The organism is Acinetobacter sp. BIGb0196 (assembly GCF_011759595.1).
Classification (GTDB): Bacteria; Pseudomonadota; Gammaproteobacteria; order Pseudomonadales; family Moraxellaceae; genus Acinetobacter; species Acinetobacter guillouiae.
In genome coordinates, this window is sequence record NZ_JAAOZA010000001.1 from 230,686 (window position 1) to 461,371 (window position 230,686).

The window sequence follows — 230,686 nt, forward strand, 5'->3', positions numbered from 1 at the left end:
TTAAATGCTCTTCAATTGTCACAATATCTTGTTTTCGTGCAGCTCTGACCAAGGCTTTGAAATGAGTAATGATTTCATTGGATAAGGTTTTTACACCGCCAAAGTCGTAAATGATCACACTGCCATCTTCACGGAAAGCAAAGTTGCCAGGATGAGGGTCGCAATGGAAACGTTTTAAGAAGAAAATTTGTTGACCCAATGCCAAGATTAAGCGGCGACCAATTTCATTGCGCACAGATAAATCCCAAGTACTTGCAGTTTCAATACTTTCACCTTTTTCAAGGCTTAGGGTTAAGATGCGACGACTAGAATAGTCTGTAAACACTTTGGGAATAATGATTTTTGTGTCCAAAGCTTGATGGAATGTTCTAAAAACTTGCAAGTTTTGTGCCTCAATTTCGTAATTGAGTTCTTCATGTAAGCTGTCTTGAATCTCTTTAAATAAGCGATCTTGTAATTTTTTATCTACTTTTAAAACACCCATTAAGCGTAATGCCAAACGAACCTGTTTTAAGTCACTTTCACAAGCTTCATCTACCCCAGGATATTGTACTTTGACCACAACTTCAGTGCCATTTTTTAACATGGCTTTGTGGACTTGACCAATAGATGCTGCTGCGAAGGGTTGTTCATCAAAATGCAGAAAGGTTTGATCAATCGGTTTGCCTAGCTCGCGTTCTACTTGTTGTTTAATTTCAGCAAATGGCATTGCAGGCGCTTGACGTTGCAATTTAGCAATTGCCCGTGCGACTTCAGGTGGAAAGATATCTTTATATTGCGAGGCGATTTGACCAACTTTCATCACAGCACCTTTCATTTCTCCTAAGGTATCTGCAATTTGAACACCAATATCTTGGAACAGCTTACTACGCGCTTCATTTTTTTGTTCTTCATCCGCATTAAAGTTACGAATTGAATTTGATACCGTTTTCGTCGCGATACTTGCAGTCATACTCGCAAGTTTCATAAAGCGGCGACCTGGGGTACTGGTACTTTTCGACATTCGTAACCATCCTTTAATTGGGATTAGACGTTTAATTCATTTTGATCATAGGCGACTATTGTTAAACTGCCTACTCTAATTTGTTAAGCGTTTGTTTCTACTTGGCTATTTTTAATCTTAAAATACCCAGCACGCTATCGGTTTCTTCTCAGTAGTTTTGGATTAAAATATTCTTCAATATTTTAATCGTTGTTGGATCATGAAAGTTTATCGTTATTTAACTGGTAAGGATGATGTGAATTTCTGTGCACGGGTCAGTAAAGCTTTAAATGATGGCTATGAGTTATATGGTTCTCCGACGATGACATTTAATGGGACTGATGTCATTGTCGGGCAAGCCATTGTAAAAGAGGTTGGTAATGAATCTGAGATGTCTGAAAAGTTTCAGCAAGCCTATCAGCTTCAATCTGAGTAAAATAAAGTACACTTATAAAAAAAATGCTGTATTTAAACAGCATTATTTTTAGGTAAACGCTTTAAATATAAACGTTTCTAATTTAAGCCTGACTCAACCTTTTATTGTTCATATACAGACGCGTCAATAATAAAACACAGGCAATGGTCAGTCCGATAATCAGTCCTGTCCATACCCCAGCGGCGCCCATATCGGTATAGCGTGCTAAATAAATCCCAACAGGGAAAGCGATGATCCAGTAGGCCAGCATGGTGATCCACATTGGGCCTTTGGTATCTTGCATTCCACGTAAACAACCCGCAGCACTGACTTGCCATGCATCCATAAGTTGGTAGCCAATCGCAAATAAAATTAAATATATTGCTGCTTGTGAAACATCATAGTCACTGGTATAAACGGACACAATTTGAGGGCGTAGAATTAACAGGAGTAACATGGTGATAAAGGCAAATAAGGTACTGGTCATTAATCCAACTTTCTGGACTTTACGCATCGCATACCAATTCTTTTCGCCAAAATAAGTCCCTGTACGAATGGTCAGCGCTAAAGCCAATGACATCGGAATCATAAACAATTGTGATGTTATGGATAAGGCAATTTGATGTGCTGCAACGGTAACTTCACCAAGCGGACTGAGTACAATTGCACCTGTACTGAAAATACTGACCTCAAAGAAAATCGCCAAACCAATTGGTAATCCCAGTTTGAGGATACGTTTAATCAGTACGCGGTCTATTTTCTCAAACATATTTAAGGGTTGTGTGGCTTGGTAGCGTTTGGCTTTTAAAATATAGATGCTAATCGTGATGAACATGATCCACTGCAACAAGGCTGTTGCAAAACCACAGCCAGCACTTCCCAAGTGTGGAATAGGCCCAATTCCATACATAAAAATAAAGTTCAGCGGAATTTGTACCACAAGCGCAACAAGGCTAATCACTGTGACGGGACGAGGGTAGCCTAAAGCTTCTGAATAGCCCCGCAATGTTGAATACATGGTAAAAGCAGGCATTCCAAAAGCAATCGCATGTAAGAACAAGCTGGCTTTAGGTAATAAAGATTCAGGTACACCGACCAACGGCAACAATAAAGGAATGATCTGTAAAACCAGCATGCCAATAATACCCAGCAATAAGGCAACCCATAAAGACTGGCGAACAATCGAAGGGATGTTTTCTGGGGTGCGTGCGCCGTTGGCTTCTGCCACTAAAGGTGTGGTTGCGATCATGATGCCACTAAACAGCAGCATGACTGGAATCCATAAACCTACACCAACAGCAATTGCGGCAAGATCTTCGGGAGACATATGCCCAGCCATAATGGTATCAATCAATCCAAAGCCTGCTGCAGCAAACTGAGTGATTAAAATTGGGAGCATTAAGTTAAAAAGTTGCTTTAATTCAAAGCGGGTAGTTGTGGCTTTTATCGATGCAGACACAGTAAATACTCGTTTTAAATGTGCTTAGAAAATAGATTGGTTAGCGTTGTAGAGTGAGAAGCACACCTATAAAAATCACCACGCCACCTAAAAGACGTTGCCAGTTTACTGGCGTTTTATCTGTACCCAGTAGTCCAAATTGGTCAACGATCATCGACATTGCAATTTGTCCAAAAATGATTAAGCCTGACAGGGTTAAAAAACCCAGTTTTGGTGCAGTATAAATGCTCATACTGATTGCATAAACACCTAAGCAGCCACCTAGCCAAAGATACCAAGGTATCACCGCTAAACTTGAAAGGGTTGGTCTCTGTTCAGCTTGCACAATCACCAAAATAGCGAGCAATAGTGTACCAACTAAAAAGGATAAAAGGGCAGCTTGTAATGGAGAATGCAGATATTCGCGCAGTTGAGTGTTGATAGCGGTTTGAAAGGTCATGGCAATGCCAATACCCATGGTGAGTGGTAAAAGGAACAATAATTGACTCGATAATTTCAGCATTCTTCTTCATCTACTTTTATTGTTAATGCTTAGTCTAAAGCAAATTGATGACTTGTTCTAATCGGATGGTAGAAGTCATGTTAAAATAATCACTCTCTAAACTTGTTCTGAGCTTTCTTTGACTGATTTAACACCTCAAAATATACCTTTGTCGCTTTATATCCATATGCCGTGGTGTGTCCGTAAGTGTCCGTATTGTGACTTTAACTCACATGCTGTACCCGATGGAAAGCTGTCTTTAGATTTAGAGCAAGAATATTTATTGGCACTGGTTGAAGATTTTAAAACCCAAGTAGATTTTGCTCAGGGACGTAAAATTCATAGTGTGTTTATTGGTGGTGGAACACCGTCATTGATTTCCGCACAAGGTTATCAGTGGCTTTTTACCCAGTTAAAAGCTTTAGTCCCGTTTGAGCCGGATTGTGAAATTACTTTGGAAGCCAATCCTGGGACGGTTGAACATGATCCTTTTGCAGATTATTTAGATGTTGGAATTAATCGTTTATCGCTTGGGGTACAAAGTTTTAATCCTGATCATTTAACAAAGCTGGGGCGTATCCATTCCAATGATGATGCTGTTTCCGCCATTCAACATGCCAAACAAGCGGGTTTTCAACGGGTCAACGTAGATTTGATGCATGGTTTGCCAGAACAGACTTTAGAACAAGCCTTGTATGACTTAAGACTTGCCGTTGAAAATGGGGCAACCCATATTTCATGGTATCAATTGACCATTGAACCGAACACGGTTTTTTTCCGCACTCAGCCTATTTTGCCTGTAGATGATGTTCTGGAAACCATTCAAGAACAGGGTGAACAATATTTAAAGGCCAATGGCTTTATCAATTATGAAGTGTCTGCATGGCGTAAAGAAAAACCGTCATCACATAATTTAAATTATTGGCAATTTGGCGATTATTTAGCGATTGGGGCAGGAGCACATGGCAAAATTACCCAAGCTGATGGCGTATACCGTTTTCAAAAAACCCGTTTGCCTAAAGACTACTTAGCCAAAGTGCCTGCTGAACATTTGCAATTTAAACGTATTGAAAAACAAGACATGCCTTTTGAATTTATGATGAATGCTTTACGTTTAAATGAGGGTGTTCATGCCCAAATATATCTTGAACGTACAGGATTGAATTTGTCTGATTTAGATCAGGTGATTGGTTCATTAAAACAGCGTAAATTGATGTTGAATGATGACACACAGTTGGCATGTACAGCGCAAGGTCATGTATTTTTAAATTCTGTGCTGGAAGAGTTTCTATAAATCTACAGCACAACAATTTAGCTTTTGTTATGATCTAACTTAAAACAATAATCTATTAAAAGTTAAGGTCATCACAATGAATAAGTTTCTAATCAGTATGTTATTTGCTGTGGCAAGCCTATCGCTGGCATATGCAAAAAACGTTGTCCCTCAATTTAGCGACTATCCTGTTAAAGCTGTGTATACAGGCAAGACCGCGAAACTTGATCTTGCAGATCCAAGTGCCAATATGTTTCGCACTCGACTGAGAGATGCATTAACACAAAAACCAGATTTTGCCGGTGAATATGTCACCACCATGTGGGGCTGTGGTGGGGGATGTAGAGTCTATTCTTTTGTCAATAAACGTACGGGTCAGCTTTTAGCGGATGGCTTTGGTGGTGAGGAACGGACTGAAGATGTGATTGCAACACGTTCAAACAGCCGTCTCTTAGTCACACAAGAAGAGCATATGGATCAAAACTATGCAGTGGATCAAGTGACTACACGTTTTTATGTGCTTGAAAAAAATCGATTTAAGTTGATTAAAACCATTACTCAACCCGCTTCTAAAACTCAATAGTAGGGGATGACAGAATTTTCTGTTGGCTTTTAAACAGATCAATTTTTAAAAGCATTAAAGCGATTGCTTAAGGGCATCTTTAAGTTACGGGTTTTTAAGACTGTGATTTCGATAAAAGTGAATGAATATCACTATAGTGCAGCTTGCACTGTTATATCTTAAAAACAAAAGAGCGCCGTAGCGCTCTTTTGTTTTTTCAGAAATTTTAAATTTTAGTAATCAAAACTAAAGTGTTCTGCATCAAGTGCCATCATGGTACGAGATGGATTCACCATAGACTCAGCATGACCTTGTGAACGTGGTAATAATTGTTCAAAGTAGAAATCTGCAAGTTTGATTTTTGCTTTATAGAACTCAGGAACTTCAGCACCGTTACCAGACGCTAATTTTTCAGAAGCGACTGCTGCTTGTTGTGCCCAGTAGTAAGCCATCATTGCATAACCAGAGAACATCAAGAAATCGACAGAAGCAGACGATACGATTTCACGGTCTTTACGTGCTGCAAGCATGATACGAACAGTCAAAGCATTCCATTGCGCACAGATCTTGGTTAAATCCCAGGCAAAACGACGCATATATTTGTTACGTGCATGTTGACCACAGAATTTCAAGATTTCAGCGGTATATTCACGAACCACTTTGCCTTTAGATGAAAGCAGCACTTTACGGCCAATTAAATCCAGTGCTTGAATACCTGTTGTACCTTCGTACAAAGTCGCGATACGCGCATCACGTGCAATTTGTTCCATGCCATGCTCTTTGATATAGCCATGACCGCCAAACACTTGCATACCCAAATTCGCAGATTCAAGCCCCATTTCTGTTAAGAAACCTTTGAGAATCGGGGTATAGAAACCAAGCTTATCATCATATTCTTCAAATTTTGCTTGATCACCTTGTAACATTGCATCGGTCATTTTATCTGCAAGCTGAGCTGCGTGATAAATCATGGCACGACCGCCTTCTGCAAATGCTTTTTGAGTCAAAAGCATACGACGTACATCGGCATGGTGAATGATTGCATCAGCCACTTTATCTGGATCTTTTTTACCAGATAGAGCACGCATAGACATACGGTCTTTGGCGTATGGTAACGCACCTTGGAATGATAATTCCGCGTGAGCAAGGCCTTGTACAGCAGTACCAATACGCGCTGTGTTCATGAAGGTGAACATTGCATGTAAGCCTTTATTCACTTCACCAATCAAATAACCTGTTGCGCCATCAAAGTTCAATACTGCAGTTGCAGATGCACGAATTCCCATTTTGTGTTCAATAGAACCACAAGTCACAGGATTACGTTCACCCACTGTACCTTCAGCTGTAGGGATGAATTTAGGCACAATAAATAATGAAATACCTTTAGTACCTGCGGGTGCATCTGGAAGACGCGCAAGAACGATATGGATAATGTTTTCAGTTAAATCATGTTCACCGGCAGAGATGAAGATTTTTGTCCCAGTAATTGCATAAGTACCATCAGCATTAGGTTCAGCTTTAGTTTTTACTTGACCTAAGTCTGTACCACATTGTGGTTCAGTCAGACACATTGTTCCAGACCATGTACCTGCAGTCAGGTGTGGCATATAGGTATTTTTTTGTTCGTCTGTACCAAATTGCAGGATGGTATTCATACATCCCATGCTCAAACCTGGGTACATGGTGAATGACCAGTTTGCAGTCCCCATCATTTCAGATTTGATCAGGTTTAATGACATCGGCAAACCTTGACCACCAAACTCTTCAGGATAAGACAGACCTTGCCAGCCACCTTGAATAAATTGGTTATAAGCTTCTTTAAAACCTTTTGGTGTCGTGACTTCACCATCTTTAAAATGACAACCTTCTTCGTCACCAGATTGATTCAGTGGAGAAAGTACATTTTCACAAAAATCTGCAGCACCTTCTAAAATCATATCGACAGTATCAGCATCGGCATTTTCGCCAATTGATAGTGTTTTATAATGTGCAGAATAGTCAAAAACTTCATTCATTAAAAAACGTATGTCACGGAGCGGCGCTTTATATGCTGGCATGTGTTTAATCCTAATTTAAAAATAGTTTTGGATTTTCAATCTATAGCTTCATTATTCATAATCATATGGGAATTACATTGATAAGACTCTCTAAAAAAATTGTCAGAAATGCGAATTTGGTAGAAAAAGCACATGTGAATTTGTTGATTTTTTGATAGTCTTGTACACTTTGTTTTTTATTGTTTCATTGTTATTTTTATTGTCATTATAATATTCAAGTGGGTAGATCTATCATGCATTTAAAAAAATTAACATTGTGTTTATTGGGTTTGAGTTTATCAGCATGTTCTACACATGTGATTAAAAGCAATGCTTTAAATGCAGATCAAGATGCTCCGCAACGCGCAATTCAAGGTTTGAATGCCTTGTATGAATATCCGAATTTTGATTATCGTGGACAAGTCAAGGTTCGACTTGATAGTGCTCAGAAAGCCAACGCAGCTGATACAAAGCAATTAGATCCTACAATTGAAAAAAAGGTCAATCAGTATCTAAGAGAGCAAAAAATCAAATTAACCGATGCACAGAAAAAAGAACTTTATCAAGCAATTGCTAAGCAAGATTCTAAGTATTCAAATCGCTTTGTTGGTATTGGGGCAGATGTTGTACAAAATATCGTGAATGATTTACAGATTCGTTATGATGGAACTGTGAATTATCGTCAGAAAATGGCATCGTTTAACTTAGAAACGCAGTATAAAAAACCCAACCTTTCTGTGGAAATGCGTGTTCCTACAGTATTGGATCTCAATAATTATAAATTCTATACCCATATTTTTTCTTTAATGCCTTATTTGGCCAATTCACAAGATCAGAATAAATATGCCTATTATGATTTTTCTAAATACAAAGATGATATTGCCAAGGTGAATGGAAAAGCCTTGGTTGAGTTCCTTAAACAATCAGGCGCAACTTCTTATTTGATTGCTTCCCCGAATCAAATTGAAAATCTCGCGGTGAGTTCAGCTGAGAAGCAAGCAGGTATCGTCGAAAAAATCCGCTTAACTACCAGCATTGAAGAAATGTTTTTGCAAGGGCAATTGTATTCTACAGTGAATCGTCAATATTTCATGAATTCAGTGCTTGGATTGAGCCCTACAAATATTGCAAAACTCTTAGATACTGCTGGAGAAAGCCAATCAAGCGATGCTGCTAACGAGGCGGCAGAAGCTGCAATGAAAGCAGTAGAAGAAGCTTCAGCGGGGATCAGTACTGATGATGCGGGTGTGGCTGATGCCGCTAGTGCCATGTATCAACTTTATAGTGCCGTCAATCGTCAATCTCATGAAGCGTCTGAAGAAGGGGTGGACGCTGTTTATGCAGATGCACAAGACGCGGCTAAAAAAGCAGTTGAAGATGATGAAGACTATGCCACTAGCCAAGCTTCTGATGTTGCCGATCAGGAAGATGATAACGTTGAAGCTGAGTCTGAAGACGCATCAGCAGAGCGTCAGAAAATTTTAACTGAACAACAATGTGAAGACTTAACAAAAGCAAAAGCTCATCCACGTTTTGGTGATGTGGAATATTGTCAGTATCATTATGAAATTGATGTTTTAAGTACTGAACCAAAGGATGATGCATCTTCAGCCAGTAAAGCTTTACAGCAGCAAAGTAATGCAGCGCTTGTCAAAACCTTTACAGGCTATGTCAAAGACCAGTTGGTTGATGCTCAACAATTTAAACAATTGTGGAATCAACATCATATTGAAGTTGAAGCCAGTTTGCCGCCTAAAAACAAACGTAATCCTTTAATCGTCGATCTGTCTTTAGATAACAAAGGTCGGGCGGTAAAAGCAGATTATGATTTGGGTGTGGATTTTGATAAATTAAATCGTAAACTGAATGTTAAGATGGATATGCAATTCCTTAATTATGGAAATGCCAGCAAGATCGATCAGAGTGTTTTACAGCAAGCCAAACCATTTAAAGATATCTTTAAAGGCAGCATTATGGAGCAAGCTGTAGGCGGTATTGCGGGTGTTTCAGGTGATACAGGTAGTCATTCAGAGCAAAAATATTTAACTTTAGATGAGCGTTTGGCGCAGTTGGCTGAACAAGTATTTGCACAAACGGGTTCGTATGAAAAAACCTATAAAGCCGTATTTATTGCCAAACTGACTGCAGAAAAACCTGAGCTAATCAAACAATATTCTGCTCAAGATTTACAAGAAATTGCGACGGTCTACGCTTATTCTTATTCTGATGAAGAGATTTACAATCCGAAAGGTCAGGCTTTAAAACAGATCCAAGCTTTACAGAAAAAGCATCATTTGGAAGACGACCACCAATATGATGATGGACTTGGAAATGCTGTTGATGAGATCGTGGCTAAAGTCTGGAAAGATAAACAAAGTGTTTTAGAAATTCAGAATTTAGTCAAAAAATACAAAACCACTGAAGCCGTTTTTGCGCAATATTATATGCAGAAGTTTGAAGCGGAAAATGAGATTGAAAAAGGGCAACGTGCTGACTTTATCAAAACAGCGAAGATTTTAGCCAAGTCTTATACTGCGTTTAAACGCAATAAATTTAACGATCAAGTTGTTGCTGGCTTAGATCAAGACGCGACTGAATTTATTGATTATGATTTATTTAAGCAAACCTATCAGATCTTGAGTGATGCCAAGTTAAAGTAATTGGTCTTGGTTTGGTTAAAAAGAACCTCAATTGAGGTTCTTTTTTATGGATTTTTTAAACAAAGATACATCCATGATTAAAGAAAATCTTTTAAATTTGGGCGAACCCCATTCCAAATATAAAATGCTTCTATGGCTTGCCCAACCAACATCCCGAAGCCTTCTGAGCTTGGAATCTGGCGCGCTTTGGCTTGATCGATAAAGCTTGAAGGTTTGCCATAGGCCATTTCATAAGCATGGTGAAAGGTTAAAGTTTCAGGAAGAATCAGTGCATCACCCGTTAAGCTTGCCGAAGTCGCATTGATAACAAGATCAAATTGCCCATCTAATTCATCTAGGCTACAAGCGGAAAGTTCTGCTTCAGGAACAGCGCTTTGTAAATCTGCCACCAATTGTTCCGCACGTGAACGGGTACGGTTGGCAATCACAATCTTTTTAGCTCCCGCTTTTACCAGAGGGTAAACCACACCGCGAGTTGCACCGCCTGCACCAATAATCAAAATATCTGCGTTGTCTAAAGTCCAGTCTAGCGCTTTAATCGCATCGACTAAACCTTGCCCATCTGTATTGTCACCATGCAATACCCCGTTTTCCATCCAAAGCGTATTGACCGCCTTGGCGATTTTTGCACGTTCTGTCAGTTGTTGGCATAAGGCAAAAGCTTGTTCTTTAAATGGCACAGTAACATTCATACCTACACCATTGTGAGCAAAGAATTCAGTTACACTTGCGGTAAAGCCATCGAGTGGAGCAAGACGTTTTACATAGTTGAGATCAATACCAGTCTTTTCTGCAAAGGCATGGTGTAGTTCAGGTGAACGAGAGTGTTCAATCGGATTTCCAATGACTGCGAAAAGTTTACTCATGCCAAATGTCCAAGTATTGATTGTGTTGATTTTTAGAGAATGGCAACAATATACGTGAAAATGGGTGAGACAACCAAATTATATGCGGTTTAGCTTATGCTAAAATTTGAATAAATTGATGATTTAGAACGTTTTTTAATCGCGCTAAAGCTTGTTTTTAAGAGGAAGGTTTTGAGGGAAATGTTGTGCTTCAAAATGATGTTTTATGGATTGCAAACTGACTCTAAGAAATCAAGAAAAATCATAGCAAAAACAACGAGAAAACCAGCAGATAAAACAACACTAGAAGTAATTGAGATACTGTCAGAAAGAAGGTCTTTGGAAATGATGGTGGTTGAAATGGAGCATGCTAATAAAAATAAAATACTGAATGAAAGACTAACCTTGTGATTTTCTAATAAATTCCTCATACCTACCTCTGGTTTCTACTGCTATAATATTCTTTAAACGCTAAGACTTTTTTCAAAAAAATTAAGGAAATTTTAAGGTTGGTATCTTAGCTCAAGTTTGAGCATATATTAAATTAAAAAAGTATTCTTATCGTGAATTATTCTCATTTTAATTGTGAGTAAATCTTTCAAGCGTTATTTTCTCAGAAGTATTCAGCGGTTTAAGTGAAAAAGCTATCTTGAATGAAAGATAGCTTTTTAAACGATGAAGCATAAATGGCGGGAGATTATTTTAATATCGACAACCAGTCTTTAGGCTTTAAATAATGATCAGTGAGGCATTTTTCTGGGCTATTTTCATCCCATTCTGGGCGATAAGACCAAGCTGCAAGCGGTGGCATGCTGACCAGAATAGATTCAATTCGACCACCAGTTTGTAAGCCAAATAAAGTCCCGCGATCATAAACCAAATTATATTCAACATAGCGACCACGACGATACAGTTGGAAGTCTCGTTGGGCTTGTGTAAAGGATTTATCCTGATTTCTTTGGAAAATAGGCAAAATAGCATTTAAATAACCATTAGCGACCGCTTGGATATATTCAAAGCATTTTTCAAAATCCCATTGATTTAAATCATCAAAAAACAAACCCCCAATACCACGTTGTTCATCACGATGTTTTAAATAGAAATAATCATCACACCATTGTTTATGTTCCGCATAAATTTCTTCACCAAACGGTGCGCACAGATCAAATGCTGTTTGGTGCCAAGATAAAACGTCTTCATCATTTGGGTAAAAAGGCGTGAGGTCAAAACCACCACCAAACCACCAAATTGGTGCTTGTCCTTCAGGCTCTGCAACAAATAGCCGTACATTGGCGTGAGATGTTGGAACATTGGGATTTGTTGGATGAATGACCAAAGAAACACCCAAGGCTTGTGCTTTGGCTCCAGCAATTGCTGGATGGCGTTCTGTTGCTGAAGCTGGCAGTTTGGAAATGCTGATGTGAGAAAACATCACCCCGCCTTTTTCGATCACAGTTCCATTCTGTAGAACACGTGAACGACCACCACCGCCTTCAGGGCGTTGCCAGTCATCAATTTCAAATGTTGCAGTGCCGTGGCCTAATTTTTCTTGTTGCTCTAGGGCAGAGCAGATTCGAGCTTGTAAATCTGTTAGGAAATCACGAACACGTTGAATATCTGCAGAAGTCGGGTTTTGCATGATCATCCTCAAAGGAGAATTGAAAAATTTTCTACATCAAAACATAAAACGCTAAAAAAACAAAACCAAGTCATCATAAAGGCATGTTTTGAACGTGACGTGAATGAATCGAATGAGACTAAAAAATCTTTGGGTATCGCGGATACACGCTAGGCAATCCCGAGCAATTCGCTAGGTTGAAATCTATCCTTAAGCTCAGCACAATGTATTGAAGGTAAATTCAATTTTTGGGTTTATTTCTTTTGAATGTTAATTGCGTATCGAGCAGTGAATATGAGTTGTTCTTTGATTCAAAAATACAATGTTGCTGGACCCCGTTATACCAGTTATCCAACGGTTCCATATTGGGATGAGGCATCATTTTCGCTGCAACAATGGAAACAGACCTTAAAGCGCTCTTTTGATGAGTCTAATCACGTTGAAGGCATCAGTCTTTATATTCATTTACCGTTCTGTGAAAGTCTATGTACTTTTTGCGGATGCCATAAAAAAGTCACGAAACGGCATGATGTTGAATTACCTTATATTCAAGCAGTTTTAAAAGAATGGGACTTATATTGTCAGTTGTTAGCAGACAGACCCATCATTAAAGAAATTCATTTGGGTGGTGGAACACCAACATTTTTTTCAGTTAAGCATTTACAACAATTAATTCAGGGTATTTTAGCCAAAGCCAATATTGCGGATGGTTATGAATTTAGTTTTGAAGGGCATCCTAATAATACCACGCGAGAACACTTACAAGCCTTGTATGAGCTCGGTTTTCGCCGTGTCAGCTATGGGGTACAAGACTATAATGAGACTGTTCAGAAGGCCATTCATCGTGTCCAGCCCTTTGAAAATGTAGAAAGAGTGACGCAATGGGCACGTGACATTGGCTATACATCGATTTCCCATGATCTGGTTTTTGGTTTGCCATTTCAAAATTTAGCAGATGTGTTGCATACCATTGATTTGACTAATACGTTAATGCCAGATCGCTTGGCTTTTTATAGTTATGCGCATGTGCCTTGGATTAAGGGCAATGGACAGCGTGGGTTTAAAGATCATGATGTGCCCAAAGATGGAATGAAGCGAACCCTGTATGAAGAAGGGAAAAAGCAACTTTTAGCCCATGGTTATCATGAGATTGGGATGGATCATTTTGCTTTAGATCGAGATGAGATGTATCAAGCATTTCATGCAGGTACTTTGCATCGTAATTTTATGGGCTATACCTCATCAAAAACACAAGTCATGATCGGATTGGGCCTATCTTCAATCAGTGATAGTTGGTATAGCTTTGCACAGAATGAAAAAAATTTAGAAGCCTATTACAGCTGTCTTGAAAATGATGAAATTCCTGTGGTGAAAGGGCATGTGTTAAGTGTCGAAGATTTAAAGATTCGTCAGCATATTTTGAATTTGATGTGTACCTTTCAAACCTCTTGGTCAGATCAAACGATGGATTTTGCTGAGCGTGGTGATGTGATTCAACAGCTTGTTGAAATGCAGCATGATGGTTTATTGAACATTGAAGCGGATCGGATTGTGATCACGGAGCAAGGGAAGCCTTTTGTCCGTAATATTTGTATGGCGTTTGATTTGCATTTAAAGCGTAGAAAGCCTGAAACGCAAATTTTCTCGATGACGATTTGATATCAATTAATTAAGCTGATTTTGTATCAACTTGAGTCATACATGTTGGTTCTATCGAGGGGCGACAGGGATGTCGCCCCATTGTGTGTTGAACTAGGACTGAGCTCTCACTTCACCGAAGATCTGATCACTTGTATCTAAGCAAGACGTCTATGATTAAAAATCATCTTTCTCATACATATGTGACATACGATCATGTTTGGTTTTTAAATAATCTTCATTGAACTTATTTAAGCCGACTGTCAACGGTACACGGTCTAATACATCAATACCTAAATCTGTTAAAGCTTTTAATTTTAATGGATTGTTGGTAATTAGCCTGACTTGTTTAACCTGTAAATGATCGAGCATGATGCTACACATATCATATTTACGTGCATCAGCAGGTAGGTTTAACAATAAATTTGCATCAACGGTATCATGCCCTTGATCTTGCAAAGCATAAGCACGGATTTTATTGGTCAAACCAATACCACGACCTTCTTGGCGCAAATATAAAATCACACCTTGGCCTGCATCATTCATCATTTTCATGGTGTTGTGCAATTGAGGGCCACAGTCACATTTTAATGAACCAAAGGCATCGCCAGTTAAACATTCTGAATGAATACGAACTAAAACGGGGTTTGTAGGCGCGATTTCTAAACCCTTAGAAAGAGCAACATGCTCTTCACCTGTTTGTGGATCTTGAAATACAGAAATTTTAAAATCACCATAAGCAGTGGGTAATTTTGAAGTGGCAACAAACTCTATTGACACAGAATCTTCCATCTATTTGTTTAGAAATTGGCTAAAGTATAGCGTAATGCTTGGACATTGGTAGGTTTGTAAAGCATGTTTTTATAGATAACATTGCTATAAAAATTTCTTTTTTGTATAAAGCACACGATAATAGTTGATATATAGATAGATTATTCATGATAATTGACACCAAGAGCACACTTGCTGACTTGGAAGTTCCAATGACGCATCATTATAAATGTGGCTGATTGAATGTGATATCATTGGTTCTCACAATCATGCTAACCCGTTTACCTAGCTAGATTTGCCAGGCTTTAGAAGGCTTTGCCACATATGTTGTATACCGAAATACCTAGTCATCGTCCTGTTACGCCTTTGTTGAATGAAATTAATCATCCTCAACAATTACGTCAGTTTGAGCAAAGCCAATTGCCGCAGGTCGCAGACGAATTGCGTCAATTTATTTTGTATGCTGCTGGACAAAGTGGCGGGCATTTTGGTGCAAACCTTGGCGTTATAGAATTAACAGTTGCCTTACACTATTGTTTTGAAACACCACGGGATCGTTTAGTTTGGGATGTGGGCCATCAGGCGTATCCACATAAAGTCCTTACAGGACGCCGTGAGCAATTGATGACCATCCGTTCTAAAGATGGATTGGCGGCTTTTCCAGCACGGGATGAATCTGAATTTGACACTTTTGGTGTAGGACATTCATCGACTGCAATTTCTGCTGGCTTGGGTATGGCTTTGGCACGTCGTTATCAAAAAGACCCTTGTGAAGTTGTTGCCATCGTTGGTGATGGTGCGATGACTGCTGGAATGGCATTCGAAGCCATGAATGATGCAGTGGCGCATAATGCTGATTTGATGGTGGTGCTCAATGACAATGATATGTCGATTTCATGTAGCACGGGTGGTTTTGCAAAGCATTTAGCTGCAATTTGGGAACAAGGGCAATTCATCAATATTGATGAAGAAGGGCAAGCTTTTGTACAGGATTGCCCTGAATGGAACTACAACTCTCGTTTACATCAATCTGCGACTGATGCTGCGGATAATCTATTTAAAGCGATTGGTTTTGATTATTTTGGCCCATTTGATGGCCATGATGTGGAGCAATTGGTACAAGTCTTTAATGCGCTGAAAAAGCGTAAAGGGCCACGCCTGATCCATGTCTATACCGTGAAAGGTAAGGGTTTTGCACCTGCTGAAGCGGATCAAATTAAATATCATGCGATTGGCAAAATTAATGCATCAGCAACTAAAAATCTAGCGCCAAAATATTCAGATGTATTTGGGCAATGGCTTTGTGATGAAGCTGCACAAGACGACAGATTACTCGCAATTACGCCTGCCATGTGTGAAGGCTCAGGCATGGTACAGTTTGCTAAACAATTTCCAGAGCGTTACTTCGATGTTGCTATTGCGGAACAACATGCAGTGACATTAGCTGCGGGTATGGCGTGTGAAGGATTGAAGCCAGTTGTGGCGATTTATTCAACCTTCTTACAACGCGGTTATGACCAGCTGATTCATGATGTTGCTTTACAAAATCTTGATGTGACCTTTGGTATTGATCGTGCAGGCTTAGTCGGCGAAGACGGTCCTACGCATGCTGGTGCGTATGACTATGCTTATATGCGTACCGTACCGAATATGGTGATCATGGCGCCAAAAGACGAAAACGAATGTCGCCAAATGTTGCATACAGCATATCTATACAAAGGCCCAACTGCAGTACGTTATCCACGCGGTAACGGTTTAGGTGTGGAAATTCAACAACAGTTGATTGAGCTGGAAATTGGTAAGGCTGAAGTATTGTTAGAACTCAATACTGAACACGAAGAAGGTGTCACGATTTTGGCCTTTGGTAGTCGAGTTCAACCTGCGCTTGAATCAGCCAAACAACTGGCACCAAAGTTGGATATTGCAATTCGTGTGATCAATATGCGTTTTGTGAAACCATTGGATGAACAAATTATTCGTGATTTAGCAGACAAAACTCACTTATTTGTAACTGTTGAAGAACATGCTGTAATGGCGGGTGCAGGTAGTGCGGTCAATGAGTTCTTGGCACAGGCGCAAATTGTGAAGCCAATTTTAAACCTAGGTTTACCTGATGAATTCCTCGCACAAGCAAGCCATTCTGAAATGCTCCAAGACTGTGGTTTAGATGTAAAAGGTATTCAAAACTCGATTGAACAGGCTTGGTTAAAGCTGGTACAACACGTTTAACCTCATGTAAAAGTTAAAGTTGTAAAATTTTAGCAACAAAATTTCCCAAAAAGCGCCGATATTTGCTAAAATGTCGGCGCTTTTATGCATTATTCTTTATCAGTATCTTCAAATTTGTAGTGGGTGTTCAATGGAACCTATGGTGGTGATGGCTGCGCGTGCGGCTCAGTTAGTTGGTCAAGAGCTTTTAAAAGCGCATCAAAATCGTCATAAACTCGATCTACAAGTCGAAGAAAAAGGTATTGATGGTCCAGTAACTCGTGTAGATCGTTATATCGAGCAGTTGACTATTGATACGCTTCGTAAAAGTTATAAAAATCACAGCTTCCTTGGTGAAGAGTTTGGGCTACAAGAAGGTAAAGGTCACGATGCTGATTGGTGTTGGGTGATTGATCCTCTTGATGGTACTTTAAACTTTATCAATGCTTTCCCACATTTCTGTGTATCTATTGCAGTTCAACATAAAGGTGTAACTCAACACGGTGTTATCTATGACCCTGTGAAAGATGAGCTATTCTCTGCAAGCCGTGGTCGTGGCGCAATGTTGAATCAACGTCGTATTCGTGTGAATGTTAAAGACAGCCTTGAAAATACCTTTATGGGTGTAGGTCATGCTTACCGCGCTAAACGTAATGGTGAGATTGTTTCTTATGCGAAAAACCATTTTGAATCATTATTAAATGTAACTGAAGCTGGCGCACAATATCGTCGTGCAGGTTCTGCTGCATTGGACTTGGCTTATGTTGCGGCTGGTCGTTTAGATGGTTATTTTGAACTCGGTTTAAAACCTTGGGATATCGCAGCAGGCGAGCTTATGGTGAAAGAAGCGGGTGGTACAGTCGTTGATGCTCGTGGTGGTTCAGATTCTATGGAAAATGGTCAAGTGATTGCGTGTTCTATGAAAATGTTAAAACCATTGATGCAAGCTGTTGTTCCTGCTTGGGGTGAAGCTGCGAAGTAATTTATACTTGTGTAGATTGAGTTTTAAAAAGCCTTCATCTTTATGAGGGCTTTTTTATGGGTTGCGATTTAATGCGATACTATCAATAGTGAATGTCGTTGTTTAAACTTTCGTGATTGCAAGACCTAGCGAATAGTACTTATATAAAAATAATACAACTTATTGGGGGACGCTAAGAGTGCATATCATTGGCAATCCAATACGATTATTCCAGGCGAGTTTACCGTGGAGTGTTTAGCGGTAGCTGTAGCAGATATTTTTGAGGATGAAAGTTTAGCTGTAGATCAAGTTTTTTATTTAATTCCTGATGATAATGAATGACTTAATACAATACAGGAAAAAACAATAAAACTTCGTGACATTATTATAAATTCTGCTATACTCTGCGCACGCACTAAATTTCGTTCATTACCTGAACATTTCTCTTCTATATTGTGTATGCGCGTCCGGTCCAAAGAGAGGACAATATTTCGCGCCCCACCCAATCGCTTAAGCGATTCCTTCAGGTTGCGGCTGTTATCAAATGTGCGTTATACGCATCGTCGTTCTCGGATCGCCGCTGATTCTATATTTTCAGCGATTATTGCTGTGCCGCTTTTTGCCGATGTCCATCAGACCATATATTAATGGAGCACCCACATTAGGGTGAATATCTCTATGAGCAAAACTTTTGCTGAATTTTCATTAGACGAGTCGCTACAGAAAGCACTCGAGAGTCTTGGTTTTACTACGCCGACTCCTGTTCAAGAACTATCTATTCCAGCGGCTTTAGAAGGAAAAGACCTTCTAGTATCAAGCCAAACTGGTTCTGGTAAAACTGCTGCATTCTTACTCCCTACGTTAAACGCTTTAGCTGGTCAAGATACTTTTGTACCATTTAAAGATCGTATGAAAGCAGTAACTCAACCAAATATCTTGGTGATTTCACCTACTCGTGAACTTGCACAACAAGTATGTCAAGATGCGATTGCATTTGTACGCCATATGAAAGGTGTACGTGTTGCAGCAATCATGGGTGGTATGCCTTTTGGTAAGCAAATCCAACAATTAAAAGGTGCACAAGTTGTTGTTGCGACTCCAGGTCGTTTACTTGATCTTGTAAACCGTCGTCAAATTAAACTTGATTTAGTTGATGCTTTAATCGTCGATGAAGCTGACCGTATGCTTGACTTAGGTTTCTCTGAAGACCTAGAAGCAATCAGCGATTTAGCTTTAAATCGTAAACAAACATTAATGTTCTCTGCAACATTTGCACCACGTATCATTAATCTTGCTGAACGCATGATGAACGAACCTGAACGTATTGCAATTGAAACAGGTCATTCTACAAATACTGATATTACCCAAACTTTACATTGGACTGATGGCTTCGAGCATAAGAAAAAATTGCTTACGCATTGGTTAAATGAAGAAGACGTAGATCAAGCAGTTGTATTTGCTTCAACTCAAGAAGATACAGATATGCTTGCTGAAGAGCTTGCAGAAGCTGGTCTTTCAGTTGTTGCGCTTCATGGTGCTATGCCACAAACTGTACGTAACCGTCGTTTACGCAGTATCCGTGAAGGTCGTGCAAAAATTCTTGTTGCTACAGACGTAGCTGCTCGTGGTCTTGACGTACCAACAATCTCTCACGTAATTAACTTTGGTCTTCCAATGAAGAATGAAGATTATGTGCATCGTATTGGTCGTACAGGTCGTGCGGGTCGTACTGGTAAAGCAATCACTTTAGCAACTTACCGTGAACGCGGTAAGATCCGTGCTTTAGAAGATTATTTAGAAGCGCGTTTAAGTGTTTCTGAAATCGAAGGTTTAGAGCCATCTCCTCCTCCAGCTCGCGGTAGTCGTGATGGTGGCGGTCGTGGTCGTAGTAACGGTGGCGGTCGTCGTGAAGGCGGTCGTGGCGGTTTCGGCGGTGGTCGTCGTTTTGAAGGTGAATCAAACTTCAAACGTCGTGAAGGCGGTGATGATCGTCCACGTCGTAGCTTCGATGACAAACCACGTGGTGATCGTCCATCTTATGGTGATGATCGTCCTAAGCGTGATTTTGGTGATCGTCCACCACGCCGTGAAGGTGGTTTCGGTGATCGTCCACAACGTTCATTCGGTGGTGAAGATCGTCCTAAGCGTGATTTTGGTGATCGTCCACCACGTCGTGAAGGTGGCTTCGGTGACCGTCCACAACGTTCATTCGGTGGCGAAGATCGTCCTAAGCGTGATTTCAACTCTGATCGTCCACGTCGTGAAGGCGGTTTTAACGATAAACCTCGTTTTAACTCGAATGATGACAACCGTGGCAACAGCGTAGATTACAAACCACGTCGTGAAGGCAGTTTTGCTGATCGTCCTAAGCGTGATTTTGGTGATCGTCCACCACGCCGTGAAGGTGGTTTCGGTGACCGTCCACAACGTTCTTTCGGTGATGATCGTCCTAAGCGTACATTCGGTGGTGAAGACCGTCCGAAGCGTGAATTTAATTCAGATCGTCCTAAACGTGCGTTTGGCGGTGAAGATCGTCCTAAGCGTGAATTTGGTGGTGAAGACCGTCCAAAGCGTGAATTCAATGCAGACCGTCCGCGTCGCAAATTCAACGATTAATTAGATATTTTTAATAAAAAACCAGCCTAAAGGCTGGTTTTTTATTGCAAGTTGAAAAGTATTTGGTAGAATAAAGTGTGACATAGTTCAATTTATTTAATAAAACAGTTAGACTTAACTTATGAAAAATTGAATCTAATAAAGTTGATGATTTCTTTGAGGTAATTATGTTATATATGTTCTCACTTTTATTGATCTCAAATGTTGGGTACTTTTTTTATAGCCTGCTTTTTAGATAATCTATTTGCTCATTAAATAAAATTTAAAAGTAAAAAACTAAAAAAATAGCCCAAGTAACCTTGTTTATAAAGATGAATATTCTTTATGATTTTTTATTATCTTTTAATTACAAAACATATAGATATTTAAGAGTATAGTATGTGGGCTGATAAATGCAGGAAAAAGTTCAGCTATGAATAAACACAGTCATTCCGAAGCTGAAGCTTTAATTGAAGTCAAAAATTTAAGTTTTAACCGAGGTGAACGCGTTATCTACGATAATGTGAGTTTGCAGATTCGTCGTGGGCAAATTACCGCAATCATGGGACCATCTGGAACGGGTAAAACAACCTTATTACGGCTCATTGGTGGTCAGCTTAGCCCAGATGCTGGTGAAGTACGACTTGATGGGAAAAACATTGCTTCGATGTCACGTAATGAGCTTTTTGCTGCACGTGCGCGTATGGGGATGTTATTTCAGAGTGGTGCGTTATTTACCGACATGACCGTCTATGAAAATGTTGCTTTTCCAATTCGCGCACATACAAAATTACCAGAAAATTTAATTGCTGAGTTGGTGGCGCTAAAATTAGAGTCGGTTGGTTTGCGTGGTGCTGAAAAGTTGATGCCCGCAGAACTTTCTGGCGGGATGAATCGACGCGTGGCGCTTGCTCGTGCGATTGCGCTTGACCCAGACTTGATTATGTATGACGAACCCTTTGCTGGGCAAGATCCGATTGTGATGGGGGTTTTGACCCGATTAATTCGATCATTACGTGATGCTTTAGATCTAACAACAATTATTGTTTCACATGATGTTGATGAAACATTATCAATTGCTGACTATATTTACGTTGTGGCTGAAGGTAAGGTGCAAGGCGAGGGGACACCTGAGCAATTGCAACAACACGCTTCTCCATTTGTACAGCAATTTTTAACAGGTTCAGTTGAAGGTCCTGTTGATTATCAATTTAGTCATCAAGCCTATTTAAGTAATGAGGTTAGTTCATGAATGCTATTGCCTTATTGGGTAGACGCGTTCTAGAACGTGTTCAGGGCATTGGTGTTGCAATGCTCATGTTGTTGCGCATTTTATTCTCTTTGCCAACAATACTTGGTGTAAAACTTTTCATTTATCAGATGTATCGAGTAGGCGTACTGTCTTTATTGATCATTGCTGTATCTGGTCTGTTCATCGGTGCAGTACTCGGTTTGCAGATGTATAACATCTTGGTCACTTTTGGTAGTGAAGCCATGTTGGGCGCGGCTGTGGCTTTAACCTTGTTACGTGAACTTGCGCCTGTTGTGGCAGCCTTGCTTTTTGCTGGTCGTGCTGGCTCTGCTTTGACTGCTGAAATTGGCCTAATGAAGGCAACTGAACAATTATCCAGTATGGAAATGATTGGTGTTGATCCGTTAAAGCGTGTGATTTCTCCACGTTTATGGGCAGGTATTGTCAGTTTACCGATGCTGTCTGTGATCTTTGCTGCGATTGGTATTATGGGTGGCAAAATGGTCGGTGTTGATTTTCTTGGCGCAGACGAAGGCTCATACTGGAGTGGTATTCTGAGTAGCACCCAGTTTATGAAAGATGTGTTTAACGGGACCATCATTAAAAGTTTAGTATTCGCTTTAATTTGTACTTGGATTGCGGTGTATCAAGGTTATGCTTGTGAACCAACATCTGAAGGTATCGCAACATCTACGACACGTACTGTTGTGTATTCATCGTTATGTGTTTTAGGTTTTGATTTCGTGTTGACTGCGGTCATGTTCGGAGGTGTTTAATGAAATCACGTGCTAGTGAGCTGACCGTCGGTATTTTTGTCATCATTTTTGGTCTTGCTCTATTCTTTTTAGCCATGAAAGTGAGTGGTTTGGTTGGTACAAACTTAAAAGACAGTTATGAAATGACTGCAACATTCGACAATGTGAATGGTTTAAAACCGCGTGCCAAAGTGACCATGAGCGGTGTTAAAATTGGACAAGTTGATGCGATTACACTTGATCCTGTGACCCGTCATGCAACGGTTAGATTCGATTTGGATGGTTCATTGACCACCTTCAATGCAGAACAGTTGAAAAAAGTAAAAGAAAATGCGCTAGGTGATTTACACTACAGTGCTGATTATCAGGCTGCGACACCTGAGAAACAAAAAGAAATGGAAACGCAACTGTTAGGTAACATGAAATCCATCACAAATATTGATGAAGATGCTTACATAATGGTCGCAACCAATGGTCTTTTAGGCGAAAAATATTTGAAAATCGTACCAGGCGGCGGCATTAACTACATTAAACGTGGTGAAAGCATTGAAAATACCCAAGGTACGATGGATCTAGAAGATTTGATTACCAAATTTATTACGGGTGGTGCAGGAAAATCATCAACAGGCGCATCGGAAGCTAAAGATGCATCTGCATCCACTGAAACAACTGATGCTCAAACTTCATTTGTTGAATAGGCATTAGAGGAGTTATTGAAAATGAACATGCTGTTAAAACAAACTTTTACTGCAACTATTTTGGCAACTATGGTGGCGACTGCGGCTCAAGCTGCTCCAGCAGAAGCACCACCGGCATTTGTTAAACGTGTTGCTGATGGCCTGATTTCGCGCTTAAAAGCAGATCAAGGTAAATTGCAAAACCCTGCTACTGTGAAAGCGATTGTTCGCCAAAACCTTGATCCTTATGTGGATGGTCAAGCGTTTACACGTATTGTGATGGGAACTTATGCAAATAGCAGTACCCCTGCTCAACGTGCGCAATTTGAACAAAACTTCCGTAATACTTTGATTGAGAATTATGGTAGCGCATTTGCGAAGTATTCAAATCAATCGTATTCAATGCGTCCGTATAAGGCAACCAACAGCAAGTTTCCTGTCGTTACTTTAGACTTCAATAACAATGGTGAAAAGATCCCTGTATCTTTCCAATTGTCTGATGCAGGTAGCCAATGGAAAGTACGTAATTTGAATGTGTCTGGTATCGATCTAGGTTTGCAATTCCGTAACCAATTTGCTGCGAACGTGCAACGTAATGGCGGCAATATTGATAAAGCAATTGCAACATTCAAGCCTGATGCAGACGCTGCTGTTAAGAAGTAAGCTCATAACATAGATAGGTGCAAGCGAGTGATTGAATTTAAAAATCAGGAATTATATGTTAGCGGTAAAATTGCTTACGAGAATGCTGAAAGCTATTATTTAAATGGTTTGAAAGTGATTCAAAATGAGAAAAATTTTCCAATAACTGTGAATCTATCACAGCTTGAACATGGCAGTACCCTTGCTTTATCTGTGTTTGTGCAGTGGTTACGTCAAACACCAAATCTTCAGGGACTGCAGTTTAAAGCAGTGCCTGAAAAGATGATGAAAATTATTCAAGCTTGCCATTTGCAAGATGACTTGAAATTAATTTAGCCTATGCAAGATTGATGTAAAAAAGCACCTAAAGGTGCTTTTTTATTAACTCATTTTTCTTTCTGCTTTGAGCAGTGCTAAATCTCAACTCAATCCAATAAGGGGAATGCAGTATTTAAATCCATTTCTTCCATCTAAAGTAAGCCAAAGGCCCCACAAAGAAAGCAATTAAGATGGTAATCACCACATAAAAGCTCCAGTGGCCATGGGCAAATGGCAGAATCTCAGTGTTCATCCCATAAATACTGGCAATCAACATCGGTGGAGCAAGCATGCTGGGTAAGATGGAGAAGCGACGAATGGTATCGTTCTGTTCAGTGTTAATAAATCCAGAGGTGGTATCAAGCAAGAATCGTACTTTTTGGAACAAGAACGCATCATGTTCTACAAGGGAACGTACATCCTCACTTAACTCTCGAATATCTGCATCATAGATATGGCTCCCCAATGCGCGAGGACGAGACAAAAAGGTTAAGACACGACGTAAGTCAATCAGACAAAGTTGCGCTTTTCCAAGCATATCTTCCTTTTGTGCTAAACGGGTAATCATGTCATCTAAATCTAAAATCATTTCACGATGACGTACGTTGAGGACTTCTGTGGAATATAACTCTAAGTCTTTGTGGATATCTTCTAAGATATCCGCAAGCTCATCTAGTTTTGCTTCTAATAAGCCTAAAAGAATCCATGTCGGATCTTTGTATTCAATTTCATAGTCATTACGGCGTGCACGTGCGCGAAAGGCACGAAAGGCAACCAGCTTTTCACCACGTAAGGTAAATAAGCGGTCTTTATGCAAAATGAATGCAACCGTTTGCACATTGGCAAGCATGTTTGAAGTATCTTCGGGATCGCCTTCAACTTGGTAATTTTTATTTTTTGTTAAAAAATAAGTACTGATATGTAGAATCCCATCATCATCACGGTAGAATCGTGCAGAGGATGAAATGTCTTCTAAAGATTTAAGAGTTGGTAAATTTTGCTGGTAAGCATCTAGAACCCATTCTTGTTCTTCTTGTGAAGGTGCAATGAGGTCAACCCATACCAATTCAGGATGTAGGTCGAATCCACCATTAATTGTTGCATCTTCTAAGCTACCGCGCTCAGTGGCGTAAAAGGCTTCAAGCATTATGTCTTTTCTCCCTTGCGCAGTGTGGTGTCGATTTGATGTGTGTATTTTAGACAAGGATTTTAGGAAAAACACTCATTACATTGCTGTTTTGTAAAAAAAATCTTGATTGGTCGTCTGCATTTTTAGCATGACAAAATTAAAGTTAGGTTAAATTTATGAATTCTATTGCTATTTTTTGTGGTTCATCATTAGGTACGGATCAAATTTTTGCTGATGTTGCAGAGCTGACTGGTGAAACAATCGCCAAGCAAGGGAAAACTTTGGTCTATGGTGGTGGCCGTTCAGGCTTAATGGGCATCGTCGCTGACAGTGCTTTGGCAGCAGGAGGCAAAGTGATTGGTGTGATCCCTCAGGGATTGGTCGATCGTGAATTGGCACATCCAGATTTGACCGAGCTGTATATTGTTAAAAATATGCATGAACGTAAAACAAAAATGTCTGAACTTTCCGATGGCTTTATTGCATTGCCTGGTGGTGCAGGAACCATTGAAGAAATTTTTGAGCAATGGACGTGGGCACAATTGGGAATTCATTTAAAACCTTGTGCATTTTTAAATGTTGAAGGTTTTTATGATGATTTATTGAAATTTATTCAACTCACGACAGACAAAGGTTTTTCTAAAGCGCGTTTTACAGATCAGTTGATTGATTCTGCCTCGATCGAAGAAATTCTAACCCAGTTTAGTCACTATCAAGCGCCAGAACCAAAATGGGGCGTAAAAGAACGTGAAGAATTGGTTAAATTAGATCAAGCAGATCGTACATTTGGTTAAAAACTAAAACACAATATATTGTTTTTAAATTTATTGCTGTCACAATATATTGTGTTTTTATTCTATTTTTAAATCTTATGAATGTAATTACTGTCGCGGCAGCTGTGATTTTGAATGATAAAAATCAATTGCTCTTGGTGAGAAAGCAAAATACACAATTTTTTATGCAGGTTGGTGGAAAGCTAGAACCTAATGAACCACCTGAGCAGACCATGTTGCGTGAGATTTTAGAAGAAATTAGTGTTCAAGCAGAGATTACTCAGTTTATTGGGCGTTTTGAAACAAAAGCAGCCAATGAAGCAGACTTTCAATTGGTGAGTTATCTCTATCAAGTTGACCTAGAGCAAACACCAAAAATTAATGCAGAAATTGCTGAAATGAAATGGATTGATTTGGATGATGCGCAAACGCTTTTAGCACCATTGACCAAAGAGATCGTCATCCCATGGTGTAAAGCAAATTTAATCCATTCATAATTTTCGCTATGTTTGCTTCACAATGTTTGTATCGCTGAAGGATGATGAAAATTTATTGAGCTGCGGCAATACATACACTATAAATCTGCTGGCAGCCTAAGTTTTCTAACGCATGGGTTAAAGCATGAATTGAACTGCCTGTGGTCACGACATCGTCAATAATCAGTACTTTTTTATATTTTCTTTTTTCTGTTTTGATCATTTTAAATTGATATTCAATACTTTCTAAGCGCTCAATTCTACTTAAACCTTTTTGTGAATGTTGCGCTTCTCGAATCACGGGTTGCCATACCGGGATATTTAATTGTCTTGCCATGATTTTGGCAATAATCAGCATTTGATTGTAGCCGCGTTCTTTTAAACGAGCAGTAGAAATTGGCATAGGGACAATGGCTTGAATTTTAGGTAGGTTTAAATTCAATAAACTTTGTGCCAATAGTGTCTGATATTGCAGTTGTTGTTCATATTTATAGACTTGGATGATGCGATCAATTGGGAAGTCGTAACGGTGAGCACAAAGAATCTGGTGTTGATGCCGTTCTATATGCTGCTTATACCAAGGAAGTTCGTTCCAACACGTGTTACAAAGGGAATGCTGTTGTTGTCGGTCTATTCCACAAAGGAGGCAAGGGGAAAGGCTTTGTATGCTTTTATGGAGAAGTTGATTGATAAATTGGAGCATGCTCTGTTCTATTTTTTATTTCGGATTAATTTCGCATAGTGTGTTGAATAGATCAATAGCAGATTTTTATTAAGCTTTATATCGCTTAATCTTCATATCAGCATGTTATGACAACCTCCATGTCATCCTTTGTGGGCATAGATTTTGATAAGCGTCGTTAGACTGAATGAATCAAACATCTGAGCTATGATGTCTATGCATGGATGTTCTAAATACATGTTTAGACATAGGCATATCTCGGCGCTTCAGGTAACCAGCGTTTTAATAAAGCTTCAGCATTTTCTGGATCATCTTTTAGTACTTGACTGGCAACATAATGTGCTTGATTAAGTAAATGATCATCTCGTTCTAGCTTGGCGACACGGAAACCCAAATCTCCTGTTTGCTTGGTGCCCAGTAATTCACCCGGCCCTCGGATTTCTAAGTCTTTTTCTGCAATGATAAAACCGTCATTGGTTTCACGCATGATACGTAAACGTTCTTGGCCATTTTGTGATAAAGGATGTTTATAGAGTAGGGCGCAGAAACTTGCGGTTGCACCACGACCGACACGACCACGTAACTGATGCAACTGAGACAGGCCTAAGCGTTCAGCATTTTCAATCACCATAATGGAAGCGTTTGGAACATCGACCCCGACTTCAATCACTGTCGTTGCAATCAGCAGTTGCAATTCATTGTCTTTGAATTGTTGCATGACCAGTTGCTTCTCATCGGCTTTCATTTTTCCATGGACTAAGCCAATATTAATCTCTGGAAAGCGATCTTTAATCTCTTGATAGGTGGCTTCTGCGGCTTGAGCATCGAGAGTTTCTGATTGTTCGACCAGAGTACAGACCCAATACGCCTGTTTACCCTCAGCACAGTTGGTGGTGATACGATTCAGCACTTCTTCGCGTCTATCAAGTGGAATCGTGACTGTTTGAATGGGAGTACGTCCAGGAGGCAATTCATCAATCACTGAGGTATCTAGGTCACCATAGGCAGACATTGCCAGTGTGCGAGGGATTGGTGTTGCCGTCATGACCAGCTGGTGTGGCGTGGTGTTATCCACGCCTTTATTACGTAAAGCTAGGCGTTGATCTACCCCGAAACGATGTTGTTCATCAATAATCACGAGACCAAGTTTGGAAAATTCAACATTGTCCTGAAATAAAGCATGGGTACCCACCACAATATTGGCAGTTCCATCCTTAATGGTTTGTTCAGCCGTAGCACGGGCCTTGCCTTTTTGTTTGCCTGAAAGCCATGACACATTTAAACCGAGTGGCTCAAACCATTTCTTAAAATTGATAAAGTGCTGTTCAGCTAAAATTTCAGTCGGTGCCATCAGCGCCACTTGCCAGCCTTCTTCCAAAATATGACAAGCCGCAACACCTGCAACCAATGTTTTACCTGCACCGACATCGCCCTGAACCAGTCGCAACATGGGTTTGTTTTGTTTTAAATCTTTGGCAATTTCGTTTGATACACGTTTTTGTGCATTGGTCATTTCAAAAGGTAAGCTTGCCAATAAGGCTTTTGCAAACTTTTTACTGGTTGAAAATGCTGGGGCTGCAATTTGTTGAATATAAGCACGTCGGGTTAATAGGCTGATTTGATGTGCAACCAATTCTTCAAAAATTAAACGTTGTTGAGCAGGGTGAGAGCCTTGTGAAAGTTGTAGCATATTGGCATTTACAGGAGGGTGATGAATATACTCCAGCGCCTGTTTAAGCGCGTAACCATTGGTGAACTTTTCAGGTAATAACTCAGGTAAAGCATCGGCATGCTGGTTTAAAGCTTGCTTAACGTATTCACGTAATTTGGGTTGGGTTAAGCCTTCTGTGGCAGGGTAAATTGCTGTCAGTTGCGTTTTAGGGAGTGCTGTATGTTCAGTAATTAACTGGATCTCAGGATGGTAAAGCTCCAGGCCACGAGCCCCTACACGGACTTCCCCAAAGATTCTTAAACGATTACCCGCTTTAGCACGATCTGTGAGTGCTTTATAGATATGATAAAAGCGTAAGGTAACCTTGCCAAAATCATCTTGCAATAAAATCGCCATCGATTTGCGTTTACCAGGTGGCATATCGATTGATCTGACCACGCCTTCCATGAGATAACTACGACCGACTTGTAATTGGTTCATGGGAATGATCGTGCTACGATCTTCATAATCACGTGGCAAATGAAACAGCAAATCATCTGTGGTGAAAATATTTAGTTTTTCAAGTAAAGCAGCGGCGGCATTGCCAACCCCTTGCAATTGATGGACGGCAGCCATGTCCCCTCAACTTAAGTTTGATTGATTTTGAAAATCGGTTTCAAAGAATAGGTCGTGTAATGCATATTCTATTTATTGGTTATGGTAAAACATCGCAACGTGTTGCCAAACAATTATTTCAGCAAGATCACCAAATTACCACAGTTAGCCGAAGTGCGAAAGATGATGATTTCGCACAACATTTGATTCAAGACATTCAACAACTCGATTTAGCGCAAATTCAGCCTGTCGATGTGGTGTATGTATTGCTCGCACCATCTCGAAATTCTCCGCTAAGTGCTATCGAAAATTATCAACAAACCTATGTCGATTCGGTGCAGCCGATTGTGAGAGCTTTAAAAGACCATCCGCTCAAACGAATTATTGTGGTTTCATCGACACGTGTTTATGGGGAAAACCGTGGTGAACGTATTGATGATGAGTCAGTGCTTATTCCAAGTGATCAACAGGGGCAGTTGTTATTGGCAATGGAACAGCGATGGCAACAGGCTTATCCATCTAAATGTGTGATTGTGCGCCCAACTGGGATTTATGGCACATCCGTTGCTCGTATGGTTAAACTTGCAGAAACCATACAAAGCTATCCCAATATTCATTGGTCAAATCGAATCCATATAGATGACCTTGCAGATTTCTTAGCACATTTGCTTCACGTGGAACATCCAGAAAAATCATATATTTGTACAAATAATCAACCACTACCATTGCATGAAATAATTTTATGGTTCCAACAACAGTTGAATTTATCGCACTTGGTTTTAGAAAGTTCCAATCAAACAGGGAAGCAGATTTTTGCGGAGAGGATGCTTGCAACAGGATTTAAGTGGGCACATCAAAATTGCTATCTTGATTATCAGAAGAATTTAAACCTTAAAATATACTAGGTATTTTCAAGGATCATTTTACGTTTTAGATAAGTTTGTAAATGAACTAAAAAATTGTTAGATATTAAAATGGGTTGGTTCAGTATTGTTTATTATAGAGGACTTGAGAAGTTCCCTCTCCTTGCAGGAGAGGGTTAGGGAGAGGTAATCATCCCAACCTTCTCCCAAAGGAAAAAGGCACTTTAAAGCTTTTATTTTTTCTTCCGTTTTAAACGCTTCTTGGCTTGTTGAGCGGCTAAAGCATCTAGAGCTTCTTTTAACTCTTCATCTGTAAATGAGGTGATATGGTGAAGCATTTGCAAAGTTACATCATCAAGCACCAAATTGGCATATTGCGCAACATTTCTAAACTGCTCATCAAAAACAATGGCATGGTCTTCATTGGTTTTGATATAGCCTTGTTCAGTTAAGACTTTCATAAAACTTTGGAATAACGCTTTATCAAAGAACTCAGGTGAGTTGAACTCATACAATACAGATAAACGTTGTCCAACCAAGTGACTTAATTCTTCAACTTGGCGAATCGAGATATTTCCAGAGCCACGTTGAGTAATTAAAGCCAGCGTCATGTAATAACGTTCAAGACTTTGACGTACTGGCGCAGCTAAAACAGCCAATTGATTATGGTCTTCTGAGTTTGGCGCAGGGCTGAAAATAAAATCTTCATCATCGACAAAAATTAAATTCGCTTGAGCCAAAGCATCGACATATTCAGTCACTTGAGCCTTGATTTCACTATCTTTCCATTTTAAGAACAACTCTGCTTTTAAGAATGGATAAAGCGTACGAATCACATTAAGTAAATCAGACTTACTGATCTTGCCATTATGTTCGACCAATGCTGCGACCAGCGACGGTAAAACAAAGGCATGCAAAATGTTATTGCGGAAGTAAGTCAGTAAAATTGCTTGATTATCTTCAATGGCAATAATATCGCCAAGGACGTGCTGGACACGTTTAATCAATTTCAGTTTCATACCATAGGCAATGATTTCTTTACCTGATAATGGCGTGACCTGAGTGCGGCTGTCATAAGGATTTGCAGTTAATAACTTGCGATATGTATCAAGCTGTTTAATGCAGATTTCTTCATCAAGTGTGTGTTTTGGAGTTGCCAATAAAATCAGTGACAATAAAGAAACAGGGTTGATCACCACAGCACGGTTGATATTTTCCAGAATTGCATTTGCCGAGCTGGTTACTGCATCTGAGACTTCTTGCGGGATAGGATCATCATTATGTTCAATGGTGATTTGATCAGCGCCATGTGCTTTGAGTAAGTCATCTAAGAAAACAGGTTCACCAAAATTGACATGCACTTTACCAAAAATACGCTCAATTTTTTTCAGGGTTTGCAAGATTCCCCAAATGGATTCAGCTTCTTTTGGCTTACCATTCATTTCGCCCACATAAGTTGCGCCTTCCATCAAGCGCTCATAACCGACATAGGTTGGGATAAAGACAATCGGTTTGGCACGGCCGCGCAAATGACCATGTACCGTCATTGCGAGCATGCCAGTTTTTGGGGGTAACAAACGTCCAGTTCGAGAACGACCACCTTCAATAAAGTATTCAAGAGGTGTGTTTCTAGACAGGATGCTAAATAAATATTCTTTAAATACCGATGTATAAAGTGCATTGCCGCGGAATGAACGACGGATAAAGAATGCACCGCCTCCACGCAGTAATTGACCGACAAATGGCATGTTAAGGTTATCGCCGGCAGCAATATACGGCACCATCAAACCACGTTTATAAATCACATAAGACAATAACAAGTAATCGATATGGCTACGGTGACAAGGCGTATAAATCACTTCATAGTCTTTGACTAACTCACGCACAGTATTGAAGTTATGTACTTCAACGCCGTCATAAAGTTGTGTCCATAGACGAGTCAAAGCCATATCTGCAAAGCGTACAGCCGATGCAGAATAGTCGGATGCAATTTCATTTACAAAACCAATTGCTTTATGTTCAGCATCAATCATGCTGATTTTTGAGCGAATACTTTCTTTACGAATTGCATCCTGTACATCAGGGGCTTTAATCAGTGATTGCATGACATTACGGCGATCAGATAAATCTGGACCGAGAATGACCTCACGCTGACGATCTAAGTAGTCATTTAATTGGTTGACAATATAAGTGGCTGGTGAAATATTGGGATGATCAATTTTCGCATGATCCACCAAAGCTCTAAGTGATTGCGCTTCATGGAATTCTAGGAACGACTGTCGACCATGTAAACCAATGTTCATCAACTGTTTAACTTTACTTGGCGTTGCCCAAGTGTCAGTAAATAACAGTTTAAACCAAGAGTCTTCTTTATCTGGTGAACGTCCCCACAGTACTGTGACAGGGATTAATTCAATATCTAAATCAGCATTTTGATCAAGTGATTCAATCAGTCTAACTAAACGCGGCGGATAAGCATGCGTAGGTGGATTAAAATAATTGTTTTCGTCTTGGTGTTGTAAAAATAAAATCGCAGCTTTTTCGCGACTATTGCCAATCATTAATGGGTCAAGTGCAGGAGGAAGCTGCAAACGACGTGTTTCACCATCAACAACTAAAGCATTACTTCGTGAGTAATTCTGTAGAACATAGCAGACAACTTTTTGAGTTGTGGGCTGAATGAGCTCAGAATTTTCAGTTGAAGGGTCTAAAGGTTGAGCTTCTGTAGGAACCTCTCCAAGAACATGTGGTGTTACCACAAGGTCAAGTATTTTACTCGAAAGTCGACGATACATTTGACCAAAGCCACTCTTGGACATAAATACTCCTAGCCAATGGTGAATCACGCAATAAAGCGGATAAAAAATATTTTCTGTAATTAAAGCACAGAACAGTATGTCATTTTCTGACAAACTGCGGGTCGCTTGTCAGATTTTATCGTTAAAAAACGTATTTTAAACAATCCATCAGCACAAGAGAAGTGACAATACAGTTTATGAAAATTTAATGTTTCTCTCAGGACTTATGGCAAAATAGAGTTAAATCTCTAAAATATGGATACTTTGTTCTATCCATTGGAATAAAGTCAGTATTCAGTATATAGAAAGGTCACTTATGAATGCTTTAACCCAAGAGCTTGTAGAGCTTTTAACCCTTGAAAAACTTGAAGAACATATTTTTCGTGGTCAAAGTCGAAATTTAGTTGGTAAGCGTGTTTTTGGTGGGCAAGTTTTAGGACAAGCACTGCGGGCAGCATCATACACCGCTGATCGTCCCGTACATTCTTTACATGCATACTTCCTATATGGCGGGGATATCAATGCCCCAATCATTTATGAGGTTGATCGGTTACGTGATGGCAAAAGCTTCTTAAGTCGCCAAGTACGTGCAATCCAGCATGGACGTACCATTTTTTCTGCAATGGTGTCATTTGCAACACCTGAAGAAGGCTTGAATTATCAAATTGCTGAGCCAGAATACCCAGCACCTGATGAATTAAAAGCTGAGCAAGAGCTTAAAGAAAATTTAATTAGTTTTATCCCGGAAAATATTCGTGCTGCGTTTATGCGTCCACGTCAGGTTGAAATTCGTCCGATCAATGTGACCAATCCATTTCAACCACAACCTGAAGCGCCGTCTTATGCACATTACTTGCGTACGCATGAGCCATTAGCTGCAGAACAGGCGGATGACATCTCGTTAAATCAGGCAATTGTTGCGTTTTATTCGGACTATACCTTGATGATGACTGCTTTGCGCCCACATGGTCTCAATTACCTCTCGCCAAGTTTACAATGTGCCAGTATCGATCATACGATCTATTTCCATAAGCCAGTGAAAGCAGATGATTGGATGCTGTACGATATGGATGCAACAGTCAGTGCAAATTCACGCGGTCTGAATTTTGGTCGTATGTGGCAAAATGGCGAATTGGTTTGTAGTACGGTGCAAGAAGGTTTGATGCGAGTACGTGAAATCGAAAACCAATAAGATTTTATACTGATACTCAAATCCTAGAAAAGCCATCACCTGTGATGGCTTTTCTATTTTTTAGCAGAGCTTGTGACAAAAAAATGCTCGATTCTAAATAACTTCAATGGCATAGTTCAACGTGTAAATATTTATAATAGTCAGCGAAGATGAGTTTAAACACCCAAATTTTTATTGCAGCCATTCTTGGTGTAGCATTTGGATTTTTATTAAATCAATTCCCCAATACTCAATTTTTAGATGCCAGCATTTATGGTTTGAGCATCGCCAGTAGTATTTTTATTGGTTTATTGAAAATGCTTTTGGTTCCACTTATTTTTAGTTCAATCTTGGTGGGTGTTTCAAACTTAGAAGCGGGCAGTCAACTCAGTCGAGTTTGGAAAATAACCTTGGCTTGTTGTGTAACCACAACGACATTGGCACTTATTCTCGGTTTAGCCTCAACACATCTATTCAATGTTGGACAAGGTGTGGATATTGCAATGTTTCAGGATGCAATGAATCAACATAAAAGCCCAGATTCACTGACACCCAGCTCGTTTTTAACCAATTTTATTCAAAATACCCTCATCAATCCATTTAAAGCATTTAGTGATGGTAATGTTTTGGCAGTCGTACTGTTTGCTTTGTTATTGGGCTTGGCACTGGTACATGGTGGAGAGCGTTTTAATTCAATCAAACAACTGGCGCGTCAGTTTTTTGACATCATGATGATGTTAGTTGGTTGGGTGATGAAAGTTGCGCCAATTGGTATTTTTGCTTTGATGGCAAAGCTGATTGCAACAGAAGACATCTCTATTTTAAGCCGTCTTGCTGAGTTTGCTATTGTTGTTACGGGAACCACGATATTTCATGGTGTTGTGGTTCTGCCATTGTTGTTATGGATCTTTGGAAAAATGGATCCGATTACCTTTTTTAAAGGAACACGTGCAGCATTAATTACAGCATTTGCAACCAGTTCAAGTTCTGCAACCATGCCATTGAGTTTAAAGTGTACTCAAGAAAATTTAGGCGTGCGCCCACAAATTGCAGGCTTTGTGATTCCTTTTGGTTCCCAGTTAAACATGGATGGAACAGCACTTTATGAAGCAGCAGCAGCGCTTTTTATTGCCAATTTAATGGGTTTAGAATTATCAATCACCCAGCAGGTAATTGTCTGTTTGACCGCGATGATTGCTTCATTGGGCGCACCGGGTATTCCAAGTGCGGGCATGGTCACCATGATCATGGTGCTACAATCTGTGGGATTACCAGCGGAAGCAATTGCGATTCTTCTGCCAATTGACCGTATTCTCGATACTGTACGTACTGTAGTGAATGTACAAGGGGATATGATGATTAGTGTGGTTGTTGACCGAAATACCAAAGATATGGAAAGTCCAACTTAGTGCATGGTTAGGATCTTGTTCTAAAAGATTGACCCAAAAAAAGCAGGATCTAAATCCTGCTTTTTTTATTTGATTTCAGTATTGATTAGTTTTAACAGTTATTATGCTGCAACTCTAGGCAATGCACGTTTTGCTGCAGGGGATTGATCCAAATAAGCAATTGCATCTTCTGTTTTAGCTTCATGTACTGGATCATACCAAGGCATTAAATAGCCCAATTGCTGTGAAACCAACCATAATGGATGTGGCATTAAGCGATTATCTGATTGTGCGATACTCGCCCATTCACGCCAAATCCAAGGCTTATAGAAAGCAGGCTTTTTATCTGCATAACGTGGGTCTTGTCCCATGATATGTGCAGCACCATCAACCCATAAGCCCAATACAGCGGCAATCACGATAACACTTTGATAATAACGAGAAATATAACCACCGCCCAAATGGCGATAAAGATCAAAAGCCACTGTACGGTGTTCAATCTCTTCGGCACCATGCCATTTGACTAAATCAAGCATATTTGGATCTGCACCCAATTCCGCCCATTTTTTATTATAAAGCGCATATTTACCCAACACACATGTCATATGTTCAACAGTGGCGACGATACCTAAGCGGAACAAATCCCATTGATGATCGAGGACTTTGGGTACTTTAAAGCCGAGTGGTTGATCTGCAAGTAATTTGCCAAACAAGAAATCCATAATCTCAAGATTACGTTGAATATCAATATTACGCACAGTTAAGTATTCTTTATTTGCCGAAGCATGTGCTTGAGCATGCATGGCTTCTTGGCGGATAAAGGCACGAACATCTTCAGCTAATTTTTCATCTGTGATTTTGGGTAAAACACGATTGTATAAACGGCAAAACCAAAATTCACCTGCTGGAAGAATGTTGTTAATTTCATTGATAAAGTAGCTGACAAATGGCTGATTTGGAATCCAATCGACAGGGGTATCTTGCCATTCAAATTTCACTTTACGTGGTTTGATGTGGTACTGAATAGACGATCCAATCCGACTGTTCTTTAATTTAGCGAGTAACTTCATCACAGTGTCCTAATTTTTCTTTGGTGATTTCACACTTTATTATTCAAGTATAAAAAAATGTCCTAAATAGTTATTAGCAATTTAGGACATTCCAGTATCAATATGTGATGAATTTTGTTAGACAAGACTTTTTTATTTATACTTGTGGATTTTCATCTACATTTCCATCAATATTTTCACTATTGAATTCGGATTCTTGGTCTTGATCAATGAACTCATCATCCAAATCATCTTCAGTGGCTTCAGGAATTGCATCAATATCAAAATCTAAAGTTTTGTCTAAGGTGTAATTTAAGCGACCTGCCATAATTGACGCAAGTTCTTCTAGGCCTTGTTTATTGAGTGATGAAAACAGTTGTATTGAAAAATTCAACTTCATTTTCTTCAATTGTTGTTGTACATCTAACAATACTTTACTGGCAGGACCACGGTTGAGTTTGTCGGATTTAGTCAACAGTACATGCACAAACAAGTGACGTAAATATGCCCACTCCAACATCATCACATCGAAGTGTTGTAAAGGGTGGCGAATATCCATGAGTAGAACCAGACCTTGTAAACTTTTTCGATGAATCAAATAATTCTCAAGTTCTTTTTGCCAGACAATTTTCATTGCTTCAGGTACAGCCGCATAACCATAACCTGGTAAATCGACAAGGCGTTGATCTGGATTACCTAAACTAAAAAAGTTAATCATTTGCGTACGGCCAGGTCTTTTCGACGCGCGTGCCAATTGCTTTTGATTGGTCAATGCATTGATAGCACTTGATTTTCCTGCATTTGAACGGCCTGCAAAGGCAACTTCATAACCAGTATCTTCTACACAAAGATTCAGTTTAGGCGCACTCATTAGAAATTCAGCTTTACGCAACCAGTTCAAAGATGAAGTTGAGTATTCTGAAATCGCAGGATCAGCCTTTTTTTCATAACTGATTTTTTGTTTAGGGGCGCTTGAGGTCTTACTATTTTTAGACTTTCCACTACTGCGATGCATATTTCAACTTCAATAAACGGATAAACAAAGTGCATTATAAAGGAAGTCGGAGGTTCAAGCGAATTTTGATCGTGTTAACTGAAATATTGACTATTATGATGCTGGGCGATGAGCTTTTGTGACTTAAACATTGAGATTGGGAATAGGCGAGTTTACGATCTTTGGATGTTGTGGTGGAGCGTTGAGAACATCGGCAACAGTATAGTGGTCTAGGCTTTGATAAAACTGTTCAACGGCCTGATCTAAAATACCCTTTAAGCCGCAGCGTGGACGTAGCACACAAGGTGGCGTATTGCACTCTACAATTTGTGCATCACGTTGGAGAATTCGTACAATATATCCTAAGCGAAATTCTAAGATATCTGGGTTTAAGCGCAAACCACCGCCTTTACCTCGTGTGGTAATCAACCAACCTTGTTTTCCCATAAAATGCACAATTTTGACCAAGTGATTTTCTGAAACATGTAAATCTTCTGCAATTTCAGCAATCGTATAAGGCACATCTTTTGGAGGCGCGATGTACATTAAGATGCGCAGGGCGTAGTCGGTAAATTTATTTAGTTGCATGTAGGCTGCTCATCTATGGGTAAAGATGTATCTCATCCTGAAATAAATAAGGCCAGTCTATCATAGACCAGCCTTATAAAGAACGGATGTAGATTTAGATACCTGCACCACCCGTACCAAACGCTTCACTATGAATTTGTTCAGGTTTAATACCACGAGCCACCAATGCTTGGTGTTGTTGTTGCATAAATGGTATTGGGCCACAAAGATAATAATCAGCATTGGCTGGGAGTAGTGCTGTATCAACCGTTGCCAAGTCTAAACGACCAGCCACATCATAGTCCTCACCTATAACATCACCGCTATGTGGGAACTCATAAGCTGTAAATGTACTGAGACGTGGGAATTTAGTTTTTTGCTCTTGAATATGTTGTTTCATCGCATGTACTTGGCTACTGCGACATGCATGAATAAAGCTAGCCGGTTGAGGCATGTCTAAAGTCACCAATTGGTTAAGCATTGCAATCATTGGGGTTAAACCTACACCCGCACTAATGAAGACATTACGTTTGCTACTATCAATCAGGTAGAAGTTACCTGTTGGAGCAGACACTTCAATTTCTGAACCTTCAGCTAAGCCATGTAAAGTATTTGATACCCAACCACTTGCCAAATCACCTTTTTCATCTTCACGTTTAACTGAAATACGTAAATAGTCTGCTTGTGGACTTGTCGATAGCGTGTATTGACGTGGTTGTTTTAAGCCTAATGCTTCAACAAATACGCGCACTGAAATATATTGACCCGCTTCATATTTAGGTAATGCGCCACCATCGACTGGTGCAAGATAGAAAGAGGTAATTTCTTCACTTTCATTCACTTTTTTAGCGATTTTAAATTTACGCCAGCCTAACCAACTGCCTTGAGTTTGTTGGTGCTGCTCATAAATCGCTTTTTCAGTGCTGATAAATAGATCGGCCAATTGCCCATAAGCTGCAGCCCATGCATCAATCAATGGATCTTCCATCGAAATAGTTAATACTTCACTAATTGAATGTAATAGGTTTTCACCGACAATGTTGTAATCAGGTGCTTGAATATTCAGACTGACATGTTTATGGGCAATCAGTTCAACCACAGGCAAAAGTACTGAAGGGTCTTCAATATTTTCAGCATATGCTAAAACAGCACCAGCCAAGGCTTGCGCCTGAGCACCACTGCGTTGATGCCCCATGTTAAAGGTTTCTTTTAATTCAGGATTATTGCCGAGCATGCGGTTATAAAAATAACCGGTAAGTGCTACACCATTTTCGCGAAGAACAGGAACTGTTGCTTTTACAAGGTCAATTTGCTGCGGAGTCATTGTTGATCTCTCTTGGCTGTCATTTATAAGATGTATTTAAAATATACCTTATAAAATGTATTTGCAATACACCTTTAAGAAAAACACATAAAATAATTATGGTTTATTTGTAATTTTAGCTTTATTTATTGAAATCATTGAACTTATTTTTAAGTTTTTTAAATATTTTTTTGATAAGTTTCTAGATATGTTTAAGGGGCTTGATAAGCGGGATAAGCGATTAAAAACATAGCTATAAAAATGGAGAATAAAAAAGGAGCGCTAACGCTCCTCATATTTGTGTTTAAACGAATCAACGCCCACCAAATAATGAACCTAACAAACCGCGGACCAGTTTTTGCCCTGTAGGACCGCCTAAGGTTCTTGCGGCGCTTTTAGCAAAAGTTCCGATCACATCTTGAGTCAGTTTGGCGCGTGCAGCTGCAGCTTTTGCTTCCTCTTTTTCTAAGCGTTCTTGCTCTTTGGCTTGTTGTTTATCGATGGTCTGTTGTTGCTTTGTGAGCTCTTCTAATTGCTTGGCTTGTTGAGCCACTGCATCAAAAGCCACCTGTTGTTGTGAGCTATCAGAAACTTTACGTTGTAGTATTTCATAAGCGCTATCACGATCCACTTCATTGTCATAAACACCCGCAACAATACTTTGCGCCATCAATGCTTTTCGTTCATCTAAAGTAATTGGGCTAAATGATGAGTAGGGTGGCATCACCATCGCTCGTTCAACCACTTGAGGCGTACCTTGTTCATCTAGACAACTAATAAGCGCTTCACCAACAGCCAGTTCTGTAATTGCTTGATCTACTTTGAACTCTGGATTAGCACGGAAGGTATCAGCAGCAGTTTTTACTGCTTTTTGATCTTTAGGGGTAAAAGCGCGTAAAGCATGTTGTACACGGTTGCCCAGTTGTCCTAAAACATTTTCTGGGATATCTAATGGGCTTTGTGAGATGAAATAAATTCCGACACCTTTAGAGCGAATTAGACGAACCACCTGTTGAATTTTTTCTTGTAATGCTGGACTGGCATTATCAAAGAGCAAATGCGCTTCATCAAAAAAGAACACCAATTTGGGTTTATCTAAGTCACCGACTTCAGGTAGCTTTTCAAATAATTCTGAAAGCATCCAAAGCAGGAAAGTTGCATAGAGCTTTGGTGTGTTCATCAGCTTATCCGCAGCCAATAGGTTGATATAACCATGTCCATTGGCATCAGTTTGGATAAAATCCATAATATCAAGGCTTGGCTCACCAAAGAAACGTTGACCGCCCTGATCACCTAAAGCCAATAGATTACGCTGAATAGCACCTAAACTTGCTGGTGAGAGATTGCCGTATTCTGCTTTTAAAGCCGCAGCATTTTCACTGACATAGGCCAGCATGGCTTTTAAATCTTTAAAATCAATTAACAGTAAGCCTTGATCATCTGCAACACGGAACACCGCTGAAAGCACACCTTCTTGAGTGTCATTTAAATTCAGCATTTGCGAAAGTAACAGTGGGCCAATTTCAGAGATTGTGGTACGGATCGGATGTCCTTGCTCACCAAATAAATCCCAAAAAATAGTCGGTGACGCAGCAAAAGGAACACTGTCTATCCCTAAGCTTTTGATGCGTTCTTCAAATTTAGGATTGGTTGAACCTGCTTTGGCTATACTGGAAACATCCCCTTTGGCATCGGCAAGAAATACGGGTACACCAATCCGTGAAAAACTTTCAGCAAGCACTTTAAGGGTAATGGTTTTACCTGTCCCTGTGGCGCCTGCAATTAAACCATGACGGTTAGCAAATTGTGAGTGTAATACAATATCTTGTGTTGTATCTGAAGTTTTTTTTGCGATGACGATTGGTGTGCCCATTGTTATTCCTATAGCTTTAATTTGAGTTTGGATGTTCTTCATCTGACTCAATATTTATATCATTGTTGTTATACAAAATTGCATTAAATGATGATGTTGTAAATCTGTTTTTATTGTTGAATATGAATGTAGGGGGAGTGCGGATTATGTCTTGAAATGCACAGGAAATAAGTGAAATCTAAAAATGATCTTTCCACTTAATAATCTCCGCTATTAATCGTGTTTAGATGTGAGTATAGGGCCCTTGCCATCACTTGATATAGCAGAGACCCAGATATTATGTATTAAGTATGCTTACTTGAAATATTAAGCCTGAATGACTTGAAGTGCTTTTTGAATATCTTGGATTAAATCGTCTGGATGTTCTAAGCCAATACAGAAACGAACCAATAGACCTTGCTGTAGATGTGCGCGTTCTAAATGACGCATGTCAGTCAGATTATAAATCATAACTAAGCTGACAGGACCGCCCCAACTAAAACCAAGTTTAAATAAAGATAAATGATCACAAAACTTTCGGATTTTGTTTATATCAAACTCAGGTTTAAAAATAACACTAACAAGACCAGCACTTTGTCCTGTTTGGCAGGTTTGGTTCCAATAGGTATGGCTTATATTGTCAGAATCCGCAGGGTGTAAAACTTGGGCAAACGCATTTTGATTCTTTAACCAATTTAAAATCTTTAGAGCACTTTGAGACTGATGCTCATAACGAATTTGCATTGAGGCCAAACTGCGTTGTACTTGTGCAGCATCATCACCTGAAATCGCGATACCTTGAATGGCGTGCATACGGAACAGCTTATGATGTAAAGCTTTATCTTGAGTGACCACAGATCCCATTAAAATATCACCACCACCACTCGGGTATTTGGTTAAGGCGTGTACACTGATATCTACACTTAAATGTTCATGACTAAAATTAAAGGCATTAAACGCTAGGCCAGCTCCCCAGGTATTGTCCAAAGCCGTGAGGATATTTTTTGCTTTGGCTTTTTTGACTAAATTAACAAGATCAGGAAATTCAAGTGTGACTGAACCTGCGGCTTCTAACCAAATCAGTTTGGCATTTTCATTGGGTTGGAATGTGTCTGCATCGATAGGATTATAAACTTGAACGATAATGCCATAACTTTTTTCAAGATGACGTAGATGTTCCATGTTGGGACCATAGATATTGTCAGCGACCCAGACTTCATCTCCATGACTTAAAAAACATGAATTGACTAGATTAATCGCAGATAAACCACTGGGCGCAAGCAAGCAATATTCACCACCTTCTATTTGGGCAATCTGATCGCCTAAGGTAAACGTTGTCGGTGTGCCATGTGTGCCGTAACTATAGTCATAACGATCTGTCCAATGGCGATTAAATAGTGCATCGGTATTTTCAAATATAATTGTTGACGCACGAAATAGGGGAGGCTGTATTGTATTTATATATTGTGGTGCTTTACGAGAAGAATGAATTAAAGCAGTAACTGGTTTTTGTTTCACAGGAATACTCAATTTTTGTTAATAGCTGGACTAAAGTAAGCAAAACATAATCGCTCAGTGACGAAAAGCAATAAATTGTGAAAAATAATAAATAAAATTGATATTGGCTTCATTTTTGCATTTATCCAACTATGTTTTGTGATTTGTAGCGTAATTGATACAACAAGAATAGGTGATAACATGAAAAAACTTAAAGTGCATTATTTTCAGCATATTGCAGGTGAAGGCTTTGGTAGCTGTTATGAGTATTTAAAAGCAATGGGCGCAGAAATTACTGCAACAGAATTTTTTGCTTTACCCACAGATTCACAATTAGAAATAGAAGCTTTGCCGCATGTCAATGATGTGGATTTACTCATCATTATGGGTGGGGAAATGAGTGTAAATGATGAAGCCAACTATCCTTGGTTAAAGGTCGAAAAACGATGGATTCGCCGTTATTTGGCTTCGGAAAAGCCCGCAATCGGGTTGTGTTTGGGTGGGCAGTTGATAGCCAATGCTCTAGGTGCCAATGTTCGGCGTAATACTGTGCAAGAGATTGGCTGGACCTTGGTTAATAAAAGCAACCATGTGCCAGAAGATTATTTCCAATTGCCTGAGCGGGTCAATGTCATGCAATGGCATAGTGAGACCTTTGATATTCCTAAAGGCGCAATTCGTTTGGCGGAGAATCCAGCATGTCCCAACCAACTTTATCAAATTGGCAAAAATGTATTGGGGTTTCAGTTCCATCCAGAAATCACCCCGCATAGCCTAAAAATCTTCATTGAGCATGAAGAAGAAGATATGGTGTTTAGTGGAGTACACAGTCAATCATTATTGAAGCTAAAAAAATCGCAACAAACGGATTATGTGATTGGGAATCAGTTGCTCAATCATGCGATTGACTACGTTTTAAGGGTTTAAGCTGGTGTTTAAATAATAAGCGCTTTATTTATAATTAATTACTCAAAAAAAGGTAAAAATGTCCAAATAAGTTTGCTTAAGTGTTAAACAATCGTTATAATGAGCGACCCTCCGATATGGTGGGGTGAATGGCGAAGAAAGTCATTCAGATCGTTACAGTCGTGGCATCGATCACGACCTTAGTGATTTTCACTGCCTTTGACACTTACCTTATTTAGTGGGGTGAGATGCGTCAAGGGTGATTCTTTATATATTTGGCTTGGAGTTAACTGGTATGTCTAACCAGAGAATTCGTATCCGTCTTAAGTCTTTTGATCATCGTTTAATTGATCAATCTTCTCAAGAGATCGTAGAAACAGCAAAACGTACTGGCGCACAAGTGTGTGGTCCAATTCCGATGCCTACTCGCATCGAACGTTTTAACGTTTTAACATCACCACACGTGAACAAAGATGCGCGTGACCAATATGAAATCCGCACATATAAACGTTTGATCGACATCGTTCAACCTACAGATAAAACTGTAGATGCGTTGATGAAGTTGGATCTTGCAGCTGGTGTTGATGTTCAGATCGCATTGGGTTAAGGCTTTCGGTTAATTAACGCTCTATAAGTTAATTAGGCCGCTTTTTTAGAGGTTTATGCACATGGCTATTGGTTTAGTCGGTCGCAAGTGCGGTATGACACGTATCTTTACAGATGCTGGTGTTTCTGTGCCTGTAACAGTGATTGAGGTTGATCCTAACCGTATCACTCAAATCAAAACGCTTGAAACTGATGGTTATCAAGCGATTCAAATCACTACTGGTGAACGTCGCGAATCTCGCGTAACAAATGCTCAGAAAGGTCACTTTGCGAAAGCTGGTGTTGCTGCTGGTCGTTTAGTTAAAGAATTCCGCGTTGCAGAAGCTGATCTTGAAGGTCGTGAAGTTGGTGGCACTATCGGTGTTGATTTGTTCGCAGTAGGTCAAGTTGTTGACGTTACTGGTCAGTCAAAAGGTAAAGGCTTCCAGGGTGGTGTTAAGCGTTGGAACTTCCGTACGCAAGATGCTACACATGGTAACTCAGTATCTCACCGTGTAATTGGTTCTACAGGTCAAAACCAGACTCCTGGTCGCGTGTTCAAAGGCAAAAAAATGCCTGGTCACTTAGGTGATGATCGCGTAACTGTACAAGGTCTTGAAATTGTATCTATCGACGCAGAACGTTCAGTTCTTGTTGTTAAAGGTGCGATTCCTGGTGCTACTGGTGGCGACGTTATCGTTCGTCCTACGATCAAGGCCTGAGGGGAAATAACGTGAATTTAAAAACTGTTTCCGGCTCTGCTGTTGAATTGTCTGAAGTTGCTTTCGGACGTGAATTTAATGAAGCTCTTGTACACCAAGTTGTTACAGCTTATTTAGCTGGTGGTCGTCAAGGCTCTAAAGCTCAGAAGTCACGTGCAGACGTTTCTGGCGGTGGTAAAAAACCATTCCGTCAAAAAGGTACTGGCCGCGCTCGTGCTGGTTCTATTCGTAGCCCAATCTGGGTTGGTGGTGGTAAAACTTTTGCTGCTCGTCCACAAGATTGGTCTCAAAAAGTAAACCGCAAAATGTACCGCGGTGCAATGCAATGTATCTTAGCTGAACTTGTTCGCCAAGATCGTCTTGTATTGGTTGAAGAGTTTGCAGTTGAAGCTCCAAAAACTAAAGAATTGCTTGCAAAACTAAACGGCTTGAACGCTACTCGCGCATTAATCGTTACTGAAGCTGTAGATGAAAATCTATATTTAGCTGCTCGTAACCTTCCACACGTTGATGTGGTTGATGCTGCTGGGATCGATCCTGTTGGCTTGATCGCGTTTGATAAAGTTGTTATGTCTGTTGCGGCTGCTAAGAAGATTGAGGTAGAACTCGGATGAACAACGAACGTATCTATCAAGTCCTAAAAGGGCCTGTTTTTTCAGAAAAAGCACAAGTTCTAGGCGAAACTGCTGGTGTTCAAGTTTTTAAAGTTGCTATCGATGCAAACAAACTTGAAATCAAAAAAGCAGTAGAGCAATTATTTGGTGTAGAAGTTGTTAAAGTTAACACGACTATCACTAAAGGTAAGACTAAACGCTTTGGTAAAACATTAGGACGTCGTTCTGATGTTAAAAAAGCATACGTCACCCTGAAAGCTGGCCAAGATGTTGAAATGGCTGACTTGGGCGATACCGCTGAAAGCACAGCGGAATAAGGACGAAAATTATGCCAATTCAAAAATGTAAGCCAACGTCTCCAGGACGTCGCTTTGTAGAGAAGGTGGTTCATAATCATCTTCACAAAGGCGCGCCTTATGCACCGTTGGTTGAAGCTAAAAAACGTACTGGTGGTCGTAATAATAACGGTCACATTACAACTCGTCACGTTGGTGGTGGTCATAAACAAAACTACCGTATCGTTGACTTCAAACGTAACAAAGACGGCATCCCTGCTGTAGTTGAACGTATTGAATACGATCCTAACCGTACATCACATATTGCTTTATTGAAATATGCTGACGGTGAACGTCGTTATATTATTGCTGCTAAAGGCTTACGTGCTGGCGATAAAGTACAATCTGGTAACGATGCTCCAATTCGTCCAGGTAACTGCTTACCGCTTCGTAATATGCCTATCGGTTCTACATTACATAACATTGAGCTTAAAATCGGTAAAGGTGCACAATTAGTGCGTTCTGCTGGTACTTCTGCTCAGTTGTTGGGTCGTGACGGTTCTTACGCAATCATTCGTCTTCGTTCAGGCGAAATGCGTAAAGTACACGTTGAATGTCGCGCTGTGTTAGGTGAAGTATCTAACTCAGAAAGCAACCTTCGTTCACTTGGTAAAGCAGGTGCTGCACGCTGGCGTGGTGTTCGTCCTACCGTTCGTGGTATGGCGATGAACCCAGTTGACCATCCACATGGTGGTGGTGAAGGGCGTAACAAAGGTATTCAACCTGTAAGCCCATGGGGTCAAAAAGCTAAAGGGTACAAAACTCGTACCAATAAGCGTACGACTAAGATGATCATTCGCGACCGTCGCGTTAAGTAACAAGTAAAGGAATCTGACAATGCCTCGTTCTCTGAAAAAAGGCCCATTCGTCGATGCGCACTTGTTCGCTAAGGTTGAAGCGGCTATTGCGGCTAATAACCGTAAGCCGATCAAAACTTGGTCGCGTCGTTCGATGATCCTCCCGGATTTTGTTGGTTTAACAATTTCTGTACATAATGGTCGTAACCATGTTCCAGTGATCGTATCTGAACATATGGTTGGTCACAAACTCGGTGAATTCGCGCCAACTCGTACCTATCGTGGTCACGGTGTTGACAAGAAGTCTAAACGTTAAGGTGCTATGATGGAAGTTACTGCTAAATTACGCGGTGCCGCTATCTCGGCACAAAAAACTCGTTTGGTTGCAGACCTAATCCGTGGCAAATCTATTGCTCACGCGCTTAATATCTTAAACTTCAGCAACAAAAAAGCTGCAGTTGTAGTGAAAAAAGCATTGGAATCTGCAATTGCAAACGCTGAACACAATAACAGTTTAGATGTAGACGACCTTAAGGTTACTACGATTTACGTTGATGAAGGCACTAGCCTTAAACGTATTATGCCACGTGCTAAAGGCCGTGCAGATCGTATTACTAAGCGTACTTGTCACATTACCGTTAAGGTAGGGGTTTGATATGGGTCAGAAGGTTCATCCAATCGGTATCCGCCTTGGTGTTGTAAAACGTCATAACGCCAACTGGTATGCGAGTCCGAAACAATACGCTGAATACTTGCTTAAAGATCTTCAAGTTCGTGAGTTTTTAACTAAAAAACTTAAAAGCGCGATGATCAGCAATATTCTTATCGAACGTCCTACAGGCGCTGCTAAAGTAACAATTAGCACTGCTCGTCCAGGTATCGTTATCGGTAAAAAAGGCGAAGACATTGAGAAATTACAGCGTGAACTTACCAAGATTATGGGTGTTCCAGCGCAAGTAAGCATCAACGAAATCGATCGCCCAGACTTAGACGCTCGTTTAGTTGCTGAAGCAATTGCTTCACAATTAGAGAAACGTGTAATGTTCCGTCGTGCTATGAAGCGTGCGGTTCAAAACACTATGCGTGCTGGTGCTAAAGGTATCAAAGTTGAAGTTTCTGGTCGTTTAGGTGGTGCAGAAATTGCACGTACTGAATGGTATCGTGAAGGTCGTGTACCTTTACATACACTTCGTGCTGACATCGACTATGCAACTATGCGCGCTGAAACTACTTACGGTACGATTGGTGTTAAAGTTTGGATTTTCCGTGGCGAGATCTTAGGTGGCATGAAACAAGTCATGAACCCTGCTCCTGCTGAAGAACGTCCAGCTAAACGCGGTCGCGGTCGTGGTGAAGGTCAAGAGCGTCGTGGTCGTCGCAATGATCGTTCTGCTGAAAAAGGAGAATAATCCATGTTGCAACCTAAACGTACTAAATTCCGTAAGGTGCAAAAAGGCCGTAACACTGGTCTAGCGCATCGTGGTAGCACAGTATCTTTCGGTACAATCGCACTTAAATCTGTTGAGCGTGGTCAAATGACTGCTCGTCAAATCGAAGCTGCGCGTCGTACAATTAGCCGTCGTGTTAAACGTGGTGGTAAGATCTTTATCCGTGTTTTCCCAGACAAACCAATTACTGAAAAACCATTAGAAGTTCGTATGGGTAAAGGTAAAGGTTCTGTGGAATACTGGGTTTGCCAAATCAAACCAGGTAAGATCTTGTACGAAATGGATGGTGTTAGTGAAGAATTGGCACGCGAAGCGTTTACGCTTGCAGCTGCTAAGCTTCCATTTAAAACCACTATCGTTACTAAGACGGTGATGTAATGAAAACTAAAGATCTACGTGAAAAATCGGTAGAAGAGTTGGCAGCTTTGCTTGATGAGCAACAGCTTAACCAATTCCGTCTTCGTATGGCGAAAGCAACTGGTCAATTGGGTAAATCGCATGAAGTTGCGTTAACTCGTAAGACTATTGCTCGTATCAAGACCCTCCTTACCGAAAAACAGGGGAACGCACAATGAGTGAGCAAACAGTTCGCACGTTAACAGGCAAAGTAGTAAGTGACAAAATGGACAAGTCTATTGTTGTACTTATTGAACGCCGCGTTCAACACCCGTTGTATGGCAAATCAATCCGCCGTTCAACAAAATTACACGCTCATGATGAGAACAACACTGCTAAAACTGGCGATGTTGTAACCATTAAAGAAAGCCGCCCAATTTCAAAAACTAAAGCTTGGACTTTAGTGGAAGTTATTGAAGCAGCTGCTGAGTAATTAGACGTTCTTGTTGCATCATCGGTCAATTTCGAGTACTCTTTGAGCCTTTCGAAATTGCGACCGGTGATGCTCGGTTTTGGAGTAGGGCAATGATTCAGACCGAAAGTATGCTAGACGTAGCAGACAACAGTGGTGCTCGCCGCGTACAATGTATTAAAGTACTTGGTGGTTCACATCGTCGTTATGCTTCTGTTGGCGACATTATTAAAGTTACTGTAAAAGAAGCAATTCCGCGTGGCCGTGTTAAAAAAGGTGACGTGATGAATGCAGTTGTAGTTCGTACTAAATTCGGTATTCGTCGTCCAGACGGTTCTGTGATCCGTTTCGATGATAATGCTGCAGTTATCTTGAACAACAACAAGGCTCCGATTGCCACTCGTATTTTCGGACCAGTGACTCGTGAACTTCGTACTGAACAGTTCATGAAAATCATTTCATTGGCTCCTGAAGTTCTATAATAGAGGCAATCATGGCTAAGATTAGAAAAGGCGATCAAGTAATTGTGATCGCAGGTAAAGAAAAAGGCAAACAGGGTACTGTTTTGTCTGTTTCAAATGACCAAGTTAAGGTTGAAGGCCTTAATTTAGTTAAGAAGCATCAAAAGCCGAACCGTGCAACAGGTGCTGAAGGCGCTATTGTTACACAAGAAGCTTCGCTTCATATTTCAAACGTGGCAGTTTTTAATGCTGCAACCCAAAAGGCTGACCGTGTTGGTTACCAAGTGATTGAAGGCGTGAAAACTCGCGTTTACAAATCAAATGGTGAATCAGTGGCGGTAGCGAAGTAATAGGTTGAACTAGGCTATGGCCAGACTTAAAACACGTTATAACGACGAAATCCGAGCTAAGTTGAAAGAAGAACTTGGTTTGGGCAATGTGATGGAAATTCCTCGCATTACTAAAATCACCATCAACATGGGTGTTGGTGCGGCTTCAGCTGACAAGAAATTGTTAGATGGCGCTTTGGCGGATATGCAAGCTATTGCTGGTCAAAAACCAGTTCTTACATTAGCGCGCAAATCAATCGCTGGTTTTAAAATCCGTGATGGTTGGCCGATTGGTTGTAAAGTAACTTTACGCGGCGAACAAATGTACGAATTCTTAGACCGTTTGATCTCTATCGCTATCCCTCGTATTCGTGACTTCCGCGGTTTTTCTGCGAAATCATTCGATGGTCGTGGTAATTATTCAATGGGTCTCAAGGAACAAATTATGTTCCCTGAAATCGATTTTGATAAGATCGATCGTATTCGTGGTATGGATATTACTATCACTACGACTGCTCGTACTGATGACGAAGGCCGTGCGCTAATCCGTGCATTCGGCTTCCCGTTCAAATAAGAGGTCGATATGGCTAAGAAAAGTATGATTAATCGCGAATTGAAACGCGAAACTACAGTTGCTAAATACGCTGCAAAACGTGCTGAATTAAAAGCTACGATTGCAAACGTAAATGCATCTGATGAGGAACGTTTCGAAGCGATGATGAAGTTACAAGCATTACCACGTAATGCGTCTCCAGTACGTCTTCGTAACCGTTGTGGTTTAACTGGTCGTCCTCATGGTTACTTCCGTAAGTTCGGCTTAAGCCGTAACAAATTACGTGACACAGTAATGCAGGGTGATGTACCGGGCGTTGTTAAGGCAAGCTGGTAAGGAGCGACTATAAATGAGTATGCAAGATACCGTTGCCGACATGCTAACACGTGTTCGTAACGCACAAATGGCAAAGAAACAAACTGTTTCTATGCCTAATTCTAAGTTGAAAGTTGCAATTGCAAACGTACTTCAACAAGAAGGTTACATTTCAAATGTAGAAGTTGCTGATCTTGAAGGCAAAGCTACTTTGACAATTACTTTAAAATATTTTGAAGGCAAACCAGTTATCGAAACTGTGAAACGCGTAAGCCGTCCAGGTCTACGTCAGTATCGCGGTAAAGATGCACTTCCGAGCGTTAAGCAAGGTTTAGGTATTGCAATTGTTTCTACAAGCAAAGGCATCATGACTGATCGCGCTGCACGTGCTGCAGGCGTTGGTGGTGAAGTTATTGCTTTTGTTTCTTAATAGGTGATTCCTCATGTCTCGTGTGGCTAAAGCCCCAGTAACTGTACCTAACGGTGTAGCAGTTACTCAGAACGGCCGGCAGGTCGAAGTGAAAGGCAGCAAAGGTACGTTGTCTTTCAACCTGCATGCGCTGGTCGAGCTTAAACAGGAAGAAGGTCAACTTCATATTGCTCCAGTTAAAGAATCTCGCGATTCTTGGATGCAAGCTGGTACTGCTCGCGCTGTTCTTAATAACCTTGTAAAAGGTGTTAATGAAGGCTTCGAACGTAAGTTACAACTTATCGGTGTTGGTTATAAAGCTGCGGTTAAAGGTACAGTTGTGAACCTTAACCTTGGTTATTCTCACCCGATTGATTACGCTCTTCCTGAAGGTGTAACTGCTGAAACTCCGACTGCTACTGAAATCATTTTGAAATCAGCTAACAAGCAATTGTTAGGTCAAGTTGCTGCAGAAATCCGTGGTTATCGTCCACCAGAGCCGTATAAAGGTAAAGGTGTTCGCTATTCTGACGAAGTTGTTCTTCGTAAAGAAGCTAAGAAGAAATAAGGCGCGAGGTTCTTATGAACGAAAAGAAACAATCCCGTTTGCGTCGTGCGAAAAGCACACGCTTGCACATTCGTGCATTGGGTGCGACTCGCTTGTGTGTAAACCGCACGCCGCGTCACATCTATGCTCAAGTTATTTCTGCAGATGGTGGCAAAGTATTAGCGCAAGCTTCTACTTTGGATGCATCTTTACGTAGCGGAACTACAGGTAATGTAGATTCAGCTACTAAAGTAGGTGCTTTAATCGCAGAACGTGCAAAGGCTGCTGGTGTAACTAAAGTTGCATTTGACCGTTCTGGTTTTAAATATCATGGTCGTATCAAAGCCTTGGCTGATGCTGCTCGTGAAAACGGCTTGGAGTTCTAATCATGGCTAAAGTTGAACAAAACGAAGGTCTTGTTGAAAAGCTGGTTGCCGTTGATCGTGTAGCCAAAGTTGTTAAGGGTGGTCGTATCTTCTCTTTCACAGCATTAACTGTTGTGGGTGATGGTAATGGTCGTGTAGGTTTTGGTCGCGGTAAAGCGCGTGAAGTTCCAGCTGCTATTTCTAAAGCACTTGAAGCTGCACGCCGCAACATGATCACTGTTGATCTTGTTGATGGTACTGTACAACATCCTATTCATGCTCGTCATGGCGCTAGCCGTGTTTACATGCAACCTGCATCTGAAGGTACTGGCGTAATCGCTGGTGGTTCTATGCGCGCAGTTTTAGAAGCTGCTGGTGTACGTAACGTATTGACGAAATGTTATGGTTCTACTAACGCGGCTAACGTTGTAAATGCAACTTTTAATGGTTTACGTGATATGACGTCTCCTGAGAAAGTTGCTGCTAAACGTGGTCTTTCAGTAGAACAAATTTTAGGGTAATCAATCATGAAAACGATTAAAGTTACCCAGACTAAATCTTCTTCGCATCGTTTGAAAAATCACAAACTTTGCCTACAAGGTTTAGGTCTGCGTCGTATTGGTCATACAGTAGAAGTAATAGATACACCTTCTAACCGTGGTATGATCAACAAAGTCTACTATATGGTTAGTGTAGAGGAATAAGCCATGACTCTGCGTTTAAATGAGCTTGCACCTGCTGAAGGTGCAAAACGTGATAATCGTCGTTTAGGCCGTGGTATCGGTTCTGGTGTCGGTAAGACTGGTGGCCGTGGTGTCAAAGGTCAGAAATCACGTAAAAGTGGTGGCGTTCGTCCAGGCTTTGAAGGTGGTCAAACTGCGTTATATCGTCGTTTACCTAAATTCGGTTTCACAAGCCAATTGGCTTTGAAAACTGCTGAAGTACGTTTGTCTGAACTTGCTAAAGTTGAAGGTGATATTATTTCACTTGAAACTTTGAAAGCTGCGAATGTTGTACGTAAAGATATGTTGCGTGCTCGTGTTGTTCTTTCTGGTGAAATCACTCGTGCATTCACTGTTCAAGGTGTTGCATTGACTAAAGGCGCTAAAGCTGCTCTTGAAGCTGCTGGCGGTAAAGTCGAGGAGTAATCGCGAGTGACTATGTCTCCTAGTTCTTCAGGTCATGTTAACATGATGAAAGGTCAACCATTTCATGTGAAATATCGTGAAATTATTCGCCGATTAATGTTCTTGATTGGTGCATTGGTAGTCTTTCGACTAGGAGCGCATATTCCGCTGCCAGGTATTGATAATGTTGCTCTAGAACGTTTTTTCAAAGCTAATGAAGGTACTTTTTTAGGTTTGTTTAACATGTTCTCGGGTGGAGCATTAGAACGAATGTCCATTCTGGCGTTAGGTATCATGCCGTACATTTCTGCATCTATTATTGTGCAGTTGATGTCGACCGTGGTGCCTTCGTTAGAAGCATTGAAGAAAGAAGGCGAGCAAGGTAAGCGTAAGATTAATCAATATACGCGCTACGGCACCCTTTTACTTGCATTAGTCCAAGGTATCGGGATGTGTGCTGGTCTAATCAGTCAAGGTATTACTTTGACTTCAGGACTTGCTTTTTACATTCCAGCGCTAACATCGTTAGTTGCAGGTACCATGTTCTTAATGTGGTTAGGTGAGCAAATTACTGAACGTGGTGTTGGTAACGGTATCTCAATGATTATCTTTGCAGGTATTGTTGCTGGTTTACCAAACTTAGTGATCCAAGCATTTACTTCGGTAGATAATGGCCAATCAAGTTTAATTGGTTTGGCTATCTTTGGATTGCTATCAGTTGCTGTTTTAGCAGCGATTGTGTTTATTGAAAAAGCTCAACGTCGTATACCTGTGAACTATGCTCAAAAACAGCAAGGTCGTCGTGTATTCACTGCACAGCAAACGCATTTGCCATTGAAGATCAACATGGCAGGGGTTATTCCAGCAATTTTCGCAAGTTCGTTATTGTTGTTCCCTGCAAGTTTAGGTCAATGGTTAGGCAGTGCTGATCCAAATGCAGGAATTGTAAAACGTAGCCTACAAGATTTGGCATTGGTATTATCGCCTGGACAACCGTTGTATTTAGTGCTCTTCGGTGCGTTAATTATCTTTTTCTGTTATTTCTATACGGCGCTTGTTTTTAGCCCGAAAGAAGTATCAGAGAACTTGAAACGCAGTGGAGCTTATGTACCTGGTATTCGCCCAGGTGAGCAAACTGCTCGTTACTTAGATCATATTCTTAATCGTTTGACGTTTATTGGTGCAATCTACATTACAGTCATCTGTTTAATGCCGATGATTTTACAAAGTTCTTTTGGTATTCCATTCCATTTGGGTGGTACCTCATTACTTATCGTAGTTGTTGTTGTTATGGACTTTATGGCTCAGCTTCAAGCCCATTTGACATCACATCAGTATGACGATCAATCGTTAATGAGAAAAACGACTGCTCATCCTAAGGGATAAGCGCACTTAGAAGGTTTCATCATGAAAGTACAAGCTTCTGTAAAGAAAATTTGTGGTAGCTGTAAAGTTATCCGTCGTAATGGGGTTATTCGCGTAATTTGCAGCGCAGAACCTCGTCATAAGCAGCGTCAAGGTTAATTTAATTAAGACCTGTTGATTTCAGTAGGCTAATTAGGTTATTATCCGCCCCTCAAGATTTTTGTGGGGCGGTTGATTATCTCTACTGCCTTTTTGGAGAAATTTGAATGGCTCGTATTGCCGGTGTAAACATTCCGGATAACAAGCATGCTGTTATCTCTCTCACGTATATTTTTGGTATTGGCCGCCACACAGCTAAAAACATTTTAGCTGCTGCAGGTATTACGACTACTACTAAAATTCGTGAATTAGATGATGCTCAGCTTGATGCGATTCGTGCAGAAGTTGCTAAGGTTCCGACCGAAGGTGACTTACGTCGCGAAATTTCCATGAACATTAAACGTTTAATGGATTTAGGCTGCTACCGCGGTCTTCGTCATCGTCGCAGCTTGCCTGTTCGCGGACAACGCACCAAAACTAACGCACGTACCCGTAAAGGTCCGCGCAAACCTATTAAGAAATAAGATTTCTGGAAGCTAAAAGATGGCTAAAGATACTCGCACACGCAAGAAGGTCACTCGTACCGTCTCTGAAGGTGTTGCACACATTCACGCTTCTTTTAATAACACCATTGTTACGATTACTGATCGTCAAGGTAATGCATTGGCTTGGGCTACTTCAGGTGGACAAGGCTTCCGTGGATCACGTAAATCAACTCCGTTTGCTGCTCAGGTAGCTGCTGAAGTTGCTGGTAAAGCTGCTTTAGATTACGGTTTGAAAAACTTGGACGTCCTTGTAAAAGGTCCTGGTCCAGGTCGTGAATCTGCGGTTCGTGCATTAGGTGCAGTGGGTTATAAAATTAACAGCATTACCGATGTGACACCGATTCCGCACAACGGTTGCCGTCCACCTAAAAAACGTCGCGTGTAAGGAGAAACATTCATGGCTCGTTATATTGGTCCAAAATGCAAACTCTCTCGCCGCGAAGGGACAGACCTGCAATTAAAATCTGGCGTTAAACCATTTGACGTCAAAACAAAAAAATCTGCTAAAGCTCCTGGTCAACATGGCCAAAGCCGTGCTAAACAATCAGAGTATTCACTACAATTACGTGAAAAACAAAAAGTACGTCGTATGTACGGTGTTTTAGAGCGTCAATTTAGTAACTACTACAAAGAAGCTGCTCGTGTTAAAGGCGCAACAGGTGAAAACTTGTTGAAATTGCTTGAAAGCCGCCTCGATAACGTTGTTTATCGCATGGGTTTTGGTTCTACACGTGCAGAAGCTCGTCAGCTGGTATCTCACCGTTCAATCACTTTAAATGGTCGTCGTGTTAACATCGCGTCTATCCAAGTTAAAGCGGGCGACGTGATTGCAGTTCACGAAAGCGCTAAACAACAATTACGTATCAAAAACGCAATTGAATTAGCTGCTCAACGTGGAACAGCTGCTTGGATTGAAGTAGATCATTCAAAACTTGAAGGTACATTTAAAGCTGCACCAGATCGTTCTGATTTACCTGCTGAAATCAACGAAAGCTTGATTGTAGAATTGTATTCTAAATAATCCTTGAGGTAGCAATAATGACGCGTACTGCAAACGAGTTTCTAACTCCGCAAGCGATCAAGGTCGAAGCGGCAAGCGGGACCTCGGCAAAAGTGATTCTTGAACCATTAGAGCGTGGCTTTGGTCATACTCTTGGTAATGCTTTACGTCGCATCCTTTTGTCTTCTTTACCTGGCGCAGCCGTGGTTGAAGTAGAGATAGAGGGTGTCGAGCACGAGTACAGTACTTTAGAAGGCTTGCAGCAGGACATCGTCGAGCTCTTGCTGAACCTAAAAGGATTGTCTATTAAGCTGTTCGATCAAAACGAAGCATATTTGACATTGGAAAAACAAGGTCCTGGCGATGTAACTGCTGCTGACCTTCGTTTACCACATAATGTTGAAGTGGTTAACCCTGAACATCTGATTGGTACTTTAAGTGCTTCAGGCTCATTAAAAATGCGCTTGAAAGTTTCTCAAGGTCGTGGTTATGAAACTTCTGACTCACGTTTCCCTGAAGGCGAAACGCGTCCTGTAGGTCGTCTACAGTTAGATGCTTCTTATAGCCCGATTAAACGTGTGTCTTACACAGTTGAAAATGCTCGTGTAGAACAACGTACTGACCTTGATAAGCTCGTCATTGATCTTGAAACGAATGGAACTGTAGATCCTGAAGAAGCTATCCGCAAAGCGGCAACAATCTTGCAACAACAAATTGCAATTTTTGTTGATCTTCAGAAAGATCAAGCTCCAGTTGCTCAAGAGCCACGTGAAGAAGTTGATCCAATCTTGCTTCGTCCAGTTGATGATCTAGAGCTTACTGTTCGTTCTGCTAACTGTTTGAAAGCAGAAAATATTTACTACATTGGTGATCTAGTACAGCGTACTGAGGTTGAGTTGCTTAAAACTCCTAACCTTGGTAAAAAATCGCTTACTGAGATCAAAGATGTTCTGGCTTCTAAGGGCTTACAGCTCGGCATGCGTTTAGAGAACTGGCCACCAGCTAGTCTCCGTATGGACGATCGTTTCGCCTATCGTAGCCGTTAATTAAGTAGGACTATCACCATGCGTCATCGTAATAGTGGTGTGAAATTAGGCCGTACCAGCAGCCATCGTAAAGCGATGTTTCAAAACATGGCTAATTCTTTGTTTGAGCATGAGTTAATTAAAACTACTGTGCCTAAAGCAAAAGAGTTACGTCGTGTAGCTGAGCCTTTAATCACTTTAGCTAAAAACGATACTGTAGCAAACCGTCGTTTGGCGTTTGCTCGTACTCGTTCAGCAGCAACAGTTGGTAAATTATTTACCGTTCTTGGCCCTCGTTACAAAGAACGTAACGGCGGTTATCTACGTGTTCTTAAAGCTGGTTTCCGTGCAGGTGATGCTGCACCGATGGCTTATGTAGAACTTGTGGATCGTGAAGTAAACTAATTACTCACGTCACAGAACAATCGGTTGTTCGAAAAAGGTCGGTGTTTCACCGGCCTTTTTTTATGCCTTTTTGTTGGACAATTTATGGTTTTGTCCCAAATTGACTTAAATTTCGTCAGAAAAATGCAAACTTGACATTGCGTATTGTCAGATTTGTGCTTTAATAAAAAAGTACTCTTAAAAAGGTTATAAAAACAACATGGAAAAGCAAGTTGATATTCTTATCGTTGGTGCAGGTATCTCTGGTATTGGTGTAGCTGCGCATATTTCAAAACACTCACCACAACGTTCATTTGAAATTATTGAGCGTCGTGAGAGCTTCGGTGGTACTTGGGATTTATTTAAATATCCTGGTATCCGTTCCGATTCAGATATGTCTACTTTTGGGTTTAATTTTAAACCATGGCAAAAAGCCAATGTCTTGGCAGATGGTGCTTCGATTAAAGGTTATGTTGCTGAAGTTGTCGATGAATTTAAATTAAAAGATAAAATTCATTTTAATCAGCGTGTACGTACTGCAAATTATGATTCTTCAATTAAAAAATGGGTCGTACAAATTGAAGATGAAAATCAAAAACTCAATACGTGGGTTGCAAACTTTGTAATCGGATGTACGGGTTATTATAATTATGACCAAGGTTATCAACCTGATTATCCAGGTAAAAATGATTTTAAAGGCGAATTTATTAACCCACAATTTTGGCCTGAAAACTTAGATTATTCGGGTAAAAAAGTGGTGATTATTGGTAGTGGTGCAACAGCTATTACCTTAGTGCCTGCGATGTCAAAAGGTGGAGCAGGGCATGTGACCATGTTGCAACGTTCACCAACATATATTGCTTCAATCCCATCTATTGATTTTGTTTATGACAAAATGCGTAAGGTTTTACCTGAAGATGTGGCATATAAGTTAACCCGTGCACGTAATATTGGTATGCAACGCGGTATCTATGCGCTTGCACAAAAACAACCGAAGTTACTGCGTAAGTTCTTACTCAAATCGATTGAAATGCAATTAAAAGGTAAAGTGGATATGAAACACTTTACCCCAACATATAATCCATGGGATCAGCGTTTATGTGTTGTGCCAGATGGTGACTTATTTAAAATTTTACGTTCTGGTAAAGCCAGCGTTGAAACAGATCAAATTGAGAAAATTACCGCAACAGGTATCCAGTTAAAATCTGGTAAGCATTTAGATGCGGATATCATCGTTTCAGCAACAGGTTTAGAAATCCAAATCTTGGGTGGTATCAAAGCTACAATTGATAATAAGCCAATGAATACATCTCAGCATATGCTGTATCAAGGTGTGATGGTTAGCGATGTGCCAAATATGGCAATGATCATTGGTTATATCAACGCGTCATGGACATTAAAAGTTGATATTGCAGGTGAGTATATTTGCCGTCTTGTAAATTATATGGACAAGAAAGGCTATGACGAAGTTATTCCTCAAGGTGATGCAACTGAATTGATGGAAGATACGGTGATGGGCAGTTTAAGTTCAGGTTATATTGCCCGCGCAGCGGATGTGATGCCAAAACAAGGTAAGCATGCACCTTGGAAAGTGTCGAATAACTATTTAGCAGATCGTAAAGAACTTAAAAATGCCAAGTTTGAAGATGGCGTTTTAAAATTTCATAAGCGTGAAGCACAACTCGCAAAAAAGCCTAAACTAGTTTCTTAATCAAACCTAGAAATCACTCAACTAAGAAATAGCAAAATAAACAAGCTATGAAATAAACAAGGAGCGAAAGCTCCTTTTTATTGCAACAGGAAAATTGATTTAAAAAGAATGCTTGGCAATAGAAAAAGGAGCCAAAGCTCCTTTAACTGTCATGAGATAAATTATAAAGAACGGGAAATCAGTTCTTTCATAATCTCGTTTGTACCTGCATAAATACGATTTGCCCGATTATCGATATAAGCACGTGCAATTGGATATTCCAGCATATAACCATACCCACCATGTAATTGAAGGCATTCATCAACCACATTAGAGAATACTTCTGAAATTTTGTATTTTGCGGCAGCTGCAGCATCAACACCTAATGTACCTTCAAGTTGTAATTCCATACAACGGTCGAGGTAAGCACGGCAGAAATCAATTTCTGTGCGCATTTCAGCAAGTTTAAAACGTGTATTTTGAAAAGCACCGATCGGTTTACCAAACGCTTTACGGTCTTTGGTATATTGAACGGTATGTGCTAGCGCTGCTTCTGCGCCTGCTTGACAGATAATCGCGACCAGCATACGTTCCCATGCCAACTCTTTCATCAGCATGATAAAACCCATGCCTTCCATACCCAATAAATTTTCTTTTGGCACACGAACATCTTCAAAGAACAATTCGCAAGTATCTTGTCCTTTCATACCAATTTTATTGAGTGGTTTTCCTTTGCTAAAGCCAGCACGGTCAGCTTCAACGATAATCAAAGATAGGTTGGCAGAACCTTTCTCTGAACTGCCTGTTTTACATACGACAATTGCCATATCGCATAGATAACCATTGGTAATAAAGATCTTAGAACCATTGATTACATATTCATCCCCATCTAAAACAGCGGTGGTGCGAACACCTTGTAGGTCTGAGCCTGTTCCTGGTTCTGTCATCGCAATGGCTGTGACGGTTTCTCCAGAAGCCATTTTAGCAATCCAATGTTTTTTCTGCTCTTCATTACCAAAGTTGTTGATGTAGTTGGCAACAATATCCGAGTGCAAAGAAAAACCTGTAGAAGAATCCATTGCATAGGCTTGTTCTTCAATCAGAATCATACTGTAGAGGCGATCTACGCCATAGCCACCATATTCTTCAGGCATAGTCGCACAGAGCAGACCCATTTCACCTGCTTTGTTCCATAAATCGCGATCTACATGTTGTTGCTGTTCATATTTAGCAATATTTGGCACAACTTCTTTTTCATAAAATTTACGTACTGTTTCACGAAAAGCATCGTGATCGGAATTAAACAATTTACGAGGCAACATATTGGTTAAAGGTCGGATAGCACCTGATTGCATTTTTATAATATCCATATGAGTTTTAGTGAGTTGAAATTATGTGAATTGCTTATTTGTCGCAATGAGATGAATGCTCAAAACTCATTTTTAAATGATGAATTTGGTCATTTAGAAGAATTTAGCGAGAAATTGATCGGGAATAGGGTAAACTAAGTCAGAATTAACCATTGGGGGAAAATGATGTCAGAAGAACTTACTTTAGAAGAACGTAAAGTGATTTATCGTGCTCGTCGCGGTTTAAAAGAGATTGATGTATATTTTGACCCATACGTAAAACAATATTACTTAGAAGCAAGTGCGCAAGAAAAAGCCTTGTTTAAAGAGTTAGTTGATCAGGAAGACCCAGATTTATTGGATTGGTTTATGGAAGTTTCAGAGCCACCTCGACCTGAACTCAGAAGCTTGATCAATAAACTTAAAGATTATGTCCACGGATGAGTTAAAAACTCACCAACTATATCAAATCAAACCCAGTCGTATTGCACTGGGTTTTCAGCTTTTGTGTTTAACAATTATTTTTATAGTGCTGTACTCCATTATCACTGTATGGATAAGTGTATTACTGCTGTTGTTGGCATGCTTCAGTCTAAAAAGATTTAGAATGCGTCCACAAGTCCGAAGTTTAGAACATTTTGACTTAGATCAGTGGACCCTACAATATGAGGATTCCAATCAAATTCATCATGTACAAATTCAGCAAATGATTGATCATCGATTTTATATCGCAGTGTATTTTTGTGAGAAAAACAATAAAAGTTTAATCATTTGGCAAGATCAAGTGAGCAAAATACAGTGGAAATCTTTAAAATCTCGGGTTAAATTAAGTTAATTGTCTAACAAGTATAAAAAATATAATTTTAATTTAATTTAAATAAAACATAACCTTATTTAGATTTTTGCTTATTTAATATTCATTGTTAGACCAAATATATACAAAATAGCGCAATTGTAAAATTGTCCGACAATTATCTCTGTAAAAATCTGATCTTGCATGTAAATTAAAACTACCAACAGCGAGGAGGAATTTCCAAATGGGTGAAATTCATACGTTTTGGTTCTTAGTGGTTGCAATTGTTTTTGCAATTATATTTGGAAGACTAGGAACTATGCTGAGGGAACAGATTGAGAAAGCTAACGCTAACAGTGTTAACGGTAGCAAATTTAAAAGACTTAAAACCAATAAACTCTCTTAAAGAGTTTACCTTTTAACAAGTAGCATGTGCTGAACCGTCGCAATGCTACTTTTTTTTGCTTAAAATTTGTATAAAAACCAGATCAGGTCAATTGAATACTTTCTATATTGTGGCAAATTCTTCAGATGAAATTAGAGCTATTACTCTGTTATTCAGAGATTGCATCTGATATTGTTATTTTAAAAGGGATATAAACACAATTATATAGAGGACAGGAAGTATGTCTAAGGTCCACAAGCTTGGTCAATTGATGCTGACCGCTGTTGTTGCCTCATCTGTGTTATCAGGTTGTTCATATGTTGTAAAATCAGGTGCCAATGTTGCGCTTGGCTTTAGTGAAAAACATATCGTCCCACCCATTTTGGCGGGCAATGATACTGATATGGCATGCAACTCAGGCAATGCGTTAACGCCAGCGATTATGGCAACAAAAGATATGGGGGCCGACCCAACCCGTATGGCAGTATTGTTATATTCAGCTGCGGGGATGTGTGCAGAAAATCGTGCTTTGGATGCAGAACTCAGATATTTACGTGCTTCAAAAGATGGTAAAGTGACTGAAGCGCAAGATGCTCGTATAGAACAAAAACGTTGGGCAGCCCTTGCCGCAGAACGTCAATACACGGGTTATCAATTATTTGCAGAACGTTGGCAGGCAAAATATAAATATACTTTAGGTGATTCTTGTCCAACCATGCGTAAGGACTTAGATCAAACCATCTATTTAATTGGTATGCTCAGTGGTTTGCAATCGATGACCAATGACATTAACTCTGGCGGTGCAGTGAATGTACCGAAAGATATTGCTGCGATTGTCGAACGTGGTATGGCATGTTTAGACAATAACAAATTCTGGGGTGCGCCAATGGCGACACGTGCAGTGATTTGGATATTGTTACCAGGTGCAGGAGATGGTAAGCCTGATCCAACACAGACCTTACAACAATCAATGCAAATCGCAGAACAGAAAGGTGTTCGTTTAGCATTTGCAATGAATGCCGTTGCAGCGCAAGCCAGTGGTGATGATGCTAAATTAAGAGCAGCGTTAAAAGCCTATGCCGCATCGCGTGCAGATGATAAGCCAGTAAACCCTGAATTTAGATTATTAGATGGTATGGCCGGTCAAATGGTTCAAGGTATTGCCGATCGTTATTGGACTGAACATACTGGTGTTCGTGCAGCAGATGATGGAATGACCACATTCTGGGATGAACAAGCATCTACGGGTGATGATGAATTGTTTAATGATCTACCTGCACCGACCGAAGAGCCAAGTGCTTCAGCTGACGAACCTGTAGCAAATCCATAGTATTCAATTGCATGAATTGGTTAGAATTGAGGAAGAGCGACAGCTCTTCTTTTTTTATGGTGTAGCATGGAACAACACAAGTTAGATAAAAATATATTGTTTATTGCAACCAGTATCATTTTTTTTGCAATTCTTCAGCTTTTTCAAACTCATTTCATTTATCAGCACGATGTTTTTTTAAGCCAGCCTTGGCGCTGGTGGACAGGGCATTGGGTTCATGTGGGATGGATTCATTATGTTTTAAATGTTTTGGCTTTGGCTTGTTTACCCTTTTTATTTCCAAACATTAAAAAGCAAGTTTTTATTGCTTTATTGCTTATTTTACCGCCTTTACTCAGTCTCTGTTTTTATCTGATTTATCCTCATATTTTTGCTTATGCAGGTTTGTCTGGCATTCTTCATGGTCTGTTTGTATTTTGTGCAATCGTCAGTTTAAAAGAAAAGCCAGAACGAAATTTTGCCTTCATCGTATTGTTATGCATCTTCGGCAAAATCGCATGGGAACATTTTTTTGGTGCACTACAAACTGAACAATTGATTGGTCATCCTGTTTTAATACAGGCGCATTTGCTTGGGGTGGTTTTTGGAAGTATTTGTGCCATCTTGAGCTTAATTTTTCGACTTAATGTTATGAAATAGAAAATGAATCAAGAATATTATTTGTATGAAGTATTATTCTATAAAATTTCATTATTTTGATGAGGTTAAGCACATAGAAGTGTAAAGATATTTAAAAAATAAATTTGAATGAATACTTTGTAATGAATGGATGCTGATTCTCATTTGTGGTTAATTATGTGAATGTTACATCTATTTTAGTTGTAAAAAATATAAGTACTTAGTTGTTTTTTCACATTTAATGATAAGACTATAGATGAGTTGACAAAAAGCTCGCCAAAAAAATTAATCTTTGTCATGTTTTTCTTAGGAAAATTAGGGCAAATTTGAGTGGTGATGATAGGAATGGGTATTGGTAAAGGATTTTACCTCTCACCTAATAATAAAAGATAAGCTGTGCAAGCGATTGTACACTGGTTATAAAAACTGGAATAACAATGCAAGAACCTGTAAATAATAGATCGGGATTAGGTCTACTCAGTTATCTCTGGAATGAGTGGTTCTCAACCTTTTCCATCCTTATTCTGCTTCTCCTGACCTTGATCATTGGGACAGGGGATATGATTCATGGGCAAATGCTTCGTTTAGGTGAACGCCTATATGGAGACGAAAAAATAGGAATGCAATATTCCTTTTTACGTGCTGAGCCCAACAAACCTTCATGTGACCGCAATGTAGATATCGATAAGCTTGTCAAAGAAAAAATGCAACAGGAAGCCAGTGATCCTGATGCGGCATTTTTTGGTTTAACGCCAGAAGCAGATGTTCGCGCTTCATTCGTTTCAGCTCAAACGGATTGTGAACAGAAGTATGCGTTCTATGATAAATCGATCAAACATATGGAAGATCATCCATCCCTTCGTTCATATCGTTCGATGGAAACGGGTTTCTTCTGGATATTGAAATGGGGCTCTGAACATCGCGTACTCATCCTGATTTTGATGGTGGTGATTGCTGCAATTACAGCATCATTGAAGATGCATCATATTGGGCTACGTCCAGCGCGTACTAAGCTTGATTTTAAAGTCTATAATATTGCGATGGTACTGGGGAATGCCTTACTGAGCTTCTCGGTTATTAGCCAATATCGTTCAGTACTCAATTCTGGTGTTGAATCGACCCTTGAAACGATCGGGGTCTATTGGTTATGGATGATCCTGTTCGTTGTCTTGACAGTCATCAGCCTGTTCAAATTATTCCGGACACCAGAAAATGCTGAAGAAGGCGGTAAATTTGGCCTTGCGCTGTTGAGCATACCTTTATATGCCTTTATGGCAATTGTGACAGGTATTGCGTTTACTTTCTTTATGGACTACCCAATGGGGCAAGGTATTTACCTTGGCTTGTTGACTGAATTTTCAAATATCTTCCTTAACTTAGCACTGTTTATTTGGGCAGGGATGTTATTGACCCAAACACGTGTGATGGATCTTTTCTTGGCGATTCTTCGTCCTTGGAACTTAGCGCCTGAAACGTTGACGTGGATCATTTTGATTGGTGCAGCAATTCCAACCGCATATACAGGTGCTTCGGGAATCTTCGTTGTTGCTGCTGGTGCGATTATCTATAAAGAAGTGTGGAATTCAGGTGCACGTCGTCAATATGCATTGGCTGTTTCAGCAATGTCAGGTTCACTTGGTGTTGTATTACGTCCGTGTCTATTGGTGATCTTAATTTCAATGCTGGATAGCCGTCATGTAACTTCAGACGAGTTATTTGATCATGGTATTTATGTATTCTGGTTAACCGCATTTATTTTCTTAGGGGTGTCGTTATTCCTTGCTGAGAATAAGTTCCGTATTAACTCACCGAAAACTGCTGTCCCTGGTATGTTGCGTGCTTTCGTTCCAGTGCTTCCATATATCTTGATTGTTGCTGTCGTGATTGGCTTCTATCAGTTTGGTCTGGACACGAAAATGGATGAATTTACTGCACCTGTAATTCTTCCAATCATGTTATTGGCATTTATTTTATTTGATAAGTTATTTGGTAATAAATTACCGATACCAGAAAACCCAAATAAAGCGCTTGCTCTAGAGCATGAAAAAAATTCTGAATACTTACGTGAGCATGGTGATACCGCTGAAACAAAACGTGGCTTCCGTAGCGCAATTCGTTTTGCAACATCGGAAAGCGTTGGTCATATTGGTGCGTTAATTATCCTGATGGCGTTGTCTGCAAGTGTTGGTGGTCTGATTGAACGTAGTGAAATCGTGACCATGGTTCCAACGCATCTGGGTAGTATCTTGGTGACACTTGGCTTTATGGCATTGTTACTTGCATTAATTGGTATGACAACAGATCCATTTGGTGCGGTGATTCTTGTTGCTGCGACGATTGCGCCAGTTGCATTTGAAAATGGTATTCATCCGATTCACTTCTGGATGATCGTACTGGTTGCATTTGAGTTTGGTTATGTTACGCCACCTGTTGCGCTCAACCATTTGCTGACGAGGCTCTCGGTCGGTGATGCAGAGGTTGCCGCCGCCGATGCTGAGGCAAAAGCCAAATATACAAGCTTCTACTATCGTTATGAGCGTTGGATCTTGCCAATCGTGGTGCTGTTCTCAGCATTGGTGATTGTGACCTATGCGCCGTACATGTTTAACTTGTTTGACTGGTATGCCAGTAAATAATTGAATGTCTAAAAAGCGCCTTCGGGCGCTTTTTTTCTGTCTGTGGCTTTGAATAGATTTAGTGATCTTTAAATTGAAACTGCTGAATGTACTCACTCGGCGTCAAACTGGTTTCACGTTTAAACATGGCACTAAAGGCACTGGCACTGTCATAGCCCAAATCAAGTGCAACATTGAAAATAGATTTATTCATTGCCAAATCAGTCATGGCTTGCATCAGCCTTGCCTGCCGTACCCAATGACTAAAATGCATATTGGTTTCTTTCTGAAAATGCCGAGTAAGGGTTTTCGGACTAACATGTAAAAATTGGGCGGCATGTTCGAGTGTCCATGTATGGCTGAGATCAAGTTTGATTTCAGCACAAAGCTTTTGCAATTTAATATTTTGTGGCTCAGGTAAGTTAAATGGTAGAACAGGGAGAAGCTCCAACTCATCTAAAATTAGTTCAAGCAATCGTGCTTCACGACTTTGAGGATGGATTGTGGTTTGAATCTGCATCGCTGAGCGAATAAGCTCTTTTAGCAGAGGCGAGATCGTGACAACACGACATTCATTGACTAATTTTGAACGCGCATCTGGCTCAATAAATACACCATAAGCTTGCACATCACCACTGATCAGTAAGGCATGAGCCTTATATGCTGGAATCCATACACCGCGTCCCGGTGGCGTGACCCATGTTCCTTCTGTCGTTTGAATACGGAGAACACCAGAAAGCGTATGAATCAGTTGGATACGTTCATGGCTATGCCAATCTTCAATATGCCCATGGGAATAATTTTCAGTAAAGGCATAAATTGGATAATCTAAAAATCCATGATCATAATTATTCCCCACGATTTACTCCTCAATCAATACGGCACTGTCAATCATATATTCGTGGAATTGCTTAGTCCTCAAGCATAATGTCCTTTTTGCGATAGTTATTGTCATTTTGTCGTACAAATACAAAATGATTATTTTTTAACATGGTTGAATCTTTCTGTATAGGCAGAGCAGCATGTTTCAAAAAGCTTATTTCTACCCATTGTTCGCCATTTTATTTTGGGCTGGAAATGTGATTGTGTCTAAAATGGCAAGTCATGCAATTTCACCTGTGGCGATTACATTTTATCGTTTGGTTTTTGCGCTCGCGGTGATGAGTACTTTTGTATTGATTCCCACGTGGAAAAATCGCCATATTATTCGCCAGTATTGGAAACATTTGGCTTTAGGTGGATTTCTTTCTGTATCCTTATTCCAATTTTTGTCTTATCAAGCAGCGACAACCACAACAGCAACCAATATGGCGATTGTGACGGCATTGATTCCATTATTGACGATTATTTTAAGTACATGGATTTTAAAAGATCAGATTAGCTATGGCTTAGTGATCGGAGGCTTCTTATCATTCTATGGCATTTTGTATTTATTGAGTCATGGGCATATTGCCCAAGTTTTTAGCCAAGGTATGCATCTTGGAGATGGCTTGATGTTGCTTGCCGCAATCGGCTACGCCTTATATGGTGTGCTGTTAAAACGTTGGAAAATGCCGATCCCTGCATGGCAATCGAATTTTGTGATGTCGAGCTTTGCCATCTTATATGTTTTGCCGTTTTTTATCTTTTTACCCGCATCACAAATGCAACTGAATCAACAGACCATTCCTTTGATTTTGTATGCCAGTATTTTCTCATCGATTTTATTGTCTTATCTATGGATTGAAGGTGTAAGACATTTGGGACCCAATAAAAATAGTATTTTTATGAATTTATTGCCTGTGTTTACAGCTTTAATTGCCGTGGTGCTCTTGGGTGAACATTTACAAGTTTTTCATTTGGTTGGTGGTGGTTTAACACTCTGTGGAATTTTATTGGCGCAAATTATCCAAAAGCCAATCCAATGGAAAAAATCAACACAGCAGTCATTGGACTCACTTTAAAATATTGAAATGTCTATTGTTCAAATTGAAAAAAGCCTTAACTTATAAAGAGGTTAAGGCTTTCTGATATCAGATCGTCATTTTTGCACATGATCAAAAATTATTGATTTTGTGCCGCCATTTGCTGTTGAAGTAGCTTGATTTGCTCTTCCTTAAGTTTAATCAATTGATCCGCATCAGCATGTTGTGATTTGAGGTTTTGTTGCTGATCATCAAGTTGTTTTTGGATGTCTTCTAGTTTAGCCACTTCTTCTTTAGCTAAACTGGCATTTTCAGGAATTTTATCTTTTAAAATTGATGCTTTGACCAATTCTACATTGGCAGCCTCTGAAGCAGCACTTTGTTCAACAGGCGTTGCCACAGGTGGTGCCGTTGCTTCCACTTTCTTCGCAGCAGGTGTAGTCTGATTCAATGGCTCATTGATTTGGGTGCTTTCAGAGGTGTTATTTAACCAGAAAAAAATAGCAATTAAAACGATAACTGCCCCCAACCCGCCTGCAATAATCCACATTAATTTTGAATTGTTTCTTTGTTCTATATGCATTTTATTCGGTCCGATCTATTTTGAAGAGCGAGGCTTGAATTGAATGACCCCAATTTCATCAGGTATAGCAGGTTCTTCAGGCGCATCTACATGGGTAGGGCGATTTTCAGAATATCCACACTCGATGCATTCAATCCATTCAGCATCGCCTTGGGTGAGCATAACAATACGATCCATCGCTTCACATTTTGGACATTTTGCACCAGCAATGAAACGACGTCTAATATTCATACACCCACCACACTTTAAACAATTTTGGCCGTTAGTTTAAGCGTTTTTTTAGCTATTCGTCCAACCTTGATGACGTAATAATGCATCTATTTTAGGTTCACGACCACGGAAATTGATAAATGCATCAAGTGCTGTATCTTTTCCGCCAACTGCAAGGATTGCCTTACGGAACTCTTGTCCAGTTTGGGTATTAAACACACCTTCATTTTCAAAGCGGTCAAAAGCATCACTTGCTAAAACTTCTGCCCATTTATAAGAATAATAACCAGCAGCATAACCGCCCGCAAAAATATGGCTAAAGCCATTTTGGAAGCGGTTATAAGGTGCTGTTGCTAAAACAGCATACTTCTGGCGAATATCATCTAAAGTGGCTTGGATTTGTTCGGCATTTAGTGCAGGTGTAAGTTTATGAATGGTTAAATCGAACAATGCAAACTCAATTTGTCGTAAAGTTTGCATACCTGATTGGAAGAAACGAGCATCGAGTAAGGCTTTTAAAAGATGCTCAGGAAGTGAGTCTTTAGATTCAATATGTTCACTGATTAAAGCCAAGCTTTCCGTATCCCATGTCCAAAATTCCATAAACTGGCTAGGTAACTCCACTGCATCCCATGCAACGCCGTGCGTTCCAGCAACTGCAATATTGTCTACTTCGGTCAACATATGGTGTAAGCCATGACCAAACTCATGAAATAAGGTATTCACTTCATCATGCGTTAATAGGGCAGGCTGATCACCGACAGGCGGGGTAAAGTTCCCAACCATATAGCAGATTGGTTTTTGTAACCCCGTTTCGGTTTGCATACGCGAGCGGAAACCACTCATCCATGCACCACCACGTTTACCGTTACGTGCATAGAGGTCAAAGTAAAAACCACCAATCACAGTGCCTTGGTCTTCTAGTTCATAATAATGAGCATCTGTATGCCAAAGTGGTGCTTGGCGTTCAATGACTTGAATTCCATATAAACGATTGACCACATTAAATAAGCCTTGAATCACTTTAGGCGCAGGGAAGTATGGTTTTAAATCTTCCTGAGAAAGGTTGAACTGTTGAACTTTTAGTTTTTCAGAATAATAACCGCTGTCCCAAGGTTTTAGCTCATCTATGCCATCTTGTTTGGCAATGGCTTTGAGTTCTTCGATTTCTTTTAATGCAGGTGTACGTGCATGCTCTGCTAAATCAACCAGAAATTGATCAACAGTGGCCACATCGGGTGCCATTTTTGAAGCAAGTGAGTATTCTGCAAAATTGTCAAAACCTAAAAGCTTGGCCATTTCCTGACGTAAGCTGAGGATTTCAACCATCACGGGTGCATTGTCAAATTGCGTATCGCTGGCTTGATCTGAGGCGCGTGTAACATAAGCGTGATAGATTTCTTCACGGAGCGCGCGATCTTCTGCATAGGTCATGATGGCCAAATAAGATGGAATATCTAAGGTAGCAACAGGCTGATCTAGTTCGCGTTGTTGACCATATTGTTTGAGTAATTCAATACTGCCTTGCGGTAGACCTTTAAGCTGATCCGTGGTTAAAGTTTTGCTATAGGCTTGGGTTGAATCCAAAACATGATTAGAAAAATCAGAAGACAGTTGTGATAATCGTGCTGAAATTTCTGCATAGCGTTTTTTAGCCTCACCTTCGAGGGCAACACCTGAAAGTTTAAAATCACGTAAAGCCAGCTTAATTGCACTTTGTTGCGCCGTTGGCAAGTCGCTAAAAATCGCATGATCATAAACATTTTGATAAATTTGGAACAAAGCAACGTGTTGACCGATCTGGGTGTAGTATTCACTTAGACCTGGCAATAAGGCTTGATAGACTTCACGCGTTTCAGTGTTATTCATCACTGCGTTGAGGTGTGACAAAATTCCCCAAGATTCACTCATGTTATTTTCAAGTGAATCTACATTTTCGATCACTGCAAGTTGTTGTTGAATGCTTTCAGGGACTTGGACCAAGTCATTTAAAAAGTTTTGACCGTCTTGGATGGCTTTTTCAATATTTTGTTTGAGCTGATCTAAACTAATTTGATCAAATTGCGGTACTGGCAACGTTGCCTGTTCTAGTGTCATGAGCTTTATGCCAAATCATTTCTTAAGTTATAGATAGATGTAGGGCTTCTGGCAGGGGAAATCAAGGTGTGACAATAAAATTAACACAGATGTTAATGGACTTGTTTGGTTTTGAGGTTGTATTCAAAAGGGATAGAATATGCGCCCGCATCAAAACTGATGCCCAAAATATCTTTTTTAAGATAAAAGCCATTTGCATTTTTTAGCGCAATAAAATTTCGATCTTCAGCATAGTATCGGTATAGGTATTGCAGATCTGCGCTATCACAGTCATTAGACGTTTTAGAAAGCGTTGCTGTTTTATTTTCAATACATGGGGCAAGTTGCTGAGCAATTTCATTTGAGATTTGCGTTGCAGATAATTGATATTTTTGTAGAATTTGTGACAATGTTGCGAACTGTTTATTTTTTAAATCGATTACATAATATTTTTCACGATAATAGCTTTGTCCGCCTTCAATTTCTAAATGGGCATAAACACTTAAATAGTTTTGATCCTGATAGATCTTTCCTGAACTAAAGTTGATACGTGTAGCATCATCTGCCAAAAGTTCGTGTTTGATCTGTTGGTTGATTTTTTCAAAACCTTTGCCTTGGATAAGGGGAATATTTCCTGAAAAATTCGTATATTTTGAGGGAATAGTTTGGGTTTTAAAGGTGATGGTTTCAGCAGAAGCTACACAGCTGAGTAGCAGTATTGAGAGTGATAGTATATTTTTAATTTTCATGCTGTTATTTCTAGAGTTATTTGAGTCGCTATAGATGCATTATAAAACAAGGAAGACTCTATGAGGGTACAAGAAAAGTATTTTTAGACGTATTCAAATTTAAAATTTTAATGATAAAAAAGAGAGCCGAAGCTCTCTGATTTTGTGGTAAGTAAAATTACTCAGTCTTTGCTTTTGCGTTCGACTTTTTCTTTTTTGCTTTAGCCTTTTTCTTCACTTTATCTTTAGCCTTTGTTTCAGGCTGAGTTGCAGCACTTTTTCCAGGTTTTTTATTGTAAGAGCTGGGTTTTCCTTTGGGCTTTTTCTTTCGAATGGGACGTTCCCCATCTTCGCTGGCATTCCCACTGTCAGATTCAGATTTAACTTTGACAGGACGTTCAGAAAAGACTTCTTCTTTGGCAACGGGTTTTGCAACACGTGGTGCACGACTACGGATTACACGGCCCGCATGCGACAGTTGTTGTAACAATTCAAAATCAATCTTACGTTCTTCTAGGTTAACCCCAGCAACTTTGATCTTGACTTCGTCACCCAAGCCAAAGGCTTGACCACGATTTTGACCGACTAAATTTTGACTAACTTGGTCATAAACAAAGTAGTCATCGCCCAATTGACTCACGTGAATCATACCATCCACATATAAATCTTTTAGGGTTACGAATAAGCCAAATTCAGCGGTTGCACTGATCACACCAACAAATTCTTCGCCTAAATGTTGCTGCATATAGTGACATTTCAGCCATGAAGTAACCGAACGCGAGGCTTCATCTGCACGACGTTCAGTTGCAGAGAAATGTTCACCCGCATCTTCTAACGCCGCACCTGAAAGTGGATACTTTTTGTTGGTTAAACTGGCTTTAATCGCACGATGTAATAGCAGGTCAGGGTAGCGACGAATTGGTGAAGTGAAATGGGTATATGCTTCATAAGCCAAGCCATAGTGGCCCACATTTTTTGGACCATAGTAGGCTTGCATCATTGAACGTAATAACACCGCATGAATACTCGGTGCATCAATACGATCTTTGGTTGCTTCAATCACCGTTTGGTAATCGGCTTGTGTCGGTTGGTCAGGGAATTTAAAGCCCAATAATTTCACAAAGTCTTTTACTTTTTGAATGCGTGAAAACTCTGGTGCTTCATGCACACGATACAACATTGGAACTTCATTTTTTAAGCAATATTCTGCTGCTGCAACGTTAGCAAGCAACATACATTCTTCAATAAGCTTATGCGCAACATTACGTGAACGCGGTAAAATTTCTTTAATTCCACCCAATTCATCAAAAGTCATGTAGGTTTCAACGGTTTCAAATTCCATTGCATGACGTTGTGCACGTAAACCTTTTAAGGTTTCATACAATTGGTAGAGCGTATTGACTGACTTACGGACATCACGATCTTCAGGAATCGCATTGCTGTCGCCATCCAAATATTGTGCAACTTGGGTATAGGTTAAACGTGCTTTTGAATGCATCACTGACGGATAAAATTCAAATTTAGTCACTTTACCAGCACGACTTAAATTTAAATCACACACCATACATAAACGGTCAACATGTGGATTTAAAGAACATAAGCCATTTGAAAGTGCTTCAGGCAACATTGGTAATACATAGTGTGGGAAATACACAGATGTACCACGTTCTTGCGCTTCATCATCTAAAGGTTTACCAACACGGACATAATGACTGACATCTGCAATCGCGACAACGACACGATAGCCACCACCAGGACGTTTTTCCGCATAGACTGCATCATCGAAATCACGTGCGTCTTCACCATCAATGGTGACTAAAGGCAGATCTCGTAAATCTATACGGCCTTGACGATCTTTTGCAGAAGGTTCTTTAAATGCTTCAGCTTCTTTGATGACTTCTTCTGGGAATTCATAAGGTAAACCATATTCTAAAATGGTTTGCGGGATAATGATTTCAGTATCTGCTTTATCCGCCATTGACTGAATCACATGACCTGTCGCAAACTCATCTCGAGTTGGATAGTCATCAATTTCAACACGTAATGCATCGCCTACTTTGGCTTTGGCATGTTCAATCAGTTCTTTTTCTAAAGTTATGGGCTGATGTGCATTGGGAGGTGCAGGTTGAATAAAGTATTCACCTTCAAATTCTGCAACTTTACCGATCAGTTGTTTAACTCGACGTTGAGTCACTTCAGTAATATAGCCCCAAGCTTTACCTTTACGGTCTACAGAAGTTTGTTGGACTTTAACGCGGTCACCATGGAAGACTTGACGTAATTCGCGCTCAGGCAGAAGGAACTCATCTTTCTTCCCATCTAAGCTTGCAACACCTAAACCTTTAGCGTTGACATAAACAGTAGCGTCTAGGGTAGGTTGATCGGCCATCAGCTGATATTTAAAACCATCTTTCATCAACTGACCATCACGGACCATTGCACTTAAACGATGGCTGAGCGCATCTATACTTTTTTGATCGACAATTTCAAGCAGTTCAACAAGATCTGCATGTGACAATGCTTCTTGTTTTCGTTCAATGATTTCTAAGATAAGGGTACGACTTGGAATGGGATTGTCGTAACGCTCAGCTTCAGCTTTGGCTTCAGGATCGACCCAATTTTTCATGATGTATTTGGTTTCTAGTCAGAAGATATGATTAGCATAAGACATAGCGTGGAATACTGCACGTAATTGATTGCAATATTGTGTTTTTAATTTAGTTTTTAGAGAAAATTTCTAGGTATTTGTAGATTGTGATTATTTTGCAGCATAAAAAAACAACAAAATGATGAAAATCGCTTAAAAAGTATTTAATTGAGTAAATTTCTCTATTTTTTTTAATGTCATCACTTGCCGAATCGGGTTTTAGTTTGTATTATGGCGGCTCGTTACGGTGAGATGGGTGAGTGGCTGAAACCACATCCCTGCTAAGGATGCATACGGGTAACTGTATCGAGGGTTCGAATCCCTCTCTCACCGCCAACGATTACTTATGACGCGCTCATAGCTCAGCTGGATAGAGCACTTGGCTACGAACTAAGGGGTCGGGAGTTCGAATCTCTCTGAGCGCACCAATAAGTTAATCATGATGTAACGAATGCCTTTTGGCAACACAAGTATTGCGCTCATAGCTCAGCTGGATAGAGCACTTGGCTACGAACTAAGGGGTCGGGAGTTCGAATCTCTCTGAGCGCACCAACTTGAAGAATTAACCGCATACATTGCGGTTTTTTTGTGCCTGAAATTTAGATCGATGATTTTAGGCCGGTGATTTTAGTTGGTTGAATATATTAATTCTCTTGGCTATTTTTCGAAAAATAAAATAGCTAAATGCAATAAGCCCAATAATAATGCCAGTTATCTCTAAATAGGAAAAAGTGCTAATTTTAAAAAGAAAAAAGATGCTGATTAAACTTAGACTAAGCCACAATAAACAGAAAAATAGCATTTCATTAAAGAAGAATACTTGAAAGAGCCATTTGCGTAATGCCTTATTTTTAATTCGCGTCAGAAATAAAAACCGATGTTTAAAACCGAATGAACTGTTTGGCGAGATTTCAGCTTTGGACAGCAGCATTCGATAAAAATGGATCTCATCAAAAGACGCATTGAGTTTATTTTTAACAGGCTGTTGTGTCTTTTCATGATTATTTAACCATCTATCCACCTCAAAACAGGGCAGTAAAGACTCTCCAAAACCATCGATATCTAAATATCGATTTTGGGGTGTTTTAAGTTCAAAAGATTTTGGCAGCCAATATTTGGATGGTGATGGACTTTTGGGATCTCGATGTTTTTCTTCGATGAAATGGATCATATCCACCATTTCATTGTTAGCTTCTATGCTAAATGGATCAATCATCATTGCCATAATATCGGTAATATTAAGCTCGACTGAAAATGTTGGAGTATGTTGTAAATATTGTAAAAATGATTGAGCTAAAATTGCTACTTTTTCATCATTATAGAGTGCTGACCATATATTGAGTCTGGATTTAAACGTTTCACAGCTTTTTAAGATCGTTGCCCGAAAGACGTAATAGCTTAAGCCATCTTCATCTTGAAGAGTGTTAATGTCTTCAACTTTAAATAAGGCCAACCAAAATAATGGAATCGAGTATTTAACTTCTTGATAGGTTTCATTTTCATCCATTTCACCCGTGGTTCTATCGAGATCGGATGAAATTAAAAGTGTTGAGTAATGTCCCATTGTTTCCTTTTATCATCTGAGTTTTTATAGGAATATTTATGAAATAATAGTACAGGATTGATTGATGTGGAATTTAAATAAAATGAATTTTATTATTTTTTGCACGTCTATTCTTGTCGCAGAGTAAGGATTGAAACATCTATTCTAGAGCTAAAAACTTTAAAATAATAAAATAACCGGAGCTTTAGAAAGAAGAACATGAAGAAATATACAGATGGATATTATATTTACCAGCATGTTGATTTTATTTGTCATTTCAACCTGCAACAGTGTGATGGCTGTAATCGCACGCTGACAGGTTTTGTCTATGAACTGCAAATCCAAAGTTTAGAAAATGAATCTGTCATCTTCTGTGCTGAATGTATGGAATTGTTAGACGTGGTGAATGCCGAATAATTGCTTCGGGTCGATGATTGTTCAATTTTAACTACGCTTATTTTTCTCACCGTAAAAAAGTAAGCATTATCCAGCATTATTTTTATAGAAAAGCTTATCTGATAATCATATTTATTTAGACAAAATTCTCACTGTAAGATAGTTCCAAATCATTTTTTCTGCTTTAGAGCGTAACAATAAAATAATTATTTTGGACGATTTCTTTGAATTGGCAATATATCTACAGTGTGATGCCACAGTTTGCTTCGGCAATGGTGACGACACTCAAAATCTCAATCATCAGTATTATTCTCGCAATATTGGTTGGTTTAATTTGCAGTATTCTCATTACCTATCGGGTACGGGTCTTTGACAAAATTGCCAAAATTTACATTGAATTATCACGCAATACGCCCTTATTGATTCAGTTATTTTTTCTCTATTACGGTTTACCAAAACTGGGGATTAAAATTGATGGATTTAGCTGTGGGGTCATTGGTCTAACTTTTCTAGGTGGAAGCTATATGGCTGAAGCCTTTCGTGCAGGTTTACAAGCTGTGGCCAAAGGGCAAATTGATTCGGGTGAAAGTATTGGACTGAATCCACTGCAAGTTTTTCAATATGTGATCTTCCCTCAAGCTCTAGCAATTTCAATTCCTGCAATTGGTGCAAATTGTTTGTTTCTGATTAAAGAAAGTTCTGTTGTGAGTGCCATCGCAGTGGTGGAACTATTGTTTGTCACCAAAGACTTAATTGGTATGGATTATAAAACCACAGAAGCATTATTTCTCTTGATCATGTCTTATCTGATTATTTTATTGCCTGTGTCTATTCTCACCAGTTATCTGGAATACCGCAGTCGGAAGGTGAGCCATGGAATTTGATTATTTGTTTCAACCCAGCCACCTTGCACGATTACTGGAAGGGCTATGGGTTACTGCAAAAATTGCCTTTATATCAGTATTTTTTTCAGCAATTTTTGGCACGATTTTCGGTGTCATTATGACGTCGAAAAATTTACTGATTAAAAGTTTGTGTCGACTGTATTTAGAAGCGATTCGGATTATTCCAATTCTGGTTTTATTGTTTGTTTTCTATTTTGGCTTTGCAACATGGTTTAACTGGCAGCTCTCAGCGGTACTGGTATGTATTGTGGTTTTCGTATTGTGGGGGACTGCTGAAATGGGCGATTTAGTCCGCGCTGCCATCACATCGATAGATCAACATCAACGCGATTCTGCACACGCACTTGGCCTGAGTCCTATCCAAACTTTGGGCTATGTGATTTTCCCGCAGAGTTTAAAAAGAGTCACACCGGGCGCAATCAATTTATTCACGCGTATGATTAAAACCAGCTCCTTGGCAGTGCTGATTGGCGTGGTCGAAGTGATTAAAGTTGGACAGCAAATTATTGAAAATTCGCTGTTAATTGTTCCGAATGCATCTCTTTGGATTTATGGTTTGATCTTTATTTTATATTTCATCATTTGCTATCCCTTATCCCGTTTAGCGACGCATTTAGAAAAAGTTTGGGAGTAATCATGACTTTGTTATCTATACAACATTTACAGAAATCATTTGCAGAAAGTCATATTTTACAAGGCATAGATTTGGACGTAAAACAGGGTGAAGTCGTGGTGATCCTTGGTCCATCGGGATGTGGGAAAAGCACATTGTTACGTTGTATCAATGGCTTGGAAAAAATTCAGGGTGGCACAATCAATTTAGCTGGCTCAGGTGTATTGGGCAAAGATTTAGCGTGGGTGGATGTACGTCAAAAAATTGGCATGGTGTTTCAAAACTATGAACTTTTTGGGCATATGAATGTGATTGATAACATTTTATTAGGCCCTTTAAAAGTTCAAAAACGAACAAGAGCTGAAGCTGAGAAAGTCGCAGACGAATTATTGAAACGTGTCGGTTTATACGATCGTAAGCGAGATTATCCGCGACAGTTATCGGGTGGGCAAAAGCAACGTATCGCAATTGTGCGTTCATTGGTGATGCAGCCTCAAGTGATTCTGCTAGATGAAATCACCGCTGCTTTAGACCCTGAAATGGTCCGTGAAGTATTAGATGTGGTTTTAAAACTTGCACATGAAGGAATGACCATGTTGATCGTGACTCATGAAATGTCTTTTGCCAGAAAAGTCGCAGACCGAATTATTTTTATGGATAAAGGCAAAATTATTGAGCAAGCCACACCTGAACAATTTTTTGAGCATCCACAGACTGAACGGGCAAAAGCCTTTTTAAATATGTTGAATTACTAACAGTAATTTAGACATCAATATTCACCCTAATAGCAACACATAATGATCTATAAAAATGAGGATGTATGGCTTTATCTTATTTAACTCAACCATCGATTTTTTTTAATATTTCCAACGTTGTTAGAACATTGAGTATGGCCTTATGTATGGGAATGTTGAGCGCATGTAGTCAGCCAACTGAACCAAATGCATCAGCGGAGCAAAATACCCAGAATGATCAATCTTTAGATCAGATTAAAAAGCAGGGCATGTTCCGTGTTGCTGTTTTTGCAGATAATCCTCCATTTGGTTATGTGGACAGTGCAGGTAAACCACAAGGTTTTGATATCGCTTTAGCAAAAAGAGTGACCAAAGATTTGCTTGGGGATGAAAATAAAGTTGAATTTGTGGTGACTGAGGCTGCTAATCGGGTGGAGTTTTTAAAATCGGGTAAAGCAGATGCGGTATTTGCCAGCTTTTCAGTCACTCCTGAACGTAAACAAGTGGTTGATTTTGCTCAACCGTATTTAAAGGCTGCTTTAGGCATCGTATCGCCTAAAGCCAAGACGATTACAGATATTCAGCAGCTTGAAGGCAAAACCTTGATCGTCAATAAAGGCTCGACATCAGATATTTATTTCACTAAGAATTACCCAAAAATTAATTTATTAAAGTTTGAACAAAATACTGATGCCTTTAATGCATTGAAAGATGGTCGTGGTGATGCAATTTCTCAAGACAGTACTTATGCCTTGGCATGGGCAGCTGAGAATCCAACATTTACGGCGGGAATTCAACAAATTGGTAATCAAGACTTTATTGCACCTGCAGTGAAAAAGGGCAATAGCCAACTTCTAAATTGGCTCAATACTGAAATTTCAAGCTTACAAAAAACAGGTGAAATTCAGAAGATTTATGATCAGACCTTAAAGCCTGTTTACGGTGGAACTGTGGATGCTCAAGTCTTTTTGGATGTGACACCGAAATAAAAATTGCATTAAAGCGTTTAACTATGAAAAGAAATCATTGTTTAAATATGAAAATAGATCAGAGGAAAATTAAATGAATATATCAATAAAACAGCTGACTCATCTACTTGCGGCCTCAGTGCTTAGCTTAGGGTTAGCGGCGTGTAATAAAAACGCGTCAACAACTGAAAAAGCTGCTGAACCTGAAAAAACCAGCTCAAGTATCGAGCAAATTAAGAAAAATGGTGTGGTTCGTATCGGGGTGTTTAGTGATAAGCCGCCTTTTGGTTACTTGGACGCACAAGGTAAAAACCAAGGTTTTGATGTGGAAATTGCCAAGCATGTTACCAAAGACCTATTGGGAGATGAAAACAAAGTTCAGTTTGTTTTAACGGAAGCTGCCAATCGTGTGGAGTACCTTAAAGCCAATAAGGTGGATATTATTTTTGCCAATTTCACCGTGACACCTGAACGCAAGGAAGTTGTCGATTTTGCCAAGCCTTATTTAAAGGTTTCTTTGGGCGTTGTATCACCTAAAGCTAAGCCGATTACAGATATTGCGCAGCTTAAAGACCAGACTTTATTGGTCAATAAAGGCACGACAGCAGACTCATTCTTTAGCAAATCACATCCTGAAATTAAATTACAGAAGTACGAGCAGAATACAGAGACCTTTGATGCGCTGAAAGATGGACGTGGTGTGGCTTTGGCACATGACAATTTATTGGTACTGGCTTGGGCAAAAGAGAACCCAAATTACACCGTGGGTATTACCAGCTTAGGTCAGCATGATTTAATTGCACCTGCAGTCAAAAAAGGCGATAAAGAATTATTGGATTGGTTGAATCAAGACTTAGAAAAATTATCTAAAGCAGGGGTTATCCAGCAAGCCTATGAAAAGACGTTAAAACCTGTCTACGGTGATAGCATTAATCCAAAAGATTTATTGGTTGAGTAAAACCCTTAAAACTTAAGTTTGCTCTTTTAAAAATATCATCGACTTTAACTGGGAAAACATGATTTGCATTTAATTGATCTTTTTCACAAAGGTCTCTTGTGCAAGTAGATATTTTCCTTTTTTTGTCATAGGTTGCATAAGTGCCAATTCATCACCTGTGTTTTTCTCAAGTAAAATAGAATGTGGTTGATCCTCAGCAAATAAAAATTGCTCACCCCATTGACGTAATGCCACGATGATCGGGAACAGTGCGTAACCTTGTTCAGTGAGCACATATTCCAAATAGGCTGAGCCATTAGAAGCGGGTTGGTTCTTTAGAATTTGAGCATCAATAAGTTTAGCCAAACGATCAGATAAAATATTTTTGGCGACATTTAAATTTTTTTGAAAATCACTAAATCGTTTTACCCCATCAAAAGCTTCGCGAATGATCAATAAAGCCCAACGATCTCCAATCAATTGCACTGACCGTGCAACTGGGCAAGCTTCATATCTGTCTTGATTCATCAGTCGTTCCTTTCATCTTAAAAAATAGACTATATATAAATCTAGTTGCAATTTAAAACAAGATTGCGTAATTTAATCTGGTTGCAAATTAAAACCAGATTGGTGCAAAATGAACAAAACAGATCATCATCAGCGCAATAAAACAAGAGAACAGCAGCGATCTCAGCTTTCTCCAGCCTTGGTGATGCTGTTTGCGTGTGCTGCTGGATTGAGTGTTGCAAATGTTTATTATGCACAGCCATTGCTGGATTTGATTGCCCAAGATTTTAAATTAGATTATTTGTGGGTGGGGTTAGTTGTTTCATTGACTCAAGTGGGATCAATCATTGCATTAATTTTTATTGTGCCTTTAGGCGATTTATTACCACGAAAATCTTTGATGTTGTTTCAGTCCATCATTTTATGCCTAGCTTTAATCTCGTTGGTTTTTTCAGATCATATTTTCACGTTGTTATTGAGTATGCTGATTGTGGGCATGTTGGGCACAGCGATGACCCAAGGCTTAATTGTTTATGCATCAGTTTTGGCCGCTGCTGATGAACGCGGCAAAATCGTCGGTACAGTCCAAGCTGGTGTATTGATTGGCATACTTTTATCTCGGGTACTGTCTGGTAGTTTAGCGGATTGGTTTGGATGGCAAGGGGTATATATATTCTCTGTACTATGTATGAGTATGATCAGTGTGTTTTTATGGAAATACTTAGCTGTTATCCGTATCGAAAAAGATCCTATTCAGCAATCTACTTATTCCCAGATGATCTTTTCATTGTTTGAACAATTGTTTAAAAATAGAGTGTTACAGATTAGAGGCGTACTTGCTTTCATCATTTTCGTCAATTTAAATCTGTTTTGGAATGCATTGGTATTTCCTTTATCTGTTCAGCCTTTTGAATATTCACATAGCTTGATTGGTTTTTTAGGCATCATTGGTGCTATTGGTGCGGTTATGGCAATCCGTGTTGGTGGGTTGGCTGATCGAGGCTATGCGCAGCGTGTTACACAATATGCGTTTCTATTACTGATCGGAGCTTGGGTCATTTTAACCAGCTTATATTTTTCAATTTGGATTTTTATTTTAGCGATTATTTTATTCGATGTGGCCATTCAATCAGTTCATGTGATTAATCAAAGTCTGATCTTCCAAGCGGATATTCGATTACATGGGCGATTGGTTGGTGCTTATATGTTGTTTTATGCATTGGGCAGTGCTGTGGGATCATTACTGGCAACAACACTCTATGGTCATTGGGGATGGTATGCCGTGTGTGCGGCTGGAGTCCTATTGAGTGTAGTTGGCTATTTATTTTGGTTGTTTACTGAAAAATATTTAATTCAATTTCAAATGAAACAGCATGCAAGCAGTGTATAAATGCATAAATCCTAGGTTTTTTGTCGATTTAAAGATAAATAGCCCAAATACTAAACACTTGGTGTTTAACTATTGAAATAATCCTTAACAAAAAAATGAAAAGGCGTATAATGCGTCCCATCAAGACGTCGCGCTCATAGCTCAGCTGGATAGAGCACTTGGCTACGAACTAAGGGGTCGGGAGTTCGAATCTCTCTGAGCGCACCAACTTGATAAAATATTTAAAAAAACCGCTTTATTGCGGTTTTTTTGTGCCTAAAAATGGCACAATGAGCGAGATAATAAAAATAAGGCCAATCATTCATGCATAAATATTTCTCATTGTTTATCGTGCTGGTCATCAGTCAAATGATAGGATGTACCGCCATTCTGTGGAATAACAGTGATTCTGGCAGGTTGGCGACGGGTAAAGTGGTTTCAACCCATGCAGATCGTGTGATTGTAGATCAGGATCAAATTGTCGGTTTTGCCTATTTAAAAGAAAATGCCTCCTCAAAAAATAGCCATGATAGAAACAATGTAGATCGCTCCTTAATCGTGGTTGGGCAAAAATATGCGTATATGATTGATATTGGAAATAAGGAAATTTTAGAGACCATTCAATCTGATTTAGACCCCAAGTATTGGCGGATCAAACCAGTCCGTCCGAGTGACAAGCATTTTAGCTTGTCTTTAATGCCTGAAAGCGATGATCAAAAAAATCCACAAGCAACTCAATTTAGCGGTGATATTGAACTGTATTATGCAAAAAACAATTTAACTGAACAGGAAGAAAATAGGTTATCTCGACTTGGACTGAGTCAGTACGAATATGGTCAGGAAAACTCTGAATTTTATCAAAGAAAAATTGGATTGGTTGGGCGTATTGTGGGTTTAAACGCTGAAATTAAAAATATGAAATTTCAAAACTTTAATCAGAACTATACGATTGCGATGTATACACAAGGAAAAACCAAATACTCACTACATTCTAAAACACTGTTGCAGAAAGTCGCCTTAACCCCAGTCACTTTAGTCGGTGATCTGGTCGCAATCCCGTTATATTTCCTATTTAATATTGGCACAACAATCAAACATCTGGCTGATTAATTGAGTTTTAAAAGCCCAATCAGCACTACTTTACTTTTTGAGCAAAAATTGCATTTGCACCCAGTGCCGGTAACATTTCATGGTAGGGTAAACTGCGTGCTGCTTTGAGTAGAAATGGTGCTTTTTCATCAATTTTGATGGTGGTGGTCATTTTGAGTAAGGTGTTATTGCCTTGGGGTAAAAATTGAATTTGACCTTTGAGATAACGTAGATCACCGCCATTGGCATAGAAGTTATTTTCAGTGGCTTTGGGATAGCTAAAACGCATTTTAAAATCAAATGGGATGCTAATAACCCCCAATCCGACACTGACTTTAAAGTCTGCATCTTGTCCTTGTGTGTTGATCGCTGTGGTTTTAATACTTTTGATTTGTTTTGGAAAAATTTCTTTATAGGATAAGGGTTGTGTCCAGCGTTGTAATTGTTGCGGGGTGGCATTTAAATATTGATAGCTTGTGGTAAAGCGTAAAACTTCTCGACCATGGGTATAAGGTACAGTAACAGGATTAAGTACAATACTGACGGGCTGTTGCGCGTTGGCACTGACCTGAACAATTTTATTGATTTGAGCTGTATTTAATTGTGGGCTAGGCAGTTGCCCTGCATTTAATGCCGTCACTTTTTTAGCCGTATATTTATTTTTGAGTGCTTCTAAAACAAAGGCGCTCGAACCATTTGGAATCGCCAGTTTTACTTCAGGGAAAGCATTTAAAATTTTCTTAAATAGGAAACCCTGCGGTTGGTTTAAATCGCCCCATTGTGTCAGGGTCACTAAGGTTTTGTTGTCAGCTAAATTGAACCATTCAAATTTTCCTAATGCATAAGGAATTGGACCATCAATCACCATGGTTGAAATGCTATTTTGTCCAATTTGATGTTGCATCACCACATCTTCATTAAAATTCAATACAGGTATCGGTGTCGGGATGGAAATACGATATTTCAATTGACTGACAGGTCCTGCTGTTTCGATGACTTTTGCTGATTTTAAAGTCGGGAATAACCCAACATATTGCGTGTAATGGCTTAAAGTTTTAGCCACTTCTTGGCTACTTACAGGCACAACAATGGCTGCTGTTGAAAATTTAGCTATAGGTTGAGGCTGTTTGCTGAATGTCGGTAGCGACGTCTTGGTCGCTGGATGGGCATAAATTAAAATATTGTCTTGTGCAATTGCTGCGATTTGCTGGGCATTATTGTCAAATGGCTTTAGTGCGCTGGGAATATTATCGCTCCAAGTGACCAATTTCGCGAAACTGATTTGACTGATACCGATTAAGAGCACTAGACTGATATTTAAATAAAAAACTTTCATCACAATTCCTTTTGCGCCTTGATAAGCGGCAATCTTTTGTTTTTATAAAAACCATTTGTATGAAAGACCCTAAAAGGATTCACTTTTAAAAAATAGAGGTGTTCTGTAAAACAAGATGAAAATCCGCATCTCGCTGGAAAAATCTAGTGTAATATCTTGGTATCGTAAAATATTTGTATTGAAGCAACTATGTCAGACACCCAGCCTGCATTATCTGCACGTTATTATCTTAATTTAGAAGAATCTCAAGACGGTTTTAAACTGGCAACTTTTGGTAAAAAGCAAATTAGCCAATTTCTCACGCCTTTGGTCAGCATCGGAATCATGGTTTGGGGGATTTACCTCGGTTTAGAGGGTGTGGGTAAATATTATGTTTGCTTAGGTGCTTTTTTCTTAATTCTGCAAATGCTGATGCGGTATTGGTTTTTACCGATGATGTTTAAACGCCAATTTGTTAAATATCAATTTGGTAAAAGCGAACAAGGTATTGAATTATTTCAAGACTATATGGAATTATTCAGTAGTGGTCGTCCAAAGCAAGTTCATCATTATTCAGATGTAGATAAATTTGCAGAAGGCAAGCTTACCTATATGATCGAATTAAAAAATCGTACTGTGGTGATTGTGCCTAAACGAGCATTTGCGACACCCGCAGATCAAACGATTTTTATCAATACTTTTAAAAAGTAATTTGGAATTATAAAGTTTTTAACGCTGATCAATAAGAAGGGAACAATATGAGTACACGTCCATCTAAAATTGTATGTGTCGGTCGTAGTTATGCAGCGCATGCAGCAGAATTAGGTAACGCAATTCCAGATCGTCCAGTCTTATTTATCAAGCCGCCCAGTAGTTTGATTTCATTGCAAGACGGTATCTCTTGGAATGAGGCGTGGGGAAATTGCCACCATGAGTGTGAACTGACGTTACGTATCGATAAGCCACTTAAGGGCGAAACCAATTTAGATAAAGTATTGGATGCGATTGGTGCGGTGACTTTAGGCTTAGATTTAACTTTACGTGATCTCCAAGATGACTTAAAGAGCAAAGGCCAGCCTTGGGAGCGTTCAAAAGCTTTTGATGGCTCATGTGTACTGGCAGATTGGGTCAGTGTGGATGAAATTAAAGATTGGTCGGCTGTTACTTTTGAATTTGCAGTAAATGATGAAGTTCGTCAAAAGGGAGATACTGCTTTATTGATTTTTGATATTGCTTACTTACTTGCAGACATCTGCCAAGTATTCTCTTTAGAACCAGGGGATGTGGTGATGACAGGGACACCAGCAGGTGTTGCAGCATTGGCTTCTGGTGATCAATTGAGTATGACTTTACATGGTCAAAGCCAAGATTTTGTTTGGAAAACTTTTGTAAAATAAGCATTTAAAATTCAAGCAACCCAGTGTTTATTTATAATCAATACGCATTGGGTTTTTTATTATCTACAGTTTTATAAAACAATAATTCATCACTAACTTTTGGGATATATCCTGCTTTATTTATCAGTTGAAATTTACAGCATCGCTATTTTTTAGCTATCGTGCAGAAGCTCGGACGAAACGCTTTGATAGCGAAGAAGCAGAAAAGCTGTATGACTTTGGTAAATTACTACATAACCCAAAGTTAAATTCAGCCCATGCATTTTTAGATCGGTGTATAGATTGGTCGGGAAGATTGTTTATTATCAGTATTTAGATCATTCCACTTCATCTACTCAAAATTTAAAAAGTTGATTTAGTGACGCAACAATTTTCTAAACTGATCTGGGGTACGCATCATCCAACGTTTAAACATATTGATAAAAGCAGAAGCATTGGCATAACCTAAATCCAGTGCAATGCTTTCAACCGTTTTTCCCTCATTGAGCATAGACATGGCTTTCATGACTTTAAGGCGTTGTCGCCATTCATTGAGTGACATTGCCAACTCTTTTTGACTCAGTCTTGCCAAGGTACGTTCAGTCATATTAATCCGTTGGGCTAAAGCCTCTAGGGTACTGTGATCAGCAGGGTGGGCATGTAAAAAATCCAAAACTTGTTTTAAGGCAGCATGATTGGTATGGGGTAAATAACTACCGATTAACTCAGCATGTTGTAATTGATCAAGTAATACCTGTAATAGCCGCAAATATTCGGGCTCAGATGCTTGCATTGGGTGTTGTTTGATGTGCTGTAAAATCGCTGAAACCAAGGGTGAGGTTAAGAGAATCCCAGCTTGTTGAGGTAAGGCACTACATAACGATTGGTGGATATACAAAGTTGCATGCGAAACAGGAGTCCGGTTCAAACCACTGTGTTGCGTATTTGGCGGTAACCAAACTCCATATGGAGGTGGCGTAATATAATTAATTTGATCAATATTGACTTCCATCACCCCATTAAAGGCATAAATAAATTCGCCCCAAGCATGCCCATGTTCAGGATAAACAGACAGTGCAGGATCATGTCGAAAAATAAGCCACAGCGGTGCAACAATTTCATCATTGGTACTGAGTTGAGTCAGTATATTTTTATCGCTGGTTTTTGTTATCGTCATGCAAAGATTGCCTGAATAAAAAGATCTTTTGTCTACTTTGAATTATATCCTATAAAAAAGACAGGTTAATACCATTGTGGTGTCTTTTATCCGCTTTATGCAGTGGTTTTGGCTATTGCGAAATTATAACGATTCATCGAAAAAGTAATATCACTTCCCTTTCCAATGGGCACTGCTTGGAAAGGGAAGTTGTTTATCTATCTGGGTTAAGATTACTTATCATCCAAAATGGTTGAAAGCGGAATTGATAACTTGGCTGCCAAATATTCATCGGATTCAATTAAAGTTGGACCGATATGTTTCATCCAAACATCATCATCATGGACATGTTCAACATCATGACGACGAGGGAGGGTATAAGGCAATGATGTATAGAATGACCAGAAATCAATTTCATCTAAATTTCTGACCAGCACATATTCATTATTGTCAGTACATTTAACCAAATTCTGTTTTTCTAGAAGTTGGATATAAACTGGCCAGCGTCCAATTTCACCACGACCTAAAATATTTAGTGCTTCTGCATCAGTCACCACGTCACCCGTTTTCTGTTTTTTATAAAATAATTCCAGAATATCGAGCATCATCAACACAGGATGGCGGGTTTGGATTTTACCTGTATGAAATGCGGTAAGGGCATAGCTGATTTCCACACCCAATAAGACGATATTCCACGATAAAAAGATCCACAACAGAAAAATTGGTACAGCAGCAAAAGCACCATAAACAAGGGTATAGCTGGTGAAATTTGCCATAACAAAACCAAATAGGTTTTTAAGTAGCTCAAATGCAATCGCACCAAAAAGACCTGCAATCGCGGCCGCTCGAACAGGAATACTGCGATTTGGAATCGTCCAATATAAAATGAAAAAGCCTAAAGTAGTCAGTGCAAACGAAATGACCCCAAGTAACGCTGTACCATCAACTTCATAACCTGCAAAGTTATTACTTAAAACATTCATAGAGGCCAATGTTGATGAAATGACAAAGGCACTCCCCAATAAAATCGGGCCTAAAGAAATAATGGTCCAATAACGCATAAAGCCAATGATGCCATTACGCGTTTCTTGAACACGCCAAATCCGATTAAAAACCGTTTCGATACTGGTAAGCATCAGTACTGTGGTAATGAATAAAAACAGCACACCAATAACAGTTAAATTACTTGAGTTCTCGGTAAAGACATTAAAAGCTTTATCAAAAGCAATGCTGGTTTTCGGCAAGAAATTACTATAAATCATCTGCTGGAGTTGCTGTCTAGCAGGCTCTAAGGCTTTGATTGATGAGATAATAACCAAGAAAACAGTCAACATTGGAACAACAGCAAATAATGTCGTATAGGTCAGCGATCCCGCTTGTTCACGACAACGATCTGCTTCAAAACGACCAAGTACAAAAAGAATGAATTGAAACCAAGTTTTTTCATAGAAGGGTAGTTTTTTAAGTAATTCAAGCATATATATCTTTGATCTCAATTATTTTTCGGCATATCTTGCATTTTCATTGTCTAGCTTACCCAAAAAAGCAGAAAAATACCGTATAGTTTTATTTTCTTATGTTGAAATCAAGAAATCTCTATGCAAGCTTATGTTCTCGTACTCTATTACAGTAAATATGGATCTACCAAAGAGATGGCACACTTGATTGCCAACGGGGTAGAAGCAGCGGGTGTCGCAGTAAAAATTCGCACTGTGCCTAATCTTTCCACTGTAGTGAAAGAAGCGGAAGCCAGTATTCCAGAACATGGCGATATTTATTGTACATTGGATGATTTACAAAATTGTGCAGGATTGGCTTTAGGTTCACCAACACGTTTTGGCAATATGGCATCTGAAATGAAATACTTTTGGGATCAAACCACCAGCCTTTGGCTAAATGGTGCATTACACGATAAACCTGCTTGTGTATTTACCGCGTCAGGGTCAATGCATGGTGGACAGGAAAGCACATTATTAACGATGTTACCGCCATTGTTTCATCATGGCATGATGATCATGGGGCTGACCAATGCCAATCCAGCTTTATCCAATACCAAATCAGGCGGTACGCCGTATGGAGTCAGTCATGTCAGTGGACCACGTCATGACCAAAACTTAAGTTCCGATGAAAAAGCTTTATGTGCAGAACAGGGCAAACGTCTGGGTGAAACGGTTAAAAAGTTAAACCAATAATTTTTGATGCTCTTGCGAGATCTAGATAAAAATTCAAAGACTTCTCTTTTATCTGGCGTCTAATGGATAAAAAGAGAAGTTTTTTATCATATTGATATTTTATATTTTGTTATTTTAGATTAAAGCGATGATTACATTTTTTACATTGGTAATCAAAAAAGATATTTTGGTCAACAATCACACCTGCTCGTTTACCAAAGCGATTTCCTAGAAATCCACCTGTAATTCCAACACTGATTGCGCCTACGAAGGTTCCTACAGTTCCACCAACAATAACGCCTAAAGGACCTGCAACCGTTCCGATAGCCGCACCAATTGAAGCACCAGAGGCAGCGCCACCTACAGTTCCTGCTGCTGCACCCGCAGAAGTCAATAATACACTGCCTGCTTTGCCTAAAAGTTGTTCATGATCACGGCGTTCTAAGTCTGTAGCGCCACACTTTGGGCACTTTACTGTTTGTTCATCAGTCATTGATTTTTACTCACTCAACAAAGTCCATTTGTCTTCGTTAAGTTATGGTTAAGCGTTATATTCACGTTCACTACTGGCATTTTTGTCATGCTTATCGCTATCGTTACAATCATGTCAGGGATATGACATGATTTTGATTGTAACTGAATACCGTGATCAGTCTTTATATTTTGTGTGAATGTAATAGATAGAATGATTGACACAAGCTTATAGAAACATCTTGTTATTGCTTTAGCCGCATTAAACTCTCCTGATTAACGCTACACACCAATCGACCATTTTGCCACATCCGCCCGAAATTAAGCCCTCTGGATTGGCTAGATACTGTGGCATTCATATCATAAAGTAGCCACTCATCTACTCTAAAATCTGTATGAAAATAAATGCTATGGTCTAAACTTGCACTACGTACACCGCCGTTCGCATAGCTGACACCATGCGGTCTAAGTGAAACCGTCAGCAGGTTATAGTCAGAATAATATGCAGCAATGGCTTGGTGCATCATGGGTGTATCTTGTTGAGTGGGAATAGTTTCAAAGGTTTGAAAATATTCAGCATAATTTGTGTCTAATTTTATCGGTTTGAATGGATTGAATGGCTGTACAGGATGGATGTTGATAAAAAATTGACGCATAAATATTGCGCGTGCAGGTTCAGGAACATCCTCATAAATCATTTGTTTAAGTTGTTGTTCTGGGATCAGTTCATCTGGCGAAGGGTAGAGAGGCGGTTCAATCTGATTTTCTAAACCCTCTTCAATATTGGCAAATGAAACCATGGCCGAAAATATAATATGGCCGTTTTGCCAAGCATGGACTTGGCGAGTCGAAAAACTTTTGCCATCTCTTAAATTTTCAACTTTATATAAAATCGGAATATCTGTGCGACCACTGCGAATAAAATAAGCATGTAATGAATGTGCTGGTCGATTGGTGGTTTTTGATGCGGCAATCAATGCTTGTGCCACCAATTGCCCACCCACAAGGTGTGATCCAAATAATCGTGTGTTTTGCCCTTGAAATAGACCATCATCCAATTGTTGTACGTCGAGTAGATCAACTAATTTTTGAGTGATTGATCTCATTTATTATTTACCTGAGTTATCTCTTTATTTACACAATATAGCTGAGGGCTTGATCAAAATAAAAGGTAAAACAAAGACGCTACTGATCAAAAAGCAAAAAAAAGAGCGCCTAAAGCACTCTTTTTTAATGAAAACTTTTGAAGTAAGACCAGCTTATTCTTCTACAAAGCTTACCGTACCGTTTGCCAAAGATTCAACACGTGCCAAAGATTCAACACGGTAGCCTTTATCTAATAACAATTGACGGCCTGGTTGGAAAGATTTTTCAATCACAATCCCAATACCCACAACTTCTGCATCCGCTTGATGAATCAAGTCAGCAAGACCTAAAGCGGCTTGACCATTTGCTAAGAAATCATCAATAACCAAAGCTTTATCGCCTTTGCTAATATGTTTCTTAGAAATCGCAATGGTGCTTTCAATTTGCTTGGTAAAAGAGAATACTTTTGAACGATATAAATCATCTTTAAGGGTTAAAGACTGATATTTACGTGCAAAAATAACGGGTACACCAAGTTCCAAACCAGCCATCACAGCAGGCGCAATGCCTGATGCTTCAATTGTGATGATTTTGGTAATGCCGGCATCTTTAAAAAGACGAGCAAACTCTTGACCGATGAGCTGCATCATCACAGGGTCAATTTGGTGATTTAAGAAAGAATCGACTTTCAGAACTTGATCAGATAGAACGATACCTTCAGCTAAGATTTTCTGTTCTAGTGCGTGCACAGGGAGAATCCTCTAGAGGCAAGGTGCTTTTTAAAGCAAAGGCGTATTTTAAAAAGCACTAAAAAAAATGCAAGCTGAAATTGATCAAAAGGTGAAAAATGTCTTACTTTTTGTAACTGGTCAAGGTTAGGTTATAAGATGTTTTACCATCAACATGTGACATTTTCACGGGTAAATAGTCTAATTGAGGCGCTAACCAGAAAATTGAACTCTTTTCACCATTGTCATGGGTGAGTACAACTTTGACCGTGTTATAGGTTCCCGCAGGGGTTTTAATTGACTCTGTGCCTTGTTTAACAAAGCGACGCGCATCTAAACCTTTTGCATCTGCAATTAAATAACTTGATTTTAGACCTGCACCTTTTAAGTCTTCACGTACTTGTAATTCAGCATTTAACTCATCTAAAGCACCTGCTTTCCATGGGAAAGAACGTGCCTGATCTTTTTTCTTGGTGTTAATGGTTTTGCTGTTTGGATTAAAGTTAATGGTCATGGTGTCATTATGTACCAACACTTTACTGGTACGACTAAAACTACTTGAGTTAATTTGACCATTGGTAAAGCTAAAACGGCTTGTTTCACTTGCAGAAGCAATTGCTGCTGCTTTTGCTGCAAATACATAGGTCCAGTTATTGCCACTTTGACTCAATGTACGGGTCGCAGTACCTAAGTTTTTACCATTATAGGCAAACTGGTAGCTTGCTTGGAACGGACTCATGGCAAGAGCATTGCTTGAAAATCCAACCAATAACATTGCAGTTGAAACACCAGTTGCGATACTTAATGTTTTAAATAACGTTTTTGCCATCATTAAATGTCCTATGCATTTAAAAGTATTTTTGGATATGACACCTATTATGCGGTGTAATTAAAGAGAAAATATTCACTTTATTTCTAATCCTGTGAATTTATGTATACATTTTGATTGCGATAACTTGAAATCTAATCTGCAATTTGAGACTTAACTCTTTTGCTCAATCGGTGTAACTTCAGTTTCAAGATAATCATCTTCGTCCCAGTCTGGGTCTTTATCTTCTCTAAATTTACTAAATAAAGCGGTTAGGTTTACATTACCAATCACCACCAACTCAGTTTCACGTAATTCTGCATGGTTCACATGGACTTTGTTTAATGTGTCCATAATAGAACGATTTTTTCCTAACCAACGATTCAGATCTAAGTGAAGTAATTCATCTTTTACGGTAATGACATTAAATTTTTCTAGGATCATTCCTAAAGGATCTTTTTTCAGTACCTTTTGATAGAAGAATAAAGCAGTATTTACGCCCATCTTATACCAAACATTGGGATAGCTAGCTTCGATCACTTGGGTGTTGCTGATTTGTTCAAAAACAATCAACTGCATATCTTTGTTGAGTTCCATTTGAACTAACTTAAGATCTACAGAAAGAACCAAATGCATGCCTTTGACATTGAGTGTGGCATAAAGTTTTAACCAATCATCATGCAGGTCGGCATGTAAATCTTCTAAAATTTTGACGTTGTCGGTGACAAAACGTTTAAAGGTCGCATTTAAAAATACTTGTGATACTGGAAACTCGCGTTCTTCTTCTATGAAACCTTCTGCTTTTTGGTATACTTGTCGAATACGTTTAACAATGTTAGAAAGTAGCGTCGGCATAAGTATTGTCCCAAATCATCATCATTTTTTAAGGCGATAAACTTGTCGATTATTAAAAAAATACAAGTCTAACGATTGCAGTTTAACAAAAAACATTGCACCATTTTGAGTGTTTTAAAATTACGTTTTTACTTTTACTAAATAAGTCACAAAGTTTGTGAATAATGTAAAGTTAAACTTATTTTAATAAATTTTAAATTTGGCGATTGGGGAATTTTGTCGGATTAATGTCATGATAAAAAAATTATTTGCCAATACACAGCATTCTGAGTACTGGTGGCAAGACGCATTATTTGTTGGAGCTGTTTCTGCAGCTGTCATTGCACATGTACTTTTTTTATCTGTTCAATTTGGAATGCCACAAGAAAATAATACCAGCACAAAAGAAATCGCAATCAGTATTCGCCCAAGTGAAGATGAAATTAAAGATGCAGACTTTTTAGCGCAAGCAAATCAGCAAGGTTCTGGAACATTCCGTAAAGAGCATCGTATTTCAAGTGATATGCCAGCGCAAGCAGAAGACAAGAGTGCGGGTGATCAGCAACTCGAAGCTTTAGAGCAAATACAGCAAAAACGAGAATTGAAATTCGAAGAAAAAGTATTAATGACGGTTCTTAGCTGGCAAAAGCAGGCCGAACAAAACGATCGTAAAAAGGCCATGGAAGAGTTGCAGAGCCAGATGCAAGCTAAAACGGCAATGGTGGCGAGTCTAGAAGCTCAATATTTACAGAAACAACAAAATTTTAGTAAACAACAAAAAATTAAAACCTTAGATGGTATTCAAGCCAAACAAGATGCATCTGCTGGATATTTAGATAAATTTCGTGAAAAAGTTGAGATGTATGGAAACCGATATTACCCAGATCTTGCCAAACAGCAGCGTCTTTCGGGTGAGGTCCGTTTAATGGTCATTCTCAATAATGAGGGTGGGATTCGTGCTATACGATTGATTGAAAGCTCAGGTCATTCAATCCTCGATGAAGCTGCCAAAAACTCAGTGCGTAAAGGTGCACCTTTTGGACGTTTTGATTCAAAAATGAAAGATATTTCTGAACTGCGGATCGTGCGTACTTGGCGTTTTGATCCAGCTGAATCTGAATTTGAAGTGCGCTAGAAACTGAACAAGATGTAATGGGATTATCTTGATTCTATTTTTTAGTATCTACCTTCATAAATAGACCGATTTTTAAGTGATCTAGTGCTAATAGCTTTTTTGAATTTGGCAAATCTCGACACTAAATTTTTTATACCACTGTTGTTTACCAATTCGTTGAGCTGCTTGATGTTCTGCATCTTTATGCCAAGCCTGGATATCTTCAAGTGTATTCCAATAAGAAAGCGCAACTTCAAAATCATTTTCACAAAGAGACTCAAATTTTTGACAGTTAAACTGGCTCAATGCTTTCTCTCGTAAAAGTTGTGCAGTTTGAAAATACTGTTGATCAAGCGTATTGATCTGTGCCTTAAAGATAACCACATATTTCATTTTCAGTGCTCGGCCTTTACTTTAACTTCTCTTTAAAAAGGGCAATAAAATCAGAAACTGATGTATTAAAGTAAATTGTGATCATGGGCTTGAATCGGTGGAGGAGTCGGTTTCCCTAGAGTTCCCAATAATTCAATTTCAATCATTCTTACCATTGAATCTAAAGGTAAATCATTACTTTGCGTACCAAAAGGTTCTTCTATCTCGGTACTTAAAGCATCTAGCCCCAGAAAAGTATAGGCTAAAATACCCACCAGCAAAGGTGTTGCTAAACCCAGTAATGAACCTAAGCTAAAGGGCAGCATAAAGCAGAAAAAATAGACCGTACGATTTAATAAAACTGAATAAGCAAAAGGCAAAGGAGTGGTTGCAATACGGTCACAACCGGTTTGTACCAAACTGAGCTCATTTACATGTTCATTTAATTGGGTATAGATAATGTCGGAAATTTCGCCTTCTTTGAGCGCTTGCATCAATTCCCATTGGATCAAACTCAGCGTGTATTGCGGCGCATTGGTTTGTTGATACAACTGTGTCAGTGCCTGTTGACTCATACCACTGGTTTCCACCAGCGCATCTGGATTTGCTGTTTGATGTCTCAGACGATCTCTTAATAAGTTTGCAAATACAATCACATGTTGAATGATTCGTTCACGACGCCCTTGAGGGAATATACGACAATCACGGTCAAAGTGACGTGCATTGGCGATCAGCATTCCCCAAAGTTTACGCGCTTCCCACCAACGGTCATAACAGGCGGTATTTTTAAAGCCTAGAAAAATAGAAAGCACCACACCAATCAGGGTAAAGCCAACCAAGGGTAATTCAGGAAAACGATATAAATTGGTATACTCAATGCCACCCACAATTGCAGAAATCAGCATCACAAAACCAAGCGGTGGCAGCACTTTGGGTAAAATCGTACCACGCCAAGAGAGTAATATTTTAAGGGTATCGTTTTGATCGCGGACAATCATACTTTTAAATCTATATTTTTTAGTGATCTTCACCGCTTCAAAGGTGCTTGTCAATCACATTTGTAGGGAAAGTTTTGGGTTTGATGAGTCCGTGTTCAGCAAAGGAGTAGCTTTGCTCAGCAGCAATGATCATATGATCCAATAATTCTATTTCAAGCAGTTGACAGGCTTTTAATATTTCTTGAGTTAAATCGTAATCTTCACGTGAAGGCTTGGCAAAACCTTTAGGATGATTATGGGCAATAACGATAAAAGTCGCATGTTTTTGTATGACATATCGTAATAATTGATTAATGGAAATATTGCAGTAATTGATTGAACCATAAAATAGTTTTTTAAAACTCAATTTACGTAACTGGCTGTCTAAACACAGTACCGCAAAGACTTCTTGAGATTCTCCGATCAATTCATAACGTAAATAATCTCGGATTAAATCAGAACGACTCAAGTCTAAACCTTGGTTTAGTTGATGTTTCAAGTAACGCCGTCCCAGTTCTTTCACTGCCATCAGTTGTGAATACTTGCTTTCGCCAATGCCATGAAATTGTTTTAAATCGTCTAAAGACGAATCAAATACAGCATTTAAATGACCAAAATGTTGAATGAGCAAGCGTGCTAATTCAACAGCGGAGTGTTGTTTTGAGCCTGAGCGTAGAAAAATCGCAAGTAATTCTGCATCAGATAAGCTGTGCGCCCCTTGTAAGAGTAATCTTTCACGTGGACGTTCTTGTTCAGGCCATTGTTTGATTGAATGATTCATTATTTTTCACATTTTAAAATTATTTTACTTCTGATTTTTCTCCCTTGAATGACTTGGGAGATAGACTATTTAATGATATTGTGAGCGCCACTGCAACTGAAAGGTAGCCTGATAGTGAGTTTTGATCTCAGTGTATTTTCTAATAAAAATATTATCCTCGCTGTAACAGGCGGTATTGCCGCCTATAAAAGTGCAATCCTGGTACGTCGTTTAAAGGATTACGGCTTTAATGTACGCGTGGTAATGACCAAAGGTGCACAGGCATTTATTACCCCTTTAACTTTTCAGGCTTTATCCGGCAATCCTGTTCATACTGAGTTATTAGACCCTGAAGCAGAAGCGGGAATGGGGCATATTGAATTGGCGCGTTGGGCCGATTTGATTTTAGTTGCACCTGCAAGTTGTGACACCATCGCAAAGTTCGCCGCGGGTTTGGCTGACGACTTGCTCAGTACTTTGTATTTGGCAACCAAAGCACCAGTTTGGGTTGCGCCTGCGATGAATCAGCAAATGTGGGCAGCTAAGCCGACACAACGTAATCTGAATACCTTAGTTGAAGATGGCGTACATGTGATTATGCCTGAAGCGGGTTCGCAAGCTTGTGGTGATGTCGGTTTAGGGCGTATGCCTGAACCTGAAGATTTAGCTGAACAAGTTAAAAACTACTTCCATCAAGCACAACGTGCGATTGCTGAGAAGTTTGGCTTGCTTGCTGGAAAACGTGTGGTGATTACTGCGGGACCAACACGTGAAGCGATTGATCCTGTACGTTATATTTCCAATCACAGTACAGGGAAAATGGGCTTTGCTATTGCGGCAGCCTGTTATTCAGCAGGGGCAAAAGTGACACTATTGGCTGGTCCAGTCAGTTTGGATACTCCGAATGGTGTGCGTCGTATCAATGTTTCTTCTGCGATAAAAATGCTTGATGAAAGCATGCATCAGCTTGAGGAAGGCTGTGACGTGTTTATTGCAACCGCGGCTGTCGCTGACTATCGTGTGGCAGAAGTTGCGGAACATAAGATCAAGAAAGCGGGTGATGAGCTGAATGTTTCGTTGGTGAAAAACCCTGATATTGTGGCGACCATTGCACAGCAGTCAAAGCGCCCATTTATGGTGGGTTTTGCGGCTGAAACCCGTAATGTAGAGGAATATGCAGCAGGAAAACTGGTTGCAAAAAAACTCGATATGATTGCCTGCAATGATGTCTCGCGTGCTGATATTGGTTTTGCTTCTGATCAAAATGCGATGACCGTGTTTTTTGCAGAACAGTACCAGATGGAAAAGCGTGATTTAGAGAAAGCCTCGAAACAAGAGATTGCACAACAATTGGTTGAAGCGATCCACGATGCCTTACACCATGAGATTGAACCAATTTAAGTCTTTTTCTAATTATTTCTGAATATAAAAATGCAACGAATTCGTTGCATTTTTATTTGCTATTTTTTGTGCTTTTAAACTATGTTTAATCTTGGAAATGGACAATAGCCACAATGGGCTTTTTTACACCCAACAATAGCCACAGTTTTAAGGAAGATCATAATGATCAAAAAAACTTTAGCCACCGTCATGATGATTTCTGCTTTAGGTTTCAGCTCAATGACTTTTGCTGCAACGCTACAACAAAATATGCAGGCATTAGGTAAAAACTATAAAGCATTTAATCAAACCAATAATGCCGCTGAAGCAAATAAAGCTTTAGATAATATGCGTGCTGCTGCAACGGACGCTAAAAAAGTCAAACTTAAAGGTCGTGGTGATGCCAGTGCTCCGACTTCGACTCAGTTATATGATCAATTGATTGCGCAAATTGATAAGACTCAAGTGCTAGTCAAAGGCGGTCATTTAGATCATGCCAAAATGGAAGGCAAGAAAATTGCTGAAATACGTGATCAAGGGCATAAGATCTATCAGTAATCGATTCATTTGAAAGCACAAAACCGTTAGTTTTAATGACTAACGGTTTTTTATTGTGAGGAGATTTTTAAACGATATTGAATCACTAAACTCAGCATGATTCGGATTTGCTCATTGCATAACAACTGTTAAGTTAGATGTAGAAAAGTGAGGAGAAATGCGATGCAACAGCACCATCAGTTTGAACGTATTGCAAAGGCCATCGAATACATTAAACACAATTTTAAAGCACAACCAAATTTAGATGAGGTGGCTGCGCATATTCATTTAAGCCCTGCACATTTTCAACGTTTATTCACTGAATGGGCTGGTACCAGTCCTAAGAAATTCTTGCAATATATCAGCATAGAACATGCAAAAAACTTGTTAAAACAAGAGCATTCGGTATTTGATGCGACTTATGACACAGGACTATCGAGCACCAGTCGTTTGCATGATCTATTTATACAAATTGAAGGGATGACACCTGCTGAATACAAAAGTGGCGGAGAAAACTTAACCATCCACTACCAGTATGCTGAAACACGCTTTGGAATGGTTTTAGTGGCTTCAACAGCCAAAGGGATTTGTTTTATGTCTTTTGTGGAGCATGAGCAAGATGCCTATAGTGCACTCGTTGAAAAATTTCCTAAAGCAAGATTTTATCAGCAAGCAGATGCCTTACATGAACATGCTTTGGCCATTTTCTCATCTGAACAAAAACCATGGAGTCAAATTAAGCTGCATCTAAAAGGTACTGATTTTCAGCTTAAAGTTTGGGAGAGTTTGCTTAAAATTCCGATGGGGCAATTAGCAACCTATGCAGATCTTGCTGAACAGATTGGAAATTCAAAAGCTTCCCGTGCAGTCGGTACTGCGATTGGCAATAACCCAGTGGCTTTTTTAATTCCATGTCATCGTGTGATTCAAGCGACAGGTGTTTTAGGTGAATACCATTGGGGAAAAACACGTAAAGCCGCAATGATTGGCTGGGAAGGTGTGCAAGTACATGCCAGCGTTTAATTCACAACAAGCAACAGCGTTGCTCAATAAAATTGAGGGTTTAGATTGGGAGATAATCCGTACTCAGATGCATACGCAAGGCTACTCAATCCTTAAAGACTTTTTATCTGATGAATTGTGTGAGTTGATCAAAAGTCATTACAACCATCAACAACTGTATCGAAAAACCGTCACTATGCAGCAACATCGTTTTGGATATGGCGAGTATAAATATTTTAATTATCCATTACCAAACTTGCTTCAACAGCTTCGAACTCAGTTTTATCCCTATCTGGTTCCTATCGCCAATGCTTGGTCTGATGCTTTAAAGTTGGATCGACAATATCCAGATTCACATCTTGAATTTTTACAACAATGCCAACAAGTGGGTCAAAATAAGGCCACTGTTTTGATTTTGCACTATCAGCAAGATGGTTTTAATACCTTACATCAAGATCTATATGGCGAGGTCTATTTTCCGATCCAAATGGTATTTGTTCTTAGTCAAGTCAATAGCGATTTTACCGGTGGTGAGTTGGTGTTGACTGAGCAAGTACCACGAGCACAGTCAAAAGCCATTGTTTTACAACCTGATCAAGGGGATGTGTTAATTTTTACCACGCAGTTTAGACCCAAGAAAAGCACTCATGGCTATTATCGAGTCAATATGAAGCATGCTGTCAGTCAGGTGCGTACAGGGGAGCGTTATACATTGGGGATTATTTTTCATGATGCTGTGAGTTAAATGATGATTAAGCATGATGACATTGAGCGTTTGGCGTTATATCGAAAAATCAGGAATGCTGAAATTTTATTTGCAGGCAATCAAAAGCTAAAAATTTATGGACGTTTAAACTGTGGTTCGGGCAAGCGTATGTTAAAAGCCAATCGGGTGTTCTTTAGTTGTGAAGCTGAAGCCTTGGCATTGCAATTTCGCCCGTGTGGACATTGTATGAAATCAGCCTATGTGAAATGGAAAAATGCAACAACTTGAGTTTCTAACCGATCCCCATGAGAACTTGCTTCCACAAGATGGAACAGTGAATTATTTCGGAAAAATCATGGATGAAGCCATCGCCAATGATTATTTTGAGCAATTGCTAACGCATATTGAATGGCAAAATGACCAAGCGATTATTTTTGGCAAAAAGATTATCACCAAACGGAAAGTGGCTTGGTATGGAGATCGCGCTTTTGAATACACTTATTCAAATAGCTCCAAATATGCCTTGCCATGGATTGAAGAATTACTCGAACTGAAAAAACAGATTGAATTGATCACGGGTGAAACATTTAATTCTTGTTTGCTGAATCTTTACCATACAGGTGAAGAGGGTATGGCATGGCACAGTGATGGTGAAACAGATCTAAAAAAGAATGGTGCAATTGCATCTTTAAGCCTAGGTGCAGTTCGAAAATTTGCCTTTAAACATAAAAATAGCCCAGAAAAGATTGAGATTTTTCTCGAAAATGGCAGTTTGCTGGTCATGAAAGACACCACACAAACATATTGGCTGCACCGCTTAGCCACAACAAAGAAAGTGCATATGGCTCGGATTAATCTGACCTTTAGAACAATCGATGAATCATGATTTTTCCTCACGGATAAGCCAAACAATTGCGGCAAAAATAAAATTGATTAAACTCCCATAAAAAATAAAATTGTAGGGAATCATGTTGAGTAAAACTTGAGAATAACTCAGTGGATAAAAGGGATACATATCTGCATGCATCAACGCATCTAAAAAAACATGACTAAAACTACCGACCAAAGCACTGACTGTCGCCACTTGCCATGTGATCTGCCAGTTTGCTTGTTTGAATAAGTTGCGTAAGCAAAACTCACTCATCACTTTACCTATGGGGACTGCAGGCAAAGCAATCAACAAAGCACCAAGTAAATTATGGGTATATAAATGGAGTGTGGTCCAGCCTCGAATGATGCCAATTAGAGGTTCTATATCCATCAAAACCTGAACACCAGAGAAAATTAACAAGCTAAATTTTTTATTTGCAATGGCTTTACAGCTTGCGCCTAAGCCCAAATGTAAGGGAGTAAATGGCATTGTTATTGTTCATGCTTATTGTGATGTTTAAATTATAAAAAATTGCATCACCCACGGTTGTGAAGTTTGGGTGATTTTTATCTGATCAAATATAAAAAAGACCGCATAGTGCGGTCTTTTAAACTTAATTATTGAGAAATTAAGCTTGGCCTTCAGCAGCAGCGCCTTGGGCACGTTCCATATTTGCTTCAAACTCTGCATCAAAATTGATTGGCGTAAGAAGTAATTGAGGGAAGCTACCTTTCGTTACAAGATCATTAACTGCTTCACGCAAGAATGGGAACAAAATGTTCGGGCAGTAAGCACCTAAGATGTATGGAAGACGGTCTTCTTCAATACCATCAATCAAGAAAATACCTGATTGTGTTACATCGACGATAAATGCTGTATCGCCAGCATTGTTCGCTTGCACAACAACTTTTAAAGACACTTCAAAGTGGGTTGCATCCACTTTTTCAGCAGCAGAAGACAAGTTGATGTTTAATTCAGGTTGCCATTCTTTGGTAAAAACTTGAGCCCCAGGTACTTCAAAAGAAATGTCTTTTGTATAAATACGTTCTAAAGCAAGTTGTGGTTGAGCTTGTTGTTCTTCACTCATTCTTTATTCCTTAAATTTTAAGAAGTGATTCATTAATTAAGTTGTGGATTAACCAAGTAACTCATCGAGTTTGCCGGCTTTTTCTAAAGCATAAAGCTGGTCAAAACCACCGATAAATTCATTATTAATAAAAATTTGTGGCACTGTACGGTGTCGAGTTTTCTGGATCAGCTCAGTCTTAACTTCAGGTGCTTCTTCATCGAGATTGATTTCGGTAAAAGCAACACCTTTACGCTCAAGTAGAGATTTCGCACGTACACAGTATGGGCAAAAAGTTGTTGAATATACTTTTACTTCAGCAGTCATGTTGAGCTCCTTAAGCTTATTTTTTAGCTTTAACTAATGGCAAGCCTTGGGCTTTCCAGTTACTGATACCACCATCAAGACGATAGCTGTCTGCATGGCCGACTTGTTGTAAAGCACTTCCTGCAACTTGACCTAAGTTACAGATAAATACTAAAGGACGGTCAGCAGTTTTTAACTCTTCAATGTGACTGGCAATTTGACTGTATGGAATGTTGCGGCTGCCACTCACATGACCTTCACGGAAATCTTTAGCATCGCGTAAATCAATCAACATCGCATTTTTAGCCTTCACTAAAATACCAAGTGATTGTGGTGAAATCTTACGACCACTGCGTTGTCCTTCAAAAATAAAGAACAAGATCGCCAGTACCCCTAAAATACCAAATAAGAAGGGGTGATTCCCCATAAACTCAAACCAACGTTCCACAAGTCACCTAATTACAATCAAAAATTGCGTCGAGTATAGCGTATATATATGGTGATCAAAATCACCGCTTCAAGGTTCTCAAAGAAGAAATTTAATTTTTTTGTTGCGCATCAGTGATTTCTTCAATTAAACGTAAATAACTTTCATGTCGTCTGGCTAGAATTTCACCATTTTCTACCGCTTTTTTAATTGCGCACTGTTTCTCATGTGTGTGGGTGCAATTACGATATTGGCAATGTCCAATCAAGTTAGAGATTTCAGGAAAGCCTGCATCAATCTTTTCTAGGCTCAAATGCCAAAGCCCAAATTCACGGATGCCGGGCGAGTCGATCAAAGCACCATTTTCACCAAAACGAATCAAACGGGTAGAGGTGGTTGTATGTTGTCCGAGTGCTGAGTTTTCAGAAATAATATTGGTCTTTTGTTCTGCATCAGGAACGATGACATTAATCAAGGTACTTTTGCCGACACCTGATTGCCCAACGAAAGCAACAGTTTCGTTGTCGAGTCGTTGCTTTAATTCGCTAATATCACCTTCAGACTGAGTGATCAGTACTTCATAGCCCAAGTCTTGATATTCTTTAATGAGATCTAAAATAGGATCATTTTCTTTGAGTAAATCTGATTTGTTTAACACCAAAAGGACTGGAATATCCGCATCTGCACATGCCACCAAATAGCGATCAATCAGCGTGGGTGCTGGCTCAGGCAGAGTTGCAAAGACAATGACGATTAAACTGATATTGGCTGCGACAGGTTTAACTTTATGATAACGATCGGGACGCGTTAACAACGAGGTCCTTGGGTGAATGGCAGTGATGATGCCTAAACCTGTATTTGGATCTGCTTGCCACTGAACTTTGTCGCCCGTCACTAACAGCTCTAAATTGGTTCGTGTATGACAGCGCCAGACACTGCCTAATTCAATCGGTTTCCAAAAGGGCTCTGGATCACCTTCATTGACGATGGGTTTTTGCGGATGTTGAGTAGGAACAGAAAGGGCTTGTACTTCGAGTTGTCGTCCATAATGCTGAACAACAAGACCTTCAAGGTCATTCGAAGTGTCGATTTCTTCTTGACGTGTTTTATGTTGTTTCTGAATGCGGCGTTGCTGCTGTTCAGTTAAACGACGTTTACGAATTAAAGCCATTCATATCCTAAAAACCTTAAAAATGAGAAGGCAAAAATACCATGACAGGCGAATGAATTACAGCGAAGATGCAAGAAATTTGCTACTATTCATTTTTTATTGGCCTAATAAGATTGCACTATATGAGCAGCACTCCGGATACCCGCTTAATTTGGATCGACCTAGAGATGACAGGTTTAGATACAGATAATGACAAGATCATTGAAATTGCGACAATTGTAACAGATGATCATTTGAACATTTTGGCGGAAGGGCCTGTGCTTGCAGTGCATCAATCAGATGTTATCCTCAATGCAATGGATGAGTGGAACACCAAACAACACGGTCAGTCAGGTCTGATTGAACGGGTACGTCGTAGTAAACTCACAGCGCAAGATGCAGAGCAGCAAACGTTAGAATTTTTGAAGAAATGGATTAATCCTAAAACTTCGCCAATGTGTGGTAATTCAATCTGCCAAGATCGCCGTTTTATGCACCGTTTAATGCCTGAGCTTGAACAATTCTTCCATTATCGTAATTTGGACGTGTCTTCAGTGAAAGAGTTAGCAAAACGCTGGAGACCTGAAATTATGAGCGGTCTAAAGAAAAATGCTTCACATTTGGCAATGGATGATATCCGCGATTCGATTGCTGAACTTAAATATTATCGTCAGTATTTCTTTATCGCCAATCAAGATTAATCATTTGAGTGGTTAAATCTCATTACATATCAGATTGAAACAAGAGGCTTTTTAGCCTCTTTTTTTGCTATGCATTTTGGTTTTTTAAGCTATACTAAAGCTGATGTCCTCTGACAACTCGTTACAAAAAATAGCAAGCAGTTCAAATTGTTTGCATAAAAAACGTTTTAATATCCTTATATATATTTGAATTATTACAAAGAGATTGACTATGCAAAGTAATAACCCAATTTTAACGCGTGCGGAAACGTATGCAGATTATGAACAGCCAATGACTGTACAAGGCGCAATTCAAAAATCAGTTTTATTGACTGTTATTGCGGCCATACTCGGTGTTGGAATTTTTTTCTATAGCTTTACCACAATGAATGTTGGAATTGCCTATGCTGCCGCAATGGTCGGTGCAATTGGTGGTTTGATTCTTGGATTGGTTGCTACATTTAAGCCGAATACGGCACGTGTTTTAGCTATTCCTTATGCGTTCTTTGAAGGTGCATTTTTGGGTGGTGTTTCAGTGATCTTCCAACTGAAGTTTCCTGGCGTACCATTACAAGCACTTTTAGCTACATTTATCACAACTTTAGTGATGTTTGGTTTATATAAATTCCAAATTATTCGTGCAACTGAAAAATTTAAATCTATTGTGATTTCAGCATCTATCGCAATTGCATTGGTTTTTGTGGTGCAGTTCATTATGCGTTTGGCTTTTGGTTCAAGCATTCCATTCTTATTTGAAAGCAGCATTTTAGGTATTGGTTTTGCTGCATTTGTTGCGGTGATCGCATCATTGAACTTGATTCTTGATTTCGATTTGATTGAGTCTGCTGCAGCACAACGTGCACCAAAAGCTTATGAATGGTTATGTGGTATCGCTTTATTGGCAACATTGGTATGGATGTACTATTCATTCTTACGTTTATTGAGCTTGTTGCAAGGTGATGATTAATCATTCCCTTTATATAGATTTATAGATTTGAAAAGGCGCACTCGATTCAGTGCGCTTTTTTTATGTTTTTAGTAAACTTTTAAAAAAAGATGCATTATGCAATTTAGTTATGGGTCAAGACTTGGCATTATGCTTACAAAATTGATCAGGTGAGAATTTCATGGCACAAGGACTATTGGCAGGTAAACGCTTTTTAATCGCGGGTATTGCAAGTAAATTATCCATTGCATTTGGTATTGCTCAGGCATTACATCGTGAAGGTGCAGAACTCGCATTTACTTATCCAAACGATAAACTAAAAAAACGTGTAGATGATTTTGCAGAACAATTCGGTTCTACTTTAGTTTTCCCTTGTGATGTTGCTGTGGATGCTGAAATTGACCATGCATTTGCTGAATTAGCAAAGCATTGGGATGGTTTGGATGGTGTTGTACATTCAATCGGTTTCGCACCTGCACATACACTTGATGGTGATTTCACGGACGTCACAGATCGTGAAGGTTTTAAAATTGCCCATGACATCAGCGCTTATAGTTTTGTCGCTATGGCACGCGCAGCAAAACCTTTATTGTTGGCTCGCCAAGGCTGTTTATTGACTTTAACTTACCAAGGTTCAGAGTCTGTTATGCCAAACTATAACGTTATGGGTATGGCGAAAGCATCTTTGGAAGCAGGTGTACGTTATTTAGCATCAAGCTTAGGTGCTGAGGGTATCCGTGTAAATGCAATTTCAGCAGGTCCAATCCGTACTTTAGCGGCATCTGGGATTAAATCTTTCCGTAAAATGTTAGATGCCAATGAAAAAATTGCACCGTTAAAACGTAATGTTACGATTGAAGACGTTGGTAATGCAGCCTTATTCCTATGCTCACCTTGGGCAAATGGGATCACTGGTGAAATTCTATATGTTGATGCTGGTTTTAATACGGTTGGTATGAGCCAGTCAATGATGGACAGTGAATAGCATTTAGTCTATATAACAATTTGAATTAAAAACATAAATCTCAACATTAAGCATTTAATGTTGAGATTTTTTTACAAATTTTAAAAAATTAACCGATCAATAAACTAGGATTCAATCGTTTTTTTTGATTAAATATTCATAAATATTAATATTATTTTAAGTTTGATAAGAAAATGAATTTTGCCAATATATTTTCGGCTCTGCAACACCTTGGATTGACTGCGCAAAAACGAGCCTTGCATATCCAATTTAGCAATCCTGATTTGACTGCTCAAGTCTTCTTACAACGTATCGATGGACAACATGGTCTAAACCAAGGTGTGTCTGTTGAACTGATTTGCCTTGCCACTTCGGCTGTGATTCCGCTTAAACAATTCATTGGTAGCCAAGTGGCCATTGATCAAGTCACAGATCATGGACAATTGTTTCGTAGCACAGGAGTGATTACTGAGGCCGCACAAGGGCAAAGCGATGGCGCACTAACGTTATATAAACTCAAACTCGAAGATGCCACTTCACTGTGGCATAAACGCCGTAACAGCCGAGTGTTTATGAATAAGTCGGTTGTGCAAGTCATAGAAACGCTGTTTAAAGAATGGCAAGACAAAAGCCCACTCTTTGCATCGAGTCTAAGTTTAGATAAAAGTGGACTGAAAAAAGACTACGATATCCGACCATTTATCATGCAGAGCAACGAAAGTGACTATGCATTTTTAACCCGCTTGATGCGCAGTGAAGGGATCAACTGGTTGATTGATGAAGCGCAATTGATTGTGCCTAGTTCTGCAACTCAAATTCAGCCACAAAAACTGCGTTTGGTGGATGATAACAGCGAATACAAAGCGCTAGAACGAAGAAAGATCCGCTTCCATCGTAGCAGTGCCACAGAACAACAAGACAGCATTACCAGCTTTATCGGGCAACGCAGCTTACAACCCACCGCTGTCCATGTACAACGCTGGCAAGCTGATGTGTTAGAACAAGAAGAGGGTGCAGGCAGTGTTCAAAGTAAACACCAACACAGTCAAAACCAAAACAATGCCAGTCTTGGTTTAGAACAGGCTTGGCATATTAGTCCAGCATGGATTCAAGACCTAAATGGCGAAGATCAAGCAACTGCTTCAAATAACAATCAGATTGAAAAGATTAACCAAAACTTCAGTCATTACTACGATGCCCAATCCAAACAATTTATAGCCAATTCCACTGTACGCGATGCGCAAGTGGGGTACTGGTTTGAATTAAACGAACACCCAGAAATAGACCAACACAGTGGCTCAGACAAAGAGTTTCTGATCACGTCAAAGACATTCTATAACCAGAACAACTTACCCAAAGATCTGAATGAGCAAATCAATCGCTTGCTCGAACAGAGCAATTGGGTAAACGAAAATAAAGCAGATCCAAATAACCAAGAACGCCAAGCCAATCAATTGGTACTACAACGCCGTAATATCACCACTGCTCCTGAATACCACCCACTACAACACCGCCCAAGTACCCATCCACAACGAGCCAAAGTGGTTGGGCCAAGTGGAGAAGAAATTCATGTCGATGAATGGGGACGTATTAAAGTTCGTTTCCTGTTTACCCGCAATGAAGATCACAGTCATGATGGTGGTGCAGGGAGCAATGACAACGACACTGATTCCGCTTGGGTGGATGTACTGACCCCGTGGGCAGGTGAAGGCTATGGTGCGCGGTTCTTACCGAGGATTGGTGAGATTGTGGTGATAGATTTCTTTGATGGCAATATCGATCGGCCATTTGTGGTGGGGCGTATCCATGAAGCACAACGAAGTCCAACTAAATTTGATGACAAAGGCCAATTGCCTGATACCAAAAAACTGGCGGGGATCAAAAGTCGAGAAGTTAAAGGCAGTGGCTATGGCCAGCTTAGATTTGACGATACCACAGAGCAAATCAGCAGCCAGCTACAAAGTAGTCACGGTGCGAGTCAACTTAACCTTGGTAATCTGAGTCATCCTAAAGAAACCGAGACCAGTGAAGGACGAGGCGAAGGCTTTGAACTAAGAACAGACCAATGGGGAGCGTTACGAGCTGGGCAAGGCCTACTACTCAGTACCTATGCTCAAGACTCAGCCTCGGGTAATCATCTCGATGCAGCAGCAGCGAAAAGTCAGTTAGAAAGTAGTCTAAATAATTCCAAAGCCTTAAGTGAAGTTGCTAAGAATCAGCAAACTGATCCTTTGGAGGTGTTGGAAAGAATAAAAGGGTTTATCAATACACTAGACCAACAAGATCCGAAAAAAGCAGATGCATTTAAGTCTGCGGTGATGATGTTGGCTTCCCCTAATTCGATTGCGCTTGCCAGTAACGAAGATATTCATCTTTCAGCAGATGGGCAAATCAGTCATACCGCAGGCGACAGTATCAACCTAAGTACACAAAAGGCTTTGATTGGGCATGCCAGTGCTAAGATCAGTCTTTTTGCGGCACAGGAAGGGGCAAGGTTATTTGCTGGAAAAGGTAAAGTTGAAATCCAAGCACAAGGCGATGGTGCTGATTTGATTGCACGTAAAGGTATTCAAATTATCTCTACTGAAGAAGCAGTTTATATTACCAGCCCGAAAGAGATCAGACTGATAGGGGATGGTTCTGAGTTAAAGATCAATGGTTCAGGGGTATTTTCAACTACAGGTGGTTTGTTTGAGGTGAAGTCGGGACAACAGAAATTTACCAGTGGTGCGAAGGTTGAAGTACCACCATTAAAGTTAAATTCTTCTCCATGTTATTTAACATTTGAGATTGTCGATGAGCAGGGAAATCCTGGGAAAAATATTGAGTACGTCGTATTTAGAGAAGATGGAACTCAACAAAAGGGTAAAACCAATGCATCTGGTTGCACTCAAAGATTTGAAACAAAAGGTCCTGAGCAAATTGCAATACATATTTCAGATGAAAATGCATCAAAGTATAAAATTGTTCAAAATAATAATGAGTAGGTTCTAAAATGAATAAATTTAATGTGTTGGAATTTAATTTGCTGTTTTATTCTCAAAGAAATGAACACTTAGCTAATGTTAAATATACTCTAATCTTTACTAAAAAAAATGGGGTTAAAGAAACCTATAAGGACACAACGGATCAAAACGGAAAAACTAAGACTATACATTTAGACGCAAATGGTAAAGTTCAAGTTTTTGTTGAAGGGTATCAATCAATTTTCAGTAAAAAAAAATTAATCTCCCCTATTTTAGCTGAGGGTACAAATACCTTAGAAATCAATGAAACTAAGTTAGAGGGAAATTTAAAATTTCCAACAGCTGAGCAATATAAAAAAATGCAGTTAGATGCAGAACAGCAGTTAGAGAATTTAAAAAAAATCGCTCAAAAGAATGCAAGTAATGGTTCTAAAATATTTGGGAATCTTGGCAAAAATCCGAAACCATTTCCTATTTTTGGAAGTCAAAAATCATCTAGCAATGGAATGGGCGATATTTTGAAAAACAGCCCATTAAATATGTCTTATGAAGATTATAAAAAGAAAAATACCATAACCTTTAAACAGCAGAAATATCTTAAGTTTAAGAACTATTGTATTTATCAGTTTTTATTTTCAAATGGTAAATCTATACAAAATTTCAATTATCAAATATTTGCAAAAGCACAAGAGAAGCCTATTGTAAATATGAGACCTGGTCCAACTGATCTTAAGGGTTTTACAGAAATTGCTTACACGCATTTAGATAATTATGTCCAATATTCAATGGCAGGAAAGCCGATAAAATCAGCTTTACATAAGCCGATAACATGTATAGATAATCAGATCGTTTTTCAAATTATTATTCCTACTAGTGGTGGTGTAACGAATCCTAATGTAAATAATAAAATAGGTATGGGACCTGTAAAGAAGCCACCAATTGTAATAAATCCTTATACAAATGAAGTAGTGGTATTGCCACCATCACTTTATGAAGAATTTTATAATAAAACTAAGCTTTTAACCGACTCTGTAGAAAAAGTGCATCAAACGAATGCGAGTTTAAGAAGAGCTATTCAGAATAAAAATATCGATGAGATTCGTGAAATGGAAAAGAGGCTTAATATTAGTCAACAAGAAGCGTTGAATAAGATTAATGGGGAATTTCGAGAAAGGACAGATTTACAAGAAGTTTGGATCGCATCTAAAGAGATTGATAAAGGCCAATCCAAAACAAATTTATTAAGGCGATATTTAAAACCTGCTGCCTATGAAAATTTAAAAAATTCTCGGCTTAATGAAGAAATACGTGTAGAAATTACTAATGCTGAAAATGCAAATGGTGTAGCAGACCCAAATAAAATAAAGAAAAGTTTTGATGAGATATCAAAGAAAATCTTAAGTGCTAAAGGAGAGGTTGGAAGTGATGAAAAGGCAGTTTATAACTTGATTGGTGGATTAGGAGGGGAAATCTCTGAACAATATACAAATAGCCGTGGTATTGATGTTAGACAAGAAGCTCAATGGATGAGATTGGTTGCTGGAGCTCATGGTGAAGGGGAAATTAGTGCCTCATCTGCTGGCGTACAAATGAAACTGGATGGAAATGCTTCAGCTAAATGGACTTTGTTTGAAGGTACAAAAGAATGGCGCTATTTTTTCCCTAGTGAAAATGGTTGGTATATTGAGCATGGGAATTATGACTTAGGGGAAATAAGATTTCTTATTGGTTGCGAAATTTCTGGTTTTTCAGGTGCTCATTTGGGTATTGCAGGTAATTTATCGGTTGATATCACACATCAAGGAACCAAACAAGTTATTACAGCAGTGAAAAGAGATCCTCAGCGTTCTATGGCGAATATGATGGATAAAGTCAAAGGGGCAAAATTTAGGGCTGCAGAAGGTAACCTTGAGTTGATGGAAGAGCTGAAAGAAAAAGGATCAAATCAGGCTCAAGCAGAAATTAAGGCATTTGCTGGTATTGAAGTACAAGGCATTTTAAAAGGTGGTATAGAGTGGTTTGACCCTGGAATAGCTAAAGATTCTAAAGCTAAATTTGTCACGATTGCTTCTGCATCGGCAGGTGGTGGGGTAAGTGCTGGTGTCGGTGCAGAAGGCCAATTTCAAATAGGGTATTCTGCTACCACAAATACGTTTAGAGTCTTGGTTGCAGCTCATTTATGCTGGGGGATCGGGGCTAAAGGAACTGCTGCTTTTGACGTTGGTCCAGATCAATTAATAAATTTTGCAGGCTTTATAAAATCTCAGATTGGTTATGCTGGGTTTAAAACGTTAGCTTATATAAACTCAGCAGCATATATGATGCTTTCACAGGTATTGGCTTATTGTATTGGTTCTGATCATACTTTGACTAAAAATGCACAAGTTTTATCTATTGCTTATTTAAAGTGGATCAACCGTTTGGATATTGACCAAGGTAGATTACAAACAGCACGGCGAGTAAATTCCAATTTGGGTCGTAAGGAATTGTTAAATGCGACACCAGAAACAAAAGGTATTCTACTCTATGCGGTTTCTCATTGGACCGATCAAACTGCCCCAATTCTTGATATCAGTATCAGTTTGTCGTGGAGTGAGATCGATATCAAGTTTTTCCCTGAGCGAAAAACAGCAATTACTAATATTTTAGCAACTTGTACTTCTGAGGCGGAATGGGAAAATACCATTCAGCATATTCATCCTAAAGGAATTAAGTTGACTGATCAGCAACTGGGTAAGATCGAAGGGGACTTAATTCGATTTTTAAACTATGACAAATTAGAAGCAAAAAGCACCAGTGAAAAACGTATAAAAACAATAATACATTGTATTAATACCGACCAAGAGTATGAGGGAGATGATCTTAACCACTGGTTAGAGTTATATCTGAAGTACCGTAAAGGGGCGCAGAAAGTGAGAAATCATATGAATTATATGATTGTACGTAATCAAAATGATCCGCGTTTTCGTGAGCTTGAACTACAACAAAATTTACCAGGTGCTCTGGGAAATGAAGATAGAGTATTAATGGCCAGTAATTTGCAAATTTTGGAGCCTTTTGAAAAACAAAGTAAAGCTAATGATGTAATTGAGTATAAGGTATAATTCTTATACCCAATTAGACTTTATCAGAGATTTACAGCACATCGTACGGAGTTATTTTTATTAAAGTCGTGTTCACCATCTTTAAAATCTAGCTCTTTTAACTCTTTAGCTAATTTGGGATCAGCTATTGGATGCATTGAATGACGGCTAATAGTTAACCCTCCTGACATTTTTATATTTTGCCCATCATCAGGAAAAGAACTACGTACCACCCTTTTTGTTCCTGTAGAGGGTCCTTGAGGGTTATGTTCAGGTGATTTACGATAATATTCAGGATCATACCAATCCAGCATCCATTCATAATTATCGGTAACCATGTCATAGAAGCCCATAGCAGTTGGTGGAAACTGTTTTAGTAAAGGTACAACTTCTACAGTTTTATATTTAGAAGTAGTTTGATTGCGTTGATCAAAACTCCAAATATTTTTACCATTTTCAAGTTTGCCATTATTGGTGGGATACATAACCATTTGCCCTCGATTACGAGCAGCATATTCCCATTGGGCTTCAGTCGGTAGATCCATATTTAAATTTAGTTGCGTACCCAACCATTTACAGTAGTCACGTCCTTGTTGCCAATTGATACCTGCCGCTACTTCAGGTATTCGATTTTTTTTAGAATATTCATCAAATACACCTACAGGCTTTTGTTGAGTCGCTGCTGTATAAATATCAAAATCAGCATAAGTAGCTTTGGTTGCACTGAGTTTGTAGTCGCTTAGAGTAACTTTATGAAGAGGAACGGCATCCCCATCCCCATCATAAGAAAGTTTATCTTTACTATGTTGTGGGCCAAAATCTCCCATCATAAATGTTCCACCTTTAACAAGGATGAGCTCTTTTTGCGTTTTTTCTAATAAGCCTTGTACTTTTTTTTGTAGTTCAGAATCTAACTGAGCAATAGCTATGATTTCTTTGGATTGAGTATTATTTGTTGCTTGTTTAGAGTCAGTGCTTTTTGCACAGGCACTTAAAGCAAAAGTAGACAGTAGTAATAGGACTAGATTTTGTTTCATCATCTTTTTGGAAATTATGGGTTTGTGTTAATTATCTAGAATCATAAGCCAATTTAAGAGTTTCACAAAGTTGGTTTATGTTGTATATGTTTTAAAATAGATAAAGCTTTAATATACAATATGAACCAGTAAAAAAATGAAAGTTTGAATGTTATTCTGCATCTTGTATTAGTCGAAATAGTCGATCAATTCTATTTGATCTTCGGAGAATACAGATTGATATACACTAAAAGTATAGGATTTTATTTAGAAAACTGTAAATACTCTTTAAAGATTGACAGCACAGCGGACAGAGTTATTTTTATTAAAATCATGGGCACCATATTTTAAATCTTGTAAATCTTTGACAAGTTCAGGGTCAGCTACAGGATGCATTGAGTGACGACTAATGGTCAATCCTCCCGACATTATTATATTTTGCCCATCATCAGGAAAAGAACTACGTACCACCCTTTTTGTTCCTGTAGAGGGTCCTTGAGGGTTATGTTCAGGTGATTTACGATAATATTCAGGATCATACCAATCCAGCATCCATTCATAATTATTGGTAATCATGTCATAGAAGCCCATAGCAGTTGGCGGAAACTGTTTTAGCTCAGGAACGACTACAATAGTTTTATATTTTCTTTTTGCTTGCTGTTTCTGTTCAAAATTCCAAATGTTTTTACCATTTTCAAGTTTGCCATTATTAGTGGGATAAATAACCATTTGCCCTCGATTACGAGCAGCATATTCCCATTGGGCTTCAGTCGGTAGATCCATATTTAAATTTAGCTGCGTACCCAACCATTTACAGTAGTCACGTCCTTGTTGCCAATTGATACCTGCCGCTACTTCAGGTATCAGATCAATCTGTGTAAGTTTATTAAAAGTACCCACAGGCTTTTGTTGAGTTGCTGCTGTATAAATATCAAAATCAGCATAAGTGACTTTGGTTGCACTGAGTTTGTAGTCGCTTAGAGTAACTTTATGAAGAGGAACGGCATCCCCATCCCCATCATAAGAAAGTTTATCTTTACTATGTTGTGGGCCAAAATCTCCCATCATAAATGTTCCACCTTTAACAAGGATGAGCTCTTTTTGCGTTTTTTCTAATAAGCCTTGTACTTTTTTTTGTAGTTCAGAATCTAACTGAGCAATAGCTATGATTTCTTTGGATTGAGTATTATTTGTTGCTTGTTTAGATTCAGTACTTTTTGCACAGGCACTTAAAGCAAAAGTAGACAGTAGTATTAGGACCAGATTTTGTTTCATTATTTTTAAATAAGATTATCAGTATTTTAGTTTTATTTTAACTGCTAATTTGCACGATATAAAGGTTGATTCTGTTAAAAAATATTAAGGTCAAACGAGCTTTGAGTTTTATAACAAAGACAATTTAGGATAAAGGTGTAGGGCTATTGGCAGCACATCTAACTGAAGTAGTGTAATAGCGAGAAAAATCCTTTCCTTTTAAACCAGGTTCTTTAAACATTCTGGAAAATGTAAAACCAAAAGCAGTACGGATCATATATTCATCATTAATATTGGTACTTCTAAGTACTTTTGCAGTACCTGTCTCGGGCCCTTTGGGATTTTTTTCAGGCGATTTAGCATAATAGTCAGGCGCATACCAGTCAGCGACCCATTCTAAGTTTTCATTGATTAAATCGTAAAAACCCAATGGAGTAGGCTGATGGGCACCGAGTTGAGTGATGAGTATTATCGAATTCTCTGCAACAGTTTCTGTAAATGCTTGTTGTTGTTCATAGCTATTAAAGTTTTTACCATACTCTACTTTACCATTATGGGTTGGATAGACGACTTGTTGCCCGCGGTTACGAGCAGCATATTCCCATTGTGCTTCGGTTGGTAAGTCCATAGGTACATCTAATTGCTTGCCTAACCATTGGCAATAATCACGAGCTTGATACCAATTCAGTCCAGCCGCTGCATTTTTATATCGTAGATCTTGCAAATCAGGATCATCCATAACTTTAGGCTGTCCTGTTGCTGCGCTATAAGTGTCTAGGTCTTCATAACTGGACTTATATGCATTTAGGCTATAACTATCTAAAGTGACCTTGTGTAAAGGTTTGCTATGACCATCGCCATCAAAAGGTAAATTTCCTTTATTCACGAGTTCACCGAAATCTCCCATCATGAAAGATCCACCCTGAACAAAAATCATATTCTTTTGGGTTTTGTCTACCAGTGTTTTAATTCGTTCCCGTAACTCAAGATCATTTTTTTCATTGGACTTTTGAGTTGTTGAATTGGTATGCGTCTCATTAGTTGTTTTTGCACAAGCAGATAAAGCTAAGCTCGAGAGTAAAATCGCGATTATATTGTGTTTCATTATATTGTTTTAAATTATGGAGTTGATTAAATATAAATCAATCATAAGATAAATTGAATCTTTCGGAAAGAGTGTTTGTGTTATTCAAATAGTAATTAAAAAAAAGCCCCTCAGGGCTTTCTCATCTCAACACATTCTTAAGGTAATTGCTTAATCGGACTGCCACCCAAAGCTTGCATCAAAGTGACATAAGCATTGTATTGGCTTTGCTTAGCTTGGACTAAAGACAAACGAGCACTACGCGTGGTTTCTTGAGCATCCAAAACATTTTTTAAAGCAATTGCACCATTACGATAACGTACATTGGTTAAACGTTCTGTTTTTTCCGCAAGTTCTAAGTTCTTTTGTTGAAAGGCGACTTGTTTATCTAGCTCAGTACGATTCGACAGTGCATTTTCAGTATCTGCAAAAGCTTGGTACAAGGTATTGCGATATTGAACAATGGCTTTTTCATAGTCCAGTTCACTGATTTTTAAATTCTTTTGCATATCATTATATTGCAAAAACGGCAGGCTTAAGCTTGCGCCTAAAGTCAGTGCAGGATTTTTCAATAAATTTGTCAATGATGTGCTGGTTGAACCTAAATTCCCCGTCAAACTGATTGAAGGATAATAGCTGGCTTTGGTGGCATCTTTGGTCGCCAAAGATTCACGTAAACGCAATTCGGCTGCTTTTAAATCAGGACGGCGCGACAAAATATCTGCCGGTAAACCCGCTGAGATATTGGGTAGACTGATCTGCGGTAATTGCTGTGGTTCTTGAATATTTAACTGTTGCACGGGTATTTGTAATAACACGGCCAAAGCGGTACGTGTTTCAACACGTTGCTGTTCAATTTGGCTTAAACTGGCTTTTTGGCTTTGCACCGATTGCTCAGCTTGGGTCAAATCTAGTCCTGAAACTGCGCCAGCACGATATTGAGTACGCACCAATTCAAAGGTTTTTTGAGTAGCAGCTAGGCTTTGTTGGGCAGAGCTATAGCGTTCATTTAAATAACCCAATTGCCAATATAAATTTGCGGTTGTGGCAATTAAGGTCTGCCCAGTCGCTTGTAAGTCTTGTTCAGTGGCTAAAGATTCCCACTTCGATGCTTCAGTTTGACGTGCTAATTTTCCAAACAAATCCACTTCATAACTGACACCCGCACTGAGAGATAGACCTTTGGCAGCATCATCACCTGAATTGAGGTCAAAGCTATGGCCTGTAGATACCCCTGAATTAACACGAGGACCTTGTTGGTCTCGCGCTAAGCCAGCTCTTAAACGGGCTGTTTGTAAGTTAATCCCTGCAACAGCCAAATCAGCATTACGTTGAATTACTTGATTGACCAATTGATTTAACTGAGCATCACCAAATAAGGTCCACCACTGATCTGCATATAAATCTGCCTGAACGTGTTTAGATTTTGCATTGTCATAGACAAAACCATTTGGAATTTGCACAGCAGGGGCCTCGTATGGGGTTTTAACCACAGCCGCACAACCGACCAATGAACTCCCAAGAATCAAGGCGCTTGCAAGTTTGCTTAAATTCATTTGCATTAATAATTTCCTTATTCTTCGGTTATTCACGCGAAAGTGCATCAACAGGATTAAGCTGTGCTGCATTGCGAGCTGGGATAAATCCAAATACCACACCAATCAAGGTTGAACATACAAATGCCGCAATGATTGAGGTGCTTGAATACGCCATTTGGAAACTGCCTTTGGCAATATGTCCAATCAACTGTCCAATGCCTAAAGAGAGCAGAACCCCTAGGATACCGCCCAAAATACACACCAAAACAGCTTCGATCAGGAACTGTTGCAGAATGTCACTTTGACGAGCACCTACAGCCATACGCACACCGATTTCTTGGGTACGCTCGGTTACAGACACCAGCATGATGTTCATTACCCCAATACCACCGACAACCAATGAAATCACCGCAATGGCTGAAACCAGTAAAGTCATGGTTTGTGTGGTCTGTTCAATGGTTTGACGAATACTGTCAGAGTTTTGAGTAAAGACATCCTGTGCGCCATGACGTTGTTCCAACAAACTTAAAATGGCATTTTCAGCAACCGCAGTTGGATATTCATCTTTAATACGCACGATGATGCTACGGACATTGGATTGTCCTAACATTCGGCTCATGACGGTTGAATAAGGCAGATAAACATTGAGACTGTCTGAGTTGCCCATAAAACCTTGCTGTGCATCAATCACACCAATGATTCGGCTTGGAACACTCCCCAATAACAGCACTTGCCCTACAGGGTTAGTGCCATCTGCAAAGAAGGTCTTTTCAGTATTGGCATCAATCACCACATCCTGCGCTCGCCCAGTGATACTGTTTTTATCAAAAGCTTGCCCAGATTTAAAGGTCATACCACGTACATAGAAGAAATCAGCACTGACACCATTGACGGTTGCAGAAGCTTCGGTGTCTTTAAAACGCGCTGTTACGCTACTATTGACTGTTGGACTGACTGCTTCGACATAAGGTTGCTCTGAGAGTGCTTCAGCATCTGCTGGAACCAAGGTTTTAAACTGTGCTGTTTTCGAGTTATCACCAAAGCCACGTCCCTGAAAGACGGTAATGGTATTGGTGCCTAAACTGCTGATGTTATCAAGAATCTGCTTTTGTGAGCCATTGCCCAAAGCCACCACCGAGACCACAGATGCAATCCCGATAATAATACCCAGCATGGTTAAAAAGGTACGCATACGGTGGGCATTCATTGCCAGCAAGGCCATACGGAAGGCTTCTGCAAAACGATCTAATGCAGAACGCCATTTAGATGACTTTTTACGATTCGATTTAGGTTCTGGATCGACAACAATATCAATCTCATCATCATGTTCGGGAACATTTGGCTTATCTGCGATGATGTTGCCATCACTGATTTCAATGATACGTGTCGCATTTTTTGCCACATTCATATCATGCGTAACTAGGATAATGGTATGCCCTTTAGCATTGAGCTCACGCAAAATACGCATAACCTCAACACCACTGTGCTTATCCAGTGCACCAGTTGGTTCATCCGCAAGGATGACATCACCACCATTCATCAAAGCACGTGCAATTGAAACACGTTGTTGTTGTCCACCCGAAAGCTGATTTGGACGGTTTTCAGTTTTTTCACCGAGTCCTAAGTCAGTCAAGATTTCATGTGAACGCTTTTGACGTACACTCGGATCCATACCAGCATAAATCGCTGGAACTTCAACATTTCCTGCGGCATTTAAATCACCCAGTAAGTGATAGCGCTGGAAAATAAAACCAAAATATTCACGGCGTAATTGCGCGAGTTCATCGGGTTCAAGTTGACCTGTTTCACGTCCATTGACTTGATAACTACCTGATGTAGGTTGATCTAAACATCCCAAGATATTCATCAATGTCGATTTACCCGAACCAGATTGCCCTACAATAGCAACCAGTTCACCGGGGTAAATTTTAAGGTTAATACTCTTTAAAATCTGAATAGTGGATTCACCCGCAGGGAACTCACGAATCAGATTACTGACCTCAAGTAGAGGTTTGATCTGATGATTGTTCTGATCCATGCTTAGAGTCTCATTGGGCCACTGTTTTTATTGCTTCGTTTTGCAGAGTCATTGGATGTATCTGAACCATCTGCTAGTACAACTTGATCACCTTCATTGAGGCCACGCAGTACTTGGGCGGTTACACGATTATTTAAACCAATTAAAACTTGTTTACGTTGAGCGCTACCATCCGCCTGTAAAACGCGAACAATCGAAACCGAAGCTTTACCTTGATCAATCAAGGTCTTTTCATCTGCTGTGAGTTCAAGGCGTTCTGGGCGATCAGCAGTATTTTGTCCATTTTTATTTGCTTGACCTTGAGGTGCAGATGCTGAACGAGTTGAATTTGCACCAGATGCGCCATTTGCGGATTTATTGGCACGTTGTGGGCGGTTTGAAGACTGTAATGCCGCAGCAGGAACAGTCAGTGCATTTTTGGCTTCAGCAAGAATGATATACACCTGTGCGGTCATATCAATTCGGAGTTTACCGTCATCGTTTGGTACATCGAATAGGGCATTATAATAAATCGCTGTACTTGTTGATGATGAAGATGAGTTGCTTGATGTTTCAGTATTAATTGATTCTGGTGCAGGCTCTACTTGACGCAGTGTTGCATAGCGTTTTTTCTCACTATCACCCAGTGTAGTGAAATAAACTTTTTGACCTTCTTGAACTTTCATGACATCTGCTTCAGACACTTGTGCCTTGATGGTCATGGTGTCCAATTTTGCAAGTTTCACAATAGTTGGTGCACTTTGGTTGGCGTTTACCGTTTGACCTTCTTCGGTCACAATGGCTACCACGGTGCCGTCCATAGGTGCAACAATACGGGTATAACCTAAGTTTTCTTGTGATGTTGCAAGTGTAAGTTTGGATTGCTCAATTTGTGCATCCATCGAAGCAATATCAGCTTGTGCTGTTTTAAATGCGGCTAAGGCACTGTCATAATCTGCTTTAGAGGTTGCATCTTGTGCAAACATATTTTTTTGGCGGTTATATTCTGCCTCAGCTTTGGCTAAAGTCGCCTGTTTGGTTGTCAACTGAGCCTGTTGATTTTTAATATTGGCTTCAGCCGTTTTTAAATCGTTGCTTTGACGCACTGAATCAATTTGTGCAATCAGTTGACCTTGTTTAACTTGGTCACCCAGCTTGACGTACATTTTTTTAACTTGACCTGAAACCTGCGCACCAACGCTCACCATCTTGGTTGCTTCTAAATCACCTGTTGCAAGAACTGCATCTTCAATATCACCACGTGTGACTTCTGAGGTTATATACTGCGGTTGTGTATTTTTAGGCTTTAATACGTACCATGCGATTGCGGCAATGATGGCAAGACAAACCGCTATAAGAATGGCTTTGGCTGGTTTTATTTTTGGCATAGCGATAATTGGGCTGAGAGAAAAATTGATCAAATTATAATGATTAAATAAGGATAAAGCGTGAATTTTTTAAAATAAATGGAAATGAGAATTATTCTGCATAATATCTATCTAAGCATTGATAAATAAAGTTTTTCCACATAATTCAGCAATACATTGTTGAATGATATGTTCTGGGCTTTCTTTGCTGAGTCCTTTGATTGCAGCATCTACACGCAATAACAGTTGTGGCCAAGTTAAAAATGAATGCGGATTTAAGCGTCTAAGTGCTTGTTGATACAAAGAAATCTTGGTTTTCCAAATACCGAGCTGTAAGGCATTTTGTGGTTGTTCATACAACTGCATCAAAAGACGCATTTCTTTACTAATTGTCCATAAAATTAAACTGTTGGGTTCGCCTGACTCCACAAGATATTGGAAAATTTTAATCGAAAGTGCCAAGTTTCCAGCAATCAATGCATCACTTAAATCAAAGGTGCTATAACGTGATTGATCCTGTAAACATTCTTGTAAATGTTCAATTGAAATCTGTTTTTGATCTGGGAAGGTATCGGCAACACGCATCAGGCTGTTTTTGGCAGCCAAAAGATTATGTTCATGATGTTGTTCAAGCCAGATCCAGGCATCTTGATTTAATTGGACACCGAGCTGATCTGCTTCGATTGACAATATTCGCTGACGGTCTTGCGGGTAATTTGCGGTTAAAGCAATCACAACACCATTGGCTTCAACGGTTTGAAAGAAACTTGACTTTAGACTACTTGAGTCTTGTTTGGGCATAATGATCACAAGCAAGTTGTGTTCATTATGTTGAATATAGTGTTTGAGTTGTTTGAGTCCATTGGCATCGGGTTTGATATTACCATGGACTTCGAGTGCAAGATTTTGAGAAAATAAAGATAAGCTATTCAAAGCATTAAAGACATTTTTCCAGTCGGAAACGCTATTGAGATCATAGCGTTGTCTTTCTACTTCATATTTTGCCCAGCTTTTTCTTAAAGCATCGAGTAGGTTTTGTTCTAGAAGTGGTTCTTGACCATGTAAAATCCAAACACCTCGTGCTTCATCAACACGTTTAAGGGCTTGTAAATAGTCAAGTTTCATAGAATTATTGCGCTACAGGTTGGGTCGAAAGAGTACGTGCTTTAGGTAAGCGATTGGCTGCAATTTGACGCGACATTTGTTGTGCAATGTCATCAATCAAAATTTGGCTCAGATATTTATATTGTTGATCATCTGTGTTGACCGTTGCAACATCATATTGATAACTACGAGATGCATTTAAGGTGCGAGGTTCAGTAATCGGATTTCCTTGTTTATCTTCAATCTGGAAAGTAACACTTAGACGGAGTAGTGTTTCTACCAATTTACCATTTAACTCATGACGAACAGGCTTGTAGTCTAATACTCGTAATACATAAGCGTCACTTGAATTACTCAGTTGGACACCTGTTGCAGTTAAATAAACACTGAGTTTCTTTTCAAGATCTTCAGTATTCGCTGGTAACACCAGTTGTAATTTGGTGTAAACCAAAGGCGTTGCTTGGGCATTGGTGCCCTTTAAATGAAAGCCACAACCTACTAAGCCCGCACTCAGACCCAAAGTTAATACAACTGCAGCAACACGTTGAACTAAATGCATGCTTTGTCCTCATGAAATTCCATTGGATATGGAATATTTAATCTTTATAAATTCACGCCATTTTAGAATCAAAGCCCGTTGAAAGACAACGGGCTTTGTTTGGGTTTTGTTTATTCTACTAAAGTCCCTTCTCCCTTAGGGAGAAGGTTAGGATGAGGGGAATGACCTCTCCCTAACCCTCTCCTAGAAGGAGAGGGGATTTAAGCAGGAAATTAAACCACCAAATTCACAAGCTTATTTGGAACCACAATTTCTTTCTTGGTTGGACCTGTTAAGAATTGCTGAACCTCAGGTAACGCTTTAGCCAATGCCAATAATTCATCTTTCGATGCATCAACAGAGACTTCTAACTTGCCACGAAGCTTACCATTGACTTGAACTACGATGGTTTGTGTATTACGTGTTAATGCAGACTCATCAACCGTAGGGAACAGTACCGAAGTTAAATCGATATCGAACTCAGTCAATAAGGTCTGACTTAAGTGTGGTGCAAATGGTGCAAGTAAAGTTAGCAAAGTGGTTATCGCTTCACGTGCTACAGCAACATCGTTGTCATCTTTTGCTTCAAACTTATTGCTGGCATTGAGCAATTCCATCAAAGCTGCAATCGCAGTATTGAATGCATGACGACGTTCGATGTCATCACCCACTTTTTGAATCGTTTCATGAGTTTTACGACGCAGGTCTTGTGCTTCAGTGGAAAGTTTCGAAGCATCAATTGCTGTTGCATGGTTGCCTTTTTCAAGGAAACCTGCAACTAAACGCCATACACGTTTTAAGAAACGATTTGCACCTTCAACGCCCGCATCAGACCATTCTAAAGATTGATCTGGTGGTGCAGCAAACATCATAAATACACGTGCAGTATCCGCGCCGTACTGGTCAATAATCGCTTGTGGGTCGATACCGTTATTTTTCGATTTCGACATTTTCTCTTGACCACCAACCACAACGTCTTGACCGTCACCTGAATATTTAGCAGAAAGTACACGACCTTTCTCGTCTTTTTCTAACTCAATATCCGCAGGATTAAACCAAGTTTTTTTGCCACTTTCCGCTTCACGATAGAAGGTATCCGCTAAAACCATACCTTGAGTCAATAAGTTGGTAAATGGTTCATTGCCTTGTACCACACCCTCATCACGCATAAGTTTATGGAAGAAACGAGCATAAAGTAAATGTAGGATGGCATGCTCTACACCACCAATATATTGGTTTACAGGCAACCAAGATTTTGCAGCTTCAGGTTTAACTAAACCACCCGTGAAATCAGGAGAAGCATAACGTGCATAATACCAAGACGACTCTACAAAGGTATCCAAAGTATCGGTTTCACGACGTGCATCACCACCACAGCTTGGGCATTTTGTTTGATAAAATTCAGGCATTTTATTTAAAGGATTACCTGAACCATCTGGAACCACATCTGTTGGAAGAACAACTGGCAGTTGTTCTTCTGGAACTGTGACTTGACCACATTTGTCACAGTTGATCATCGGAATTGGACAACCCCAGTAACGTTGACGAGAAACCCCCCAGTCACGTAAACGGAATTGAACTTTAGCGCTGGCAAGACCTTGTGGTTCTAATTTGCTTAGGAATGCATCAAAAGCAGCTTGGAAGTCTAAACCGTCAAATTCAGCCGAATTAACCAATTTACCTTCTTTAGAACCGTACCATTCTTGCCATTCTGACGCAGAATATTCGGCATCATCTGAGCCTTTGGCATCAATGACTTGTTTGATTGGTAAGTTAAATTTATTGGCAAATTCAAAATCACGTTCATCATGTGCTGGAACGGCCATCACCGCGCCTGAACCATATGACATCAATACATAGTTTGCGATCCAAACAGGGATATCTTGACCCGTAACAGGGTGTTTAACAGATAAACCTGTTGCCATGCCTTTTTTCTCAGCAGTCGCAAGATCCGCTTCTGCAACAGAACCCATACGACATTCTTCAATAAAGGCAGCAAGTTCTGGCTTGCCTGCTTCTGATTGGATCGCAGCAGCTTTGAGTGCTAGAGGGTGTTCAGCTGCAACCGCAACATAAGTTACCCCCATCAAGGTATCGGCACGTGTGGTATAAACCGTTAAACCATCTGCATAAACTTCAGGATTTGCCGACGGGAAGGTAATGTCCATACCTGTTGAACGACCAATCCAATTGCGTTGCATGGTTAAAACTTGTTGTGGCCAACCGTCTTTTAAGGTATCTAAATCGTCTAATAATTCTTGTGCATAATCGGTAATACGGAAGTAATACATTGGAATATCACGTTTTTCTACCAATGCACCTGAACGCCAACCACGTCCATTTTCAACTTGTTCATTTGCAAGAACAGTTTGGTCTACAGGATCCCAGTTTACTGTAGACAACTTGCGATAGATCAAGCCTTTTTTATAGAGCTGTACAAATAACCATTGTTCCCAGTGGTAATACTCTGGTGTACAGGTGGCAAATTCGCGATCCCAGTCGACAGATAGACCAAGTTTCTTCAATTGATCGCGCATATATGCAATATTTTCAAAGGTCCACTTTGCTGGTGCAACTTGATGAGCAATCGCTGCATTTTCAGCAGGTAAGCCGAAAGCATCCCAACCCATTGGTTGTAGCACAGTTTCACCTTTGAGACGGTGAAAACGGCTGATCACATCACCAATAGTATAATTACGCACATGACCCATATGCAGTTTGCCGCTTGGGTAAGGGAACATCGAGAGGATATAACGACGTGGACCTTCTACAGTGTCGGCAACTTTAAACGATTTGCGATCTTCCCAGTCTTTTTGGACTTGAGGCTCAATCGCATTTGCTTGATATTCAGGGTCAATATGAGTAGTCATAAATGTATTTGAGAATAATGGTTAAAAAACTGTGCACACAGCATAGCGCAAAATCCATCAAAAAGTGAATTTTGCGCGCTTTTAAATCTGAAAAACTTGTGATTTTACTTTTAATTTAATTATTGAGGCGTCGCAAGGCTAGGAGGTGTATTTTGCTCATTTTGTGGTGCGACATTCGGCTGTTGTGTATTCGGTGGATTAACCACTGGTGCAGGTGTTACAGGTTGCGCACTTTGTGGTTGTCCATTTTGTGACTGATTTTGTGAGGCATTTGGCTGAGCAGTTGGTGCTGGGTTGGTGGGTCTCGAATCTCCATGATAGCCATAAGTATTCACCTTGCTTTGGCTACGTGCATTCTTCGGCGGCGGTGTGGTGGTGTAATGGGTAGAGCCTTTGCTGTCTACCCATTTATAATACTGTTTTGCATGACTGGCGCTGACCCCAACCATAGAGAATAAGGCAAAAATTGTCGATACAAAAACGGTGTGTGCAAAGCGTTGACGTTGTTTCATTTTATAAAACCTTTGAGTCATTTTTTATTCAGATAAAAACGAAAAATCATTCTGTTATCTAATATACATCGGATTGTTTTCGCTTGATCTGGGTATTTTAGAAATCGTATTTATTTTATACAGAAAAATAAAATTTTAAATAATTCTTTTGCAATTTTATTGGCTTATAAGTCTTTGAAAATTTTATTTATAAGACAACCAAAAAAAAGGAATAGTTTTAAAAATAAACGCTTGGTAAATAAACAATAAAAAGCCTGATAGAAACCTTGACTTTGTTCGCTAAAACTACAAAAATGCTTGCTTTAGTTTCAGATGTTTTTTTCGATCACCCTTCGAGTAAAAATATCAAAGCAAGCAATAACATTTTCTCTAAGCCGAGAAAATGACTCTACCGAAGCATGTTTATCCCAACATATTTCAGTGATTCATACAGCTCAAACAGCTGCGTGACGATTTATTTTTTTATTGCTGCAAAAACTAGTAAATATGTGTGCTATAACAGAGCGCACAATCAATGAATGAAACACAGTCTGTGTCTCCCATAGCGCTGTGGAATAAAGATTAGGGTGAATACGTTGGAACTTTTATCTGGTGGTGAAATGCTCGTTCGTGCATTGGCGGACGAAGGCGTTGAACATGTTTTTGGATATCCAGGCGGCGCAGTATTACATATTTATGATGCGCTATTTAAACAAGATAAAATCAATCATTACCTCGTACGTCATGAGCAAGCTGCTGGTCATATGGCAGATGCTTACTCACGTGTGACGGGTAAAACAGGTGTAGTGCTGGTCACTTCTGGACCTGGCGCAACCAATACTGTAACACCAATCGCTACAGCCTATATGGACTCAATCCCAATGGTGATTTTGTCTGGACAGGTTGCCAGCCATCTTATTGGTGAAGATGCATTCCAAGAAACAGATATGGTCGGTATTTCTCGCCCGATCGTAAAACATAGTTTCCAAGTGCGTCATGCAAGTGAAATTCCTGCCGTTATTAAAAAAGCATTTTATATTGCTGCTTCAGGTCGTCCGGGTCCTGTTGTGGTCGATATTCCGAAGGATGTCACTAATCCTGTCGACAAATTTGCTTATGAATATCCTGAAAAAGTGAAGATGCGCTCTTATCAGCCACCTCACCGCGGTCATTCAGGTCAAATTCGTAAAGCCATTGATGAGCTTATTAATGCCAAACGCCCTGTCATTTATACAGGTGGTGGTGTTGTTCAGGGCAATGCTTCTGCATTACTGACTGAATTGGCGCATTTATTGAATTACCCAGTGACCAATACGCTAATGGGTTTGGGTGCATTCCCAGGCGATGATGAGCAATTCTTGGGTATGTTGGGTATGCATGGTACATACGAAGCCAATATGAGTATGCATAATGCGGATGTTATCTTGGCGATCGGTGCGCGTTTTGATGACCGTGTAACCAATAATCCAGCGAAGTTCTGTACCAATGCGAAAGTGATTCATATTGATATCGACCCAGCGACGATTTCAAAAACCATTATGGCGCATATCCCAATCGTGGGTGCGGTAGAGCCAGTACTTCAAGAGATGTTGGTTCAATTGAAACAAATGAATGTTTCTAAACCAAACCCTGAAGAAATCTCGGCATGGTGGTCACAAATCAACGAATGGCGCAAAGTACATGGTTTGCGTTATGCGCCAGGTGAAAATGGTGTGATGAAACCACAACAAGTGGTTGAAGTCTTAGACAAAGTAACCAATGGTGAAGCGATCATTACTTCTGACGTTGGTCAGCATCAAATGTTTGGTGCGATGTATTACAAATACAAACGTCCACGTCAATGGATCAACTCAGGTGGCTTAGGCACAATGGGTGTGGGTTTACCTTATGCCATGGCTGCGAAACTTGCATTCCCAGACCAACAAGTGGTGTGTATCACAGGTGAAGCATCGATTCAGATGTGTATCCAAGAGCTTTCTACATGTAAGCAATATGGCTTAAATGTGAAAATCCTCTGCTTGAATAACCGTGCTTTGGGGATGGTAAAACAATGGCAAGATATGAACTATGAAGGACGCCATTCAAGCTCTTATGTTGAGTCATTACCAGATTTTCCAAAATTGATGGAAGCTTACGGTCATGTAGGTATCCAGATTGACCATGCGGATGAGCTTGAATCTAAGCTTAAAGAAGCAATGGCGATTAATGATAAATGTGTATTCATTAACGTGATGGTTGATCGTACCGAGCATGTATATCCAATGCTTATCGCAGGTCAATCTATGCAAGATATGTGGTTGTCTAAAGGGGAGCGTACTGAATGAGACATATTATTTCTGTACTCGTTGAAAACGAAGCTGGTGCGCTTTCTCGTTTAGTGGGGTTGTTCTCTCAACGTGGCTATAACATTGAAACTTTAAATGTCGCACCAACTGAAGATCCAACCATGTCACGTTTGACATTAACCACCTATGGTGATGACCATAAAATTGAGCAAATCACCAAACAGCTGAATAAATTGGTTGAAGTGGTTAAAGTGGTTGATTTGTCAGAAGGCGCGCACATTGAGCGTGAACTGATGCTGATTAAAGTCAAAGCATTGGGTTCTGCACGTGCTGAAATTAAGCGCACAGCGGATATCTTTCGTGCTCAAGTGGTTGATGTTACTCCAACGACTTATACCATTCAGATTGCGGGTACAACTGAAAAAATTGATGGCTTTATTGATGCACTTGCAGAAAACACAATTTTAGAAGTTGTTCGTTCTGGTGTATCTGGTATTGCTCGTGGTGAAAAGGTTCTTTCACTCTAGTTGCACCTCAACCAGTAATTAATTATTTGATTTTTTATTCCCTCATGTATAACCTCTCCTCGCAATAGGAGAGGGACTTAGACTAGAAGATTCAAAACAATAATCTTCAGGATAGGAAGAGGAAACACAGCATTTTAGCGGAGACAGCAATGCAAATTTTTTATGATAAAGACTGCGACTTATCTATCATCCAAGGTAAAAAAGTAGCGATCATTGGTTATGGTTCACAAGGTCATGCTCACGCGCAAAACCTTCAAGACTCAGGTGTAGACGTTACTGTTGGTTTACGTGCTGGTTCTACTTCTTGGAAAAAAGCTGAAAATGCAGGCCTTAAAGTTGCTGAAGTTCCAGCTGCTGTTGCTCAAGCTGATTTAGTGATGATCTTGACACCAGATGAGTTTCAATCACAGCTTTATCGTGACGTGATTGAGCCAAACATCAAAGAAGGTGCGACTTTAGCATTTGCACATGGTTTCGCTGTACTTTATAACCAAGTTGTTCCACGTAAAGATTTAGACGTGATCATGGTTGCACCAAAAGCACCAGGTCATACTGTACGTTCAGAATTCCAACGTGGTTCAGGTGTACCTGATCTTATCGCGATTCATCAAGATGCTTCTGGTAATGCACGTAACGTTGCACTTTCTTATGCTTCAGGTGTAGGTGGTGGTCGTACAGGTATCATCGAAACTTCATTCCGTGAAGAAACTGAAACTGACTTATTTGGTGAGCAAGCAGTACTTTGTGGTGGTGCTGTTGAATTGGTTAAAATGGGTTATGAAACGCTTGTTGAAGCGGGTTATGCACCTGAAATGGCTTATTTTGAATGCTTGCACGAACTTAAATTAATCGTTGATTTAATGTTTGAAGGCGGTATTGCGGACATGAACTATTCAGTATCTAACAATGCTGAATATGGTGAATATGTGACTGGCGTTGAAGTGATCAACGAGCAATCACGTGAAGCGATGCGTAATGCACTTAAACGTATCCAATCAGGTGAATATGCGAAGATGTTCATCCAAGAAGGTGCATTGAACTATCCATCTATGACAGCTCGTCGCCGTCAAAACGCAGCTCACGGTATTGAAGTGACTGGCGGTAAATTACGCGCGATGATGCCTTGGATTCAAGCCAACAAAATCGTAGATAAAGAAAAGAACTAATTTTTAGTTTTTATCAAAGCCCACTCTTTTGAGTGGGTTTTTTTATGCTATATTTTAGCTAAAGTTAATAATAAAGCAGAAAACAACATGACATTAAAAACATATTTCGCCATCGCCAGTCTGCTTGGCTGTTGTGCTATATATCCAGTATATGCACAGAACGCGAGCGTTGATAATTCTATGCAAAAGTCTAGGCAGAATCATAATCAGCTTCAAAATACGCAAAATAAATTACTCGATGAAAAGATTGCGTACAATGCTTTAGAAAAAGCCAAGCAGTCTTTAAATGTGGGTCATCCACAACAGGCCATCGCGGCATTACAGACTGCAATTCAGTATTTTGAAAAATACCAAAACAGTAGTCAAGACACACTCTATGCAGCCAACGGAACAGCTGAAACCTTGCTATACCTGACACTTGATATGGGAAAGCAAAAAAATATTCGAGTTTTTTCAGGTTGTTGGGCGGACTTATACTTTCAAGCCGCTTATGCCTTTATTGAAATGAATGATCTAAAGAGTGCTCAAGTGAAGTTACAAAGTGCTTTAACGCTATCACCTTTTAATAGTGAGTATTTAAAAGAGGCAGGGTTTATTCAGCAAGCACAAAAACAGTGGCAAGCGTCATTGGAAAGTTTTAAAACTGCTGAACAGTATCTGTATTTGCTTGAGCCTGAAGAAAAAAGATTGGCGATTCAACAGAGTGTAAGACGTAGTTTAGGGGTGAGTTTGATTGAATTAAATCAACTGGATGAAGCTACTCAATATTTTAATAAAGTCTTAAAGGTTGATCCCTCGGATGCAAAAGCGCGTAATGAATTAAACTACATTGAGGAGTTAAAGAAAAAAGGTCATGTTGCCAAGCAGCCAATTGGTCGCGTCTAAATCGCGTTTTTTAAAATCATCTTTTAGGGTAGCAATTTTTAACTAATAAAAATTTATTTTGTGATAAATTACACATTATTGATTATGGTTAAACGTGGTATTCAAGCATGAAATCTAAACTTCTCATCGCAATGACGACTTTGTCTATTTCATGCTTTAGTTTTGCTGAAACGCAGCCCACTTCGACCAATACCGCACTAAAGCCTTTTAGTGGCGTACGCGTATCGATGCAACGTATGCTTAAGTCGAGCGAAGGTCGATACTTTATGAACCTTTATGCGGGGATTGCCCATCCGCACGGTGTGCTGACGGATTTAATGGATGGTACAACAACAGATTTTAAAGGGACACAAAAAGCTGATCAGTTGGATTTAAAGTCGATCACTGCTCAATCAGACCCTTCTGTAAATGGTAGTGATCAATTAACTGGCCTATTAAATGCAAATACAGGCGTGTTTAAAGCATCATTGTTAAAGAAACCAAATGCAGCTTGGCAGTCGATACAGTTTGAGCCTGCTTTTAAAGTCAGCAATAAACCCGTTTTTATCTTTAAATTTTATGGTCAAGATGATGCCAATAGCCCTTATGGAAAAACCTTAAAACGTGTTGATGTGTTAAATAAAACCAACAATACAGTGGTACAGAGCTTGACAGGTTTTACTGGTTATCCAAACAGCATTGGCTATATGGATATCAATTTTGATGGTTATTATGATGTCATTGTGTCGGACTTGTCGCAAGGTCGTACAGTCGATGATAAGCGCTATATTTACTGGATGTACAATCCAAAAACACAACAATTTCAACGTTCTCCGCAACTTGAAAAAATTGTTGGTTTTCCAAGTTTACATGGTGAAAAACAACAAATTGATTTTGGTAATGGACAGCTTTATCAAGTTCAGAATGGTTTGTTAAATCGTATTTCTGATGAAAATTGAAATGGTCAAAAAACTGTCATTAAATAATCATTAAAATGTCAAAAACTTAGCCTAATCTATTCAAAAATGAAGAGATTAGGTATCGTATGAATAAACCGTACGCGAACACCTTGCAATTTAAACAACAAGATTTTCCCGATAACTTTAAATTTTATTTTAATCCAAACAAGAAAAAAATCGATACGAATAAAGACCATCTTATTCGTGACTTATCCCGACCTCGACTGAAAATTGCAATCGTGACTGAAACATGGCCACCAGAAATCAATGGTGTTGCTTTGTCTTTGATGCAACTGTGTAAAGGCTTGCAAAATCAAGGTCATAAAATATTACTGATTCGCCCTGCACAGAAGACCCAATGTCAAGACTTTAGCCCGAATAAAGAGTGTTTGGTGACTGGGCAATCAATTCCGAAATATCCAGACATGAAGTTTGGCTGGCCCCAATTTCTAAAAGTCTCTCAAGCGATTACGGCATTTTCACCTGATGTGGTACATATCGTGACTGAAGGGCCTTTAGGCTTTACTGCGCTGCATGCGGCAAAGACACGACGAATTCCGGTATCAAGTGGTTTTCATTCACAATTCCAAGAATTTAGCCGTTTCTTTGATTTAGCATTCTTGGTCAAACCAATTCAAAGTTATTTGCGATGGTTCCATAACGCAACGCAACTGACCTGTGTGCCAAGCAGTGATACAGAGCAGGCATTACGTGAGTTTGGTGTGACCTGTCCATTGGTTGTGGTCGGGCGAGGAATTGATACAGAACGCTTTTCATCACAACGCTACTCCGAACAGTTGAGACAACAGTGGGGTGCAGATGAAGACACCACAGTCTTGATCTATGTTGGGCGTTTGTCTTCTGAAAAAGAAGTCAATGTGGTGATTGATGCCTATTCTGAACTGCGACAACAAGCACAACGAAAAGTAAAGTTAGTGCTGGTAGGGCATGGCCCAGATCGCGGTCGTTTAGAAAAAATGCCGGGTGCTGAACATGTGATTTTTATGGGCAGTCTAACTGGCACACAACTTGCTGAAGCCTATGCGAGTGCAAATGTTTTTGTTTTTGCAAGTCAGGTAGAAACCTTTGGGAATGTCGTTATCGAAGCGATGGCGAGTGGTTTACCGATTATTGCTTATGACTATGCCTGCGCTCAACTTCATGGCAGACATGCTCAGAATGGCTGGTTATGTCCAATTGGAGACATCAAGCAATTCACTCAACATGTATTAGATCTTCCAGATAACAGCACACTCAAACGTTTCGGGCAACAAGCGATGCATGATGTGCAAAGCATTGGATGGCAACATCCCGTACAACAATTCGAAGAAGCACTATACCAGGTAACGCAGTATGCAAAACGACTGACCTAGTTCATCTCAAATAATGAGAGGAGAGTGGAAAATGAATTTTAAAAATACCAAAATAAAAATGCTCGATCTCGACCTTAGAGGTTGTTTATATCTTAATAATTTATCGCATACCCAAAGTATTGCGACGTTCTTTAAAACTGTGAGCCGTTTGGGAGATGGTCCTTTCTGGTGCGCAATGTTGGTTCTGATTTGGCTACAAAAGAGCTGGATCTATGGTCTGCAACTTCTCTATGTCGTTGTTATGGGTCTTTTAGGAACAGGAATTTATAAGTTCTTAAAACACAAAACAGTGAGACCACGACCTTATCAAGTTCATCAAGTCATTATTCTGGGTGAACGACCATTGGATCATTTTAGCTTTCCGTCAGGTCATACGTTACATGCGGTCATGGTCACTATTGTCTTTGGCTATATTCAACCAGTTATGTTGTTCATTATGATGCCTTTTACCATTCTTGTGGCGTTATCTCGGATGGTTTTGGGTCTGCATTATCCAAGCGATGTCATTGTTGGCGCACTGATTGGTGCAAGTGTCGCGAGTTTGATTGTGTTAAGCGCACCATATTTAGGAGTGATGTTATGATGGTTTACTTACTGCTGGTCTGTAATTTTATTTTTAAAGAATCTGATGATTTTGATCATCAAGGTTTTAACTTTGAATAATTGGCTCAATTCAATCCGTCTTGTAAATTAAACGCTTGAATCCGTGGTGAATCTTGTAAATGTCTAGAATGATTTATTTCTGAATGAATTGAGATTTGATACAGTAGCAGAATTAAATTGAGCAAAGGAAGACCTGATATGGGCTTACGTTGGACAGATACAATTGATATCGCAATTGAACTCAGTGAAGCGCATCCAGATGTGGATCCACAATGGGTGCGTTTTACCGATATGCATGCATGGATTTGTGCATTGCCAGAATTTAGTGATGATCCAACCAAATCGACTGAAGGTCTGCTAGAAGCCATTCAAATGGCATGGATTGATGAAGCGAATTAATGGCTTGAGATGTTGCTGAATGATGCTAAACGTCACAGCGCATCGAAAAATCCAAATTTTTTACAGATTAAAAGCAGAAAATTGTTCATTATTCGGTATAATGCGCCCAAATTTTCGTGTCAATTTGACTAAAGGAGCCACTCATGGCTATTGAACGTACTTTATCTATCGTAAAACCAGATGCAGTTGCTAAAAACCACATTGGTGACATCTTTGCTCGTTTCGAAAAAGCTGGTCTTAAAATCGTTGCGACTAAAATGAAACACCTTTCTAAAGCAGAAGCTGAAGGTTTCTATGCTGAGCATAAAGAACGTGGTTTCTTTGGTGACCTTGTTGCATTCATGACTTCTGGTCCAGTTGTAGTATCTGTTCTTGAAGGTGAAAACGCAGTTCTTGCTCACCGTGAAATTCTTGGTGCTACAAACCCTAAAGAAGCTGCTCCTGGTACAATCCGTGCAGATTTCGCTGTAAGCATCGATGAAAATGCTGCGCATGGTTCTGACTCAGTTGCATCTGCTGACCGTGAAGTAAATTACTTCTTCGCTCAAACTGAAGTTTGCCCACGTACTCGTTAATTCGACGTATCTAGGGTCTCTTTTTCTACACGAATAAATCTCCGATTTATGAATTGATAACAGACCCGAAACCAGATAGGTGATATACTACTTGTCTGGTTTTTTTATTTTTGTTGCTTTATTTGGCTAAATATTGGTCAATATGTTTTATTACTACGGCATGATTTAGGTAATCCCCATGAATTCTGAAGTTGTCGCTTCATCGTTAAATCTAGATGAACAGCAGCCTGCATCATCAAAATCTGTACAGGCTGATCGTATTCAGACTGCAAATGTGCAGAAAGTGAATTTACTTGGCATGTCACGTCCGCAATTGGAAAAATTCTTCGAAGAAATCGGCGAGAAAAAATTCCGTGCTGGGCAGGTAATGAAATGGATGCATCAATTTTTTATCACTGATTTTGCTGAAATGACCAATATTTCAGGGAAGTTGCGTGAAAAACTAGAAAGAATTTGTGAAATCAAAGCGCCAGAAGTGGTGCATCGTAACTATTCGAAAGATGGAACTCGTAAGTGGGTATTCCGTGTTGGTGATGGTGCGGGCTCTTTGGTTGAAACGGTATTGATTCCAGCAGAAGATAAAACAGGCTCACGTAAAACACTGTGTATTTCATCACAAGTGGGTTGTGCTTTAGATTGCTCATTCTGTTCAACAGGAAAGCAAGGTTTTCAGCGTGATTTAACCCCTGACGAGATCATTGGACAGTTATGGGTGGCCAACTATTCTTATATGGAAGACGTACCTGTTGCTGAACGTGAGCGCTCGGTGACTAATGTGGTGATGATGGGAATGGGTGAGCCATTACTCAACTATGATGCTGTATTAAGCTCAATGAATATCATGTTAGATGATTTTGCTTATGGCATGTCTAAACGTCGCGTTACATTATCAACCTCAGGTGTTGTACCGAAAATTGACCAATTGGCACAAGATATAGATGTGGCTTTGGCGATTTCTTTACATGCGCCAAATGATGAGTTACGTAATGAATTGGTGCCGATTAATAAAAAATATCCATTAGCACAATTGATTGCTGCATGTCAGCGCTATATTGCCAAAGATGGTAATGAAAGCTCTCGTAAACATGTCACTATTGAATATGTGATGTTGGAAGGGGTGAATGATCATCCTGAACATGCACAACAAATGATTAAGTTACTGAAAAACTTACCAAGTAAAATTAATTTAATTCCATTTAATCCATTTCCGCATGCGCCGTATGGCCGTTCAAGTCGAAATCGTATTATTTCTTTCCAAAAAACTTTGTCTGATGCAGGTTTTGTGTGTACGATTCGTCAGACACGTGGTGATGATATTGATGCTGCGTGTGGGCAGTTGGTCGGGCAAGTGGCAGATCGTACCCGTCGTGCAGAGCAGTGGAAAAAGAAAGTTGCTGAACGTGGTGAGATTATTCGTTCATAAGCTTAAAGATTTGTAGACATACATTTATATCAACAAATAATCAGGGGCTGACTTTGAGAAAATCGATGTATCAAAAAGCAGTTGTAATATTGGCAATTGGTTTATCTGCATTGGTCGTACAGGGTTGTCAAACGACAAATTCAGACACAATAATAAAAAAAGATCCTGAAAAAGCCGTTAAAGTACGTACTCAGCTTGCTGCTGAATATATTCGTACAGGTGATTTAGATGCTGCAAAACGTGCACTAGACCAAGCTTTAGAAACTGATTCACGTGATTCTGCGGCAAATATGATGATGGGTGTCTTACTGCAACAAGAAGGCAGTAAGATCAGTATGGAAAAGGCAGACGGCTATTTTAAGCGTGCAATTTCCAGTGACTCAAAAAATGCACAAGCTCGTAATAATTATGGAACATATTTATTTGTTACTGAGCGCTATAATGACGCGATTGAACAATTGAGCATAGCTGGTGCTGCGCTTGGCTATGATCAGCGTTACAAGGCTTTAGAAAATTTAGGTCGGGTTTACTTAAAAGTGGGTGATGTGGCAAATGCTGAAAAAGCATTCAAACAAGCTTTACAAGTCAATCGCGATTCGATTATTTCTCTGGTAGAGTTATCAGAAATTTTCTATTTGCAACAAAAAAGTGCGCAAGCAAGTCAACTCTATGAGCAATATGTTCGTTTAGTAGGTCAGGACAAACAGGGTGCGAGAGCGCTTTGGATTGGTTTACGTATTGCACGTGCCAATAATGATCAGATGGGAATGCAAGTGTTGGTCAATCAACTGCGTGCATTGTTCCCGGACAGTAAAGAATATCAACGTTATCTGCAATTACAGTACAGTACTGAGGCCGTATGGAAGTAAATCCTAATTCACAGCAACCTACAGGTTCAAACGTAGCATCTAATGGCTTAGGAAATGTTCAACGTCCAGGTGAGTACTTGCGTCAAATTCGAGTCTCCAAAAACCTAGACATTCAAGATGTTGCAAACGAACTAAAAATGCCTGTAAAAACCTTACAAGCATTGGAACAAGATGAATATAAGTCTTTGCCAGAAGCAACCTTTATTAAAGGTTATTATCGTTCATATGCCAAGTTTTTAGGCGTTGATGCAACGGTAGTCATTCAACGCTTTGATGAAATTTATCAAAATGATACTGGGCTTTTGCCAAACCACGCCTTGAACAACTCTCCAATCAAGATTATGGGGAAATTGCCTGGATCAAACAGTGATCGTAATAAAAAATGGTTAAAGCGAATTTTAATTGCCATTGTTGCGCTTGCGGTGATTTGGGCTGTGATTGCTGGAATTCAAAAAATGACATCGGGTAAAAGCGCTGATGTCGATGCCAAACCACAAGCCTCAGAAGTAGAAGTGTTGAATTTAAACAATGCAACTGCGACTTCAGGTGACCAAATGGTATTGAATTTCAGTCATCCAACTTCTGTACATATTGTAGATAGTACAGGAAAAGTTTTGGCGACTGGTCGCCAGTCGGCTGCTTTAACCGTTAATGGCCAATCACCATTCCAAATTCGTCTCGATGATGCAACTGCTGTGTCATTAAGCCTTAATAATGAACAGATTTCATTGTCTCCATATACAGTGAACGGAAAAGCAGAATTCCGTTTGTCACGTTAATGGGCAAGAGTAGATAAGATCATGATTGAGAATCCAATCAAGCGCCGTCCTACACGTAAAATACGTGTAGGTTCAGTGTATGTCGGTGGTGATGCACCGATCAGTATTCAAAGTATGACCAATACTGAAACTTGTGATGTCGATGCAACAGTTGCGCAGATTCAACGCTGTGCAGATGTTGGTGCGGACATTATGCGGGTATCGGTACCGACTATGGAAGCTGCTGAAGCTTTTGGTGAAATTCGTAAACGTGTCACAGTACCATTGGTTGCAGATATTCATTTCGATTATAAAATCGCATTGAAAGTTGCAGACATGGGTGCAGACTGTTTGCGGATCAACCCCGGGAATATTGGTTCTGAAGCCAAGATTCGTGAAGTGGTTGCAGCAGCACGTCATCACGATATTTCTATGCGTATTGGTGTTAATGCTGGATCTTTAGAAAAAGATATCCAAAAGAAATATGGTGAGCCGACAGGTCAGGCATTACTTGAATCTGCAATGCGTCATATCGATATATTGGATCGTTTAAACTTCCATGAGTTTAAAATTTCAGTAAAAGCATCAAATGTATTTTTAACAATGGATGCTTATCGTTTATTATCTGCACAAATTGATAATCCATTACATTTAGGTGTAACCGAAGCTGGGATCTATCGTACGGGTTCAGTGAAATCTGCGATTGCTTTAGGTGGTTTGCTGTTGGATGGCATTGGTGACACCATGCGTATTTCATTGGCGGCTGAGCCTGAAGAAGAAGTAAAAATTGGTTTTGATATTTTAAAATCCCTGAGCCTTCGTTCAAATGGGATTAACTTTATTGCTTGTCCAAGCTGTTCACGTCAGGAATTTAACGTGATCAAAGTGATGCAGGCTTTAGAGGAGCGTTTAGAAGATATTCGTACACCAATGGATGTGTCTGTCATTGGTTGTAAAGTCAACGGTCCGGGTGAAGCAAAAGAAGCTGATATTGGTATAGTCGGTGCAAGTCCGCGCTCACTCGTGTATCGTAATGGCGAAAAGAGTCACTTAATAGATACAAATCAGTTGGTTGATGAAATCGAAAGCATGGTTCGTCAACGTGTTCAAGAGCTTGAAAAAGCTAAAGCTAAAGAGATTATTCGTAGTTCATCATGAGTTCAATTGTCGCAATTAAAGGTTTTAATGACTTTCTTCCATCGCAAACACCTGCGTGGAGACGTCTTGAGCAGCATTTAGCATCGCTTATGGATGCATACGGTTATCAGCAAATCCGTTTGCCGGTGGTTGAACATACCAATTTGTTTAAGCGTTCAATTGGTGATGCAACTGATATCGTCGAAAAAGAAATGTACACTTTCTTCGATAAGGGTAATCCGCCTGAATCTTTAACTTTGCGTCCAGAAGGCACAGCGGGTTGTGTACGTGCAATGTTGGAACATAACTTACTCCGTGGTGCAAATCCTCGTGTTTGGTATGTTGGACCAATGTTCCGCTATGAAAAACCGCAAAAAGGTCGTTATCGCCAGTTTCACCAATTTGGTGTAGAAACTTTTGGTGTAGCAACACCTGATCAAGATGCTGAACTGATTCTCATGACTGCACGTTTATGGAAACGCATGGGTGTTGCAGATAAAGTTCAACTTGAACTAAATACCTTGGGCGAGTCTGATGAACGTGCAGAGTATCGCGCTGCATTGGTTGAATTTCTTACAGCGCATCATGCTGATTTGGATGAAGATTCGCAACGTCGTTTAACCACCAATCCATTGCGAATTTTAGATTCGAAAGATGCACGAACTCAGCAAATTCTTGAAAATGCACCTAAGTTGCATGATTTCTTAAAAGAAGACAGTTTGAATCATTTTGCTCAATTGCAACAGTATTTAACTGATGCGGGTATTGAGTTTGTCATCAATCAAAAACTAGTCCGTGGTTTAGACTATTATAACAAAACTGTTTTTGAATGGACAACGACACATTTAGGTTCTCAAGGAACGGTGTGTGCGGGTGGTCGTTATGATGGTTTGGTTGGACAGCTGAAAGGTAAGCCTGATCAATCTGTACCAGCAGTTGGTTTTGCCATGGGCATGGAACGTTTATTATTGCTTCTTGAACAAGTTGAAGACAATACACCTGTGCGTGAATGTGAGTTATTCTTGCTATCGGATCCTGCAACACAAGGTCAGGCTTTGGTATTGGCTGAACAAATTCGTGATCAACTTGAAGCTGTAAATAGTACAATTCGTTTGAAAACAGGTTCACAGGGTTCAATGAAGAGTCAAATGAAGAAGGCAGACCAATCGGGTGCCATCTATGCTTTGATCTTTGGTGAGCGTGAGGCTGTAGCGCAGCAAGTTTTAGTCAAAGAACTTGCGACAGCAGAACAATATGAAATTAAGGCCACTGAAATTGTGCCTTTTTTCATTGAAAAATTTTCGTCAAAATAAGCCGATAATCATAAGGAAAAGGGGAGTCAAATGAGTGCAATGACTGATGATGAGCAACTGGATAGTGTGAAGTCATTTTTTAAGAAATATGGCTCGGCTATGGTGACAGGTGTCCTCATTGCATTGATTGCCTTTTTCGGTTGGGAATATTGGCAAAAGAAAACTTTGGCTGAAAATCAAAATGAAACAGCCAAAGTCCAGCAATTGATGGATGAAGCGCGAGCAGCTAATGGTGATGCTAAAGTCACTGCTGCCTTAGTTGCGTCAGCAGATAAAATTGTCAAAGACAATCCAGATTCTGTTCATGCAATTCAAGCACAAATTGTCATGGCAAAAGTTGCCTATGATAAAAATGACTATGCATTGGCTGAGCGTGAACTGAAAAAAGTTGAAAATTCTAAAATTAAAGACGCTGGTTTGTTACAAGTTGTAAAAATCAAACTTGCCGATGCTCAATTGGCGCAAAAGAAGTTTGATGAAGCCTTGAAAACCTTGTCAGCTGTGAATGATCCTGCTTTTCAGGCAAGTGCTGATGAGTTAAAAGGTGATATTTATGTGGCAAAAAATGACACTGAAAATGCAAAAAAATCGTATCAAGCAGCATGGAATGCAGTCGTTGAGCGTAAACAAGAACGTCAAATTTTACAAATTAAACTCGAAAGTGTTGGCGTATTAGTAGAAGATCCTGATCTTGAACGCCCAATCTTAGCAACACAAGTGGATGAGTCTTAATGGATAGAAATTTTAAAATACCTTTTGCTTTAGCAATCTTATCAATCGCTTTAATCGGCTGTTCAAGTAATAAGACGAAAGAAGTGAAGATTAAGCCAAATCCACTGCCTAAAGTTGCACAAGCTTCAAGCTTGGTTCAAGTATTTTCGACCAGTGTCTCTTCGACCAGCAGTGAAGATGCATTACGTCTACGTTTAGATACAGACAATGGTGTTGTGTTTGCTTTAAACCCAAAAGGCGAAGTGGCTGCCTATAAAGGCAAACAGCGCTTATGGAATGCTAAAGTTACCAAAGACGGCTTAAGTTCTGGTGTTGAAGCAGCAGATGGTGTGGTGATTGTTGGTAACCAAAAAGGGCATGTTTTTGCATTAGATCAAGCGACGGGTGCGACCAAATGGTCTGCGCAATTGTCAGGTGCAATTATCAGTTCTGCTTTGATTCAATCTGGTCGCGTGATTGTGGTTGCAAATGACGGTACGGTTTATGCCTTAGATGTTGCGACAGGTCAGCAAGCGTGGACTTATAAATTACCAAGCGCTTCATTTAGCTTAAGAGGTCAAGCCACTCCAGTTAGTCTAGATCCACGTACCGTGCTTATCGGTACCTCTACTGGCTATATTTTTGCAATAGATAGCCTTGCAGGTGTGCCGCGTTTACAACGTCGTGTTGCGGTATCTGAAGGTCGTTCTGATATTCAGCGCTTGATTGATGTGGACAGTGAGCCTGTCGTTTCAGGACAGTATGTGGTTACAACGAGTTTCCAAGGTCAAGTCACTGTTCTAGATTTGGCTTCACAACGCGTTTTGTGGAGTGAAAATTCAAGCAGTATCAACCGTCCAGAAGTGACAGATGGTAAAGTCATCGTATCGCAAACTGATGGTCAAATTATTGCGTATGACTTGATTACAGGTCAGCAGCTTTGGAAAAATGAGCAACTGCTCAATCGTAACTTAAGCAACCCTGTATTGCTCGGTTCAAATCTTGTTGTGGGTGATTTAGATGGTTATTTACATCAAATTGATCCAAATACAGGAACAACGTTAGGTCGTGCTAAAACCAGTGGTGAAGTACGTACGTTGAGAGTGATTGATAATCAAGTTTATGTTTCGACACGCAAAGGTGCAATGAGTATCTGGCAAAGTCGTTAACAGTTAATCAACAGACACGATTAGGATTCTCTATTTTTTTAGTCTTGTGTTAAAATAGAGCAATCCGTATGAATTCCATACACGGGGTGATTGAAAATCAATACCCCGTGTTTTTATTTTAGGTTTTTCCTATTCTTCTTCCTATACATTTCTGATGTTCAGACCAGTCATACTGGCTGATCTTGAATAAAGGTTATTTTATGAAACCCGTAATTGCGCTCATTGGTCGTCCAAACGTCGGCAAATCAACGTTATTCAACCAGATTACCAAGAGCCGTGATGCACTCGTTGCTGATTTTGCTGGTCTTACCCGAGATCGTAAATATGGTGATGCAACTTATGAAAATAAATCTTTCATTGTCGTTGATACTGGGGGTATCGGTGAAAATGAAGGTGGTATCGACTCATATATGGCAGAGCAATCAAAAACTGCGATTAATGAAGCCGATATCATTGTTTTTGTTGTCGATGCACGTGCTGGTCTATTGGCTTCTGATGAGCAGATTGCCCGTGAGTTGCGTACACTTGGTAAAAAGGTTTACTTGGTTGCCAACAAAGTCGATGGTGTACATGCTGAAGCTGCATTAGTTGAATTTTATAAACTTGGTATGGGTGAACCCTTACAAGTTGCGGCAAGTCATGGTCGTGGTGTTCAACAAATGCTTGAGGATATCTTGGTGGATGTCCCTGAAGATGAAAACCCAGAAGAACACGATAAGGCAACAGGTTTACGCTTAGCAATTATTGGTCGCCCAAATGTCGGTAAATCTACTTTGGTTAACCGTTTGTTAGGTGAAGATCGCGTTGTTGCATTTGACCAACCGGGTACAACCCGTGACTCGATTTATATTCCGTTTGAACGTGATGGTCGTCAATATACCTTGATCGACACTGCTGGTGTACGTCGTAAAGGTAAAGTTGATGAAATGATTGAGAAATTCTCAATCGTTAAAACGCTACAAGCGATTAAAGATGCACATGTCATCGTGGTAGTTTTAGATGCACGTGAAGGTGTGGTTGAACAAGATCTACATTTGATCGGTTATGCACTTGAAGCTGGTCGTGCCATGGTGATCGCCATTAACAAATGGGACAACATGACAGAGTATGATCGCAAACAATGTAAATTGGATGTTGATCGTCGTTTTGACTTTATTCCTTGGGCAAAAGTACATTTGATTTCTGCTTTGCATGGAACAGGTGTCGGTGAGATGTATCCAACCATTCACCGTGCTTATGATTCATCACACTTAAAAGTTTCACCTGCAAAATTAACTCAGATTTTGAATGATGCAACTGAAGCACATCAACCGCCAATGATCAGTGGTAAACGTATTAAAATGCGTTATGCCCACATGGGTGGACAAAACCCACCAACGATTGTGATTCATGGTAATAAGGTGGATAAGACACCTGCGGACTACCGTCGTTATTTGGAAAATGTCTTCCGTAAAGTGTATAACCTTGAAGGTACACCAGTTCGCGTTGACTTTAAAACTGCTGAAAATCCATTTGAAGGCCGTAAATCTCAAATTGATGAGCGTGTTGCAGCACGTCGTCGTCGTTATGTACAGAAATTTAAAAAGGCTGAAAAGAAATTTAGAAGCTAAATTTAGCGTTGAACACATCAAAACCCAAAGTGATCTTTGGGTTTTTTTGATTTAAGATAATGAAAAATGTTTGGGAATGGATTGTGAATCGTATTATTCAATTGGATGTTAATTCTATTCAAAATATTCTTCCGAGTTACCATTCGATCGATCGAAAGGGGCAGATCCAAGAACTGAAACAGGCGATCTATCAATATAGAAACCAATTGTTGTCCGATATTTTTTCAGTTGAAATCAGTAACCACTCTTTTGAAAAAACAGATTTTGGTAAACCCTATTTAATTGATTATCCAAAGTTTCACGTGAATCATTCACATAGCCAGCAACATTATGCTTTGGCGAGTAGCCAGCAGATCCAAGATTTGGGTGTGGATGTTGAGGATTTAGATCGAAAAGTTCGCTTTGAAGCTTTAGCAAAACATGCTTTTCATCCCCAAGAATATCAAGCTTGGCAAGCGTTAGACTTTGATCCTACTTTTTGGTTTAAGGTGTGGACCACCAAAGAGGCGATTTTAAAAGCATCAGGCCTAGGGATTCGTTTGAGTCTAAATGAGCTAAATACTGGAGTGCATGTGGTGAATGATGGTGGGATCTCTACGCATCCGTTATTGGGCAGCTTTGCCTACCAAAATCTCCAGCTGAGCCGAGTCATGCTGACGGTGGCATGGCGTTCTGAATTATCCTGTAAGGGCTTTGCATTTCCACAGATTCAAATCATTCAACATGGTTGATTAAAGACCGTATAGACGTTTTCATTCTGCATAACACATAAATTGCAACAACGTTATTCCATATTAGAGTGTGGCATCTATACGTCTAAGTATTGAAATTTTCAAGCTTAAGCCACATGTATTGCAAATCGGCATTGTTTAATAAAACCAGTTAAATGTAAGCTGCTTATCTTTAAATAAAAATAAATAGTACTCGATCACGATCAAACAATCTTGCTCGTCGCGTGTACTTTGTAAGCTATATTTTTTACATAAAAATTAGTTTATTTCTCCATGAAATTCTCTATACTTGATAAATTAAATGATAATTAAGTAGCGAAAATACTAATTATTGTGAATTTAAAGCGATGAAAAAGCGATAGGTTAGGATTAATTATATAGTGCGATTTAAATACTTCATCAGCTTAATTTGCATCATATTTTTTTATCCAAATTTTAGTTTTGCTTCAAGTTTAGAAAGTGACCTTGCTGCTTTTAATCTCATTACCAACTACGAGCTTTTATTCTTTGGTGGAATATTTGTCATTCTGATGCAAGCTGGCTTTGCTGTAGTTGAAGGCGGATATGAAAATACCTATAAGTCAATTTCCGCATTATTGGTCAATTATGTTTCAGCAGTTTTAGGAACGCTTATTTTTGGTTTCTTCTGCGCAAAAATTCTCCTTGCAGGCGATGCCAGCTCCGAAAAATATATGAATGGCATGCTGCATGGTTGGCATTGGAATTTATTATTTTTTTATACCCTAATGGCCACCACAATAACCACTGTGGTTGGGCGAGTGATTCCGAGTAAAGTTCCCTTATTTGTCAACTGGATAACCGGTTTAATGATCGCAGGTGTGATCTTTCCTTTCTTTAGTAGCTGGACTTGGGGAAATATCTTATTCGGTAAGGGCTGGTTAAAAGAGTTAGGATTTATTGATTTTGCGGGTTCAACAGTGGTGCATTCCACCGCAGCATGGATTGTGTTGGCGGGCTACTTAACTTTAAAACCTCAAGACCGACAAGAAATCTTAAAAAAAGACTTAATCTTTGAAGATTATAAAATCTTATCTTTGGCATTGGCTGGCTTTATTCTTTGGCTGGCATGGTCAGGTCTAAATGTAGTTTATATCTCAGCACTCTATGCGGATATTGGAGTCATTGTCATCAATGCCTTTGCTGCACTCTTTGGGGCAATGATTGCCCCCTTGATTTTTTCCTTGGTACTCAACAATAAAATTATTTCATGGGTTGAAATGATTAAAGGTGCTTTGGGTGGCTTGGTGGCGATCACGGCAAGTTGTGGTTTAGTGAATTTGTCATCGGCATTGATTATTGGCTTAGTTTCTGGATTATTCACAATCTATTTACCCCGTTTATTGACCTATTGGATTGATTCTAAGCATATTCGTGAAGTTGTTGTGGTACATGGTATTTGTGGAGCATGGGGCACACTGGCTGTTTCTTTGACAGATAACCCCGTGATTAATTTAGCCAACAAGGCCAGTGTTATCGATCAAAGTATTGGGATTGCGGTAAATTTTGTGTGGAGTTTTGGCGTTGCATTCTTAGTATTTAAACTGATTTGTAAACTGCGTAATGCATACTCAATTAAGTCGTTAAAAAATTGAGTACTTAAAAGCTTTGAAAAAAGCCAAGCACTAAAAAAAGCGACATAAAGTCGCTTTTTTCATATTTAAGTTCTGTATTAAAAGTTAGGCAACACTTTCAGGTGTCGCACGCCATAAACTTTCCAGATCATAAAATTTACGTGCTGTTGGTAGCATCACATGTACGACTACAAATCCTAAATCGATAAGGATCCATTCAGCGTCTCGTTCACCTTCAACACCAATTGGGCGAAAGCCTGCTTTACGTGCTTCTTCAGCAACATTGTCAGCAAGTGCTTTAACATGGCGTGTTGATGTCCCGCTCGCGATGACAATTGCATCTGAAACGTTGCTAATAGCGCTGACATCAAGTTGAATAATATCTTTGGCTTTTACATCAAGTAGAGCTTCTTGTACGACTTTTAAACAAGTCTGTACGTCTTGATTTTGAGTGTTCATTGCAAGTTCGTGAGAATTAGAAGCGCTGGGCGATGGTTCTAAATTCATATAAGGTATATTTTCCAGAAAATATCTCATCTTCTAATATAGCGCTTTTGTCTAAAAAATACAAATTATACAATGCAACCGTTTGCCTAAGTAAACACCTATTTAATAGCTATGGTTGTTGGAAAAATATTTTTCTTTCCATGCAAATGACTGATTTGAATGCGATTGTGGCTTGTATTCTGCTGCAATAAAGCCCGTATAGGCGCTTTGTTTTAACCAGGAAAAAATTGCAGAATAATCAATTTGTGCGGTATCTGGTTCATGACGTCCTGGGCAGTCAGCAAATTGGATATGCCCAATCCAATCAATATTTTCTTGTAAGGCTGCCAGTACATCTTCGCCCATCATCGCCATGTGGTAACAGTCAAATTGCATTTTTAATGCAGGATGCTGTACTGCTTCTAACATTTCTTGGCCTTGTGCAATATTTTGAACCAAGAAACGTGGCATGTCTGTACCATTGATCATTTCAAATACAGGCTGAATATCACGATTAGAGAGCAGATGACAAGCCAGTTTTAAATTGTTTGCCAAGGTGTTTAAACAGGGGAGTAAATCGGCATCTTGTGGTTGTTTACCTGCCAAAATATTGACGTTTGGAACATTGAGCGCTTCTGCATATTCAATTGCAAGTTCCAATGCTTGATGAAATGCCAGTTCTTGACCAGGCACACCAGCAAGTCCGTTTCCACCTTGCATCAAGTCACCGGCGGGAACGTTGATCAGGCAAAGGCTGAGGTCATATTGTTCAAGTTGCGCTTGAATCTCTTCAATGCTTAATTCATACGGAAATTGAATTTCGACATTGTGGAAGCCATGAAGATGTGCCAAAGCAAAGCGTTCAATGAGCGGCACTTCAGTAAAAATCAAGGATAGGTTTACTGCGAGTTTAGTCATAAGAACGCTCCTTGCTATATTTGGACTCTCATCTTCAATGTAGTAGGCAATAGATTATTTTTCAACTTATTTATGTGTAGTTCCGTGTATTTTAACCCGATTTATTTTCTACTTGATGAATGACTGTGGCTAAATCCGATTCAGCAAATCCGTTGTTTTGATGGCTTTGTAATTGCCCAAGTGCATGTTGAGCCACAGGAATTTCTAAATCAAATTTTTGTGCAAGTTGAATGGCATTATTTAAGTCTTTAGAAAGCGTTTGTACTTTCCATTGTACTGGTTCAAAAGTATGTGTTGCCATGCGTGGGGCTAAAATTTGGAAAGGTTTTGAGTCGGCAAAACCACCAGCCAAAGCCGGCGCCAGTAGGGTTGTATCTACACCTGCTTTACTGGCAAGCGCAACAGCTTCCGCGATCAAGGTACTATTGGCAGCAACGATAAGTTGGTTACAGATTTTAGTGGCTTGTCCAGTACCTGTTTCACCCATACGGGTGACACGTTGAGAGAGGATATTGTAAACAAGGCTTAGTGCTTGAATCACCTCAGCATTGCCTCCAGCAAAAATGACCAGCGTGCCATTTTCGGCGCCTGCAGTTCCACCTGAAACAGGTGAGTCAATCCAAATCACCTGTTTTGTTGTGGCGCTTTCAGCCAGCTGCTTGGTTTTATCCACAGATAAACTGGAGAAATCCACAATCACTTGCTTGGCTTGTAAATAGGGCTCAATGTGCTCATAGACTAGCTGTACAGCTTTATCATCAGCAAGGCAACTGAGAATAATCGGATATTCTGCAATATTCTCAAGCTGTAATGGGTGAGCGCCTAGATCAATAAGGGCGTCACAAGCAGATGCTGTTCTGTTCCAGACAGCGACATGCAAGCCTGCTTGGATTAATCGGGTTGCCATACGGCTACCCATTAATCCCATCCCTAAAAATGCAATTTTACTGTTACGATCAAAATTCATTTTATAACTCAAAAAGCTTTCAATAATAATTTTGGATTATTTATATTGGCGCGGTAAAAATTTTAATTCAGGATTTTTATCCTTTTTACGTGCAATTTGACTATTTTTACCCAAGAGTAATTTTAACTGCCAAATCTTCTCTAAACGTAAAGATTTCTGGGGTTGATGTTCCATAGCATCTAAAACACGTTTAGCCGCCATCAGCGCATCTGGCGAGCGTTGCAGCATCTCTTCTGCAATGGCTTGAGCTTTTGCCAACGGTGAGTCGTCTACATGCGTCACCAAACCAATGTCTTTGGCATAATTGCCATCAAAAATACGTGCAGTGAGAGTAAGCTCTTTGGCTAAATCAATACCAATCACGCCCTTGATTGAACGGGTTAAGCCCATGTCAGGCACAAGCCCCCAACGGCTTTCCATGATTGACATTTTAGTCTCTGGGTGTGCAATACGAATATCTGCAGCCAATGCAAGTTGCATCCCTGCACCAAAGCAGAAACCTTCAATTGCTGCAATGACAGGGACAGGCAGTTCTTGCCAGATCAAAAATGCTTTTTGGAATAGGCTTTGACCAGGTTTAATCAGTTCCCAAGCAGCAAAGGCTGTATTTTTTGGACTATTTAAGTCAGCAAGGTCAATACCTGCACTAAATACATTGGCTTCACCCGTTAGAATCACCACACGAATACTGCGGTCTTTTTTAATCTGTTGTGCGACGCTTACCAGTTCACGGAGTAAAGCAAAACTCATGGCATTGCGTTTATCTGGACGATTTAATGAAACTGTTGCGATACCATTGTTTTTTTCTATATGTAGTAGTGCCATGATCTTGACTCATTTTTTCCTTGGTCATCAGCATAGCATGTGAATTGAATAGTTACATGACAGTAGAGTCACCGAAACTGTGTTGATGTGCCAATTGGGTAGTAAAGCCAAAACAGGATTGCAATAGTGACTTGTATAATTTTATTGGATCTTTAATAAGATGATTGCAATAAAAAGATTGTTCTAATTCATGCTGTTTTAAAGAAACAATAAAAACCATACGCAGGATAAAACCCAGAGTCAATTTGGGTTTTATCCTGACGATTTAAAACAGCTTAAAGCGCGATAAGAAAAGCGTTTATAGCGCTGAATCGGATAGAACTGCGCTGTATTTATGAGGCGGGTAAAATCTGCTGTGCCGCGGTTTCAACTTCATGAATCGCCAATTGAAGCTCATCAAAGCGTTTCATCACGTCTTGGATAAAGGCTTCATCTGCTTTACGGCGCTCTTTGCGTAGCATGGAAATAAATTGTTCAAAATCACCCGTAATGCGTTGCAATTTTGGTGTGCCGACATAACGGGTAGCACCATATAAGCGATGTAAGACATGTTCTAATTGCGGGAAGTCCTCAAGCTCAATGAGTTGCTCAATTTCAGCCAACTCCGTTGGGAAGCTGTCGACTAGCATTTTTAACAAATCTTGTGCGAGATCTTCTTTATTGGCCGCTAAAGCAAGGCTTTGTTTCCAATCTAGAATATAAGAGTCCAGCGCTTCGATATATACTGTATTTTCGATAGGTTGTTGATGTTGAATAAATTTATCGCTTGTCCAATTGGTGAGAATTTGAATAATTTGTTCAATCTGGATCGGCTTGGTTACATAGTCATCCATACCCACTTTGAGTAGTTTTTGCTTCTCATCAGCCAATGCGTGAGCTGTCAATGCAATAATTGGCATTCGCATACCATCTAAGGTAGATTCCAGCGAGCGAATTGCCCGTGTGGTATCTATCCCAGACATGACTGGCATTTGAATGTCCATAAAGATAAGATCAAATGGTTTAGCGCCTTGTTCAACCCCTTGTTGAATGATGGTTAAGGCTTCTTGACCACTGAGAGCTTTGGTGGTTTTTACATTGAGCTCACCTAATAGCGCTTCTAGTACGATCAAATTCGGTAAATGATCATCTACTGCTAAAACGTGTAAATCTTGCCCTTTAAAGTCTTTATGATGTTCTTGTTCAAAAACAGGCTGATTACTTAATAGTTGAATCACTGAACTACGGCTTAGTGGTTGATACAATGGACGCGCTTTATATTCAGTCAACATATTTGGATCAAGTGACATTTGATAGCCATATACCGCCAAATGACCTTGATAACGACCACGAATTTCTTTAAGTAAGGCTTCGGTATCTCCACTGTGATCAACGATCAACCAGGTATTTTCAGTATTTTTTTCTAGGCTATTTAGGCGGCTAAACAGATCTAAAATCGATTGCGCTTCAGTGTGCTGGACTTGATAGTCTTCTAAGTAATGTCGTAATACATTGGCAGTTGCAGGGTGTGCCAAGAAAGACACTACATTTAAGTTTTTAAATGATGGATGAACAATTTCTTCATCTTCATTTACCGTTAACATGGCAGTAAACCAGAAGGTTGAACCTTTTTCTGTGGGTGCACGTTCTTGGTTATCTTCAAAGCCAATTTGACCATGCATCAAATGTACAAGTTGCTTAGAAATGGCTAAACCGAGTCCTGTACCACCGAATTGGCGAGTGACAGAAGCATCACCTTGAGAGAATGATTCAAATAGTCGTTTACGATCGGTACCACTTAAACCAATACCACTGTCTTGTACACTAAAGTGCAGCAAACATTGCCCGATATCATCATGTTCCATCCGCGCACGAACAATAATTTCACCATCAGGGGTGAATTTAATCGCATTGGAAATCAGATTGGTCAGCACCTGTTTAAAGCGTAAGGCATCACCAATGACATGTTTAGGCACATTGTCTGCAAAATAGAATGCCATCTCTATATGCTTTTGCGCTGCCAATGGCGAGAGCATATCCATCACATCGAAAATTGCTTCTTCAAGATCAAAAGGTGCGGTTTCGAGTTCTAATTTACCTGCATCAATTTTCGAGAAATCGAGTACATCATTAATCAATGCCAATAAATGTGCAGAAGACTTACGGATGGTCTGTAAATATAAACTTTGATCATTGCTTAAATTGTCTTGGCGCAACATCAAATGAATAAAGCCATCAATACTATTTAATGGGGTACGTAATTCATGACTGATATTGGCAAGGAAGACCGACTTCGCCTGATTGGATGAAATCGCCTGATCACGGGCTTGTTTATAGGTAATGTTCTGGACTTCTAAGGTGTCTAATGTACGGCGTAAATCATCTTCCGTTTGTTCAGTATGTTCTTTTAGTTCAAGGAAACTGAAATGTAGCCGTTTCACCACATTGGCAATATCACGCTGTAATAAGCGCAGTTCCCCAGTACTGTTGATCACCATATGTTGATCAAGCGTATCTGCATTTAAGCGTTGCAATTGCATCCGAATTTCGTACATCGGTGCAATCCAGCGTCTTGAATAGAAGTTTAGACACAATAGAAGCAACAGTAGCGTTAATAAGGCAGTCGTAATTAATACGATCATGACACGATAATGTGAAATTTCTAAAGGTTGATTATCAAGTTCAATCACCAACCACATATTTTCAGCAGATTTGCTGGGATTAAGTTTAATCCCATAAATATTGTTGTACTTATTTTGAATTGGCCCAAAGAAAGTGCCTGATTTTGGAATTTTTGGCCAAGCACGTTGATTTTGGTAGCCTACACTTAAATGATTAACATTATTTTCATCTAAAATCGCTGCACTGAGTAAATGCTTTTCGTTAAACATTTTTTGTAAAATGCTTTCAGCTTTGGCGTGTTGAATTGGATCTTGTTCCATGACTGCAGTGAGTTGCTCAGCAGTATATTGGTAACGACTCAATATCGCGATGGCTTGGAAGCGCTGTTTAGACTTGGCAGCAGCTGATGTTTCAGAAAGAACCAGTGCTGCTCCAACACATGCCAAAATCATAATTGGCACGAAAATTAACGCAATAAGTTGACCATAAGCGTGATTGAGTTTTAAGCGTTTAAAGAGTTTTTTATTGAAATTCGACATTGTTCCAGCAACTCATTGCCCATGGCAAAGATATTAACATGCTTTAATCATCCTGCATGACAATATGACTAAAAATCTTGTGAATTGAAAATGAGTTATGCTGTTTTATAGATAACTTTATCATTTCTAATTCTAAGTAAAGTTTATTTTTTTATATGTATTTAATTTTATTCAATAAAGAAAATCATGCTCCTACTTGGGTGTGTTGATATATATGAATTTAGTTTGATCATTCCAAGCAAAATGAAGCGGAAAGATGTGCAGTATGTTTCTTTTTTTCATACAATATGCCCACCTCGATATAGGTGCAACCGATGAGTCACACACAACCTGATTTCTTAGCCGACGAATTTTTGTTAGATCACTATGTAGGAAAAACTCCTCTGGTGCGTTTACAACGTTTGGCAAGTCATACTCAAGCAACAGTATTGGCAAAGCTAGAAGGCAATAATCCTGCTGGTTCTGTCAAAGATCGTCCTGCATATAACATGATCATGAAAGCTGAACAGCGTGGTCAAATTAAGCCAGGTGATACGTTGATCGAGGCGACGAGTGGAAATACTGGGATTGCGTTGGCAATGGTCGCCGCAATGCGTGGTTATAAAATGAAATTGATCATGCCTGGGAACTCTAGCCAAGAACGTAAAGATGCGATGCGTGCCTATGGGGCTGAATTGATCGAAGCAACCAATATGGAAGTTGCGCGTGATATGGCTTTGCAAATGCAAAGTGAAGGCAAAGGTTTAGTATTAAATCAGTTTGGCAACCCAGATAATGTGGAAGCACACTACCTGACCACAGGCCCTGAAATTTGGCAACAAACCGCAGGGAAAATCACCCATTTCGTGAGCTCTATGGGCACAACGGGCACGATCATGGGGATCTCTAAATATTTAAAAGAACAAAATCCAGATATTCAAATTATTGGATTACAACCTTCAGAAGGTTCAAATATTGCGGGTATTCGTCGTTGGCCACAAGAATACTTACCGACTATTTTTGATCCAAGCCGTGTCGATCAGATTATGGATATTCCGCAAATTGAAGCAGAAAAAACCGCACGCCGTTTAGCACGTCAAGAAGGCATTAGTGCTGGGACTTCTTCAGGTGGTGCTGTATGGGCATCGGTTAAAATTGCCGAAGAAAACCCAGACGCAGTGATTGTCTGTATTGTCTGTGACAGAGGGGATCGTTATCTTTCTACAGGTTTGTTCTCTGTTGAGGATGAAGAATAGTTGCTTCGAAGTCATAAATTGCTTCATGATGGCAAACTTGAGTATTGAGTAAAGCTTTTATGCGTCTTCCAGTTTTAGTTTTTGATATCGAAACCCTGACCGATCTTAAGTCAGGGGCGCATTTATATGGCTTGGATTTACCACAGGACGATTTAGAACAGGCGTTGGCAAAACTACGCCGTCAAGAATCGGGGATGGATTTTCAGCGCTTGGCTTTACATGAAATTGTCTGTATTTCGGGATTGTGGATTGATGAAAATGGTGTGATGAAACTGTTTTCATTTAGTCGAGAGCACTATACTGAAACTGAAATTTTACAAAAATTTTTATCTATCTTTGATAAAAGACATCCAACACTCGTGAGCTGGAATGGCTCACAGTTTGATTTGCCTGTGATTTTATTCCGCGCCATGTATCATGGACTATCTGCGCCAAGTTTGTTCGATCAAGGTGAGATTGACACACAAAAAAGGTATAATAACTATCAGAACAGATACCACAACCGTCATGTTGACTTAATGGATGTCATGGCGATGTTTAATGGACGTCATTTCCAGAAATTGGATGATGTTGCACATTTATTGGGTTATCCCGGTAAACGTGGTATTTCAGGTTATTTTGTTCCCGAATATGTGAATACACAGCAATGGTTGAAACTCACCAGCTATTGCGAAGGTGATGTTTTAAATACATGGTTGATTTTCTTAAGATGGGCTTTGCTTAAAGGTCAGATTTCTTTGCAAGATCACCGTTTATGGATTCAAGCCTCGATTCATTATTTGCAAGGACAAACTCAACAACATGAGTTTTTAAATGTTTGGCGTGAAACCTCACAACGAACTGAATTTACTCAAGCAGATTTTTCCTCCACACCCGATTAGGTATCCCTTTGAAACATAGAGCCAAACCTCGACCATCTCAGCTTCCACAATATATTTTTAAAGTTGAAAGATTGTCACACGAAGGGCGAGGGATTGCGCATTATGGTACAGAACTCAATCATCCAAGTGAAAAGCAGGGTAAAAAAGTTTTTATTCGCTATGCACTGCCTGGTGAAATCGTAAAAGCTCAAGTGACGCGTCAAGTATCCAAACTTGAAGAAGCGGACAGTATTGAATTACTTAGTGAGCCAAATCCACATCGTATTCAACCGATCTGCCCACATTTTGGTACTTGCGGTGGATGCAATATGCAACATATTCATCCAGATGAGCAAATTCGCTTAAAACAAGATGTTTTAAAGTCACATCTCAGCCACTTTGCGGGCTTAGTACCTGAACAGTGGTTAGCGCCATTGCGTTCAACACGTACCGACTATCGACATAAAGCCCGAATAGGGGTGCGTTATTTAGCTAAACAAAATAAATTACTGATGGGTTTTCGTGAAGCACAGAGCAACCACTTAACTGCAATTGAAACCTGTAAAATTTTAGATATTGAATTAGATCAGGCTTTACCTGAAATCAAGGCATTACTCGAAAGTCTAAAAGGCAAAAGCAGCATTGGTCATATAGAATTAGCCAAAGGCGATAGCGAAATTTCATTATTGGTTCGCCATACTGAAAAATTAAAAGCCCATGATGTCAACCTATTGCAACAATATGCGTTACAGAAACAGTGGCAGTTGTATTTGCAACCTGCGGGTGTGGAAAGTGTACAACGTCTAGATGGTGCTCAGGCAGACATGCATTTGCATTACCGTTTAAAAGATTTTGATATTGAGTTTGCGTTTAATCCAACAGATTTTACCCAAGTGAATCCCACTGTAAATCCGCAGATGGTTAATCTGGCATGTGATTTGCTTGAGTTGAAAGCAGGTGAAACTGTTTTGGATTTATTTTGTGGATTGGGGAATTTTTCTCTGCCGCTCGCTAAACGTGTGGGTGCTACAGGAAAAGTCATTGCTGTTGAAGGTAGCGAAGCGATGGTGAAGCGTGGTACAGAAAATGCACTGAACAATCGTATAAGCAATGTTAAATTCTATTCACAAGATTTAACAAAAGACTTTTCGCATTATTCTTGGGCAAATCAAGGATTTGATGCATTATTGATTGACCCTCCTCGTGCGGGTGCAGAACAAGTTATGCATTATTTGCCCAAATTTGGTGCGCAAAGAATCGTTTATGTGTCGTGTAATCCCGCAACATTGGCGAGAGATGCTGGAATTTTGGTACAACATGGTTATCAGCTCACTAAAGCAGGTGTGATGGACATGTTTACGCACACAGGGCATGTAGAATCGATTGCTTTGTTTGAAAAGAAATTAGAGATAAACGATTTATAATGAAATATAGAGTTAGAGGAGTAGGGTATGGTCACAGTACGTGAGCAACTTCCTGATCAGCTCAATGAGCTATCAGAGGAAGCGACTGTAGAACATGCCGATGAAGCGCAACAGGCTCTAGCAACTTGGCTAGATCGAGTGCGTGGAATTTTAGACGGTGCTGAACTTAAGCAGTTAGAAGAAGTCGCGCAATTAGTATTACAAAAAGAATTGGCGACCACAGTAAATTCCAGAACCAATACCTTTGCAACAGGCATTGGAATGGCCGATATTCTCGCGCATTTACATGTCGATGAAGATACGCTGGCAGCAGCTGTGCTTTATCGTAGTGTGCGTGAAGATCTCACGACTTTAGAGGAAATACAGCAACAATGCGGTGAGCAGGTTTACAACCTTGTCAAAGGCACTTTGGCGATGGGTAAACTTTCTGAACTGATTGAAAAGAATAAACGTTTAGAAGATCACTTTAATAATAATCAGCGTGAACACCTGACGGGCATCTACAAGATGTTGATTTCTGTGACAGAAGATGTTCGTGTGGTCTTGATTAAACTGGCTGAACGTACCTTTGCTTTACGTGAATTGGCGCACTCTTCAAAAGAACGTCAAGAGCGTGTTGCACGAGAAATTCTCACCATCTATTCGCCTTTGGCGCATCGTTTAGGCATTGCGCAATTAAAGTGGGAGCTCGAAGATCTTGCTTTCCGTTATTTGGCACCAGAACGTTATAAAGAGATTGCTTCTTTACTCAATGAAAAGCGTCTAGAGCGTGAACAATATATCCAGTTTGTAGTGGATAAACTCAAGAATGAGCTGGCTGGGCATGATATCGAGGCCGAGATTTCAGGTCGGGTAAAACATATTTATTCGATCTACCGCAAAATGAAGAGTAAAAATCTGAGTTTTGATCAGCTTTATGATATTCGCGCGTTACGCGTCTTGGTTAAATCTGTCGCAGAGTGTTATCACGCTTTAGGCATTGTGCATCAAATTTGGCGTCATATTCCTCATCAGTTCGATGACTATATTACCAACCCAAAAGCCAATGGTTATCGCTCTTTGCATACTGCGGTGATTGCAGAAAATAAATCCTTGGAAATCCAGATCCGAACCAAAGAAATGCATGAAGAAGCAGAGTTGGGGGTATGTTCACACTTCAATTATAAAGAAGGCTCGAAAACCACTGACTATTCATTTAATCATCGTTTGCATTCTTTACGTGCAGTGCTTGAACATTATCAAGAACGTACCGAAACCAGTGCGCATCCCAATGAAGATGAAACAGAAGATTTTGAACAAATTCAAGATTTTGAAGGTTTTGAAAAAATCTATGTGTTTAGTCGTGATGGGGATATTAAAGAATTACCACGCGGATCGACGGTGCTTGATTTTGCTTATCATGTGCATACCGAGGTCGGCAATAAGTGCTATGCATCACGGGTCAACCAACGCTATGTGCCGTTAACCTATACCTTAAAAACAGGCGAACAGGTTGAGATTTTAACCAAGAAAGATCGAGAACCCAATCGTGATTGGTTGGTTAACTCTTTGGGTTATATTAAAACAGCACGTGCGCGTGACAAGTTGCGCCACTGGTTTAGACAACAAGATCGCAGTAAAAATTTGGAAGTTGGGCGTGAGTTGCTCAATAAAGAACTTTCACGTTTAGCGATTCACCCGAAAAGTATTGATTTAAGTGATTATTGTAATCATTTCAATGTGAAAACTGGGGATGACATTCTTGTGTCATTGGTGAGTGGGGAAATTAGCCTGCATGCCTTGATCAATCAAGTCAATCGCCACATGCACTTAGATCAGGATGAACCAGAGTTAGTTTTAAAACCAACATTAAATCCACGCGCAAGTCATACCTTGTCGGCGCATGGAATTTTAATTGATGGTTTGGACAATGTTGAATTACATATTGCACAATGTTGTCAGCCCGTTCATGGTGAATCGATTGCTGGATATATCACATTGAATCGTGGTGTTAGTATTCACAAGGTTGCATGCCCAGATTATATGCGCATGATCAAGTTAGAACCTGATCGTGCGGTTGAAGCAGATTGGGAAATGCAACCGACACGTGGGCAAAGTGTGCAAATTGTGGTGGAAGCGTATGATCGCCGTGGTTTGTTAAAAGATTTGACCCAAGTGATTTTTTCAGATCAGATCAATATCCGTCAGGTGAATACGATTTCTGAAGCAGATGGTATTGCCAATATGAAATTGTTGATTGAAGTGAAAGGCTTGGCACAATTGTCTCGCCTCTTGGCGAGATTGGAACAACAGCCTGGCATTATCAGTGCTCGACGCTTGGTTCAAGGCAATTAGTTCGCTGTTCTGACCTCATTTATTTCAAAAAAACCTGCACAATGCAGGTTTTTTTGATTTGAAATCACCCTATAAAAATTACACGCTACATTTTTTTGAGTTTTGGTAAATGGCGATATTTTCTATGTTGGCTTGAGCATCAGTCATAAGTTGAGTATCGACTTGACCAGGATCTGACTCAGTCGAGACCTTATTGGCAAAGCCTCCAGCTTTGGATACTGTATCAGAGCCCCCACCAAAAGCATTTAAAGCACTACTTGCAAGACCCGCCCATTTACTAATGGTTTTGCCCGTTGCCTTAGTTTCAGAAGAGGAGAGCACGCGGCTTGCATTGGCTTTTTCAACAGCAAGCGCAGCACAATCCATACTTTTTAGTTCAGTAGTGCTCAGTGGGGCAGCAGTTAGGATTGTACTTGATGCAAGTATGGTTATTGTTAGGAGTGTTTTTTTCATTGTTTATTCCATTTGCACATTGGAAACAAAACTATAAATTAAAATAACAAAAACAAAAATTACAAAGCTGTCAGGAAGCGAAATAGGCGCTTTCCATAAGGCGGCATTACAATCAAAATCTAAAATATTTTTATATCAATATAAATGGGCTAAGCCTATACGCCATAATTGTTTTATGACCTATAGGCGAGCAAAAATTATTTTTTGGTGAGCAGTAAATTGGCTAAACGATTGACAAACTGGGGGCTGATTGCAGACAGTTGGAACATAATTTTGGTCTTAAATCCCACAGGCGTATGCGTAGCCGTTAAGATGCTTCCTTTGGCTTTGACTAAGGCAAACACTTGTTCGGCAACATCTTGGGGCGTGAGACTGACTCCAATATTTTGAATCGCGCCTGCATCCATGTCTGTCACCATCGCTGTTTGGACAAAAAGCGGCATCACATCCAGTACACGAATGCCGTATTTTTGCCATTCGATATCTAGCCCTTCTGTAATACCGCGTACGGCAAATTTACTGGCAGAATAAGAGACTAAGTCTGCTTGTCCATAAATGGCTGATGCTGAGGAAAGATTGATGATACGCGCAAATTTTGCTTCTTTCAGATAGGGAAGTGCGGCATGACAGCCATTTAAAACGCCATTGACATTGATATTGATTGTGCGGTGATGGTCACTAATCTGAGTTTTTTCAAAATCTCCAGAATAAAGAATCCCAGCATTATTGACTAAAATGTTGAGGCCATTTGCCCATTGAGAAAATTCTTTAAGCGCGGTTTGCCATTGTGCATAATCGCTCACATCTAATTTGCCCGCTTTGGCATTGTCACCCAATTGATCTGCTAAAATTTGAGCCTGCGCTTCATTGATATCATAAATACCAACTTGATAACCTTGTTGGTAGAATAGACGTGCAATCGCAGCCCCAATCCCTTGCGCAGCACCACTAATGAATATGCTTTGACTCATTGCAGCATCCTTTTTAGTTTATTTTGATTGCAAAGAGTTGAACATAAAATATGCATAACAACAAGTGTTGTGCAGTCATTTGTTATTGATCTTAAAGGACATAAAATGCAACAGCTATTCGCCATCATGAAACAATTACGTGCAGAATGCCCTTGGGATCGTGAACAGACACCTGAAAGTTTAACGCACTATGCGATTGAAGAAGCATATGAAGTGGAAGAAGCAGTACGTTCTGGTGATATAGATGAAATTAAAAATGAATTAGGTGATTTATTGCTACAAGTGGTTTTTCAATCACAGATGTACAGTGAGCAGGGGGCTTTTGATTTTAACGATGTTGTCGATGTACTTTGTCAAAAATTGATCCGACGCCATCCACATGTTTTCCAAAAACAACAATTTGATAATTTAACCCCTGAACAAGTGTCGGTGTTGTGGCAGGAAATTAAACAACAAGAAAAACAGGGCAAAACTCAATCTCGATTAGATGCGGTAAAACATGGTCCCGCTTTATCTCAGGCAGAAAACATTCAAAAAAATGTCGCAAAAGTAGGCTTTGATTTTCCTGATGTGGCGCAGGCCTACGATAAAGTCAAAGAAGAATTGGCAGAGTTTGAAGAGGCGCTGCAATCGGAAAAACCTGATGAAATTATGGAAGAATTTGGTGATTGTTTATTTTCTTTAATCAATGTAGGGCGTAAACTAGGCATTTCAAGTGAGATGGCGCTGTTAGGAACCATTTATAAATTTAAATCTCGCTTTGCTTATATTGAAGATCAAATCAATTTTAAAAATAAAAGATTAGAAGATGCGTCTTTAGAAGAAATGGATCTCCTTTGGGACCAGGCAAAGCAACAATTAAAATCAAAGGTTAGCAATGAGTAATCAGTATTTTTATTTTAATCGTGTAGTAAAACTAATTAAATTATCTTTTTTATTGGTGCTTTTGAGTTGCTCCTTGAGCTTGTATGCACAACAGTTTGATCAAGCTTATCTCAACTGGAAAGCACAACAACAGGCCCATGATGCACAATTAAAAAAAGTCGATGATCAATACTATCTTTCGCGACCGAATAGCCAAACATCACCATCGAATAGCAATCACAAAGGCCCATCATCACCTACTCAATCTTTAAACAGCTCAGCTTTAAAAGTCAGTTTAAACTCTGCAAGTGTCGAGCAATTACAACAGCTCACGGGTGTGGGAGCAAAGAAAGCACAGGCGATTATTGCTTATCGCAATCAGAATGGCGGATTTAAAAGTATCGATGACTTAAAAAAGGTCAAAGGGATTGGCGAGAAACTTTTCGAGCAGAATAGGGCACGACTGAGTTTATGATGGGTTTAAGAGCCTGTAGATCGACGAATTATCAATAGTCCATAAATTCAAGTGAAGTTTGCGAGAATCAAATTGCCCTTTAGCTGTGTAAGCGATATCATTAGCACAATTATGATTTTTACGTCCTGACGTAGGAGACAGTGTCTTTTGCAAACTTTGCGTGCGTCAAAGTGTGGGTTATCCACCGCTCAATTACCTTCCTCCATTTTAGATGTTATTGATTCTTTAACTAAAGCTGGCTATGAAGCTTATATAGTCGGTGGTGGTGTACGTGATTTAATGCTTGGCTTAAATCCGAAAGACTACGATGCTGTGACCAATGCAACACCTTCACAGGTGAAAGAGGTATTTGGTCGTCGTTGCCGAATTATTGGGCGACGTTTTGAATTGGCACATGTGTATTCAGGTCGTGAATTGATTGAGGTGGCGACATTCCGTGCCCCACCGAAAAAAGCCATTACCTCTGCACAAGGGATGATTTTACGTGACAACAATTGGGGAACAATAGAGCAAGATTTTGCTCGACGTGATTTTTCCATTAATGCCATGTATTACCAACCTCGAAAAGGGGAAGTGCTCGATTTTTGTAATGCTATTGATGATATAAAAACCAAAACTTTAAGACTATTGGGTGATCCAGCACTTCGTTTTGAAGAAGATCCAGTACGGATGTTGCGTACATTACGTTTTGCTGCGAAGTTAAATTTTAGTATAGATCCTAAAATATTAGACGTTTTTACCCAAGAAATGACACAATTGCTGCGTGATGTTTCTCCGCATCGTTTATATGATGAGTCGCAAAAATTATTCACCATGGGGCATTTGCATCGTGTGATGCCGATGTTGATTGAATTTGGTATTTGGAAGCAATTATTTGCTGATATTAGCCCTGAGATTACCCAATTTATAGAGCGTGCAGCGAAAAATACTGATCAACGGATTCAAATGGGTAAAACCATTAATCCTGCATTTTTCTATGCGGTATTGCTTTGGAATAATTTCTTAGCGCGTTGTGATTTCTACCATGCTAAAGGTGTTGTTGCTGCAGAAGCACGAGCTCAAGCAGGCTTAGATGTGTTAAAACGTCAAGCGACACGAACCATTATTCCTCGTTTTGCCGAAACCTTTATTCGTGAAGTCTGGGAAATGCAAAGTCGTTTGCTCAACCCGAAACCACAACAGATTGAAGCGCTTTCGGGTCATGCACGTTTCCGTGCAGGATTTGATTTCTTGCTGTTGAGAGAGAAGTCAGGTGATGCTTCTACCAATGGCATGGGTGCATGGTGGGAAGCTTACCAAGACATGTCGACTGATGAGAAAGAACGTGCAATTGGCAGTTATAATCGTCAGCGTGCCAAGAGTCGTAAGAAACTTGCTGAAGTTGCCCCTGTTGAAGATGTAAAAGCAACAGCTTCCATGCAAATTGAACCATTGGTGAAAGAACAAGAATCTCGTAGCCGTCGTTCACGGGCTAAACCAAACTCAACATCATCTCAAGATTTTAGAAGTAGAAGTGATGCTCGAACGGCAGTAAACAAAGGCGAGATTACAGCGGATCATCCAATCACCAAGCGTAGACGCGTACAACGTGATTTAAGCAGTGTGATTTTTGGACCGACCCAATCATGATTAAAACCTATATTGGTTTAGGCAGTAATTTAGGTGATTCTGAGCAAATTCTACGGGAAGCTGTAGAAAAACTCAGAAACTTAGGTGTTGTTACTGTTTCAAAGCTGTATCAAAGCCCACCGATGGGGCCTCAAGATCAGCCAAATTATCACAATGCAGTTGCAGAATTACACACTGATTTAGCGCCTTTGGCCTTGCTGGATGAGTTGCAAGGTATTGAAAATGAATCGGGTCGAGTACGTTTACGCCGTTGGGGTGAGCGTACTTTAGATTTAGATCTTTTGCTTTATGCTGAAAAAAACATTATAAATGAGCGGCTCACAGTACCGCATATTGGTATTTTAGAGCGTGATTTTGTGGTGATTCCATTGTTGGATCTCGATCCTGAGCTTCAAGTCAATGGACAATCATTGCAAAAGTTAGATTTCGTGCAACATTCAACCCTTAGTGTTTTAGCAGATCAGTCATGGGCTGATTAAAGGATTGAATGGGCAGAGGAACTCTCATTGATAGAGGAATATCGTCATGATTAGCCTAAGTGATTTAAGACAATTCAAAACTCAGGGACGTAAATTTTCATGCTTAACTTGCTATGATGCAAGTATGGCAAAAGGTATGGAAGTTGCTGAGATTGACACCATTTTGATTGGTGACTCTTTAGGGATGACAATCCAAGGGCATGATTCTACCTTGCCTGTGACTGTTGCAGATATGGCCTATCATACTGCTGCTGTACGTCGTGCAAATCAACATGCGTTTGTCCTGTGTGATTTACCCTTTATGAGTTATGCCACGCTCAATGATGCGTTGCTCAATTCAAAAACCGTGATGCAAGCGGGCGCTCAAATGGTGAAAATTGAGGGCGGTGAGTGGCTGGCTGAAACTGTAGAAGTTTTGACACGAAATGGTATTCCTGTTTGTGTACATTTGGGTTTAACACCACAATCGGTGCATGTTTTTGGTGGTTATAAATTACAAGCGAAAACACGTGAATCAGCAGATCAACTGATTGCGGACTGTAAAGCTGTAGTCGAGGCAGGTGCCGCTGTGTTATTGCTCGAATGTGTTCCGGCACAGATGGGTAAAGAAATTGCTGAATTATTCCCACACGTTCCTGTGATTGGCATTGGTGCTGGTGCAGATACCGATGGTCAAGTACTTGTGGTGCAAGATATGCTTGGTTTGACGTTTGGTAAAGTGGCACGTTTTGTACGTAATTTTATGAAAGAACAAGCAGGGGAAACTGCAATCGTGGATGCATTCAAGGCATATCATGTTGCTGTACAAGAGCAATCATTCCCTGCCAAAGAACATACTTTCCAAGTAGAGCTGTAAACATGAAAACAGAAACGACCATTCAAGGATTAACAGCATCACTTCAGCCTGCTCGATCGGCACGTAAAATCATTGGTTTTGTACCGACGATGGGAAATCTACATCAAGGCCACTTAAATCTGGTTCGTGAAGCTCGTAAATTATGTGATGTGGTGGTGGTCAGTATTTTCGTCAATCCAATCCAATTTGGACCGAATGAAGATTTTGATAATTATCCTCGTACACTTGAGCAAGACAGTAATTTACTTGCTGAAGTGGGTTGCGACATTGTTTTTGCACCTTCTGTGGAACAAATGTATGGTAAATTCCCGCGCTTAACCAATATCAGTGTAGGCGAAATTACCAATGATTTGTGCGGTTTACAACGTCCCGGTCATTTTGATGGTGTCGCTGTCGTTGTCACCAAATTGTTTAATATTGTACAGCCGAACTTTGCATTTTTTGGACAGAAAGATTATCAACAATTGGCTGTGATTAAGCAGGTTGTTCGTGATTTGAATATGCCAATTGAAGTGATTGGTGTACCAATTGCACGTGCTGAAGATGGTTTGGCCTTAAGTTCTCGTAATGGTTACTTATCTGAACAAGATCGTCAAACAGCTCCTGTTATTTTTAAGAGCTTAACGACTGCTGAACAAGATTTACATGCAGGTAAAGCACTTGCAGATGTCTTGGCACAAATTTGTGAAAGTTTAAATGATGCAGGGTTAATTGTGGATTATGTCGAAGCACGTAGCCCAGCGTTGCAAAAAGTTGAACAATTCGACCAAGATGTTGTATTGTTTGTTGCAGCGAAATTAGGCAAGACTCGTCTGATTGACAATTTACAAGTAAAACATTTTACATAAACTTTGCTTTTAGGATCGCCATGCCATGAAGCGCATACTTATCGTAACAGGACAGTCTGGTTCAGGTAAATCATCTGCTTTGCAGGTGCTTGAAGATTTGGGTTATTACTGTATCGATAATTTGCCTTTGGCATTGCTTCCTGAAATCGTTGAAAAGCTGGATAGAGAAAACAATTTAGAGTTATTGGCACTCGGTGTCGATGTTCGAAGTGCCAAAGAAGATTTACAAGGTTTTGATCAGGTTTTTCAACAGTTACAGAAACATGGTAGTGTAGACGTTATTTATTTAACGACTCGTGATCAGGAGTTGATTTCGCGTTTTAGTGCATCGCGACGTCCACATCCTTTATCAAACCGCTTCCAAAGTTTGAATGAATGTATTCAAGAAGAAAAAAATTTATTGCTCCCAATTCAACTGCGAGCAACAGTACATATCGATACAACGGATAAAAGTGTACACGATTTAAAAGATACCTTATTGTCCAAACTGGGACAGTCCGATAAACTCATTTTAATTTTGCAATCTTTTGGTTATAAACATGGTATTCCATTAGATGCAGATTTTGTTTTTGATGTAAGGCATTTGCCGAATCCACATTGGGATTTAGAGTTACGTAAATATTCGGGTTTAGATGAACCAGTACGTAAATTTTTAGAAGCCAGCGAGCAAGCAAATGAGATGTATCAAGACATCTATCAGTTTTTAAATAAGTGGTTGCCTGCTTTTTCGGAAGGTCATCGTCACTATATTACAGTGTCAATTGGCTGTACGGGGGGGCAACATCGTTCGGTTTATATTGTGGATAGGTTGAAAAAGGCTCTTGAGTCGAAATGGACTATTCAGGTATTACATAGAGAAATGAAGCACTGGTCATGATTGACACAACTGTTGACGTAATTAATAAATTAGGATTACATGCGCGTGCATCTGGAAAACTAATCGAAGTCACGACTAAATTTAAATGCTCTATTCAAATTGGTAAGGGTGACAAGTTAGTCGATGCCAAGAATATCCTTTCTTTACTTATGCTCGGAGCTGGTAAAGGAACCACCTTGCGTCTAGTGATTGATGGTGCAGATGAAGAAAAAGCTTTGTCTGAAGTTCAAGCACTGTTCGCAGATAAATTTTACGAGGCAGAATAATCGTGGCACGTCGTCCGCAACGTTTTACTGAAGATGATTTTGAGTCTTTAGAAGGGCGTGCAAGTAAAACCGAACAGAAAAAAGCTGTACAACGTATGGCTGCTTTAGGTGAACAACTCGCAGAGTTGTCGAAGAAACAAATTGAATCTTTACCTGTTGAAGATCGGTTGATTGAGGCTTTGCTTGATGTGCAATTGATCACATCTTTTGAAGCACGTCGCCGTCAATTTCAACGGATTGGTAAGCTTTTGCGTAATGAAGATGAAGCCATCATTTTGTCTTATTTAACCCCTAAACAAGGGATTAAAAAGTTGGCGCAATTGGATCGTTGGGTTGATCGAATGATTGAACAGCGTGATCCTGCAATTAAAGAATTCTGTAAATCTTACAATGCTGCAGAAAGTCATTCTTTACGTCAGCATGTATTGCGTATTCATCGGGATATCACCCGCCAAGCCACTGCTGAAGAATTAGCGGCTTCTAAACTTAAGTTATTAAATTATGCCCAACAAGTGGCTTTGATTTCGGATAATTCCAAGTAAATTCAAGTAAAATATCGTGACAAATAAAAAACGACCCTTTTGGGTCGTTTTTTATATTTAGCCGAGATAGATTAAACTTTTGATGGCATTATGGGCATGTTTTCGCCTGCTTTAAATTCTGGCTGGAATTTAACAACGCATTTACCATCGATGATTTTGTCATTCATTTTTACTTGAATTGCCTTGCCATCAGTTTGGCCTGCACATGATTTTTGAATCGCATCCCACTGTGCTTTACGTTCTGCACGTTTTTGTGCAAATTCTTGCTTAATTTGAGCACGTTGCTCTTCGGTCATGTCTTTCATACGTGGTCCTTCATGATGCATCATACGGCCACGTTGTTCTCCATCACGACGGTAATCCTGTTTCATTTCTTTCATCGCCTTGTGATCAGGCTTGAATACGATATTACATGTACCATTAATATTTTGCTGACCTGCTGTCACCTGAACCGTTTGACCAATTGCTTTGCCATCACAGGCTTTTTGCATTTGTTGGCGTAACGCTTTATGTTGAGCACGTTTCTGTTTCATTTCTTCGCGTTGTTCTGGTGACATTTTATGATGTCCACCATGCATCATTGGACGGCCATCTGGACCTTCTTTAGGACCAGGATTGGATTGACAGGCCGTCAAAGCCCCTGCAGTTAAAATACTTGCTGATACCAGTGCGATTTTTGTCATTGCTTTCATTGTTACTACTCCAATGAATATTTTGATGTTCTGTTGATACAGTAAAGATTAAATAATAATGATGTAGAAACAATGGAGAGAATTTTGAGCAACTGTTGGGTACAATGTTGAAATGAGAAGAAAAACGTGAGACCAGTTTTGAAAATACGTCGAGTTCCCATTGCATTACGCTTATTTCTGACCGTTTTATTGACAACTTTAGTCATTACAACAGTGAGCTTGGGTGTTTTACATTGGACCATGCAAAAGAACTTTGCCAGATATGTTGCAGATGTTGAAATGCAGAAACTTGATCATCTGATCGAAAACTTGGCAGATGTATATGGAGTCTATCAAGACTGGGGTAACGCGGTTCAAGCACAGATTTTGCAAATTGAAGGTGATGCTGCGCCTGATGATTATGATAAATTATCACGCTGGTGGCTACGTCGCCAGTATGATATCGCTTTACAGCAACGCTACTTTAAAGAACATACGATGGTGGCGACTTTGGGACAAACGGACGGTGCCGTTCATAAGTCTCAACTGGATAAAGAAGAACTGAAAATTCTCGAAGAAAATTTACCCTCAGCTTATCAACCCTTTGAAGGTTTGAAATTTCCGCTTAGTTCAAATCAAAACTTATATAGACCCTCAGATCGTAAAGGAAATAAACCGCCTATAGGCAAAGACAAGGGGCATCTTTCAGCGGGACAGGAAGCATCAGCTTCTGTAGCGAAAGAAGCGCCAACGCGAGATCCGATGCGAACGGTAAATCCGCAGAATGGCAAAAAGATATTTGTGTCATTGCCTGACCGTTTGGGGCTGAGTTCACGACTTTCTTTATATGATGCAAAACAACAGTTTATTTTAGGTGAACCGTCAGATGACCAGGTGTCTTATCGTCCGATTTTAGTCAATGACGAAGTGGTCGGTTACTTGGGTTTAAAACCAGTTTTAGATCAGGATGATGCGCTGAGTATTAACTTCTTTAGTAATCAAAAGCGTTATTTAGTGCTGATTTATATCTTCACCTTCTTATCAAGCTTGGTTGCCGCATTGTTATTGGCGACTTATTTTAAAACACCGATTCAACGTTTATTGAACGCAACTCGCGAATTAACCAAAGGTAACTACCAGCATCAAGTGGTGATTAACCGCAATGATGAATTAGGAGACTTGTCAACAGAGTTAAATCAACTGGCTGTCATTCTCGACCAGCATGAAACATCACGCCGTCAGTGGGTTGCAGATACTTCACATGAGTTAAAAACGCCATTGGCAGTATTGCAAGCACAGATTGAAGCCATGCAGGATGGAATTCGCAAGCCGACACCAGAACATTTTGAAGCGATGTTACGTCAGGTCACGAGCTTGAAAAAGCTCACACAGGATTTAGCCGATTTGGCGCAAGCTGAAGCACAACAATTAAAATGCTACTTTGCAGAAATTGATCCTTGGTTGGTGGTTTTACAGGAAATCGAGAATTTTAAACCTAAATTTGAACAGGCTGATTTAACAATTTCAGCCACAGGTGAGGGAGCGAAATTACAATTAGATATAGATCGCTTTAAGCAAATTATGGTCAACTTACTTGGAAATAGTATTCGCTATACTGAAGCAGGTGGTGAAGTCCAAGTGCATACAGAGCAAGATGCAGATTCTTGGAGTGTGATCGTTGATGATAGCCCATTGGGTTTGAGTGATGAACAGATTGTACACTTGGGCGAACGTTTCTATCGTGTGGATAATTCACGTACACGTAGTACAGGCGGTACAGGATTGGGATTGGCTTTATCAGGTAAAATTGCACAAACACTCGGTGGTCAGCTTACTTTTGATCATTCGCCATTAGGCGGTTTGCGTTGCAAACTGACATTTTCAAAACATACTAAAGTTTAAAAGGAATAGTACAACATGAAGCATATCATGCTGGTAGAGGATGAAGTTGAACTTGCGCAATTGGTGCGGGATTATCTAGAAGCAGCGGGCTTTGAAGTCAGTATGTTTCATGATGGTCAAGAAGCGTATGACAGCTTCCTGCAACGCAAGCCAAGTTTAATGGTGTTGGATTTGATGGTCCCGCGTATGGATGGTTTGACCATTTGCCGTAAAGTGCGTGAGCAAACCGACTTACCGATTATCATGGTGACTGCACGAACTGAAGAAATCGATCGTGTCTTGGGTTTAAATATGGGAGCAGATGACTATGTCTGTAAACCTTTTAGCCCAAAAGAGTTGGTGGCACGTGTACAAGCGGTATTACGCCGTTTGGAACGTAAAGCTGAACCTGAAGCCAATGACTTATTTCGTATTGATAAAGCACAACAACGTATCTGGTATCAACAAAAATCGTTGAATTTAACGCCAACTGAATTCCGTCTTTTAGAGCTTTTCCTCGAACATTTGGGACAAGTCTATTCTAGAGCGCAACTTTTAGACCATATTAACCCAGATAGTTTTGATGTTGCTGACCGTGTTATTGATAGTCATATCAAGAACTTACGTCGTAAAATATCTGAAGCAGCGGAAACCGGAAATCGTCATGAATGGGTACAAGCTGTTTATGGCGTAGGCTACCGTTTTGAATATCCAGAAGATTAAGTTTTCGACATTTTAAGTTCTTCGTTGTGGATAAACACAGGTTTATCCACAGATATTGTGGGTAAATGTTTATAAATGTAAAAAGTTATGTTTGAAAAATAAACATATAACTTTATGTTTATTGATACATTCTGATTTTGACTGAATCGTGTATAGATAGAGTTTAGGTCTGTTAATCTAATGTGCGATCCAAAGCCCGCTAATTATTTAATGTGTTGATAAACCGCCAATACCTGCTTTTGGGCTTTGGTCAGGCTCTTGGCCACAAGTTCATAAGAGCCTTCAACCAAGTCTTGAATCAGATCAGCACTGATCTGTTCGCCTTCATAGATTGAAATCCAATGACGTTTATTCATATGGTAGCCCACCTGAATCGAGGGGTAGAGATCTCTCAACATTTCGCCATGATCAGGTTCAACTTTTAAATTAATCAGTTTTTTGCCATGCAGTTCAGAGCCTAACATAAACATTTTTCCCATCACTTTAAAAACAGGAACATCCTCACCAAAAGGATAGTCAAGTTCGGATTTAGGCAAATGTGACGCAATCTTAAATGCTAAAGTTCGGATTTCTTCACCAGTCATCACTGTCTCTTTTTAAAATATTATTTATGAATAAATGCTAATCACTGTTCCATCATCGACCAGTTTCCAAATTTCATCCATATCTATATTTCTAACGGCAATACACCCCCATGTCCAGTCATTTCTAGGTAAGTAGGTCATTAAACTCGGGAGTTTTTCCACTTGTGAGCGTGTTGCTGAACCATGAATCATAATGTCGCCACCAGGAGAAACGCCAAGTTGGTTGGCTTTAGATTTATCCTGTTGGTTTGGATAGGACACATGCAGCGATTTATAAAATGCACTATTGGGATTACGCCAATCTAGAATATAACGACCTTCAGGGGTTTTTCCATCACCTTCTTTAACTTTATGTCCAATAGGATCAAAGCCTAAGCGCATTGGATATGTTCGTATGTCTTGATCATGATGCATGAGTTTAACAATACGATCCGATTTATAAACTTTAACTTCGGTGATTGGCGTGTTTTGACGAAGACGTTGAATCTCTTGCTCAGATAAATTCTGCACATGTATAGCAGCATTTGCGGTTGGAATAAATTGATTATATTTTTGATAAGTCCAGACACTTGTTATAGCTATAGCCAAAAGAATCAAGCATGGAATGAGGTATTTTTTATTCATTTTAGAATACTAATGTTGTAAAACCCTGTATTGCCTAAATTTTATTCATTCTAAAGATAAAAGCTGTAGTTAATTTGTGATTGTGGATTTATCCTGTGGATAAACACAAGTTTATCCACAGAAATTGTGGGTAACTATGATGGGGCAGATCAAAGAAAGTGATTCGGCAATTTATTTGATCAAGACGAACAACTCACCATCACTTCAGGAACGTCGCTCGGTAAAGGCGCTAAATCTTTGGCTGTTTCTAAATCCGTTTGTTTGGTAAACGGCTGACTAAGCAATTTAAATAGACGATCAACCTCAGAAAAATCATCACGTTCAGCCTGTTCAATGGCTGTTTGTAGCATATGATTTCTTAAAATATAGACTGGATTGGCCTTTTTCATTTCTGCATCAAGTACATCAATATCTTGCTGCTCACGAATACTGTGATATTGCGTCAAGAAGTTTTCAAATTGAAAGCGATCTAGGCAATCATCTTTAATAGCTTCGTATTCTTTATTCTGTAAGCGAAGAAAACTGTCAGTATAGTCGAGTTGCTCACTTTGTAGAATTCTTAAAAATACCATACCACAATCAAAACTATCTTTATGGAAGGCGGGTAGTCCAAGTTTTTGGCATAGCCCATGGGTATAATGTTCTAGAAAGGTCGGTTCAAAATGCTCTAAACATTCGACGAGGTCTTGCTTAAATTGTTCTTTATTTTCTGCTTGTGCCAGTGGAATTAAATTGTTTAACCAATTCCATAAGTTCCAATGTGCAATACTCGGTTGGTTTTGGTAGGTATAACGACCATTGTAATCACTATGATTGTTAATCCAATTGGGACGGAAACGCTCCATAAAACCATAAGGGCCAAAATCAAGGGTAGAACCTGTAATATTGAGATTATCTGTATTCATAACCCCATGTGCAAAACCCACCAATTGCCATTTTGCGATCATGACAGCGGTGTTTTGAATCACTTGCGTTGCAAATGCTAGAACAGTGTCTTCAAACTTTTGCTGTTCAGTACTCAAACATTGTGGATAGTGCCATTCAATACATTTTTGGGTAAATTCAGTGAGTAATTCAGGCTGATATTGATTAATCCATTCAAAATGCCCTAAACGGATGTGGCAATCCGAAGTGCGTAACATCATTGCACCAAGTTCAAGTTTTTCTCGTTGTACGCCTTGGGTTGAAGAAGTAAAGCCTACGGAATTGCTTGAAGGAACCCCCAGTGCATTGAGTGCATGACCCGCTAGATATTCACGAATCACAGAACGTAATACAGCACGTCCGTCTCCCATACGAGAGTAGGGGGTTGAGCCTGCACCTTTTAAATGTAGGTCAATGGTTTGACCTTGTCGATTTAAAATTTGCGCTATCAATAGGCCACGTCCATCCCCCAATTGACCTGCCCATTGTCCAAATTGATGCCCTGCATAAACCATGGCAAGGGGATGAAATTCAGCAAAGGTTTTTTGTCCACTACAAATTTCGACCCATTGGGCTTTTTCATCTTCAGACCATTGTAATTCATCCGCAAGCGCAGCATTAAAATGCCCAGCCTTTGCACCTTTCAGTGGACTAGGCATTTGCTCATGGTAGAGCTTTGAATCGAGAGATGGATAACGTGGGGCAAATTGCATAGCGATCGGTCACAATGGTTTTACTTGTCCCTCTCAATATAGCAAAGTTTTAAGCTGTTGAGATAATGTCGACTGTTTTAGTCAACAATAAATAGTTTTGCACCAAATGCGGTAGAAGAACGATGCGCTTCAGCTTGGTCTGCAACTTGATAACTCATCCCTGCTTTTAAGGTAAAGGTACGTCCATCATCAAGTTCAGTGTGCAATTCACCTTCTAAGCAAAACAGGATATGACCTTTAAGACACCAGTGATCAGCCAAATAATCGACAGAATATTCAACCATTCGCACTCGAATATTATCAAATTGTTGTGTACGCCAAAGCGCAAAACCTTGCTCACCCTCATGGCGCGTTGTTGGAACTTCTGCCCAGTTGGTAATGCCAAAGGGGATGTTATTAATTTGCATATTATTTTCTCTCAATATTCTCAGTATGAATGTCTGTAAAAAATGGATAAAAGAAAAGCCCCTTTCGGAGCTTTGCTTTTGATGTGTATTGAGAATTAAGAAACAACGTTCTTTTTGATTCCACGCATCAATGTTTCTAAACGTTCACGATGGAAAGCAAGTTTCTGTTCGACCAATTGGAAATCAACTTTGAGTTTGACATCCATTTGGTGGATCTTTTCAGCAACAGATGCTTTTTTCGCTTGTAGCTCTTGTTCTTTTAACGCAGCCCAATCATTTAACGTATTGGTGAATGCTTCATATTCTTGCGATACTTTTTGTTTCATCGCGATGATGTCTGCATTGACGTTATGACCATAAATCGCTAAATCCTGTTCAGCATATTTAAATCTCATCGCCAATTCCGCTTTTTTGATATTAAAGCTTGGGATACGACGTAGATTCTTGGCTAAACCGATTTTAGAGCACGACCAAATCAACCATTTTGTTGGATCATATTGCCACCATTTCACACCATTACGATAATCGTATTGGAAAATATGGTGATAGTTATGATAACCCTCGCCCCATGTTGCAATGGCAAGAACAAAGTTATCACGTGCAGTATTTTCGTCAGTATAAGGACGTTTGCCCCACATATGGCAGAGTGAGTTGATAAAGAATGTTACATGGTGGCTAATGATTAAGCGGAGTAAACCACCCAAGAGTAATACGCCCCACATGTCACCTACAGCCCAACCCAGTGGAACTAAAATCGCAGCATGTACAGCAATCACAAGTGGAACATAATACTTGTCTTGGAACATAACCACTTTGTCATTCAACAAATCAGGTGCATTTTTATAATTTGATTCAGCAGCAGGATAATTACGTAACATCCAGCCAATATGAGCGTACCAAAAACCATTGTTAATCGAATACGGATCTTGATCCACATCATCCACATGGCGGTGATGTGTACGGTGACCAGAAGCCCAGAACAAAATACTGTTTTGAACAGCAAAAGTTCCCATGATCATCAAAATGATTTTAAGTGGTAAAGTCGCTTCGTATGCACGATGTGCCCACAAGCGATGATAACCTGCAGTAATACCTAAACTACTGAGACCGAGTAAAACGAATAAACTAATCCAAGCTGCCGCACTAAAATCATGGTGGTAGGCATATAAAGGGATCGCAATTACTGCCACAAGGGGTAAAAACACCAAGGCAAAAACACCGATCCAATTTATTGGGGCTTTGGGTAGGGGAGCATTCATCTCCAACAGCACTCCTAAGAACCTTAATCAGGTAAAGTTAAACGCATAGCTTCAGCATTTTTCTAGGCTATACTTTCACAGATATTATCATGGGCGAACATGTGTTCACTAGTATTAGTGTACATCTGTATTGTATAAAACAGTAACAGAATAAAACATGAATTCTAGCGGTTTGATCGAAAAAAATGAATGGTTAAAACGTCGTATTTAAATGTCACAATAGTGTAAGAATTTTTCTGTCTTATCCAATTTGATTTTTAGGGGGTTAGATAATTGATTCTCAAGTTAAATTTTAATTTTGGGACCCTCAAAAGTTCAAAATAAAATTCTACTTTATTGTGTTATTAAATGGATTTGAGTTATTGAATTTGCGCTAAGGCAAGCTGCATCATTTTTGGGAAATCAGTAATTAATCCATTGATCCCCAAATCTCTTAAATGCTTAGCGCGCTCAATATCATTGACGGTCCAAACACTGATGCCCAAACCTGCACGCTGAGTTGCTTGAATGAGCTCATCTGTTGCTAATTGATTCATCCATCCAATCTGGCAGCATCCCAGTTGTAATGCTTGTTCGATCGCACGTTGTTGGATGTCATCTTCAATCAGTAGACCACGTTTAAAACTTGAGTTTTGCTGTTGTAAGGCTTGATGTATTTTTAAATCAAAACTGGTAATCACTGCGACATTTTCAAAACCTCGCAGTTGTTTTTGTAATTCGATGATGAGTTGTTCAGCGTGTTGCAATGTTTCTACAGCTTTCACTTCAACTTCAATATGTTCAAAGTCCTGCATAATCTTTAGGCTTTGGCTTAAGGTAGGGGTAATTTGTTTTTCCCAATCCATCCAGATATTGGCTTGGTTATAGGCCGCTAATTCAGTGCTGTTTAAATCATACAGTGTTTGATCTATTCCGGTCGTTCTTAAAAAATTATCATCATGCATGATAATGAGTTCATCATCTTTTAATTGTCGAACATCGAATTCAACTGCACGAATACCTAAATCGTGAATATATTGAAATCCCGCTAAGGTATTTTCAGGTGCTTCACCACGCGCGCCACGATGTCCGATAATTCTCATAATGAACTCACATTCTCATTTTCATCTGTCTAGTAATCGTTTAAGTCTTACTTTTAGCAATAACTTGACTTTATCATACTGTTAAAAATTTACTTCTAGACAGTGATTTATCGTTAAATCGTATCATTGATGTTCTTTTGCCAAAGCACTTCACTACCACCTTCTGCACGTTGTAAGGTGCGTGAAGCAACAAAAAACCAGTCGGATAATCTGTTAATTAATTGTAGAGCAGTTGCTTGAATATTTTGATCACGACTGTGTACGGTCATTAAGCTGCGTTCTGCACGACGACATACAGCACGTGCTTGATGCGCATAGCTACATGCTAATGTTCCTGAAGGTAGAATAAAGTCCTTAAGCATTGGTAAGTCTTCATTCATTTTGTCGATTTCCTTTTCAAGAAATTCAACACAAACAGGTTGAAGCAAGTTGTAGTTAGGAATACAGACTTCACCACCTAAATCAAATAGCCAGTGTTGAATTAAACTCAGTGATTTATCCCAATCGGCTTTATCGACGATGTTACTCATTGAAATTTGTGAACGTAATACACCAACAATAGAATTTAGTTCATCTACATCACCGAGAGCGGTAATACGTAAGTCATCTTTCGCTACGCGAGAACCATCTCCTAATCCAGTGGTACCTGAATCACCTGTACGGGTATAAATTTTACTTAAACGATGTCCCATAATTTTGTCCTAGAGAAAAATGAAAAGATAAAGAATAAAAAAGGATAATGTCGGTCAAAACATTATCCATAAACTGCGCTGTTTTAGATATTTTTTTGGGTGTTGCTTTTAGTAGCGGAAAGTTACCCCAACTGAAGCTTGGCGGCCACTGTTGATATACCAATCTTGTGCTGGATAATTATTGAATACTTCACGATACTCAACATCACCTACATTTTGAATGTTGGTAAAGACTTTAACATTTGGCGTTGCATTCCAATAAGCATTTAAGTCCACAGTTGCATAACCTGGAACGCGAGTTTTATTCGCAGCATCTGCATATGCTTTAGCACGTGCAATTAATGAAGCACTGATACCATAAGTTGAATTTTCTAAACCTGTGGTTAAAGTGAGTGTTTGGCGAGGACGATAGGCAATTTCATTACCATCTTTGCCATTCTCTGTCTTCACATAAGCATATGCTGTAGAGAGGAACAGGTCATCTTGATGCCATTTAACTTCTGCTTCACCGCCAGTAAATTTAGCTTTATCAACATTTTCATTACCAGCAGGGTAATTGAAAATAATCAAGTTTTTAATTTTGGTATGGTATGCAGAAAGATTTGTACTAATATTTGAGGTTAAATCGTAGTCAAAGCCAAGTTCATAAGAGGTACTCTCTTCAGGCTCTAATTTTTCATTACCACCCCATTGTGAATATAGTTCATTTAAGGTTGGTGCACGGAAAGCACTTCCGATATTGGCATATACACTTGCATTAGGTAAGAAATGATAACGTACTGCACCTTGTCCTACAGTGTGAGTACCAAAACGCTCATTATCTTCTACACGAATACCAGCTTGGGTATCAAACAACTCATTTTTGAATTGGTGTTGTAAATAGTAACCTGTGCTATTCACACTTTGATCATTTTTCAAGATGGTATTACTTTTATAATTCGCATCATTATATGTTGCACCAACCAAGACATTTTGATTTGGTGTGAATTTCCATTTTAAGTTTAAATCACCTTGGTTGTTTTCAGTATTGTAGTGAGATGCATAAGCTGGAACATTCTGTTTATCTTGAACATTTGCATACTGCGCATTCAAAATTAAATCAGGAAAAATATTATAAGCAACTTTGGCATTGATCACACGGTTTTCAAATTCGCGTGGTGCAGTATTGACAATATAGTCATTACTAAAAATATTTGTGCCTTTATTTTCACTAATCGAGGCATATGCATCAACTAGGTTTTCTTGTGAATAACCAAATTTGGCATTGTAGCCTTTTTGGTCATAGCTTGCTTTTTCACTTTTAGGTTGGCTTTCAAAAATACGTGTTCCATCGCTTTCTAAACGTTGACCACCGACCTGTGCATAGAAGCCTTGATCCGTCACTAAATTTGCTTTGGCAATCGCTTTATAAGTATTGTTTTCACCATAAATACCGGTCACTTCCGCACCAGATTTTACAGGTTTTTTTGAAATAAGTTGAACAACACCGCCAATTGCATCACTACCATACTGAACAGATGCAGGACCTTTCAAAATTTCAATTTGTTGAACGTCTGTTGTATCTAGAAAAGCAGGATATAGAGGGCCTAATTCATTTTGGCTATTTAAGCGAGCGCCATCTTTTAAAACTAATGTATGTACAGCTTTCGTACCACGAAGTGCAATTTCTGAAACTTGCCCAATACCACCACTTTGCTTAATGTAAACAGAGGGATCACGTTGGATAATATCAGAGACATTGAGTAAAGGATTTTGTTCAATTGTCTTTTGTTCAATAACTGTGAGTCGAACTGGGACATTCTTAAGGTTTTCTTCTGAACGAGTGGCTGTCACAACAATTGGTGACAATGATGCTGTCGAATCAGAAGTCAGATTTTGATTTTCTGCAAAAGCAGTAGAAGATAACCCCATCGCAATAGCGACAGCACCTACAAGTGCAGTAGGTTTAAAAATAACAGACATGATATGCTCCATACATTCACTCCCCGTGAATGATTGAGTTTAAGGGCACAACAAGCTGGTATCCGGACTTAAATATAGAACCTAAAGCGATTCAGATTATTCCACCTTCCCACAAAACATTGCAGTGGTGTAAGTCTTTTGACTTATTAAAGAATAATATTTTCATTTTACCGTTGCGGGGGCAGTGTTGGATTTCCACCAACTTCCCAAAGCCTTAAGCTAGACTTGTTGCATTTGTGTGCAGTATAAAGTTTGTTTAGTGTATAAACAATGTAAAACAGATAATCCTATAGAACTTTAACGCAAGTGAATAAATTTGCTTTACAATGATTTGCTTAAAATACTGAAAAAATCAGTTTGATCTGAACAAATTCGAGTTCAAAGCTATGCGTACCCGTGCCAAAATTTGTGGGATTACACGACCACAGGATATCCAAGCTGCTGTACAAGCAGGTGTGGATGCGATTGGTTTTGTGTTTTATGAACCTAGTCCACGTTATGTCACGATTGAATTGGCTCAGCAATTGGCACAACTTATTCCACCGTATATCAACATTGTTGGATTATTTGTTAATGCCAGTGCACAAGACATTGCACAAGTATTAGAACACGTGCCTTTGGATATTATTCAGTTTCATGGTGATGAAACTGCACAACAATGTCAGCAGATCGCACAGTATAATAAGCGCCGTTGGTACAAAGCGATTCAGATTAAACCTGATGCAAAAAATTCAGATATTATTACGACAATTCAGCAATACCAACAGGCTGGCGCGAGTGCTATGCTTTTAGATGCATGGCATCCTGAACTGAAAGGAGGGACTGGACACAGTTTTGACTGGTCTCAATTCCCTAAACTCGATATTGCTTTAATTTTGGCAGGTGGTTTAAAACCTGAAAATATTGAAGACGCTATACAAACGACTCAAGCGTATGCAGTCGATGTCAGCGGAGGCGTAGAATCCGCAAAAGGTATCAAAGACCAACAACTCGTAGAACGATTTATGCAAGGAGTCCAACGTGGATCAGCAAAGTAATCAACAAAATAGTGTGATTGACTATACCCAATTCCCAGATCAAAACGGGCATTTCGGTATCCATGGCGGACGTTTTGTGTCAGAAACTTTAATGGCAGCTTTAGAGGATTTAGAGAAACTCTATTTCCGTATGAAAGATGATGCGCAGTTTCTGGCAGAATTCGACCGTGATCTCGCTTATTATGTCGGACGTCCTAGTCCGCTTTACTATGCTGAGCGATGGTCGAAAGAGTTGGGTGGTGCGCAAATTTATCTTAAACGTGAAGACTTAAACCATACAGGCTCACATAAGGTCAATAACACCATTGGTCAGGCGCTACTTGCGAAGCTTTCTGGCAAAAAACGTATTATTGCGGAAACGGGTGCAGGTCAACATGGTGTGGCGACAGCAACAATTGCCGCGCGTTTAGGTCTTGAATGTGTGGTATTCATGGGTGCTGAAGACGTAAAACGTCAGGCCATGAATGTCTACCGTATGCGTTTGCTTGGTGCAACAGTTGTACCTGTAGAAAGTGGTTCTAAAACATTAAAAGATGCCATGAATGAAGCGATGCGTGATTGGGTAACCAATGTAGATTCGACTTACTATGTGATTGGTACAGTTGCAGGTCCACATCCATATCCGCAATTGGTACGTGATTTCCAATCGATTATTGGTCGTGAAGCACGTAAACAAATTCAAGAGCAAGCAGGTCGTTTACCTGACGCTTTGGTTGCTTGTGTCGGCGGTGGTTCAAATGCAATGGGTTTGTTCTATCCATTCTTAAATGATCAAGATGTCAAAATGTACGGTGTTGAAGCCGCGGGTTTAGGCATTGAAACAGGAAAACATTCTGCGCCATTAAATGCAGGTCATGTTGGTGTTTTACATGGTAACCGTACTTATTTAATGTCAGATGAGCAAGGTCAGATTATTGAAACACATTCAATCTCAGCAGGTTTGGATTATCCTGGTGTGGGTCCTGAACATAGTTTCTTAAAAGACATGCATCGTGTGAATTATGTGCCAATTAATGATACAGAAGCTCTTCAAGGTTTCCGTGATTTGACTCATATTGAAGGGATTATTCCTGCATTGGAAAGTTCACATGCAATGGCTTATGTGACTAAACTCGCGCCAACAATGTCGAAGGATCAAATTATTATTGCGACGGTATCGGGTCGTGGTGACAAAGACTTAATGACTGTTGCACGTATTGATGGTGTTGAAATGGTCGAGATGTAATTCATCTTACTCGATCAATTTAAAAGCCTCTTTTATAGAGGCTTTTTTATTTCTGGACTAGACAGGATCATGGGGAAACTCTACAAAAAGCACATGGAAATCATGAGCTAAATTACCCAGAATTTACCAAAAATAATCGGTTAATTTTTTATATGCGTTTTTTACAACGGGTTCGAGCTGAACCTTTTCCTGAAAAAATTGCCTGGGGATGGAAAGACACATTTGCGATTTGTATCATCCCTTTAATTATTTTAAATGGCTTTATTTTAGAAAAAATATTTGGAATCTCGATAGCTGTTAGTCTGGGCGATACCATTTTAAGAGGCGTGCTGTTTATTTTAGTGTGCTACTTATATAAGGAAATGTTGCTTACGCATTGGCAAAAGTATAAACAGGCCTTTTGGCGCTCAAGTGTCTTAGTGGTGGTTGGTGCAATCGTGCTACAAGTGGTGATCTCACTGACACGTCAGCTTTTACCCCTCGGGCCGAGTACACAAGAAAAAAGCCTGATTGATCCTGAACATATTCCTTTTCTCAGTCTGTTGATCATTAGCTTGGGTCCACTATTTACTGCGCTTTTAGAAGATATTGTGTTTCGCTATACTTTATTGCAAAAGTTATTTATCCAACCGTGGTTATGGCGCATTGTACTGATTATATTGAACTCTATATTATTTGGTTTGATCCATTATCATAATTTTGACGGAAATTTAATCGCGACAATCAGCTTTATGAGTGCAGGTTTATTTTTAAATCTGATCTATTTGTGGACACGCAATATTTGGCATGTATTACTCATTCATTTTTTGAACAATGCCGTATTATCTGTGGGTGGGATTTTATTATTAAAACTTGTTCAAACATTAACTTAGTGACTGAATATGTCTAGTTTATTTATCGTTATGTTGGGTGGCCGTCATGCACGTGCCAATGTTGAAGTTCATGATGTGGTTCTTGCCGTAGGCGATTCACTTGAAGAGGTTTATCCTCAATTAAAAAATGCGTGGTTTGGTGAGCAACAGGGCTTACACATCGACGCATGGCAAAAATTACAGGCTTTAGTGTTTGAAAATAAGAAATATCAAATACATTTTACTGATGCGCAACCGAATGCATCAGATCAGAAGCTTTGGCTAATTAATTTAGGCGGCTATGATGTAAATGAGTTTGGTGAGTTACACCGCTATATCCTGATTGTTGCTCAAGATGCGATTGAAGCGAAAGCCAAGGGTAAACAGCATTTTGCAGGGCATTGGCAAAAACCACATACCGATCGAGTTTTAGAGGTAGATGATTGTCTGGCGATAGATCAGGTATATGGCCGTTATGTGCAATTGGTTGAAGTAGATTTGAATGCTGATTCTCATGCAGAGCTTGACCAAAGTGTTTGGGAGAATACCTATTTGACCATCTGAGTTGTCATCGCTTGATCTGCTTAAAAAGGGCGCTGTATTGCAGCCTTAAAAGATTAAGCGGATCTTAATTTTAAAAAATTGACATCAATCATTGCATTGCTCTCTCATAATCTAGTCAGTGTAACAACAGAAACTTCGCAATGTTTTCAACAAGTTTACATAGACTAAAAACTCAAACAAAACACTGCGGAGTGTGATCAATGAGCGGTTTATTAGACGAGTTAGGTAAAATTGCAGGTGCAGTGATTGCTGAGCAAAGTGTCGATACGTTAGATCCTGATGCTGGCTTTCTAGAAAAAGCAGCTGGCGCATTTGCAGGTTATGAAGCCGCAAAAATTGCCGAAGATAAATTAGAAAATAGTGATGAGCAGCAGAAAGCAGAGGATTAACTCAAGATCGCTAAACTCAGCTTTGGGCATTGATCTTAATCAATCCTGTGTACATATCAATAAGCTACAGGGTTGAATAAGTTCAGTATCGGGATGACAGCTGTGATCAAAGAGAGGGCATATTCGATATGCTCTTTTTATTATCTAAAATAAAGATAAGCAATGAAGAAAATCATCCATAACGTAATAAAAGCATGCTTTGCCCGTAAAGCATTGCCAATTCGATCTTTGCACAATGCTTATCAATAAAACCGCTATAAAATATGGAAAAAAAGCATTTCTTTGATAGATCAATACTCGTTATATTGTGCATCGTTATAATGAAACTACTAGCTGTACGCCATGTATTTATATACTGATTTCGATCAGCAACTGATCAATGAACGTGTTGCACAATTCCGTGATCAAACGGAACGTTATTTAGCTGGAAAACTCACTGAAGATGAGTATCGTCCATTACGATTACAAAATGGTTTATACGTACAGCGTTATGCGCCAATGCTACGTATTGCTGTACCTTACGGTTTAATGAACTCTAAACAATTACGTAAAGTTTCAGAGCTTGCCAAAGAATATGACCGTGGTTATGCACACGTTTCGACACGTCAGAACATTCAGTTTAACTGGCCTGCGCTAGAAAATGTGCCTGATATGCTTGAAGGTTTAGCTTCTGTTCAGATGCATGCGATCCAAACTTCAGGAAACTGTATCCGTAATACCACAACAGACCAATACGCTGGTGTTGTTGCTGGGGAAATTGCAGATCCACGCCCGACGTGTGAATTGATTCGTCAGTGGTCTACATTCCATCCTGAGTTTGCATTTTTACCGCGTAAGTTCAAAATTGCAGTTTCCGCACTTGAAGAAATTGATCGTGCAGCAACTTCATTCCATGACATTGGGGTGTATTTAACTCGTAATGAAGCGGGTGAGTTGGGTTATAAAATCAAAGTGGGTGGTGGTCTAGGCCGTACACCTATTATTGGTTCTATGATTCGTGAGTGGTTGCCACGTGAAGATTTAATTGCTTATTTAGAAGCGGTTCTGCGTGTTTATAACTTGCACGGTCGACGTGACAATAAATATAAAGCTCGTATTAAAATTTTGGTTAAAGCATTAACACCACAAGTTTTTGCTGAAAAAGTTGAAGCTGAATTTGCTGAAACAATTAAAACCTTGAAAGTTCAACCTGAAATTTTGCAAAAATTAGACGAAGAGTTTATGCCGTTTGATTATCAAAATTATGCAGATGAAGATTTCAGTGGCTTATTTGCTGAATATCCAAAGTTTAAACAGTGGTTCAATATCAATACCAATGCACATAAAGTTGCAGGCTATCGTATTGTCACTATTTCACTAAAACGTGCGGGTATTGCACCAGGTGATATGACTGTTGAAGAAATGAATTTGATTGCAGATCTTGCAGACAAATATACATTTGGTGAATTACGGACCACACACGAACAAAATATTTCATTGGTTGATATACCACAGAAAGATTTATTTGAATTATGGCAAACGCTTGAAAAGAATAATCTTGCTCGGGCACATATTGGTTTTATTACCGATATCATTTGCTGCCCAGGTGGTGACTTCTGTTCATTGGCAAATGCGAAATCTATTCCGATTTCTGAAGCCATTACACGCCGTTTTGATGATTTAGATACGGTCTATAACTTAGGCCATATCGACTTGAATATTTCAGGTTGTATGAATGCTTGTGGTCATCACCATGTCGGCAACATCGGTATTTTGGGTGTGGACAAAAAAGGCGCTGAATTCTATCAAATTACCTTGGGTGGAAATGCAGACCATGACGCTTCAATTGGTGATATTTTAGGACCATCATTTGCAGCAGAATCTGTACCTGACATTATTGATGAAATTTTAAATACTTATCTTGATCTTCGTAACGAAGGTGAAGAATTTATTGAAACTTATCGCCGAGTGGGTATCCAACCTTTTAAGGAGCGCGCATATGCTTAATACCGCACTTCAAGTCCTCTCTAAAGATGGCACTGTTGCAGACAATACCTATCAAATCATTGCTGAAGATGGTGTATTGCCACAAGGTGATGTGTTGTTGACCGTTGACCAGTTGGATCAGCTTGCGAATGTGACGGGAAAAAAAGCACTATTTCTTACCGTAGATGCTTCACCTGAAACCAATGCGTTTCCATTAGATCAGTTAGATGCGATCTTTATTGATTTCGCAGGTTTTAATGATGGTCGTGGTTATTCATTTGCTGCGTTGTTACGTCGCCAAGGCTATACAGGCGATCTTCGGGCAACAGGCGATGTGTTTAAAGATGTCTTGAACTATATGAAGCGTTCTGGTTTCGATACTTTTGTTGTAAAAGAAGGTAAAGATATCCATGAGGCAGCAGCAGGTTTAGGTGATTTTACTCACCCTTACCAAGCATCTACAGCTGTACCAAAAGCACATTATCAAACAGGTGCTTGATTGCTCTAAGTACTGATTTTGAAATGAAAGCCGAACTTAAGTTCGGCTTTTTATTGTTCTCAAGTTAAAGCTGGTGTAGCCATTGCTTATTATGAATATGATATGAACGATATAAATTGGTATTCGGCTTTATTTGTATCGTGCCCAAATCAATATTGATTCAACATAACATCATTAGGTAGTAAACCTTCTCTACTTAAAAGCATCTATAAAAAATCATCGTTGCATTTTTGCAATGTTGTAGGCTGGAAAAGTCTATATATCTACAACAATGAACAGCAGATAATTAAACAAAGATGATTCATGGTGGATGAAATGTTAAATCAAACAATGGGTGACTTATCGCTACTCAAAGGCTGGAACGCAACTTTACCCAATACTGAAGTCATGCCTGTACTATTTTTGGGACATGGTTCACCCATGAATGCGATTCAAACCAATGATTTTACCCGTACTTGGAACAGCATTGGTGCAGAAATGGACGTACAGCCCACAGCAATTTTATGTATTTCCGCACATTGGCTTACCCAAGGTGGTACTGCCGTCACTGCAATGCAACAACCGAAAACCATTCATGATTTTGGTCGTTTTCCTCAAGCTTTGTTTGATGTGCAATATCCTGCTACTGGAAATAAAGCTTTGGTTGAGGCAACAACTGAAGCAATTCACAGTATAGAAATTCATCATGATCATAGTTGGGGATTAGATCACGGAACATGGGGCGTGTTATGTCATGTATTCCCACAAGCCAATATTCCTGTTGTTCAATTGAGTGTCGACTATAGTCAAGGTGCCCAATATCATTATGACTTGGCTAAACAATTAGCGCAGTTACGTCGTAAAGGGGTATTGATTGTTGCCAGTGGTAATCTCGTACATAACCTAAGCAAAATTGCCTTTGATAAATTTGATGATCATTATGGTTATGATTGGGCTTTAGAAGCTGATGCAAAGATGAAAAATTTCTTAGCCACGCATAACCATCAAGCTTTGATTGACTGGCAAAAGCAAGGTGCTGAGTTTTTATTGTCGATTCCCACACCTGATCACTATTATCCGATGTTATATGCCTTAGGCTTACAGGAAGAGAAAGATGAGTTACATATTTTTAATGATCAAGCCGTTGCTGGTTCATTAACCATGACCTCATTTCGACTTGATCAACATTAATTTCAAATGTTAAGAATATAAAAGTTGGGTCTAAGGATTCAACTTTTATAGTATTGATGAGATTGAGTTAGTCGTATTTATTCTCTCAAGATAGAACGCTTTTAAGATCATTGCGCAATTTTCAAATATTGAGGTCTTACTTCCTTACAGAGCAGTTTAGATATCACTGAATCCATATGAAATTTAGAATAATGGCGAATTAATAAATTTATAGAAAAATGCTGTAGCTAATGATGGTTCTAACAGTAAAGGAAATAAGAAACCATAGATTGCACCAGCAATATGCGCGCGGTGGTCGATTAATGGCGAATGTCCTGAACGGATTGCATACAGGCTATAGCATAAATAAATCGTGCCAAAAATAATCGCGGGCACAGGTAAAATATAGATATAAATCATGCCCCAAGGGTTAAATAGAATCGCACTAAATAATACTGCATTAACGGCACCCGAAGCCCCTAAACTTCGATAGGAATTTAGGGTTCGATTATGCAAATAGCTGGGAATCGCAGCAATGATGATAGCACTACAATAAAATAAGACAAAGCCCATACCACTTAAGTAATCACGGAAAAACCATTCAACATTTCGTCCAAAGAAGTACAAAGTAAACATATTGAAAAATAGATGCATACCATCTTTATGGATAAAACCATGGGTTAAAAAGCGATCATATTGACCATGCTTAATCGCTGAAACATTGAAAATCAAACGATTCATTACATTGCGTTGCTGCCAAGCAATAAAAGAAATCGCAAGTGTGATTAAAATAATCAGAAGGGTATGGGTAAGACCAGTGATCATATTGTTATAAATGACGTTGTTATCGTAATAGCAATATAACCTATATCATTGTCAATCAATAGGCTATCGCAATATTCTGTTCATTATCCTTCACTCAGTTGACAGTTCACCATCCAGCGAATACCAAACTGATCGGTGAAAGCACCATATAAAGCACCCCAAAATGTAGGTTCTAGTGCCATTTCAATATGACCATTGGTAGAGAGTGCTGTAAATAATCGCTGAGCTTCATCCGCTTCGTGAGCTTCTAAGTTGATCGAAATATAATGGTTGGTGCCTTTGCTGAATGGTGCACTATTAGGTGCACAGAACTGCTCGCTGGTGTCTGAACCCATCAATACGGTAAACTCATTAATCGGTAAAGAAACATGTAAAATATAGTTTTTCTCTTGGTCTGGCACTTGGACATCGGGCAGTTCGGAATAACGTTTTAAAAATGAAAATTCACCGCCAAAAACAGATTTATAAAAATTAAAAGCAGCTTCGGTCTGACCTTCAAAGTTTAAATAGTGATTAAGTTGCATTGTGATTGTCCATTTTGTTGTTTTGAAGTGATTAATTTATCAGCTGATGGTTTAAAACTTGATGAATATTTTGTAATTGAAAACAAAAATCCCTCAATCATAAATGAGGGACTTTTGTTTTCTAGGTTATCGCTTTGGTCTGCTTAAAGCTGTTTATCTTGTTGTTGCTCTAATTTTAAATCCTGTTTATTGGCATAACCATCAATATCTTCATTTTGAAGAACTTCATTTGGATTTGGACGATCTACAAAGCCAATTTTAGGTACAGGGATTTCAATCTGATTTTCCACAAAACGATTGCGGATTAACTCATGAATTTCATCTTTGACTTGTAGATAGTTTGCTTGCATACACCACAGCGCAAATAAAATTTCAATGGAGGATTCTCCAAAGGCAGAAACAGTTACACGCGGTTTAGGATCTGCTAATACCAACGGGTAATCGTTGGCAACATCAATTAAAACTTCACGAACTTTATTGATGTTCTCATTAAAGTTAATTGCAACCGTAATCGACAATCGCCGTATCGGGAATTTTGATAGGTTATGTACGGGGGCGCGAATCAATTGCTCATTGGGGAGGCGCACATAGACATTGTCCATAGTCAAAAGTTTCACTGAAAGTAAGTCAATCGAAATCACCTCACCTTCAATAGTATGTCCACGAATCAGGGTGATTTGAATCGTATCGCCAACTTCAAATGAACCTTCGCCAATTAAAAATAAGCCACTGATTAAATTTGATGCAGAAGTTTGTGAGGCAAAACCCAATGCAACAGTTAAAATCCCTGCTGCGCCTAAAAATACGCTGAGTTTAAAGCCTGCTTCTTTTAAGCTGGCAATCACAAACAGTAAGAAAATAAAATAAAAAATACCTCTACGCCAAACCAAACGTTGATGCGCATTAAAGCGCGCGCCTATGGTACGGATAAAGGTATTGGAAATGACACGTGCCAGTACAAAACCCACAAAGCAGAGGATCAGAGCAACAGCAATTTCACTTAAGCGGTCGACATTTACATTGGTAAAGATGCCTTTTAGGCTATTGGCAATGTCTTTGGGAATATTGGATTCAGCCATTTTTACCTCATCCCTTAGAAAAATGAATCAAACATATTGAACAAAGCGCCACCTGGTGAGCGTGGCGGATGTACATAAATCACTTCGCCGGCCAAAGGTGGTGTACGATTTTCAATTCTTACACGGGCAGGGCGGTCATTGCCTTCATACACGACTTTGATTTGTGATGTCCATAAACGTCCTGTACTTTCACTATAAAATAAAGGTAGCGCAGGAACAGGCACATTCATACGGTCAAATCGAAGCTGATGACTACTGACATTGTGGAAATCAATCGGTGTTACTGCACGAAAGGCACGTGGACGTAATAAATTTAATTCGGTACGACCATCGACTGAGGTGGCATAACACATTTCGCCTGTGCGGTGATCAGGGCCAAACCATGTATCCTTAGGTAAAATTACAGGAATATCAAATAAGGGTTCTTTTTGGGCTTGCACAAAACCTGAAATCCACAGTGGTGTACTGATATAGAGTGTGCCGCGTTGGCCTGCCGGAATATAAATTGGATCGACAGGACGAATCACCACAGAGCGATCGGCTAAACGGGGCATAAGTTGAAATGCTTTATGGGTCTCGCGAAACATATAGCGTTCAACATGTACAGGTTCAGGAAAACCAAAGTTTACATCATGGATTTTATGCCATTGCTGCTCATAGTCATATTGGAATTTTGGACGATAATATTCCAAGCGCCATTCTTGTAAACCACGAGTAATGCGCATCATCATAGAACCAAATTGCCATGCTTTGGATTGGTTCAATTCAAACAGTTGTTCTCCCCACCACTTTAAATCAGGGAGTTCTGGTTCCAGATGTTCTTTCTTCTTAGACAAATGTGTTTATCCCATTCATAAAATCATCATCAAATCTTTAACAAACAGACTTCACGCTGTCATGAGCATAGAGTACACTCAAAGCAATTTAAATCATTAATATAAGTTGTAATGCAAGTTCTCAAACAATTACAAATACCATATAGTTTTGCAAAACGGCATGGAGTGCTGTTGCGTTATGAAGGTGATCAAGTTTTTATTGTTCGCCGTCAGGATACCGCACAAATTGCGATTCAGGAAGCCCGCCGCTATCTCGGTCGTACAGCACAACATCAATTATGTAATGAAACTGAGTTTAATCACATGCTCAGTTCAAGCTATGCTGGTGAAACGGGCGAATCGCAACAGGTTGCAGCTGGTCTTGAAGATCACCCTGATCTATTGAGTCTGGCCGATCAGATTCCTGAAACTGAAGATTTGATGGATCAGGAAGACGATGCTCCAATCGTGCGACTCATCAATGCTTTATTGTCTGAAGCGATTCGAGTCGGGGCTTCTGATATTCATATTGAAGCTTTTGAAAAGAAATTATCTGTTCGCTTACGGGTAGATGGGCAATTGCGTGAAATCGTACAGCCTCGTCGTGAACTTGCGCCATTGTTGGTATCGCGTATTAAAGTCATGGCAAAACTCGATATTGCAGAAAAACGTATTCCACAAGATGGTCGTATTTCTTTACGTCTTGCAGGACGTGAGGTGGATGTCCGTGTTTCGACCTTGCCATCGTCGCATGGTGAACGTGTCGTTATGCGTTTGTTGGATAAACAAGCGGGTCGACTCAACATGACCCATTTGGGTTTAATGAAGCCTGACTATGAGCGTTTAACGCAATTGGTTCATCGTCCACATGGCATTATTCTAGTCACTGGCCCTACAGGTTCGGGTAAAACGACGACTTTGTATGCCGCGCTTTCTGATTTGAATGATGGTTCTAAAAATATCCTCACTGCTGAAGATCCGATTGAGTATCAACTTGAAGGGATTGGGCAGACTCAAGTGAATACCAAAGTGGATATGACCTTTGCCCGTGCGTTAAAAGCCATGCTGCGTCAAGATCCAGATGTGGTGATGGTGGGTGAGATCCGTGATTTGGAAACGGCTGAAATCGCAGTTCAAGCGTCTTTAACAGGTCACTTGGTTTTGTCTACACTACATACCAATACTGCAATTGGTGCTGTGACCCGTTTAAAAGATATGGGGATTGAACCCTTCTTATTATCCAGTTCATTGATTGGGGTGATTGCCCAGCGTTTAGTTCGGACATTGTGTTCTCATTGTCATACATGGCGTGAAGCAGATGACTTTGAAAAAGATGTGTTTAAACCTGTGAGTTTAGAATCGAATTTAAAACTGCCTGTGCCGAATGGTTGTGATTTTTGTTCCCATACGGGCTTTACAGGACGTACTGCGATTTATGAAATTGTACCGATTGATGAGCAGATGCGCCGTTTGATTCATGGTAATGCAGCAGAATATGAGCTTGAAGAATATGCACGTAAAGATGCAGGCTCAATTCGAGATGATGGTTTACGTAAAGTATTGGCGGGTAAAACCACAATGGAAGAGGTTTTACGGGTAACCAATGAAGCGGCTGAGTAAGCCTGATTCTTTAATAGTTTATATGTTATTTCCTAGCCCTTAATAATCGTTTATCAAAATAGATATTTAGCTAAAGCAGCTTTTTTTGATAAGTATTTATTTAGGGTATGGAAATTTATGTTTGGATTTTCGTCATCTCTAAATGAAAATCATCCTTGTTATGTTAACTTTTTTGTTCTTCAAATCTAAAATAATATGGAAATAGATCAGAATCATCTTTTGTACATTTCATAAAATGCCTAAAAACAGTTAATTCCACTGCCTCATTTAGTTCTAAGTCCTGTTGATTTAACTCTTCCATGAGTTCTATTGTTGGAGAGTTTAGGTTAAATTTCCCTGTTACGTTATAGATGTAAGAGTTTTCTGTTTCAATATCTAATCTTAAATCGGTTCTCCATTGTGAATTACTTCCCCATCCTTGAGATAAGTCAAAGTATTTTCTATTTTTACGTCTGAATGCCCAATAAATTGAAGCCTTGTTTATTAAGTTTAAATTGAATTTATCTGGATTGAGTAAAATTTTCACACCAGCTTTTTTTATCATTAAATTATTTAGTTTTACAGCAGGAAAGTTACACTCAATAATTTCGAAATCATTCATTCCTATTTGTGCTTCTATTATTTCACAATTAAAAGGTTTGAATGAAAAGGGTGTAGTTATTTCAAGACCAAGAAGGTTATTAAATTCAATGTATTCTGCTACTGTAATTCTTGGTCCTTTCCAATCAGAATCATCAGCATCATTGTCAGTTTGAAAAGGAAGTGTCAGTAGGTCTAATACACGAGATAATGCATAAAGCTCCCAAATATCTTCTTGCAATAATTCATTTTTTCTACCACTTATTTTGTTGGATATATTCGAAATATAATTCTTATAGTCATTTTCAACAATCCATTTTTTAATTACAGATTCAAAAAAATCTTCAGCTTTAAAGTCTAATATTGTTTCAAAGTATAAAAATTTTTCAAAGTCTAATATTTTAAAATATAAATCTTTAATACTAAGTGCCATTGTTTACCCTAAGATTTAGATACATAAAATTATACAGAACATTTTTTTAGCGAATAAATATACTTGGGTGAAAATTCAAACTGATTTAAATAGCTTTGTAAATTACCCCTACCTAAAAATAAATTTATACTTCTAGGTAGGTTTTATCATAACATTAAACAATTACATTTAATGTCACATCAATATTGCCACGAGTCGCATTTGAATATGGGCAAACAATATGTGCAGCATCTACTAACCTCTGTGCTTCTTCTTGCTCTAAACCTTCTAAATGAATATTTAAAGTCACTTGAATACCAAAACCAGTAGCGATTGGACCAATACCAACATCACCTTCGATATAAACATCTGGGGTAATTTTTAAATGATCACGGTTAGCAACAAACTTCATCGCACCAAGGAAGCAAGCAGAATAACCTGCTGCAAAAAGTTGTTCAGGATTGGTACCACCACCAGCACCACCCATTTCTTTAGGCACTGCTAATTTAACATCTAAAATTCCGTCTGATGATGTTGCACGACCATCACGACCGCCAGTTGCTTTTGCATGTGCTGTATAAACTACTTTTTCTAAAGACATCGGAAATTATCCATTTTTGATTGCGTTCAATTATATCGTATACGATATAAATATTTAAACAAGTAGCGTTTGTGTAAAATTTGATAACTTTATTTTGAAATGTTTTCGCGTAAGTTTGAAAGAAGATCTTTCAATTGAGTAATGCTGTCTAAATCACAGGCACTGGCTTGAGCAACTTGTAACGGAATATCCACGGCTTTTAATTTTAGCGCATGGCCCTGAGCAGTGAGGCTAATAATTACTTGACGTTCATCTTTCGTAGAACGTTCGCGGTTAACAATACCATTACTTTGTAATTTTTTGAGTAAGGGGGTAAGTGTAGATGATTCTAAAAAGAGTTTTTCACCGATTTCAGATACAGTTAGACCATCTTTTTCCCAAAGCACTAACATAACTAAATACTGTGGATAGGTCAGTCCTAGTGGTGTGAGTAATTTACGATAAAGTTGATTTAATGCTAAGTTTGTAGAGTAAACAAGAAAGCAGAGTTGATGATCAAGATTTAAGTTTGAATAGTCTTGTTGCATGCTTGTCTCGTGAAGATATTACGCCTCACAAGTATAACGTTGTTTTGTCTCGTTCAGGAAATAAAAGTCATTAATGGCAATACAGGCTTAGAATGACATCAATTTGCGATGTTGCATTAAAGGCATTGATTCACGAATTGAGCGCTGCTCATTTAAATCAAAAGGAACCGTCATCAATTGCGCGCCTTCTGCATCTGTAATCGCTAAAATCTGCCCACGACTATTGGTTGCGCCAGCATGTCCCCAGGTTTGACGTTTTTCACCATGCCAACCTTGTTGTGCTGCACCTAAAACATGACATTGGCTGTCCATCGCACGTGCTTGAAGTAATAACTGCCAATGCATTTGACCTGTGGTATAGGTAAATGCAGCTGGTGCAGTCAAAATATTTGCACCTTGCGCTCTCAAGGTGAGTGCAAGTTCTGGAAAGCGTAAGTCGTAGCAAACCATCAAACCAATTTGTCCAAAAGGTGTTTTTGCGACAACAACATCACTGCCTGGTTCAAAAAACTGAGATTCTTGATACCCACCAACAGCATCACCCACTTGTACATCAAACAAGTGAATTTTGTCATAACGTACTTCAGTGCCTTCTGGACTGATACATAGGCTGACAGTACGAACTCGACCGTCAGCAATAATTGAACCATCTGGACGGAAAGGGCAAGGTAAAGTCCCTGCAACAATCCATATTTGATAATGATGTGCTAAGTTTTCTAAACGCTTTTGAATTTCTTCAAAACGTGCAGCAGTTTCCCGTTGTTTACCTGCGGCAAAGCAGACAAAATTTTCAGGAAACACAATCAAAGAAGCTCCATCAGCTTTACTTTGTTGTATCAACGACTCAATCACACTGAAGTTTGCTTCAATGTCATTTTGAGAGTTCATTTGAACAACGGAAAGTAAAGTCATGGGCTATCCCTGATAAAGCAATTTTGAAATTATTAAGCGTTTTGCTGGTTTGAAGATACACATTCCATTGTATCTTGCTGCTTTTCAAGTTGTTTAACTAATGGCTCGAACATATTTTGATTGTTTTCATTGAGCTTCATTAATGTTTTGTGTGCATCGAGAACGGTACACAGCATTGTGCTGTGATTAACGTTATCGTCAATCAAAGCATTGGTGCACACTTGAGGGTCACCACAGTAATTTAAAATGACAAAAACCTGCCCTAAGCCCATGCTATTGGCTAGAGTGGTAATATCTGGATTTGTGGACAGCATCACCGCTTGGATGTGGTGTACTTGTTTCAACTTTAAGCCAAGCTTGGCAAGTATTCCAAGAACTGTACTATCAATAAATGTGGTTTGGGTTAAATCAACAATTGCGCCAATGACGTTTTTCTGTTGTTCAATCCTTGCCAAAAGTTTGTCTAAACTAATACAAGATTGGGCTCGCACTTCACCAATAAGTTTGAAAATATGCGTTCCATTCAAGCTTGCATATTCAACATGACCTGTTGACATATAAATGCCATTTGCAGAGAAGGATAGGAAAATTATCACATAGCGCAAGTCTATACTCAAGCGTTTGCGTATAGGTTATTAGTCTAATTTATTATATGTATTTGATTATGTTGTTAATTCATTCTGCGAAGACTGAGGATTGCAATGTCATCTGCTACATGTTCTGGTGCGCGGAATGATTGATTTTGCAAATGATAGACCAATTGTGAGAACTGTTCATTCAAACCACCTGAGAATGGTTCAAGGGCACCATCAGAACAAATAATGAACCGCGCATGCTTGGTTAAGGTACATTGGAATTCTTCAACCTCTAAATCTTCTGTGAGTCCTAAAGGAAAACTGCTGGTATTTAAGACACGAGGGGCTTGGTTGGGCTCAAAAATGATGGGGGGAGGGTAATGCCCCGCACTTGACCATTTTAAAGCATGTGTTTCTAGATTTAGAATTCCAGCTAACATCGTGATATGTTTTTCAATATTTTCTTGAACCAGCATACCATTGAGTTTTTTAATCAATTCTCTTGGTGTTTTCGAACGGCCGTGAAAGGCGGCCATCCAAGACGTCAGTAACGAGCTGGTTACACCATGTCCCGACACATCAGCCAAATAGAACATGATCTCTTTATCACTGATTTTCCAGTAGTCATACCAGTCACCAGACAAATACGCAGAAGGCTGGAAAAGCGTTTCAACTTTATAATTTTGTAGTTCAATTGGATTTGGAAGAAGTTTCTTTTGTAGTTCTGCGGCAGATGGTAAATCACGGCTATCTTGATTACGTTTATATTGCGCATCAATTTTTAATAAAGAATCTTCAAGATTGGCTGGAAGCTTGGTCCAGATCCAACCAGCAAGAGCGCCAAGTTCCCATGCTTGAGAAAGTTCGCTTCCTTCATTTTCTTGTGCAATGACAATGGTAGGCAAAGCCCATTGGTATTGTAAAAAATCGTGGACGTCTGCAATTGCAATAATTGTTGGATCATAACGATGAATGTCTTCAATGGTAATCATCTGCAAGCTAGGAAGCGTATCTAATACTTGTTCTAAGCTTGAAATTTGGCGACTGGGTTGAATGAAATACATAGAAGAAATGAATGATCCTTAATCGGTATAAAAGCATTATCCAGTAGATTTACTATAGATGACACCACAATGCTAGTAAAACCATATGAATTACTAGCAAATAAGTTTAACAAAATATTGTGGTTATTTGTCTGCGTTTGTATCAGCAGGACTATTGCTATCATCCTCGTCATCATCTACAAACGCGACAGCTTCCTGTCCACGGCCTTTTTTCTCAGCGATTTGGAATGCTAAACGTTGTAAATAGATATCGCGAATTGCTGAGTAACGATCACCTTGCAATACACTTTCAACATCTAGAAGTTTAGAACGCGTATTAATCCCACCTAAAGTACGATTACCCCAGATTAAACCTGTTTGATGGTTATTATCCATTGGGTAAGTAAGCGGATTGGCATAACCTTCAGCAACATAATCAGCTGAGTGACGAAGGGTACTTGGTCCTAAAATAGGTAGCATCACATAAGGACCACTTGGAATACCGTAGTAACCTAATGTTGTACCCAAGCTTTCTTCTTCAGTTGCTAAACCTAAGCGAGTTGCAGGGTCGGCTAAACCTAGAGAGGTGACTGTGTTAATAGTAAAACGACCTAAGGACTTTGCTGCACGGCTAAAGCGTCCTTGAGCAAGTTGGTTGACCGCATTCCATGGTTCACTTAAGTTTTTACGAAATAAACTATATGAGGAACGTACATCACCTGGCACTTTCTCTTTGTACTGAACTGCGATAGGTCGAGCCACATTACGGTCGATCATGTCATTAAACGCATAAATTTCACGGTTCAATGGTTGAAGTGGATCTTTTACAGCATCTGGTTGTGCTGCATTGGCATTCACTTTTAAGTCATTTTTTGTGATGTTTTTAAGCTCTTTAAGCGCTTCGATTCTTGGATGTTTTGACGTTGCTTCGTTTTCTAGTGTCGAAGAATTCTCTTGAGACGACTTATCATCTGAAACAGAGTCTGTAGAAACCGCATTGTCAGAATTCTCTTGAGTAGATAATTCGTCTTGAGCAAATACATGGCTAGTCAGACCAATGCTAAGTAAACAAGCCCAGAGTACATGATAAGGACGCATAGAATTCCTTGAAATATTCTTAAAGTAAAAGTAGTCAATAACGATATAGCTATATTAAAGACTTCATAATCGTATTCTAACAGCAGTTATTACATATGTATTAAAGCAAATTTGATTAAAAAGTGTGAATAAATATGATAAACGAACAATATTTGTTCGAACAATTAAAATAATTAAAAAAAGGGGTTGTGTTGGATTGGGAATGCTGTAGAATGCACATCCATCGGCGGTGATGTTAAATAAAACTTCTGATAAATCAGGCACTTGATTAAGTTGTTAAGATTTCGAATTGAGATTTTAAGATGAGATTGGAGTTGGGTTTGTTAGAAAAAATAATTAACATTATTGATTGACTTTTTAGAGATAGAGAGTAGTATAGCCGACCTAGCTTGATGCTGACGAAGCATTGAGAAGATCATTAAGAGAATATGAAGAACAACTTGTGTGGATTTTTACTGATTGATTGATCGAAATATTATCATTGATTGATTGGTTTAAATTACTCGAAGTTTATTTGAGAGAATTTGTCAGTACATTGATGAGCCAGAATTGTGACCTTAAGTCACTAATGATTTTTAACTGAAGAGTTTGATCATGGCTCAGATTGAACGCTGGCGGCAGGCTTAACACATGCAAGTCGAGCGGGGGAGGTTGCTTCGGTAACTGACCTAGCGGCGGACGGGTGAGTAATACTTAGGAATCTGCCTATTAATGGGGGACAACATCTCGAAAGGGATGCTAATACCGCATACGCCCTACGGGGGAAAGCAGGGGATCACTTGTGACCTTGCGTTAATAGATGAGCCTAAGTCGGATTAGCTAGTTGGTGGGGTAAAGGCCTACCAAGGCGACGATCTGTAGCGGGTCTGAGAGGATGATCCGCCACACTGGGACTGAGACACGGCCCAGACTCCTACGGGAGGCAGCAGTGGGGAATATTGGACAATGGGGGGAACCCTGATCCAGCCATGCCGCGTGTGTGAAGAAGGCCTTATGGTTGTAAAGCACTTTAAGCGAGGAGGAGGCTCTCTTGGTTAATACCCAAGATGAGTGGACGTTACTCGCAGAATAAGCACCGGCTAACTCTGTGCCAGCAGCCGCGGTAATACAGAGGGTGCGAGCGTTAATCGGATTTACTGGGCGTAAAGCGTGCGTAGGCGGCTTTTTAAGTCGGATGTGAAATCCCCGAGCTTAACTTGGGAATTGCATTCGATACTGGGAAGCTAGAGTATGGGAGAGGATGGTAGAATTCCAGGTGTAGCGGTGAAATGCGTAGAGATCTGGAGGAATACCGATGGCGAAGGCAGCCATCTGGCCTAATACTGACGCTGAGGTACGAAAGCATGGGGAGCAAACAGGATTAGATACCCTGGTAGTCCATGCCGTAAACGATGTCTACTAGCCGTTGGGGCCTTTGAGGCTTTAGTGGCGCAGCTAACGCGATAAGTAGACCGCCTGGGGAGTACGGTCGCAAGACTAAAACTCAAATGAATTGACGGGGGCCCGCACAAGCGGTGGAGCATGTGGTTTAATTCGATGCAACGCGAAGAACCTTACCTGGTCTTGACATAGTAAGAACTTTCCAGAGATGGATTGGTGCCTTCGGGAACTTACATACAGGTGCTGCATGGCTGTCGTCAGCTCGTGTCGTGAGATGTTGGGTTAAGTCCCGCAACGAGCGCAACCCTTTTCCTTATTTGCCAGCACTTCGGGTGGGAACTTTAAGGATACTGCCAGTGACAAACTGGAGGAAGGCGGGGACGACGTCAAGTCATCATGGCCCTTACGACCAGGGCTACACACGTGCTACAATGGTCGGTACAAAGGGTTGCTACCTAGCGATAGGATGCTAATCTCAAAAAGCCGATCGTAGTCCGGATTGGAGTCTGCAACTCGACTCCATGAAGTCGGAATCGCTAGTAATCGCGGATCAGAATGCCGCGGTGAATACGTTCCCGGGCCTTGTACACACCGCCCGTCACACCATGGGAGTTTGTTGCACCAGAAGTAGGTAGTCTAACCGTAAGGAGGACGCTTACCACGGTGTGGCCGATGACTGGGGTGAAGTCGTAACAAGGTAGCCGTAGGGGAACCTGCGGCTGGATCACCTCCTTAACGAAAGATTGACGATTGGTAAGAATCCACAACAAGTTGTTCTTCATTGATGTATCTGAGGGTCTGTAGCTCAGTTGGTTAGAGCACACGCTTGATAAGCGTGGGGTCACAAGTTCAAGTCTTGTCAGACCCACCAAGTCTACTGAACACAGAAGAGCAGATATATTAAGATCTTAAGCTGGGGACTTAGCTTAGTTGGTAGAGCGCCTGCTTTGCACGCAGGAGGTCAACGGTTCGACTCCGTTAGTCTCCACCACTAATTAAAGACTAAGTGATTACAGAACTTAGTAAGCAGATAGCTTATTAAGTTCTGTGATTTATCACAGTTAACTACTCGCTGACGAGGCGGTAGTGAATCATTAACAGAATATATTTGAGTTGAAATAATTGTTTAAACTCGTTTTAGTTGATGTTAGCAAGCAATTGTTAATGTTGAATGAAATGAGCACTAGCGATAAAACTGAATCAAGCGTTTTGGTATATGAATTAAATTGAAGCTGTATAGTGATTAAATTCACAGGCAACAAATAGAAGTGATTAAGTTCACATTGTTGATCCTCCTTGTAGGGATTAACGACTGTTTGGGGTTGTATAGTCAAGTAATTAAGTGCATGTGGTGGATGCCTTGGCAGTCAGAGGCGATGAAAGACGTAATAGCCTGCGATAAGCTTCGGGGAGGCGGCAAATATCCTGTGATCCGGAGATTTCTGAATGGGGAAACCCACTTACCATAAGGTAGGTATCGCATGATGAATACATAGTCATGCGAGGCGAACGAGGGGAAGTGAAACATCTCAGTACCCTTAGGAAAAGAAATCAATTGAGATTCCCTCAGTAGCGGCGAGCGAACGGGGATCAGCCCATTAAGTTATATGTGTTTTAGCGGAAAGCTCTGGGAAGTGCTACCGTAGAGGGTGATAGTCCCGTACACGAAAGGGCACATATAATGATGACGAGTAGGGCGAGGCACGTGAAACCTTGTCTGAATATGGGGGGACCATCCTCCAAGGCTAAATACTCCTGACTGACCGATAGTGAACCAGTACCGTGAGGGAAAGGCGAAAAGAACCCCTGTGAGGGGAGTGAAATAGATCCTGAAACCGCATGCATACAAGCAGTGGGAGCCAACTTGTTTGGTGACTGCGTACCTTTTGTATAATGGGTCAGCGACTTATATTCAGTAGCAAGGTTAACCGTATAGGGGAGCCGTAGAGAAATCGAGTCTTAATAGGGCGTTTAGTTGCTGGGTATAGACCCGAAACCGGGTGATCTATCCATGAGCAGGTTGAAGGTTGGGTAACACTAACTGGAGGACCGAACCCACTGTCGTTGAAAAGCCAGGGGATGACTTGTGGATAGGGGTGAAAGGCTAATCAAACTCGGTGATAGCTGGTTCTCCCCGAAAGCTATTTAGGTAGCGCCTCGGACGAATACCATAGGGGGTAGAGCACTGTTTCGGCTAGGGGGTCATCCCGACTTACCAAACCGATGCAAACTCCGAATACCTATGAGTACTATCCGGGAGACAGACTGCGGGTGCTAACGTCCGTAGTCAAGAGGAAAACAATCCAGACCGCCAGCTAAGGCCCCCAAATTATAGTTAAGTGGGAAACGATGTGGGAAGGCATAGACAGCTAGGAGGTTGGCTTAGAAGCAGCCACCCTTTAAAGAAAGCGTAATAGCTCACTAGTCGAGTCGGCCTGCGCGGAAGATGTAACGGGGCTAAAACTATATGCCGAAGCTGCGGATGTATACTATGTATACGTGGTAGGGGAGCGTTCTGTAAGCCGATGAAGGTGTATTGAGAAGTATGCTGGAGGTATCAGAAGTGCGAATGCTGACGTGAGTAACGACAAAACGGGTGAAAAACCCGTTCGCTGAAAGACCAAGGGTTCCAGTCCAACGTTAATCGGGGCTGGGTGAGTCGACCCCTAAGGCGAGGCCGAGAGGCGTAGTCGATGGGAAATTGGTTAATATTCCAATACTTCTGTGTAATGCGATGAGAGGACGGAGAAAGTTAAGTCAGCCTGGCGTTGGTTGTCCAGGTGAAAGGCAGTAGGCATGCATCTTAGGCAAATCCGGGGTGCTCTATGCTGAGAGCTGATAGCAAGCTAGTTTACTAGCGAAGTGGCTGATACTATGCTTCCAGGAAAAGTCTCTAAGCTTCAGTTACACAGGAATCGTACCCTAAACCGACACAGGTGGTCAGGTCGAGTAGACCAAAGCGCTTGAGAGAACTCTGCTGAAGGAACTAGGCAAAATGGTACCGTAACTTCGGGAGAAGGTACGCTGCTGACGGTGATAGGACTTGCTCCTTGAGCTATTGGCAGCCACAGAAACCAGGCCCCTGCAACTGTTTATTAAAAACATAGCACTCTGCAAACACGAAAGTGGACGTATAGGGTGTGATGCCTGCCCGGTGCTGGAAGGTTAATTGATGGGGTTAGCGTAAGCGAAGCTCTTGATCGAAGCCCCAGTAAACGGCGGCCGTAACTATAACGGTCCTAAGGTAGCGAAATTCCTTGTCGGGTAAGTTCCGACCTGCACGAATGGCATAATGATGGGGGCGCTGTCTCCAGCAGAGGCTCAGTGAAATCGAAATCGCCGTGAAGATGCGGTGTACCCGCGGCTAGACGGAAAGACCCCGTGAACCTTTACTGCAGCTTGACATTGAACTTTGATCTTACTTGTGTAGGATAGGTGGGAGGCTTTGAAGTAGTGACGCCAGTTGCTATGGAGCCATCCTTGAAATACCACCCTGGTAATATTGAGGTTCTAACTCTGTCCCGTTATCCGGGACGAGGACCATGTCTGGTGGGTAGTTTGACTGGGGCGGTCTCCTCCTAAAGAGTAACGGAGGAGTACGAAGGTGCGCTCAGCGTGGTCGGAAATCACGCGTAGAGTATAAAGGCAAAAGCGCGCTTAACTGCGAGACCCACAAGTCGAGCAGGTACGAAAGTAGGTCTTAGTGATCCGGTGGTTCTGTATGGAAGGGCCATCGCTCAACGGATAAAAGGTACTCTGGGGATAACAGGCTGATACCGCCCAAGAGTTCATATCGACGGCGGTGTTTGGCACCTCGATGTCGGCTCATCTCATCCTGGGGCTGAAGCAGGTCCCAAGGGTATGGCTGTTCGCCATTTAAAGAGGTACGCGAGCTGGGTTTAGAACGTCGTGAGACAGTTCGGTCCCTATCTACCGTGGGCGTTGGAAATTTGAGAGGATCTGCTCCTAGTACGAGAGGACCAGAGTGGACGAACCTCTGGTGTACCGGTTGTGACGCCAGTCGCATCGCCGGGTAGCTATGTTCGGAAGGGATAACCGCTGAAAGCATCTAAGCGGGAAGCCTACCTCAAGATAAGATTTCCCTAGGACTTTATGTCCTCTAAAGAGCCGTTGAAGACTACGACGTTGATAGGTTGGATGTGGAAGTGCGGTGACGCATGAAGCTGACCAATACTAATTGCTCGTGAGGCTTGACTATACAACACCCAAGCAGTTGTATACGAAGCATCATTTGATTCATAAAAGATCAAACATACTTGATTTAGTTGTAAAGCTAGTTACAATACCCAACTCAAATGTTCTGTTAAACTCATTTGGTACGAAGTAAGGCATTTAAATAAGACCCGAACAAGTCCATAACAGTTTGCTGGCGACAATAGCAAGAGTGAACCACCTGATCCCTTCCCGAACTCAGAAGTGAAACCTCTTAGCGCTGATGGTAGTGTGGGGTTACCCATGTGAGAGTAAGTCATCGCCAGCTTTTAAATCTAAAACACCCCGGTCTCTAACGAGAACGGGGTGTTTTTTTATGCGTATTATTTTAAGTGTTTTATTATTTTTAAAGACATAAATATAAAATCTAGACCAAGAATTTTTTATTATTGAATGATAAATTAATTGTTTTATCTAATATGTAAAAAATATAGGAATATAAAAAATGCCAGAATACACCTTGCCGCATTTTGGAACACTGCAATTAGAATCACTAGAAGAATATTACCAAGTTGATCTTGAGCTTAATGGCAAAGCCGTTCAAGTTGATTTAAATTTTGAAGCGAATACTTTAGATGTAGAAACTTTTGAACGAGTTAAGTCTTTTATTGAAAATATAGAAAAATTTGATCAAAAAAACCAAGATTATATTCAACAAGATTTTGAAAATGAAAAGGAAGGGACTGTTAAAGAATATGTGGATTTTCATATTGAAGAATTAGGCGATGATTTCTTAGAAAAAATTGGGATTTCTAATCCAATAGACAAAGCACAGCAGTTTTTAACCAAATTATATTTAACAAGAGTTGGGCTTTATCCAGATGGAAAGTATGATACATCGTATTTTGCTGTCTTTGATTACACTACAAATAGAGACTTAACTGATCAGTTAATCGTCGTTAAAACAGATGATCACGGTAATTTGGATCATTTAAGTTGGGAAAGCTAACGATGCAGTAAAGTGAAGCAGCCGTATTTAGAAGTCTATAGATTCTAAAACAATGTAGGTATAAAATGTACTAGCTCAAACCAGATCTGACAGTTACCCATTTTTTAGTGTGCCTGTCAGGTTAAATTTGAGCTAAATTCTTCTCAGCCCAAATTCGCTTCCCATCAAGTAATGTTTCCAGTGGTGTGCGACCACAGCACATTTTTCCCTGATGAGTTCGTTCAGTATTATAGAATTTTTGCCAAACGTCTAGATCAGCTTGTAATTCCTCTAATGTATTATAAAGCTTCTTCCTAAATGTAATTTGATAAAACTCCTGCAAGATCGTCTTATGGAAACGCTCGCATATTCCATTCGTTTGTGGGGATGCTGCTTTTGTTTTGGTGTGATCAATATCATTGATGGCTAAATATAGCTCATAATCATGTTGTTCAACCTTACCGCAATATTCAGTACCTCTATCTGTCAGGATACGCAGCATTGGTAGATCCTGCGACTGATAAAATGGTAGTACACGATCATTTAACAGATCTGCCGCTGTAATCGGTGTTTTCGTTGTATAGAGCTTGCAATGAACGACTTTGCTGTAGGTGTCGATGAAAGTTTGTTGATAGATTCGACCGACACCTTTCAGATTGCCAACGTAAAATGTATCTTGGGCTCCAAGATATCCTGGATGGTGTGTTTCTATTTCGCCACAAGCAACATCATCTTCATGTTTACGCTCAAGTGCAGCAATCTGATGATCATTTAACTCAAAGCCATCTTGTGCCACTTTGGCTTCTAAGGCTTTCAATCGCTTTTTAAAATTCTCTAAATCGTGGCGGAGCCAAATAGATCGAACCCCGCTACCTGAAATGAATACACCATTTTTACGTAACTCATTACTACTGCGGTGTTGACCATAAGCTGGATATTGGATTGCGAAATCAATAACGGCTTGTTCTGTGGCATCGTCTACACGATTCTTAAGATTCGGTACTCTTCGGGATTTATTGATGAGTGAATCAACATCACCTGATTCAACGAGTTCCTGATAACGGTAAAAGGTATCTCTAGAGACACCCATGACTTTACAAGCTCTGGATACATTCTGAAGTTCTTCAGCTAAATTGAGTAAGCCTACTTTGTGTTTGATGATTTGATTGTTAGTATGCAACATAAGAAAGTTACCTTTGTTTGATTAAGATTCGACACCTTTATCAAAACGGGTAACTTTCTCTTTTTCAAGATCAATGTCTGATCAGATCGGAACTAATACATATAAAAAACAAAACCCCATCATGGTGACGGGGTTTCTTCGTATTGATGCGTTAGATCTAACTTTTGTTAAATTCCACACCTTATCTTTAAAGTTTCAATCCAATAAACTCATGACATCATCTTCAGATAATTTCACTTCATTTTCATGATCAATACTTAGAATAGATTTGGCAAGATCAGCTTTATTTTTCTGTAAGGCTAAAATCTTTTCTTCAATACTCTGGTTGGTAATCAACTTATAAACAAATACAGGTTTATCTTGACCAATACGCCATGCACGATCAGACGCTTGATCTTCAGCGGCTGGATTCCACCAAGGGTCATAATGAATCACTGTATCAGCAGCAGTGAGATTAAGCCCGACACCGCCTGCTTTTAAACTGATGAGGAAAACAGGAATATCGCCTGCTTGGAATGCCGTGATCACTTCATCACGTTTCTTGGTTTGTCCAGTAAGTTTTACATTTCGAATATTTAAGGCTTTTAAATGCTCTTCAATAAGTTGTAGCATCGTGGTGAATTGAGAGAAGATTAAAATCTTACGCCCTTCCTCAACCATATCTTGAACCATTTCCAATAAATGATCTAATTTTGCTGATTCAACATTTTGATTCTTGACTTGATCAAGCTGTAAAAGGCTTGGATGGCAGCAAACTTGTCGAAGCTTAAGCAATGCACTTAAAATTTGAATCTGACTACGATGGAAGCCTTTAGCTGCAATCAACTCACGAATATTCTTTTGCATTGTTGCACGAACAGCTTCGTAGAGCTTAGATTGCTGTTCATTCATATCAATATTGACTTCAATCGTGGTTTTTTCAGGAAGCTCTTTCGCCACCTCTGTTTTTAAACGACGCAACATAAACGGTTTAATACGAGAAATGAGCTTGGTTTTAACCTGAAGATCTGCATGTTTCTCGATAGGATTGCGATATTTTTTATTAAATAATTCCTGACTATATAAAAAACCAGGCATCAAGAAATGGAACAATGACCATAATTCGCCCAAATGGTTTTCCATCGGTGTGCCAGTTAAGCATAGACGATGTTTTGCTTTGATTTGTCGTACAACTTGAGAGGCTTTGGCCCGAGGGTTTTTAATGTTTTGCGCTTCATCCAAAATCAATAAATGATATTGATAGGGCAGTAAAAATTCTTCATCACGGCCCAAAAGCGGGTAGGTACTGAGCACAATATCTACATTTTTAATCTCTTGAAAATGCTCAACTCGGTCATGTCCTTGTAAGACCAAAACTTTTAATTCAGGGGTGAATTTCTCAGCTTCTTTACGCCAGTTATGCATTAAAGATGTTGGTGCAATAATCAAGGCTGGGCGTTGATTTAATCGGCCTGCCTGCTTTTCTAATAGAATATGTGCAAGTGTTTGTGCTGTTTTACCGAGTCCCATATCATCGGCAAGGATACCGCCATGTTCAGTTTCGCGTAAAAACTGTAGCCATGCTAAACCTTGTTGTTGATATGGGCGTAGTTCGCCTTGGAAACCTTGTGGTGTAGAGATTTGATCTTGATAACTATTTTGAAGCTTTTCAGCAAATTTTTTCAGACGCTCATTGGTACGCCAAGGCATGCCCAAATGATGCTGTAAATCTAAGAATTGAGCGGCATCGTATTGATCTAATGTTGCAGATTCAGGATGTCGTAAAATTTCTTTTAAATAGATCAGAATGGGCTTAATTTCTTGATTTCTAAGTGCCAGTTGTGTTTGAGCTTCTTTTAAATGAACAATTAAGAAGCTGTCACTGTCCATTTTTTCAATATAGTCATCTTCTAAAAGATGTGGATTATGCTGTATTGCATAGCCAAGAAGATCAATCAGGTTATAGGTGTTGCCATTCATATCCTGAATTGTCGCACCGACATTAAACCAGTCTTGTTTTTTTTCAGATTCATTTAATGAGAGTTGCAGGTTTTGTGTTGCACTTAAATTGAACTGACTATCTAGGGTATGTTCAACTTTCCAGCCGAGGGCTTCGATTTTATTTTCAGGAACCAATTGCTCAACCCAAGCCATGGGATCTGCATAAACAATTGAGTTTTCACTGATGTCATCAAAAGCAGGGCGTTTGCTTTTTGGTAGCTTGCTAATCCTTTGCATGGATTTAACTGAATGAATTAATTCATCAATATGTTTCTTTTCAGCAACTAAATCGCGTTGTTGGCGAACTGCTTTTTCATCAATATTGATAATGAAACTTTCATCAGGGAAACCCGCTTTAATTCGTCCAGCTGAGTATTCAAATTCAATTTCAGCAATTGCATAATGATGCATATGACCAAGACGATCATATTGCGGATGTGTTCCAAAACGTAAAATAGGTGTGGGTTTGCCTTTTAATATTTCTATACTTTGTGCAAATGGTGCTTGAGGTAAATCATCAAAAAATGCATAGGGTTGAATCACTTGCTCAAATTCAGCCATTAATTCCACAGGCATTTGTGGCATATTCAGCAATTCTTCGATCATTTCACTAGAATATAAAGACTCAAGTACACCGACTTGGTTTTTAAGGGTATCGAGATAACTTAATGGATGAGAATGAATAATATAAATTTGTTCAGCATGGTCAGGTGAAATCTCTAGATGATTTTCATCAAAAAATTGTGCCTTGAGTTTTTCTGTTTGCTGTTCTGTACGCGTTTGCCAGTTGAATTCAATTTTATAAACTTGGTCAGACCATGTTAAAGGTAATCTTTGTACATCAAGTGCGTAACAAGCGCTACTTTGAATAGCCGTTCTTAGATGTTCTTGATAGATTCCTGAAATATCCCATGACGCTGGATAGAAATGAACATCGCTAAAATTTAGCTTAGCGAAAAAGTACAAATGACTAAAGATTTTCTTTTCTTCTTTGCTCACTTTAAGACGTTCATTTAATACATTGTCATAGCTGGTGTAGAGTGCAGTATCTCTAATTTTTCCATCTTTGTTACGACGAACTTTAAAAACACTAAGTTGTAATTTGGCGGTATTATTTTTTGGTTGGAAAATATAAATTAGTTGGTGCTGTACTGGCGTTTCAGTGCGTTGAACTTGTGCCAATTGTTGTTTAAATTGAGCGAGCCAAGCTTTTGCCGTAGTGTGGGTAGAGCTATTTGTTGTGGTTTGAGCTTGGTCTAATGGGTTTAGTTTTTGACGTGCAGCTGGGTTTGAAAGTTGTTGATCATAAAAATAACGTGCAAGTGCAGCCGAATGCTTACAATCGTAACCAACAGGGCAACTACAGTCGGTATCCACAATTTTATTGGTTAAAGGATTATAGATAACAGCTGTTTCATAATAATCCGTTCCCTGAATTTGTGCTTCGATGACTAAATTATCCCGATCAGGGTAGACCTCTAAGGATTTTAGATCAATTTTTTTGACATAACTCAAGCTTCTTTGAATGGTTGCAGGGTTAAAACGTGATAAAAATTGATTCAATGTCGCCATTATTTATAGAGCTAAAAATTAAAAGGAAATTACTAACAGTGTAACGGATTTTTGATCATGAATCTGAAATTAATATATGAGTTTTGATCAAAAATGACATGTTTTTAAATACAAATTGATCGTTTCTGCAACTTTAAATTAAATAAAATCTGTCAGTATAAGTTTTTCAAAATAATGCTGGGAAGCAAATCAAGATGAAGCATAATCCAATTTACTATACAGATCAGCATTTTGCATTTGCAGATTCCATTCGAAAGTTTGTTCAAAAAGAATTAATGCCACATATCAATCAATGGGAAGAGGCTGAAACCTTTCCAAAAGAACTTTATAAAAAAGCCGCAGATATCGGCTTATTGGGGATAGGTTTTGACGAAAACTATGGGGGAATTCCAGAAACCGATGCTTTTCATGTGTTGTTATCTTCGATTGAGTTAGCCAAAACAGGTTCAGGTGGTTTATGTGCCTCCTTATTGTCACATTCGATTGGCGCACCTCCAATCAATCATTTTGCTTCAGATGAGATTAAACAAACTGTACTGACTCAAATTTTAGCAGGCGAAAAAATTTCAGCGTTGGCGATTACTGAACCCACGGGTGGGTCTGATGTGGCAGCACTTAAGACCAAAGCTGTACGGGATGGTCAAGACTATATTGTCAGTGGCGAAAAAACCTTTATTACATCGGGCATTCGTGCTGATTATTATACCGTTGCAGTACGTACAGATCCTGATGCCAAAGGCCCGAATGGTATCTCGATGTTATTGATTGATGCCTATAGTGACGGCATAAGCAAATCAAAACTCGACAAAATGGGATGGTGGGCTTCGGATACAGCTCATCTCCATTTTGATCAAGTTCGTGTTCCTGCAAGCAATTTGTTGGGGGCAGAAAATATGGGTTTCCTTGTGATTATGAATAACTTCAATATGGAGCGGTTTTTTCTTGCTGCCAGTAGTTATGGTTTTGCATTAGCCTGTTATGAAGAAGCATTGGAATGGGCACAAGAACGAAAAACCTTTGGTAAACGTTTAGTTGATCATCAAGTGGTTCGGCATAAATTAGTCGATATGGCGACTCGCTTAACCACAACACTTGCTTTGTTGGAGGATACTGCTTATCGCTTAGGGAAGCCTGAAATGCAGGGCAATGAGTTGATTGCGCAAATCTGTATGCTTAAAAATGTGGCCACTCAAACTATGCAGTTTTGTGCCGATGCAGCTGTACAAACGTTAGGGGGCATGGGCTTTATGCGAGGCACTAAGTCTGAACGGATTTACCGTGATGTTAAAGTCAATATGATTGGTGGTGGGGCGGAAGAAATTATGAAAGACCTCGCGAGTCGTCAATTGGGCTATTAGAAAATCGAGAATGGATTAAACTAGAACTGTACACAATAAATCGCAATAAAAATAAGCAGGGAACAACAAGATATGGATCATTTAAATAACCCGATTTACTACACCGCTGAGCATCGTGCATTTGCAGACAGTGTGAAGAAATTTGTTGAAAAAGAGATTTCTCCTTTTGTGAATGAATGGGATGAGGCTGAAACTTTTCCTCGTGCGCTTTATCAAAAGGCTGCTGCAATTGGTCTATTGGGTTTAGGCTTTGATGATGAGCATGGGGGAATCTCAGATGCAGATGCATTTCATGTGTTCTTAGCCGCAGTTGAAACAGCCAAAGCTGGCTCTGGTGGCGTACATATTTCTTTGATGATTCATACCATTGGTACACCACCAATTCATCATTTTGCTCAGCCACATATTCGTGACAAGGTGATGCCACAAATTATTTCAGGCGAAAAAATTTCTGCACTTGCGATTACCGAACCAAGCGGCGGTTCTGACGTTGCTGCATTACAAACCATAGCAATCCGTGAAGGTGATTTTTATCTGGTGAGTGGTGAAAAAACCTTTATTACTTCAGGTATGCGCGCAGATTATTATACGGTAGCGGTGAGAACCGATCCTGAAAATAAAGGTGCGAGTGGTATTTCGATGTTATTGGTCGATGCACACAGTGATGGCATCACTAAATCACCTTTAAAGAAAATGGGTTGGTGGGCATCAGATACTGCTCATTTGCATTTTGACCAAGTGAAAGTTCCTGTAGAAAATCTTCTTGGTGAAGAAAATGCAGGCTTTAAGGTCATTATGAAAAACTTCAATATGGAACGCTTTTGGTTGGCCTCTATGGCCTATGGTTATGCCTTGGTCTGTTATCAAGAGGCTTTAGAGTGGTCTAAAGCGCGGAAGACTTTTGGAAAACGCTTAGTTGATCATCAAGTGGTACGTCATAAGTTGGTTGATATGGCGACGCGTTTAACCACAACTCGGGCATTATTGGAGGATACTGCTTATCGTATGGGGCAGGCTGAACTACAGGGCTGTGATTTAATTGCACAAATTTGTATGTCAAAAAATATCGCAACCCAAACCATGCAGTTCTGTGCAGATGCAGCAGTGCAAACCTTGGGTGGTATGGGCTTTATGCGAGGGACTAAATCCGAGCGTATTTATCGTGAAGTTAAAGTAAATATGATCGGTGGCGGTGCTGAAGAAATCATGAAAGATTTGATTAGTAAGCAGTTGGGGTTTTGATCACTCCTTTGGGAATAATAAAAACTTACAATGCTGGTTTCTGCTAAAAATAACCATAGGTGCGCTAGAGGCCTAGGGTTATTGTCAATTTAAGGAGTCTTTATCTGAAATATGAGGCTTGCGAAGATAAACTGTGCTCATTTCAAAGCCATTTCCAAAACGATTTCAGTCAGTTCATCTAAGCTCATTTTACCATTGGGATTATACCAAGTGACGGTCCAAGCAATCGCACCGCCCAACAAACGGCGCCAAATAAAAGCATCATGCTGAATTTTGCCGAGGTCGCGTAATTTCTCAATCACATCGAACCAGATATCCTCATAATCATTTCGCAGTTTAAGAAGTTCATCTTGCCGTTGTTTTGACAACGCAAACCATTCATAAACTAAAACAGCCATGGCTGAACCGGTATCTCCAGTAATCGAAATTAACTCAGCTTTGATCAAGTGTTTTAACTGTTGTTCAGCATCATCCGATTTTTGGATTGCATCAAGCATACGGGCATGATTGTAAATAATGGTTTCATGCATGACATTGGCAAGAATATCATCCTTGCTTTTAAAATGATGAAACAAGCTACCCGATTGAATTCCAATGAAATTTGCTAACTCACGAACTGTAGTTTTGGCATAACCTTGCTTATGAAATAAATAAGCAGCACCAAGTAATAAACGACCTTTAGGGCTGTCATCAAAACATGCGATTGGTTGGATATCATCGATTGAGTGAGCAATCATCGGATCATTTTTTCCATAAAGTTAAGCAAATTATTCATTGTTTAAAACGTGTTTTAGCACATTTGCCAATTCAGGATAACATTTTGCCCTTTACAAACCAAGCGCTTGCTTGGTAGATTGGCGTATAAATTTTATTCAGAACAATGAAAACAAGATAGGTGTGAAAATGGAAGATCAACGTATTGTGAAAATTGGATGTGCTTCAGGTTTCTGGGGGGACACCAATACCGCAGCATTTCAGTTGGTACATTTGTCTGACATCAATTATTTGGTTTTTGATTACCTTTCAGAAATCACCATGTCTATCATGGCAAAAGCGATGATGACCAATCCAGAACATGGTTATGCTTTGGATTTTGTCAGTCGGGTGATGACACCGCTGCTTAAAAAAATCAGTGATAAAAAAATAAAAGTGATTAGCAATGCTGGTGGTGTTAATCCATTGGCATGTCGTGATGCCTTGCAGAAAGTGCTTGAAGCACAAGGATTGGATTTAAAAATTGCAGTGGTATTGGGGGATGACCTAATGCCACAACAAGCCGAATTAAACACACAAAATATTAAAGAGATGTTTAGTGGCGAAGATTTGCCTAGCCAATTAGCCAGTTGTAACGCATATCTAGGAGCTGTTCCAATTCGAGACGCACTTGATCAAGGTGCAGATATTGTCATCACTGGGCGAGTGGTGGATTCAGCTGTGGTGCTTGCACCTTTGTTGCATGAATATCAATGGTCCTTAGAGGATTATGACAAGCTGTCCCAAGGTTCTTTAGCAGGGCATATCATTGAGTGTGGTGCACAATGTACAGGTGGCAATTTCACGGATTGGCGCTTAGTACAAGGCTTTGACAATATGGGGTTTCCAATTGTTGAAGTGAAAGCAGATGCATCATTTATCGTGACTAAACCAAAAGGAACTGGTGGACTGGTTTCGGTTGCAACTGTTGCTGAACAAGTTGTCTATGAAATTGGTAATCCACAAGCGTATTTATTGCCCGATGTTACTGCAGATTTTAGCAAAGTGAAATTAGAACAGGTGGGTGAAGATCGAGTTTTAGTGATTGGCGCAAAAGGTAGAGCACCGACACAACAATATAAAGTCAGTGCAACCTATCCTGATGGTTATCGTGTCTTGGTGAGTTTCCTGATTGCAGGACGCGAAGCCCCTGAAAAAGCCCAAGTAATTGCAGATGCAATATTAACTAAGTGTGAGCGTGTTTTAGCATTACGTTCAGTTCCACCATTCTTAGAAAAATCAGTTGAAATATTGGGTATTGAAAGTACCTATGGTGCAAATGCGCAGCAGATCAATAGTCGAGAAGTGGTTGTCAAAATCGCTGTAAAGCACATGTTTAAAGAAGCATGTATGTTCTTTGCTTCTGAAATTGCCCAAGCATCTACCGGAATGGCACCTGCATTGGCTGGAATTGTTGGGGGGCGTCCCAAAGCTTCTCCTGTGATTAAGTTGTTCTCGTTTTTAGTGGATAAATCAAAACTAAGTGTTGCGATCGACATCAATGGTCAGCGTCAAAATATACAGATTCCATCAGGTTGCTCAGATCAATCTTTTGATGTTGTTGCAGTGGGTGAGGTTGCTCAATTTACGGGTCAGGAGATTGAAGTTCCTTTAGTTGAAATTGCCCATGCTCGGAGTGGCGATAAAGGCAATCATAGCAATATTGGAGTGATCGCACGTCAGCCTGAATATCTACCCTGGATTCGCGCCAATTTGACTGAGGAAAAGGTCAAAGAATATATGCAGCATGTTTTAGACCCTGAAAAGTCTAAAGTGATTCGTTATGAAATCACAGGGTTTAATGCCTTAAATTTTATGCTGGAAAATGCCTTAGGTGGTGGAGGAATTGCCAGTTTACGTATTGATCCACAAGGTAAAGCTTTTGCTCAGCAGCTTTTAGATATGCCAGTCAAAATCCCAGCGAGTTTAAAGTCCTTCTAATCCTTGTTTATGAACGTGGGGTGAATTCCTCGCTTTTTAAAAGGGAGCTTGGAGCGGGATTTAAGCAAGTTAAAAGACAACAATTTGGATATAAAAATGCATTATCACTCAATATTTAGATCGGATGCTTTTCAGGACCAAGTCATCATTGTGACCGGTGGTGGTTCGGGTATAGGACGCTGTACTGCTCATGAACTGGCTGCTTTAGGGGCTCAAGTGGTGATTACAGGGCGAAAAATTGAAAAGCTGGAAAATGTCAGCAAAGAAATCATCGAAGATGGTGGCAAAGTTCATTTTATCGTTTGTGATAATCGCGAAGAACACAACGTGAAAGAGATGATTGCTGAAGTGATTGAAAAATTTGGCAGACTTGATGGGCTTGTTAATAACGCTGGCGGTCAGTTTCCCTCAAATTTAGAAGGCATTTCTGCCAACGGTTTTGATGCTGTGGTACGCAACAATCTGCATTCAACTTTCTACTTAATGAAAGAAGCCTATAACCAGTGGATGGCAAAACATGGTGGCAGTATTGTCAATATGGCAGCCGATATGTGGGGTGGCATGCCGGGGATGGGACACTCTGGTGCAGCCCGTGCTGGGGTAGATAATTTAACCAAAACAGCAGCGGTGGAATGGGGACGTTCTGGGGTACGTGTTAACTGTGTTGCACCTGGTTGGGTTGTTTCTTCAGGAATGGACAATTACACCGGTGATTTTGCCAAATTTATTATTCCAAGTTTGGCGGGGAATGTACCCCTGAAACGAATGGGGACCGAATCTGAAATTTCTTCTGCTATTTGTTATTTACTTTCAGAAGCAGCAGGTTTTATTTCTGGCATGACGATTCGTATTGATGGCGCTGCATCCTTAGGCACTCGAATGTATCCATTGGCAGATGCTTCGAATAGCGAGTCGTTTAATGGCTTCCATCGTGCCTTTATTCCAGATGTATTAAAACAACAATTGAGTGATCAAACCAATAACCAACAGACAGGAGAAAATTCATGACTGTTCTCCAATCCGAAATTGCAGTTGGCAGTGAGCAATTTGAACAGAACAAGCAGGCATTACTTGCTCAAATTGCCGAAGTGCGTGCAGTACAAAATAAGAATATTGAAAAATCTTATGCAGCCAAACCCAAATTTGACAAGAAAGGCAAAATTTTACCGCATGAACGTGTCCGTTTAGCTCTTGATCCTGATTCACCATTTGTTGAACTGTGTGGCTTGGTGGGTTATGCCATGCATGATGATAAAGATGGTTCAGATGCAGGTGGTGGGATTATTTCAGGGATCGGTTTTGTCAGCGGTGTTCGTTGTCTGATTTCAGCAAGTAACAGTGCAATCAAAGGCGGAACAATGTCACCGATGGGGGTACAAAAAACCTTACGTTTGCAGGCGATTGCTTTTGAACAAAAATTACCGATGCTGACTCTCACTGAAAGTGGGGGTGCCAACTTAAATTACGCTGCTGAAGTGTTTACTTATGGTGGAATGACCTTTGCCAATCAGGCACGGCTGTCTGCCGCAGGTTTACCCCAAGTCTCCGTGGTACATGGCAATGCAACAGCGGGTGGAGCGTATCAACCGGGTTTATCTGATTATGTGATTGCAGTTCGTAAGCAAACTGAGATGTTACTCGCAGGGCCACCTTTACTTTTGGCGGCAACCGGAGAAGTGGCAACAGCAGAGGAACTCGGTGGTGCAGAAATGCATGCACAGGTTGCTGGAACAGCAGAATTTTTAGCCGAGAATGATGCCGATGGAATTCGTATTGCTCGTGAGGTTTTTGAGCATCTTAACTGGAAAGAGCAAACTCAAAAGTTAAACTTAAGCTATAAAGAGCCACGTTATCCTGCCGAGGAGCTCTTAGGGATCATTCCTGCAAGTCCGAAGCAGCCTTTTGACATGAAAGATGTGATTGCACGAATTGTTGATGACTCTGAATTCTTTGAAGTAAAACAAGAATATGATGCATTGACCGTGTGTGGCTGGGCAAAAATTGGTGGATTACATATCGGAATTATCACCAACAATGGACCGATTACCCCACAAGGCGCCACCAAAGCTGCACAGTTCATTCACCTCTGTGAACAGACCAAACGTCCATTACTGTTTTTACATAACACCACAGGCTTTATGGTTGGAACTGATGCTGAACAGAACGGCATTATTAAGCATGGTTCGAAATTGATTCAGGCCGTTGCCAATACCACTGTACCGAAAATTTCTATCGTTGTGGCAGGTTCCTATGGCGCGGGCAATTACGCGATGTGTGGACGTCCATTATCACCGCAATTTATTTTTGCATGGCCAAACTCGCATGTAGCGGTGATGGGTTCAGCTCAGGCTGGCAAGGTATTACGTATCGTAGCGGAAGGAAAGCAAAAAGCTTCAGGGATGGAGCCTAACGAGCAGATGCTAGATTTCTTAGAGCAAAGTACAGCAGCAAAATTAGAACAGCAGTCAACCGCCTTATTTAATACGGCCATGTTGCATGATGATGGAATTATCGACCCGCGTGATACACGCAAAGTCCTGATCTTCTTATTAGAAACAATTTATGAAGCAGAACATCGCAAACTAAATCCAATACGATTTGGTGTATCGAGGCTTTAAAAATCCTCGCCCTTGCGAAGCTCATCATTCCTCATCTTTTAAAAGTGGGGTGTTCTCCGCTTTATTAAAGCGAGTTAAAGAAGATTAAATTTAAGGAAAAAAACAATGAAATTTACAACAGAGCATGAAGCACTACGCCGTACTACACGTCAGTTTGTTGAGACTGAACTCAATCCTTATATTCCGACATGGGAAGCTGAAGGGCGATTTCCTATTCATGATGTGTTTAAAAAACTGTCGGATTTAGGTTTGCTGGGGATTTGTAAGCCTGAAGAAAATGGCGGATTAGGTTTAGATTATTCTTATAACCTTGTGGTTGCAGAAGAATTAGGGCGAGCCGCCTGTGGTGGCGTACCTTTGGCGATTGGTGTGCAAACGGATATGGCAACGCCTGCTTTGGCTCGCTTTGGTAGTCAAGAATTACGGGATGAATTTTTAACACCTGCAATTGCGGGTGAATATGTCGCTTCGATTGCTGTATCGGAAGTACATGCAGGTTCAGACGTCGCAGCCATCAAAACCACCGCAAAAAAACAGGGTGATGATTATGTGATTAATGGCAGCAAAATGTGGATTACCAACTCCCTACAAGCTGACTTTTTTTGCTTATTGGCCAATACCTCTGATGATAAACCGCATGTCAATAAGTCCATGATTATTGTTCCTGCAAAAGCCACAGGTATCTCCTTCTCTGAACCGCTTAATAAACTGGGAATGCGTTCAACCACAACAGCAGAAGTCTATTTTGACAATGTTCGTGTACCACAACGCTACTTGGTGGGTGCAGAAGGTATGGGCTTTATGATGCAAATGATGCAGTTCCAAGAAGAACGAATGTGGGCGGCTGCCAATGCAATTGGTGGTTTGGAAAATGTCATTCAACAAACCATTCAATATACCAAAGAACGAAGCACCTTTGGACAACCGCTGATTAACAACCAATATGTACATTTTCGTTTTGCGGAGTTGATGACTGAAGTAGAAGCTTTACGTGCCTTAACCTATCGTGCCTGTGAAATCCACATTGACGGTGGGAATGCAACAGAAATTGCCTCTATGGCAAAACTTAAAGCAGGTCGTTTGACGCGAGAAGTTGCAGACAGTTGCTTACAGTTCTGGGGTGGAAATGGTTTTATGTGGGATAACCCCGCTTCTCAGCTGTATCGTGATGGCCGTTTAGGTTCGATTGGTGGCGGTGCAGATGAAATTATGCTTGGAATTATTTGTAAGTTGATGGACATCCTTCCATCTAAACGTAAATAACAAGGAGAATAAATATGGCACTTTCGCAATCTCTAACAACACAACAGTTTGATCGCAGTATTGAGCTTGAGCAAGAAGGTAGCATTTTAACCCTATGGCTTAATCGACCTGAGAGTCGCAATGCCATGAGTTTGAATATGGTCAAAGCGATTCAACAGGTGTTTAAAACGATTCAAGATGATATCTCCATTCGTGCAGTCATTTTACGTGGCAAAGATGGACATTTTTGTGCAGGCGGTGACATTAAAGATATGGCCCAACTGCGTGGTGAGGCCACCAGTGTTGGTTCTAATCAGCCTTATGTTGATTTCAATCGTCAATTTGGACATATGCTGGAGCAAGTGGATCAAGCGCCACAAACCGTTGTTGCAGTTTTAGAAGGTGCAGTATTGGGTGGCGGTTTTGGTTTGGCCTGTGTTTCAGATATTGCAATCAGTCTTGCCGATGCCAAATTTGGTTTACCTGAAACAGGATTAGGGGTTATTCCCGCCCAGATTGCCCCATTTGTGGTAAAGCGAATTGGCTTAACTCAAGCGCGTCGTTTGGCTTTACTTGGTGCACGTTTTGAGGGGCATACCGCATTGAAGGTTGGTGTTGTACATGAAGTGGTTGAGAATGAAAAAGCACTGGAAGTTTTATTGATCGAAACCATTCAGCAGATTAAACGTACCGCTCCGCAAGCGTCTCGTGTGACTAAAGCTTTATTGCATCGTACTTTAAATGAAGCTTTGACGCCTTTATTGGATGATGCTGCGCAGCAATTTGCCAATGCTGTGGGTGGTGAAGAAGGTATAGAAGGGACAATGGCCTTTATCCAAAAGCGTCATCCAAATTGGTTTGATGCATAAGTCTGACAATGCGGATCACTGATCTTGATTGAGATCGGTGTGATTCAACCAAGATAATCAAGTGAATATAAAACCAAAAATAGGGAAAACGAGAATGGCATTTTCAAAAATATTGGTGGCGAATCGTGGTGAAATTGCTGTTCGCGTGATGAAAACAGCAAAAGCAATGGGCTATCAGACCGTGGCTGTCTATTCAGATGCAGATCGTCATGCGCGCCATGTACAGCTTGCAGATGAGGCTGTATATATTGGTGCTTCAAAAGTTTCAGCGTCCTATTTATCTATTCAAAATATTATCGACGCATGTAAAAAAACGGGGGCTGATGCTGTTCATCCCGGTTATGGTTTTCTTTCTGAAAATACCGATTTTGCAGCAGCCTGTGAGAAAAATGGAATTACCTTTATTGGCCCACCTGCACCTGCAATTGAATTGATGGGCAGTAAACGTCTGTCAAAAATTGCCATGATTCAGGCGGGTGTACCATGTGTGCCGGGCTATGAAGGTGATCAGCAAGATATAGAGTATTTAGAACAACAAGCCAATAAAATTGGTTATCCACTGATGGTCAAAGCTTCAGCAGGTGGTGGTGGGCGCGGTATGCGTCTGGTACAGCAATCTGCTGATATTGTTGAAGCCTTAAAAACAGCGCGTTCTGAAGCAGAAAATGCCTTTGGTTCAGGTGAGCTGATTCTTGAAAAAGCTGTGATTGCTCCACGCCATGTTGAGATACAGGTATTTGGCGATACCCACGGCAATTATGTGTATTTATTTGAGCGTGATTGTTCGATACAGCGCCGTCATCAAAAAGTGGTTGAGGAAGCTCCATGTCCAGTGATGACCGAAAGCTTACGCCAACAAATGGGTGAGGCTGCTGTTGCAGCAGCGAAATCATGTGATTATGTCGGTGCAGGAACGGTTGAGTTTCTATTGGATCAATCAGGTGAGTTTTATTTCCTCGAAATGAATACACGTTTGCAAGTCGAGCATCCAGTAACAGAGCTGATCACGGGTTTAGATCTGGTGGAATGGCAACTGCGTGTGGCCAATGGTGAAACCTTGCCCTTACAACAATCTGAATTGACCTTATCAGGGCATGCGATAGAAGTTCGCTTATATGCAGAAGACCCACGCCAAGACTTCTTGCCACAGACTGGTCAAATACAGCGCTGGCAAGCTGCTGATTTACCCAATGTTCGAATTGATCATGGTTTGTTGCAACAGGATGAAATTAGTCCGTTTTACGACCCAATGGTGGCAAAAGTCATTGCATATGGTCAAACCCGTCAGGATGCCATTCGGCTCTTGGCGCGTGCTGTAGATGATTGCGTATTGTTGGGGGTGAATAGTAATAAGCAGTTTTTAGTGAATTTGCTTAGACACCCTATTATTGTCAAAGGCGACACCAATACCGCTTTTATTCAGGAACATTTCCAAACAGATGCCAGCTTACATAAACAAGCTTTGGGCTTAGAACACCTAGCTGTTGCTGCGGCACTGTTGACCAATGCTTCTAGTCAAAGCAGTTGGAATACCGGAATTGCGTTATCTTTACCTTTAAAACTCAAGCATGATGATCAGTTATTACAGCTTTTGGTGAAACGTGATCAAAACCAAGTGAGCGTTGAAATTTGTGGGCAGACACTTGGGATCAGCATTATTGGACAGCAAGCAGAAAAATTGATTTATGAGGTGGATGGTGTACGCCGTTCGATTGACTATGTCTTAGATGGAAATCAGCTGTATTTAGATGCGATAAATGGCAATATCAGCATTGAAAATACCACCTATGCAGCACCTGAAACTTCCGATGTCGCAGGCGATGGTCACATTCGCGCACCAATGGATGGTGCGATTATCAATATCTTGGTAAATGCGGGTGATACGGTGACTAAAGGTCAAACTTTGTTGATTTTAGAAGCGATGAAGATTCAGCAACAGATTAAGTCTGATGTGGACGGTGTCGTGAATGAGATTGTTGGGCAAGTTGGACAACAGGTAAAGAAACGTCAGTTGGTATTGAATATTCAGGCTTGATTGATCGGATTAAACGTATTGTATAGAGACTTAAAAACTTCAATATTCTCGTGTATTGGAGTTTTTTTGATTGCTGAAAATAATAAAGCATGTACATGCTTGACAGCTTTTTAGTCTATTGTTATTTTTCGGCAATTCTTCTCAATATGCGATCCACATGCCGATTGATGATGGCTTTGTTTATCAGCCTCCTTTAGATCCACTTGACATTATTTTTGAAGATAATGACTTTGTTGCCATCAATAAACCCGCAGGGTTACTTTCAGTTCCGGGGCGTTTGCCTGAACATCACGACAGCGCTTATTTTCGAGTATTAGCAATATATCCAAATGCCAAGATTACCCATCGTTTGGATATGGCAACCTCGGGCATTCTGTTGTTTGCTAAACATCGTGATGCAGAAGTTGCAGCAAGTAAAATGTTTCAAGCGAGAACTGTTAAAAAAAATTATATTGCTTTGGTGCAAGGGCAAATCAATAGCAATGGTCGTGTGGATGTGCCTTTGATTACCGATTGGGAAAATCGTCCACGCCAGATCGTGCATTTTGAGTTAGGCAAACCCGCTCAAACTTTATTTGAATCTGTGAGCTATGATGCTGAAAAGGATGTAAGTCGGGTGCTACTTACACCGATTACAGGACGTTCTCATCAATTACGGGTGCATATGCAATATATCGGGCATCCGATTATGCGCGATAAGCTTTATCATCCTACGCCGTTTAACACCGATTTAGCGCGTATGGCATTGCATGCAAGCTATTTGTCCTTTATGCAGCCTTTTAATAATCTACTGGTTGAGATTGTATCTGAGCCTGAGTTTTAGCATTTGGCTAAATCAAAAAAACCTGCAAAATTGCAGGCTTTGATCATTGAGAGGGGGATTAAACTTGGTTGTTAACATCATCATGTTTTGTTTCACGAATGGCCAAGAATGCCAACAGTGAAAGAATGGATGCTGCTGTCAAGTAGTAACCCACCGCTTGTAAGCCATATTTGGTTGCAAGTTCAGTTGCGATCAGAGGTGCAAAAGATGCGCCCAAAATACCTGCCAAGTTAAAGGTTAATGCTGAGCCTGTATAACGTACAGAAATCGGGAAAATTTCAGACAAGACCGTACCAATTGGACCATATGTCATTCCCATCAATGCTAAACCTACACATAAGAACAAGAACACAATCACTGTGCTACCTGACTCAAGCATACTGGCAAATACTAAACCAAAAAGTGCAGAGGCAATACATACCCCAATTGAGGTTGCTTTACGCCCAAACTTCTCAGCAAATACAGCAGAAAGCGGAATAAAAGCAGCAAAACACAGTGTTGCGACCAGTTGCATCTCTAAGAATTCTGCACGTGAGTAACCCAGTTGTTTGGTTCCCCAGTTGAGTGCAAATACTGTTGTGAGATAGAACACCACGAATGTACATACCGCAGCAATTGTGCCGAGGAAGAGCATTTTATAATGTTTGGTCACAACTTCTTTAAATGGAACATTAACTTCTTTTTGTTTGTCTAATACTTTTTGGAACGCTGGGGTTTCATGCAATTTTAAGCGAATATATAAACCCACAATCACCAATGCAGCACTTGCAAGGAATGGAATACGCCAGCCCCATTGCATAAAGTCTGCTTCAGACATCAATGCGCCAAGACCAAGGAATGAACCCGTTGCCAAGATAAAACCGATCGGTGCGCCCAGTTGCGGGAACATTCCATACCAAGCACGTTTGCCTTCAGGAGCATTTTCAGTTGCAAGTAGGACGGCACCAGACCATTCACCACCAAGACCTAAGCCTTGACCTAAACGACAAAGTGCAAGTAATAGCGGTGCAACGATACCAATCTGTGCATAGGTTGGAAGTAGGCCTATACACACTGTTGAAACACCCATGGTCAATAAAGCCGCGACTAGGGTTGCTTTACGACCAATACGATCACCTAAGTGACCAAAGATTGCTGCGCCAATAGGGCGGGCAATAAATGCGATGGCAAATGTTGCGAGTGATTGAATTGTTGCCGTCATCGGATCTGTACTTGCAGGGAAGAACAGATGCGGAAAAATAAGGACTGCAGCAGTTGCATAGATATAAAAATCGAAGAATTCGATTGTTGTACCTACAAGACTTGCGAAAAGAACGCGAGCCTTTGAATTTGTTTGAATTTCTGGAGTAGCAGTAGATAATGACGCCATGGTGAACCTTACACTTTTAAAAGTAAAACGAGTCTTTAAAGCGTAATCTTTTTAAAAAAGGCGTAATTTCTTAAAAAAACAACGAGATCAACCCAAATTCACTCCATCAGGGTCACTGAATTTTGAGTGTCTATGAATTAAATGACGTAAAGATAGATTGCAAGGAAATGTGATCCTGCACCGACCAAAACAAATATATGCCAAATAGCATGAGTGTATCTTACTCTTTTTAAGGCATAAAACAATGCGCCTATTGTATATGCTAAACCACCAATGACCAATAATTTTAATGCTTCTGGTTTTAAATACTGTTGCATATCATCCATTACAAGCACGGCAAGCCAACCCATGACCAAATAAGCAATCAGTGAAATTTTTTCAAAACGATGAATGAATATTAACTTGAATAGTGTTCCAATGGCTGCAATGCCCCAAAGTGCAATCAATAAATAATGTGCTTTTGCTGTTGGGATGGCAATTGCCAAAAAGGGCGTATAGGTTCCCGCAATTAAATAATAAATCGCAGTATGATCCAGCTTTTTATACCATTGGCGTTTTTTTTCATCGACAGAAAAATGATAAATTGCTGAACTGGAAAACAGTAAAATCATGCTTAGACCATAGACAAGCAATCCAAAAAATTGCCATCCATGCAGATAGTTGCCTTTAATCAGCATCAAAACAGTCGCTATAGCAGCCAAAATTGCACCGAATGCATGACTCAACGCATTAATACGTTCTTCTTGTGGTGCATAGATGTGAATCAATTTATCTGTCGACATTGGATCTTATTATCCTAAAAATACAACTGTATAGTAATGGAGTTTTACCTTTAAAGTAAGACGTCTTAAAATAGGTAACTTAATTAATACGAGTTTTGATTATGTCCAATGTGGCAAGCTTATCTGTTCAGGAACAACAATTTTTTGATAGCGTACAGCAAGCTATTGATAATCAAAGCTTAGATCGTTTGATTTTAAGTCAGTATAAAGGAGAATTGGTTGATTTAGAGAAAATGACCTTTCGCGTCATTCAGCTACAGAATGAAACGGTTCTAAGCTGTCTATATCGTTATAAAACCAATGATATTACTAAAAACTATCCACTTACCCATGCGTTAACCACGATTCAGGGGCTGGCTGAGGATTGTAAACAAGCCAATTTATTTACCCATGAGGCTGAAACGCAGCTGAAGAAAAATAAAAAGAAAGCCTTGCTGACCGTCAGTAAAAATAAGCTGGATAAAACCGCTAAAAACCAACAACAAGGGCATGATCGTACAAAACATCGTTTTGTCGACCAAGAAAGTTATTTCCTCCAACCGCTTGGCATTACCGATGCCAATGCACAGATTATTCCAAGCATGGCACGTAAGTGGAAGCAGATTAACAAATTTGTTGAAATCTTTTCAGGTGCTTTAGTGCATATTCAACGGCCAGAGATTTTAGCGCATGATGGAAAAACCAAAGAGCAGGCTTTAAAAATTGTCGATTTTGGTTCAGGAAAAGGCTATTTAACTTTTGCTTTATATGATTATTTGGCAAAACAACATCAAACTCCATTTGTAACGGGTGTTGAGCTGAATGACAAAATGGTGAAATTTTGCCAAGAGGTTGCGCAAAAGTCTGATTTTAATCAATTGGATTTTTTCCAAGGTGATGTGAGAACGTATCATCCATCCCATTTGGATATTATGATCGCCTTACATGCGTGTGATGTTGCAACAGATTTTGCGATACATACAGGTATCCGTTTAAACGCTCAAATGATTATGTGTGCACCTTGTTGCCATAAAGAATTACGCCCACAATTGAATAGTCCACAAGTGTTACAACCGATGTTGCAATTCGGTATTCATGCAGGACAACAAGCTGAAATGCTGACAGATACCATTCGAGCTCTGTTGCTGAAAGCGTATGGTTATGAAACCAAAGTCTTTGAATTTGTGGCATTGGAACATACCAGTAAAAACAAAATGATTTTGGCAACCAAGCGTAAAGATTTCACTGCACCTGATCAAACAGTCTTAGATCAAATTCGTGCTTTAAAAGAGATGTATGGGATTCAAAAGCAATCCTTAGAATTATTATTGAATGATCAGTGGGACCAGCAAGACATTGGCGCTAAGTGCTAGCGCGTTGTGAGGAGAGAAAGCAGGTTTAACTGCTTTCTCTCTTGGTACTATTTAGATAAATTATTTTATTGCTGATTCATTTCATCAAGCTCAGCTTCGCTTGTGCCCGTGGTTTTTCGAGAAATGGTATCTGGAAAATATTGCGGATCATCCATTTCTGGAATCAATTGCTCACCCATTTTATGAATCAAGATACTGGTTTTTAATGTTTCTGTTGGGGCTTTAATCAGTAGTTCTGTCAGAAAGTCTGTTGCTTTAGCTGCAAATTGCGCATCACTTTCTTTGCTACCACGTTCAGGCATTTGAACATTGTCTAAATTAAGCACAGGGACTTTACAGGTTAACGGTACTTGAAAACTTTGACTATTTTCAATAATTTTACCATCCTGTTTACAGCTCTGATATGCAGCACTTTGAGCTTTCATTTGGCGTTCAAATGCTGGCGCAACAATTTTAAAATCGTTGGCATTAAATTGTTCTTTGAGTATTTCCTTCATCTTTTCAGATGCAGTGGCTTGTTTTTCGCCACTTTCATCGCGGTTTTTTTTAGCTTCAGCTTCTGAGATACCTGCAATTGCGGCACTCATTTTTAAATTAAGCTGATCTTGATTTGGGTCTTGAGAAAATAAGCCAATCATGCTTTTTGAGATAATGTTCACACGATCTAGCTCGGATGTTTTTGCATAAATACTTTGAGTCGTCAGTAAAATTGCGCTATAAATAAATACTTTAAATTTATGATTTAGAAACATAATTATTCTACAAGTTTAGTTAAGTTGGTGAAAGTGAACGCATTGTCACTGTGCATTACATTAGCATAATTGCAAGAATGAAGGATCAATTTCTCAACCATTAGGATTTAAATAATGAGCCAATTTGTCATTCAATCTGGGCCGTGGAGTCAGCTTCAACACGATGCAAAACTGATTCGAAGCATGGTTTTTATCGAAGAACAAAACATCAGTGAAGCAGATGAATGGGATGAGCAGGATGCCATTTCATTACATTTTGTTGTATATGCTCAAGATCAACCGATTGCTACAGCGCGGTTATTGGAAAATAACAGTATTGGTCGAGTTGCTGTGTTGCAACAATATCGAGGTGAGGGGATTGGTAAACTGCTTATGCAACAGATTATTCAAGTAGCAAAACAGCAAAATAGAGCATTTCTTCAATTATCCGCTCAAGTCTATGCAACGCGCTTCTATGAAAACTTAGGCTTTCAGGTACAAGGTGAAGAATATTTAGATTGTGAGATTCCACATATCGATATGGGGTTAAGTTTAAAAAATGACTGAATTGAAATAAACCTACATTGAAATAAGCCAAGATTGAAATAAACCCACATTGAAATAAGCCAAGAGAATCGATTTGCCCATGCTCAGTATAAAAACCCCGTTAATTCAATCTTTAGTTTTAAGCCAACTGAATCAATGTCAGGTGTGGTTAAAAATGGAAGCCTTACAACCGTCGGCATCATTTAAACAACGAGGCATTAGCCATGCCTGTCAAAAATATTTTGAGCAAGGTGCTCAGCGTTTTATCAGTTCATCGGGTGGCAATGCAGGCTTAGCTGTTGCTTATACAGGTCGACAACTGGGTGTTCCGGTGACCGTCGTTGTTCCTGAAACCACAGCACAACGTGCGAGAGAATTAATTGCCCAGCAAGGTGCAGAGGTTATTGTACATGGCGCTTCATGGACCGAAGCCAATGCTTTAGCGCAGTCCTTATTAACACAGCATGATGTATTTATTCATCCTTTTGATCATCCACTGTTATGGGAAGGCATTATCCCGATGATTGATGAAGTCATTGCAGAAGGTGTTACTCCAGATGCGGTGGTCTTATCTGTGGGTGGCGGAAGTTTACTTTCAGGTGTTGCAGCAGGATTAAAGAAACATGGTTTAGCCCATATTCCAATTTATGCGGTTGAAACCCAAGGTACAGCATCCTTACATGCTTCGATTGTCGCTAAGCAACATGTTGAATTGGATCAAGTGAGTGGTATAGCAACAACACTTGCAGCAAAAAAAGTTTGTCAAAATGCATTTGAAGTGAGCCAAGCACTTGAAGTTCGTAGTTTGGTTGTTTCAGATCAAGACACTGTAGATGCTTGTTTAAAATTTGTGGATGATCATCGTATTTTGGTTGAGCCGGCATGTGGTGCAACGTTATCAGTGCTTTATGATCAGACGATTCAATTTAAACCCGCTGATCAGGTCTTGGTGATTGTATGTGGTGGCGCAGGGATTACCCTAGAAACACTACAAGCATTCAATGGATAGATCGGATTGAATAGATAATCAATGATTATAATCTATTGATCCTTTAGCAAGTCTTTTCGATTTAGAGGATGGTGAGATGATTCAAGTTGTACTTTTTGATTTAGATCAAACCTTACTTGATCGCACCTCCTCCCTAAAGGCTTTTTTAAATTGGCAGGTAAATTTCTTCGAGCTGGTTACGATTCAACAGAAACCACAATTTATTCAGCGTTTTATTGAGTTGGATAACAATGGTTCTGTATGGAAAGATCAGATATATGCTCAACTTATTCAAGAGTTTCAAATATCCAGCTATTCGACACAAGCGCTATTAAAGAATTATATTCAAGACTTTAATAAATTTTGTCGAAGCTTTAGCGATGTTGATCTGGTTATTTATAGCTTGTTTAAGGCAAATTTTTCTCTTGGATTAATCTCTAATGGAAAGACGCCTTTTCAGGAAGATAATTTTAAAGCCTTAGGTTTAAGTGAGTATTTTTCGAGTGTGATTGTTTCAGAAGCTGTTGGACTGCGAAAGCCTCATCCAGAAATTTTCCAATTGGCATGTCAGCAGCTCGGTGTTATTCCTCAGCACTGCGTTTTTGTTGGCGATCATGAGATAGCAGACATTCGCGGTGCAAAAGCTTTGGGCATGAAAACGATCTTATTTGACCCTCAACAAAAAGTAACATCGACACAGGCCGATCATCGTGTAAAGTATTTTCAAGACATACTTAATATTTTAAAAATAAAATGAAAAGATTATATAAGCACGGTAGGGTAAAGTTTCAGGTTTTATTTTTATTTGGAGTTGTATCTCAATTCAGTGTATTTGCACAAGCCGAAACAGATAAACAACAACCGTTAGCCTATGAGTTGCAGGTAGAAACAAAGCCAAAAACTTATGATCCAGCGACACAGTCACGGATTCGGGTCTATCGAAAGGGTGCGACAAAAACTTTAATTCAACATTCATTTGATTGTGCAGGAAGAAAAGCTGGGATACGGGATTACTTAAGTGGAAATGGTGCATTATCTGCGCTAAAAGCGTATGCCAGAATCACCTTTAATATCGAAGAAGGGATGCCTCGTAGTGCGATTCAGAAAGAAGCTGATAGCAATGCTATGCGAACTTACCAACTGATTTCTTATAAAGAGTTTATTTTAAATGCCGACCAACCTGTGAATTTATATGGTTTTGTATTTGGAGCGACTGATTCATCTCGGACAAAAGCACAAGTTTTTGATCAATGTGTGGATGCTGTTGCTTCGTTCAGACCACAGGCTGGACACGATTATGAAATTTTAGGTAAATATCAAAATAACCAATGCCAATTTCAAGTATTTGATCTAAAAACCAATCAAGAAGTGACTGTGTCTGACAAGCTTTATGCATGCCCTGAAAAGTCATGGAAATTTTGGAAAAGGGATCAGTAAATGAAAAGTGCAATACTTGGTATTTTTTTGATGATGGGTCTTATTGTACCCAATTTGACTTGGGCATCTTATCTGAACCATTGCCTATTAACGGTTAAAGTCTTAGAAGCGACTTCAACCATGACTATGGCAATCAATGGGCCACAAGGTGAGTTTGAAAAAAGTAAATTGACGATGTATATCAAAATATTAAAAGCTGAAAAGAATGGAAGAGCTGACAGTGGATGCCAATCACTGGTCAATCAACGCATGCGAATTACGATTGAACAGCCACCTTTGATCAGTTTAGTCAAAGGGCAAGTTGTACAAGTAGAAAGCATCACTAAGGATGCTTTTCCACAAGAAGGATATGTCACGCAATACAAGCTAAAAAACTAGTCTGTTGGGAATTTCGCTTTTAGCCTTTGTGTGCGTTACTCCAGTCTTCTATGGCTTTTTGTCCGCTTTCTAAGCCAACTTCATAGGTATATTGCAATTTGCGTTTATCTTTACATAAACGGCCTGCTAACTTTTTATTGTCAGGTGGGCAGATTTCAAAAATGCTTTGTTGAGTATTTTGGCGGATAAAATCGACAGTTTGGTTATAACGAGTACAGCGGTTTTTCAGACTATCTGCAAAGCCAGTATGTTGATTAAGCAAATATTTTGCCAAGAATTGATCTGCTTTACTGCTGGCTTTAAAGTAATTTTGTGTACGCGTACGAATCACCAAGAGGTTTTGTATATTTGCTTGTTGCGCTGCCCATTGAACAGGGAGAGCATCTGCGACACCGCCATCAAAATAAGGCTCTCCAAAAATTTCTACAGCCTGTCGTGTTAGATAGGGAATAGAACTAGAAGCACGTAATCCATCGATAATATTGTCTTTCCCAGCACGTAAATATTCAGGATAACCTGTACGAGCATGAGTCAACACCATATAAAAGTCAGGATTTTGACTAAATATGGCCTGTTGATCTAGAGGATTCTCTTTCTCGACAATATCCCACATCCACTGCATATCCAGTAAATCCCCACCTTTAAAAAAGCGAGCATAACGAATAAATTCAGGTCGAAGTGAATGGTCTAAATAGAGTTCGATATTGCGACCTTGTTGTCGAGCAAGGTAATTGGCGAGGTTTGTTGAACCAGAAGACACCCCAACAAAAAGATCAAAAGGGTTAAAATTTTGTTGTAGGAAAGCGTCAAGTACACCGCAGGTAAAAGCCCCACGCATACCGCCACCTTCTACGACAAGCGCATTACGTGAATCATTGATCATAGATTGTTTAGTTTGCATGTTCTGGCTGAGCTGAGTTGTGTGGCATGTTTTTCATTTCATCATTCGACATTTGCTGCGTGTCATGTGGAGGTGCTGTATCTGTATTCTCCGTCTGAGGCGTCGCTATCTGCTTATTTTGCTGACTCGGCATATAATCTGGTTCATTGGTTACAGCCATATAGAAGAATACAAGGAATAAACAGCTAAAGATTGTTGCGAAAATTACTGCTTTAGATTTCCACAACGGTTTCTTGGGAGAGTTAACATCGTTCATAGGAAAATTCCTAAAAGAATGAAATGTGTAGCTATTTTATAACATAAAGCAGTAGTAAAGTTGGCATTGCTATAAAAGACATAAATTAAATGAGGCTTATGTATATAAACACAACATGGATTGATCAGCATATGAATACATATCAGACATAACAAACAGGCTGAGATTAAAATTGAAATCAAGCATACAAACAAGATTATTTTGAGCTTGATTTTAGGTGTTTATGGAAATGAATAATGTTGATTTATTAGAAATATATGAATATTTAAACTACATTTTTAGTGAGATTATTTATTTAATTTTTCAACAATTAATCAAAAAATCTATTTGAATTTAAGTGTTTTTAGTAATGAAATTGTTTTTTTAAATAGAAAAATTTTAGAATTAATTTATAATAGAGGCAATTAAAACGAATAAATTATTAAAATGAACAGCTTAGTAAATAGCATTTATAAAATATTGGATCAGCTTGGACTAAACGCACAAAAACGAGCCTTGCATATCCAATTTAGCAATACAGACTTAAACAACCAAGTCTTCTTACAACGTATCGATGGACAACATGGTCTAAACCAAGGTGTGTCTGTTGAACTGATTTGCCTTGCCACTTCGGCTGTGATTCCGCTTAAACAATTCATTGGTAGCCAAGTGGCCATTGATCAAGTCACAGATCATGGACAACTGTTTCGTAGCACAGGGGTGATTACTGAAGCGGCACAAGGGCAAAGTGATGGCGCACTAACGTTATATAAACTCAAACTCGAAGATGCGACTTCACTGTGGCATAAGCGCCGTAACAGCCGAGTGTTTATGAATAAGTCGATTGTGCAAGTCATAGAAACGCTGTTTAAAGAATGGCAAGACAAAAGCCCACTCTTTGCATCGAGTCTAAGCCTCGATAAAAGTGGTCTTAAAAAAGATTACGATATTCGACCATTCATTATGCAGAGTAACGAAAGCGACTATGCATTTTTAAGCCGCTTGATGCGCAGTGAAGGGATCAACTGGCTGATTGATGAAGCGCAATTGATTGTGCCTAGTTCTGCGACTCAAATTCAGCCGCAAAAACTGCGTTTGGTGGATGATAACAGCGAATACAAAGCGCTAGAACGAAGAAAGATCCGCTTCCATCGTAGCAGTGCCACAGAACAACAAGACAGCATCACCAGCTTTATTGGGCAACGTAGCTTACAACCCACTGCTGTCCACGTACAACGCTGGCAAGCAGATGTGTTAGAGCAAGAAGAGGG

The 230,686-nt window shown here is 39.7% G+C and carries 225 protein-coding genes, 6 tRNA genes, 3 rRNA genes, 1 pseudogene and 1 riboswitch (2 of these 236 running past the window's edge); of the genes and pseudogenes, 148 read left to right on the top strand and 87 right to left on the bottom strand.

Features of this window, described 5'->3' with window-relative positions; translation table 11 throughout:
- A protein-coding gene (locus FHR28_RS01005; RefSeq protein WP_004725597.1) for an ABC1 kinase family protein crosses the window boundary here: on the bottom strand, positions 1 to 1,003 show its 5' portion. 296 nt of this gene lie to the left of the window's left edge; 1,003 of the gene's 1,299 nt are visible here — the first part of the coding sequence; its start codon is at positions 1,001 to 1,003; its stop codon lies off the left edge, out of view.
- A gap of 199 nt (positions 1,004 to 1,202) precedes the next feature.
- Between FHR28_RS01005 and FHR28_RS01010 the strand changes: the two genes are divergently transcribed.
- On the top strand, positions 1,203 to 1,418 hold the full coding sequence (locus tag FHR28_RS01010; RefSeq protein ID WP_034616427.1) for a DUF1737 domain-containing protein: 216 nt from the start codon (positions 1,203 to 1,205) through the stop codon (positions 1,416 to 1,418).
- An 82-nt stretch (positions 1,419 to 1,500) separates the two neighbouring features.
- On the opposite strand, the gene FHR28_RS01015 is transcribed toward FHR28_RS01010, so the two are convergent.
- Together FHR28_RS01015 and FHR28_RS01020 are read right to left on the bottom strand one after the other, a co-directional pair.
- Positions 1,501 to 2,856 carry an MATE family efflux transporter gene (locus FHR28_RS01015; protein ID WP_166781771.1) on the bottom strand — a complete coding sequence of 452 codons (1,356 nt, stop codon included), beginning with the start codon at positions 2,854 to 2,856 and terminating at the stop codon, positions 1,501 to 1,503.
- Between the two features lie 40 nt (positions 2,857 to 2,896).
- The gene (locus FHR28_RS01020) at positions 2,897 to 3,358 is read right to left on the bottom strand and encodes a DMT family transporter (RefSeq protein WP_004725603.1); all 462 of its coding nucleotides are present in this window, start codon (positions 3,356 to 3,358) and stop codon (positions 2,897 to 2,899) included.
- 118 nt (positions 3,359 to 3,476) lie between these two features.
- On the opposite strand from FHR28_RS01020, the gene hemW reads away from it, so the two are divergent.
- Together hemW and FHR28_RS01030 are read left to right on the top strand one after the other, a co-directional pair.
- Positions 3,477 to 4,631: a radical SAM family heme chaperone HemW gene (gene hemW, locus FHR28_RS01025; protein ID WP_166781772.1), complete on the top strand. Its 1,155-nt coding sequence runs from the start codon at positions 3,477 to 3,479 to the stop codon at positions 4,629 to 4,631.
- A gap of 76 nt (positions 4,632 to 4,707) precedes the next feature.
- On the top strand, positions 4,708 to 5,193 hold the full coding sequence (locus FHR28_RS01030) for a hypothetical protein (protein WP_166781773.1): 486 nt from the start codon (positions 4,708 to 4,710) through the stop codon (positions 5,191 to 5,193).
- 212 nt (positions 5,194 to 5,405) lie between these two features.
- On the opposite strand, the gene FHR28_RS01035 is transcribed toward FHR28_RS01030, so the two are convergent.
- Positions 5,406 to 7,229, bottom strand: a complete 1,824-nt coding sequence (locus FHR28_RS01035; protein WP_004725609.1) for an acyl-CoA dehydrogenase C-terminal domain-containing protein — start codon at positions 7,227 to 7,229, stop codon at positions 5,406 to 5,408.
- A 233-nt stretch (positions 7,230 to 7,462) separates the two neighbouring features.
- On the opposite strand from FHR28_RS01035, the gene FHR28_RS01040 reads away from it, so the two are divergent.
- Positions 7,463 to 9,868 (top strand): hypothetical protein, encoded by a 2,406-nt coding sequence (locus FHR28_RS01040; protein ID WP_166781774.1) that lies wholly within the window; start codon positions 7,463 to 7,465, stop codon positions 9,866 to 9,868.
- Positions 9,869 to 9,945: 77 nt separating this feature from the next.
- On the opposite strand, the gene aroE is transcribed toward FHR28_RS01040, so the two are convergent.
- Entirely contained in the window at positions 9,946 to 10,734 is a 789-nt protein-coding gene (gene aroE, locus FHR28_RS01045) for a shikimate dehydrogenase (RefSeq protein ID WP_151957342.1), read from the bottom strand.
- A 195-nt stretch (positions 10,735 to 10,929) separates the two neighbouring features.
- On the opposite strand from aroE, the gene FHR28_RS21735 reads away from it, so the two are divergent.
- Positions 10,930 to 11,124 (top strand): hypothetical protein, encoded by a 195-nt coding sequence (locus FHR28_RS21735; RefSeq protein WP_056512151.1) that lies wholly within the window; start codon positions 10,930 to 10,932, stop codon positions 11,122 to 11,124.
- Positions 11,125 to 11,410: 286 nt separating this feature from the next.
- On the opposite strand, the gene hemF is transcribed toward FHR28_RS21735, so the two are convergent.
- Positions 11,411 to 12,352 carry an oxygen-dependent coproporphyrinogen oxidase gene (gene hemF / locus FHR28_RS01055; protein WP_004725617.1) on the bottom strand — a complete coding sequence of 314 codons (942 nt, stop codon included), beginning with the start codon at positions 12,350 to 12,352 and terminating at the stop codon, positions 11,411 to 11,413.
- A 273-nt stretch (positions 12,353 to 12,625) separates the two neighbouring features.
- On the opposite strand from hemF, the gene hemN reads away from it, so the two are divergent.
- Complete coding sequence (gene hemN / locus FHR28_RS01060; RefSeq protein WP_166781775.1) at positions 12,626 to 13,990, top strand: oxygen-independent coproporphyrinogen III oxidase; 1,365 nt, start codon at positions 12,626 to 12,628, stop codon at positions 13,988 to 13,990.
- A 156-nt stretch (positions 13,991 to 14,146) separates the two neighbouring features.
- Here hemN and ribA read toward each other — a convergent pair whose 3' ends face one another.
- Positions 14,147 to 14,749, bottom strand: coding sequence for a GTP cyclohydrolase II (gene ribA, locus FHR28_RS01065; protein ID WP_016539373.1), 603 nt, complete (start codon positions 14,747 to 14,749; stop codon positions 14,147 to 14,149).
- A 315-nt stretch (positions 14,750 to 15,064) separates the two neighbouring features.
- Between ribA and dxs the strand changes: the two genes are divergently transcribed.
- The 8 genes from dxs to FHR28_RS01105 all read left to right on the top strand — a co-directional run bounded on the left by dxs (position 15,065) and on the right by FHR28_RS01105 (position 24,166).
- Entirely contained in the window at positions 15,065 to 16,969 is a 1,905-nt protein-coding gene (gene dxs / locus FHR28_RS01070) for a 1-deoxy-D-xylulose-5-phosphate synthase (protein ID WP_105714589.1), read from the top strand.
- Positions 16,970 to 17,099: 130 nt separating this feature from the next.
- Positions 17,100 to 17,930: an inositol monophosphatase family protein gene (locus FHR28_RS01075; protein ID WP_004725624.1), complete on the top strand. Its 831-nt coding sequence runs from the start codon at positions 17,100 to 17,102 to the stop codon at positions 17,928 to 17,930.
- 657 nt (positions 17,931 to 18,587) lie between these two features.
- Positions 18,588 to 20,525, top strand: coding sequence for a DEAD/DEAH box helicase (locus FHR28_RS01080; protein WP_016539375.1), 1,938 nt, complete (start codon positions 18,588 to 18,590; stop codon positions 20,523 to 20,525).
- Positions 20,526 to 20,937: 412 nt separating this feature from the next.
- Positions 20,938 to 21,756: an ABC transporter ATP-binding protein gene (locus FHR28_RS01085; RefSeq protein WP_004725631.1), complete on the top strand. Its 819-nt coding sequence runs from the start codon at positions 20,938 to 20,940 to the stop codon at positions 21,754 to 21,756.
- A complete protein-coding gene (gene mlaE, locus FHR28_RS01090) occupies positions 21,753 to 22,532 on the top strand; it encodes a lipid asymmetry maintenance ABC transporter permease subunit MlaE (protein WP_004725633.1) in 780 nt (259 codons plus the stop codon). Before FHR28_RS01085 ends, mlaE begins: the two co-directional genes overlap by 4 nt.
- The gene (locus FHR28_RS01095) at positions 22,532 to 23,209 is read left to right on the top strand and encodes an outer membrane lipid asymmetry maintenance protein MlaD (protein WP_004725635.1); all 678 of its coding nucleotides are present in this window, start codon (positions 22,532 to 22,534) and stop codon (positions 23,207 to 23,209) included. The genes mlaE and FHR28_RS01095 overlap by 1 nt, the downstream gene beginning before the upstream one ends.
- A gap of 21 nt (positions 23,210 to 23,230) precedes the next feature.
- Positions 23,231 to 23,851, top strand: coding sequence for an MlaC/ttg2D family ABC transporter substrate-binding protein (locus FHR28_RS01100; RefSeq protein ID WP_004725637.1), 621 nt, complete (start codon positions 23,231 to 23,233; stop codon positions 23,849 to 23,851).
- 27 nt (positions 23,852 to 23,878) lie between these two features.
- Positions 23,879 to 24,166, top strand: coding sequence for an anti-sigma factor antagonist (locus FHR28_RS01105; RefSeq protein WP_004725639.1), 288 nt, complete (start codon positions 23,879 to 23,881; stop codon positions 24,164 to 24,166).
- Positions 24,167 to 24,281: 115 nt separating this feature from the next.
- On the opposite strand, the gene FHR28_RS01110 is transcribed toward FHR28_RS01105, so the two are convergent.
- Entirely contained in the window at positions 24,282 to 25,295 is a 1,014-nt protein-coding gene (locus tag FHR28_RS01110) for a magnesium and cobalt transport protein CorA (protein WP_004725641.1), read from the bottom strand.
- Positions 25,296 to 25,453: 158 nt separating this feature from the next.
- On the opposite strand from FHR28_RS01110, the gene FHR28_RS01115 reads away from it, so the two are divergent.
- Positions 25,454 to 26,071, top strand: a complete 618-nt coding sequence (locus tag FHR28_RS01115) for a TIGR00730 family Rossman fold protein (protein ID WP_004816846.1) — start codon at positions 25,454 to 25,456, stop codon at positions 26,069 to 26,071.
- Between the two features lie 77 nt (positions 26,072 to 26,148).
- A complete protein-coding gene (locus tag FHR28_RS01120; protein WP_035371913.1) occupies positions 26,149 to 26,547 on the top strand; it encodes an NUDIX hydrolase in 399 nt (132 codons plus the stop codon).
- Between the two features lie 52 nt (positions 26,548 to 26,599).
- On the opposite strand, the gene FHR28_RS01125 is transcribed toward FHR28_RS01120, so the two are convergent.
- Entirely contained in the window at positions 26,600 to 27,229 is a 630-nt protein-coding gene (locus tag FHR28_RS01125) for a ComF family protein (RefSeq protein WP_166781776.1), read from the bottom strand.
- A 220-nt stretch (positions 27,230 to 27,449) separates the two neighbouring features.
- Positions 27,450 to 29,495: an ATP-dependent DNA helicase RecG gene (gene recG, locus FHR28_RS01130; protein ID WP_166781777.1), complete on the bottom strand. Its 2,046-nt coding sequence runs from the start codon at positions 29,493 to 29,495 to the stop codon at positions 27,450 to 27,452.
- 59 nt (positions 29,496 to 29,554) lie between these two features.
- Here recG and FHR28_RS01135 point away from each other — a divergent pair, with 59 nt between their 5' ends.
- On the top strand, positions 29,555 to 30,379 hold the full coding sequence (locus tag FHR28_RS01135; RefSeq protein WP_166781778.1) for an NAD-dependent epimerase/dehydratase family protein: 825 nt from the start codon (positions 29,555 to 29,557) through the stop codon (positions 30,377 to 30,379).
- Between the two features lie 191 nt (positions 30,380 to 30,570).
- Here FHR28_RS01135 and plsB read toward each other — a convergent pair whose 3' ends face one another.
- Entirely contained in the window at positions 30,571 to 33,156 is a 2,586-nt protein-coding gene (plsB, locus tag FHR28_RS01140; protein WP_004725655.1) for a glycerol-3-phosphate 1-O-acyltransferase PlsB, read from the bottom strand.
- A 295-nt stretch (positions 33,157 to 33,451) separates the two neighbouring features.
- On the opposite strand from plsB, the gene FHR28_RS01145 reads away from it, so the two are divergent.
- Both FHR28_RS01145 and FHR28_RS01150 read left to right on the top strand, forming a co-directional pair.
- Positions 33,452 to 34,327 (top strand): acyl-CoA thioesterase, encoded by an 876-nt coding sequence (locus FHR28_RS01145; protein WP_004725658.1) that lies wholly within the window; start codon positions 33,452 to 33,454, stop codon positions 34,325 to 34,327.
- Between the two features lie 149 nt (positions 34,328 to 34,476).
- Positions 34,477 to 35,715: a dicarboxylate/amino acid:cation symporter gene (locus FHR28_RS01150; RefSeq protein WP_004725660.1), complete on the top strand. Its 1,239-nt coding sequence runs from the start codon at positions 34,477 to 34,479 to the stop codon at positions 35,713 to 35,715.
- Between the two features lie 101 nt (positions 35,716 to 35,816).
- Here FHR28_RS01150 and FHR28_RS01155 read toward each other — a convergent pair whose 3' ends face one another.
- The 6 genes from FHR28_RS01155 to FHR28_RS01180 all read right to left on the bottom strand — a co-directional run bounded on the left by FHR28_RS01155 (position 35,817) and on the right by FHR28_RS01180 (position 42,977).
- Positions 35,817 to 36,764: a metal-dependent hydrolase gene (locus FHR28_RS01155; protein WP_056512178.1), complete on the bottom strand. Its 948-nt coding sequence runs from the start codon at positions 36,762 to 36,764 to the stop codon at positions 35,817 to 35,819.
- Positions 36,765 to 36,900: 136 nt separating this feature from the next.
- Positions 36,901 to 37,758, bottom strand: a complete 858-nt coding sequence (gene yihA / locus FHR28_RS01160; RefSeq protein WP_166781779.1) for a ribosome biogenesis GTP-binding protein YihA/YsxC — start codon at positions 37,756 to 37,758, stop codon at positions 36,901 to 36,903.
- Between the two features lie 123 nt (positions 37,759 to 37,881).
- On the bottom strand, positions 37,882 to 38,325 hold the full coding sequence (locus FHR28_RS01165; RefSeq protein ID WP_004725666.1) for an RrF2 family transcriptional regulator: 444 nt from the start codon (positions 38,323 to 38,325) through the stop codon (positions 37,882 to 37,884).
- Between the two features lie 94 nt (positions 38,326 to 38,419).
- A complete protein-coding gene (hmpA, locus tag FHR28_RS01170) occupies positions 38,420 to 39,628 on the bottom strand; it encodes an NO-inducible flavohemoprotein (RefSeq protein ID WP_151956989.1) in 1,209 nt (402 codons plus the stop codon).
- Positions 39,629 to 39,920: 292 nt separating this feature from the next.
- On the bottom strand, positions 39,921 to 41,480 hold the full coding sequence (locus FHR28_RS01175) for a helicase HerA-like domain-containing protein (RefSeq protein ID WP_166781780.1): 1,560 nt from the start codon (positions 41,478 to 41,480) through the stop codon (positions 39,921 to 39,923).
- Between the two features lie 306 nt (positions 41,481 to 41,786).
- A complete protein-coding gene (locus FHR28_RS01180; protein ID WP_166781781.1) occupies positions 41,787 to 42,977 on the bottom strand; it encodes a PLP-dependent transferase in 1,191 nt (396 codons plus the stop codon).
- A 180-nt stretch (positions 42,978 to 43,157) separates the two neighbouring features.
- Between FHR28_RS01180 and FHR28_RS01185 the strand changes: the two genes are divergently transcribed.
- From FHR28_RS01185 to FHR28_RS01330, 30 genes and pseudogenes are all read left to right on the top strand, one after another.
- Complete coding sequence (locus FHR28_RS01185; RefSeq protein ID WP_004816865.1) at positions 43,158 to 43,883, top strand: type 1 glutamine amidotransferase; 726 nt, start codon at positions 43,158 to 43,160, stop codon at positions 43,881 to 43,883.
- A 274-nt stretch (positions 43,884 to 44,157) separates the two neighbouring features.
- Positions 44,158 to 44,469 (top strand): 30S ribosomal protein S10, encoded by a 312-nt coding sequence (gene rpsJ, locus FHR28_RS01190; protein WP_004725677.1) that lies wholly within the window; start codon positions 44,158 to 44,160, stop codon positions 44,467 to 44,469.
- Positions 44,470 to 44,530: 61 nt separating this feature from the next.
- On the top strand, positions 44,531 to 45,169 hold the full coding sequence (rplC, locus tag FHR28_RS01195) for a 50S ribosomal protein L3 (protein WP_004816868.1): 639 nt from the start codon (positions 44,531 to 44,533) through the stop codon (positions 45,167 to 45,169).
- 11 nt (positions 45,170 to 45,180) lie between these two features.
- On the top strand, positions 45,181 to 45,783 hold the full coding sequence (gene rplD / locus FHR28_RS01200; protein ID WP_004816870.1) for a 50S ribosomal protein L4: 603 nt from the start codon (positions 45,181 to 45,183) through the stop codon (positions 45,781 to 45,783).
- Entirely contained in the window at positions 45,780 to 46,100 is a 321-nt protein-coding gene (gene rplW / locus FHR28_RS01205) for a 50S ribosomal protein L23 (protein ID WP_004725684.1), read from the top strand. Before rplD ends, rplW begins: the two co-directional genes overlap by 4 nt.
- A gap of 11 nt (positions 46,101 to 46,111) precedes the next feature.
- Positions 46,112 to 46,936, top strand: a complete 825-nt coding sequence (gene rplB, locus FHR28_RS01210) for a 50S ribosomal protein L2 (RefSeq protein ID WP_004725686.1) — start codon at positions 46,112 to 46,114, stop codon at positions 46,934 to 46,936.
- 19 nt (positions 46,937 to 46,955) lie between these two features.
- Positions 46,956 to 47,231, top strand: coding sequence for a 30S ribosomal protein S19 (rpsS, locus tag FHR28_RS01215; RefSeq protein WP_004281508.1), 276 nt, complete (start codon positions 46,956 to 46,958; stop codon positions 47,229 to 47,231).
- 9 nt (positions 47,232 to 47,240) lie between these two features.
- On the top strand, positions 47,241 to 47,570 hold the full coding sequence (gene rplV, locus FHR28_RS01220) for a 50S ribosomal protein L22 (RefSeq protein ID WP_004816873.1): 330 nt from the start codon (positions 47,241 to 47,243) through the stop codon (positions 47,568 to 47,570).
- Between the two features lies 1 nt (position 47,571).
- Positions 47,572 to 48,388 (top strand): annotated as a pseudogene (gene rpsC, locus FHR28_RS01225) (30S ribosomal protein S3).
- On the top strand, positions 48,328 to 48,741 hold the full coding sequence (rplP, locus tag FHR28_RS01230; RefSeq protein WP_004725694.1) for a 50S ribosomal protein L16: 414 nt from the start codon (positions 48,328 to 48,330) through the stop codon (positions 48,739 to 48,741). The pseudogene rpsC and the gene rplP overlap by 61 nt, the downstream one beginning before the upstream one ends.
- Complete coding sequence (rpmC, locus tag FHR28_RS01235; protein WP_004725696.1) at positions 48,741 to 48,938, top strand: 50S ribosomal protein L29; 198 nt, start codon at positions 48,741 to 48,743, stop codon at positions 48,936 to 48,938. Before rplP ends, rpmC begins: the two co-directional genes overlap by 1 nt.
- Entirely contained in the window at positions 48,935 to 49,192 is a 258-nt protein-coding gene (rpsQ, locus tag FHR28_RS01240; RefSeq protein WP_004725698.1) for a 30S ribosomal protein S17, read from the top strand. Before rpmC ends, rpsQ begins: the two co-directional genes overlap by 4 nt.
- A 92-nt stretch (positions 49,193 to 49,284) precedes the next feature.
- Positions 49,285 to 49,653, top strand: coding sequence for a 50S ribosomal protein L14 (gene rplN, locus FHR28_RS01245; protein WP_004725701.1), 369 nt, complete (start codon positions 49,285 to 49,287; stop codon positions 49,651 to 49,653).
- Between the two features lie 11 nt (positions 49,654 to 49,664).
- The gene (gene rplX / locus FHR28_RS01250; RefSeq protein WP_004725703.1) at positions 49,665 to 49,982 is read left to right on the top strand and encodes a 50S ribosomal protein L24; all 318 of its coding nucleotides are present in this window, start codon (positions 49,665 to 49,667) and stop codon (positions 49,980 to 49,982) included.
- Between the two features lie 16 nt (positions 49,983 to 49,998).
- Entirely contained in the window at positions 49,999 to 50,535 is a 537-nt protein-coding gene (gene rplE, locus FHR28_RS01255; RefSeq protein ID WP_004725705.1) for a 50S ribosomal protein L5, read from the top strand.
- A gap of 9 nt (positions 50,536 to 50,544) precedes the next feature.
- The gene (rpsN, locus tag FHR28_RS01260) at positions 50,545 to 50,850 is read left to right on the top strand and encodes a 30S ribosomal protein S14 (RefSeq protein ID WP_004725707.1); all 306 of its coding nucleotides are present in this window, start codon (positions 50,545 to 50,547) and stop codon (positions 50,848 to 50,850) included.
- A gap of 13 nt (positions 50,851 to 50,863) precedes the next feature.
- Positions 50,864 to 51,259: a 30S ribosomal protein S8 gene (gene rpsH, locus FHR28_RS01265; protein ID WP_004725709.1), complete on the top strand. Its 396-nt coding sequence runs from the start codon at positions 50,864 to 50,866 to the stop codon at positions 51,257 to 51,259.
- A 13-nt stretch (positions 51,260 to 51,272) separates the two neighbouring features.
- Positions 51,273 to 51,806 (top strand): 50S ribosomal protein L6, encoded by a 534-nt coding sequence (gene rplF / locus FHR28_RS01270; protein ID WP_004725711.1) that lies wholly within the window; start codon positions 51,273 to 51,275, stop codon positions 51,804 to 51,806.
- Between the two features lie 14 nt (positions 51,807 to 51,820).
- Positions 51,821 to 52,171, top strand: coding sequence for a 50S ribosomal protein L18 (rplR, locus tag FHR28_RS01275; RefSeq protein ID WP_004725713.1), 351 nt, complete (start codon positions 51,821 to 51,823; stop codon positions 52,169 to 52,171).
- A gap of 2 nt (positions 52,172 to 52,173) precedes the next feature.
- Complete coding sequence (gene rpsE / locus FHR28_RS01280; protein ID WP_004725715.1) at positions 52,174 to 52,671, top strand: 30S ribosomal protein S5; 498 nt, start codon at positions 52,174 to 52,176, stop codon at positions 52,669 to 52,671.
- 6 nt (positions 52,672 to 52,677) lie between these two features.
- Positions 52,678 to 52,854, top strand: coding sequence for a 50S ribosomal protein L30 (rpmD, locus tag FHR28_RS01285; RefSeq protein WP_004725717.1), 177 nt, complete (start codon positions 52,678 to 52,680; stop codon positions 52,852 to 52,854).
- Between the two features lie 3 nt (positions 52,855 to 52,857).
- Entirely contained in the window at positions 52,858 to 53,298 is a 441-nt protein-coding gene (gene rplO, locus FHR28_RS01290) for a 50S ribosomal protein L15 (RefSeq protein WP_004725719.1), read from the top strand.
- Positions 53,299 to 53,343: 45 nt separating this feature from the next.
- Complete coding sequence (gene secY, locus FHR28_RS01295) at positions 53,344 to 54,663, top strand: preprotein translocase subunit SecY (RefSeq protein WP_171066869.1); 1,320 nt, start codon at positions 53,344 to 53,346, stop codon at positions 54,661 to 54,663.
- Positions 54,664 to 54,684: 21 nt separating this feature from the next.
- A complete protein-coding gene (gene rpmJ / locus FHR28_RS01300) occupies positions 54,685 to 54,801 on the top strand; it encodes a 50S ribosomal protein L36 (protein ID WP_000867907.1) in 117 nt (38 codons plus the stop codon).
- Between the two features lie 107 nt (positions 54,802 to 54,908).
- Positions 54,909 to 55,265, top strand: coding sequence for a 30S ribosomal protein S13 (gene rpsM, locus FHR28_RS01305; RefSeq protein ID WP_004725722.1), 357 nt, complete (start codon positions 54,909 to 54,911; stop codon positions 55,263 to 55,265).
- A gap of 19 nt (positions 55,266 to 55,284) precedes the next feature.
- Positions 55,285 to 55,671: a 30S ribosomal protein S11 gene (gene rpsK, locus FHR28_RS01310; RefSeq protein WP_001040166.1), complete on the top strand. Its 387-nt coding sequence runs from the start codon at positions 55,285 to 55,287 to the stop codon at positions 55,669 to 55,671.
- 12 nt (positions 55,672 to 55,683) lie between these two features.
- Positions 55,684 to 56,307: a 30S ribosomal protein S4 gene (gene rpsD, locus FHR28_RS01315; protein WP_004725725.1), complete on the top strand. Its 624-nt coding sequence runs from the start codon at positions 55,684 to 55,686 to the stop codon at positions 56,305 to 56,307.
- A 17-nt stretch (positions 56,308 to 56,324) separates the two neighbouring features.
- The gene (locus tag FHR28_RS01320; protein WP_004816876.1) at positions 56,325 to 57,332 is read left to right on the top strand and encodes a DNA-directed RNA polymerase subunit alpha; all 1,008 of its coding nucleotides are present in this window, start codon (positions 56,325 to 56,327) and stop codon (positions 57,330 to 57,332) included.
- Positions 57,333 to 57,350: 18 nt separating this feature from the next.
- Positions 57,351 to 57,716, top strand: a complete 366-nt coding sequence (gene rplQ, locus FHR28_RS01325) for a 50S ribosomal protein L17 (RefSeq protein ID WP_004281488.1) — start codon at positions 57,351 to 57,353, stop codon at positions 57,714 to 57,716.
- A 199-nt stretch (positions 57,717 to 57,915) separates the two neighbouring features.
- The gene (locus FHR28_RS01330; RefSeq protein ID WP_166781782.1) at positions 57,916 to 59,406 is read left to right on the top strand and encodes a flavin-containing monooxygenase; all 1,491 of its coding nucleotides are present in this window, start codon (positions 57,916 to 57,918) and stop codon (positions 59,404 to 59,406) included.
- A 161-nt stretch (positions 59,407 to 59,567) separates the two neighbouring features.
- On the opposite strand, the gene FHR28_RS01335 is transcribed toward FHR28_RS01330, so the two are convergent.
- A complete protein-coding gene (locus FHR28_RS01335; RefSeq protein ID WP_004725731.1) occupies positions 59,568 to 60,740 on the bottom strand; it encodes an acyl-CoA dehydrogenase family protein in 1,173 nt (390 codons plus the stop codon).
- 180 nt (positions 60,741 to 60,920) lie between these two features.
- On the opposite strand from FHR28_RS01335, the gene FHR28_RS01340 reads away from it, so the two are divergent.
- From FHR28_RS01340 to FHR28_RS01365, 6 genes are all read left to right on the top strand, one after another.
- Positions 60,921 to 61,178, top strand: a complete 258-nt coding sequence (locus FHR28_RS01340; protein WP_004725733.1) for a succinate dehydrogenase assembly factor 2 — start codon at positions 60,921 to 60,923, stop codon at positions 61,176 to 61,178.
- Positions 61,179 to 61,341: 163 nt separating this feature from the next.
- On the top strand, positions 61,342 to 61,569 hold the full coding sequence (locus FHR28_RS01345; RefSeq protein ID WP_004725735.1) for a hypothetical protein: 228 nt from the start codon (positions 61,342 to 61,344) through the stop codon (positions 61,567 to 61,569).
- Positions 61,570 to 61,771: 202 nt separating this feature from the next.
- Entirely contained in the window at positions 61,772 to 61,933 is a 162-nt protein-coding gene (locus FHR28_RS01350; protein WP_004725737.1) for a hypothetical protein, read from the top strand.
- A 220-nt stretch (positions 61,934 to 62,153) separates the two neighbouring features.
- Positions 62,154 to 63,242, top strand: coding sequence for a hypothetical protein (locus tag FHR28_RS01355; RefSeq protein ID WP_105714577.1), 1,089 nt, complete (start codon positions 62,154 to 62,156; stop codon positions 63,240 to 63,242).
- A gap of 66 nt (positions 63,243 to 63,308) precedes the next feature.
- Positions 63,309 to 63,881 carry a rhombosortase gene (gene rrtA, locus FHR28_RS01360; protein WP_166781783.1) on the top strand — a complete coding sequence of 191 codons (573 nt, stop codon included), beginning with the start codon at positions 63,309 to 63,311 and terminating at the stop codon, positions 63,879 to 63,881.
- Positions 63,882 to 64,297: 416 nt separating this feature from the next.
- Positions 64,298 to 66,496, top strand: coding sequence for a TRAP transporter large permease subunit (locus tag FHR28_RS01365; protein ID WP_151956994.1), 2,199 nt, complete (start codon positions 64,298 to 64,300; stop codon positions 66,494 to 66,496).
- A 58-nt stretch (positions 66,497 to 66,554) separates the two neighbouring features.
- Here FHR28_RS01365 and FHR28_RS01370 read toward each other — a convergent pair whose 3' ends face one another.
- On the bottom strand, positions 66,555 to 67,334 hold the full coding sequence (locus FHR28_RS01370; RefSeq protein ID WP_004725744.1) for an AraC family transcriptional regulator: 780 nt from the start codon (positions 67,332 to 67,334) through the stop codon (positions 66,555 to 66,557).
- 163 nt (positions 67,335 to 67,497) lie between these two features.
- Between FHR28_RS01370 and FHR28_RS01375 the strand changes: the two genes are divergently transcribed.
- On the top strand, positions 67,498 to 68,418 hold the full coding sequence (locus FHR28_RS01375; RefSeq protein ID WP_034614348.1) for a DMT family transporter: 921 nt from the start codon (positions 67,498 to 67,500) through the stop codon (positions 68,416 to 68,418).
- 100 nt (positions 68,419 to 68,518) lie between these two features.
- Here the strand turns inward: FHR28_RS01375 and FHR28_RS01380 are convergent, their stop codons facing one another.
- The 5 genes from FHR28_RS01380 to rnr form a co-directional block, all read right to left on the bottom strand.
- Entirely contained in the window at positions 68,519 to 68,962 is a 444-nt protein-coding gene (locus tag FHR28_RS01380; RefSeq protein ID WP_004725747.1) for a hypothetical protein, read from the bottom strand.
- A gap of 15 nt (positions 68,963 to 68,977) precedes the next feature.
- Positions 68,978 to 69,187 carry a YheV family putative zinc ribbon protein gene (locus FHR28_RS01385; protein WP_171066870.1) on the bottom strand — a complete coding sequence of 70 codons (210 nt, stop codon included), beginning with the start codon at positions 69,185 to 69,187 and terminating at the stop codon, positions 68,978 to 68,980.
- 54 nt (positions 69,188 to 69,241) lie between these two features.
- On the bottom strand, positions 69,242 to 71,269 hold the full coding sequence (locus FHR28_RS01390) for a M3 family metallopeptidase (protein ID WP_166781784.1): 2,028 nt from the start codon (positions 71,267 to 71,269) through the stop codon (positions 69,242 to 69,244).
- Positions 71,270 to 71,361: 92 nt separating this feature from the next.
- On the bottom strand, positions 71,362 to 71,997 hold the full coding sequence (locus FHR28_RS01395; RefSeq protein WP_166781785.1) for a hypothetical protein: 636 nt from the start codon (positions 71,995 to 71,997) through the stop codon (positions 71,362 to 71,364).
- A gap of 157 nt (positions 71,998 to 72,154) precedes the next feature.
- The gene (gene rnr / locus FHR28_RS01400; protein ID WP_178283395.1) at positions 72,155 to 74,605 is read right to left on the bottom strand and encodes a ribonuclease R; all 2,451 of its coding nucleotides are present in this window, start codon (positions 74,603 to 74,605) and stop codon (positions 72,155 to 72,157) included.
- A 264-nt stretch (positions 74,606 to 74,869) separates the two neighbouring features.
- Here rnr and FHR28_RS01405 point away from each other — a divergent pair.
- The 3 genes from FHR28_RS01405 (at position 74,870) to FHR28_RS01415 (ending at position 75,175) form a co-directional block, all read left to right on the top strand.
- Positions 74,870 to 74,959: transfer RNA gene (locus FHR28_RS01405), tRNA-Ser, on the top strand.
- Between the two features lie 15 nt (positions 74,960 to 74,974).
- A tRNA-Arg gene (locus FHR28_RS01410) sits at positions 74,975 to 75,051 on the top strand.
- A gap of 47 nt (positions 75,052 to 75,098) precedes the next feature.
- Positions 75,099 to 75,175: transfer RNA gene (locus tag FHR28_RS01415), tRNA-Arg, on the top strand.
- A gap of 61 nt (positions 75,176 to 75,236) precedes the next feature.
- On the opposite strand, the gene FHR28_RS01420 is transcribed toward FHR28_RS01415, so the two are convergent.
- Positions 75,237 to 76,187, bottom strand: a complete 951-nt coding sequence (locus FHR28_RS01420; RefSeq protein WP_166781786.1) for a hypothetical protein — start codon at positions 76,185 to 76,187, stop codon at positions 75,237 to 75,239.
- Positions 76,188 to 76,385: 198 nt separating this feature from the next.
- Between FHR28_RS01420 and FHR28_RS01425 the strand changes: the two genes are divergently transcribed.
- The 6 genes from FHR28_RS01425 to FHR28_RS01450 all read left to right on the top strand — a co-directional run bounded on the left by FHR28_RS01425 (position 76,386) and on the right by FHR28_RS01450 (position 80,740).
- Positions 76,386 to 76,583: a hypothetical protein gene (locus FHR28_RS01425; protein WP_004816901.1), complete on the top strand. Its 198-nt coding sequence runs from the start codon at positions 76,386 to 76,388 to the stop codon at positions 76,581 to 76,583.
- A gap of 203 nt (positions 76,584 to 76,786) precedes the next feature.
- A complete protein-coding gene (locus FHR28_RS01430; protein ID WP_004816902.1) occupies positions 76,787 to 77,446 on the top strand; it encodes an amino acid ABC transporter permease in 660 nt (219 codons plus the stop codon).
- On the top strand, positions 77,436 to 78,101 hold the full coding sequence (locus FHR28_RS01435) for an amino acid ABC transporter permease (protein WP_004816904.1): 666 nt from the start codon (positions 77,436 to 77,438) through the stop codon (positions 78,099 to 78,101). The genes FHR28_RS01430 and FHR28_RS01435 overlap by 11 nt, the downstream gene beginning before the upstream one ends.
- A 2-nt stretch (positions 78,102 to 78,103) precedes the next feature.
- Positions 78,104 to 78,835, top strand: a complete 732-nt coding sequence (locus tag FHR28_RS01440) for an amino acid ABC transporter ATP-binding protein (RefSeq protein WP_004725765.1) — start codon at positions 78,104 to 78,106, stop codon at positions 78,833 to 78,835.
- A gap of 134 nt (positions 78,836 to 78,969) precedes the next feature.
- Complete coding sequence (locus FHR28_RS01445; RefSeq protein WP_374759607.1) at positions 78,970 to 79,803, top strand: transporter substrate-binding domain-containing protein; 834 nt, start codon at positions 78,970 to 78,972, stop codon at positions 79,801 to 79,803.
- 73 nt (positions 79,804 to 79,876) lie between these two features.
- On the top strand, positions 79,877 to 80,740 hold the full coding sequence (locus FHR28_RS01450) for a cysteine ABC transporter substrate-binding protein (protein ID WP_166781788.1): 864 nt from the start codon (positions 79,877 to 79,879) through the stop codon (positions 80,738 to 80,740).
- Positions 80,741 to 80,809: 69 nt separating this feature from the next.
- Here the strand turns inward: FHR28_RS01450 and FHR28_RS01455 are convergent, their stop codons facing one another.
- On the bottom strand, positions 80,810 to 81,247 hold the full coding sequence (locus FHR28_RS01455; protein WP_166781789.1) for a winged helix-turn-helix transcriptional regulator: 438 nt from the start codon (positions 81,245 to 81,247) through the stop codon (positions 80,810 to 80,812).
- 109 nt (positions 81,248 to 81,356) lie between these two features.
- Here FHR28_RS01455 and FHR28_RS01460 point away from each other — a divergent pair, with 109 nt between their 5' ends.
- The 3 genes from FHR28_RS01460 to FHR28_RS01470 all read left to right on the top strand — a co-directional run bounded on the left by FHR28_RS01460 (position 81,357) and on the right by FHR28_RS01470 (position 83,705).
- On the top strand, positions 81,357 to 82,616 hold the full coding sequence (locus FHR28_RS01460) for an MFS transporter (RefSeq protein ID WP_166781790.1): 1,260 nt from the start codon (positions 81,357 to 81,359) through the stop codon (positions 82,614 to 82,616).
- A 130-nt stretch (positions 82,617 to 82,746) separates the two neighbouring features.
- Positions 82,747 to 82,823: transfer RNA gene (locus FHR28_RS01465), tRNA-Arg, on the top strand.
- Positions 82,824 to 82,919: 96 nt separating this feature from the next.
- On the top strand, positions 82,920 to 83,705 hold the full coding sequence (locus tag FHR28_RS01470; RefSeq protein ID WP_056512225.1) for a hypothetical protein: 786 nt from the start codon (positions 82,920 to 82,922) through the stop codon (positions 83,703 to 83,705).
- A gap of 25 nt (positions 83,706 to 83,730) precedes the next feature.
- Here the strand turns inward: FHR28_RS01470 and FHR28_RS01475 are convergent, their stop codons facing one another.
- Entirely contained in the window at positions 83,731 to 85,020 is a 1,290-nt protein-coding gene (locus FHR28_RS01475; RefSeq protein ID WP_166781791.1) for an SRPBCC family protein, read from the bottom strand.
- 189 nt (positions 85,021 to 85,209) lie between these two features.
- Between FHR28_RS01475 and FHR28_RS01480 the strand changes: the two genes are divergently transcribed.
- Positions 85,210 to 85,710 (top strand): YcxB family protein, encoded by a 501-nt coding sequence (locus FHR28_RS01480; protein WP_004816919.1) that lies wholly within the window; start codon positions 85,210 to 85,212, stop codon positions 85,708 to 85,710.
- Between the two features lie 47 nt (positions 85,711 to 85,757).
- A complete protein-coding gene (locus FHR28_RS01485; RefSeq protein ID WP_166781792.1) occupies positions 85,758 to 86,396 on the top strand; it encodes a fumarylacetoacetate hydrolase family protein in 639 nt (212 codons plus the stop codon).
- 355 nt (positions 86,397 to 86,751) lie between these two features.
- Here the strand turns inward: FHR28_RS01485 and FHR28_RS01490 are convergent, their stop codons facing one another.
- Positions 86,752 to 87,552 (bottom strand): AraC family transcriptional regulator, encoded by an 801-nt coding sequence (locus FHR28_RS01490; protein WP_166781793.1) that lies wholly within the window; start codon positions 87,550 to 87,552, stop codon positions 86,752 to 86,754.
- A 212-nt stretch (positions 87,553 to 87,764) separates the two neighbouring features.
- Complete coding sequence (locus FHR28_RS01495; protein WP_004725788.1) at positions 87,765 to 89,009, bottom strand: YihY family inner membrane protein; 1,245 nt, start codon at positions 89,007 to 89,009, stop codon at positions 87,765 to 87,767.
- Positions 89,010 to 89,129: 120 nt separating this feature from the next.
- On the opposite strand from FHR28_RS01495, the gene wrbA reads away from it, so the two are divergent.
- A complete protein-coding gene (wrbA, locus tag FHR28_RS01500) occupies positions 89,130 to 89,723 on the top strand; it encodes an NAD(P)H:quinone oxidoreductase (protein WP_166781794.1) in 594 nt (197 codons plus the stop codon).
- 109 nt (positions 89,724 to 89,832) lie between these two features.
- On the opposite strand, the gene FHR28_RS01505 is transcribed toward wrbA, so the two are convergent.
- The 5 genes from FHR28_RS01505 to FHR28_RS01525 all read right to left on the bottom strand — a co-directional run bounded on the left by FHR28_RS01505 (position 89,833) and on the right by FHR28_RS01525 (position 93,650).
- The gene (locus FHR28_RS01505) at positions 89,833 to 90,195 is read right to left on the bottom strand and encodes a hypothetical protein (RefSeq protein ID WP_004725792.1); all 363 of its coding nucleotides are present in this window, start codon (positions 90,193 to 90,195) and stop codon (positions 89,833 to 89,835) included.
- Positions 90,196 to 90,418: 223 nt separating this feature from the next.
- Positions 90,419 to 91,279, bottom strand: a complete 861-nt coding sequence (locus tag FHR28_RS01510; protein WP_166781795.1) for an acyl-CoA thioesterase — start codon at positions 91,277 to 91,279, stop codon at positions 90,419 to 90,421.
- Between the two features lie 153 nt (positions 91,280 to 91,432).
- The gene (locus FHR28_RS01515; RefSeq protein ID WP_004725796.1) at positions 91,433 to 92,008 is read right to left on the bottom strand and encodes a xanthine phosphoribosyltransferase; all 576 of its coding nucleotides are present in this window, start codon (positions 92,006 to 92,008) and stop codon (positions 91,433 to 91,435) included.
- Positions 92,009 to 92,111: 103 nt separating this feature from the next.
- Complete coding sequence (locus FHR28_RS01520; protein ID WP_004725798.1) at positions 92,112 to 92,819, bottom strand: DUF3108 domain-containing protein; 708 nt, start codon at positions 92,817 to 92,819, stop codon at positions 92,112 to 92,114.
- 150 nt (positions 92,820 to 92,969) lie between these two features.
- The gene (locus tag FHR28_RS01525) at positions 92,970 to 93,650 is read right to left on the bottom strand and encodes a hypothetical protein (protein WP_004725799.1); all 681 of its coding nucleotides are present in this window, start codon (positions 93,648 to 93,650) and stop codon (positions 92,970 to 92,972) included.
- Between the two features lie 232 nt (positions 93,651 to 93,882).
- On the opposite strand from FHR28_RS01525, the gene FHR28_RS01530 reads away from it, so the two are divergent.
- A complete protein-coding gene (locus FHR28_RS01530) occupies positions 93,883 to 94,764 on the top strand; it encodes an energy transducer TonB (RefSeq protein WP_004725801.1) in 882 nt (293 codons plus the stop codon).
- An 87-nt stretch (positions 94,765 to 94,851) separates the two neighbouring features.
- On the opposite strand, the gene FHR28_RS01535 is transcribed toward FHR28_RS01530, so the two are convergent.
- The 3 genes from FHR28_RS01535 to radC form a co-directional block, all read right to left on the bottom strand.
- Positions 94,852 to 95,136: an antibiotic biosynthesis monooxygenase family protein gene (locus FHR28_RS01535; RefSeq protein ID WP_056512243.1), complete on the bottom strand. Its 285-nt coding sequence runs from the start codon at positions 95,134 to 95,136 to the stop codon at positions 94,852 to 94,854.
- 65 nt (positions 95,137 to 95,201) lie between these two features.
- Positions 95,202 to 96,113: a bestrophin family protein gene (locus FHR28_RS01540; protein ID WP_004725806.1), complete on the bottom strand. Its 912-nt coding sequence runs from the start codon at positions 96,111 to 96,113 to the stop codon at positions 95,202 to 95,204.
- Positions 96,114 to 96,150: 37 nt separating this feature from the next.
- The gene (radC, locus tag FHR28_RS01545) at positions 96,151 to 96,873 is read right to left on the bottom strand and encodes a RadC family protein (RefSeq protein WP_004725808.1); all 723 of its coding nucleotides are present in this window, start codon (positions 96,871 to 96,873) and stop codon (positions 96,151 to 96,153) included.
- Positions 96,874 to 96,987: 114 nt separating this feature from the next.
- Here radC and coaBC point away from each other — a divergent pair, with 114 nt between their 5' ends.
- From coaBC to FHR28_RS01575, 6 genes are all read left to right on the top strand, one after another.
- Entirely contained in the window at positions 96,988 to 98,253 is a 1,266-nt protein-coding gene (gene coaBC, locus FHR28_RS01550) for a bifunctional phosphopantothenoylcysteine decarboxylase/phosphopantothenate--cysteine ligase CoaBC (protein ID WP_004816940.1), read from the top strand.
- Between the two features lie 162 nt (positions 98,254 to 98,415).
- Positions 98,416 to 98,790 carry a cytochrome b562 gene (locus FHR28_RS01555; RefSeq protein ID WP_154129661.1) on the top strand — a complete coding sequence of 125 codons (375 nt, stop codon included), beginning with the start codon at positions 98,416 to 98,418 and terminating at the stop codon, positions 98,788 to 98,790.
- Positions 98,791 to 98,952: 162 nt separating this feature from the next.
- On the top strand, positions 98,953 to 99,792 hold the full coding sequence (locus tag FHR28_RS01560; protein ID WP_166781796.1) for a bifunctional transcriptional activator/DNA repair enzyme AdaA: 840 nt from the start codon (positions 98,953 to 98,955) through the stop codon (positions 99,790 to 99,792).
- On the top strand, positions 99,779 to 100,516 hold the full coding sequence (locus tag FHR28_RS01565) for a 2OG-Fe(II) oxygenase (protein ID WP_166781797.1): 738 nt from the start codon (positions 99,779 to 99,781) through the stop codon (positions 100,514 to 100,516). The genes FHR28_RS01560 and FHR28_RS01565 overlap by 14 nt, the downstream gene beginning before the upstream one ends.
- A gap of 3 nt (positions 100,517 to 100,519) precedes the next feature.
- Positions 100,520 to 100,765 (top strand): Ada metal-binding domain-containing protein, encoded by a 246-nt coding sequence (locus tag FHR28_RS01570; RefSeq protein WP_004816946.1) that lies wholly within the window; start codon positions 100,520 to 100,522, stop codon positions 100,763 to 100,765.
- A complete protein-coding gene (locus tag FHR28_RS01575; RefSeq protein ID WP_166781798.1) occupies positions 100,752 to 101,363 on the top strand; it encodes an alpha-ketoglutarate-dependent dioxygenase AlkB family protein in 612 nt (203 codons plus the stop codon). The genes FHR28_RS01570 and FHR28_RS01575 overlap by 14 nt, the downstream gene beginning before the upstream one ends.
- On the opposite strand, the gene FHR28_RS01580 is transcribed toward FHR28_RS01575, so the two are convergent.
- The 5 genes from FHR28_RS01580 to rsgA form a co-directional block, all read right to left on the bottom strand.
- Positions 101,358 to 101,837, bottom strand: coding sequence for a DUF4184 family protein (locus FHR28_RS01580; RefSeq protein WP_166781799.1), 480 nt, complete (start codon positions 101,835 to 101,837; stop codon positions 101,358 to 101,360). The two genes, FHR28_RS01575 and FHR28_RS01580, sit on opposite strands and share 6 nt — an antisense overlap.
- A 139-nt stretch (positions 101,838 to 101,976) precedes the next feature.
- Complete coding sequence (gene secB, locus FHR28_RS01585; protein ID WP_004725824.1) at positions 101,977 to 102,435, bottom strand: protein-export chaperone SecB; 459 nt, start codon at positions 102,433 to 102,435, stop codon at positions 101,977 to 101,979.
- Positions 102,436 to 102,483: 48 nt separating this feature from the next.
- The gene (gene grxC, locus FHR28_RS01590) at positions 102,484 to 102,741 is read right to left on the bottom strand and encodes a glutaredoxin 3 (protein WP_004725827.1); all 258 of its coding nucleotides are present in this window, start codon (positions 102,739 to 102,741) and stop codon (positions 102,484 to 102,486) included.
- Between the two features lie 16 nt (positions 102,742 to 102,757).
- A complete protein-coding gene (locus FHR28_RS01595) occupies positions 102,758 to 103,168 on the bottom strand; it encodes a rhodanese-like domain-containing protein (RefSeq protein ID WP_004725828.1) in 411 nt (136 codons plus the stop codon).
- A gap of 91 nt (positions 103,169 to 103,259) precedes the next feature.
- On the bottom strand, positions 103,260 to 104,318 hold the full coding sequence (gene rsgA / locus FHR28_RS01600) for a small ribosomal subunit biogenesis GTPase RsgA (protein WP_004725830.1): 1,059 nt from the start codon (positions 104,316 to 104,318) through the stop codon (positions 103,260 to 103,262).
- Positions 104,319 to 104,440: 122 nt separating this feature from the next.
- Between rsgA and orn the strand changes: the two genes are divergently transcribed.
- The 5 genes from orn to FHR28_RS01625 all read left to right on the top strand — a co-directional run bounded on the left by orn (position 104,441) and on the right by FHR28_RS01625 (position 112,957).
- Positions 104,441 to 104,998, top strand: coding sequence for an oligoribonuclease (gene orn / locus FHR28_RS01605; RefSeq protein ID WP_004725833.1), 558 nt, complete (start codon positions 104,441 to 104,443; stop codon positions 104,996 to 104,998).
- Positions 104,999 to 105,209: 211 nt separating this feature from the next.
- Complete coding sequence (locus tag FHR28_RS01610; protein WP_004816949.1) at positions 105,210 to 105,944, top strand: Bax inhibitor-1/YccA family membrane protein; 735 nt, start codon at positions 105,210 to 105,212, stop codon at positions 105,942 to 105,944.
- Between the two features lie 160 nt (positions 105,945 to 106,104).
- Positions 106,105 to 106,908, top strand: a complete 804-nt coding sequence (locus FHR28_RS01615) for an enoyl-ACP reductase FabI (RefSeq protein ID WP_004725837.1) — start codon at positions 106,105 to 106,107, stop codon at positions 106,906 to 106,908.
- A 173-nt stretch (positions 106,909 to 107,081) separates the two neighbouring features.
- The gene (locus tag FHR28_RS01620) at positions 107,082 to 109,874 is read left to right on the top strand and encodes a type VI secretion system Vgr family protein (RefSeq protein ID WP_166781800.1); all 2,793 of its coding nucleotides are present in this window, start codon (positions 107,082 to 107,084) and stop codon (positions 109,872 to 109,874) included.
- Between the two features lie 8 nt (positions 109,875 to 109,882).
- The gene (locus tag FHR28_RS01625) at positions 109,883 to 112,957 is read left to right on the top strand and encodes a hypothetical protein (RefSeq protein WP_151957012.1); all 3,075 of its coding nucleotides are present in this window, start codon (positions 109,883 to 109,885) and stop codon (positions 112,955 to 112,957) included.
- 23 nt (positions 112,958 to 112,980) lie between these two features.
- On the opposite strand, the gene FHR28_RS01630 is transcribed toward FHR28_RS01625, so the two are convergent.
- The 10 genes from FHR28_RS01630 to FHR28_RS01675 all read right to left on the bottom strand — a co-directional run bounded on the left by FHR28_RS01630 (position 112,981) and on the right by FHR28_RS01675 (position 126,236).
- Complete coding sequence (locus tag FHR28_RS01630; RefSeq protein ID WP_171527289.1) at positions 112,981 to 113,973, bottom strand: SUMF1/EgtB/PvdO family nonheme iron enzyme; 993 nt, start codon at positions 113,971 to 113,973, stop codon at positions 112,981 to 112,983.
- A gap of 267 nt (positions 113,974 to 114,240) precedes the next feature.
- Positions 114,241 to 115,227 carry an SUMF1/EgtB/PvdO family nonheme iron enzyme gene (locus FHR28_RS01635; protein ID WP_166781801.1) on the bottom strand — a complete coding sequence of 329 codons (987 nt, stop codon included), beginning with the start codon at positions 115,225 to 115,227 and terminating at the stop codon, positions 114,241 to 114,243.
- Between the two features lie 124 nt (positions 115,228 to 115,351).
- Positions 115,352 to 116,311, bottom strand: coding sequence for a formylglycine-generating enzyme family protein (locus FHR28_RS01640; RefSeq protein ID WP_166781802.1), 960 nt, complete (start codon positions 116,309 to 116,311; stop codon positions 115,352 to 115,354).
- A 137-nt stretch (positions 116,312 to 116,448) separates the two neighbouring features.
- Positions 116,449 to 117,852: an efflux transporter outer membrane subunit gene (locus FHR28_RS01645; protein WP_166781803.1), complete on the bottom strand. Its 1,404-nt coding sequence runs from the start codon at positions 117,850 to 117,852 to the stop codon at positions 116,449 to 116,451.
- Positions 117,853 to 117,874: 22 nt separating this feature from the next.
- The gene (locus tag FHR28_RS01650) at positions 117,875 to 119,866 is read right to left on the bottom strand and encodes a MacB family efflux pump subunit (RefSeq protein WP_004725851.1); all 1,992 of its coding nucleotides are present in this window, start codon (positions 119,864 to 119,866) and stop codon (positions 117,875 to 117,877) included.
- Positions 119,867 to 119,868: 2 nt separating this feature from the next.
- Positions 119,869 to 121,233: a MacA family efflux pump subunit gene (locus FHR28_RS01655; protein ID WP_166781804.1), complete on the bottom strand. Its 1,365-nt coding sequence runs from the start codon at positions 121,231 to 121,233 to the stop codon at positions 119,869 to 119,871.
- A gap of 111 nt (positions 121,234 to 121,344) precedes the next feature.
- Positions 121,345 to 122,337 (bottom strand): DNA polymerase III subunit delta, encoded by a 993-nt coding sequence (gene holA, locus FHR28_RS01660; RefSeq protein ID WP_166781805.1) that lies wholly within the window; start codon positions 122,335 to 122,337, stop codon positions 121,345 to 121,347.
- Positions 122,338 to 122,341: 4 nt separating this feature from the next.
- Positions 122,342 to 122,875 (bottom strand): hypothetical protein, encoded by a 534-nt coding sequence (locus FHR28_RS01665; RefSeq protein ID WP_004725857.1) that lies wholly within the window; start codon positions 122,873 to 122,875, stop codon positions 122,342 to 122,344.
- A 212-nt stretch (positions 122,876 to 123,087) separates the two neighbouring features.
- Positions 123,088 to 125,724, bottom strand: coding sequence for a leucine--tRNA ligase (gene leuS, locus FHR28_RS01670; protein ID WP_166781806.1), 2,637 nt, complete (start codon positions 125,722 to 125,724; stop codon positions 123,088 to 123,090).
- Between the two features lie 119 nt (positions 125,725 to 125,843).
- Complete coding sequence (locus tag FHR28_RS01675; protein ID WP_105714396.1) at positions 125,844 to 126,236, bottom strand: DUF4124 domain-containing protein; 393 nt, start codon at positions 126,234 to 126,236, stop codon at positions 125,844 to 125,846.
- Positions 126,237 to 126,811: 575 nt separating this feature from the next.
- On the opposite strand from FHR28_RS01675, the gene FHR28_RS01680 reads away from it, so the two are divergent.
- From FHR28_RS01680 to FHR28_RS01770, 19 genes are all read left to right on the top strand, one after another.
- On the top strand, positions 126,812 to 128,539 hold the full coding sequence (locus tag FHR28_RS01680) for an acetolactate synthase 3 large subunit (protein ID WP_016539389.1): 1,728 nt from the start codon (positions 126,812 to 126,814) through the stop codon (positions 128,537 to 128,539).
- Positions 128,536 to 129,027 carry an acetolactate synthase small subunit gene (gene ilvN, locus FHR28_RS01685; protein ID WP_004725868.1) on the top strand — a complete coding sequence of 164 codons (492 nt, stop codon included), beginning with the start codon at positions 128,536 to 128,538 and terminating at the stop codon, positions 129,025 to 129,027. The genes FHR28_RS01680 and ilvN overlap by 4 nt, the downstream gene beginning before the upstream one ends.
- A 149-nt stretch (positions 129,028 to 129,176) precedes the next feature.
- A complete protein-coding gene (gene ilvC, locus FHR28_RS01690; protein ID WP_004725869.1) occupies positions 129,177 to 130,193 on the top strand; it encodes a ketol-acid reductoisomerase in 1,017 nt (338 codons plus the stop codon).
- Between the two features lie 87 nt (positions 130,194 to 130,280).
- The gene (locus FHR28_RS01695) at positions 130,281 to 131,078 is read left to right on the top strand and encodes a tetratricopeptide repeat protein (protein WP_166781807.1); all 798 of its coding nucleotides are present in this window, start codon (positions 130,281 to 130,283) and stop codon (positions 131,076 to 131,078) included.
- A 107-nt stretch (positions 131,079 to 131,185) separates the two neighbouring features.
- The gene (locus tag FHR28_RS01700) at positions 131,186 to 132,016 is read left to right on the top strand and encodes an XAC2610-related protein (RefSeq protein WP_166781808.1); all 831 of its coding nucleotides are present in this window, start codon (positions 131,186 to 131,188) and stop codon (positions 132,014 to 132,016) included.
- A gap of 86 nt (positions 132,017 to 132,102) precedes the next feature.
- Positions 132,103 to 133,389: a glycosyltransferase family 4 protein gene (locus FHR28_RS01705; RefSeq protein ID WP_166781809.1), complete on the top strand. Its 1,287-nt coding sequence runs from the start codon at positions 132,103 to 132,105 to the stop codon at positions 133,387 to 133,389.
- A 31-nt stretch (positions 133,390 to 133,420) separates the two neighbouring features.
- Positions 133,421 to 133,972: a phosphatase PAP2 family protein gene (locus FHR28_RS01710; RefSeq protein ID WP_004725875.1), complete on the top strand. Its 552-nt coding sequence runs from the start codon at positions 133,421 to 133,423 to the stop codon at positions 133,970 to 133,972.
- Positions 133,973 to 134,190: 218 nt separating this feature from the next.
- Entirely contained in the window at positions 134,191 to 134,391 is a 201-nt protein-coding gene (gene iscX / locus FHR28_RS01715) for a Fe-S cluster assembly protein IscX (protein WP_004725877.1), read from the top strand.
- Positions 134,392 to 134,534: 143 nt separating this feature from the next.
- The gene (ndk, locus tag FHR28_RS01720) at positions 134,535 to 134,966 is read left to right on the top strand and encodes a nucleoside-diphosphate kinase (protein ID WP_004725878.1); all 432 of its coding nucleotides are present in this window, start codon (positions 134,535 to 134,537) and stop codon (positions 134,964 to 134,966) included.
- A 178-nt stretch (positions 134,967 to 135,144) separates the two neighbouring features.
- Entirely contained in the window at positions 135,145 to 136,389 is a 1,245-nt protein-coding gene (gene rlmN, locus FHR28_RS01725; protein WP_105714392.1) for a 23S rRNA (adenine(2503)-C(2))-methyltransferase RlmN, read from the top strand.
- 65 nt (positions 136,390 to 136,454) lie between these two features.
- Positions 136,455 to 137,258: a type IV pilus biogenesis/stability protein PilW gene (gene pilW / locus FHR28_RS01730; RefSeq protein ID WP_004725881.1), complete on the top strand. Its 804-nt coding sequence runs from the start codon at positions 136,455 to 136,457 to the stop codon at positions 137,256 to 137,258.
- Positions 137,249 to 138,037 carry a helix-turn-helix domain-containing protein gene (locus tag FHR28_RS01735; protein WP_004725882.1) on the top strand — a complete coding sequence of 263 codons (789 nt, stop codon included), beginning with the start codon at positions 137,249 to 137,251 and terminating at the stop codon, positions 138,035 to 138,037. The genes pilW and FHR28_RS01735 overlap by 10 nt, the downstream gene beginning before the upstream one ends.
- Before the next feature lie 21 nt (positions 138,038 to 138,058).
- Positions 138,059 to 139,174 carry a flavodoxin-dependent (E)-4-hydroxy-3-methylbut-2-enyl-diphosphate synthase gene (gene ispG, locus FHR28_RS01740; RefSeq protein WP_004725885.1) on the top strand — a complete coding sequence of 372 codons (1,116 nt, stop codon included), beginning with the start codon at positions 138,059 to 138,061 and terminating at the stop codon, positions 139,172 to 139,174.
- A complete protein-coding gene (hisS, locus tag FHR28_RS01745) occupies positions 139,171 to 140,466 on the top strand; it encodes a histidine--tRNA ligase (protein ID WP_034612341.1) in 1,296 nt (431 codons plus the stop codon). Before ispG ends, hisS begins: the two co-directional genes overlap by 4 nt.
- A 30-nt stretch (positions 140,467 to 140,496) precedes the next feature.
- Positions 140,497 to 141,198 (top strand): YfgM family protein, encoded by a 702-nt coding sequence (locus tag FHR28_RS01750; protein ID WP_004816992.1) that lies wholly within the window; start codon positions 140,497 to 140,499, stop codon positions 141,196 to 141,198.
- On the top strand, positions 141,198 to 142,346 hold the full coding sequence (gene bamB / locus FHR28_RS01755; RefSeq protein WP_166781810.1) for an outer membrane protein assembly factor BamB: 1,149 nt from the start codon (positions 141,198 to 141,200) through the stop codon (positions 142,344 to 142,346). The genes FHR28_RS01750 and bamB overlap by 1 nt, the downstream gene beginning before the upstream one ends.
- 200 nt (positions 142,347 to 142,546) lie before the next feature.
- A complete protein-coding gene (der, locus tag FHR28_RS01760) occupies positions 142,547 to 143,956 on the top strand; it encodes a ribosome biogenesis GTPase Der (RefSeq protein ID WP_004725892.1) in 1,410 nt (469 codons plus the stop codon).
- 59 nt (positions 143,957 to 144,015) lie between these two features.
- Positions 144,016 to 144,687, top strand: coding sequence for a 4'-phosphopantetheinyl transferase family protein (locus tag FHR28_RS01765; protein WP_166781811.1), 672 nt, complete (start codon positions 144,016 to 144,018; stop codon positions 144,685 to 144,687).
- 380 nt (positions 144,688 to 145,067) lie between these two features.
- Positions 145,068 to 146,300, top strand: a complete 1,233-nt coding sequence (locus FHR28_RS01770) for an ammonium transporter (RefSeq protein WP_004725896.1) — start codon at positions 145,068 to 145,070, stop codon at positions 146,298 to 146,300.
- A gap of 84 nt (positions 146,301 to 146,384) precedes the next feature.
- Here FHR28_RS01770 and rsfS read toward each other — a convergent pair whose 3' ends face one another.
- From rsfS to FHR28_RS01795, 5 genes are all read right to left on the bottom strand, one after another.
- Entirely contained in the window at positions 146,385 to 146,786 is a 402-nt protein-coding gene (rsfS, locus tag FHR28_RS01775; RefSeq protein WP_016539395.1) for a ribosome silencing factor, read from the bottom strand.
- Positions 146,787 to 146,888: 102 nt separating this feature from the next.
- A complete protein-coding gene (locus FHR28_RS01780) occupies positions 146,889 to 147,683 on the bottom strand; it encodes a hydroxypyruvate isomerase family protein (RefSeq protein ID WP_004725901.1) in 795 nt (264 codons plus the stop codon).
- Positions 147,684 to 147,774: 91 nt separating this feature from the next.
- Positions 147,775 to 148,650 carry an NAD(P)-dependent oxidoreductase gene (locus tag FHR28_RS01785; protein WP_004725902.1) on the bottom strand — a complete coding sequence of 292 codons (876 nt, stop codon included), beginning with the start codon at positions 148,648 to 148,650 and terminating at the stop codon, positions 147,775 to 147,777.
- A 36-nt stretch (positions 148,651 to 148,686) separates the two neighbouring features.
- Positions 148,687 to 149,475, bottom strand: a complete 789-nt coding sequence (locus FHR28_RS01790) for a crotonase/enoyl-CoA hydratase family protein (RefSeq protein WP_004725906.1) — start codon at positions 149,473 to 149,475, stop codon at positions 148,687 to 148,689.
- 332 nt (positions 149,476 to 149,807) lie between these two features.
- A complete protein-coding gene (locus FHR28_RS01795; protein WP_056512323.1) occupies positions 149,808 to 152,615 on the bottom strand; it encodes an ATP-binding protein in 2,808 nt (935 codons plus the stop codon).
- A 314-nt stretch (positions 152,616 to 152,929) separates the two neighbouring features.
- On the opposite strand from FHR28_RS01795, the gene cysM reads away from it, so the two are divergent.
- The 4 genes from cysM to FHR28_RS01815 are packed head-to-tail and all read left to right on the top strand — an operon-like array spanning position 152,930 to position 158,468.
- A complete protein-coding gene (cysM, locus tag FHR28_RS01800; protein ID WP_166781812.1) occupies positions 152,930 to 153,850 on the top strand; it encodes a cysteine synthase CysM in 921 nt (306 codons plus the stop codon).
- Positions 153,851 to 153,909: 59 nt separating this feature from the next.
- Positions 153,910 to 154,731, top strand: coding sequence for a 3'-5' exonuclease (locus FHR28_RS01805; RefSeq protein ID WP_004725911.1), 822 nt, complete (start codon positions 153,910 to 153,912; stop codon positions 154,729 to 154,731).
- Between the two features lie 8 nt (positions 154,732 to 154,739).
- Positions 154,740 to 156,134, top strand: a complete 1,395-nt coding sequence (gene rlmD, locus FHR28_RS01810; protein ID WP_105714386.1) for a 23S rRNA (uracil(1939)-C(5))-methyltransferase RlmD — start codon at positions 154,740 to 154,742, stop codon at positions 156,132 to 156,134.
- 27 nt (positions 156,135 to 156,161) lie between these two features.
- The gene (locus FHR28_RS01815; RefSeq protein ID WP_004725915.1) at positions 156,162 to 158,468 is read left to right on the top strand and encodes a RelA/SpoT family protein; all 2,307 of its coding nucleotides are present in this window, start codon (positions 156,162 to 156,164) and stop codon (positions 158,466 to 158,468) included.
- A gap of 78 nt (positions 158,469 to 158,546) precedes the next feature.
- Here FHR28_RS01815 and FHR28_RS01820 read toward each other — a convergent pair whose 3' ends face one another.
- Positions 158,547 to 158,921, bottom strand: a complete 375-nt coding sequence (locus FHR28_RS01820; RefSeq protein ID WP_166781813.1) for a hypothetical protein — start codon at positions 158,919 to 158,921, stop codon at positions 158,547 to 158,549.
- A 197-nt stretch (positions 158,922 to 159,118) separates the two neighbouring features.
- Positions 159,119 to 159,892 carry an SDR family oxidoreductase gene (locus tag FHR28_RS01825; protein WP_166781814.1) on the bottom strand — a complete coding sequence of 258 codons (774 nt, stop codon included), beginning with the start codon at positions 159,890 to 159,892 and terminating at the stop codon, positions 159,119 to 159,121.
- A gap of 105 nt (positions 159,893 to 159,997) precedes the next feature.
- On the opposite strand from FHR28_RS01825, the gene mazG reads away from it, so the two are divergent.
- From mazG to yjgA, 9 genes are all read left to right on the top strand, one after another.
- The gene (mazG, locus tag FHR28_RS01830; protein ID WP_166781815.1) at positions 159,998 to 160,777 is read left to right on the top strand and encodes a nucleoside triphosphate pyrophosphohydrolase; all 780 of its coding nucleotides are present in this window, start codon (positions 159,998 to 160,000) and stop codon (positions 160,775 to 160,777) included.
- Complete coding sequence (locus FHR28_RS01835) at positions 160,770 to 161,231, top strand: ComEA family DNA-binding protein (protein WP_166781816.1); 462 nt, start codon at positions 160,770 to 160,772, stop codon at positions 161,229 to 161,231. The genes mazG and FHR28_RS01835 overlap by 8 nt, the downstream gene beginning before the upstream one ends.
- Before the next feature lie 147 nt (positions 161,232 to 161,378).
- A complete protein-coding gene (gene pcnB, locus FHR28_RS01840) occupies positions 161,379 to 162,860 on the top strand; it encodes a polynucleotide adenylyltransferase PcnB (RefSeq protein WP_166781817.1) in 1,482 nt (493 codons plus the stop codon).
- Positions 162,854 to 163,339, top strand: a complete 486-nt coding sequence (gene folK, locus FHR28_RS01845; RefSeq protein ID WP_105714384.1) for a 2-amino-4-hydroxy-6-hydroxymethyldihydropteridine diphosphokinase — start codon at positions 162,854 to 162,856, stop codon at positions 163,337 to 163,339. The genes pcnB and folK overlap by 7 nt, the downstream gene beginning before the upstream one ends.
- A gap of 46 nt (positions 163,340 to 163,385) precedes the next feature.
- The gene (gene panB, locus FHR28_RS01850; RefSeq protein ID WP_004725927.1) at positions 163,386 to 164,195 is read left to right on the top strand and encodes a 3-methyl-2-oxobutanoate hydroxymethyltransferase; all 810 of its coding nucleotides are present in this window, start codon (positions 163,386 to 163,388) and stop codon (positions 164,193 to 164,195) included.
- A 2-nt stretch (positions 164,196 to 164,197) separates the two neighbouring features.
- Positions 164,198 to 165,043, top strand: a complete 846-nt coding sequence (gene panC / locus FHR28_RS01855; RefSeq protein WP_166781818.1) for a pantoate--beta-alanine ligase — start codon at positions 164,198 to 164,200, stop codon at positions 165,041 to 165,043.
- A gap of 25 nt (positions 165,044 to 165,068) precedes the next feature.
- On the top strand, positions 165,069 to 165,920 hold the full coding sequence (gene rapZ / locus FHR28_RS01860; protein WP_004725931.1) for an RNase adapter RapZ: 852 nt from the start codon (positions 165,069 to 165,071) through the stop codon (positions 165,918 to 165,920).
- Positions 165,917 to 166,186: an HPr family phosphocarrier protein gene (locus FHR28_RS01865; RefSeq protein WP_004725933.1), complete on the top strand. Its 270-nt coding sequence runs from the start codon at positions 165,917 to 165,919 to the stop codon at positions 166,184 to 166,186. Before rapZ ends, FHR28_RS01865 begins: the two co-directional genes overlap by 4 nt.
- A gap of 2 nt (positions 166,187 to 166,188) precedes the next feature.
- The gene (gene yjgA, locus FHR28_RS01870; RefSeq protein ID WP_004725935.1) at positions 166,189 to 166,728 is read left to right on the top strand and encodes a ribosome biogenesis factor YjgA; all 540 of its coding nucleotides are present in this window, start codon (positions 166,189 to 166,191) and stop codon (positions 166,726 to 166,728) included.
- Positions 166,729 to 166,799: 71 nt separating this feature from the next.
- Here the strand turns inward: yjgA and FHR28_RS01875 are convergent, their stop codons facing one another.
- On the bottom strand, positions 166,800 to 167,420 hold the full coding sequence (locus tag FHR28_RS01875; protein ID WP_166781819.1) for a hypothetical protein: 621 nt from the start codon (positions 167,418 to 167,420) through the stop codon (positions 166,800 to 166,802).
- Positions 167,421 to 167,558: 138 nt separating this feature from the next.
- Here FHR28_RS01875 and baeS point away from each other — a divergent pair, with 138 nt between their 5' ends.
- Positions 167,559 to 169,301, top strand: a complete 1,743-nt coding sequence (gene baeS / locus FHR28_RS01880; RefSeq protein WP_151956592.1) for a sensor histidine kinase efflux regulator BaeS — start codon at positions 167,559 to 167,561, stop codon at positions 169,299 to 169,301.
- A 15-nt stretch (positions 169,302 to 169,316) separates the two neighbouring features.
- Positions 169,317 to 170,003: a response regulator gene (locus FHR28_RS01885; RefSeq protein ID WP_004725942.1), complete on the top strand. Its 687-nt coding sequence runs from the start codon at positions 169,317 to 169,319 to the stop codon at positions 170,001 to 170,003.
- Positions 170,004 to 170,206: 203 nt separating this feature from the next.
- On the opposite strand, the gene FHR28_RS01890 is transcribed toward FHR28_RS01885, so the two are convergent.
- The 8 genes from FHR28_RS01890 to FHR28_RS01925 all read right to left on the bottom strand — a co-directional run bounded on the left by FHR28_RS01890 (position 170,207) and on the right by FHR28_RS01925 (position 178,262).
- Entirely contained in the window at positions 170,207 to 170,587 is a 381-nt protein-coding gene (locus FHR28_RS01890) for an MmcQ/YjbR family DNA-binding protein (RefSeq protein WP_166781820.1), read from the bottom strand.
- 24 nt (positions 170,588 to 170,611) lie between these two features.
- Positions 170,612 to 171,211 (bottom strand): L,D-transpeptidase family protein, encoded by a 600-nt coding sequence (locus tag FHR28_RS01895; RefSeq protein ID WP_166781821.1) that lies wholly within the window; start codon positions 171,209 to 171,211, stop codon positions 170,612 to 170,614.
- Between the two features lie 179 nt (positions 171,212 to 171,390).
- Positions 171,391 to 172,848, bottom strand: a complete 1,458-nt coding sequence (locus FHR28_RS01900) for a protein adenylyltransferase SelO (RefSeq protein WP_166781822.1) — start codon at positions 172,846 to 172,848, stop codon at positions 171,391 to 171,393.
- A gap of 77 nt (positions 172,849 to 172,925) precedes the next feature.
- Positions 172,926 to 173,255, bottom strand: coding sequence for a DHCW motif cupin fold protein (locus FHR28_RS01905; RefSeq protein ID WP_004725953.1), 330 nt, complete (start codon positions 173,253 to 173,255; stop codon positions 172,926 to 172,928).
- Positions 173,256 to 173,350: 95 nt separating this feature from the next.
- Positions 173,351 to 174,514: an acyl-CoA desaturase gene (locus FHR28_RS01910; protein WP_004725954.1), complete on the bottom strand. Its 1,164-nt coding sequence runs from the start codon at positions 174,512 to 174,514 to the stop codon at positions 173,351 to 173,353.
- 359 nt (positions 174,515 to 174,873) lie between these two features.
- Entirely contained in the window at positions 174,874 to 175,596 is a 723-nt protein-coding gene (locus FHR28_RS01915) for a glycerophosphodiester phosphodiesterase (RefSeq protein WP_166781823.1), read from the bottom strand.
- 113 nt (positions 175,597 to 175,709) lie between these two features.
- A complete protein-coding gene (locus tag FHR28_RS01920) occupies positions 175,710 to 176,288 on the bottom strand; it encodes a cob(I)yrinic acid a,c-diamide adenosyltransferase (protein WP_056512348.1) in 579 nt (192 codons plus the stop codon).
- A gap of 108 nt (positions 176,289 to 176,396) precedes the next feature.
- Complete coding sequence (locus FHR28_RS01925; protein ID WP_166781824.1) at positions 176,397 to 178,262, bottom strand: TonB-dependent receptor plug domain-containing protein; 1,866 nt, start codon at positions 178,260 to 178,262, stop codon at positions 176,397 to 176,399.
- A gap of 23 nt (positions 178,263 to 178,285) precedes the next feature.
- Positions 178,286 to 178,494: riboswitch (cobalamin riboswitch) on the bottom strand.
- 142 nt (positions 178,495 to 178,636) lie between these two features.
- On the opposite strand from FHR28_RS01925, the gene FHR28_RS01930 reads away from it, so the two are divergent.
- From FHR28_RS01930 to ygiD, 8 genes are all read left to right on the top strand, one after another.
- The gene (locus FHR28_RS01930; RefSeq protein WP_004817040.1) at positions 178,637 to 179,287 is read left to right on the top strand and encodes a phosphoribosylanthranilate isomerase; all 651 of its coding nucleotides are present in this window, start codon (positions 178,637 to 178,639) and stop codon (positions 179,285 to 179,287) included.
- Positions 179,271 to 180,512 carry a tryptophan synthase subunit beta gene (gene trpB / locus FHR28_RS01935; protein ID WP_004725964.1) on the top strand — a complete coding sequence of 414 codons (1,242 nt, stop codon included), beginning with the start codon at positions 179,271 to 179,273 and terminating at the stop codon, positions 180,510 to 180,512. Before FHR28_RS01930 ends, trpB begins: the two co-directional genes overlap by 17 nt.
- Positions 180,513 to 180,664: 152 nt before the next feature.
- Positions 180,665 to 181,384, top strand: a complete 720-nt coding sequence (locus FHR28_RS01940) for a CPBP family intramembrane glutamic endopeptidase (RefSeq protein WP_056512353.1) — start codon at positions 180,665 to 180,667, stop codon at positions 181,382 to 181,384.
- A gap of 9 nt (positions 181,385 to 181,393) precedes the next feature.
- Positions 181,394 to 181,927 carry a DUF1543 domain-containing protein gene (locus tag FHR28_RS01945; RefSeq protein ID WP_166781825.1) on the top strand — a complete coding sequence of 178 codons (534 nt, stop codon included), beginning with the start codon at positions 181,394 to 181,396 and terminating at the stop codon, positions 181,925 to 181,927.
- Positions 181,928 to 182,127: 200 nt separating this feature from the next.
- Positions 182,128 to 182,316: a hypothetical protein gene (locus tag FHR28_RS01950; protein WP_004725970.1), complete on the top strand. Its 189-nt coding sequence runs from the start codon at positions 182,128 to 182,130 to the stop codon at positions 182,314 to 182,316.
- Between the two features lie 342 nt (positions 182,317 to 182,658).
- Positions 182,659 to 184,302, top strand: a complete 1,644-nt coding sequence (locus FHR28_RS01955) for a nitrite/sulfite reductase (protein ID WP_166781826.1) — start codon at positions 182,659 to 182,661, stop codon at positions 184,300 to 184,302.
- Positions 184,295 to 184,780 carry a DUF934 domain-containing protein gene (locus tag FHR28_RS01960; RefSeq protein ID WP_154130027.1) on the top strand — a complete coding sequence of 162 codons (486 nt, stop codon included), beginning with the start codon at positions 184,295 to 184,297 and terminating at the stop codon, positions 184,778 to 184,780. Before FHR28_RS01955 ends, FHR28_RS01960 begins: the two co-directional genes overlap by 8 nt.
- Before the next feature lie 303 nt (positions 184,781 to 185,083).
- Complete coding sequence (ygiD, locus tag FHR28_RS01965; protein WP_035371919.1) at positions 185,084 to 185,950, top strand: 4,5-DOPA dioxygenase extradiol; 867 nt, start codon at positions 185,084 to 185,086, stop codon at positions 185,948 to 185,950.
- A 183-nt stretch (positions 185,951 to 186,133) separates the two neighbouring features.
- Here ygiD and FHR28_RS01970 read toward each other — a convergent pair whose 3' ends face one another.
- The 4 genes from FHR28_RS01970 to FHR28_RS01985 all read right to left on the bottom strand — a co-directional run bounded on the left by FHR28_RS01970 (position 186,134) and on the right by FHR28_RS01985 (position 189,193).
- The gene (locus FHR28_RS01970) at positions 186,134 to 186,754 is read right to left on the bottom strand and encodes a rhomboid family intramembrane serine protease (protein WP_004725978.1); all 621 of its coding nucleotides are present in this window, start codon (positions 186,752 to 186,754) and stop codon (positions 186,134 to 186,136) included.
- Positions 186,755 to 186,837: 83 nt separating this feature from the next.
- On the bottom strand, positions 186,838 to 187,278 hold the full coding sequence (locus FHR28_RS01975) for a VOC family protein (protein ID WP_056512360.1): 441 nt from the start codon (positions 187,276 to 187,278) through the stop codon (positions 186,838 to 186,840).
- 143 nt (positions 187,279 to 187,421) lie between these two features.
- Complete coding sequence (locus FHR28_RS01980) at positions 187,422 to 188,357, bottom strand: mechanosensitive ion channel family protein (protein ID WP_004725982.1); 936 nt, start codon at positions 188,355 to 188,357, stop codon at positions 187,422 to 187,424.
- Positions 188,358 to 188,371: 14 nt separating this feature from the next.
- Positions 188,372 to 189,193, bottom strand: a complete 822-nt coding sequence (locus FHR28_RS01985; RefSeq protein ID WP_004725984.1) for a hypothetical protein — start codon at positions 189,191 to 189,193, stop codon at positions 188,372 to 188,374.
- Between the two features lie 111 nt (positions 189,194 to 189,304).
- On the opposite strand from FHR28_RS01985, the gene gspE reads away from it, so the two are divergent.
- Entirely contained in the window at positions 189,305 to 190,792 is a 1,488-nt protein-coding gene (gene gspE / locus FHR28_RS01990; RefSeq protein ID WP_004725986.1) for a type II secretion system ATPase GspE, read from the top strand.
- Between the two features lie 163 nt (positions 190,793 to 190,955).
- Here the strand turns inward: gspE and FHR28_RS01995 are convergent, their stop codons facing one another.
- The 7 genes from FHR28_RS01995 to FHR28_RS02025 form a co-directional block, all read right to left on the bottom strand.
- The gene (locus FHR28_RS01995) at positions 190,956 to 191,804 is read right to left on the bottom strand and encodes a hypothetical protein (RefSeq protein WP_166781827.1); all 849 of its coding nucleotides are present in this window, start codon (positions 191,802 to 191,804) and stop codon (positions 190,956 to 190,958) included.
- 154 nt (positions 191,805 to 191,958) lie between these two features.
- Positions 191,959 to 192,384 carry an organic hydroperoxide resistance protein gene (locus FHR28_RS02000; protein WP_166781828.1) on the bottom strand — a complete coding sequence of 142 codons (426 nt, stop codon included), beginning with the start codon at positions 192,382 to 192,384 and terminating at the stop codon, positions 191,959 to 191,961.
- Positions 192,385 to 192,473: 89 nt separating this feature from the next.
- Positions 192,474 to 192,911, bottom strand: coding sequence for a MarR family winged helix-turn-helix transcriptional regulator (locus tag FHR28_RS02005; protein WP_105714376.1), 438 nt, complete (start codon positions 192,909 to 192,911; stop codon positions 192,474 to 192,476).
- Positions 192,912 to 192,998: 87 nt separating this feature from the next.
- Positions 192,999 to 193,823 carry a carbon-nitrogen hydrolase family protein gene (locus FHR28_RS02010; protein ID WP_166781829.1) on the bottom strand — a complete coding sequence of 275 codons (825 nt, stop codon included), beginning with the start codon at positions 193,821 to 193,823 and terminating at the stop codon, positions 192,999 to 193,001.
- Positions 193,824 to 193,855: 32 nt separating this feature from the next.
- Positions 193,856 to 194,380 carry an anti-anti-sigma factor GigB gene (gene gigB / locus FHR28_RS02015; RefSeq protein ID WP_016539397.1) on the bottom strand — a complete coding sequence of 175 codons (525 nt, stop codon included), beginning with the start codon at positions 194,378 to 194,380 and terminating at the stop codon, positions 193,856 to 193,858.
- Between the two features lie 113 nt (positions 194,381 to 194,493).
- Entirely contained in the window at positions 194,494 to 195,462 is a 969-nt protein-coding gene (gene gigA, locus FHR28_RS02020) for an RsbU family protein phosphatase GigA (protein WP_004725998.1), read from the bottom strand.
- A gap of 123 nt (positions 195,463 to 195,585) precedes the next feature.
- Positions 195,586 to 196,539 (bottom strand): VacJ family lipoprotein, encoded by a 954-nt coding sequence (locus FHR28_RS02025; protein WP_004726001.1) that lies wholly within the window; start codon positions 196,537 to 196,539, stop codon positions 195,586 to 195,588.
- A 576-nt stretch (positions 196,540 to 197,115) separates the two neighbouring features.
- On the opposite strand from FHR28_RS02025, the gene FHR28_RS02030 reads away from it, so the two are divergent.
- From FHR28_RS02030 to FHR28_RS02055, 6 genes are all read left to right on the top strand, one after another.
- A 16S ribosomal RNA gene (locus FHR28_RS02030) occupies positions 197,116 to 198,654 on the top strand.
- 59 nt (positions 198,655 to 198,713) lie between these two features.
- Positions 198,714 to 198,790, top strand: a tRNA-Ile gene (locus FHR28_RS02035).
- Between the two features lie 44 nt (positions 198,791 to 198,834).
- Positions 198,835 to 198,910: transfer RNA gene (locus tag FHR28_RS02040), tRNA-Ala, on the top strand.
- 337 nt (positions 198,911 to 199,247) lie between these two features.
- Positions 199,248 to 202,138: ribosomal RNA gene (locus FHR28_RS02045) — 23S ribosomal RNA — on the top strand.
- 167 nt (positions 202,139 to 202,305) lie between these two features.
- Positions 202,306 to 202,420 (top strand): 5S ribosomal RNA (rrf, locus tag FHR28_RS02050).
- The 16S, 23S and 5S rRNA genes sit together here with 2 tRNA genes alongside, the layout of an rRNA operon.
- A gap of 177 nt (positions 202,421 to 202,597) precedes the next feature.
- Positions 202,598 to 203,101, top strand: a complete 504-nt coding sequence (locus FHR28_RS02055) for a DUF2004 domain-containing protein (RefSeq protein WP_105714476.1) — start codon at positions 202,598 to 202,600, stop codon at positions 203,099 to 203,101.
- Between the two features lie 121 nt (positions 203,102 to 203,222).
- On the opposite strand, the gene FHR28_RS02060 is transcribed toward FHR28_RS02055, so the two are convergent.
- Both FHR28_RS02060 and FHR28_RS02065 read right to left on the bottom strand, forming a co-directional pair.
- Positions 203,223 to 204,263 carry an IS481 family transposase gene (locus FHR28_RS02060; RefSeq protein WP_166781830.1) on the bottom strand — a complete coding sequence of 347 codons (1,041 nt, stop codon included), beginning with the start codon at positions 204,261 to 204,263 and terminating at the stop codon, positions 203,223 to 203,225.
- A gap of 195 nt (positions 204,264 to 204,458) precedes the next feature.
- Entirely contained in the window at positions 204,459 to 207,815 is a 3,357-nt protein-coding gene (locus tag FHR28_RS02065; RefSeq protein ID WP_166781831.1) for a DEAD/DEAH box helicase, read from the bottom strand.
- A gap of 194 nt (positions 207,816 to 208,009) precedes the next feature.
- Between FHR28_RS02065 and FHR28_RS02070 the strand changes: the two genes are divergently transcribed.
- Together FHR28_RS02070 and FHR28_RS02075 are read left to right on the top strand one after the other, a co-directional pair.
- Positions 208,010 to 209,173, top strand: a complete 1,164-nt coding sequence (locus FHR28_RS02070) for an acyl-CoA dehydrogenase family protein (protein WP_166781832.1) — start codon at positions 208,010 to 208,012, stop codon at positions 209,171 to 209,173.
- 72 nt (positions 209,174 to 209,245) lie between these two features.
- The gene (locus FHR28_RS02075) at positions 209,246 to 210,415 is read left to right on the top strand and encodes an acyl-CoA dehydrogenase family protein (protein WP_166781833.1); all 1,170 of its coding nucleotides are present in this window, start codon (positions 209,246 to 209,248) and stop codon (positions 210,413 to 210,415) included.
- 137 nt (positions 210,416 to 210,552) lie between these two features.
- On the opposite strand, the gene FHR28_RS02080 is transcribed toward FHR28_RS02075, so the two are convergent.
- Positions 210,553 to 211,152 carry a TetR/AcrR family transcriptional regulator gene (locus FHR28_RS02080; RefSeq protein ID WP_151957610.1) on the bottom strand — a complete coding sequence of 200 codons (600 nt, stop codon included), beginning with the start codon at positions 211,150 to 211,152 and terminating at the stop codon, positions 210,553 to 210,555.
- A gap of 166 nt (positions 211,153 to 211,318) precedes the next feature.
- Here FHR28_RS02080 and FHR28_RS02085 point away from each other — a divergent pair, with 166 nt between their 5' ends.
- The 7 genes from FHR28_RS02085 (at position 211,319) to FHR28_RS02115 (ending at position 220,696) form a co-directional block, all read left to right on the top strand.
- Positions 211,319 to 213,109 carry an acyclic terpene utilization AtuA family protein gene (locus tag FHR28_RS02085; protein WP_105714471.1) on the top strand — a complete coding sequence of 597 codons (1,791 nt, stop codon included), beginning with the start codon at positions 211,319 to 211,321 and terminating at the stop codon, positions 213,107 to 213,109.
- Positions 213,110 to 213,205: 96 nt separating this feature from the next.
- On the top strand, positions 213,206 to 214,117 hold the full coding sequence (locus tag FHR28_RS02090) for an SDR family oxidoreductase (protein WP_004817877.1): 912 nt from the start codon (positions 213,206 to 213,208) through the stop codon (positions 214,115 to 214,117).
- Positions 214,114 to 215,727 (top strand): acyl-CoA carboxylase subunit beta, encoded by a 1,614-nt coding sequence (locus tag FHR28_RS02095; protein WP_166781835.1) that lies wholly within the window; start codon positions 214,114 to 214,116, stop codon positions 215,725 to 215,727. The genes FHR28_RS02090 and FHR28_RS02095 overlap by 4 nt, the downstream gene beginning before the upstream one ends.
- A gap of 105 nt (positions 215,728 to 215,832) precedes the next feature.
- Positions 215,833 to 216,990, top strand: a complete 1,158-nt coding sequence (locus tag FHR28_RS02100; protein WP_166781836.1) for an acyl-CoA dehydrogenase family protein — start codon at positions 215,833 to 215,835, stop codon at positions 216,988 to 216,990.
- Positions 216,991 to 217,004: 14 nt separating this feature from the next.
- Complete coding sequence (locus FHR28_RS02105; protein ID WP_004724107.1) at positions 217,005 to 217,838, top strand: enoyl-CoA hydratase/isomerase family protein; 834 nt, start codon at positions 217,005 to 217,007, stop codon at positions 217,836 to 217,838.
- Between the two features lie 94 nt (positions 217,839 to 217,932).
- Positions 217,933 to 219,873 (top strand): acetyl/propionyl/methylcrotonyl-CoA carboxylase subunit alpha, encoded by a 1,941-nt coding sequence (locus FHR28_RS02110; RefSeq protein ID WP_105714470.1) that lies wholly within the window; start codon positions 217,933 to 217,935, stop codon positions 219,871 to 219,873.
- Positions 219,874 to 220,030: 157 nt separating this feature from the next.
- Entirely contained in the window at positions 220,031 to 220,696 is a 666-nt protein-coding gene (locus tag FHR28_RS02115) for an RluA family pseudouridine synthase (protein ID WP_004724105.1), read from the top strand.
- 58 nt (positions 220,697 to 220,754) lie between these two features.
- On the opposite strand, the gene FHR28_RS02120 is transcribed toward FHR28_RS02115, so the two are convergent.
- Together FHR28_RS02120 and trhA are read right to left on the bottom strand one after the other, a co-directional pair.
- Positions 220,755 to 222,065, bottom strand: a complete 1,311-nt coding sequence (locus FHR28_RS02120; RefSeq protein ID WP_004724104.1) for an MFS transporter — start codon at positions 222,063 to 222,065, stop codon at positions 220,755 to 220,757.
- A 137-nt stretch (positions 222,066 to 222,202) separates the two neighbouring features.
- Positions 222,203 to 222,847 carry a PAQR family membrane homeostasis protein TrhA gene (trhA, locus tag FHR28_RS02125; RefSeq protein ID WP_166781837.1) on the bottom strand — a complete coding sequence of 215 codons (645 nt, stop codon included), beginning with the start codon at positions 222,845 to 222,847 and terminating at the stop codon, positions 222,203 to 222,205.
- Between the two features lie 101 nt (positions 222,848 to 222,948).
- Between trhA and FHR28_RS02130 the strand changes: the two genes are divergently transcribed.
- Positions 222,949 to 224,199, top strand: a complete 1,251-nt coding sequence (locus tag FHR28_RS02130) for a class I SAM-dependent methyltransferase (protein ID WP_166781838.1) — start codon at positions 222,949 to 222,951, stop codon at positions 224,197 to 224,199.
- 65 nt (positions 224,200 to 224,264) lie between these two features.
- On the opposite strand, the gene FHR28_RS02135 is transcribed toward FHR28_RS02130, so the two are convergent.
- Positions 224,265 to 224,951, bottom strand: a complete 687-nt coding sequence (locus tag FHR28_RS02135; RefSeq protein ID WP_166781839.1) for a hypothetical protein — start codon at positions 224,949 to 224,951, stop codon at positions 224,265 to 224,267.
- Between the two features lie 114 nt (positions 224,952 to 225,065).
- Between FHR28_RS02135 and FHR28_RS02140 the strand changes: the two genes are divergently transcribed.
- The 5 genes from FHR28_RS02140 to FHR28_RS02160 all read left to right on the top strand — a co-directional run bounded on the left by FHR28_RS02140 (position 225,066) and on the right by FHR28_RS02160 (position 228,279).
- Positions 225,066 to 225,497, top strand: coding sequence for a GNAT family N-acetyltransferase (locus tag FHR28_RS02140; RefSeq protein WP_004724100.1), 432 nt, complete (start codon positions 225,066 to 225,068; stop codon positions 225,495 to 225,497).
- Positions 225,498 to 225,576: 79 nt separating this feature from the next.
- The gene (locus FHR28_RS02145) at positions 225,577 to 226,485 is read left to right on the top strand and encodes a pyridoxal-phosphate dependent enzyme (protein WP_166781840.1); all 909 of its coding nucleotides are present in this window, start codon (positions 225,577 to 225,579) and stop codon (positions 226,483 to 226,485) included.
- A 76-nt stretch (positions 226,486 to 226,561) separates the two neighbouring features.
- Complete coding sequence (locus FHR28_RS02150) at positions 226,562 to 227,221, top strand: HAD family hydrolase (RefSeq protein ID WP_166781841.1); 660 nt, start codon at positions 226,562 to 226,564, stop codon at positions 227,219 to 227,221.
- Positions 227,218 to 227,901, top strand: coding sequence for a hypothetical protein (locus FHR28_RS02155; RefSeq protein ID WP_166781842.1), 684 nt, complete (start codon positions 227,218 to 227,220; stop codon positions 227,899 to 227,901). The genes FHR28_RS02150 and FHR28_RS02155 overlap by 4 nt, the downstream gene beginning before the upstream one ends.
- On the top strand, positions 227,902 to 228,279 hold the full coding sequence (locus FHR28_RS02160; RefSeq protein WP_004724091.1) for a hypothetical protein: 378 nt from the start codon (positions 227,902 to 227,904) through the stop codon (positions 228,277 to 228,279).
- A 19-nt stretch (positions 228,280 to 228,298) separates the two neighbouring features.
- Here the strand turns inward: FHR28_RS02160 and FHR28_RS02165 are convergent, their stop codons facing one another.
- Both FHR28_RS02165 and FHR28_RS02170 read right to left on the bottom strand, forming a co-directional pair.
- Positions 228,299 to 229,162, bottom strand: coding sequence for a patatin-like phospholipase family protein (locus FHR28_RS02165; RefSeq protein WP_166782750.1), 864 nt, complete (start codon positions 229,160 to 229,162; stop codon positions 228,299 to 228,301).
- 7 nt (positions 229,163 to 229,169) lie between these two features.
- The gene (locus FHR28_RS02170) at positions 229,170 to 229,436 is read right to left on the bottom strand and encodes a hypothetical protein (protein WP_004724087.1); all 267 of its coding nucleotides are present in this window, start codon (positions 229,434 to 229,436) and stop codon (positions 229,170 to 229,172) included.
- Positions 229,437 to 229,862: 426 nt separating this feature from the next.
- On the opposite strand from FHR28_RS02170, the gene FHR28_RS02175 reads away from it, so the two are divergent.
- On the top strand, positions 229,863 to 230,686 hold the 5' portion of the coding sequence (locus FHR28_RS02175) for a type VI secretion system Vgr family protein (protein WP_166781843.1). 1,813 nt of this gene lie beyond the right edge of the window; 824 of the gene's 2,637 nt are visible here — the first part of the coding sequence; its start codon is at positions 229,863 to 229,865; its stop codon lies off the right edge, out of view.

Coding starts and splice junctions, on each gene's coding strand:
- FHR28_RS01010 (WP_034616427.1), top strand. CDS start 1,203: ATGAAAGTTTATCGTTATTTAACTGGTAAGGATGATGTGAATTTCTGT.
- FHR28_RS01020 (WP_004725603.1), bottom strand. CDS start 3,358: ATGCTGAAATTATCGAGTCAATTATTGTTCCTTTTACCACTCACCATG.
- FHR28_RS01030 (WP_166781773.1), top strand. CDS start 4,708: ATGAATAAGTTTCTAATCAGTATGTTATTTGCTGTGGCAAGCCTATCG.
- FHR28_RS01035 (WP_004725609.1), bottom strand. CDS start 7,229: ATGCCAGCATATAAAGCGCCGCTCCGTGACATACGTTTTTTAATGAAT.
- FHR28_RS01040 (WP_166781774.1), top strand. CDS start 7,463: ATGCATTTAAAAAAATTAACATTGTGTTTATTGGGTTTGAGTTTATCA.
- aroE (WP_151957342.1), bottom strand. CDS start 10,734: ATGAGTAAACTTTTCGCAGTCATTGGAAATCCGATTGAACACTCTCGT.
- FHR28_RS21735 (WP_056512151.1), top strand. CDS start 10,930: ATGATGTTTTATGGATTGCAAACTGACTCTAAGAAATCAAGAAAAATC.
- hemF (WP_004725617.1), bottom strand. CDS start 12,352: ATGCAAAACCCGACTTCTGCAGATATTCAACGTGTTCGTGATTTCCTA.
- hemN (WP_166781775.1), top strand. CDS start 12,626: ATGAGTTGTTCTTTGATTCAAAAATACAATGTTGCTGGACCCCGTTAT.
- dxs (WP_105714589.1), top strand. CDS start 15,065: ATGTTGTATACCGAAATACCTAGTCATCGTCCTGTTACGCCTTTGTTG.
- FHR28_RS01075 (WP_004725624.1), top strand. CDS start 17,100: ATGGAACCTATGGTGGTGATGGCTGCGCGTGCGGCTCAGTTAGTTGGT.
- FHR28_RS01080 (WP_016539375.1), top strand. CDS start 18,588: ATGAGCAAAACTTTTGCTGAATTTTCATTAGACGAGTCGCTACAGAAA.
- FHR28_RS01085 (WP_004725631.1), top strand. CDS start 20,938: ATGAATAAACACAGTCATTCCGAAGCTGAAGCTTTAATTGAAGTCAAA.
- mlaE (WP_004725633.1), top strand. CDS start 21,753: ATGAATGCTATTGCCTTATTGGGTAGACGCGTTCTAGAACGTGTTCAG.
- FHR28_RS01095 (WP_004725635.1), top strand. CDS start 22,532: ATGAAATCACGTGCTAGTGAGCTGACCGTCGGTATTTTTGTCATCATT.
- FHR28_RS01100 (WP_004725637.1), top strand. CDS start 23,231: ATGAACATGCTGTTAAAACAAACTTTTACTGCAACTATTTTGGCAACT.
- FHR28_RS01110 (WP_004725641.1), bottom strand. CDS start 25,295: ATGCTTGAAGCCTTTTACGCCACTGAGCGCGGTAGCTTAGAAGATGCA.
- FHR28_RS01115 (WP_004816846.1), top strand. CDS start 25,454: ATGAATTCTATTGCTATTTTTTGTGGTTCATCATTAGGTACGGATCAA.
- FHR28_RS01120 (WP_035371913.1), top strand. CDS start 26,149: ATGAATGTAATTACTGTCGCGGCAGCTGTGATTTTGAATGATAAAAAT.
- FHR28_RS01125 (WP_166781776.1), bottom strand. CDS start 27,229: ATGCTCCAATTTATCAATCAACTTCTCCATAAAAGCATACAAAGCCTT.
- recG (WP_166781777.1), bottom strand. CDS start 29,495: ATGGCTGCCGTCCATCAATTGCAAGGGGTTGGCAATGCCGCCGCTGCT.
- FHR28_RS01135 (WP_166781778.1), top strand. CDS start 29,555: ATGCATATTCTATTTATTGGTTATGGTAAAACATCGCAACGTGTTGCC.
- plsB (WP_004725655.1), bottom strand. CDS start 33,156: ATGTCCAAGAGTGGCTTTGGTCAAATGTATCGTCGACTTTCGAGTAAA.
- FHR28_RS01145 (WP_004725658.1), top strand. CDS start 33,452: ATGAATGCTTTAACCCAAGAGCTTGTAGAGCTTTTAACCCTTGAAAAA.
- FHR28_RS01150 (WP_004725660.1), top strand. CDS start 34,477: ATGAGTTTAAACACCCAAATTTTTATTGCAGCCATTCTTGGTGTAGCA.
- FHR28_RS01155 (WP_056512178.1), bottom strand. CDS start 36,764: ATGAAGTTACTCGCTAAATTAAAGAACAGTCGGATTGGATCGTCTATT.
- yihA (WP_166781779.1), bottom strand. CDS start 37,758: ATGCATCGCAGTAGTGGAAAGTCTAAAAATAGTAAGACCTCAAGCGCC.
- FHR28_RS01165 (WP_004725666.1), bottom strand. CDS start 38,325: ATGCAACTAAATAAATTTACCGACTACGCCCTGCGCATCTTAATGTAC.
- hmpA (WP_151956989.1), bottom strand. CDS start 39,628: ATGACTCCGCAGCAAATTGACCTTGTAAAAGCAACAGTTCCTGTTCTT.
- FHR28_RS01175 (WP_166781780.1), bottom strand. CDS start 41,480: ATGGGCACACCAATCGTCATCGCAAAAAAAACTTCAGATACAACACAA.
- FHR28_RS01185 (WP_004816865.1), top strand. CDS start 43,158: ATGAAAAAACTTAAAGTGCATTATTTTCAGCATATTGCAGGTGAAGGC.
- rpsJ (WP_004725677.1), top strand. CDS start 44,158: ATGTCTAACCAGAGAATTCGTATCCGTCTTAAGTCTTTTGATCATCGT.
- rplC (WP_004816868.1), top strand. CDS start 44,531: ATGGCTATTGGTTTAGTCGGTCGCAAGTGCGGTATGACACGTATCTTT.
- rplW (WP_004725684.1), top strand. CDS start 45,780: ATGAACAACGAACGTATCTATCAAGTCCTAAAAGGGCCTGTTTTTTCA.
- rplB (WP_004725686.1), top strand. CDS start 46,112: ATGCCAATTCAAAAATGTAAGCCAACGTCTCCAGGACGTCGCTTTGTA.
- rpsS (WP_004281508.1), top strand. CDS start 46,956: ATGCCTCGTTCTCTGAAAAAAGGCCCATTCGTCGATGCGCACTTGTTC.
- rplV (WP_004816873.1), top strand. CDS start 47,241: ATGGAAGTTACTGCTAAATTACGCGGTGCCGCTATCTCGGCACAAAAA.
- rplP (WP_004725694.1), top strand. CDS start 48,328: ATGTTGCAACCTAAACGTACTAAATTCCGTAAGGTGCAAAAAGGCCGT.
- rpmC (WP_004725696.1), top strand. CDS start 48,741: ATGAAAACTAAAGATCTACGTGAAAAATCGGTAGAAGAGTTGGCAGCT.
- rpsQ (WP_004725698.1), top strand. CDS start 48,935: ATGAGTGAGCAAACAGTTCGCACGTTAACAGGCAAAGTAGTAAGTGAC.
- rplN (WP_004725701.1), top strand. CDS start 49,285: ATGATTCAGACCGAAAGTATGCTAGACGTAGCAGACAACAGTGGTGCT.
- rplX (WP_004725703.1), top strand. CDS start 49,665: ATGGCTAAGATTAGAAAAGGCGATCAAGTAATTGTGATCGCAGGTAAA.
- rplE (WP_004725705.1), top strand. CDS start 49,999: ATGGCCAGACTTAAAACACGTTATAACGACGAAATCCGAGCTAAGTTG.
- rpsN (WP_004725707.1), top strand. CDS start 50,545: ATGGCTAAGAAAAGTATGATTAATCGCGAATTGAAACGCGAAACTACA.
- rpsH (WP_004725709.1), top strand. CDS start 50,864: ATGAGTATGCAAGATACCGTTGCCGACATGCTAACACGTGTTCGTAAC.
- rplF (WP_004725711.1), top strand. CDS start 51,273: ATGTCTCGTGTGGCTAAAGCCCCAGTAACTGTACCTAACGGTGTAGCA.
- rplR (WP_004725713.1), top strand. CDS start 51,821: ATGAACGAAAAGAAACAATCCCGTTTGCGTCGTGCGAAAAGCACACGC.
- rpsE (WP_004725715.1), top strand. CDS start 52,174: ATGGCTAAAGTTGAACAAAACGAAGGTCTTGTTGAAAAGCTGGTTGCC.
- rpmD (WP_004725717.1), top strand. CDS start 52,678: ATGAAAACGATTAAAGTTACCCAGACTAAATCTTCTTCGCATCGTTTG.
- rplO (WP_004725719.1), top strand. CDS start 52,858: ATGACTCTGCGTTTAAATGAGCTTGCACCTGCTGAAGGTGCAAAACGT.
- secY (WP_171066869.1), top strand. CDS start 53,344: ATGAAAGGTCAACCATTTCATGTGAAATATCGTGAAATTATTCGCCGA.
- rpmJ (WP_000867907.1), top strand. CDS start 54,685: ATGAAAGTACAAGCTTCTGTAAAGAAAATTTGTGGTAGCTGTAAAGTT.
- rpsM (WP_004725722.1), top strand. CDS start 54,909: ATGGCTCGTATTGCCGGTGTAAACATTCCGGATAACAAGCATGCTGTT.
- rpsK (WP_001040166.1), top strand. CDS start 55,285: ATGGCTAAAGATACTCGCACACGCAAGAAGGTCACTCGTACCGTCTCT.
- rpsD (WP_004725725.1), top strand. CDS start 55,684: ATGGCTCGTTATATTGGTCCAAAATGCAAACTCTCTCGCCGCGAAGGG.
- FHR28_RS01320 (WP_004816876.1), top strand. CDS start 56,325: ATGACGCGTACTGCAAACGAGTTTCTAACTCCGCAAGCGATCAAGGTC.
- rplQ (WP_004281488.1), top strand. CDS start 57,351: ATGCGTCATCGTAATAGTGGTGTGAAATTAGGCCGTACCAGCAGCCAT.
- FHR28_RS01330 (WP_166781782.1), top strand. CDS start 57,916: ATGGAAAAGCAAGTTGATATTCTTATCGTTGGTGCAGGTATCTCTGGT.
- FHR28_RS01335 (WP_004725731.1), bottom strand. CDS start 60,740: ATGCAATCAGGTGCTATCCGACCTTTAACCAATATGTTGCCTCGTAAA.
- FHR28_RS01340 (WP_004725733.1), top strand. CDS start 60,921: ATGTCAGAAGAACTTACTTTAGAAGAACGTAAAGTGATTTATCGTGCT.
- FHR28_RS01345 (WP_004725735.1), top strand. CDS start 61,342: ATGCGTCCACAAGTCCGAAGTTTAGAACATTTTGACTTAGATCAGTGG.
- FHR28_RS01350 (WP_004725737.1), top strand. CDS start 61,772: ATGGGTGAAATTCATACGTTTTGGTTCTTAGTGGTTGCAATTGTTTTT.
- FHR28_RS01355 (WP_105714577.1), top strand. CDS start 62,154: ATGTCTAAGGTCCACAAGCTTGGTCAATTGATGCTGACCGCTGTTGTT.
- rrtA (WP_166781783.1), top strand. CDS start 63,309: ATGGAACAACACAAGTTAGATAAAAATATATTGTTTATTGCAACCAGT.
- FHR28_RS01365 (WP_151956994.1), top strand. CDS start 64,298: ATGCAAGAACCTGTAAATAATAGATCGGGATTAGGTCTACTCAGTTAT.
- FHR28_RS01375 (WP_034614348.1), top strand. CDS start 67,498: ATGTTTCAAAAAGCTTATTTCTACCCATTGTTCGCCATTTTATTTTGG.
- FHR28_RS01380 (WP_004725747.1), bottom strand. CDS start 68,962: ATGCATATAGAACAAAGAAACAATTCAAAATTAATGTGGATTATTGCA.
- FHR28_RS01390 (WP_166781784.1), bottom strand. CDS start 71,269: ATGACACTAGAACAGGCAACGTTGCCAGTACCGCAATTTGATCAAATT.
- FHR28_RS01395 (WP_166781785.1), bottom strand. CDS start 71,997: ATGAAAATTAAAAATATACTATCACTCTCAATACTGCTACTCAGCTGT.
- FHR28_RS01420 (WP_166781786.1), bottom strand. CDS start 76,187: ATGGGACATTACTCAACACTTTTAATTTCATCCGATCTCGATAGAACC.
- FHR28_RS01425 (WP_004816901.1), top strand. CDS start 76,386: ATGAAGAAATATACAGATGGATATTATATTTACCAGCATGTTGATTTT.
- FHR28_RS01435 (WP_004816904.1), top strand. CDS start 77,436: ATGGAATTTGATTATTTGTTTCAACCCAGCCACCTTGCACGATTACTG.
- FHR28_RS01440 (WP_004725765.1), top strand. CDS start 78,104: ATGACTTTGTTATCTATACAACATTTACAGAAATCATTTGCAGAAAGT.
- FHR28_RS01445 (WP_374759607.1), top strand. CDS start 78,970: ATGGCCTTATGTATGGGAATGTTGAGCGCATGTAGTCAGCCAACTGAA.
- FHR28_RS01450 (WP_166781788.1), top strand. CDS start 79,877: ATGAATATATCAATAAAACAGCTGACTCATCTACTTGCGGCCTCAGTG.
- FHR28_RS01455 (WP_166781789.1), bottom strand. CDS start 81,247: ATGAATCAAGACAGATATGAAGCTTGCCCAGTTGCACGGTCAGTGCAA.
- FHR28_RS01460 (WP_166781790.1), top strand. CDS start 81,357: ATGAACAAAACAGATCATCATCAGCGCAATAAAACAAGAGAACAGCAG.
- FHR28_RS01470 (WP_056512225.1), top strand. CDS start 82,920: ATGCATAAATATTTCTCATTGTTTATCGTGCTGGTCATCAGTCAAATG.
- FHR28_RS01475 (WP_166781791.1), bottom strand. CDS start 85,020: ATGAAAGTTTTTTATTTAAATATCAGTCTAGTGCTCTTAATCGGTATC.
- FHR28_RS01480 (WP_004816919.1), top strand. CDS start 85,210: ATGTCAGACACCCAGCCTGCATTATCTGCACGTTATTATCTTAATTTA.
- FHR28_RS01485 (WP_166781792.1), top strand. CDS start 85,758: ATGAGTACACGTCCATCTAAAATTGTATGTGTCGGTCGTAGTTATGCA.
- FHR28_RS01490 (WP_166781793.1), bottom strand. CDS start 87,552: ATGACGATAACAAAAACCAGCGATAAAAATATACTGACTCAACTCAGT.
- FHR28_RS01495 (WP_004725788.1), bottom strand. CDS start 89,009: ATGCTTGAATTACTTAAAAAACTACCCTTCTATGAAAAAACTTGGTTT.
- wrbA (WP_166781794.1), top strand. CDS start 89,130: ATGCAAGCTTATGTTCTCGTACTCTATTACAGTAAATATGGATCTACC.
- FHR28_RS01505 (WP_004725792.1), bottom strand. CDS start 90,195: ATGACTGATGAACAAACAGTAAAGTGCCCAAAGTGTGGCGCTACAGAC.
- FHR28_RS01510 (WP_166781795.1), bottom strand. CDS start 91,279: ATGAGATCAATCACTCAAAAATTAGTTGATCTACTCGACGTACAACAA.
- FHR28_RS01520 (WP_004725798.1), bottom strand. CDS start 92,819: ATGATGGCAAAAACGTTATTTAAAACATTAAGTATCGCAACTGGTGTT.
- FHR28_RS01525 (WP_004725799.1), bottom strand. CDS start 93,650: ATGCCGACGCTACTTTCTAACATTGTTAAACGTATTCGACAAGTATAC.
- FHR28_RS01530 (WP_004725801.1), top strand. CDS start 93,883: ATGATAAAAAAATTATTTGCCAATACACAGCATTCTGAGTACTGGTGG.
- FHR28_RS01535 (WP_056512243.1), bottom strand. CDS start 95,136: ATGAAATATGTGGTTATCTTTAAGGCACAGATCAATACGCTTGATCAA.
- FHR28_RS01540 (WP_004725806.1), bottom strand. CDS start 96,113: ATGATTGTCCGCGATCAAAACGATACCCTTAAAATATTACTCTCTTGG.
- radC (WP_004725808.1), bottom strand. CDS start 96,873: ATGAATCATTCAATCAAACAATGGCCTGAACAAGAACGTCCACGTGAA.
- FHR28_RS01555 (WP_154129661.1), top strand. CDS start 98,416: ATGATCAAAAAAACTTTAGCCACCGTCATGATGATTTCTGCTTTAGGT.
- FHR28_RS01560 (WP_166781796.1), top strand. CDS start 98,953: ATGCAACAGCACCATCAGTTTGAACGTATTGCAAAGGCCATCGAATAC.
- FHR28_RS01565 (WP_166781797.1), top strand. CDS start 99,779: ATGCCAGCGTTTAATTCACAACAAGCAACAGCGTTGCTCAATAAAATT.
- FHR28_RS01570 (WP_004816946.1), top strand. CDS start 100,520: ATGATTAAGCATGATGACATTGAGCGTTTGGCGTTATATCGAAAAATC.
- FHR28_RS01575 (WP_166781798.1), top strand. CDS start 100,752: ATGCAACAACTTGAGTTTCTAACCGATCCCCATGAGAACTTGCTTCCA.
- FHR28_RS01580 (WP_166781799.1), bottom strand. CDS start 101,837: ATGCCATTTACTCCCTTACATTTGGGCTTAGGCGCAAGCTGTAAAGCC.
- secB (WP_004725824.1), bottom strand. CDS start 102,435: ATGAGTGAAGAACAACAAGCTCAACCACAACTTGCTTTAGAACGTATT.
- grxC (WP_004725827.1), bottom strand. CDS start 102,741: ATGACTGCTGAAGTAAAAGTATATTCAACAACTTTTTGCCCATACTGT.
- rsgA (WP_004725830.1), bottom strand. CDS start 104,318: ATGGCTTTAATTCGTAAACGTCGTTTAACTGAACAGCAGCAACGCCGC.
- orn (WP_004725833.1), top strand. CDS start 104,441: ATGAGCAGCACTCCGGATACCCGCTTAATTTGGATCGACCTAGAGATG.
- FHR28_RS01610 (WP_004816949.1), top strand. CDS start 105,210: ATGCAAAGTAATAACCCAATTTTAACGCGTGCGGAAACGTATGCAGAT.
- FHR28_RS01615 (WP_004725837.1), top strand. CDS start 106,105: ATGGCACAAGGACTATTGGCAGGTAAACGCTTTTTAATCGCGGGTATT.
- FHR28_RS01620 (WP_166781800.1), top strand. CDS start 107,082: ATGAATTTTGCCAATATATTTTCGGCTCTGCAACACCTTGGATTGACT.
- FHR28_RS01625 (WP_151957012.1), top strand. CDS start 109,883: ATGAATAAATTTAATGTGTTGGAATTTAATTTGCTGTTTTATTCTCAA.
- FHR28_RS01630 (WP_171527289.1), bottom strand. CDS start 113,973: ATGAAACAAAATCTAGTCCTATTACTACTGTCTACTTTTGCTTTAAGT.
- FHR28_RS01635 (WP_166781801.1), bottom strand. CDS start 115,227: ATGAAACAAAATCTGGTCCTAATACTACTGTCTACTTTTGCTTTAAGT.
- FHR28_RS01640 (WP_166781802.1), bottom strand. CDS start 116,311: ATGAAACACAATATAATCGCGATTTTACTCTCGAGCTTAGCTTTATCT.
- FHR28_RS01645 (WP_166781803.1), bottom strand. CDS start 117,852: ATGCAAATGAATTTAAGCAAACTTGCAAGCGCCTTGATTCTTGGGAGT.
- FHR28_RS01650 (WP_004725851.1), bottom strand. CDS start 119,866: ATGGATCAGAACAATCATCAGATCAAACCTCTACTTGAGGTCAGTAAT.
- FHR28_RS01655 (WP_166781804.1), bottom strand. CDS start 121,233: ATGCCAAAAATAAAACCAGCCAAAGCCATTCTTATAGCGGTTTGTCTT.
- holA (WP_166781805.1), bottom strand. CDS start 122,337: ATGAAACTTGACTATTTACAAGCCCTTAAACGTGTTGATGAAGCACGA.
- FHR28_RS01665 (WP_004725857.1), bottom strand. CDS start 122,875: ATGCATTTAGTTCAACGTGTTGCTGCAGTTGTATTAACTTTGGGTCTG.
- leuS (WP_166781806.1), bottom strand. CDS start 125,724: ATGACTACTCATATTGACCCTGAATATCAAGCAAATGCGATTGAGCCT.
- FHR28_RS01675 (WP_105714396.1), bottom strand. CDS start 126,236: ATGAAACAACGTCAACGCTTTGCACACACCGTTTTTGTATCGACAATT.
- ilvN (WP_004725868.1), top strand. CDS start 128,536: ATGAGACATATTATTTCTGTACTCGTTGAAAACGAAGCTGGTGCGCTT.
- ilvC (WP_004725869.1), top strand. CDS start 129,177: ATGCAAATTTTTTATGATAAAGACTGCGACTTATCTATCATCCAAGGT.
- FHR28_RS01695 (WP_166781807.1), top strand. CDS start 130,281: ATGACATTAAAAACATATTTCGCCATCGCCAGTCTGCTTGGCTGTTGT.
- FHR28_RS01700 (WP_166781808.1), top strand. CDS start 131,186: ATGAAATCTAAACTTCTCATCGCAATGACGACTTTGTCTATTTCATGC.
- FHR28_RS01705 (WP_166781809.1), top strand. CDS start 132,103: ATGAATAAACCGTACGCGAACACCTTGCAATTTAAACAACAAGATTTT.
- FHR28_RS01710 (WP_004725875.1), top strand. CDS start 133,421: ATGAATTTTAAAAATACCAAAATAAAAATGCTCGATCTCGACCTTAGA.
- iscX (WP_004725877.1), top strand. CDS start 134,191: ATGGGCTTACGTTGGACAGATACAATTGATATCGCAATTGAACTCAGT.
- ndk (WP_004725878.1), top strand. CDS start 134,535: ATGGCTATTGAACGTACTTTATCTATCGTAAAACCAGATGCAGTTGCT.
- rlmN (WP_105714392.1), top strand. CDS start 135,145: ATGAATTCTGAAGTTGTCGCTTCATCGTTAAATCTAGATGAACAGCAG.
- pilW (WP_004725881.1), top strand. CDS start 136,455: ATGTATCAAAAAGCAGTTGTAATATTGGCAATTGGTTTATCTGCATTG.
- FHR28_RS01735 (WP_004725882.1), top strand. CDS start 137,249: ATGGAAGTAAATCCTAATTCACAGCAACCTACAGGTTCAAACGTAGCA.
- ispG (WP_004725885.1), top strand. CDS start 138,059: ATGATTGAGAATCCAATCAAGCGCCGTCCTACACGTAAAATACGTGTA.
- hisS (WP_034612341.1), top strand. CDS start 139,171: ATGAGTTCAATTGTCGCAATTAAAGGTTTTAATGACTTTCTTCCATCG.
- FHR28_RS01750 (WP_004816992.1), top strand. CDS start 140,497: ATGAGTGCAATGACTGATGATGAGCAACTGGATAGTGTGAAGTCATTT.
- bamB (WP_166781810.1), top strand. CDS start 141,198: ATGGATAGAAATTTTAAAATACCTTTTGCTTTAGCAATCTTATCAATC.
- der (WP_004725892.1), top strand. CDS start 142,547: ATGAAACCCGTAATTGCGCTCATTGGTCGTCCAAACGTCGGCAAATCA.
- FHR28_RS01765 (WP_166781811.1), top strand. CDS start 144,016: ATGAAAAATGTTTGGGAATGGATTGTGAATCGTATTATTCAATTGGAT.
- rsfS (WP_016539395.1), bottom strand. CDS start 146,786: ATGAATTTAGAACCATCGCCCAGCGCTTCTAATTCTCACGAACTTGCA.
- FHR28_RS01780 (WP_004725901.1), bottom strand. CDS start 147,683: ATGACTAAACTCGCAGTAAACCTATCCTTGATTTTTACTGAAGTGCCG.
- FHR28_RS01785 (WP_004725902.1), bottom strand. CDS start 148,650: ATGAATTTTGATCGTAACAGTAAAATTGCATTTTTAGGGATGGGATTA.
- FHR28_RS01790 (WP_004725906.1), bottom strand. CDS start 149,475: ATGGCACTACTACATATAGAAAAAAACAATGGTATCGCAACAGTTTCA.
- FHR28_RS01795 (WP_056512323.1), bottom strand. CDS start 152,615: ATGTCGAATTTCAATAAAAAACTCTTTAAACGCTTAAAACTCAATCAC.
- cysM (WP_166781812.1), top strand. CDS start 152,930: ATGAGTCACACACAACCTGATTTCTTAGCCGACGAATTTTTGTTAGAT.
- FHR28_RS01805 (WP_004725911.1), top strand. CDS start 153,910: ATGCGTCTTCCAGTTTTAGTTTTTGATATCGAAACCCTGACCGATCTT.
- FHR28_RS01815 (WP_004725915.1), top strand. CDS start 156,162: ATGGTCACAGTACGTGAGCAACTTCCTGATCAGCTCAATGAGCTATCA.
- FHR28_RS01820 (WP_166781813.1), bottom strand. CDS start 158,921: ATGAAAAAAACACTCCTAACAATAACCATACTTGCATCAAGTACAATC.
- FHR28_RS01825 (WP_166781814.1), bottom strand. CDS start 159,892: ATGAGTCAAAGCATATTCATTAGTGGTGCTGCGCAAGGGATTGGGGCT.
- mazG (WP_166781815.1), top strand. CDS start 159,998: ATGCAACAGCTATTCGCCATCATGAAACAATTACGTGCAGAATGCCCT.
- FHR28_RS01835 (WP_166781816.1), top strand. CDS start 160,770: ATGAGTAATCAGTATTTTTATTTTAATCGTGTAGTAAAACTAATTAAA.
- panB (WP_004725927.1), top strand. CDS start 163,386: ATGATTAGCCTAAGTGATTTAAGACAATTCAAAACTCAGGGACGTAAA.
- panC (WP_166781818.1), top strand. CDS start 164,198: ATGAAAACAGAAACGACCATTCAAGGATTAACAGCATCACTTCAGCCT.
- rapZ (WP_004725931.1), top strand. CDS start 165,069: ATGAAGCGCATACTTATCGTAACAGGACAGTCTGGTTCAGGTAAATCA.
- FHR28_RS01865 (WP_004725933.1), top strand. CDS start 165,917: ATGATTGACACAACTGTTGACGTAATTAATAAATTAGGATTACATGCG.
- FHR28_RS01875 (WP_166781819.1), bottom strand. CDS start 167,420: ATGAAAGCAATGACAAAAATCGCACTGGTATCAGCAAGTATTTTAACT.
- FHR28_RS01885 (WP_004725942.1), top strand. CDS start 169,317: ATGAAGCATATCATGCTGGTAGAGGATGAAGTTGAACTTGCGCAATTG.
- FHR28_RS01890 (WP_166781820.1), bottom strand. CDS start 170,587: ATGACTGGTGAAGAAATCCGAACTTTAGCATTTAAGATTGCGTCACAT.
- FHR28_RS01895 (WP_166781821.1), bottom strand. CDS start 171,211: ATGAATAAAAAATACCTCATTCCATGCTTGATTCTTTTGGCTATAGCT.
- FHR28_RS01900 (WP_166781822.1), bottom strand. CDS start 172,848: ATGCAATTTGCCCCACGTTATCCATCTCTCGATTCAAAGCTCTACCAT.
- FHR28_RS01905 (WP_004725953.1), bottom strand. CDS start 173,255: ATGCAAATTAATAACATCCCCTTTGGCATTACCAACTGGGCAGAAGTT.
- FHR28_RS01910 (WP_004725954.1), bottom strand. CDS start 174,514: ATGAATGCTCCCCTACCCAAAGCCCCAATAAATTGGATCGGTGTTTTT.
- FHR28_RS01915 (WP_166781823.1), bottom strand. CDS start 175,596: ATGAGAATTATCGGACATCGTGGCGCGCGTGGTGAAGCACCTGAAAAT.
- FHR28_RS01920 (WP_056512348.1), bottom strand. CDS start 176,288: ATGGGACATCGTTTAAGTAAAATTTATACCCGTACAGGTGATTCAGGT.
- FHR28_RS01925 (WP_166781824.1), bottom strand. CDS start 178,262: ATGGAGCATATCATGTCTGTTATTTTTAAACCTACTGCACTTGTAGGT.
- FHR28_RS01930 (WP_004817040.1), top strand. CDS start 178,637: ATGCGTACCCGTGCCAAAATTTGTGGGATTACACGACCACAGGATATC.
- FHR28_RS01940 (WP_056512353.1), top strand. CDS start 180,665: ATGCGTTTTTTACAACGGGTTCGAGCTGAACCTTTTCCTGAAAAAATT.
- FHR28_RS01945 (WP_166781825.1), top strand. CDS start 181,394: ATGTCTAGTTTATTTATCGTTATGTTGGGTGGCCGTCATGCACGTGCC.
- FHR28_RS01950 (WP_004725970.1), top strand. CDS start 182,128: ATGAGCGGTTTATTAGACGAGTTAGGTAAAATTGCAGGTGCAGTGATT.
- FHR28_RS01955 (WP_166781826.1), top strand. CDS start 182,659: ATGTATTTATATACTGATTTCGATCAGCAACTGATCAATGAACGTGTT.
- FHR28_RS01960 (WP_154130027.1), top strand. CDS start 184,295: ATGCTTAATACCGCACTTCAAGTCCTCTCTAAAGATGGCACTGTTGCA.
- ygiD (WP_035371919.1), top strand. CDS start 185,084: ATGGTGGATGAAATGTTAAATCAAACAATGGGTGACTTATCGCTACTC.
- FHR28_RS01970 (WP_004725978.1), bottom strand. CDS start 186,754: ATGATCACTGGTCTTACCCATACCCTTCTGATTATTTTAATCACACTT.
- FHR28_RS01975 (WP_056512360.1), bottom strand. CDS start 187,278: ATGCAACTTAATCACTATTTAAACTTTGAAGGTCAGACCGAAGCTGCT.
- FHR28_RS01980 (WP_004725982.1), bottom strand. CDS start 188,357: ATGGCTGAATCCAATATTCCCAAAGACATTGCCAATAGCCTAAAAGGC.
- gspE (WP_004725986.1), top strand. CDS start 189,305: ATGCAAGTTCTCAAACAATTACAAATACCATATAGTTTTGCAAAACGG.
- FHR28_RS01995 (WP_166781827.1), bottom strand. CDS start 191,804: ATGGCACTTAGTATTAAAGATTTATATTTTAAAATATTAGACTTTGAA.
- FHR28_RS02000 (WP_166781828.1), bottom strand. CDS start 192,384: ATGTCTTTAGAAAAAGTAGTTTATACAGCACATGCAAAAGCAACTGGC.
- FHR28_RS02005 (WP_105714376.1), bottom strand. CDS start 192,911: ATGCAACAAGACTATTCAAACTTAAATCTTGATCATCAACTCTGCTTT.
- FHR28_RS02010 (WP_166781829.1), bottom strand. CDS start 193,823: ATGACTTTACTTTCCGTTGTTCAAATGAACTCTCAAAATGACATTGAA.
- gigB (WP_016539397.1), bottom strand. CDS start 194,380: ATGTCAACAGGTCATGTTGAATATGCAAGCTTGAATGGAACGCATATT.
- gigA (WP_004725998.1), bottom strand. CDS start 195,462: ATGTATTTCATTCAACCCAGTCGCCAAATTTCAAGCTTAGAACAAGTA.
- FHR28_RS02025 (WP_004726001.1), bottom strand. CDS start 196,539: ATGCGTCCTTATCATGTACTCTGGGCTTGTTTACTTAGCATTGGTCTG.
- FHR28_RS02055 (WP_105714476.1), top strand. CDS start 202,598: ATGCCAGAATACACCTTGCCGCATTTTGGAACACTGCAATTAGAATCA.
- FHR28_RS02060 (WP_166781830.1), bottom strand. CDS start 204,263: ATGTTGCATACTAACAATCAAATCATCAAACACAAAGTAGGCTTACTC.
- FHR28_RS02065 (WP_166781831.1), bottom strand. CDS start 207,815: ATGGCGACATTGAATCAATTTTTATCACGTTTTAACCCTGCAACCATT.
- FHR28_RS02070 (WP_166781832.1), top strand. CDS start 208,010: ATGAAGCATAATCCAATTTACTATACAGATCAGCATTTTGCATTTGCA.
- FHR28_RS02075 (WP_166781833.1), top strand. CDS start 209,246: ATGGATCATTTAAATAACCCGATTTACTACACCGCTGAGCATCGTGCA.
- FHR28_RS02080 (WP_151957610.1), bottom strand. CDS start 211,152: ATGATTGCTCACTCAATCGATGATATCCAACCAATCGCATGTTTTGAT.
- FHR28_RS02085 (WP_105714471.1), top strand. CDS start 211,319: ATGGAAGATCAACGTATTGTGAAAATTGGATGTGCTTCAGGTTTCTGG.
- FHR28_RS02090 (WP_004817877.1), top strand. CDS start 213,206: ATGCATTATCACTCAATATTTAGATCGGATGCTTTTCAGGACCAAGTC.
- FHR28_RS02095 (WP_166781835.1), top strand. CDS start 214,114: ATGACTGTTCTCCAATCCGAAATTGCAGTTGGCAGTGAGCAATTTGAA.
- FHR28_RS02100 (WP_166781836.1), top strand. CDS start 215,833: ATGAAATTTACAACAGAGCATGAAGCACTACGCCGTACTACACGTCAG.
- FHR28_RS02105 (WP_004724107.1), top strand. CDS start 217,005: ATGGCACTTTCGCAATCTCTAACAACACAACAGTTTGATCGCAGTATT.
- FHR28_RS02110 (WP_105714470.1), top strand. CDS start 217,933: ATGGCATTTTCAAAAATATTGGTGGCGAATCGTGGTGAAATTGCTGTT.
- FHR28_RS02115 (WP_004724105.1), top strand. CDS start 220,031: ATGCCGATTGATGATGGCTTTGTTTATCAGCCTCCTTTAGATCCACTT.
- FHR28_RS02120 (WP_004724104.1), bottom strand. CDS start 222,065: ATGGCGTCATTATCTACTGCTACTCCAGAAATTCAAACAAATTCAAAG.
- trhA (WP_166781837.1), bottom strand. CDS start 222,847: ATGTCGACAGATAAATTGATTCACATCTATGCACCACAAGAAGAACGT.
- FHR28_RS02130 (WP_166781838.1), top strand. CDS start 222,949: ATGTCCAATGTGGCAAGCTTATCTGTTCAGGAACAACAATTTTTTGAT.
- FHR28_RS02135 (WP_166781839.1), bottom strand. CDS start 224,951: ATGTTTCTAAATCATAAATTTAAAGTATTTATTTATAGCGCAATTTTA.
- FHR28_RS02140 (WP_004724100.1), top strand. CDS start 225,066: ATGAGCCAATTTGTCATTCAATCTGGGCCGTGGAGTCAGCTTCAACAC.
- FHR28_RS02145 (WP_166781840.1), top strand. CDS start 225,577: ATGCTCAGTATAAAAACCCCGTTAATTCAATCTTTAGTTTTAAGCCAA.
- FHR28_RS02150 (WP_166781841.1), top strand. CDS start 226,562: ATGATTCAAGTTGTACTTTTTGATTTAGATCAAACCTTACTTGATCGC.
- FHR28_RS02155 (WP_166781842.1), top strand. CDS start 227,218: ATGAAAAGATTATATAAGCACGGTAGGGTAAAGTTTCAGGTTTTATTT.
- FHR28_RS02160 (WP_004724091.1), top strand. CDS start 227,902: ATGAAAAGTGCAATACTTGGTATTTTTTTGATGATGGGTCTTATTGTA.
- FHR28_RS02165 (WP_166782750.1), bottom strand. CDS start 229,162: ATGATCAATGATTCACGTAATGCGCTTGTCGTAGAAGGTGGCGGTATG.
- FHR28_RS02170 (WP_004724087.1), bottom strand. CDS start 229,436: ATGAACGATGTTAACTCTCCCAAGAAACCGTTGTGGAAATCTAAAGCA.